This is a genomic window from Pseudomonas sp. PGPPP1 (genome assembly GCF_002255865.1).
GTDB lineage: Bacteria > Pseudomonadota > Gammaproteobacteria > Pseudomonadales > Pseudomonadaceae > Aquipseudomonas > Aquipseudomonas cremoris.
In genome coordinates this window covers 1-176,316 of the sequence record NZ_NKIG01000011.1, presented here as the reverse complement: position 1 = coordinate 176,316, position 176,316 = coordinate 1, and the positions used below count along the sequence as shown (strand labels likewise).

At 59.8% G+C, this 176,316-nt stretch carries 154 protein-coding genes, 3 tRNA genes, 3 pseudogenes and 1 riboswitch; of the genes and pseudogenes, 76 read left to right on the top strand and 84 right to left on the bottom strand.

Annotated features, from left to right (window positions below; translation table 11 throughout):
• Window positions 1-17: 17 nt before the first annotated feature.
• The 4 genes from CFE47_RS14870 to uvrB all read right to left on the bottom strand — a co-directional run bounded on the left by CFE47_RS14870 (window position 18) and on the right by uvrB (window position 5,568).
• Window positions 18-93: transfer RNA gene (locus tag CFE47_RS14870), tRNA-Ala, on the bottom strand.
• A 147-nt stretch (window positions 94-240) separates the two neighbouring features.
• Complete coding sequence (gene gltX, locus CFE47_RS14865) at window positions 241-1,722, bottom strand: glutamate--tRNA ligase (protein ID WP_286838098.1); 1,482 nt, start codon at window positions 1,720-1,722, stop codon at window positions 241-243.
• Window positions 1,723-1,821: 99 nt separating this feature from the next.
• Entirely contained in the window at window positions 1,822-3,201 is a 1,380-nt protein-coding gene (locus CFE47_RS14860) for an alpha/beta fold hydrolase (RefSeq protein ID WP_286838097.1), read from the bottom strand.
• A 351-nt stretch (window positions 3,202-3,552) separates the two neighbouring features.
• Window positions 3,553-5,568, bottom strand: coding sequence for an excinuclease ABC subunit UvrB (gene uvrB / locus CFE47_RS14855; protein WP_286838096.1), 2,016 nt, complete (start codon window positions 5,566-5,568; stop codon window positions 3,553-3,555).
• 343 nt (window positions 5,569-5,911) lie between these two features.
• Between uvrB and CFE47_RS14850 the strand changes: the two genes are divergently transcribed.
• Entirely contained in the window at window positions 5,912-7,108 is a 1,197-nt protein-coding gene (locus tag CFE47_RS14850; RefSeq protein ID WP_286838095.1) for an amino acid aminotransferase, read from the top strand.
• A 99-nt stretch (window positions 7,109-7,207) separates the two neighbouring features.
• Entirely contained in the window at window positions 7,208-7,417 is a 210-nt protein-coding gene (locus tag CFE47_RS14845) for a hypothetical protein (protein WP_185704072.1), read from the top strand.
• Between the two features lie 18 nt (window positions 7,418-7,435).
• Here the strand turns inward: CFE47_RS14845 and ptrR are convergent, their stop codons facing one another.
• Window positions 7,436-8,308, bottom strand: a complete 873-nt coding sequence (gene ptrR / locus CFE47_RS14840; protein WP_286838094.1) for a putrescine utilization regulator PtrR — start codon at window positions 8,306-8,308, stop codon at window positions 7,436-7,438.
• A 103-nt stretch (window positions 8,309-8,411) separates the two neighbouring features.
• Here ptrR and CFE47_RS14835 point away from each other — a divergent pair, with 103 nt between their 5' ends.
• From CFE47_RS14835 to CFE47_RS14820, 4 genes are all read left to right on the top strand, one after another.
• Window positions 8,412-9,794: an aldehyde dehydrogenase family protein gene (locus tag CFE47_RS14835; protein ID WP_286838093.1), complete on the top strand. Its 1,383-nt coding sequence runs from the start codon at window positions 8,412-8,414 to the stop codon at window positions 9,792-9,794.
• A 158-nt stretch (window positions 9,795-9,952) separates the two neighbouring features.
• Window positions 9,953-10,146: riboswitch (cobalamin riboswitch) on the top strand.
• Between the two features lie 115 nt (window positions 10,147-10,261).
• Window positions 10,262-11,272, top strand: coding sequence for an ABC transporter substrate-binding protein (locus CFE47_RS14830; RefSeq protein ID WP_286838091.1), 1,011 nt, complete (start codon window positions 10,262-10,264; stop codon window positions 11,270-11,272).
• Window positions 11,269-12,273, top strand: a complete 1,005-nt coding sequence (locus CFE47_RS14825) for a FecCD family ABC transporter permease (RefSeq protein WP_286838090.1) — start codon at window positions 11,269-11,271, stop codon at window positions 12,271-12,273. The genes CFE47_RS14830 and CFE47_RS14825 overlap by 4 nt, the downstream gene beginning before the upstream one ends.
• Window positions 12,270-13,034 (top strand): ABC transporter ATP-binding protein, encoded by a 765-nt coding sequence (locus CFE47_RS14820; protein ID WP_286838087.1) that lies wholly within the window; start codon window positions 12,270-12,272, stop codon window positions 13,032-13,034. Before CFE47_RS14825 ends, CFE47_RS14820 begins: the two co-directional genes overlap by 4 nt.
• 38 nt (window positions 13,035-13,072) lie before the next feature.
• Here the strand turns inward: CFE47_RS14820 and CFE47_RS14815 are convergent, their stop codons facing one another.
• From CFE47_RS14815 to CFE47_RS14760, 11 genes are all read right to left on the bottom strand, one after another.
• Window positions 13,073-13,558: a GNAT family N-acetyltransferase gene (locus tag CFE47_RS14815; RefSeq protein ID WP_286838084.1), complete on the bottom strand. Its 486-nt coding sequence runs from the start codon at window positions 13,556-13,558 to the stop codon at window positions 13,073-13,075.
• A complete protein-coding gene (locus CFE47_RS14810) occupies window positions 13,555-14,094 on the bottom strand; it encodes a hypothetical protein (RefSeq protein ID WP_286838083.1) in 540 nt (179 codons plus the stop codon). The genes CFE47_RS14815 and CFE47_RS14810 overlap by 4 nt, the downstream gene beginning before the upstream one ends.
• Before the next feature lie 36 nt (window positions 14,095-14,130).
• Window positions 14,131-15,075: an alpha/beta hydrolase fold domain-containing protein gene (locus CFE47_RS14805; protein ID WP_286838081.1), complete on the bottom strand. Its 945-nt coding sequence runs from the start codon at window positions 15,073-15,075 to the stop codon at window positions 14,131-14,133.
• Entirely contained in the window at window positions 15,075-15,515 is a 441-nt protein-coding gene (gene tspO, locus CFE47_RS14800) for a tryptophan-rich sensory protein TspO (RefSeq protein ID WP_286838079.1), read from the bottom strand. Before tspO ends, CFE47_RS14805 begins: the two co-directional genes overlap by 1 nt.
• Before the next feature lie 72 nt (window positions 15,516-15,587).
• On the bottom strand, window positions 15,588-16,142 hold the full coding sequence (locus tag CFE47_RS14795) for a nucleotidyltransferase family protein (protein ID WP_286838077.1): 555 nt from the start codon (window positions 16,140-16,142) through the stop codon (window positions 15,588-15,590).
• 10 nt (window positions 16,143-16,152) lie between these two features.
• Window positions 16,153-16,401: a hypothetical protein gene (locus tag CFE47_RS14790; protein WP_286838075.1), complete on the bottom strand. Its 249-nt coding sequence runs from the start codon at window positions 16,399-16,401 to the stop codon at window positions 16,153-16,155.
• A gap of 103 nt (window positions 16,402-16,504) precedes the next feature.
• Window positions 16,505-17,023: a flavin reductase family protein gene (locus CFE47_RS14785; RefSeq protein WP_286838073.1), complete on the bottom strand. Its 519-nt coding sequence runs from the start codon at window positions 17,021-17,023 to the stop codon at window positions 16,505-16,507.
• A 111-nt stretch (window positions 17,024-17,134) separates the two neighbouring features.
• A complete protein-coding gene (locus CFE47_RS14780; RefSeq protein WP_286838071.1) occupies window positions 17,135-18,169 on the bottom strand; it encodes a methionine synthase in 1,035 nt (344 codons plus the stop codon).
• Window positions 18,170-18,196: 27 nt separating this feature from the next.
• Complete coding sequence (locus tag CFE47_RS14775) at window positions 18,197-19,180, bottom strand: DUF1852 domain-containing protein (RefSeq protein ID WP_286838069.1); 984 nt, start codon at window positions 19,178-19,180, stop codon at window positions 18,197-18,199.
• Window positions 19,181-19,423: 243 nt separating this feature from the next.
• Window positions 19,424-21,262 (bottom strand): ATP-binding protein, encoded by a 1,839-nt coding sequence (locus CFE47_RS14770; protein ID WP_353744899.1) that lies wholly within the window; start codon window positions 21,260-21,262, stop codon window positions 19,424-19,426.
• Window positions 21,263-21,389: 127 nt separating this feature from the next.
• Window positions 21,390-21,998 carry a LysE family translocator gene (locus CFE47_RS14760; protein WP_185704032.1) on the bottom strand — a complete coding sequence of 203 codons (609 nt, stop codon included), beginning with the start codon at window positions 21,996-21,998 and terminating at the stop codon, window positions 21,390-21,392.
• A gap of 112 nt (window positions 21,999-22,110) precedes the next feature.
• Between CFE47_RS14760 and CFE47_RS14755 the strand changes: the two genes are divergently transcribed.
• From CFE47_RS14755 to solA, 4 genes are all read left to right on the top strand, one after another.
• Complete coding sequence (locus CFE47_RS14755; protein WP_185704030.1) at window positions 22,111-22,974, top strand: LysR family transcriptional regulator; 864 nt, start codon at window positions 22,111-22,113, stop codon at window positions 22,972-22,974.
• Window positions 22,975-23,096: 122 nt separating this feature from the next.
• Window positions 23,097-23,459 carry a hypothetical protein gene (locus CFE47_RS14750; RefSeq protein ID WP_286838067.1) on the top strand — a complete coding sequence of 121 codons (363 nt, stop codon included), beginning with the start codon at window positions 23,097-23,099 and terminating at the stop codon, window positions 23,457-23,459.
• A 69-nt stretch (window positions 23,460-23,528) separates the two neighbouring features.
• Entirely contained in the window at window positions 23,529-24,788 is a 1,260-nt protein-coding gene (locus tag CFE47_RS14745) for a hypothetical protein (protein WP_286838065.1), read from the top strand.
• Window positions 24,789-24,830: 42 nt separating this feature from the next.
• Window positions 24,831-25,994 carry an N-methyl-L-tryptophan oxidase gene (solA, locus tag CFE47_RS14740; protein WP_286838064.1) on the top strand — a complete coding sequence of 388 codons (1,164 nt, stop codon included), beginning with the start codon at window positions 24,831-24,833 and terminating at the stop codon, window positions 25,992-25,994.
• A 36-nt stretch (window positions 25,995-26,030) separates the two neighbouring features.
• On the opposite strand, the gene CFE47_RS14735 is transcribed toward solA, so the two are convergent.
• Window positions 26,031-26,657, bottom strand: a complete 627-nt coding sequence (locus CFE47_RS14735) for a glutathione S-transferase family protein (RefSeq protein ID WP_286838062.1) — start codon at window positions 26,655-26,657, stop codon at window positions 26,031-26,033.
• A 120-nt stretch (window positions 26,658-26,777) separates the two neighbouring features.
• Entirely contained in the window at window positions 26,778-27,404 is a 627-nt protein-coding gene (locus CFE47_RS14730; protein WP_286838060.1) for a TetR/AcrR family transcriptional regulator, read from the bottom strand.
• 135 nt (window positions 27,405-27,539) lie between these two features.
• On the opposite strand from CFE47_RS14730, the gene CFE47_RS14725 reads away from it, so the two are divergent.
• Window positions 27,540-27,980 (top strand): hotdog fold domain-containing protein, encoded by a 441-nt coding sequence (locus tag CFE47_RS14725; protein ID WP_286838058.1) that lies wholly within the window; start codon window positions 27,540-27,542, stop codon window positions 27,978-27,980.
• A 98-nt stretch (window positions 27,981-28,078) separates the two neighbouring features.
• Here the strand turns inward: CFE47_RS14725 and CFE47_RS14720 are convergent, their stop codons facing one another.
• The 4 genes from CFE47_RS14720 to CFE47_RS14705 form a co-directional block, all read right to left on the bottom strand.
• Window positions 28,079-30,136: a methyl-accepting chemotaxis protein gene (locus tag CFE47_RS14720; protein WP_286838056.1), complete on the bottom strand. Its 2,058-nt coding sequence runs from the start codon at window positions 30,134-30,136 to the stop codon at window positions 28,079-28,081.
• A 344-nt stretch (window positions 30,137-30,480) separates the two neighbouring features.
• Complete coding sequence (locus tag CFE47_RS14715; RefSeq protein WP_185704017.1) at window positions 30,481-30,780, bottom strand: DUF3144 domain-containing protein; 300 nt, start codon at window positions 30,778-30,780, stop codon at window positions 30,481-30,483.
• Between the two features lie 28 nt (window positions 30,781-30,808).
• Window positions 30,809-31,504 (bottom strand): tRNA (adenine(22)-N(1))-methyltransferase, encoded by a 696-nt coding sequence (locus CFE47_RS14710; RefSeq protein ID WP_286838054.1) that lies wholly within the window; start codon window positions 31,502-31,504, stop codon window positions 30,809-30,811.
• Between the two features lie 5 nt (window positions 31,505-31,509).
• Window positions 31,510-32,220: a FadR/GntR family transcriptional regulator gene (locus tag CFE47_RS14705; protein ID WP_286838052.1), complete on the bottom strand. Its 711-nt coding sequence runs from the start codon at window positions 32,218-32,220 to the stop codon at window positions 31,510-31,512.
• 339 nt (window positions 32,221-32,559) lie between these two features.
• Between CFE47_RS14705 and CFE47_RS14700 the strand changes: the two genes are divergently transcribed.
• Both CFE47_RS14700 and gudD read left to right on the top strand, forming a co-directional pair.
• Entirely contained in the window at window positions 32,560-33,921 is a 1,362-nt protein-coding gene (locus CFE47_RS14700) for an MFS transporter (protein ID WP_185704011.1), read from the top strand.
• A 19-nt stretch (window positions 33,922-33,940) separates the two neighbouring features.
• The gene (gene gudD / locus CFE47_RS14695) at window positions 33,941-35,266 is read left to right on the top strand and encodes a glucarate dehydratase (RefSeq protein WP_286838049.1); all 1,326 of its coding nucleotides are present in this window, start codon (window positions 33,941-33,943) and stop codon (window positions 35,264-35,266) included.
• Between the two features lie 142 nt (window positions 35,267-35,408).
• On the opposite strand, the pseudogene CFE47_RS14690 reads toward gudD, so the two are convergent.
• A pseudogene (locus CFE47_RS14690) lies at window positions 35,409-35,528 on the bottom strand (addiction module antidote protein); the annotation flags it as partial.
• Window positions 35,529-35,621: 93 nt separating this feature from the next.
• On the opposite strand from CFE47_RS14690, the gene CFE47_RS14685 reads away from it, so the two are divergent.
• Entirely contained in the window at window positions 35,622-36,230 is a 609-nt protein-coding gene (locus CFE47_RS14685) for an HAD-IA family hydrolase (protein WP_286838047.1), read from the top strand.
• A gap of 40 nt (window positions 36,231-36,270) precedes the next feature.
• Here CFE47_RS14685 and argE read toward each other — a convergent pair whose 3' ends face one another.
• The 7 genes from argE to CFE47_RS14650 form a co-directional block, all read right to left on the bottom strand.
• Entirely contained in the window at window positions 36,271-37,425 is a 1,155-nt protein-coding gene (gene argE / locus CFE47_RS14680; RefSeq protein ID WP_286838045.1) for an acetylornithine deacetylase, read from the bottom strand.
• Window positions 37,422-38,096 carry a DUF1028 domain-containing protein gene (locus CFE47_RS14675; protein ID WP_286838043.1) on the bottom strand — a complete coding sequence of 225 codons (675 nt, stop codon included), beginning with the start codon at window positions 38,094-38,096 and terminating at the stop codon, window positions 37,422-37,424. Before CFE47_RS14675 ends, argE begins: the two co-directional genes overlap by 4 nt.
• 9 nt (window positions 38,097-38,105) lie before the next feature.
• Window positions 38,106-38,837, bottom strand: a complete 732-nt coding sequence (locus CFE47_RS14670; protein ID WP_286838041.1) for a class II aldolase and adducin N-terminal domain-containing protein — start codon at window positions 38,835-38,837, stop codon at window positions 38,106-38,108.
• 53 nt (window positions 38,838-38,890) lie between these two features.
• Entirely contained in the window at window positions 38,891-39,721 is an 831-nt protein-coding gene (locus CFE47_RS14665) for an ABC transporter substrate-binding protein (protein WP_286838039.1), read from the bottom strand.
• A gap of 28 nt (window positions 39,722-39,749) precedes the next feature.
• Window positions 39,750-40,622: a phytanoyl-CoA dioxygenase family protein gene (locus CFE47_RS14660; protein ID WP_185703994.1), complete on the bottom strand. Its 873-nt coding sequence runs from the start codon at window positions 40,620-40,622 to the stop codon at window positions 39,750-39,752.
• A gap of 26 nt (window positions 40,623-40,648) precedes the next feature.
• Window positions 40,649-42,166 carry an amino acid ABC transporter permease/ATP-binding protein gene (locus CFE47_RS14655; RefSeq protein WP_286838037.1) on the bottom strand — a complete coding sequence of 506 codons (1,518 nt, stop codon included), beginning with the start codon at window positions 42,164-42,166 and terminating at the stop codon, window positions 40,649-40,651.
• Between the two features lie 334 nt (window positions 42,167-42,500).
• Window positions 42,501-43,475, bottom strand: coding sequence for a LysR family transcriptional regulator (locus CFE47_RS14650; RefSeq protein WP_286838035.1), 975 nt, complete (start codon window positions 43,473-43,475; stop codon window positions 42,501-42,503).
• A 184-nt stretch (window positions 43,476-43,659) separates the two neighbouring features.
• Between CFE47_RS14650 and CFE47_RS14645 the strand changes: the two genes are divergently transcribed.
• The 8 genes from CFE47_RS14645 (at window position 43,660) to CFE47_RS14610 (ending at window position 50,767) form a co-directional block, all read left to right on the top strand.
• Window positions 43,660-44,082 carry a RidA family protein gene (locus CFE47_RS14645; RefSeq protein WP_286838034.1) on the top strand — a complete coding sequence of 141 codons (423 nt, stop codon included), beginning with the start codon at window positions 43,660-43,662 and terminating at the stop codon, window positions 44,080-44,082.
• Complete coding sequence (locus CFE47_RS14640) at window positions 44,079-45,059, top strand: NAD(P)H-quinone oxidoreductase (RefSeq protein WP_286838032.1); 981 nt, start codon at window positions 44,079-44,081, stop codon at window positions 45,057-45,059. Before CFE47_RS14645 ends, CFE47_RS14640 begins: the two co-directional genes overlap by 4 nt.
• A 13-nt stretch (window positions 45,060-45,072) precedes the next feature.
• Entirely contained in the window at window positions 45,073-45,513 is a 441-nt protein-coding gene (locus CFE47_RS14635; protein ID WP_286838030.1) for a type II 3-dehydroquinate dehydratase, read from the top strand.
• 155 nt (window positions 45,514-45,668) lie between these two features.
• Entirely contained in the window at window positions 45,669-46,919 is a 1,251-nt protein-coding gene (locus tag CFE47_RS14630) for a flavin-containing monooxygenase (protein ID WP_286838028.1), read from the top strand.
• Between the two features lie 325 nt (window positions 46,920-47,244).
• Entirely contained in the window at window positions 47,245-47,562 is a 318-nt protein-coding gene (locus CFE47_RS14625) for a DUF6124 family protein (RefSeq protein ID WP_286838026.1), read from the top strand.
• Window positions 47,563-47,942: 380 nt separating this feature from the next.
• A complete protein-coding gene (locus tag CFE47_RS14620; protein WP_286838024.1) occupies window positions 47,943-48,887 on the top strand; it encodes a chromate resistance protein ChrB domain-containing protein in 945 nt (314 codons plus the stop codon).
• The gene (chrA, locus tag CFE47_RS14615; protein WP_286838022.1) at window positions 48,880-50,238 is read left to right on the top strand and encodes a chromate efflux transporter; all 1,359 of its coding nucleotides are present in this window, start codon (window positions 48,880-48,882) and stop codon (window positions 50,236-50,238) included. The genes CFE47_RS14620 and chrA overlap by 8 nt, the downstream gene beginning before the upstream one ends.
• Window positions 50,239-50,320: 82 nt before the next feature.
• Window positions 50,321-50,767, top strand: a complete 447-nt coding sequence (locus CFE47_RS14610; RefSeq protein ID WP_286838020.1) for a chromate resistance protein ChrB domain-containing protein — start codon at window positions 50,321-50,323, stop codon at window positions 50,765-50,767.
• Between the two features lie 307 nt (window positions 50,768-51,074).
• Here CFE47_RS14610 and msrA read toward each other — a convergent pair whose 3' ends face one another.
• Window positions 51,075-51,581 carry a peptide-methionine (S)-S-oxide reductase MsrA gene (msrA, locus tag CFE47_RS14605; RefSeq protein WP_286838019.1) on the bottom strand — a complete coding sequence of 169 codons (507 nt, stop codon included), beginning with the start codon at window positions 51,579-51,581 and terminating at the stop codon, window positions 51,075-51,077.
• Window positions 51,582-51,741: 160 nt separating this feature from the next.
• Here msrA and CFE47_RS14600 point away from each other — a divergent pair, with 160 nt between their 5' ends.
• The 4 genes from CFE47_RS14600 to CFE47_RS14585 all read left to right on the top strand — a co-directional run bounded on the left by CFE47_RS14600 (window position 51,742) and on the right by CFE47_RS14585 (window position 55,810).
• A complete protein-coding gene (locus CFE47_RS14600; RefSeq protein ID WP_286838017.1) occupies window positions 51,742-52,782 on the top strand; it encodes an alpha/beta hydrolase family protein in 1,041 nt (346 codons plus the stop codon).
• 88 nt (window positions 52,783-52,870) lie between these two features.
• Window positions 52,871-53,116, top strand: coding sequence for a helix-turn-helix domain-containing protein (locus CFE47_RS14595; protein WP_286838015.1), 246 nt, complete (start codon window positions 52,871-52,873; stop codon window positions 53,114-53,116).
• Window positions 53,109-54,344: a type II toxin-antitoxin system HipA family toxin gene (locus CFE47_RS14590; RefSeq protein WP_286838013.1), complete on the top strand. Its 1,236-nt coding sequence runs from the start codon at window positions 53,109-53,111 to the stop codon at window positions 54,342-54,344. The genes CFE47_RS14595 and CFE47_RS14590 overlap by 8 nt, the downstream gene beginning before the upstream one ends.
• 71 nt (window positions 54,345-54,415) lie before the next feature.
• On the top strand, window positions 54,416-55,810 hold the full coding sequence (locus tag CFE47_RS14585; protein ID WP_286838011.1) for an aminotransferase-like domain-containing protein: 1,395 nt from the start codon (window positions 54,416-54,418) through the stop codon (window positions 55,808-55,810).
• Here CFE47_RS14585 and panB read toward each other — a convergent pair.
• Window positions 55,798-56,613 carry a 3-methyl-2-oxobutanoate hydroxymethyltransferase gene (gene panB / locus CFE47_RS14580; RefSeq protein WP_286838009.1) on the bottom strand — a complete coding sequence of 272 codons (816 nt, stop codon included), beginning with the start codon at window positions 56,611-56,613 and terminating at the stop codon, window positions 55,798-55,800. The genes CFE47_RS14585 and panB overlap by 13 nt on opposite strands.
• A gap of 150 nt (window positions 56,614-56,763) precedes the next feature.
• Here panB and CFE47_RS14575 point away from each other — a divergent pair, with 150 nt between their 5' ends.
• A complete protein-coding gene (locus CFE47_RS14575; protein WP_286838007.1) occupies window positions 56,764-56,925 on the top strand; it encodes a DUF2986 domain-containing protein in 162 nt (53 codons plus the stop codon).
• A 7-nt stretch (window positions 56,926-56,932) separates the two neighbouring features.
• On the opposite strand, the gene CFE47_RS14570 is transcribed toward CFE47_RS14575, so the two are convergent.
• Window positions 56,933-58,144 carry a YeeE/YedE family protein gene (locus tag CFE47_RS14570; RefSeq protein ID WP_286838005.1) on the bottom strand — a complete coding sequence of 404 codons (1,212 nt, stop codon included), beginning with the start codon at window positions 58,142-58,144 and terminating at the stop codon, window positions 56,933-56,935.
• 83 nt (window positions 58,145-58,227) lie between these two features.
• Here CFE47_RS14570 and CFE47_RS14565 point away from each other — a divergent pair, with 83 nt between their 5' ends.
• Genes CFE47_RS14565 through CFE47_RS14550 form a run of 4 tightly spaced genes read left to right on the top strand, consistent with a single transcriptional unit; the run spans window position 58,228 to window position 60,900 of the window.
• A complete protein-coding gene (locus tag CFE47_RS14565; protein ID WP_286838004.1) occupies window positions 58,228-59,460 on the top strand; it encodes an MFS transporter in 1,233 nt (410 codons plus the stop codon).
• A 52-nt stretch (window positions 59,461-59,512) separates the two neighbouring features.
• On the top strand, window positions 59,513-59,788 hold the full coding sequence (locus CFE47_RS14560) for a metal/formaldehyde-sensitive transcriptional repressor (protein ID WP_185703948.1): 276 nt from the start codon (window positions 59,513-59,515) through the stop codon (window positions 59,786-59,788).
• Window positions 59,785-60,690: a CDF family Co(II)/Ni(II) efflux transporter DmeF gene (gene dmeF / locus CFE47_RS14555; protein ID WP_286838001.1), complete on the top strand. Its 906-nt coding sequence runs from the start codon at window positions 59,785-59,787 to the stop codon at window positions 60,688-60,690. Before CFE47_RS14560 ends, dmeF begins: the two co-directional genes overlap by 4 nt.
• A gap of 30 nt (window positions 60,691-60,720) precedes the next feature.
• Window positions 60,721-60,900 carry a DUF1289 domain-containing protein gene (locus tag CFE47_RS14550; RefSeq protein WP_185703944.1) on the top strand — a complete coding sequence of 60 codons (180 nt, stop codon included), beginning with the start codon at window positions 60,721-60,723 and terminating at the stop codon, window positions 60,898-60,900.
• Window positions 60,901-60,903: 3 nt separating this feature from the next.
• On the opposite strand, the gene CFE47_RS14545 is transcribed toward CFE47_RS14550, so the two are convergent.
• Together CFE47_RS14545 and CFE47_RS14540 are read right to left on the bottom strand one after the other, a co-directional pair.
• Window positions 60,904-61,695: a DNA/RNA non-specific endonuclease gene (locus CFE47_RS14545; RefSeq protein ID WP_286837999.1), complete on the bottom strand. Its 792-nt coding sequence runs from the start codon at window positions 61,693-61,695 to the stop codon at window positions 60,904-60,906.
• 94 nt (window positions 61,696-61,789) lie between these two features.
• Complete coding sequence (locus CFE47_RS14540) at window positions 61,790-63,007, bottom strand: MFS transporter (RefSeq protein ID WP_286837997.1); 1,218 nt, start codon at window positions 63,005-63,007, stop codon at window positions 61,790-61,792.
• Window positions 63,008-63,127: 120 nt separating this feature from the next.
• Here CFE47_RS14540 and CFE47_RS14535 point away from each other — a divergent pair, with 120 nt between their 5' ends.
• The gene (locus tag CFE47_RS14535) at window positions 63,128-63,832 is read left to right on the top strand and encodes a TetR/AcrR family transcriptional regulator (protein WP_286837995.1); all 705 of its coding nucleotides are present in this window, start codon (window positions 63,128-63,130) and stop codon (window positions 63,830-63,832) included.
• Here the strand turns inward: CFE47_RS14535 and CFE47_RS14530 are convergent.
• On the bottom strand, window positions 63,735-64,658 hold the full coding sequence (locus CFE47_RS14530; RefSeq protein ID WP_286837993.1) for a LysR family transcriptional regulator: 924 nt from the start codon (window positions 64,656-64,658) through the stop codon (window positions 63,735-63,737). The two genes, CFE47_RS14535 and CFE47_RS14530, sit on opposite strands and share 98 nt — an antisense overlap.
• A 153-nt stretch (window positions 64,659-64,811) precedes the next feature.
• On the opposite strand from CFE47_RS14530, the gene CFE47_RS14525 reads away from it, so the two are divergent.
• The 6 genes from CFE47_RS14525 (at window position 64,812) to CFE47_RS14500 (ending at window position 78,678) form a co-directional block, all read left to right on the top strand.
• On the top strand, window positions 64,812-65,333 hold the full coding sequence (locus CFE47_RS14525; RefSeq protein ID WP_286837992.1) for a sigma-70 family RNA polymerase sigma factor: 522 nt from the start codon (window positions 64,812-64,814) through the stop codon (window positions 65,331-65,333).
• A complete protein-coding gene (locus CFE47_RS14520) occupies window positions 65,330-66,280 on the top strand; it encodes a FecR family protein (RefSeq protein WP_286837990.1) in 951 nt (316 codons plus the stop codon). The genes CFE47_RS14525 and CFE47_RS14520 overlap by 4 nt, the downstream gene beginning before the upstream one ends.
• A 76-nt stretch (window positions 66,281-66,356) precedes the next feature.
• Window positions 66,357-68,768, top strand: a complete 2,412-nt coding sequence (locus tag CFE47_RS14515; RefSeq protein ID WP_286837988.1) for a TonB-dependent siderophore receptor — start codon at window positions 66,357-66,359, stop codon at window positions 68,766-68,768.
• A gap of 164 nt (window positions 68,769-68,932) precedes the next feature.
• The gene (locus CFE47_RS14510; RefSeq protein ID WP_286837986.1) at window positions 68,933-72,157 is read left to right on the top strand and encodes a Tc toxin subunit A; all 3,225 of its coding nucleotides are present in this window, start codon (window positions 68,933-68,935) and stop codon (window positions 72,155-72,157) included.
• A 12-nt stretch (window positions 72,158-72,169) separates the two neighbouring features.
• Complete coding sequence (locus CFE47_RS14505; RefSeq protein ID WP_286837984.1) at window positions 72,170-76,303, top strand: Tc toxin subunit A-related protein; 4,134 nt, start codon at window positions 72,170-72,172, stop codon at window positions 76,301-76,303.
• A 512-nt stretch (window positions 76,304-76,815) separates the two neighbouring features.
• Entirely contained in the window at window positions 76,816-78,678 is a 1,863-nt protein-coding gene (locus CFE47_RS14500) for a DUF3857 domain-containing transglutaminase family protein (protein ID WP_286837982.1), read from the top strand.
• 185 nt (window positions 78,679-78,863) lie between these two features.
• Here the strand turns inward: CFE47_RS14500 and CFE47_RS14495 are convergent.
• A pseudogene (locus CFE47_RS14495) lies at window positions 78,864-79,222 on the bottom strand (zinc-binding dehydrogenase); the annotation flags it as partial.
• A gap of 33 nt (window positions 79,223-79,255) precedes the next feature.
• A complete protein-coding gene (locus tag CFE47_RS14490) occupies window positions 79,256-79,648 on the bottom strand; it encodes a tautomerase family protein (protein ID WP_286837980.1) in 393 nt (130 codons plus the stop codon).
• Between the two features lie 107 nt (window positions 79,649-79,755).
• On the opposite strand from CFE47_RS14490, the gene CFE47_RS14485 reads away from it, so the two are divergent.
• The gene (locus CFE47_RS14485; RefSeq protein WP_286837978.1) at window positions 79,756-80,619 is read left to right on the top strand and encodes a LysR family transcriptional regulator; all 864 of its coding nucleotides are present in this window, start codon (window positions 79,756-79,758) and stop codon (window positions 80,617-80,619) included.
• Window positions 80,620-80,822: 203 nt separating this feature from the next.
• Here CFE47_RS14485 and CFE47_RS14480 read toward each other — a convergent pair.
• Window positions 80,823-80,906: transfer RNA gene (locus tag CFE47_RS14480), tRNA-Asn, on the bottom strand.
• A 39-nt stretch (window positions 80,907-80,945) separates the two neighbouring features.
• Between CFE47_RS14480 and CFE47_RS14475 the strand changes: the two genes are divergently transcribed.
• Window positions 80,946-82,096 (top strand): IS3 family transposase gene (locus tag CFE47_RS14475; RefSeq protein ID WP_286837976.1). Its coding sequence is split into 2 segments (ribosomal slippage): window positions 80,946-81,189 and window positions 81,189-82,096, totalling 1,152 coding nucleotides; the frame shifts between segments, so codons are not numbered across the junction.
• Window positions 82,089-82,469 carry an XRE family transcriptional regulator gene (locus tag CFE47_RS14470; RefSeq protein ID WP_286837974.1) on the top strand — a complete coding sequence of 127 codons (381 nt, stop codon included), beginning with the start codon at window positions 82,089-82,091 and terminating at the stop codon, window positions 82,467-82,469. The genes CFE47_RS14475 and CFE47_RS14470 overlap by 8 nt, the downstream gene beginning before the upstream one ends.
• Window positions 82,470-82,825: 356 nt before the next feature.
• Here CFE47_RS14470 and CFE47_RS14465 read toward each other — a convergent pair whose 3' ends face one another.
• The 6 genes from CFE47_RS14465 to acnA form a co-directional block, all read right to left on the bottom strand.
• Entirely contained in the window at window positions 82,826-84,469 is a 1,644-nt protein-coding gene (locus CFE47_RS14465) for an acetolactate synthase large subunit (protein ID WP_286837972.1), read from the bottom strand.
• Window positions 84,470-84,578: 109 nt separating this feature from the next.
• Entirely contained in the window at window positions 84,579-85,319 is a 741-nt protein-coding gene (locus tag CFE47_RS14460) for a transporter substrate-binding domain-containing protein (protein ID WP_286837970.1), read from the bottom strand.
• Window positions 85,320-85,321: 2 nt separating this feature from the next.
• Window positions 85,322-86,026: a TerC family protein gene (locus tag CFE47_RS14455; protein ID WP_286837968.1), complete on the bottom strand. Its 705-nt coding sequence runs from the start codon at window positions 86,024-86,026 to the stop codon at window positions 85,322-85,324.
• Window positions 86,027-86,057: 31 nt separating this feature from the next.
• Window positions 86,058-87,284, bottom strand: a complete 1,227-nt coding sequence (locus tag CFE47_RS14450; protein ID WP_286837966.1) for a lactonase family protein — start codon at window positions 87,282-87,284, stop codon at window positions 86,058-86,060.
• A gap of 80 nt (window positions 87,285-87,364) precedes the next feature.
• Window positions 87,365-88,513, bottom strand: coding sequence for a 2-methylaconitate cis-trans isomerase PrpF (gene prpF / locus CFE47_RS14445; protein WP_286837964.1), 1,149 nt, complete (start codon window positions 88,511-88,513; stop codon window positions 87,365-87,367).
• Between the two features lie 31 nt (window positions 88,514-88,544).
• On the bottom strand, window positions 88,545-91,151 hold the full coding sequence (gene acnA, locus CFE47_RS14440) for an aconitate hydratase AcnA (RefSeq protein WP_286837962.1): 2,607 nt from the start codon (window positions 91,149-91,151) through the stop codon (window positions 88,545-88,547).
• A gap of 349 nt (window positions 91,152-91,500) precedes the next feature.
• On the opposite strand from acnA, the gene CFE47_RS14435 reads away from it, so the two are divergent.
• From CFE47_RS14435 to CFE47_RS14425, 3 genes are all read left to right on the top strand, one after another.
• On the top strand, window positions 91,501-92,817 hold the full coding sequence (locus CFE47_RS14435) for a CitMHS family transporter (RefSeq protein WP_286837960.1): 1,317 nt from the start codon (window positions 91,501-91,503) through the stop codon (window positions 92,815-92,817).
• A gap of 118 nt (window positions 92,818-92,935) precedes the next feature.
• Window positions 92,936-93,823: a GntR family transcriptional regulator gene (locus CFE47_RS14430; protein WP_286837958.1), complete on the top strand. Its 888-nt coding sequence runs from the start codon at window positions 92,936-92,938 to the stop codon at window positions 93,821-93,823.
• Window positions 93,824-94,086: 263 nt separating this feature from the next.
• Complete coding sequence (locus tag CFE47_RS14425; RefSeq protein ID WP_286837956.1) at window positions 94,087-95,385, top strand: MFS transporter; 1,299 nt, start codon at window positions 94,087-94,089, stop codon at window positions 95,383-95,385.
• Window positions 95,386-95,726: 341 nt separating this feature from the next.
• Here CFE47_RS14425 and CFE47_RS14420 read toward each other — a convergent pair.
• The 4 genes and pseudogenes from CFE47_RS14420 to CFE47_RS14405 all read right to left on the bottom strand — a co-directional run bounded on the left by CFE47_RS14420 (window position 95,727) and on the right by CFE47_RS14405 (window position 98,519).
• A protein-coding gene (locus CFE47_RS14420) for an IS3 family transposase (protein WP_286837955.1) occupies window positions 95,727-96,877 on the bottom strand; the annotation gives its coding sequence in 2 pieces (ribosomal slippage) (window positions 95,727-96,640 and window positions 96,640-96,877; 1,152 coding nt in all).
• A gap of 61 nt (window positions 96,878-96,938) precedes the next feature.
• A pseudogene (locus tag CFE47_RS14415) lies at window positions 96,939-97,364 on the bottom strand (ParA family protein); the annotation flags it as partial.
• A gap of 122 nt (window positions 97,365-97,486) precedes the next feature.
• Window positions 97,487-97,562: transfer RNA gene (locus tag CFE47_RS14410), tRNA-Asn, on the bottom strand.
• Between the two features lie 33 nt (window positions 97,563-97,595).
• Window positions 97,596-98,519, bottom strand: coding sequence for a LysR family transcriptional regulator (locus CFE47_RS14405; RefSeq protein ID WP_286837953.1), 924 nt, complete (start codon window positions 98,517-98,519; stop codon window positions 97,596-97,598).
• Between the two features lie 101 nt (window positions 98,520-98,620).
• On the opposite strand from CFE47_RS14405, the gene lldD reads away from it, so the two are divergent.
• Window positions 98,621-99,751 carry an FMN-dependent L-lactate dehydrogenase LldD gene (gene lldD, locus CFE47_RS14400; protein WP_286837952.1) on the top strand — a complete coding sequence of 377 codons (1,131 nt, stop codon included), beginning with the start codon at window positions 98,621-98,623 and terminating at the stop codon, window positions 99,749-99,751.
• Here lldD and CFE47_RS14395 read toward each other — a convergent pair.
• The 3 genes from CFE47_RS14395 to CFE47_RS14385 are packed head-to-tail and all read right to left on the bottom strand — an operon-like array spanning window position 99,748 to window position 103,324.
• Complete coding sequence (locus CFE47_RS14395; RefSeq protein ID WP_286837951.1) at window positions 99,748-100,980, bottom strand: CaiB/BaiF CoA transferase family protein; 1,233 nt, start codon at window positions 100,978-100,980, stop codon at window positions 99,748-99,750. The two genes, lldD and CFE47_RS14395, sit on opposite strands and share 4 nt — an antisense overlap.
• 26 nt (window positions 100,981-101,006) lie before the next feature.
• Window positions 101,007-102,536, bottom strand: a complete 1,530-nt coding sequence (locus CFE47_RS14390; RefSeq protein WP_286837949.1) for a 3-hydroxyacyl-CoA dehydrogenase — start codon at window positions 102,534-102,536, stop codon at window positions 101,007-101,009.
• A gap of 2 nt (window positions 102,537-102,538) precedes the next feature.
• A complete protein-coding gene (locus CFE47_RS14385; RefSeq protein ID WP_286837947.1) occupies window positions 102,539-103,324 on the bottom strand; it encodes an enoyl-CoA hydratase in 786 nt (261 codons plus the stop codon).
• 250 nt (window positions 103,325-103,574) lie between these two features.
• On the opposite strand from CFE47_RS14385, the gene CFE47_RS14380 reads away from it, so the two are divergent.
• The 4 genes from CFE47_RS14380 to CFE47_RS14365 all read left to right on the top strand — a co-directional run bounded on the left by CFE47_RS14380 (window position 103,575) and on the right by CFE47_RS14365 (window position 108,232).
• Window positions 103,575-104,444, top strand: a complete 870-nt coding sequence (locus CFE47_RS14380; protein WP_233081203.1) for an IclR family transcriptional regulator — start codon at window positions 103,575-103,577, stop codon at window positions 104,442-104,444.
• 69 nt (window positions 104,445-104,513) lie between these two features.
• Entirely contained in the window at window positions 104,514-105,668 is a 1,155-nt protein-coding gene (locus tag CFE47_RS14375) for an acyl-CoA dehydrogenase family protein (RefSeq protein ID WP_286837945.1), read from the top strand.
• A gap of 55 nt (window positions 105,669-105,723) precedes the next feature.
• Entirely contained in the window at window positions 105,724-106,998 is a 1,275-nt protein-coding gene (locus CFE47_RS14370; RefSeq protein ID WP_286837943.1) for an MFS transporter, read from the top strand.
• Between the two features lie 307 nt (window positions 106,999-107,305).
• Window positions 107,306-108,232 carry a GGDEF domain-containing protein gene (locus tag CFE47_RS14365; RefSeq protein ID WP_286837941.1) on the top strand — a complete coding sequence of 309 codons (927 nt, stop codon included), beginning with the start codon at window positions 107,306-107,308 and terminating at the stop codon, window positions 108,230-108,232.
• A gap of 22 nt (window positions 108,233-108,254) precedes the next feature.
• Here CFE47_RS14365 and CFE47_RS14360 read toward each other — a convergent pair whose 3' ends face one another.
• From CFE47_RS14360 to CFE47_RS14330, 7 genes are all read right to left on the bottom strand, one after another.
• The gene (locus CFE47_RS14360) at window positions 108,255-109,025 is read right to left on the bottom strand and encodes an iron-containing redox enzyme family protein (protein ID WP_376750101.1); all 771 of its coding nucleotides are present in this window, start codon (window positions 109,023-109,025) and stop codon (window positions 108,255-108,257) included.
• A gap of 78 nt (window positions 109,026-109,103) precedes the next feature.
• Entirely contained in the window at window positions 109,104-111,566 is a 2,463-nt protein-coding gene (locus CFE47_RS14355; protein WP_286837938.1) for an EAL domain-containing protein, read from the bottom strand.
• Window positions 111,567-111,637: 71 nt separating this feature from the next.
• Window positions 111,638-113,440, bottom strand: coding sequence for an ABC transporter ATP-binding protein (locus CFE47_RS14350; RefSeq protein WP_286837936.1), 1,803 nt, complete (start codon window positions 113,438-113,440; stop codon window positions 111,638-111,640).
• The gene (locus CFE47_RS14345) at window positions 113,433-114,035 is read right to left on the bottom strand and encodes a DsbA family protein (protein ID WP_286838099.1); all 603 of its coding nucleotides are present in this window, start codon (window positions 114,033-114,035) and stop codon (window positions 113,433-113,435) included. Before CFE47_RS14345 ends, CFE47_RS14350 begins: the two co-directional genes overlap by 8 nt.
• A 36-nt stretch (window positions 114,036-114,071) precedes the next feature.
• Window positions 114,072-115,013: an oxygen-dependent tRNA uridine(34) hydroxylase TrhO gene (gene trhO, locus CFE47_RS14340; protein ID WP_286837934.1), complete on the bottom strand. Its 942-nt coding sequence runs from the start codon at window positions 115,011-115,013 to the stop codon at window positions 114,072-114,074.
• A 118-nt stretch (window positions 115,014-115,131) separates the two neighbouring features.
• A complete protein-coding gene (locus CFE47_RS14335) occupies window positions 115,132-115,428 on the bottom strand; it encodes a BolA family protein (protein WP_185703844.1) in 297 nt (98 codons plus the stop codon).
• Between the two features lie 6 nt (window positions 115,429-115,434).
• Entirely contained in the window at window positions 115,435-115,953 is a 519-nt protein-coding gene (locus tag CFE47_RS14330) for a DUF2059 domain-containing protein (RefSeq protein WP_185703842.1), read from the bottom strand.
• Window positions 115,954-116,134: 181 nt separating this feature from the next.
• On the opposite strand from CFE47_RS14330, the gene CFE47_RS14325 reads away from it, so the two are divergent.
• Window positions 116,135-117,517 carry a class II fumarate hydratase gene (locus tag CFE47_RS14325; RefSeq protein WP_286837931.1) on the top strand — a complete coding sequence of 461 codons (1,383 nt, stop codon included), beginning with the start codon at window positions 116,135-116,137 and terminating at the stop codon, window positions 117,515-117,517.
• Here CFE47_RS14325 and CFE47_RS14320 read toward each other — a convergent pair.
• The 3 genes from CFE47_RS14320 to pap all read right to left on the bottom strand — a co-directional run bounded on the left by CFE47_RS14320 (window position 117,514) and on the right by pap (window position 121,456).
• Entirely contained in the window at window positions 117,514-118,470 is a 957-nt protein-coding gene (locus tag CFE47_RS14320; protein ID WP_286837929.1) for a DMT family transporter, read from the bottom strand. The genes CFE47_RS14325 and CFE47_RS14320 overlap by 4 nt on opposite strands.
• A gap of 192 nt (window positions 118,471-118,662) precedes the next feature.
• Window positions 118,663-119,847: a thiolase family protein gene (locus CFE47_RS14315; RefSeq protein WP_286837927.1), complete on the bottom strand. Its 1,185-nt coding sequence runs from the start codon at window positions 119,845-119,847 to the stop codon at window positions 118,663-118,665.
• A gap of 91 nt (window positions 119,848-119,938) precedes the next feature.
• Window positions 119,939-121,456: a polyphosphate:AMP phosphotransferase gene (pap, locus tag CFE47_RS14310; protein ID WP_286837925.1), complete on the bottom strand. Its 1,518-nt coding sequence runs from the start codon at window positions 121,454-121,456 to the stop codon at window positions 119,939-119,941.
• A gap of 154 nt (window positions 121,457-121,610) precedes the next feature.
• Between pap and mnmC the strand changes: the two genes are divergently transcribed.
• The gene (gene mnmC, locus CFE47_RS14305; protein ID WP_286837924.1) at window positions 121,611-123,590 is read left to right on the top strand and encodes a bifunctional tRNA (5-methylaminomethyl-2-thiouridine)(34)-methyltransferase MnmC2/FAD-dependent 5-carboxymethylaminomethyl-2-thiouridine(34) oxidoreductase MnmC1; all 1,980 of its coding nucleotides are present in this window, start codon (window positions 121,611-121,613) and stop codon (window positions 123,588-123,590) included.
• Here the strand turns inward: mnmC and CFE47_RS14300 are convergent, their stop codons facing one another.
• Window positions 123,591-128,408 (bottom strand): NEL-type E3 ubiquitin ligase domain-containing protein, encoded by a 4,818-nt coding sequence (locus CFE47_RS14300; RefSeq protein WP_286837923.1) that lies wholly within the window; start codon window positions 128,406-128,408, stop codon window positions 123,591-123,593.
• Window positions 128,409-128,716: 308 nt separating this feature from the next.
• On the opposite strand from CFE47_RS14300, the gene CFE47_RS14295 reads away from it, so the two are divergent.
• The 4 genes from CFE47_RS14295 (at window position 128,717) to CFE47_RS14280 (ending at window position 133,856) form a co-directional block, all read left to right on the top strand.
• Window positions 128,717-130,489: an N-acetylglutaminylglutamine amidotransferase gene (locus tag CFE47_RS14295; RefSeq protein WP_286837921.1), complete on the top strand. Its 1,773-nt coding sequence runs from the start codon at window positions 128,717-128,719 to the stop codon at window positions 130,487-130,489.
• A gap of 3 nt (window positions 130,490-130,492) precedes the next feature.
• On the top strand, window positions 130,493-132,226 hold the full coding sequence (ngg, locus tag CFE47_RS14290; protein ID WP_286837919.1) for an N-acetylglutaminylglutamine synthetase: 1,734 nt from the start codon (window positions 130,493-130,495) through the stop codon (window positions 132,224-132,226).
• A gap of 148 nt (window positions 132,227-132,374) precedes the next feature.
• Window positions 132,375-133,559, top strand: a complete 1,185-nt coding sequence (locus CFE47_RS14285) for an osmoprotectant NAGGN system M42 family peptidase (RefSeq protein ID WP_286837917.1) — start codon at window positions 132,375-132,377, stop codon at window positions 133,557-133,559.
• 69 nt (window positions 133,560-133,628) lie between these two features.
• Window positions 133,629-133,856, top strand: coding sequence for a YheU family protein (locus CFE47_RS14280; RefSeq protein WP_003192759.1), 228 nt, complete (start codon window positions 133,629-133,631; stop codon window positions 133,854-133,856).
• Window positions 133,857-133,859: 3 nt separating this feature from the next.
• Here CFE47_RS14280 and csrA read toward each other — a convergent pair whose 3' ends face one another.
• Window positions 133,860-134,063, bottom strand: coding sequence for a carbon storage regulator CsrA (gene csrA / locus CFE47_RS14275; protein ID WP_286837915.1), 204 nt, complete (start codon window positions 134,061-134,063; stop codon window positions 133,860-133,862).
• 128 nt (window positions 134,064-134,191) lie between these two features.
• Complete coding sequence (locus tag CFE47_RS14270; RefSeq protein WP_286837913.1) at window positions 134,192-135,007, bottom strand: SDR family oxidoreductase; 816 nt, start codon at window positions 135,005-135,007, stop codon at window positions 134,192-134,194.
• 327 nt (window positions 135,008-135,334) lie between these two features.
• On the opposite strand from CFE47_RS14270, the gene CFE47_RS14265 reads away from it, so the two are divergent.
• Entirely contained in the window at window positions 135,335-135,487 is a 153-nt protein-coding gene (locus CFE47_RS14265) for a DUF3309 family protein (RefSeq protein ID WP_015885095.1), read from the top strand.
• Between the two features lie 54 nt (window positions 135,488-135,541).
• On the opposite strand, the gene CFE47_RS14260 is transcribed toward CFE47_RS14265, so the two are convergent.
• The 5 genes from CFE47_RS14260 to CFE47_RS14240 all read right to left on the bottom strand — a co-directional run bounded on the left by CFE47_RS14260 (window position 135,542) and on the right by CFE47_RS14240 (window position 141,346).
• A complete protein-coding gene (locus CFE47_RS14260) occupies window positions 135,542-137,629 on the bottom strand; it encodes an LTA synthase family protein (protein WP_286837911.1) in 2,088 nt (695 codons plus the stop codon).
• A 415-nt stretch (window positions 137,630-138,044) separates the two neighbouring features.
• Window positions 138,045-138,236 carry a PLDc N-terminal domain-containing protein gene (locus CFE47_RS14255; RefSeq protein WP_003172956.1) on the bottom strand — a complete coding sequence of 64 codons (192 nt, stop codon included), beginning with the start codon at window positions 138,234-138,236 and terminating at the stop codon, window positions 138,045-138,047.
• Window positions 138,237-138,304: 68 nt separating this feature from the next.
• Window positions 138,305-138,835, bottom strand: a complete 531-nt coding sequence (locus CFE47_RS14250; protein WP_286837909.1) for a hypothetical protein — start codon at window positions 138,833-138,835, stop codon at window positions 138,305-138,307.
• Between the two features lie 41 nt (window positions 138,836-138,876).
• Window positions 138,877-139,392, bottom strand: coding sequence for an ankyrin repeat domain-containing protein (locus tag CFE47_RS14245; RefSeq protein WP_286837907.1), 516 nt, complete (start codon window positions 139,390-139,392; stop codon window positions 138,877-138,879).
• A gap of 127 nt (window positions 139,393-139,519) precedes the next feature.
• A complete protein-coding gene (locus CFE47_RS14240) occupies window positions 139,520-141,346 on the bottom strand; it encodes a long-chain-acyl-CoA synthetase (RefSeq protein WP_286837906.1) in 1,827 nt (608 codons plus the stop codon).
• Window positions 141,347-141,700: 354 nt separating this feature from the next.
• Between CFE47_RS14240 and CFE47_RS14235 the strand changes: the two genes are divergently transcribed.
• Entirely contained in the window at window positions 141,701-141,979 is a 279-nt protein-coding gene (locus CFE47_RS14235; protein WP_003172952.1) for a DUF3509 domain-containing protein, read from the top strand.
• A 59-nt stretch (window positions 141,980-142,038) separates the two neighbouring features.
• Here the strand turns inward: CFE47_RS14235 and CFE47_RS14230 are convergent, their stop codons facing one another.
• The 4 genes from CFE47_RS14230 to aroC all read right to left on the bottom strand — a co-directional run bounded on the left by CFE47_RS14230 (window position 142,039) and on the right by aroC (window position 145,357).
• The gene (locus CFE47_RS14230) at window positions 142,039-142,308 is read right to left on the bottom strand and encodes a response regulator transcription factor (protein ID WP_286837904.1); all 270 of its coding nucleotides are present in this window, start codon (window positions 142,306-142,308) and stop codon (window positions 142,039-142,041) included.
• Window positions 142,309-142,519: 211 nt separating this feature from the next.
• Window positions 142,520-143,050, bottom strand: a complete 531-nt coding sequence (locus CFE47_RS14225; protein ID WP_286837903.1) for a 1,2-dihydroxy-3-keto-5-methylthiopentene dioxygenase — start codon at window positions 143,048-143,050, stop codon at window positions 142,520-142,522.
• The gene (locus CFE47_RS14220; RefSeq protein WP_286837901.1) at window positions 143,047-144,210 is read right to left on the bottom strand and encodes an MFS transporter; all 1,164 of its coding nucleotides are present in this window, start codon (window positions 144,208-144,210) and stop codon (window positions 143,047-143,049) included. Before CFE47_RS14220 ends, CFE47_RS14225 begins: the two co-directional genes overlap by 4 nt.
• A gap of 55 nt (window positions 144,211-144,265) precedes the next feature.
• On the bottom strand, window positions 144,266-145,357 hold the full coding sequence (aroC, locus tag CFE47_RS14215) for a chorismate synthase (protein ID WP_017735877.1): 1,092 nt from the start codon (window positions 145,355-145,357) through the stop codon (window positions 144,266-144,268).
• Window positions 145,358-145,499: 142 nt separating this feature from the next.
• On the opposite strand from aroC, the gene CFE47_RS14210 reads away from it, so the two are divergent.
• On the top strand, window positions 145,500-146,462 hold the full coding sequence (locus CFE47_RS14210; protein ID WP_286837899.1) for an alpha/beta hydrolase: 963 nt from the start codon (window positions 145,500-145,502) through the stop codon (window positions 146,460-146,462).
• A 99-nt stretch (window positions 146,463-146,561) separates the two neighbouring features.
• Window positions 146,562-147,368 (top strand): hypothetical protein, encoded by an 807-nt coding sequence (locus tag CFE47_RS14205; RefSeq protein ID WP_286837897.1) that lies wholly within the window; start codon window positions 146,562-146,564, stop codon window positions 147,366-147,368.
• A gap of 56 nt (window positions 147,369-147,424) precedes the next feature.
• Here CFE47_RS14205 and prmB read toward each other — a convergent pair whose 3' ends face one another.
• Window positions 147,425-148,333, bottom strand: a complete 909-nt coding sequence (prmB, locus tag CFE47_RS14200; protein WP_286837895.1) for a 50S ribosomal protein L3 N(5)-glutamine methyltransferase — start codon at window positions 148,331-148,333, stop codon at window positions 147,425-147,427.
• A 239-nt stretch (window positions 148,334-148,572) separates the two neighbouring features.
• Here prmB and CFE47_RS14195 point away from each other — a divergent pair, with 239 nt between their 5' ends.
• The 5 genes from CFE47_RS14195 to CFE47_RS14175 all read left to right on the top strand — a co-directional run bounded on the left by CFE47_RS14195 (window position 148,573) and on the right by CFE47_RS14175 (window position 151,356).
• Window positions 148,573-149,163, top strand: coding sequence for a cysteine hydrolase family protein (locus CFE47_RS14195; protein ID WP_185703793.1), 591 nt, complete (start codon window positions 148,573-148,575; stop codon window positions 149,161-149,163).
• Window positions 149,164-149,305: 142 nt separating this feature from the next.
• Window positions 149,306-149,626, top strand: a complete 321-nt coding sequence (locus CFE47_RS14190) for a hypothetical protein (RefSeq protein WP_286837892.1) — start codon at window positions 149,306-149,308, stop codon at window positions 149,624-149,626.
• Between the two features lie 75 nt (window positions 149,627-149,701).
• Entirely contained in the window at window positions 149,702-150,259 is a 558-nt protein-coding gene (locus CFE47_RS14185; protein WP_286837890.1) for a Smr/MutS family protein, read from the top strand.
• Window positions 150,260-150,337: 78 nt separating this feature from the next.
• Window positions 150,338-150,883: a GTP cyclohydrolase I FolE gene (gene folE / locus CFE47_RS14180; protein WP_003442011.1), complete on the top strand. Its 546-nt coding sequence runs from the start codon at window positions 150,338-150,340 to the stop codon at window positions 150,881-150,883.
• Window positions 150,884-150,984: 101 nt separating this feature from the next.
• Window positions 150,985-151,356 carry a glutathione S-transferase N-terminal domain-containing protein gene (locus CFE47_RS14175; RefSeq protein ID WP_286837888.1) on the top strand — a complete coding sequence of 124 codons (372 nt, stop codon included), beginning with the start codon at window positions 150,985-150,987 and terminating at the stop codon, window positions 151,354-151,356.
• 106 nt (window positions 151,357-151,462) lie between these two features.
• Here the strand turns inward: CFE47_RS14175 and CFE47_RS14170 are convergent, their stop codons facing one another.
• From CFE47_RS14170 to CFE47_RS14160, 3 genes are read right to left on the bottom strand one after another with little or no spacing between them, the layout of a single operon-like run.
• Window positions 151,463-151,780 carry an AtuA-related protein gene (locus CFE47_RS14170; RefSeq protein WP_286837886.1) on the bottom strand — a complete coding sequence of 106 codons (318 nt, stop codon included), beginning with the start codon at window positions 151,778-151,780 and terminating at the stop codon, window positions 151,463-151,465.
• On the bottom strand, window positions 151,777-153,102 hold the full coding sequence (locus CFE47_RS14165) for an acyclic terpene utilization AtuA family protein (protein WP_286837884.1): 1,326 nt from the start codon (window positions 153,100-153,102) through the stop codon (window positions 151,777-151,779). The genes CFE47_RS14170 and CFE47_RS14165 overlap by 4 nt, the downstream gene beginning before the upstream one ends.
• 1 nt (window position 153,103) lies before the next feature.
• Entirely contained in the window at window positions 153,104-154,396 is a 1,293-nt protein-coding gene (locus CFE47_RS14160) for a CitMHS family transporter (RefSeq protein WP_185703783.1), read from the bottom strand.
• Window positions 154,397-154,507: 111 nt separating this feature from the next.
• On the opposite strand from CFE47_RS14160, the gene CFE47_RS14155 reads away from it, so the two are divergent.
• Window positions 154,508-155,398, top strand: coding sequence for a LysR family transcriptional regulator (locus CFE47_RS14155; RefSeq protein WP_286837882.1), 891 nt, complete (start codon window positions 154,508-154,510; stop codon window positions 155,396-155,398).
• 125 nt (window positions 155,399-155,523) lie between these two features.
• Here CFE47_RS14155 and CFE47_RS14150 read toward each other — a convergent pair whose 3' ends face one another.
• Entirely contained in the window at window positions 155,524-156,126 is a 603-nt protein-coding gene (locus CFE47_RS14150; protein ID WP_286837880.1) for a glutathione S-transferase family protein, read from the bottom strand.
• A 10-nt stretch (window positions 156,127-156,136) separates the two neighbouring features.
• Window positions 156,137-157,303 carry an aminotransferase-like domain-containing protein gene (locus CFE47_RS14145; protein ID WP_286837878.1) on the bottom strand — a complete coding sequence of 389 codons (1,167 nt, stop codon included), beginning with the start codon at window positions 157,301-157,303 and terminating at the stop codon, window positions 156,137-156,139.
• An 81-nt stretch (window positions 157,304-157,384) separates the two neighbouring features.
• Here CFE47_RS14145 and CFE47_RS14140 point away from each other — a divergent pair, with 81 nt between their 5' ends.
• The 3 genes from CFE47_RS14140 (at window position 157,385) to CFE47_RS14130 (ending at window position 159,997) form a co-directional block, all read left to right on the top strand.
• Window positions 157,385-157,819, top strand: coding sequence for a MarR family winged helix-turn-helix transcriptional regulator (locus tag CFE47_RS14140; RefSeq protein ID WP_286837877.1), 435 nt, complete (start codon window positions 157,385-157,387; stop codon window positions 157,817-157,819).
• A gap of 177 nt (window positions 157,820-157,996) precedes the next feature.
• Window positions 157,997-159,343, top strand: a complete 1,347-nt coding sequence (locus CFE47_RS14135) for an NCS2 family permease (RefSeq protein WP_286837875.1) — start codon at window positions 157,997-157,999, stop codon at window positions 159,341-159,343.
• A 12-nt stretch (window positions 159,344-159,355) separates the two neighbouring features.
• Window positions 159,356-159,997, top strand: coding sequence for a LysE family translocator (locus CFE47_RS14130; RefSeq protein WP_286837873.1), 642 nt, complete (start codon window positions 159,356-159,358; stop codon window positions 159,995-159,997).
• On the opposite strand, the gene CFE47_RS14125 is transcribed toward CFE47_RS14130, so the two are convergent.
• Together CFE47_RS14125 and uraH are read right to left on the bottom strand one after the other, a co-directional pair.
• Window positions 159,978-165,164 carry a dermonecrotic toxin domain-containing protein gene (locus CFE47_RS14125; RefSeq protein ID WP_286837871.1) on the bottom strand — a complete coding sequence of 1,729 codons (5,187 nt, stop codon included), beginning with the start codon at window positions 165,162-165,164 and terminating at the stop codon, window positions 159,978-159,980. The genes CFE47_RS14130 and CFE47_RS14125 overlap by 20 nt on opposite strands.
• A 182-nt stretch (window positions 165,165-165,346) precedes the next feature.
• Window positions 165,347-165,700, bottom strand: a complete 354-nt coding sequence (gene uraH, locus CFE47_RS14120) for a hydroxyisourate hydrolase (protein ID WP_286837869.1) — start codon at window positions 165,698-165,700, stop codon at window positions 165,347-165,349.
• Window positions 165,701-166,086: 386 nt separating this feature from the next.
• Here uraH and puuE point away from each other — a divergent pair, with 386 nt between their 5' ends.
• From puuE to CFE47_RS14085, 7 genes are all read left to right on the top strand, one after another.
• On the top strand, window positions 166,087-167,013 hold the full coding sequence (gene puuE, locus CFE47_RS14115; protein ID WP_286837867.1) for an allantoinase PuuE: 927 nt from the start codon (window positions 166,087-166,089) through the stop codon (window positions 167,011-167,013).
• Window positions 167,010-167,525: a 2-oxo-4-hydroxy-4-carboxy-5-ureidoimidazoline decarboxylase gene (gene uraD, locus CFE47_RS14110; RefSeq protein WP_286837865.1), complete on the top strand. Its 516-nt coding sequence runs from the start codon at window positions 167,010-167,012 to the stop codon at window positions 167,523-167,525. The genes puuE and uraD overlap by 4 nt, the downstream gene beginning before the upstream one ends.
• Window positions 167,526-167,605: 80 nt before the next feature.
• On the top strand, window positions 167,606-168,601 hold the full coding sequence (gene alc / locus CFE47_RS14105; RefSeq protein WP_185703763.1) for an allantoicase: 996 nt from the start codon (window positions 167,606-167,608) through the stop codon (window positions 168,599-168,601).
• Window positions 168,602-168,752: 151 nt separating this feature from the next.
• Window positions 168,753-169,256, top strand: a complete 504-nt coding sequence (locus CFE47_RS14100; RefSeq protein ID WP_185703761.1) for an ureidoglycolate lyase — start codon at window positions 168,753-168,755, stop codon at window positions 169,254-169,256.
• A gap of 51 nt (window positions 169,257-169,307) precedes the next feature.
• Complete coding sequence (locus CFE47_RS14095) at window positions 169,308-170,600, top strand: urate hydroxylase PuuD (RefSeq protein WP_185703759.1); 1,293 nt, start codon at window positions 169,308-169,310, stop codon at window positions 170,598-170,600.
• A gap of 191 nt (window positions 170,601-170,791) precedes the next feature.
• Window positions 170,792-172,138, top strand: a complete 1,347-nt coding sequence (locus CFE47_RS14090) for a nucleobase:cation symporter-2 family protein (protein WP_286837862.1) — start codon at window positions 170,792-170,794, stop codon at window positions 172,136-172,138.
• Window positions 172,139-172,575: 437 nt separating this feature from the next.
• Entirely contained in the window at window positions 172,576-173,361 is a 786-nt protein-coding gene (locus CFE47_RS14085; protein ID WP_286837860.1) for an outer membrane protein OmpK, read from the top strand.
• A 90-nt stretch (window positions 173,362-173,451) separates the two neighbouring features.
• On the opposite strand, the gene CFE47_RS14080 is transcribed toward CFE47_RS14085, so the two are convergent.
• Together CFE47_RS14080 and CFE47_RS14075 are read right to left on the bottom strand one after the other, a co-directional pair.
• Window positions 173,452-174,600, bottom strand: coding sequence for a patatin-like phospholipase family protein (locus tag CFE47_RS14080; protein WP_286837858.1), 1,149 nt, complete (start codon window positions 174,598-174,600; stop codon window positions 173,452-173,454).
• Between the two features lie 30 nt (window positions 174,601-174,630).
• Complete coding sequence (locus CFE47_RS14075) at window positions 174,631-175,566, bottom strand: lipid A biosynthesis lauroyl acyltransferase (protein ID WP_286837855.1); 936 nt, start codon at window positions 175,564-175,566, stop codon at window positions 174,631-174,633.
• A 119-nt stretch (window positions 175,567-175,685) separates the two neighbouring features.
• Between CFE47_RS14075 and minC the strand changes: the two genes are divergently transcribed.
• Window positions 175,686-176,316 (top strand): septum site-determining protein MinC (gene minC, locus CFE47_RS14070; protein ID WP_286837853.1); only part of this gene is annotated, 631 nt, incomplete at its 3' end.

The following is a 176,316-nucleotide window of genomic DNA, read 5'->3' as shown; positions in this document are numbered from 1 at the left end:
ACCTTGAACCTGTAAATTGGTGGAGCTAAACGGGATCGAACCGTTGACCTCTTGCATGCCATGCAAGCGCTCTCCCAGCTGAGCTATAGCCCCTCATCGGTGAGGACGGGGCGAATCTTAATGGCGGTTTGGAAGTGTGTCAAATTTATTTTCAACAATTTCCAAAGTTTTTTGCCGGGATAACAATCACTTACCGGCGAAACCCCGGAAAACCGGGGTTTCGTCGTTGCAGCAGGCTGATTAAGCGATAGCGCCCAACAGCTTTTCCCACTCTTTGTTTTCTTTCTTCGACACACCACCAAGCAAATCAAGGGCTTGGCGCAGACGGAAACGCGTGAGGTCCGGGCCGAGAATTTCCATCGCATCCAGCACCGACACCGAACTCGCCTGCCCCGTGATCGCGGCAAACATCAGCGGCATCGCATCGCGCAATTTCAGTTCCAGGGATTCCACCACCGCCTGGATCGTCGCGGTGATCGCATCCTTCTCCCACTGGCGCAGGCTTTCCAGCTTCCACAGGATCAACTGCATCAACTGACGCACTTGGTCGCCGGAGAGCTTCTTGGACTCGAACAACTTGGCATCCGGGTTCACACCACCGGCGAAGAAGAAGCTGGCCAACGGTGCGACCTGGCTGAACGTCTCCACCCTGCCCTGCACCAACGGCGCGATCTTCATCATGTACTCGGGGTTCAACGCCCACTCCTGCACGCGGCTGGCGAACTCTTCCACCGGCAGATCGCGCAACCATTGGCCGTTGAGCCACGACAACTTCTCGATATCAAAGATCGGCCCGCCCAGGGACACGCGGGACAGATCGAAGTTATCAACCATTTCCTGCAGCGAGAACTTCTCGCGCTCGTCCGGCATCGACCAGCCCATGCGGCCCAGGTAGTTGAGCATCGCTTCGGGCATGAAGCCCATGCGCTCGTAGAAGGTCACCGAAGTCGGGTTCTTGCGCTTGGACAGCTTGCTCTTGTCCGGGTTACGCAGCAGCGGCATGTAGCACAACTGCGGTTGTTCCCAGCCGAAGTATTCGTAGAGCAGGATCAGCTTCGGCGCCGATGGCAGCCATTCTTCACCGCGCAGCACGTGGGTGATGCCCATCAGGTGGTCGTCGACCACGTTGGCCAGGAAGTACGTCGGCAGGCCGTCGGTCTTCATCAGCACTTGCATGTCCATGCGATCCCACGGAATCTCGACGTCGCCGCGCAGCATGTCCGGCACCACGCACACACCTTCGCTCGGCACTTTCATGCGGATCACGTGGGGTTCGCCGGCAGCCAGGCGTTGGGCCACTTCTTCCTTGGACAGCAGCAGCGCACGGCCGTCGTAACGCGGGGTTTCGCCACGGGCCTGTTGTTCGGCTCGCATCTGGTCCAGTTCTTCAGCGGTACAGAAGCATGGGAACGCATGACCCATGTCCACCAGTTGCTGGGTGTATTGCTTGTAGATATCGCTGCGCTCGCTCTGGCGATACGGGCCGTGCGGGCCACCAACATCCGGGCCTTCGGCCCAGGTAATGCCCAACCAACGCAGGGCATCGAAAATTTGCTGCTCAGACTCACGGGTGGAGCGCAGTTGGTCAGTGTCTTCGATCCGCAGGATGAATTCACCACCGTGCTGCTTGGCAAAGCAGTAGTTGAACAAGGCGATGTAAGCAGTGCCGACGTGGGGATCCCCAGTGGGCGATGGCGCGATGCGCGTGCGGACGGTGGTCATGGCGGGTCTCGAATGGGCGATAAAACTGAAATTGAAACAAGGGGCGAATGGTAACAGCCCAAGGCCCCCGGGCTCCAGCATGGGGCTTAGCCACGCCGCTCAATCTGCCGCATGGCAAACCGTCAAGCGTTCAGGTTTGCGACCGTAGGCCAGGTATTCTCCCACTTTGGGGGTAACGCAGGCGTCATACCCGCTGAAGGAAACACCATGTCGGTACGCGCCATCGAGCACAATCAGGTGGGCATTGGGCACACTCTCAAACGCCCGTACGGCACCACTTTTTGGCGTCTGGTCGTCAAATTCGGCCTGCACCATCACGATACTGTCTACCTGCCTCAAGCCATTTTGCGGAACGCCCGACAGTTGCTTGCCGGCCCAGGCAGTGCAATGCCGGGCATGGAAATAACTGCCGCCGACCGGATAACGAGCGGCATACAGCGTTTCTTTCCCGGTCCAGAACGCCTCATCCGAATAAGTCGAGTCGTTGCACAACACCGTGCTTCGCACAGATACCTCGGGCGTGAGTTTCAGCGGGCCCAAAGGAATGCCATTCCAGGGTGGGGGGCGCAGGCTGGCCGCCAGTAACTGCATAAATGCCTGTCGCGCGGCTTGTCCCACCTCTGCATCAGGACTGAATCGAAAGGTTCGAGCCATCGCCATAAGCTCGGCCTCCCCTATATCAGGCCAGGCCCGCTGCCACTCGCTGAGTACCCGCGCAGCCAGCAAGTATTCAGGCGCGCTGTAAAAATCATTATCGGAGCGCAGGGCAGCCCTGACCTCTGGCAACAGCTCCAGAAAAGTTTCACGAATGGCCCAAGGGTCATCGCCCAAACGATACGCCGACGGGTTGGCAGCAGCGCGTTCGGCAACAAAGCGCTCAAAGACTCGCTCTTTCTCCCATGCCAGACTCAAACTGGCGCTTTGAAACGTCGACGTCCAATCCACATTGGAGTCCAGCACCATGCGGCCTACCTGTTTAGGGAATAGGCCGGCATACCAGGCACCCAGCCAAGTGCCATAGGAGTTACCGAAATAGTTAAGTTTGTTTTCTTTGAGCAGTACGCGAACAAACTCCATGTCCCGCGCGGTTTGATCCGTATTGATATAGCGCGCCAGGCGCTGATTCGCGCAACCACGGGCCAACACCCCAACGTTATGCTGCAAGGCAGCAAAGTTGGCGGGTGTTTGATCTTCAGAAATATCGTTTTGCGCGACAATCACTTCGTCGGACTCACACACCAACTGCGAGTCCCTCTGACTGCCATGCCCTCGCGGTGTAATCCCGATCACATCGTAGGCATCGACCAAATGCCGAAAGGCCTCCACCCCGGAGTCATCGCCAAAGCGCTTCCACACTGACGCCAATACCAGGGTGAACGTGCTATTACCAAACGAGCCAGGCCCGCCCGGGTTAGTGAATACGGCCCCTTCACGCTTATAAGGCCACCTGGCGTTAACGCGGGTGATGTCCAGGGCCAAGGTGCCGGCTTTTGGGTTCAGATGGTCCAGCGGCACGGTGACGATGCCGCACTGGGTTCGGGAAAAAACTTCAGGGTCCAGGCCAGCGGCAGCAATAGCCTCGCACGCCGGCAACCACTTTATCCCCAGCCCAGCAGGCTGATGCATGCCAATGCAACCGACAAGGCTCAAAAACAGGGTACTCACCACAAAGATGCGCCCACCTGCTGCCGTCAGTGCAACCCCTCCATTGCTCATCATTTTCCCTCCCTGCACGGCCCGTAAGGGGCCGAATTATCACAAGGAGGTATCCGCAAAAATGTAGGAAACGGACGATTTCAGACTGCCAATAGGCGCACGTAAGGTGCCGTTTCAGACAGCCAACAAGCGCTCGCGCAACTTGCCAATCTCATCGCGCGTCTGCGCCGCCGCTTCAAACTCCAGATCCCGCGCCAACTGGTACATCTTCTCTTCCAACTGGCGAATGCGCTTGGTGATCTCACTCGGCGAGCGCAGTTCGTTCTCGTACTTGGCGCTTTCCTCGGCGGCCTTGGCCATGCCCTTGCGCTTCTTGCTGCGCGAGCCGGGCACAGTGGCGCCTTCCATGATGTCGGCAACGTCCTTGAACACACCCTTGGGCGTGATCCCGTGCTCCAGGTTAAAGGCAATTTGCTTGTCACGACGGCGCTCGGTCTCGCCAATCGCTCGCTCCATGGAGCCGGTGATGCGGTCCGCGTAGAGAATCGCCCGGCCATTGAGGTTACGCGCAGCACGGCCGATGGTCTGGATCAGCGAGCGCTCGGAACGCAGGAAGCCTTCCTTGTCTGCATCGAGGATCGCCACCAGCGACACCTCCGGCATGTCCAAACCTTCACGCAGCAGGTTGATCCCCACCAGCACATCGAAGGTGCCCAGGCGCAAGTCGCGGATGATTTCCACGCGCTCCACGGTGTCGATGTCCGAGTGCAGGTAGCGCACGCGCACGCCGTGGTCGGCTAGGTAGTCGGTGAGGTCCTCAGACATGCGCTTGGTCAGCGTGGTGACCAGCACCCGCTCTTCCAGGGCCACACGCTTGGTGATTTCCGAGAGCAAGTCATCGACCTGGGTCAGCGCCGGGCGAATTTCGATTTGCGGGTCTACCAAGCCGGTTGGGCGCACCAACTGCTCGATCACACGACCCGCATGCTCGGCCTCGTAGTTGCCAGGCGTGGCAGACACGAAGATGGTCTGTGGGCTGATGGCTTCCCACTCATCAAAGCGCATCGGCCGGTTATCCAACGCCGACGGCAGGCGGAAGCCGTACTCCACCAACGTCTCTTTCCGCGAACGGTCGCCCTTATACATGGCGCCCACTTGCGGCACGCTGACGTGGGACTCGTCGATCACCAACAGCGCATCGTCCGGCAGGTAGTCATACAAGGTCGGCGGCGCCGCGCCGGAATCACGACCCGACAAGTAGCGCGAGTAGTTTTCGATGCCGTTGCAGTAGCCCAACTCCAGAATCATCTCCAGGTCGAAGCGGGTACGCTGCTCCAGGCGCTGGGCTTCCACCAGCTTGTTGTTGGCGCGCAGGTAGTCCAGGCGCTCGGCCAGCTCGACCTTGATGCCTTCGATGGCACCCATCAGCGTTTCGCGGGGAGTGACGTAGTGGCTTTTCGGATAGAAGGTGAAGCGCGGCAACTTGCGGATGACCTCGCCGGTCAGCGGGTCGAAGGCCGACAGGCTCTCCACTTCATCGTCGAACAGCTCGATGCGGATCGCTTCCAGGTCGGATTCGGCTGGGTAGATGTCGATCACATCGCCACGCACGCGGAACGTGGCGCGGGCGAAGTCCATATCGTTGCGGGTGTATTGCAGGCTCGTCAGGCGCCGTAGCAGTTCACGCTGGTCAAGTTTGTCGCCACGGTCGACGTGCAGCACCATCTTCAAATAGGTTTCCGGACTGCCCAAGCCGTAGATGCACGACACCGTGGTGACGATGATCGCGTCCTTGCGCTCCAGCAGCGCCTTGGTGGCCGACAAGCGCATTTGCTCGATATGGTCGTTGATCGAGGCGTCCTTCTCGATAAAGGTATCGGACGACGGCACGTAGGCTTCAGGCTGGTAGTAGTCGTAATAGGAGACGAAGTATTCCACCGCGTTGTTCGGGAAGAACGACTTGAACTCGCCGTACAACTGCGCGGCCAGGGTTTTGTTCGGCGCCAGCACCAAGGTGGGGCGGTTGACCTGTGCGATCACGTTGGCAATGCTGAACGTCTTGCCCGAACCGGTCACCCCGAGCAGCGTCTGGTGGGCCAGGCCGGCCTCGATGCCTTCGACCATCTGGCGAATGGCTTCCGGCTGATCGCCGGCGGGTTCAAAACGGGTGACTAGTTGGAAATCCGACATAACGTACCTCGTGAAGTCACCCCGGACTGTAAACCCGTCGGGGACGAAAAAGGCCACTTCCCGCGAAGATTCAGAGCGGGTCGTAGGAAAAAACCATGATAGGCATAGAAGTGGTGGCGAATGTGACGGGTTTCAAGGCAATCGTCTGACACCCCGTCCACGTTCAATGTTGCAATAAGACTAACGGTCAGCAAATAAACCGAAAAACTTGGCCGAAAAGCCGTTTCGGTTGTCGCCCTGCGCCGTGATGGCCTCTATACTAGCTCCCCGTTTGTGCACCGCTCTAGTGCATTCGGCTGGAGCGCGACACGTCCCTCCTATCCCCCATAGAGCTGCCGCAAAAATGAGCCTGTTCTCCGCTGTCGAAATGGCACCACGCGATCCTATCCTGGGCCTCAACGAAGCATTCAACGCCGATACACGAACCGCCAAGGTCAACCTTGGCGTGGGCGTTTACTGCAACGAGGAGGGGAAGATTCCACTCTTGCGTGCCGTTGCCGAAGCGGAAGCCATTCGCGTGGCGCAACACGCCGCTCGTGGCTACCTGCCCATCGATGGCATCGCAGCTTATGACAAAGCCGTGCAAACCCTGCTATTTGGCGAGCAATCGCCTTTGCTGAGCGCTGGCCGCGTTACCACCGTGCAGGCCGTTGGCGGCACCGGCGCCCTGAAGATCGGCGCTGACTTCCTCAAGCAACTGCTGCCAGACGCCGTCGTCGCCATCAGCGACCCAAGCTGGGAAAACCACCGCGCGCTGTTCGAAACCGCCGGCTTCCCGGTGCAGAACTATCGCTACTACGACGCCGCCACCCACGACGTGAACCGTGCCGGCCTGCTCGAAGACCTCAACGCCCTGCCCCCACAGTCCATCGTGGTGCTGCACGCCTGCTGCCACAACCCGACCGGCGTCGACCTGAGCCCAGCCGACTGGCAGAACGTGCTGGACGTGGTCAAGGCAAAGAACCTGGTGCCGTTCCTCGACATGGCCTACCAAGGCTTTGGCGACGGCATCCACGAAGACGCGGCTGCGGTGCGCCTGTTTGCTGAGTCGGGCCTGACCTTCTTTGTGTCCAGCTCGTTCTCCAAATCGTTCTCCCTGTACGGCGAACGTGTGGGCGCACTGTCAATCGTCGGCGAGTCCAAGGAAGAAAGCGCGCGCATCCTGTCTCAGGTCAAGCGTGTGATCCGCACCAACTACTCCAACCCGCCTACCCACGGTGCAGCGATTGTTGCCGCGGTGCTCAACAGCCCTGAGCTGCGCGCCCAGTGGGAAGCCGAACTGGCTGAAATGCGCCTGCGCATCCGTGGCATGCGCGAGCAGATGGTGGCCGAACTGGCCAAGGCTGCTCCGGGCCACGACTTCAGCTTCGTCGGCCGCCAGCGTGGGATGTTCTCCTACTCCGGCCTGACCGTTGAGCAGGTCACTCGTCTGCGCAGCGAGTTCGGCATCTACGCCCTCGACACTGGCCGTATCTGTGTCGCGGCGTTGAACCAGTCGAACATTGACGCGGTCACAAAGGCAATCGTTCAGGTGCTGTAAGCCTGTAGCCGTTGCACAGGAGGGGAAGCCGATGGTTTCCCCTTTTTTGTCCCCAGCTCCTAGACTGAACCTTGCCCGCCCCTTTGCTGTGAGAGACCTATGAGAAACGACGACCTGGACCTGCGCGCCGACCGCGACGAACTGGATGACTATGCCCCGCGCGCGCCTCAACCCAAGCGCCAGAAAAGCCTGGTGTTGCAAGTGGCGCTGGGGGTGTTCCTCGGCGGGTTGGCGTTGTGGTTGGTGCAGTTGGGCGCGACAGCGATCATGGCAAAACTGGCCATGGGCACCCTGCAATTTGGCGGCTGATGAAGATCAAAAATGGATCTAGGGCGCTACCAAATCGCGTTCTTCCAGCAGTTTTACGAAGCTGTTAAGGCTCTGCGACACAGTCCCCCGCCGCCAGATCAGCCAGGTGTGCAAGATCCGAAAGCTATCCGCCAGCGGCCACACACTCACCGCCGCAAACCCCGGCATGCTTTCCAGCATGCTGCGAGGCATCAGCGCCAAACCCGCACCCGCACTGACACACGCCAACATCCCGTGGTACGACTCGATCTCGAAAATCTTGCCCGGCACCGCGCCATCCTGTGAAAACCAGCGCTCAAAGTGGTGCCGGTACGAGCAGTTCGAACGGAAGGTGTAGATGTTCTCGCCGTTCACATCCTGCCCACGCGTGATCGGTGCGTGATGCAGCGGGGCGATCACCACCATCTCTTCTTCAAACACCGCCACACCTTCCAGCGTTGCATGCAACACCGGCCCGTCGACAAACGCCGCCGCCAGGCGCCCTGACAGCACGCCTTCGATCATGGTGCCCGACGGCCCGGTGCTCAGGTCCAATTCGACCTTGGTGTGCTTCTGGTTATAGGCCGCCAACAACGCCGGAATACGCACCGCTGCGGTGCTTTCCAGCGAGCCCAACGCAAATGCGCCTTGGGGCTCCTCCCCTGCCACCGTGGCGCGGGCCTCCTGCACCAGGTCGAGGATACGCCGCGCATAGCCCAGGAAATTCCAGCCGGCCGGCGACAACCGCAGACGGCTTTTCTCGCGAATGAACAACTCAACGCCCAGGTCCTGTTCCAGTTGCTTGATGCGCGTGGTCAGGTTCGACGGCACGCGATGAATCAACTGTGCGGCGGCGCTGATACTGCCTTGCTCGGCAACGGCCTTGAAGATTTCCAACTGCACCAGGTCCACGTCATTCTCCAATCGTGAATGTATTGCTTAATATTATTCAGTTTCCAGAAAAGAGATAGCCCCGTAGGCTGAACTCAACCCACTCATTCAGCAGGACGGTGCCATGAACGCAACCACCCACGCCCTTTCGATCAACCCTACCAACGGCGAAACCGTCGGCAGCTACCCGTACGAAAGCGAGTCGCAACTGGATGCCGCCCTGGACCGCACCACCGCCGCGTTCCGCACCTGGCGCCGCCAACCGGTAAGCCAGCGCGCCGAACTGCTGCTGGGCCTGGCCGCTGCACTGCGTGAACAAGCCGAAGACATGGCGCAGATGATCACCCTGGAAATGGGCAAACCCATCGCCCAGGCCCGCGCCGAAATCGAAAAATGCGCCCAGCTCAGCGAGTGGTACGCCGCCCACGGCCCGGCCATGCTCGCCCCGGAACCCACCCTGGTGGACAACGGCAGCGCGCAGATCGAATACCGCCCACTGGGCCCGATCTTCGCCGTGATGCCGTGGAACTTCCCGGTCTGGCAAGTACTGCGCGGTGCAGTACCGACCCTGCTCGCCGGTAACACCTTTGTGCTCAAACATGCACCGAACGTGATGGGCAGCGCGTACCTGATCCAGCAAGCCTTCCAAAAAGCCGGTTTTGCCGAAGGTATTTTTGAAGTGGTCAACGTGACCAACGAAGGCGTGTCCAAAGCCATCGCCGACCCTCGCGTCGCTGCCGTCACCCTCACCGGCAGTGTACGTGCCGGTATCGCCATCGGCTCCCAAGCCGGCGCCGCGCTGAAAAAATGCGTGCTGGAACTGGGCGGCTCCGACCCGTTCATCGTGCTCAACGACGCCGACCTCGACGCTGCCGTGCAAGCCGCGCTGATCGGCCGCTTCCAAAACAGCGGCCAAGTCTGCGCCGCCGCCAAGCGCCTGATCATCGAAGCCGGTGTGGTGGACGCCTTCACCGCCAAGTTCCTGGAGGCCAGCCGTGCGCTGGTGATGGGCGACCCGACGTCTGCCGCCACCTACATCGGCCCGATGGCCCGCTTCGACCTGCGCGACGAGCTGCACGGCCAGGTCCAGGCCACCCTGGAAGAAGGCGCCACCCTGCTGCTGGGCGGCAATAAAGTCGCAGGCGCAGGCAACTACTATGAGCCGACTGTATTGGCAGACGTCACCGACCAGATGACCTCGTTCAAACAGGAACTGTTCGGCCCGGTGGCATCGATCATCACCGCCCGCGACGCCGACCATGCCGTGGCCCTGGCCAACGACAGCGAGTTCGGCCTCACCGCCAGCATCTTCACCACCGATGCCGCAAAGGCTCGGGACATCGCTAATCAACTGGAAACCGGCGGGATCTTCGTCAACGCGTTCAGCGTGTCCGACCCACGGGTAGCCTTTGGCGGGATCAAGAAAAGCGGCTTTGGCCGTGAGCTGTCGCACTTCGGCGTACGCGAGTTCTGCAACGCGCAGACTGTGTGGCTAGACCGCAAATAACCTGTAGTGAGCGGGCTTGCCCCGCGCTGGGGGGCGAAGCCGCCCCAACAAGGCCGCTGAGGTGTTTCAGAAAAACCGAGGCGCCTGGGTTTAGGGCGGCGTCGCCCCCCAGCGCGGGCAAGCCCGCTCACTACAAAGTTCCCGTAAATCACTGTGATCGACTACCATACCGCGCCGGTTCCCAAACGGGACTAATAGGGAATCCGAAGCGCGACCCCTCGCGTCAATCGGAACTGCCCCCGCAACTGTAAGTGCCGAGCCTGCTCCTCAATGCCACTGGACCCCGTCCGGGAAGGCCGGAGCCTGGCGATGACGCATGAGTCAGGAGACCTGCCGGCCAAGCGTTATGACTCACCGGCGGGGTGTCCGGGAAGGACATCCTTGCCCTGCCCCTCGGCAGCGTTCATGGCTGTATTTCCACACCGTACCTCCCCAGCTCACTGTACGGTTCTCACGGAGATTGCCCCATGCTGCCACGCGTTACCGCCCTGCTCACCGGCCTTGGCTTCTGCGCCCTGGCCCAGGCCGCGCCCACTCACTACCCGCTGACAGTGGAAAACTGCGGCAGCAGCCTCACCTTCCAGCAAGCGCCCGCGCGCAGCGTGACCATCGGCCAGGCTGCCACCGAGATGCTCTACGCCTTGGGCGTGGGCGATACAGTGGTCGGCACTTCGTTGTGGTTCAACAACGTATTGCCGCAGTTCAAAGCGCAGAACGATAAGATCGAACGCCTGGCCAACAACGAGCCGAGCTTCGAAGCGGTGATCGCCAAGCGCCCGCAACTGGTAGCCGCCGAACTGGAATGGGTAGTCGGCCCCCAAGGCATGGTCGGTACTCGCGAGCAGTTCCACGAATTGAAAATCCCCACCTACCTGCTGCCCTCCGACTGCGAAGGCAAGGACAACCTGGTGGGCGCCGACGGCACGCGCCTGGAGCCGTTCCGCATTGAGACGATCTACAAAAGTATCAGCCAGTTGGCTGAGATCTTCGACGTCCAGGATCGCGGCCAACAGCTGAATGACGAACTCAAGGCGCGCCTGGCCAAATCCATCGCCACCGCGCAGGGCAAAGGCCTTAAGCAAGCCAGCGCCTTGGTATGGTTCTCCAGCTCCGAAATGGCCAGCGACCCTTACGTGGCTGGCCACAAAGGCATTCCGCAATTCATGCTGGAGACGCTTGGCCTGCACAACGTGGTGCAGTCAGATGAAGAGTGGCCCGCCGTCGGGTGGGAGACCATCGCCAAGGCCAACCCGACCTTTTTGGTGATCGCGCGCATGGACCGCCGCCGCTACCCCGCCGACGACCATGAAAAGAAACTCGCCTTCCTGCGCAGCGACCCGGTCACCCGCAACATGGACGCGGTGAAAAACAATCGCATCATCATCCTCGACGCCCTGGCATTGCAGGCCAGCATCCGCATGTTCGACGGCCTTGAACAACTGGCCACGGCCATCGACGGCTACGACCTGCCCAAATGATCCGCACCCTACTCGCCCTGGCCCTGCTCGTGGTTGCCGTACTCGCCGGCGTGGCCATCGGCGAAACAGCCATCTCGCCCCAGGTAGTGCTGCAGGTACTGGCCAACAAACTGTGGGCCGCCGGTTATGTGCTGGACCCAATCGATGAAGGCGTGGTGTGGAATTACCGTCTGACCCGCGCCCTGGTCGCCGCCGCATGTGGGGCCGGGCTGGCGACGTGCGGGGTGATTCTGCAGTCATTGCTGCGCAACCCGCTGGCAGATCCGTATTTGCTGGGCATCAGCGCCGGCGCCTCAACCGGTGCGGTGTTAGTGGCGCTGATGGGCGTGGGCGGCGGTTTGATTTCGTTGTCCGCTGGCGCATTTGTCGGTGCGATGGCGGCGTTTGCGCTGGTGATTTTGCTGGCGCGCGCCAGCGGTTCGTCCAGCAGCACCGGGCAGATCATCCTCGCCGGCATCGCCGGTTCGCAGCTGTTCAATTCACTCACCGCGTTCCTCATCACCAAGTCCGCCAGCTCTGAACAGGCGCGCGGCATCATGTTCTGGCTGCTGGGCAACCTCAGTGGCGTACGCTGGCCTTCCGTATGGCTGGCGGTGCCGGTGGCGGTCGCAGGGTTGGCGGTGTGCCTGTGGCATCGTCGCGCGCTGGATGCGTTTACTTTTGGCACCGACTCGGCGGCGTCGCTGGGCATTCCGGTGCGGCGTGTGCAGTTTGTGCTGGTGGGCTGCGCGGCGTTGGTGACAGCGGTGATGGTGTCGATTGTCGGCTCCATTGGCTTTGTGGGGCTGGTGATCCCCCATGCCGTGCGCCTGCTGTTGGGGACCGGGCATTCGCGCTTGCTGCCTGCGAGTGCGTTGGGCGGCGCTTTGTTTTTGATTGCGGCGGATGTGCTGTCGCGCACGTTGATCAAGGGCCAGGTGATTCCGGTCGGCGTGGTCACCGCATTGGTCGGCGCGCCGGTGTTTGCACTGATTCTGATCGGCCGGAGAAACGCACGATGAGCGTGATCAGTTGCCGCGCCCTGGGCTTCAAGGTGCGCGACGCCGAGTTGCTGCGCGACATTCACCTGGACGTGCAACAAGGCGAAACCCTCGGCATCGTCGGGCCAAACGGCTCCGGCAAATCCACCCTGCTCAAGCTGCTGGCCGGGTTGCGAGCACCGGCGTGCGGCGAGGTCCTGCTGGGCGGCCAACGCTTGGGGCAGTTGTCTCGCCGCACGATCGCGCAGCATTTGGCGGTGGTGGAGCAACAGGCCAACACCGACGACGCCATCCGCGTGTTCGACGCCGTGGCCTTGGGCCGCACGCCCTGGCTGTCGGCGCTGAGCCCCTGGTCCGTCGAAGACGACGCCATCGTGCGCCAGGCCTTGCACGATGTAGACGCCACCCACCTGAGCCAACGCGCCTGGCGCAGCCTCTCCGGCGGCGAACGCCAACGCGTGCACATCGCCCGCGCCTTGGCGCAACGGCCGCAGATTTTGTTGCTGGATGAGCCGACCAATCACCTGGATATCCAGCATCAGTTGGCGATTCTCAAAGGGGTTCAAGGGCTGCCGGTCACAACGCTGATCGCCCTGCATGACCTGAACCAGGCACTGACCTGTGATCGCCTGGCGGTGCTGGATCGCGGACGGTTAGTGGCACTGGGCAAGCCGATGGAGGTGCTCACGCCGCAACGGTTGCAAGACACGTTTGGGGTACAGGCGCATTACCTGACAGACCCGTTCGACGGGGCGCAGATTCTGCGGCTACGTTCGCACTGACCGATCACGATTACAAAAACACCCGCTCCCACAGATTCCTAAAGCAATCGCTGCATATGCGTCGTCTGCCACACCACATCCGCCTCGACATCCACCAACGCAAACCCCTGCCTCACCCAGAAATCAATCGCCCCCGGCAAAAACGGATGGGTATGCAAGTACACCACCTCAACCCCCTCCGCTTGCGCCAGCGCTTCAAGTGCGCGATACAACCGCCCTGCCAAGCCAAATCGACGAAAGGCTGGCAACACAAACAGGCGCACCACTTCCACCGTCTTACGGCCTTGGTAATTGAGTTGGGAGAAACGGTGGTCATACGGCAGATAACCAATGGCTGCGACGATCTGGCCGTCATTACGGGCGACCAAGAATCGCCCGTCGCCCTGTAGGTAAGTAGCTTCGAATTGCGCGAGGTCATCCGGCATGCCGACGGCGCTGAGCTTGGGGAACAATTCGGCGCGGGCCTGCAGGACGAAGGTCAACACTTGCGGGATATCAACCGCCACAACAGGCTGGATGATCACTGACGCAACTCACACACTGCACTGCCCTTTATCCCCGACGCATGCACACTGACATGGCGCACCGTAAAGCCGGGCTTCGCGACCAGCTTCTTCTCCTCCCAGGTACCAGCGTTTTCAACCTGATAACCGATAGCCCCATCCGCTTGCCAGGTCAGGCGCAGCGTATACACCCCGCGTTGGTCAGGGACCTGCTGGAACACGGTGTCGATGACCGGCTTCGCCTTGTTGAAGGTGCGCAGCTTGAATACACGCTGGTCACTGTCGGCCGGCGTGTAGCTGGAAAGGAACAACGTATCGTCCTCGGCCTTGTCCTCGGCGGCCGCAAGGATCACTGATGGCACCCACTTCTCGCCACGGTCCTGGTTGTCAGTGGTGACCTTGCAGGTCAACTGGCCATTGCCGGCGACGTCCTGGCGCAATGCGGTCTCGAAGTAGCCGTAGGGCACGTCGAAGCGCAACGTCTTTTCGGTGACGTGCTCGCAGCCGGCCAGCAGATATAGAGCCGATAGACCGAGGAATCCTTGCAGAACTTTCACGTGCATTCCTTGCCTTTGACATTGGGAGGCGAGAGGTTACTCGGACGGCAAGGGATTTAGAATCGCGCCGCTCAATTGATGGGTTATCCACTCGCGACCATGAGCCAACACACTTCTCGCCATCCCCACCGGAAAATGAATAAACCCATGCGCCGCCTCCGGCACCCGATACACCTGCGCCCCAGGCCATCGCTCGCCGATCAACAGCGTGTCGTCTTTAAGCGGGTCCAATTCCCCGACAAACATCAACGCCGGCGGCAACCCAGTGAAGTCGCCATACAGCGGTGACAACGGCGGCTGTCGGCGCTCATCGTCGCTCAGCCCCGGTGTGAGCAGGCGCAGCGCGTCGACCATGCCTGGCCCGTCCAGCAATAAGGTATCCGGCCCAGCGGCGCGTACGCTCGGCGTACCGGTCAGGTCGTAGACGCCGTAATACAGCAGCGCGCCGCTCACTCGCTTGAGCAGCTCCGGCGATTGTTTCAAGGCCAGCAACGTCGCCGCCGCCAGGTGCCCGCCTGCCGATTCGCCGACGATAATCACCGGCAGGCCCGCAAACTCATCAGCGTTCAGCAACCAGCGTGCGGCAGTGAGGCAATCCTCCAGCAAGCCTTCGACCGGCGTGTCGACCGCCAGCCGATAATCCACCGACACCACTGCCACATCGCAGGCGTCGACCATGCCCAGGTTGAGCTCGTCATCCATCTGCGCGTTACCGATTACCCAACCACCGCCGTGGATATCCAGCACCACGCCCTTGGGTTTACCGCTAGGGCGCAGGATGCGCAGAGGGACCGAGCCCGCGTACTGTATTTCAACCGCTGGTGCGCTTTTGAGTTTCTGACTGACGCGCAACAACGCCTGGATCAAACGCGGGGTCACGCGATTGCGGATTTTGAAGCGCGGCATCCACGCGAGCTTCTTGTTGAAACGACGCATCTCGTCCAGTTCCGCGTCGCTGGCAGGCCACAGGTTGTGAGCCATCAGCGGTTATTCCGCAAGATCGAAAAATTCAACGCCGCCGCCACGCACAGCCACGCCAGGTAAGGGAACAGGATCAAGCCGGTGATCAAATCCAGGCGCACCGCCAGCACCACCATTGCCGCCACGGTGAGCCACAGCACCGCCAGAATCACCATGCCCGCCAGGATGCGATGCGCGCCGAAAAATACCGGCGTCCACAGGGTATTCAACGCAATCTGCGCCGCCCACAGCGCCAATACAACCTGGCTGCCCGGGATCAAACTTAGGCGGTAACCGGCCCAGGCCAATAACAGGTAGATGATCGTCCACGCCACCGGGAACAGCCAGTTGGGCGGGGTAAAGCTGGGCTTGACCAGGGATTCGTACCAGGCACCTGGCTTGAAGAGGACGCCGGTGCTGGCGGCGGCGGCGCAGGCGAGCAGGAAGATGAAGAAGGTCATGGTCGGTCCTTGGCTGGGTGTTTCAGCTTGGACGTGTGGTAGACGGGTAAAAGTTCACTGCCAGGCGGCAGGCTACACAATCTTGAGCCAGGGCCAGCGCGCCTGATAACTCTTGGCCTTCGCCTCAAACAACGCCTGCTCTGGATGCACCGGGTTGATCCGCAGCACGCCCTGCTCCACATCCTCCAGCCCATACGGCGCATACACCTCGCCCGTCGCCACCTCCAAACCGATGCACGTGCCCGCTACCAGGTAGCGATCAATCCCCTGCTTGGCCGTGTGCAATTGCGGGTAAGGCCGGCCAAACCGCTGCCCATACCAAAGGTGCACCCGCGCCTGGTTCTTCACCTCGACATTAACACCCAGGTCCTGGAACAACGCCTCTGCCGCACGAATGACCGCATCCTCTGCCTCGTAGGACACGTCCGTATCGAAATAGAACACGTCGTAGTCCTTCACCCCTTGGTCAGCAGGCAAATTCGACTGATGATTCCACACGGCCTGGAACAGACAGCCTGCCGTCAGAAAACACTGGTCCAAGCCCAAGGCAGGCAGGCGCGCAGTGATTTCGGCGTTGACGGGATTGGCCATGGCCAGTTTGAGTAAGGTGTCGACGGTCAATGTCATGTGCAGTCCTTTAAGCGTGGCGCGCGGTCGCCTTCAGTTCACTGGCCCGATGGGTCGCCGCGTCATCGTAAACCACATACAACGACTCGGCGATCTGGCTTTTGATGGCTTTGGTGGACTCCAACCCCAGCACGAAACCTTCGGCTTTACCGCCTGCACGGTTAAGTTCTTCGTGGGTGGCGGCGCCGGTGATTGCGTCAAAGAGCTTGGTGGCGTGAGGGCCTACGCCTTTGGGCAGGCTGATTTGGTCGATGGACATGAGCGATACCTTGCAAGAGAGAGATCGGTAGCGCATGGAACCACTGCCGGGGAGGCATGGTAGACCGATATCTCCATCAAGGGGCTGTTTTCATGACCGCGCCTCATCCCATCGAAATCGCCTTATGCACGGCGATGTCGCGATATTGCCCTTTGAAATACAGCAATGGCTGAGCAGTTGCGGTTTCTTGCAGGTTCAGCGCTTTTACCTCACCGATAACGATCAGGTGATCACCTGCAGCATGTTCCGCGTGAATTTCACAATCAAGCCAGTGCAGGCTGCCGGCAATGATTGGATTACCCAGCGGCGACGCCTGCCAATCGACATCAAGCCATTTGTCGGTACCTCGCCGAGCGAACTGGTTGGAAATCCTGACCTGCTCACCCGACAGGATATTGACTGCAAACCGGCCCGCCTGGCGAATCTTGGGATAGCTGGCCGAACTGGACATGACGCTGAATGACACCAGTGGCGGGCTCATCGACACGCTATAGAACGACTGGCACGTGAAGCCAATTGGCTCGCCATCAATGTGTGAGGTAATCACTGTGATACCGGATGCGTAGTGCCCGAGCGCTTCGCGAAAGCTCAATGGCTCGATAGCAGTACTGGAAAGTGACATAGCAAATCCTGGATAGGGAGTACCACTCGAAAGTGCCACGGAGGGCCCACAGCGGATCGTTCATTGTTCGACCGACTGCGTCCCTTCCCACACACCACTTTCGACGTCGGTTCAACGCGAGTTCAACAGTTCTCGTCGGACTATTTCAGCACCTGCGCTTAACGCACTTAACTTGCCTCTTGCGACACCACGAGATAAAGGCGCCATGCCACAGTTGGTGCAAGGATAGAGTTTGTCGGCATCGACAAACTCAAGTGCCTTGCGCAACGTATTGGCGACTTCCTCGGGTGTTTCAATAGTATTGGAGGCCACATCAATAGCCCCGACCATGACTTTTTTGCCTCGGATGAGCTCAATCAGATCCATTGGGACGTGAGAGTTGTGGCATTCCAGCGAGACGATATCGATGCTGGATTTTTGCAGCTTGGGGAAGGCCTCTTCATATTGTCGCCACTCAGATCCCAGCGTTTTTTTCCAATCCGTATTGGCTTTGATGCCGTATCCATAACAAATATGCACAGCGGTTTCACACTTGAGGCCTTCGATCGCCCTTTCCAGTGTGGCAATGCCCCACTCGTTCACTTCATCAAAGAACACGTTAAAGGCGGGTTCATCGAACTGGATGATATCAACGCCCGCGGCCTCCAGCTCCCGCGCTTCTTGATTGAGAATCTTGGCGAATTCCCAAGCCAGTTTTTCGCGGCTTTTATAGTGGTTGTCATACAGCGTATCAATCATGGTCATTGGACCTGGCAGCGCCCACTTGATGGGTTGCTTGGTTTGCTGACGTAGAAACTTGGCGTCTTCGACAAACACAGGCTTTTGGCGCGCCACAGCACCTACCACCGTCGGTACACTCGCATCGTAGCGATCGCGAATTCTAACGGTCTCACGCTTTTCGAAATCTACGCCGCTGAGGTGCTCAATAAACGTAGTGACAAAGTGCTGACGTGTTTGTTCGCCATCGCTGACGATATCGATCCCGGCGTGTTGCTGTTCATGCAATGACAAACGCAATGCATCGTGCTTGCCCTCAACTAACGCCTCATCCTGCAATTTCCAGGGCGACCAAAGTGTCTCGGGCTGCGCAAGCCAAGAAGGTTTAGGCAAGCTGCCTGCCGTTGAGGTAGGTAATAACTTCTTCATTACAGATAACCTTGTACGTTTAATGAATCAAAGCGTGCAGTGAGCCGACCATTGTTCCAGCGTCGCTTGATACGGTTTGATGAAGTGTTCTTCAACGAACCGTCCCTGCTCAACGGCCAGCCGGCTGCGCTCTTCTCGGTCATAGACAATGAGCGTCAATGAATAATCCTGATGCTTCAAACTGGGTTGATAGCATTTTCCGGCTGCAGAATTGGCGTTGTAGATTTCAGGTCGGTAGATTTTCTGGAACGTGTCCATTGTGCTAATGGTACTGACCAGCTCAAGAGTAGTGTAATCACCCAGCAAATCGCCTGAGAAATAAAATGCCAGCGGCGCAACACTATTGGACGGCATGAAATAACGAACTTTCAAACCCATTTTCTGGAAGTACTCATCGGTTAACGAATACTGATCCTGCTCATACTCAACACCCAGCACGGGGTGCTGGTTTTCAGTTCGGTGATAAGTCCTGCTACTCGAAACACTGAGGCAAATAACCGGCGGCTTATTGAAATGATCCGCATAGGCTTTTGAGCTCACGAAATACTTGAATAGTTTTCCATGCAAATCACCAAAGTTATCGGGCGTGCTGAATTCGGGCTTGCCTTGGTTGTGCCCAAGCAACACCACACTGAAGTCATAATCTCGAACATATGAGGAAAAATTATTCCCGACAATGCCTTCAATGCGCTCATTGGTTTTTCGATCGACGATATTCGTTTTCAATACTTCGATCAACGGTACGGTATTGCCGCCATGGCCTTCATCAACGCCCATCTCAACGGAGATAATTTCAAGTTCGACAGCATAACGATCGGCCGTGGGATTATCCCAATGCGCCAAGGCATTGAAACGGTTGTCAATCATTCGCAAGGTATTGCGCAAGTTTTCTTGGCGGCTCTTGCCTCTGGCCAAGTTAGCGAAGTTCGTGGTAATACGCGTATTTTCAGAGGGATGATAATGTTCGTCGAAACGAATACTCTTGATGGAAAATGTAAAGGCTTCATTCATTTTAATCTGACACCCTAATGCCCGAAACCCAATCGCCCTCGAGTGTTTACTTGGCGATTGACTCAGCGATATAAATAATATCTTTTATTAAGGTGCAGTGTAGGCTGACAAAAGCGTGAGTAAAACTGAATTGATTTCACTGACTCTTTAGCCCTGCTCATGATGGGCAACGCAATAATATGAAGAAGTCTCTGAAACCGACTGTTCTTACAACTCACCCTAGGGAACAGGCAGCCATTTGAGCTACCTCCCCAACAACTCCCGAACCCTCCCTCCTAGCGCCTCAACCGCAAACGGCTTCGTCAACACCCCCATCCCGGCACCCAACTGCCCATACCCCATCACCGCGTTCTCTGCATACCCGGTGATAAACAACGTCTTCAATCCTGGCCGCAAATCCATCCCTGCTTCGGCCATCTGCCTGCCATTCATACCGCCTGGCAACCCCACGTCTGTCACCAGCAAATCAATATGCACGTCCGAACGCAGCAGTTTCAGCCCGGCTGCGCTGTCCGCCGCTTCAATCACGGTGTAGCCCAACTCTCCCAGCACATCCGCGAGCAACATACGCACGGTGGACTCATCGTCCACCAGCAACACGGTCTCGCCATGCTGCGCAATCTCCAATGGCGCCTGCCCGGGTGCCAGCTCATCACCCGGCGCAGCGCCGTGGTGGCGTGGAAGGTAGAGGGACACGCACGTGCCCTCACCCACTGCGGATTGAACATGCACCTGCCCACCCGACTGCTGGGCAAACCCATAGATCATGGACAACCCCAACCCCGTGCCCTGGCCAATAGGCTTGGTGGTAAAAAACGGCTCAAACACATGCGCCATCACCTCGGGGGACATACCGGCGCCGGTGTCGGTAACGCTCAGGCACAGGTAGGAGCCTTCGCTAAGGTCGTAGGCACGGGCGGCATCGTGGTCGAGCCAGCGGTTGCTGGTTTCCAGCAGGATGCGGCCGCCTTCTGGCATGGCGTCGCGCGCATTGATGCACAGGTTGAGCAGGGCGTTTTCCAATTGGCTGACGTCAACGAAGGTGGTCCACGCATCAGGGGCGCCGGTGGTTTCGATCTGGATGCCAGGGCCGGCGGTGCGTTGGATGAGTTCGGCCATACCGTACATCAGGGTGTTGACGTTGGTGGCGCGGGGTTCCAGGGTTTGCCGGCGGGAGAACGCCAGCAGGCGTTGGGTGAGGACAGCGGCGCGTTTGGCCGAACCTTGCGCGGCAACCATGTATTTGTCGACGTCGCAGAGGCGGCCCTGGTGGATGCGGCGATCCATCAGTTCAAGCGCGCCGGAGATGCCGGCGAGCAGGTTGTTGAAGTCGTGGGCGAGGCCGCCGGTGAGTTGGCCGACCGCTTCCATTTTTTGCGATTGGCGCAGTTTTTCTTCGGCCTGCATCAGCATGGCGGTGCGTTCGGCCACGCGTTGTTCGAGGGTTTCGTTAAGGGCACGCAGTTCGGCTTGGGCTTCGCGCAGGGCTTCGTCGGCGATGGTGCGCTCCAGCAGGTCAGCGGCTTGACGCGCGAGGATGTCGAGCAGGCGCAGGTCACGGTCGGACGGCTGGTGCGGTGTGCTCCAGTGGGTGGAGATCATGCCGAGCAGGCGACCGTCACGAGAGCGCAACGGGGTGGTCTGGGCCGAACGGATGCCTGCGCGGCGGAAGGCGATCAGGTCGTCGGTACCGGCAATGTCGGCCCATTCTTCGAAGTCGGGGATGATGGCGCGCTGGCCCAGTTGCAGGGCCATGGTGCAGCTGCTGTAGGCGAAGGGGCTCACCCATTGCCAGAACCCTACGGCCTCGGGCGGCAGGCCCCGTGAGCACAGCAGTTGCAGTTCGCCGCCATGGCCGGAGGGATGGCCTTGGGGGCATAGCAGCTGCATGGTGCCGAATTGCGAGCCGGTGATGGATACCGCGGCGTCAACGATTTTGCCGTAGAGGGCTTCGAGGTCTTGTTCGCCGATCAGGTCGAGGCTGATGCGGTGCAGGAATTCGATGTCCGACAGCGCAGTTTCCGAGTCACGGGAGGCAACACGGGGAAAGGCTCCCGGAAAGGCGGTGCGTAGGGTTTTCATGGGACTACCAAGGGAATGGCATTGAGCTATTAGCAGCGTATCAGCAAAGCTATGACCACGCGCTATGGGCAGACGTTCGGTGCCGATCGCATCAACGGTTGCCCCCTACGAACTCGCCGCCCTGCCCTCAGCTGTGAATCGGCAAAGCCACCCCAAACAGCACAAAGAACCCACCACACACCTTATTAAAGCGCCGCCCGGTTCGCGCCAGCCAAGGCCGGACCCGGTTGGCAGCACTGGCCACCATGAATTCCACAAAAAACTCCACCACGGCGTAGGTCAGCGCAATGGCGGCTGTTTGCGCAATGAGGTTCCTGTGCGGGTCCAGGAACGGTGGGATAAACGCGGTGAACAACAACAGCGCCTTGGGGTTTGAAATGGCTGACACCAACCCTTGGCGGAACAGCGACCAACGCCGCAGGCTGGGCATACCAGAGGTCTCCAGGCTGACGGGTGCGGATCGCCACAGCCCGAAGCCCAGCCAGATTAGATAAAGCCCGCCCGCAATCTTCAAGGCCGTGAACCAGGTGGCCGAGGCCTGGATCAGCGCGCCCAGGCCCAAGGCGCACAGCGACAGTACGAAGGCAAAGCCGAGCACGCCGCCGCTGATGGTGAACAGCGTTCTGCGCTGCCCGTAAATCGCGCCATGGGTTAGCGCCAGCAAGGCATTGGGCCCAGGCACTACTGCGATGCCAAAGCAGGTAAACAGGTACAGCAACCAGGTGTCGAAGGGCATGGTCTGTCCGCTAGGTTTTGGTTCAAGCCAGCATCTTGCGATGCGGACATTTCTCCTGAAAAGCGCATAATTCACGCAACAGCCATTCGATTAACGAATAGAGGTCAGCCCGATGCCTTCCAGTGATTTGCAAATCGATTGGCTCAAGTGTTTTGTCGCGGTGGTGGATGCAGGCTCCCTGTCCGGCGCAGCCCATGAGGTCAACCGTTCGCAGTCGGCCGTGAGCATGCAGATGAAGAAGCTCGAGACCGCACTGGGGCGCCCCTTGCTGAACCGTGGCCCCAGGCACCTGCAACTGACCGATGACGGCCAAACGCTGCTCGGCTACGCGCGGCGCATGCTAGCCCTGCATGCCGAGACCCAGGCGGCGTTTCATGGTGAAACGTTGACCGGGCGGATCCGCCTGGGTGTCGCCGAGGATTACGCGGCCAAGTACCTCACGCCTGTGCTCAAACGCTTTGCGCCGCGTTACGCCGGCGTCGATATAGAGCTGACCTGCGAACAGTCCACCGCACTCATCCCACGCCTGCGCAGCGGCGACCTGGACCTGGCGCTGGTGTCCAGAGACTCGCCGCAGAGCGGGACGTTTCTGTTTCATGAGCCAATGGTGTGGGTGGGCTCGCCTCAGTTCGAACTGTGGCGACGAGACCCGGTGCCGATCGCCGTCTACGAAAGCGAAAGCCTGGCCCGGCGCTATGCGGTGAATTCACTGGCCCAGCAGGGGCGGCAATTCAAGGTGGTGTACAACAGCTCCAGCCTGGCAGGCCAGGTGGCGGCGGTTGAGGGCGGGCTTGCGATTGCGGCGATTACACAGTGCACGGTGCAGGCATCGCTTCAAGTGTTGAGCGGTGAGCACGGTTTGGGAAATATCCAACCCATGGAGGTGTCGATTCTGCGCAGCCGCGCCTCGCGTGGGTCCAAGGCGGTTGATAGCCTGCATGCGTTCATCATCAGTGCGTTGAGACAGCAGGCGTAGTCGTGTGGCACATGAACATCAACGAGTACCGCCGCAATCCAGCCAAAAGGAAGCTTCATCGCTGCTGAAACCGCGCCCGCACCCTGCTAACCTGCGACGCTTGCCTGCATTCGGAGCGCTCCATGGCCCTATCCAAACGCGACACCACCCGCATCGAACGCGCTTTGGTCGCCACCCTCACCGACGCCTGCGAAACCGCCAAAGGTGAAATCCCGGGTTTTGAGTGGCTGACCCACACCGTCAACTACGCCGACTTCCCGCAAAGCCTGGTCATCACCTGGGTCTTTGACACCCGCGCCAATAAAGAGCACGCCTTGGCAACTGGCCTGGACGCCCGCATGCGTGAACTCACCGCCACCGCCCTGCGCGAGGCAGATATCCCGAGCGTGCCGTTAAAGCGTTGCGTGCACTTCGATTGCGATGAAGCCTGCCACGCTCAGCACGGCGGCAATTGGCGCTTGCGCCTGACCCGCTCAGCCAACTAGAGCCCGTCACCCAACTGCTGGATAATGCCCCACCCTGCTCCCCGCCCTTCGATAAGGAAGTCCCGCCCCATGAAGTTGCCGTTTCCTGCTGCCCTGCTCGCCTCTGCCCTGATGGTGCCGGCTCTCGCCCACGCCGACGATACCGCACTGACCGACACGCTCAAGGCCTTCACCCGCTGCGACGCAAGTTTCTTCAGCAGCCTGAACACCCACCACAACGCCTGGCAGGCCTATGCGCCGCTCAAGCAGGAAAAGAACTTCACTTGGATCGCGGTCAAAAATCGCGCCGACCGCAACGCCAACGCGGTGCCGGTCAGCGCACCGCCCATCGCGGGGTTGAAGCTGTTGTCCTATAACGACGAAGTCACCGACCTCGGCCCACTGGGACTGTTCTATTACTGGGGCTTTATCGTTGACGGCGGAGTCGACGAGGTTGCCAAGCGCCTCGCGCCGCTGCTTGACCAACCCGGCGCGCTGCAAAAAGGCGAGGCGGAATATACGCGCAGTGAACTCAAGGTCGGCAACGGCTGGCAGTCGATCAAACCGCAGCCGGGTAAGGCGCCGGGCCTGCGCCAAGTGGAGCGTGTGCTGATCGTGGAACCCGAAGGCAAGCAAGGCACGCAATCGCGCGTCAGCTGCTCGGTACAGGGCGGGGTCAACGCTGGGATCCTGGCGCACTTGCGGCCAGACATTGCGACGACCGATTACCCGCGCACCGTGGCAGAAACCAACATCAGCGACGTCGACGTACCCGCCAACGTGCTCAAGCACCTCGACTCGCCCCTGCTGCAGCCGAAGTTCAAGACGCTGAGCTATACCTACCTGTCCAAAAAAGGCGATGGCAGCAAAGACCTGCCTACATCGGTCACGTTCAAGGCCGAGGGTGGTTTGCTGGTGAAGAACGAGGTCTACGGCAACACCTTCAACGTGGATCGCCTGACCCAGGCCGACCTGATCCAGTTGAAGTCGAAGATGAACGGCGTGGGCGATGGCCGCGTGCTGCAAACCCGTGACGTGCAGTTGAACGTGCCGACCCGTTGGACGCCGGGCCAGACGCTGAGCGCTCAATTGCACATGGTCAATGTGCCCGCCAAGCCCACTGACAACCCCGTCGAAACGACGTTGACCTGCAAGGTCGGCGAGCGCATTCCGGCGCGCCAGGTGTTTGCATCATTGACCGGCGACGCCATCCGGCTGGCCTGCGACCAGGGCGACTACAAGACCTCCCGCGTGTTTATCGAGGACCTGGGGGTTGCGCTGACGCTGGAGTCCACCTCGAGCCAGACGCATTATGTGAGTGAATACACCGCGCTGGACGTGGTGCGCTAACCAACCGTTCTCTCAACGAAGCCTCTCAAGCGAGTATCAACCTTGGAACGATATGAATCGCTGGTCATCGGCCTGGGCGCCATGGGTGCCGCCACGGTGTACCAACTGGCGAAAGCCGGTGTAAAGGTCGCCGGCATCGACCGTCATCACCCGCCCCACACATTCGGCTCAAGCCATGGCGATACGCGGATCACGCGGTTGTCGGTGGGTGAAGGCGCGCAGTACGTGCCGATTGTGCGTAACTCGCACCGTATCTGGCGGGAGCTGGAGGCACTGTCGGGGGAGGCGTTGTTCGAACAGTCGGGGTTGCTGGTGTTGACGTCATGGGAGGGCTTCGACCCTGACGACGCAAGCGACTTCACCCTGCGCACCCTTGGCCTGGCGCAAACCTACGGCATCGAGCATGAAGTGCTGGACGCCACGCAGATTCGCCAACGTTTCCCGCAATTTGCCCAAGTGACGGACAACGCCATTGGCTATTACGAACCTGAAGGCGGGTTTGTGCGGCCAGAGCGCTGCATTGGCGTACAGCTCAAACTGGCCGAGCAACACGGGGCGACGCTGTACAAGGGCGAGACCGTCACCGATATCCGTTCGGACGCACACGGCGTCACGGTAACCACCGACCAGCGTACGCTGCAGGCCGACAAGCTGGTAGTGAGCGCCGGCAACTGGGCCGGCGGGTTACTGGGTGCGCCGTTTGACCGGCTGCTCAGCGTCTATCGGCAACAGTTGTTCTGGTTCGAACTGGAACCGGGGGCGGAGCTGGAGGGAGTGTCGCCCACGTATATCCTCACCCATGGCCAGGACGAGACCCACTATGGCTTCCCGGCATTGCACGGCGAGGGCAGCTTGAAGATTGCCACGGCGCAATATCACACCGTGTCGACGCCTGAAACGCTGAACCGCAGCGTGTCGGCGGCGCAGGCACGGGAGATGTATGAACAGCAGGTGCAAGGCCGTATAGCCGGGGTGACGGCCAAGGTGGTCAAGTCGGCAGTGTGTGCCTACACGGTGACGCCGGACCATCACTTCATCATTGATGAGCACCCGACGTTGCAGCACACCCTGGTGGTGTCGCCGTGTTCGGGGCATGGGTTCAAGCATTCGGCCGCGCTGGGTGAGGCGTTTGCCCAGTGGTGCATCTACGGAAAGAGTGAGCTGGACCTGTCTTCGTTTTCGTTGAAGCGCTTCGAAGGCCAGTAACGTGGGACACACGCCTGTCCGGCTCACAAAATGGCGTTACTTGGCGAATGCGTATTCGCCGCCCTGCTCCACCGCCTTGCGGTAAGCAGGTCGCGCCTGGAAGCGTTTTACCCACGCCGCCAAATGTGGATACGCCGGCAACTTGCCCTGCGCGCCGGCGACTTCGCCGATAAAACTCATCTGGATATCTGCACCACTCAACGCCTCGCCGACCAGGTACGGCGTCTGCCCCAGCACGTCGTTCAGGTAGCCCAGGTAGTTGGCCACTTCCGATTCAATGCGCGGATGCAGCGGCGCACCCGCCTCGCCCAGCCGGCCGACGTAAAGGTTGAGCATCAACGGCAGCATGGCCGAGCCTTCGGCAAAGTGCAGCCATTGCACGTATTTGTCGTAGGTGGCGGTGGCGGGGTCTGGTTGCAGGCGACCGGCGCCGTGGCGACGGATCAGGTAGTCGATGATCGCAGCGGACTCGATCAGCACCTGGCCGCCGTCCTCGATCACCGGGGATTTGCCCAGCGGGTGGATGGCCTTGAGTTCAGGCGGTGCAAGGTTGGTTTTCGGGTCACGCTGATAACGCTTGATCTGATACGGCAGGCCGAGCTCTTCAAGCAGCCAGAGGATACGCTGCGAGCGGGAGTTATTGAGGTGGTGAACAGTGATCATCGGGCGGCTCCGCTGGGTGACAGTGAGTGACTGATCAAGAGACTACGCCACTCGCAGGGAGTGCCACGAAATAAATTTCGGTGTGACCGGCGCCATGGGAAGAGGCGACGCTGGAAGCGCTTATTGCGAAGGCATTTGACTGATCGACGCCCACGCCGCCTGCGCCAGCAACTGCGCGTAGGCATTCGGGCTTTTCTTGACCCGGCCAGACAACCACGCCCGGGCATAACTTTCCGCCGCGCCGATGATGAGCGACAGTAAAAGCTCGGGGGGGACATGGCTGAACGACGCGCTGCGGCCTTCGTCGCCCATCCACTCGCTCAACTGCCGATTACGCTGTTTGTTGCGGGTAAGCAGTTCGTCCTTGAATGGGCCGTTGGCGACGGCGAAACGGCTCTGAAACACAAAGCGCGCCCATTCGGGTTGTGCGTCGACCCACTCCACATAGCTGCGCACCAGCGCCTCGACACCTTCCTGGGCCGTATGCGCCGTTTCAAGATAGCGCTCTCGCAGCGCGGCCTGGTCCTCCAGGGCGGCGAAAAACAGCGCAGCGACGATGCCTTCCTTGCTACCGAAATGATGGTAGATGGCGCCCACACTGGTGTCGCAGCGCGCACGGATGGTTTCGATATTGGTGGCTTCGATACCCACTTCGTTAAAGCAGGCCAGGGCCTCACGCAGAATACTGCGCTTGAGGTCGCTGCGCCGGCCCGCAAAGGTGCGTTCGATCAGGTCTGGTGCGTGCATGGAAAGGCTCGCCAAATATGCGAAGTCTAAAGGTACAACAGCCCGCAGAGAAGGCATGGCTTGACACCCTTGCATTTAACGGAATATTGTTCTGTTACAGAATATAATTCTGTAACTCCAATAAGAGGATCCTCCATGAGTCAGTTCCTAAGCATGTTCAACAGCGTAGGCCCAGCAGCGTTCAGCCAGATGGCCTGCCAGGTGGCACCCTACTTCAGCACCATCGCCCCGGAAATTGCCGAGCTACGCCCTGGGCATGCCGTCGTCAACGTGCCGTTTCGCAAGGAAATCACCAATCACCTGGCATCCATCCATGCCATCGCCTTATGCAACGCGGCTGAGTTGGCGGGAGGGACAATGACGGATGTGTCGATTCCGCCAGGCGCCAAATGGATTCCCAAGGGCATGACCGTGGAGTACCTGGCCAAGGCCAAGTCGAACATCCGTGCAGTGGCGGACGGCAGTGGCATTGACTGGGCAACCGCAGGGGACAAGATTGTGCCGGTGGATATCTACGATGAAGGCGAAGTGAAGGTGTTCACCGCGAAAATCACCATGAATGTAAAGATCGCCTGAGGCCTGATCAGCGGGTTCAGCCATTGGCCGGCATCCCCCTCGCTAAAGCTCGCTGGCCCCCACATCTGTATGGGAACCATAGATGTGGGAGCGGGTGCTCAACCCAGCCGGAACCTTGCGGTGTTATCACTCAACGCCTGGCTGCCCTTGCTCAGGGTATCCGCCGCCCGGTTCACCGCTCGCGCGCCCTCCAGCAAACGCCCCGCCGCCTGGTCCACTTGCTGGATATTGCCGCTCACTTCATCCGCTGTCGCCGCCTGCTCTTCTACCGCCGTGGCGATTTGCGCCAGGGTGTCGGTGACGTTCTGCACCGCGCCGGCAATCTCGCCCAACCGCGTGCCCAGCCCGGTGACGGACTCGGCATCGGTCAGTGCCTGCTCGCACGCCGCGCCCATCAGGTTCACGGCCTGGCTCACCGTCGCACGCAGGCTGTCCACGGTGCCGGCGATCTGCGCCGTGGAGGCCTGGGTACGTTGCGACAGGCTGCGCACTTCATCGGCCACCACCGCAAAACCTCGGCCCTGCTCTCCGGCGCGGGCGGCTTCGATGGCGGCGTTCAACGCCAGCAGATTGGTCTGCTCGGCAATGCCACGAATGGTGTCGACCACCGATTGAATCTGCTGGCCTTGCTGGCTCACCTGCTCCAGCGCGTCGGCCGTGTCGGTGAGGCGTTGGTTGAGCTGCTGGATGCTGGCCGTGGTGCGCTGGCTGTCGCGGCTGCTGTCTTCGGCAATGCGCCGGGTGTGCTGCGCGCTGCCCGAGGCTTGCTCACAGCTGCGGGAGACGCCCATGGAGGTGGCCGCCAACTGAGTGGCCGCTGCAGCAATCTGGCTGATTTGTTGTTGCTGGTCTTCGACTTCGGTGAGGGTGCTGCCTGATTGCGAATTAAGGGTCTGCACGGCAGTGCCCAACTGCTGTGTTTCGTGGTTCACGCCCAACAGGCTGGTACGCAACTGCAGCACCGCCACGTTGAGCGCGGTGCTGATGGCCGCCAACTCATCACGCCCCTCCACCGCCACTTCCACACACAGGTTACCGTCGCGCAGGGATTCAGCCAGGGTGGTGATGCCGCTGGCACTGCGCCGGATGGACGCTTGCAGGCACATGAACAGATACAGCGCTGCTAACGCCAGCAGACTAAAGGTGGCGGCCACCGGGATAAATTTTTGCAGTGAACGGTCACGGTAATAACCCAGGCGCGCATCCAGCGAACCCAGCGACCTGTTACGCAGCTCGCCCAGGCTGCCGAGCATGGCATCGACACTGCTTTCGAACGCTGCCGTATCGAGCTTGATGCTGCCGCCGAACACGCCGTCGTCGAGCACTTTGAGTTCGCTGTCCAGGCGTTGCAGGCTGTTGTCGTACTGCGTGGTCCAGGGCTCCATGCCCGAATATTGCTTGGCTTTGAGCGAGGCGGCGGCCTTGGCCAACTGATCGCGCGCGTCACCGATACGCCCGCGCAAGTCGCGCATCTGCAAGCGGCTTTGCAGGGTGAACTGCCCCGAGGCGATGGACGATTGGCCGACACTGGCCATGCGTCCGATGCGTTCGATCAGGTCAGGGGTGTGCTGGGTGGAAATCTGCATCAGCAGGTAGGTTTCCAACCACGGGTCGAGGATCAGGCCGGCGTCCAGAGTGATCTGCTCGCGCAGGGTTTGCATCGCGGTCAGCGCCGAGGTGAAGCGGTCATAGCCGTCCGGCCACCACCCTACGGTGCGCAAGGATTGGGAATCCATGCCCTTGACGGTGGCTTGCAACGCCTCGAAGCGCACCAGGGTGTCTGGGCTGGCGCTGAGGGTTTTCAGCGACTCGCCGAGGGCTTGCAGGCTCTGCAGGATCAGCGGGAAATTCGCATCGACCTTGTCCATCGCCGCCTTCGCTGCAGGCGTCGGCGCATGCAGAATGTCCGCGGCTTTCCAGCGCGCCGCCAGGTTGCGCTGGGCCGTGAGTTGAGCGTCCAGCGTATCCAGCGCCAGCAGTTGGCGAACACCGGACTGCTCGCTGGAGATCACGGTGAGTTTGTCGCGGTAGTCCGCACCGATCATCCACAGGCTGCCGGCCAGGGGCAGCATGAACAGAAAGAACAGGATCTGGAATTTGCGCGCAAAGCCGAAGCGCCCAAGCAGGCGGATACCCGGTGATAAAAGGCTGTGCATGTCCGACCACTCCCCAAAAACGACCCACGCAATGCACCGCAGGACGAAGCCTTGAAATGACTAACGGCAAAATGCCATGTCATTGATTGGGAAGGGCCAAGCAAGATACGGGCCGCAGGTGCGGAGGCCGGAGATAGGCGGGGTGGCACGCTGAAGGTGCAGGGGTTGCGCACTGAAATGGGGCGAAAGCACTCAGCACCGAGTGCCAATTTGTAACCTCACCACAAATCCAATGTGGGAGCTGGCTTGCCTGCGATGGCGGTGGGTCAGCAAAAAACGGGCTAACTGACCTACCGCCATCGCAGGCAAGCCAGCTCCCACATTTTCGACCTCGTCAGGTCTGCTTATTCGGGTGTCTTTGCGAGCATGTACCGGCTGAAATTATTGATGTGATCATCCAGGTTGTCCTCCAGCATCATCCGGTACTGATCACAGAAGTACTTCAACATCGCTTCACGCGCATCGGCCATTTCCGCGCCGGACTTGAAGTTTCGTGCACTGGCCCAGGCGTTGAAACGCGTGGTGCCGAACATCATCGAGGCACTGACCTCGCCGAGGTTTTCACAGGTCTTGAGCTGCTCGTTGGACAGTTCGATATGCGCATCGGCGCGGTCGTAGAAGGCTTGGTCTGTGGCGTCGGCCATTGCAGGGTTCCTTGGTAATAAAGGTGTATCAAGCCAGCAGCGCGGTGATCCAACTGGCCTGCTGGGTAATCTCTTGCAGTTTTTCTGGCGGTACCGCCTGCCGTGCCTGCTCAAAGCTGGCCAGGGTCTTGTGTTTCTGGCGCAACATCCGTTGCCACTTGGCAATAAATACCGGGCTTCGCGCCTGCATTTGCAAGGGACCGAAATACAGCTCTTCGGCGCTGTACAGCACCGGCCCTGTGCGCTCGGCAACGATGATCTCGTAATAAAAGCGGTTCTCTTGCAACAGCTCTTCGCTGAGGATCGAGTAGCCGTTGTCCATCAACCATTGGCGCAGCGGTTGTTCGCCGCCGTTGGGTTGCAGAATCAAACGTTCCTGGCCACTGAGATGCACCTTGCCGCTTTCGAGGATGTCGCGGATCGTCTCACCGCCCATGCCGCAGAGGCTGATCGCGGTGATACCGTCGTGCGGTTCGACAGCCGCCAAGCCATCGGCCAGGCGCACGGTGACCTGCTGCTCCAGGCCATTGTCACGCACGGTACGTTGGGCGGCATGGAAGGGCGTGGTCGCCACCTCCCCCGCCACTGCTGCCGTGATTGCGCCGCGGCGCATCAAGGCCACGGGCAGGTAAGCGTGATCAGAGCCGATATCGGCCAGGCGAGCGCCCGCAGGCACATTCGCCGCCACGCGCTCCAAACGCATGGATAAAGTGTGTTCGTTCAACGGCCTTACTCTCCGGAAAAACGGTCGCGACTGTTGGTCAAGTGCAGCACCATCGCGGCGCGGGCAGCATCTGGGTCCTGGCGTTTGATCGCATTGAAGATCGCCTCATGCTCCAGGTTCGCCAATTGCCCCAATTGGGCGAAGTCCGCACCGCCCCGCTCGGCAGCTTTCACTTGCGTACGGGGAATCATCGCGTTGCCCAGGTGCAGCATGATTTCGGTGAAGAAGGTATTGCCGGTCGCTTCGGCGATCAGTTGGTGGAAGCGTTTGTCTTCTTCCACGCAGCTGTCGTTATTGGCCAGGGAGGCTTGATAGTCAGTCAGCGCCTCACGCATGCGGACAAGTTGCTCATCGCTTCTGCGCAGCGCCGCCAGGGCCACGGCCTGCACCTCCAGGCCCAGGCGCAGTTCGAGCATGCTGCGCACACTGGCGAGCGTGTCGACATTCAGGCGTAGCCCGGATTGCGCCTGCGGCGCCAACGCGAAGGTACCGATGCCGTGTCGCGTCTCTACCAACCCCGACGCCTGCAACTTTGAAAGCGCCTCGCGGACCACGGTGCGGCTGACGCCATGCTCGGCCACGATAGTGGATTCGGAAGGCAGTTTTTCACCGGGCTTCAACTGCCCCAGCAGGATGCGCTGGGTCAGTGCCTCGACCACGCCTTGGGCGAGGTTGGTGGAGCGTTTACGGACGGGGGTTCCGCGTTCAATGGGCATTGCGATGGGTCCACGGGGCTGGGCTGGATGGGAGCTTAACACCCGCCCAGAGAGCAGGCGGATCTGAATGAAAAAACAAGCAACTTGTATGACAACCAATATGATCAGTCGAAACAGCATCCCTCGATACCAAGACCATATCCGGACCGGCGCGCACCGACAAAACCCTCACTAAACCCAATAAAAACGGATAAATAACCAAAACAAAGGCTACATACACAGTCTTATAAGAACAAATACACGGCTCACCGCATTGCGATCTCCAGAAACCTACTTGTATGATGTCTATCAACAAGACACACAAACCCGCATAAAAATAATCAGGGGGAGTTTTGAATTGTGACTAATTCAAGCCATGCATCTGCCGCTTCAGAACAGGATTGCGTGCTCACGCGCGCCGTGAGCAAAGTGAAGGGCCATGTGCTCCCGCTGTTCGTGATCATGTTCATCCTCAACTACATCGACCGGGTCAATATCGGCTTTGTGCGCACGCACATGGAACACGACTTGGGCATCGGCGCAGCGGCCTACGGCCTGGGTGCCGGGCTGTTCTTCATTGGCTACGCCCTCTTCGAAGTCCCCTCAAACATGCTGCTGCAGAAAGTCGGCGCACGTATCTGGCTGACTCGCATCATGTTCACCTGGGGCATCGTCGCCACACTGATGGCGTTCATCCAGAACGAAACCCAGTTCTATATCCTGCGGTTCTTGTTGGGGGTGGCCGAGGCCGGCTTCTTTCCGGGGGTGATCTACTACTTCACCCGCTGGCTGCCGGGAGTGGAGCGTGGCAAAGCCATCGCGATTTTCCTCAGCGGGTCGGCGGTTGCCTCGCTGATCTCCGGCCCGTTGTCAGGGGCACTGTTGCAGATCGAAGGCTTTGGCTTCCACGGCTGGCAGTGGATGTTTGCCATCGAAGGCCTGGCCTCGGTGGCACTGGGGTTCTTTGTGTGGTTCTGGCTCGACTCCAAACCCCACGACGCCAAGTGGATGACCCGCGAGGAGCAAGACGCGCTGGTCAACGCCATTGACCAGGAACAGCGCGATCGCGAAGCGCTGACCACCGTCAAACCAACCCTCGGCAAACTGCTCAAGGACCGCCAGATCCTGTTGTTCTGTGTCCTGTACTTCTGCATCCAACTGACGATCTACGCCGCCACGTTCTGGCTGCCGAGCATCATCAAGAAGATGGGCGACCTGAGTGATGTGCAGGTGGGCTTCTTCAACTCGATCCCGTGGCTGATCTCGATCATCGCCATGTACGCCTTCGCATCGTTGTCGGGCAAGTTCAAGAACCAGCAGGCATGGGTTGCAGCAGCGCTGTTGATTGCCGCAGCGGGGATGTTCATGTCCACCACCGGCGGGCCGGTGTTTGCCTTTGTCGCAATCTGCTTTGCGGCCATCGGCTTCAAGTCGGCCTCGTCACTGTTCTGGCCGATCCCACAGGGCTACCTGGATGTGCGCATTGCCGCAGCGGTAATCGCGCTGATCAACTCCATCGGCAACCTGGGCGGGTTCGTTGCGCCCACCACTTTCGGCTTCCTGGAACAAACCACCGGTTCGATCCAGGGTGGCCTCTATGGCCTGGCCGGTACCTCGGTGCTTGCGGCGATCCTGGTGTTCTTTGCCAAGACATCGCCCTCTGCCGTGTTGACCTCGCCCAGTGCCGTGCCAACCGGCGCCGCCATCAGCAAACCTCTTTGAACCTGCCTAGGAACCTGCCATGAATACGCCCGTCGTTACCCACTTCCAGGTCATCCCCGTCGCCGGCCACGACAGCATGTTGCTCAACCTGAGCGGCGCCCACGGCCCTTACTTCACCCGCAATATCGTCATCCTCAAGGACAGCAGCGGCAACACCGGCGTGGGCGAAGTGCCCGGCGGCGAACGCATCCGCGAAACCCTGGAAGACGCGCGCAGCCTGGTGATCGGCCAACCGATCGGCCAGTACCAACGCATCCTCAACCAGATGCGCACCACCTTCGCCTCCAGGGATTCTGCCGGTCGTGGCCTGCAGACATTTGACCTGCGCATCACCATCCATGCCGTCACCGCCATGGAAGCCGCCCTGCTCGACCTGCTGGGGCAATTTCTTGAAGTGCCGGTGGCGGCCTTGCTCGGCGAAGGGCAGCAGCGTGACGCGGTGAAGATGCTCGGTTACCTGTTCTATGTCGGCGACCGCAACGCGACAAACCTGGCTTACCGCAACGAAGCCGACGCCGATGACGAATGGTTCCGCTTGCGTCACGAGAAGGCACTCACCAGCGACGCGGTGGTGCGCCTGGCCGAAGCCGCCAAGGCCAAGTACGGCTTCAACGACTTCAAACTCAAAGGCGGCGTCTTGAGTGGCGATGAAGAAATCGAAGCCGTCACCGCCTTGGCCGAACGCTTCCCCGATGCACGCATCACCCTCGACCCGAACGGCGCCTGGTCCCTCAAGGAAGCCATTCGCCTGTGCCGCGACCAGCACAAAGTGCTGGCCTATGCGGAAGACCCATGCGGCGCAGAAAACGGTTATTCAGGTCGCGAAGTCATGGCCGAGTTCCGGCGTGCCACCGGGCTGAAGACCGCCACGAATATGATCGCCACCGACTGGCGCGAAATGGGCCACGCAATCCAGTTGCAGTCAGTGGACATCCCCCTCGCCGACCCGCACTTCTGGACAATGCAGGGCTCGGTACGTGTAGCGCAGATGTGCAATGAGTGGGGCCTGACGTGGGGTTCTCACTCCAACAACCACTTCGATATTTCCCTGGCGATGTTCACCCAGGTCGCAGCCGCCGCACCGGGCGAAATCACCGCCATCGACACCCACTGGATCTGGCAGGACGGCCAGCGCCTGACCCAGGCACCGCTGAAAATCGAAGGCGGTTACGTGAAGGTGCCGGCCAAGCCAGGCCTGGGCGTGGACATCGACATGGACGCCGTGGCCAAGGCACACGAAGTGTACAAAGGCATGGGCCTTGGGGCGCGGGATGACAGCGTGGCGATGCAGTTTTTGATTCCGGGCTGGGCGTTTAACAACAAGCAGCCGTGCCTGGTGCGATAAGGCAAACACAGATAATAAAATGTGGATGCTGGCTTGTGTGGGAGCGGGCTTGCTCGCGAATGCGGTGGTTCAGCTAAAAATGCTCAAGCTGACACACCGCATTCGCGAGCAAGCCCGCTCCCACATTAGATCTTTGTTATGTTCAAGTCCGCGCCTTAGGGGCCGCAATCGGCTGCACCGTCAACTCCACACCCAGCGCCAGCATGAGCTTCTGGACCGTCTCATAACGGGTTTTCGAACCGCCTTTGAGCTTCGTGTATAGAACCACTCCCCAGCTCGATAGCTGCTTTTCGTATTAAGCACTTTGCTGCACCCGCGTTAGGGTGGCTCACCCTTTGAGAGAGCGAAGCGCTGAGTGATCAAAGCAATCATGGTCGATGTCGATGGTGTCCTGGTTCACGGCCGACCCGACGATGGCCAACCTTGGGCGTCATCTTTGCAAGCGGATCTAGGGGTGAGCCCTGCGGATTTGCAGCGCGAGTTCTTTGCGCCGTATTGGGAGGCCATCGTCACCGGCCGATTGAACCTGCACGAACAACTGGGCCCCGTGCTCGCACGTATTGCACCGACCGTCAGTACGGAGGCCTTCACCGCCTACTGGTTCCAAAACGATGCCCGACTGGACACGCAGTTACTCAACGAACTCGACGAGCAGCGTCGGGCGGGAATCAAGGTGTTTTTGGCGACCAATCAAGAGCACCTTCGTGCATCGTTCCTGGTCGAGCAACTGGGGCTGAGCCAGTACTGTGACGGCATCTATTATTCGGCGGCACTGGGGTGCAAAAAACCTGATGCCGGGTTTTACGAAAAAATCACTGATAGCTCAGGCCTTGCCCCGGACCAACTCCTCTTGCTGGATGACACGCCTGCCAATGTGCTGGCAGCAAGAGCGCTGGGGTGGATGGCGTTGGAGTGGACCAAGGACAGTCGCCTCGCAACCGCGTTAGCCAAGGTGCACGAGTGAACGCCCATCGTGTGCGATGTCGGCAATTTAGCCTTCCTCGTTATCGACGATCGCTCACAAACCCCACCACCCGCGCCAGCATCTGATCGCACGCGTCCAACTGTGCAACGCTGATAAATTCGTCCGGCTTATGCCCCTGCTCCATGCTTCCGGGGCCACAGACCACCGTGGGAATACCCGCCTGATCAAACAGGCCACCCTCGGTGCCGAAGGCCACGGTGCCGAATTCCTGGGAGCCGCAGAACCGCGCAACCCACTCGGCAGCCTGGCTTTGCAGCGACGTAGCCAACCCCGGATAGCTGGACAGTTCACTGAAAGTGATCGCCGACTGCGCGCTTACTGCCTGCATCGCGGGCAGCAAGGTCTGCTCGGCATAACGCTGTAATTGCTGCGCAACCTGCCAAGGGTCCTGGGCCGGTAACGCGCGCACTTCAAAATCAAAGCTGCAGTTTTGCGGGACAATATTCAACGCCTTGCCGCCGCTGATCACTCCGGTCTGCACCGTGGAAAACGGCGGATCGAAACGTTGATCCAGCTGCTGGGGCGTCTTGAGCCCTTCGCCAAGCCGCACCAGTTCGCTGATCAAACGCGCCGCGTATTCAATGGCGTTGACACCCGACGGCGCATACGCCGAATGGCACGCCGCGCCGTGCACTTCACAGCGCACCGCCAACTTGCCTTTGTGGCCCAACACCGGCTTGAGCTCGGTGGGCTCGCCGATCACGCACAGCAGCGGCTTGACGGGTTGACCGTGAAACCTTTCGATCAACGAGCGCACGCCCAGGCAACCCACTTCCTCGTCATAAGACAGCGCAATATGCACCGGCATGCGCAGCGGCGCCTTCACCAGCGCCGGCACGCAGGCCAATACACAGGCGATGTAGCCCTTCATGTCCGCCGTGCCCCGACCGTACAATTTGCCGTCTTTTTCGGTGAGTTCGAACGGCGCCACGCTCCAACGCTGACCGTCCACCGGCACCACATCGGTGTGCCCGGACAACACGACGCCCGGCACATGCGCCGGGCCGATGGTCGCCAGCAGGTTGGCCTTGCTCTTGTGCGCGTTGTACACCAGTTCGCAGGCCACGCCGTGGTCTTGCAGGTAGGTGCGCACGAAGTCGATCAACGCCAGGTTGGACTCGCGGCTGGTGGTGTCGAAGCGCACCAGTTGCGCCAGCAACTCGCGACTGTTCATCGGTCATCTCCCGGCACCGCATAACCCGGCGCGATCTGCGGGTTGAGGGCGCGGTCGATGTAGTCTTGCAGTTGCCCGCGATAGGCCTGCCAGAGTTGGTCGAGTGCGCCGATGGGGTCTTCATCAGCCCAGTCGACGCGCAGGTTGACGATGGGCCACGGCAAGTCGTCGACCACGATCAGCGCCGCCGAATGCACCGGCCCCGCTTCACCGCCGTGAGCCTGACCGGTGTGCATCGCCGCAAGCAGCCGGTCGGCGAGATGCCCCGGTGCGTTTTCAAACGCCCTCACCATCGCCTCGATCACCCCAGGATTGGCGAGCATATTGCCCGCTGCGACACACTGCTCACCGCTGACCGCGCTATGAATACCAAGGGTCTTGGCACCACTGAAATGTGCCGTGCGCCCCAGGCGATCAATCACCGTCACCTGGCGATACTCGCTGTGTTCCTGTCCCGCCAGAGCGGCCAACACTTCACTGGGCGCCATGCCGCTTTCGAGCAAGTCCAGTCCCTGCGGCCCCAGGCTCGGCAAGGTAATGTTCTGCGACGCCACCGCGCCCACGCCCGGCCGCAACCACGGGCAACGCGCACCCACGGCAATGCTCGACGAGCTAATGGCAATACCCAACTGGCCGGTTTCAGCGCAGCGGGCGACAACGGAAAAAGTCATGGGGTTTCCTCAGTCGAGCACGGAAGGGTCAGCGTCGATCATCAACTGCTTCATTTCTTCAAAGTGCTGGCGCGAAAAGTCCGCGATACCTTCCCAGCCGCGTGCGGTTTTTTCCGCCACTTCATCCGACAACACCCGCAACGGCTGCCCGGTAGACCACGCTGTGACGAGGATCTGGCAGGCGCGTTCCAGGGTCCAGATATCGTCGAATGCTTCACCGATGGACGATGCCGTCACCATCACGCCGTGGTTGCCCATCAGCAGGCGGCTCTTGCCGTCCAGCAGCCCGGCCAGGCGTGCACCTTCGGCTTCGGTATCAGCCATGCCGCCGTACAGTTCGTCCACTGCTACGCGGTTGAAATAACGTGCGGTGTTCTGGTCAATAGGCGGGATATGCGGCGTGGCCAGGCATGCCACCGCCGTGGTGTACACCGGGTGCAAGTGCAGCACCGCGCGGGTTTGCGGCAACAGCCGGTGGATCTGCCCGTGGATCGACCAGGCGGTAGAGTCCACGTTCGGGTGATCGGCACAGGACGTGTCATCGGCATTCAGCAACAGCAGGTCGCTGGCACGGATACGCGAGAAGTGCTTCCACTTCGGGTTGAGCAAAAACTGCTTGCCATCGGTCGACACGGCGGCACTGAAGTGGTTGGCCACCGCTTCGTGCATGCCCAGGTGCGCGATGATGCGAAAGGTCGCCGCCAGGTCGATGCGCGTCTGTTCTTCGTGGGATAACGCCATGAATCGGTCTCCGCAGGGCGCGGCCGCAGCGGGCTGCGGCACGCGCTGTAGGCTTACTGCGGCATCAGCGCCGCGATGTCGGCATCGGTGGGTGCCTGGAAGTTGTACTTCTTGAGCAAGGCCGCGTATTCCGGGGTGGCGCGGTATTTTTCCAGGCCGTCGAGCAGGGCTTTCTTCACCGTGTCATTGCCCTTCTTCACGCCAAAGCCGTTGAGCACTGGATAGATGAGGGTGTCGGAAGAAATCACCACGCGGCTGCCCAGCTTGTCGATCACGCCACGGGCCACGGCGGCGTCGGTGATTTGCGCTTCAACGGCGTGAGCCAACAGGGCCTGGGTGGTCTGCGGGTCGGTGCTGTACTCGCTGATCTGGATCGGTTTCAAGCCCTTGGCCACGCAGTATTCGGCCGACAGTTTGTTCATCTGCGCCAGCCACGAGGTAGCGCCCATGGAGCCGATCTTGTGGCCGCAGAATTCTTCTGGGGTCTTGGGCTGGAAGGCGTTGTCCTTGAGGGTAAGGATCGACTCGCCGCTTTTCAGATACGGAATCATGTCAATGACCTTCACCCGCTCTGCGGTGATGTACATCGACGAGTTGGTCACATCAAAACGCCCGGCTTGCAGGCCGGTGATCAGGTTGGGAAAGCGCGTGTCGAGGGTCTCGACCTTGCGCCCCATCACCTTGCCCAAGCCGTCCATGAACTCGATATCGAAACCTGCCGGCTTGTTGTTATCCATGTACTCATAAGGGAAGAAGGTCACATCGGAACCGGCGATGATCTTGCCTTCCTGCTGGAACGCCGAAGCCGCCAACGAGGTCATTGCAACCGCTGCGCCCATCAGGCAGACGGCAAGGGGACGAACACGCATACGAAACGCTGTCATGGTTTTTACCCGCAAGGTTTTAGGGAAGTTAGGCAGTGGCTGAATCTTGTCCGGCCTGTTGCACGAAGAACGAGGCGCCACGGGGTTTCTGCGGCAAGCGCATGTGGTTGTCCGTGGAGCGCACCAAGCCGCTCTCTTCACCGGCCACCAACAGGCCGGCGTGTGCACTGGGCAACGGGTTTTCGCCGAATGGCAGCGCGTCTTCAGCGGCGTATACGCTGATGAACAGAGTGCGCGGGAGTTCGGTCTCGTTAGGGCTGGAAGCATGCAAAAGACGCGTGTGCATGAAGCACACCGAGCCGGCCGGGCCGTAGCAGGCCACCGGCTGTTGGCAGTGTTCTGCGACGACGGCATCGTCCACCGAACCTGTGAAGCGCTGGTTCTGCCAGTGAGACCACAGCGGGCCCTTATGGCTGCCGGGAATCACATTCAAGGGGCCATTTTGTGGGGTCACTTCGCTGACCATCAACAAGGCAGTGACGATGTCGTCGTTGCTGTGGGGGGTGAACAAAAAGTCCTGGTGCCACTTCACCTGCGTCGCGGTGTGGGGCAGTTTCGAGTTGATCTTGCTGTGGTGAAAACGCGCGCCGTTACCGCCAATAAGCTGCGCGGAAATCGCCGCCATACGCGACTGCAACGCCACGCGCTCATACGCTGGGGAAATCTCGGTGGGCGAACTGACCCGACGCAGCGACGGGTGATCGGCGCGGTGGTCACCCTCCAGGTCAAAGCGCTCGCGGCCATCCACGGTGGCGCCCCAACCCTGATCATGGCGGCGGCTTTCTTCTACCCACTGGTCGAAATCGTGCTGCAGGGCGGCGACTTCGTCCGGCGACAACACGTCTTCGACCACCAAGAAACCGTCGCGCTGGAATTGTTCGATGTGCGATTGCGAGATCATTTTAGTTTTCCTGAACGTTAAAGAGGTCACGCCAGCGAGACGTCCTTGAGGAACGCCTCCACGCGTGGGTTGTGGCCGCTGCGCAAGGCACTCGGCGTGTCGTCGCAGACCACGCGGCCCTTCTCCATGAACACGATGCGATCGGAGACCTTGAAGGCGAAGTTCATCTCGTGGGTGACGATCACCATGGTGATGCCCTCCTCGGCCAGGGCTTCGATCACTTGCAGCACTTCGTTGACTTTCTCTGGGTCGAGCGCCGAGGTGGGCTCATCGAACAGCATGATTTGCGGGCGCATCATCAGGGCGCGGGCGATGGCTACGCGCTGCTGCTGACCGCCCGACAGCTGGTGCGGATACTTCCAGGCGTGGTCGAGCATGCCGACCTTGTGCAGCAGCGCGTAGGCCTGCTGTTTCAGCTCGGAGGTTGCGCCCAGGCGGTGGTATTTGGGCGCCATGAGCAGGTTGTCGAGCACGCTCAAATGCGGGAACAGGTTGAAGCTCTGGAACACCATGCCGATGTTCAGGCGGTGCTCGGCGTGTTCGATGTACTGGGGCTTCTGCGCACCGACCTTGTTCAGGTGAATGAACGGCTGGCCGTTGATCCTGATCTCGCCGTTGTCCAGTTGCTCAAGGCCGTTGAGCAAGCGGATCAGCGTGGTCTTGCCAGAGCCGGACGGGCCGATCACCGACACCACCTCACCGGGCTGGATCTGCAGATTCACCGAGCCGAGCACCTCGATATCGTTGTAGGCCTTGTGCAGCCGTGCCGCTTGCAACGCAGGTTCGCCGTTGGTGACCGGGCGCTGCAACGCGGTGCGCTGTTGCATGGCCAATGCCAGCACTTCGGCATCCGGCACGCGGGAGACATTACGCTGGTTGACGTCGAGAAAGCGCTCCAGGCGTTTGAGCAAAAAGTCGAACACGGTGACGATAAACACGTAGAAAAACGCCACCGCCGCCATGGTTTCGATCACCAGGAAGTTTTGCGAATACAAGCGCTGGCCGACCATCAGGATTTCGGTGAGGGAGATCACCGACACCAGGGAGGTGAGCTTGACGATGGAGATGTATTCGTTGGCCAGCGAGGGCAAGGCCACCCGCAGCGCCTGGGGGATTACCACGCGCCATTGGGTGCCGAAAAACTTCAGGCCCAATGCCCGCGCCGCTTCGCCCTGGCCCTTGGGAATCGAGAGCAGGCCACCGCGATGGATCTCGGCGACGTAGGCGGTCTCGCAGATGACCAAGGCCAGCAGGCCGGACCAGAACGGGTCGGCCAAGATCGCCGAGGTACCCGGCAATGCTTGCGGCAAGTTATAGATAAAGATCAGCAGCACCAACAACGGCAGGCTGCGGAACAACCAGATGTAGCCACGGGCCGGCACGCTGAGCAGGCCGTGTTTGGATTGCTTGGCTAGCGCCAGCAGAAAGCCGAGGGCGATGCTCAATATCCAGGTCAAAGTACTGAGCTTGATCACCGTCCACGTCGCACGCCAGAACTCGGCATCGCCCAGCAAACCAAACATGTAATTCCAGTCGAATGTCATCGTCGCTGTGCCCTGAATAAGTTGATCTACATCGATGGGTTGAGAGTCGTGGCGGGAGGGGGTAAGGGTCAATTCGTAAAAGCCGGGGCACTGGGTAGGCAGAACCTATGCAGCCAAAAACCACGCAGAAACCCGGTGAACGAAGATCAAATGTGGGAGCGGGCTTGCTCGCGAATGCGGTCTGTCAGTGACTGATGTACTGACTGATACAGCGCATTCGCGAGCAAGCCCGCTCCCACATTTTTGATCTCCGTTGTTCTGGGATCGTGCGCACCAGCCAAGATGGTGCACAGGCAAACCCAGCACACCGCACACGCCACTTATTGGTGCGCTTTCAACCCACCTCACTCATCACTCGCACCGCATGCGGGTCAAAAAAGCTCGGCGGCGCCATGCCGGGGATGTATTGGTCGGAGACAAACATGCGGCAACGCTCGGCAAACGCCGACACCACGCGCGACAGCTGCGTGTTGCTGGCCGTGGCGTAGCCCAGTTGCATGGCGCGATGGGCGCCCGCCAGGCGCAGGCGGATCACCCGCTTGCCGTCCTGGGACATGTTGGATTTTGGCCGTGCATTCGCGAAGGAATAGCCAATACCGTTGCCCACCATGGCGCGCACCGTTTCGAGGTTGGTGGAGCGCATGATGATGTTCGGCGTGGTGCCGGCCTGGATAAACAGGCTGAGGAAATAGTCGCGGCTCCAGGGCGTGTCGAGCAGCACCACCGGGTAGGCCTCAAGGTCTTGCATGCTCACCGCCGGCAAGCTCGCCAGCGGGTGGTACTCGCCGACCATTACATAAGGCGGCAGCTGCGCCAGGGGTTGGAAGTCGATGTCCGGGCTGGTCACCAGGTCGTAGGTGAGGGCGATATCCAGCTCGCCGCTGCGCAGTTTTTCCAGCAGTTCCTCGTGGTTGCCCTCGGCCTGGGTCAGCCGTACGCCGGGAAACGCACGGCCAAAACCGAATACCAGTTCCGGAGTGATCATCGGCGCCAGCGACTCCAGGCAGCCGACCCGAAGCGGCCCGCGCACGGTGTTCAGCGATTCGGAAGCGATGGTGTAGAGGTTGGTCATCTGCTCCAGGATCAACTTGGCTTCCTGCATCACCAACCGCCCCACCGCCGTCAGCGAAATGCCCTGGGCGTGGTGCCGGATAAACAGCTGGATGCCCAGTTCCGCCTCCATATGCGTGATTGCCGCCGAGATCGACGGTGATGACACGTGGATGCGTTCCGCCGCAGCACTGATGCTGCCGGCCTCGCCGGACGCGACAAAATATTCCAGTTGGCGCTGAGTAATACGACTGAGCATTACGCCTTCACCTCAACAATGACTGTACCGGCAACATTGCACGGTTCATGCCGGGTAATAGTGCCAACCGATGAGGGGTACGGGGTTCGGTTTTTCCTAAGCACTACCCCGCATAAATGCTGGTTTCGCTAGAACGATGGCGGTGTGAAGCTGGTTTTATCCCGCTTCCGACGAGCCATTAGTCATGCCTACCCATACCCGCATCCGCATGTTCAACACCAAGCAGACCTACCCCAACCAGAGCCTGGACAACGACCTGTGCCAGGCCGTGCGTGCGGGCAATACCATTTATGTGCGCGGCCAGATCGGCACCGACTTCGAGGGCAACCTGGTGGGGCTTGGCGACCCGCGTGCCCAGGCTGAACAGGCGATGAAAAACGTCAAGCAACTGCTCGAAGAAGCCGGCAGTGACCTTAGCCATATCGTCAAGACCACCACCTATTTGATCGACCCGCGCTACCGCGAACCGGTGTACCAGGAAGTCGGCAAATGGCTTAAGGGCGTATTCCCGATCTCCACCGGTTTGGTGATCTCGGGCCTGGGCCAGCCAGAGTGGTTGATGGAGATCGATGTGATCGCCGTCGTGCCGGACGACTGGACCGTATGAAAGCCGTCATTGCTCGCGAGCCGGGTGGGCCCGAGGTGCTGGAGCTTGTGCAGCGCCCGGTGCCGACAGCCGAGGCTGGCGAAGTGTTGATTCGCGTTGTGGCCGCCGGGGTCAATCGTCCCGACCTGATGCAGCGCAACGGCGCGCCGGTACCGCCTGGCACCCCAGATATATTGGGCCTGGAAGCCGCCGGCATCGTGGTAGCACTGGGCAGTGGCGTAGATGAATTGGCCGTGGGCGACCGCGTGATGGCGCTGCTCAATGGCGGTGGTTACGCCGAGTACTGCGTCGCCCAGGCCGCCCATTGCTTGCCGGTGCCTGCGGGGCTGTCGCTGGAGGCTGCCGCCGGGGTGCCGGAAGCGGCCTTTACGGTGTGGCACAACCTGTTCGAACTGGGCCGCCTGGGCAGTGGCGACACCGTGTTGATCCACGGTGCCGCCAGCGGCGTCGGCAGCTTTGCCGTGCAATGCGCGCATGCCGCCGGTGCGCGGGTGATCGCCACCGCTGGCGGGCCGCACAAGGTAGCGATGTTGCAAGCACTGGGGGTGTGGCGCGCGATTGATCGCCACCTCGATGACTTCGCCTGTGTGGTCAACGACTGCACCGAAGGGCGCGGCGTGGACGTGGTGCTGGATAACGTCGGCGGCCCGTACGTGGCGCGCAACCTGGCGGCGATGGCGATGGGTGGGCGGCATGTGAGCTTGTCGTTCCTGCAAGGCGCCAACATCGAGTTGGACTTGCAGGTGCTGATGCGCAAGAATCTCAGCCTTACCTCGTCGACCCTACGCCCCAAAAGCCACGCAGAAAAAGCCCGGCTGGCGGTGTGCATTCGCTCGCGCATGTTGCCCTGGTTGGCATCCGGCCTGGTCGCGCCGCAGCTCCACGCGCAACTGCCGCTGTGCCAGGCCGCCGATGCCCATCGCCTGCTCGAAGCCAACGCCAATGTCGGCAAAGTCGTGCTGACCGTCGCCCAATAAACTGGAGAGCCCCATGACCCATCGCGTGTTTTTCCTCAACGGGCCCAACGCCAACCTCTACGGGCTGGACAAGCACGGCACCTACGGCAGCGAAAGCTTTGCCAGCATCGAAGCACGCTGCCAAAGCCTCGCCGCCACGCTGGGCCTGAGCCTGGATTTTCGCCAAAGCAACCACGAAGGCATGTTGGTGGACTGGATCCAGGAAGCGCGCCTGCACGCCGACGCCATCGTGATCAACGCCGCCGGGCTCAGCTACAGCTCGGTGCCGATCCTCGACGCGCTGCTGGCGTTCGACGGCCCGATCATCGAAGCCCATATGAGCAACATCTGGAAGCGCGAAAGCTTTCGGCATCACTCCTACGTCTCCAAGGCTGCCACCGGTGTGATCGCCGGGTTGGGAGTGTTGGGTTATCAACTGGCACTCACCGCCGTGGCTGAGTTGCTCACCTCGTGAAAACACAGCCGATCAAATGTGGGAGCTGGCTTGCCTGCGATAGCAGTGGGTCAGTTGGCATCTCATCCACAGGCAGACCGCTATCGCAGGCAAGCCAGCTCCCACATGGGAAATCCGGTATTGCTGAACAATCTCTAACCTTCCAGGAAACGCCCATGTCAGTCGAAAAAATCAACACCCTGGTGGTCGGCGCAGGCCAGGCCGGTGTGGCCATGAGCGAGCACCTGTCCCTGATGGGCGTGCCGCATATCGTGCTGGAGCGCAGCCGCATCGCCGAGCGCTGGCGCTCGGAGCGTTGGGACTCGCTGGTCGCCAACGGCCCGGCCTGGCATGACCGCTTTCCCGGCCTTAAATTCGAAGGCATCTCGCCGGAAGCCTTCCCGCCCAAAGAGCGCATGGCCGATTACTTTGAAGCCTATGTAGACAAGTTGCAGGCACCGGTACGCACCGGTGTGGACGTGCAATCAGTGGAACGCCACGTTGGCCGCCCAGGCTTCAAGGTGACCACCTCGGCTGGCGAGTTTGACGCTGCCAACGTGGTCGCCGCGACGGGCCCGTTCCAACGCCCATCCATCCCGAACATCGTGCCGGCCAGCGCACCATTGCATCAGCTGCATTCCTCTGCCTACAAAAATCCCAGCCAACTGCCCGAAGGCGCCGTGCTGGTCGTCGGTGCCGGCGCCTCCGGCTCGCAAATCGCCGAAGAACTGCAAAAAGCCGGCAAGACCGTGTACCTCTCCGTGGGCGAACACTACCGCCCTCCCCGCGCCTATCGCGGCCGCGATTATTGCTGGTGGTTGGGGGCGTTGGGCTTGTGGGATGAGGTCAAAATCCAGCCGAAGAAAAAGCACGTAGCGTTTGCAGTGAGTGGTTATGAAGGAGGCAAGACCGTGGACTTTCGCCGGTTGGCGCATCAGGGCATCAACCTGGTGGGCGTTACCCAGGAGTGGAACGACGGCGTGATGACGTTCCAACCCGGCCTGGTGGAGAACGTAGCCGAAGGCGATCGTGCGTATTTTGATGTGCTGCGCGATGCAGATGCGTATATCGAGGCCAACGGGTTGCCGTTTCCGCTGGAGCCTTCCGCATGGGAGTTGTTGCCTGACCCAGAGTGTTTGGTTGAGCCGATCCTGAGCCTGGACCTGGCGGCGGCGGGCGTGACCACAATTCTGTGGGCGACGGGTTTCAAGTTTGATTTCAGTTGGTTGAAGGTGGATGCCTTTGATGAGAAAGGCGAGCCGTTCCACAAACGCGGGATCTCGGCGCAGAGTGGGGTGTACTTCTTGGGGTTGCCGAACCTGGTGAACCGAGCGTCGTCGTTTATTTATGGGGTTTGGCACGATGCCAAATACGTGGCGGATCATATTGTTTTGCAGAATGACTATATGAACTACAGCAAACCGTGAAACAGGAAAGTCCTAAGCGGCCGCGCCTTGCTCCTTTGCCTACGCTTGCGTCAGAATCCGCCGGCTTGTGCGCTTGAGTGAGCGTCTCTAAGGTTGCCCGGTCGCTGAAAACTCAGTGATCGGGTTTAGTAGCCCTTGGTTGAATTACGTTCAGTGCACAAGCTTCATCAATCAGACATTCCTGTCTGTGCTTGATGGCGGCTGTGCGCAGGGCACCTTCGGGTGCGCCGGCTTTGCGTAATTCCCCGGTCTACTAACCTGCGTACAGCTGCCACCCTTTCGTTTAGTAGCGAAACGGTGTCAGCCCAACTCAGGAATTGCGCTCATGTTCAAAGTCACGCCGAATCCTCCAAACCAACCAGACCTGAAGCCAAATCAGGCTGCGCATCGTGCGATTGATCGCTACCTCAATTCAGAAACCGCCCCACCGTTGCCACTCCCGTGTTTATTCAGCGTTGCCGCTGACGTCAGCACCGAAACCCTCATCACCAACAGCTACGAAACCTTCTCCTCGGTTACCGCCTTGTTACTGGACCTGTCGGAAGATTTGACGGGCAAGCAGCGCGATGTAGCGCTGGCGATTCATCAGTTGAGTGAGTTGGGGGTGTTGTTGATGGATAGGCTGATGGAGCGGGAGGCGTAAGTAGCTCAAACCTAAGACCGTCAAGTCTATTGCCCGGCAGGTCTCTGAGTCGTCGTCGTTGCGTTGTGACGACTCAGGGGCCTGCGGGGCATGGTGCTTTCCAGTCGGGATATGTGAATACGTATATGCCGCTACGATGGGCAATAATACTTGCCCTTGTAACTGCGAGAGGCGTCTAACGGCCAGAAGCGGACGCTCATCCCGAACGTCTGAAGCTTGAGAGCCTCCCTCACAAGGCTACCTCGCACAGCAAATATTGACTCTGTGTTCGCCCCCTTTTCCGTTGGTCTCGCTAATACCCTAGCTGTGAATGGGAGCTTTCCAAACGCCCAAGCCAAGAGTAATGTAGCTTTTACTACATAATAAATACCTTACTCTACATGAAAAATTGGTTAGCTCTGATTCTCGGTTTACCCACTGCCAATGCCACTGAACGCATGCGGGCCTGGCGGGCTTTGAAGGCCTCAGGTGCAGCGGTTTTACGCGATGGTGCCTATTTGTTGCCTGATACCAATGTCTGTCGTGAAGTCTTGGCATCTGTCGAACGCGACATCCTCTCCATCAATGGCACCGCTTACATCCTGCCGGTGGTCGATCCGCAGGGTGAGCGTTTTGTCGAGTTGTTCGACCGTAGCGATGACTACAGCAAGCTACGCGCAGAGATCGAAGAATGCCGTGGGCAACTCAATCCTGAAAACGCATTGGCCACCACCAAACAGATTCGCAAGCTGCGCAAAACCTACGATCAGCTTTCCAGCATCGATTACTTCCCAGGCAAGCCCAAGGAGCAGATTGATTCAGCCTTGCAGGAGCTTGAGACGGCAGTCAGCAGAGCGTTATCTGCGGATGAACCCCATAGCCGCGACGAGCCCATAACGGCACTCAACCGTGGCGACTATCAAGGTCGTGTCTGGGCGACACGTAAGCGTCCATGGGTTGACCGTCTGGCTTGTGCCTGGTTGATTCGGCGCTTCATTGATCCTCAAGCCCAGATCCTCTGGCTGGATACTCCACATGACTGTCCAGCAGACGCGCTGGGCTTCGACTTCGATGGTGCGACCTTCAGTCATGTCGGCAATCGCGTGACCTTCGAAACCCTGCAAGCCAGTTTTGAGCTTCAAGAACCCGGCCTGAACCGCATCGCGGCCTTGGTGCACTACCTCGATATCGGCGGTATTCAGCCTTTGGAGGCTGCCGGCATCGAGCGCGTGCTGGCAGGACTGCGCGAAACCATTGCCCATGACGACCACTTGCTGGTTGCTGCCAGCGCCATCTTCGACGGCCTGCTCGCCGAGTTTGTGAAAGAGGAACAACCCAATGAGTAAGGTGTTGGCATCAACGGCTGAAGAGGATCTATCGAGGCCGGAGGCGATCAGCTTGTGTGAGGCATTCTGGTTCTGGTTGAAGCTCGGCTTCATCAGTTTCGGCGGGCCAGCAGGACAGATTTCGATCATGCACCAAGAATTGGTAGAACGTCGGCGCTGGATCTCCGAACGACGCTTTCTCCATGCGCTCAACTATTGCATGTTGCTGCCTGGGCCAGAGGCTCAGCAATTGGCGACCTACATCGGCTGGCTGATGCATCGAACCTGGGGTGGAGTAATCGCCGGAGTGTTGTTTGTGCTGCCTTCACTGTTCATCCTCATCGCTTTGTCGTGGATGTACATCGCGTTCGGCGAAGTGCCGGTGGTGGCCGGCCTCTTCTATGGGATCAAGCCTGCCGTGACGGCCATCGTGGTGCAGGCGGCACATAGGATTGGCACTCGGGCTCTGAAGAATAATTGGCTGTGGGCGATAGCAGCCGCTTCATTTACCGCGATCTTCGCGTTCAGTGTGCCGTTCCCGTTGATCGTATTAGGGGCAGCGTTAATCGGGTATGTCGGCGGGCGGTTGGCGCCTGAGAAGTTCAGAGCCGGGGGCCATAGCGCTGCCAAAAAGTCCTTCGGCCCAGCCTTGATCGATGACGACACCCCGTCCCCGGAACATGCGCGGTTCAGCTGGATGAAACTGGCGCTGCTGGCCCTCATCGGCGCAGCGCTGTGGGCGTTACCGATGGGAATCCTGACCGCGCTCTTTGGCTGGGAAGGCACCTTGACCCAGATGGGCTGGTTCTTTACCAAGGCCGCGTTGCTGACCTTTGGTGGAGCCTACGCTGTGCTCCCGTATGTCTATCAAGGCGCGGTCGGTCACTATGGCTGGCTTACCCCGACCCAGATGATCGACGGTTTGGCACTGGGGGAAACCACACCGGGGCCGCTGATCATGGTGGTGGCCTTCGTCGGCTTTGTTGGAGCGTACGTCTCACAAGTGTTCGGCGCCGATCAGGTGTTTCTGGCCGGGGCTGTCGCGGCCAGCCTGGTGACATGGTTCACCTTTCTGCCCTCGTTCCTGTTCATCCTCGCCGGTGGCCCGCTGGTGGAATCGACCCACAACGAACTCAAGTTCACTGCACCGCTTACCGCCATCACTGCGGCGGTGGTTGGAGTGATCCTCAATCTGGCCTGTTTCTTCGGCTATCACGTGCTGTGGCCGAAAGGCTTCAGCGGCCACCTCGACTGGCCCTCTGCGCTGATCGCCATTTTGGCGGCAATTGCCTTGTTCCGCTTCAAACGGGGCGTCATTCAGGTGCTGATGGCCTGTGCACTCGTCGGCTTGGCAGTGCACCTGTTGCGGTAAAAGCACGATTTGAATAGCAGTCTTTGGCGAGCACTGCGCTCGCCAGATGACCCAGCCTACGGAGCTAGGCAGGAGGTGTTCCATGAGGTGGATTACCCGTGAACGACCGAAGATCGACCGCATCGCTTGTCCGTGGCTGATCTCTCGCTTTATCGATCCCCAGCCCGAGTTTTTATACGTGCCCAGCGCTGATGTGCTGCGGATTGCAGCGGAGAAAGATGCAACCTCCTACGACATTCCGGGCGGTGAGTTGACCCATGAGGGCGAGCTATGCAGCTTCGATGCATTCCTGAAAAAGTACCAACTCAGCGAGCCTGCTTTGCAGCAACTAGCCAGGATCGTGCGTGGTGCTGATACCTCTCGCCTGAATCTGACCCCGCAATTGGCGGGGTTGTACGCGATTTCGCTAGGGTTATCGCGGCGCTTTGCCGACGACCATGAAATGCTGGCGCACGGTCTGATCATGTATGACGCGCTCTACGTGAATCGCGCCGAGTACTCCTCCATCTTTTGCTGGGTACGATGCTAACAAAAACCCGGCCGGTGACTGACCTTGAAGGGCTGAAGAGCTTGCGATGGTGCGGCTATTCCTTGGCATGCTGGCCGGCTCTAATAGGCCTCTAGATAGGAGTTTAAAGAGGCTAAACATCGACTACCGAGCCGGCAGGTCATTGTCCCCTCGCGCGCTGAGCGGACGGCTGCTTTTGGCCGATAGCAGCCAGTCGTGACCACCCACTACCGCCCCCAGCCGCCGTCACGATGACGCAAATTTAAGAAGACGGACATTCACCCCTCCTCCCCGATTCGCACCGACTCCCCCTTTCTCTGTACCCCCCTCAACCCCGCTTCGGCAACTTCCACCCCGGCCGCACAAAGTGGCACGTATACCCATTCGGCACCCGCTCCAAATAATCCTGATGCTCCGGCTCTGCCTCCCAAAACGGGCCCGCCGGTTCAATCTCTGTCACCACGCGCCCCGGCCATAACTTCGACGCATCGACATCCGCAGCCGTGTCCTCGGCCACATCCCTTTGTTCTTCACTCAGGTAATAAATCGCCGAACGATAGCTAGGCCCACGGTCATTGCCCTGCCGATTAGGCGTGCTCGGGTCGTGGATCTGGAAAAAGAATTCAAGTATCTGCCGGTAGGTCATCACCGCCGGGTCAAACACGATCTCTATCGCTTCAGCATGGTTACCGTGGTTGCGATAGGTGGCGTTCGGGACATCGCCACCGGTGTAGCCGACGCGTGTGTGCAGTACGCCGGGGTAGCGTCGCAACAGGTCCTGCATGCCCCAGAAGCAGCCGCCGGCAAGGATGGCGGTTTCGGTTGGGTTGGTCATGGTTTGTCCTTCCAATTAATGGATACAGAGGTAGTTATAGGGCTGTATTGGCCGATACCAAGGGTGAACATTGGCACTGTATTTAAGTGAGTACAGGGGGATACCCAGACGAAAGGTTTCAGGTAATGATGCGCCACCCAAATCAAGGAAGATAACAACAATGAAAACCGCTTTGCGCGCCCTGTTCCTGTTTTGCCTGACCACTCCCGCTTTCGCTGCCGAAAGCCCCGTCGGCTTCAAAACCGCCGCCCTGCCCGACCCCGCACAAAGCCGCCCGCTGGAGCTGGCCGTCTGGTACCCCGCCACCACCACCGCCAAACCCGAGTTGATCGCCGACAACGCCGTCTTCGTCGGTGCCCTCGGCGTGCCCGACGCGCCACCGGCTGCCGGTGAGCATCCGCTGGTCGTGCTTTCTCACGGTTACGGCGGTAATTGGGGCAAGCAGGTGTGGCTGGCCAGTGCCTTGGCGCATCAGGGTTATATCGTGGCGGCGGTCAACCACCCCGGCACGACCACCAAAGACCGCAGCCCGCAGGCTGCGGCACAGCTATGGCAACGCCCCGCCGACCTGAGCCGCGCAATCGACGCCGTGCTGGCCAAGCCGGAGCAATTTGGCGCGGTCGCGAAAAACCGGATTGCCGCAATCGGCCACTCCCTCGGTGGCTGGACCGTGCTGGAAATCGGCGGTGCGCGCTTCGACCCCGAGCTGTTCAGCCGCGACTGCAACGCGCACCCAAAGTTGGGCGGTTGCATTGGATACCACGAGATGAACCCAGCCAGTACGCCTGCCGGTAAGGCCCAGCTCGCCGCTGACTTGAGCGACAAGCGCGTCACCGCCATTGTTTCCCTGGACCTGGGCCTGTCACGCGGCTTCACCGACGCGAGCCTGGCTGCACTGCCGGTTCCAGCGCTGGTGATCGCAGGCGGTGTGCCGACGGACGATATGGACCCAAATCTGGAGTCCGCACACATGGTCAAGCGCATGCCCAAAGCATCGACCCAATATGTGGAGATCGGCGATGCGACCCACTTCAGCTTTATGCCGATTTGCAAGCCCGGTGCGGTGGCGTTGATTGAAGAAAGCTCGCCGGGCGACGGCATGATCTGCCGGGATGGTGAGGGTGCGCGACCACGGGCGGTGATTCAGCAGCAGATTATTGAGTTGATCAGCGGTTTTCTAAGTAGGGCAACGCCGAAGTAAAAGAAAAGGCTACCCAAGACAAATCGCATCAAATACGATGCATAAATAGAAAAACCAAAGAAAACGCACTGTATAGGATGCAATTTATATGGATGACTTAGGTCTCCTGATCAAAAACCTGCGTAAGGCGGCTGGGCTTTCACAAAGCCAGCTCGCGCTTAGGCATGGTATGAGCCGCGCAACTATCTCGGGGATCGAGAACAACACTATCCCTGAGGTGGGGATCCGTAAGGTGGCCGCAATCCTAGAGGGGCTGGGATACGAATTGACCGCGACGCCTAAGCGTCGACGTAGAACGCTCGATGAACTGAAAACAGAAAACGTCCATGAATAGAGAACGCGACCGGCTGTACATCGGCGCCAGCGGCGTATCAGCCGGAATACTTGGGCGCAGCGAAGAAAACCAGCGAGACTCGGTGTTTGCGTATAACCAAACGGTCGCCGAAAAGGACGCGGTGTCCTTGACTATGCCCGTGCGCCTGGAGAGTTATACCTGGGCGTATGGCGTCCATCCGTTGTTTGAGATGCACCTCCCCGAAGGGCACCTCAAAGCGGAGCTCGTGCGGCGTTTCAGCAAGTCCGTGCGCGGCTTTGACGATTTCGCTTTACTGAGTATCGTCGGCCCCCACCAGTTAGGTCGCATCAGCGTCACCCACACCACCGCGAATGAATCGTTACCTGAAGTAAAGCTCTCTGATGTGCTGGTGTATGACGGAGCGAAAGATCTCTTCGACGATCTGATGAACACTTATGCAGCCTACTCAGGTGTTTCGGGCGTTCAACCGAAGGTACTGGTGCGCGACATTGGCGATACGGATTCCGCCGTTGCGCGCCTCACCCATCGTGGCGCCACGCACTTGGTGAAAGCCTTTAATGATTCAGAATTCGCGCAACTCGCAGCCAATGAATTTTTCTGCATGCGCGCAGCCTTTCATACCGGTCTTGAAGTACCTGAATGCCAGCTAAGCGAGCACGGTCGGTTTCTGGTGGTAAAACGGTTCGACATCGGTGACAACACCTACCTCGGGTTTGAGGATATGTGCGTGCTGTCCGGATGGGGAACAGATAAGAAGTACGACGGCAGCTACCAGGGCTGCGCGAAGCTCATCAAGACCTACGTCTCCCCTTCCAGGGTGACCAAGGCACTGGAAGACTTCTTCATGATGGTGGCGCTCTCGGCGGCTCTCCAGAATGGTGATGGGCATTTGAAGAACTTCGGGTTGCTCTATGAGGACTGTGCCGAAGATGCCGATATTCGACTTGCGCCAGCTTATGACCTCGTGACGACCACGGTGTATCAGGTGAACGACATTATGGGCCTGTTGCTCGGCGGCTCGAAGGCTTGGCCAAAGCGCAAGATGCTGGTCCAGTTTGGGCGCAGCGCGTGCAATTTGTCAGAGGCCCGTTGCAACGAATTACTCGCCAACGTACACCGCGGCATGAATCGTGCGATGGCAGAGCTATCGGACTACCGAGACACCCACCCAGCGTTTGAGGCGGTAGGCGAAAAGATGGCCGCTGCTTGGGCCACCGGGCTAGCGAGAAGTATTGAGCCGCAGTGAACGTGCCTGTTTGAACGCGCGAGGCCAGCGGCGTTTTTGCAACGCTGATCCAACGGCTACTTGGAGTGATCATGCATACCCCCAAAGACGCCGCCTTCGCCTATCAAGCGGTCTACCGCTACCTCATCGAATTGATCGAGGCCAGCCCCGCGCAAGGCGACCACAAATTACCGTCCCTGCGCCAGCTGGCGCAGCGTCTGGGCGTATCGGTGTCGACGACCAAATACGCCTACTCGCTGCTTGAGGATGAAGGGCGCATCTACGCCAGGCCCAAGCTCGGTTACTTCACCCGTTTGATGTCGACGCCGTTATCGACTGATCGCTCAGCAGACCTGCTCGACCAGGTGTTCGCCAACGCTCGCCAACCCGGCATGCTGGCCCTGGGCAGCGATGCACCGGCGGTGCTGTTGTCGTTGGAAAACCCGTTGTTGCTGATGGAACGCGAACTGGCCCGCCATTACCCACGCGCCCTGACCCCGCATTATCTGCCGTTCGGCGAACCCGAATTGCGCTCCGCGTTGGCCGAGCGCTACACCCGGTCTACGGACAATTATTGGCAGGCCGATGACGTGTATATCGGTGCGGACTTGCACAGTGTGCTGGGCCTTTCGCTTCGCGCGCTGGAGCTGGTGGGTACGGTTGCGTTGGTGGAGTCACCGTGCTCCTGGGCGGTGCTGCGTCAGTTGCAGGCAGCCCACATTCGTGTGATCGAAATGCCGTTGGACGCCCACGGGCGTTTCGACCTGGACGCACTGCACGGCGTGCTTGCCGGTGAGCCCATCCGTTTGGCGGTGCTGTCTTCGACGGTGAATATTCCCCACGGCAGCCTGATGCCGGCGCAGGACAAGCAGCAGATCTGCCGCTGGCTGGCGCAGCGAGCTATCTGGCTGTTCGAAAACGACACGTACGGCGAGCTGTATTTCCCTCCAGAACCGGCTCGTTACCGCGACTTTGCCGACCCGCAGAAGTTGGTGGTGTTCTCGACCTTCGACAAGGTGATCGGATCGGAGGCGCCCTATGGTTATGTGCTCTGCCGAGGACAGGGCCAAGCGATGCAGCGCCAGTTTCTGGAGCGAGCATTTCGCCTCTCGCCGATTCGTCAGAAAGCCATCGCCAAGCTGTTCACTTCCAAGCGAATCGACGCCCATCTGCACAAGCTGCGAGGCTTGCTGCACGAGGCCATGACCCGTATGAACCGCCTGTTGGCCGAACACTGCGCCGGCCAGTTCCACGTCATCATCCCGCAGGGCGGCGCCTGTTTCTGGCTGCAGGCCGCGCACCCGGTGGATATGCACCGAGTGCTCGAAGCGTTGCTGGCCCAGCGTATCGTGATCGTCCCCGGCGAACTCTTCAGCCAGCAAGGGGCCTGGAAACAGCACATGCGCCTGAGCTACACCCTCGATTGGAGCAAGGACATTGCCCTGGCGCTGCAACTCATGGCCGAGGCGTTTCGTCAGAGCCCGTAGCAATGCTTTGCTTCAGGGAAACGGCCATGGCGCACGTCTTCGGCAAAGCGCTCGCACGCATCGCGGATCACCGCGCCGACGTCGGCGTATTGCTTGACGAAGCGCGGCACATGGTCGCCGCCCAGGCCCAGTACGTCCTCGGTGACCAGCACCTGGCCGTCGCAGGCGGGTGACGCTCCGATGCCGATGGTCGGCATTTTCGAATCCAGGGTGATCTGCCGGGCCACGCCCTCAGCCACGCCTTCCAACACCAGGCTGAAAGCGCCCGCCTCCACGCATGCACGTGCGTCCTCGGCAATCAGTGCACCGGTCTCAGGCGTGAGGCCCTGGGCCTTGAACCCGCCCATCACATTGACGAACTGCGGCATCAGCCCCACGTGGGCCATCACCGGAATTCCCCGCGAGACCAGAAACTCCACGGTACCGGCCAACGCCATGTTGGCTTCCAGCTTCACCGCGTCGCAACCGGTGCGCGCCAGTACCTGGGCGCAGTTGCGAAAGGCCTGTTCGTTGGATTCCTGATAGCTGCCAAACGGCATGTCGGCGATGACGCAAGCCAGCCGTGTGCTATCGACCACGGCACGAGTGTGGCCGATGATTTCTTCGAGCTGCATGCTCAAGGTCGAAGCTCGGCCGTAGCCGACCATGGCCGTGGAGTCGCCTATCAGAATGAAGTCGACCAGTGGATCGATCAGCTTGGCGATAGCACTGGTATACGCCGTCAGCGAGACGATTTTCTGCTGGCCCTTCATCGCGACCAGTTGGGGAACAGTCAGGCGTTTGGTACGGGTATGGATGCTCATCAGTGTCTTCCGTTATGCGCTGGAGGACCCGATTATTGGCAAAACCAACGTGCATTCAATGCACAGATCCACGCTAAAAAGCGACCCAGGCAACGGCGGCAGTTGCTCAAGCTGGTATCATCGCGGCCTTCACAACCCCGGTAAAACGACATGAACCGCCAAAAGAAACTGCAGCAGCTCTTCAAGGCCAAAGCCAAAAAGGCCAGCGCCAAATTGGCGCCTAAATCCAAGGACAGGTACATCAGCAAAGCGGACCGGTTGAAACTCGAAGCTGAGTCCACTGAAACCCCGGTACCGCCTGCCGAGAGCTGAGGCGTATTCAGCAGCCGGTCAAACCGACCTGCCGCCGCTCCCCCTCAAAGAACAACGGCCGCAACCGCACACCCACGCTATTGCCGATAAACGCCGCCACCAGCCACACCCAGCCATGCAGGCTGCCTGAGGCGATGCCGCTGAAGTACGCGCCGATGTTGCAGCCGTACGCCAGGCGCGAACCGTAGCCGAGCAGCAGGCCGCCGATCACCGCCGCCACCAGCGAGCGCGCGGGGATTTTCAGGCTGGGGGCAAAGCGCCCCGCCAGGCCTGCGGCCAACAGCGCGCCGAGGACGATGCCGATGTCCATGACGCTGGTGATGTCTTCCCACACCGGCGCAGCCAAGGCCTTGGCGTTGCCCGGCATCTGCCAGAACGCCCAACTGGCCACGTCCACACCCAAGCCGCTTGCAACCTTGGCGCCCCACAGCGCGAACGCCGAGGTAATGCCCCATGGGCGACCGGCCAATGCCAGCGTGGCGTAGTTGAGCAAGGCCAGGCCAATCGCGCCCCACAGCAGAGGCCAGGGCCCGCGCAGGAAGCGGCGCAAGCCGGTGTGTTCGCTGGTCACACCTTCTTCAAGTTGGCCATGGCGGCCTTTTTCCAGGCGCACCGTCACCCAGGCGATCAACGCGAATACTGTCAGGCTCAAGCCCATGGCCGGTGCCACGCCGAAGCTTTTGACGATGGACACTGCCGGGAACGACGGCAGCGCAAACCACCAATCCACGTGGTGTGTGGCGATCAACGAACCGCAGATGAAAAAGAACAGCGTCACCAGCATGCGCGCATTACCGCCGCCCACGGTGAACAGCGTGCCCGACGCACAGCCGCCACCCAGTTGCATGCCGATGCCGAAGATAAACGCCCCGAACACCACCGACACCCCAGCCGGCGCCACCAGCCCGACCACCGGCTGCCCAAACAAGCTGCCCGCCCCCAGTGCCGGGAAAAACAACAGCACCGCCAGCGCCAGCATCACCATCTGCGCACGCAAACCCGCGCCACGACGCTCATTGATGAACACGCGCCAGGCCGACGTAAAACCAAAGGCCGCGTGGTAGAGGGTCAGGCCCAGTGCAGCACCGACCACCAGCAACAACACCTGGGAGGAACCGACGCTGTTTTGCAGGAACAAGGCGCCAAGCACCAGGATGATAAAGGCCACCAGCGGCGCAACGGGCTTGCGCGCGGGGGCGAGAGGAAGAGAGGTACTCATGGGGGTATCCCGGTTCGTTTGAATGTGGAGGATTGCGAGGGGGGCGAGTATAAACCCAGGGGCGGCTTATCTAAGGAGTATTCATGCGTTTGCTCGGCACCTTCCGCTCCCTGCGCAGCACCAACTACCGTATCTGGGCCGCCGGGGCGCTGGTGTCCAACATTGGCACCTGGATGCAACGCACCGCGCAGGACTGGCTGGTGCTCACCCAACTCACCCCGCACAACGCTGCGGCGGTCGGCATCGTCATGTCGCTGCAATTCGGGCCGCAGTTGCTGTTGCTGCCCTGGACCGGTTTTGCCGCCGATCACTACGACCAACGCAAATTGCTGATCGCGACCCAGGCGACGATGGGCGTGCTGGCGCTGACCCTGGGTGTACTCACCGTTACCGGCATCGTGCAGCTGTGGCAGGTGTATGTGTTTGCGTTTTTGTCCGGCTGCGCCTCGGCGTTCGATGCGCCGGTGCGGCAGATTTTCGTCGCGGAACTGGTGGGCGAGAAGGACTTGTCCAACGCCATCGCGCTCAACTCCACCTCGTTCAATATGGCGCGCATGATCGGCCCGGCGGTGGCGGGCCTGACCATCGCATCGGTGGGCACCGGCTGGGCGTTCCTGCTCAATGGCAGCAGCTTTTTTGCGGTGCTGGCCTCGTTGTTTTTCCTGCGGGTATCCGGCCAACACACCAAGGTGCGCGCCTTGCGCACCAAGGGCAGCCTGACCGAGGGGTTGCGTTACGTGTGGGCGCGGCCAGACTTGAAGGCGATCCTGCTGATGCTGTTTCTGATCGGCACCTTCGGCATGAACTTCCCGATTTTCATCTCGACCATGGCCGTCACCGTGTTCCACACCGACGCCCGTGGCTACGGCCTGCTGACCTCCACCCTGGCCATCGGCACCATCGCCGGTGCCCTGCTGGCCGCCGGGCGCGAGCGGCCGCAGTTCAAGTCGCTGCTCAACGGCGCTGCCATCTTCGGCGTCGGCTGCACCCTGGCCGCCCTGGCGCCGAACTACGGGTTGTTCGCAGTCGCGCTGGTGATCATCGGCGTGGGCGCCATGACGTTCAGCAACACCACCAACAGCCTGATGCAACTCAGCACCGAGCCCGCCATGCGCGGTCGGGTGATTGCCCTGCGCGTCGGCGTGGCCTTGGGGGGCACGCCCATCGGTGCGCCCATCGTCGGCTGGGTTGCCGACCACCTGGGCCCGCGCTGGGCGCTGTTGGTCGGCGCAGTGGCGGGCATCCTCGCCGTAGGCGTGGCGCTCTATACCCTCAGACGCCAATTGGATCAGCCAGAAAAGCCCCCCTTGTTATAGGGGGGTGGGGTATGCAATGATCCGCCCCACTATAGGTAGGGGGGGTATACACATGGGTCACGTAGCCGCAAACAAAGACAACCTGATCAAGCGCGTCAAACGCATCGCCGGACAGATCCAGGCCCTCGAACGCGAACTGGAAGCCGACGCCGACTGCGCCAAGACCCTGCACCTGGTGGCCGCCACGCGCGGCGCCATCAACGGTCTGATGGAAGAAATCATCGAAGACCATGCCAGGGCTCACGTGGCCGACCCTTCCCTCAACGCCGAGCAACGTAGCCAAGGTGTTGAAGAACTGCTGGAAGCCATCCGCAGGTACTCCAAATGATCGCCCTGAACAGCCACACACACGAACACGTGTTTCTCGGCGCCGCCCACGAAGAGAATGCCAAGCGCACCCTCTGGGTGGTGATGCTCACCGTGGTCATGATGGTCGCGGAGATCGTCACCGGGGCCCTCACCGGTTCCATGGCCCTGCTCGCCGACGGCTTTCACATGGGCACCCATGTGGTGGCCCTGGGCATTGCCGCGGCGGCATACGCCTATGCCAAACGCCATGCAAACAACCCGCGCTACAGTTTCGGCACCGGCAAGGTGGGTGATTTGGGCGGCTTCGCCTCGGCGCTGATCCTGGCGCTGGTGTCCTTGGGCATTGGTGTCGAGTCGGTGATGCGCCTGTTCACTCCTACCGACGTGCAGTTCGGCACAGCCACGTTGATCGCGGTGGTGGGCCTGGGGGTGAACGTTGTCAGCGCGCTACTGCTCGGCCAGGGTCAAGGCCATGATCACGACCACGGCCATGCCCATCACGGCCACGACAACAATTTCAAGTCCGCCTACGTTCATGTCATCGCCGATGCCTTGACCTCAGTGCTGGCTATCGCCGCATTGCTGGCAGGACGTTACTTGGGTTGGGTGTGGTTGGACCCCGTGATGGGCATTGTCGGCGCCATTGTGATCGCGCGCTGGGCCTGGACGCTGATGGGCACCACCGCCGGCGTGCTGCTGGACCAGACCGACACACACGTCGCCGAAGAGATCCGAGAGTTGGTGGAGCAACCCGGCGATGCAACGATCACCGACCTGCACGTCTGGCGCGTAGGACCCGATGCGCATGCAGCCATTGTGAGCGTGATCGGTGGCGCGACGACGGACGCCGAGCGCATTCGCGAACGCCTCAAGCCCGTCCATGAAGTGAGCCACCTCACCGTTGAGTTCCGTGCGGCGTAACAGCCGCTTACTCCCTACCCAGGTGACCCCTTGGCCAAAGACATCGAAAACCCGTGCATTTCCATCTGCCAGCTCAGCGGCGACCTTTGCGTGAGCTGCGGGCGCAGCAAGGACGACATCCGCAAATGGAAACGCATGAAGCGCCCCGAAAAGATGGCCGCCGTGCAACGCGCCACGCAACGATTGAAGGCGCTGAAAAAGACCAAGTAGCGATCAGCCGCGCCCTACCGAGCCCGATACGGGAAGGTTGCCCAGCAGTTTCAGGCCGGTGCTTTTCACAAAGGTGTCGTAGTCCATCGGTTTCTGGATACGCGTTTCGGCGTTGGGCAGCACATAGGCCCAGGCACGTTTGGACGAGGCGTCATACACCAGCTTGAACAGGCGTGTCGGCACCCAGACCCTGTTGTCGCCGATGGTGCTGTAGCCAGTGTCGAACAGCGGCCCGGTAAACACATACACATCGCCGCCGGCACGCACGGCGAACTTGCGCACGTCGGCCTCGACCTTGCTCCAGATCTTGCGGTTGTTGGTGGGGTCTTGCGGCACCATGTTCGACAGCGCGAAAGATTGGGCCATGGCGTTGGCATTCGGCGCGTCAGCCGCCGGGGATTGGTGGCCACGGTCCATGTGCTGGGCGCGGTAGTCGCTCAACTCGGCGCGCCCGCCCTTGGGGATGCGCGGGTCGGCGTAGAACTGGTTGGTACGTTCCTCGCCCTTGGCGTCTTTCAACTGCGCGGCGCTCAGGCGTTCGACCACCACCAGCGGGGTCTTGCTGGTTTGCGAATAGAGCACCGCAAAGTGATCGGAACACAGGGCCAGGGGTTTCATATTCGCCGGCACGGTGGCGGTGTTGATGGGGGTCGCGGCGGGAAACAAGTCGGCACAGGCGTCGAACGACAGTCGCTTTTCCTGCGTGGAATAAAGGTCGGGCAGGCTGCGGGCGCTGACCCCGGTGGAGAGCAAAACAAGGGCGGACAGCCCCACTGCAATGTTGCGAAGGCGCATGCATTAAATCTTCGAAAGGGAGTAAAGCGGCAGGCTCCACCGTGCGGAGCCAAGTGGATGATATTGCAGGATTTATTGACACGCCATTGTAAGATTAGTGCCCGACCGCTGCAGGACTTTCCGCACTGCGCGCGCCAGGTTTGAAGCCATGCCCACGTGCGCCCCAGGCAATCGCAAACGACACACCGATCAACACCACCATCGCCCAGGGAAACGACGCCACGCCCCAGGTATCCAGCAACACTGCGCCGACCACACCGCTGCAGGCGATTGCGCTGTTCCACGCCACCACGTTCAGCGACAACGCCACGTCTGCGCCATCGCCTGCCGCGTCGGCCAGTGCGGTTTGCAGCAAGGTCGCGGCACCACCGAAGCTCAGGCCCCAGACCGCCACGCCGAGGTAAATCACCTGGGGCTGATCGCCCAGCGAACCGAACACCACACTGACCAGCGCAAAGGTTGCCAGGCTCACCAGCACGGTTTTGCGCAGCAGTGGCTCGACTAATTTGGCCGTCAGCCAAATCCCTGCCAAAGCGGCAATGCCGAACACCAACAGCACAAGGTCAACCCGATCCGCCAACCCCGCAGGCGCCACGAACGGGGCGATGTAGGTGTACAGAATGTTGTGCGCCAGCATCCAGGTGATCACCACGGCCAGCACCGGCCGCACACCCGGTGTGGTCAGCACCTCTCCCAACGACAACCGCTGGTGCGCCGCTTGTGGCGGAAAGTCCGGGACCTTCACCAACACCCATACAATCAGCACCACCGTCAGCGCCGACATCAGGCCAAACGTGGTGCGCCAACCCACCAAGCCACCCAGCCACGTGCCCAGCGGCACACCCAACGACAGCGCAATCGGTGTGCCCACCATCGCCAGCGCCAGCGCCCTGCCCTGTTGATGCGGCGCGACCATGCGCCGGGCGTACCCGGCCAACAGGCTCCAGGCCAACCCCGCCGCGACGCCGGCAAAGAACCGCGCCACCAAGGTCACGCCGTAGTGCGACGACAGCGCGGTGATGGAGTTGAACAGCAGGAAACCGACGATGGTCAGCAAGAGCACATTGCGCCGGCGCCAGCCACGGGTCGCGATGGTCATGGGGATCACCGCCAGTAACGAACCCAGCGCATAGGCGGTGACCATCTGCCCAGCCATCGACGGCGAAATCGCCAGGCCTTCGCTGATCAACGGCAGCAGGCCGGCGGGCAGGGTTTCGGTGACGATGCAGATGAAGCCGGTCATGGCCAGGGCGAGCAACGCGCCAATGGGCAGGCGGTCGGATGACGCCAATAAGCTGAGTGAAGGTGTCACGGGAAACTCCTTGAGCGGATTTAAATACTGATCGATACAAATGTTGCGGGCGCCCACAGCACGTTGTCAATGACTTATGTATCGACTAGTATTTAAATCATTTTCCACAGGAGACCCGCCATGGCACAAATGGGCCGCCCCCGTAATTTCGACCGCGACCAGGCCGTAGACCAGGCCTTGCACCTGTTCTGGCAGCACGGCTACGACGCCACATCCCTGGCCCAGCTCAAGGCCGGCCTGGGTGGTGGCATCTCCGCACCAAGTTTTTACGCCGCGTTCGGGTCCAAGGAGGCGCTGTTCGATGAGTGCGTGCAACGCTACTTGGCGACCTACGCCCAAGTCACCGAATGCCTGTGGGAGGAAACCCTGCCACCGCGCCAGGCCATCGAAACCGCGTTGCGCCAATCGGCACGCATGCAGTGTGAAGACGGGCATCCCAAGGGCTGCATGGTAGCCCTCGGCGTAATGAGCGCGCCGAGCCCGGAGAATGCACGCGTAGCGGATGCGTTAACCCAATCACGCCTGCGCACCCGGGCCGGAATCGTAGCGTGTGTGAAACGCGCGGTGCAGGCCGGGCAGTTGCCAGACACGACCATCCCGGCCGTTATGGCGACGGTATTTGACAGTTTCCTGCAGGGCGTTTCGATCCTGGCGCGGGATAACGTGCCGCACGCAACCATCGATGCGGCGATCACGGGGTTGTTGATGACATGGGACGCCGCAGCGTCTATCGCTCCGCCCATTCGTCACGACACGCCAGCAGAAAATCCACAAACGCCCGCACCCGATGGGGCACATACCGCCCGTGGGGATACAGCAATGTAAACGGGCGCGACCTTCCGCCAAACGGTTTCAACACTTCCACCAGGCTGCCGTCTGCCAGCTCCCGCTCGACGATGAACTTGTACGTCTGAAACAACCCCGCCCCATGCTTGGCCAGGGTTACGCCACCCAACACATCGTCAGAACAGCTGTACCCCGCCGCCCCTGCGAACTCCCGCGCCGTGCCGTCTACCTGGAATAACCAGGGGATGCGCCGACCGTCGCTTGGTAGTTCGTATTGAATGCACTCAAACCCAGGCAGATCCTCCAGTGTTTGCGGGATACCGGCGCGTTGCAGGTAGGACGGCGCCGCGACCACCACCAGTTCACCGTCCTCCAGCAGCCGTGCGATCAGTGAGGAGTCCGGCTGGGCGCGCACGCGGATGGCCAGGTCGTAGCCTTCGGCGACGAAGTCGATATTGCGATTGCTGATGTGGATGTCCACGGTGACCTGCGGGTACAGCTCGCGAAACCTCGGCAGCAGCGGCAGCAGACGATGGTGGGCATATGTCGTCGGAATGCTGATGCGCAACAGGCCGGAGGGCACGGTCTGGGCGCCCATCACTTCCTGTTGCGCTTCCACCAGTTGGGTAAGCGCTTGGCGGCATTGCTCGAAAAACGTCCGGCCGCTGTCGGTCAGCCGGATGCTACGGGTGGTGCGCACAAACAGGCGCGAACCCAAACGCTCTTCCAGGCGCGAGATGCTGCGGCTCACCGCCGCCGGTGTAACACCGGCGGTTTGCGCGGCGGCGGTGAAACTGCTGGCCTCGGCAGCGAGGCAGAACAGCTCGATGCTGCCCAGCTGCAAATCTTCGAAATGGCGCTTCATGATTGATTACACCGGGTATCGGCCTAAAAGATAGACAGCCTGTTTATCAGCCTTCCGCGCATAAATACAACGCTCGGTACTGGCCGCGCTTGCTTTCGCTGATGGCACACCGCTAATCTTGCGAATAATTCTTATCCGCAGACGTACCTTCTCATGTCGGCCAGCGAGCTTCCCCTGAATCAGGCCGTCCATGCGCTCTACACCGAGCACCATGGCTGGTTGTTCGGCTGGCTGCGAAAAAAGCTCGGGTGCCCGCATAACGCTGCGGATCTTTCCCACGACACCTTTGTAAGAATCCTCGCTTCCCGTGACGCCCTCGGTGGCATGCGCGAACCCCGCGCCTTTCTGACCACCACGGCACGCCACCTGATCATCGACCGCGCGCGCCGTCGCCAGCTGGAAGACACCTACCTGCGCGAATTGGCGCTGACCATCGAGATGATGGAGCAGTGCCAACAGTCGCCGGAACAGATCCTGGTCACCCTCGAAGCACTGGAGCAAATCGCCTTCGTGCTCGACGGCCTGGCCCAGAATGCGCGACAGGCATTCCTGCTGTACTTCCTTGAAGGCCTGCGCCAAAGCGAGATCGCCAGCCGCCTGGGAATTTCCGAGCGCATGGTGCGCAAGCATCTGATGAATGCCCTGATGCACTGCAACCACGCGCTGGACGTATGAGCACCGATCTCGACCAACAAGCGGCCAACTGGGTGATCCGCCTGAATGAGGGCAACCTCAGCGAGCGCGAGCAGCAGCAATTCGAACGCTGGAAGGCCGCCGACCCACGGCATGGCGCCGCCTTCGAGCGCCTGCAAGGCTTCGTCGGGCGTTTGCAGGCGTTGCGCCCGCAACAAGTGCCAGTGCAGGCCGCGCTGGAAGCCGCGCGGGTACGCCGCCGCAATCCGGCGGGTCGCGTGTTGCTGGGGGTGTTGGTGGCGTTACCCGTGGCCCTGGCATTACGGACGTATCCGCCGAGTTACCTGCTGGCCGACCAACGCACCGCGCCAGCGCAATGGCAACAGGTCAACCTGGAAGACGGCTCGCAATTGACCTTGAGCGGCAACAGCGCCGTGGACCTGAGCTTCAACGGCGAGCAACGCCAGGTGCGTTTGCTGCGCGGCGAGATCCTGGTGCAAGTGGCCCACGATGCCACGCGGCCGTTCACGGTGGTCACCGACGACGGCCAGATGCGCGCCCTCGGCACGCGCTTTACGGTCAAGCGAGAAACCTCCGGCACGCTGCTGAGCATGCTCGAATCCACAGTCGCCGCCACCGACGCCAGCCATCACGACGATGTGCACGTCAGCGCCGGTGAGCAGGCACGCATCACCCCGGATGCGGTGAAACGGCTGGGCAAGATCGACCCTCGCGCCACCCAGGACGCCTGGCAACACCATCAACTGGTGGCGCAGGACCGACCGTTGCCAGAGGTGTTGGACGAGCTGGCGCGCCAATACGGCGGGCATGTGCAGTTCGACCGCGCACAACTGGCCGACCTGCGGGTGTCCGCCGTCTTGCCGCTGGATAACCCGCGCCGCGCCCTGCAATTGATTGCCGATGGGTTGCCGGTGCGTATCCGCGCGTTCAGCCCGTTGTGGTTGCAGATCGAGCGTCAGCAAAAATAGTTTGGCGTACCGGGTTCCGCTTTTCACGACTGCCCCGTCAAGGAAGAAAGCACCTCAAATAACAGGAATTTCTTCCATGTCGCGCCACCTCAAGCGTTCCCCTTTGCCCCTCGCCCTGGCGATCAACCTCGCCAGCCTGACGGCCCTGAGCCTGGCCATCAGCAGCCCGGTGGCCGCACAAGAGGCAGCGCGTTATGCGATTGCCGCCGGCCCCCTTGGCCCGGCACTGAACCTGTTTGCCCAGCAGGCTCATGTGGCGCTGCTGTTCGACAGCAAGACCGTCGCAGGCCTGAATACCCGCGGCTTGCAGGGAGAATTTCCAGTCGCCCAAGGTTTCGCCCAGTTGCTGCTCGGCAGCGGTTTGCAGGCCGTGCAAGGCGCCAACGGTTACGTGCTGGTGCCGCTCAATACCAGCGGCTCGCTGGAACTGGGCCCGACCGCGATCACCGGCCTCATCGAAGAAAGCAGCACCGAGCACGTCAAGGGCTACGTGGCCACGCGCAATCTCAGCGCCACCAAGACCGACACACCCATCATCGAGACCCCGCAATCGCTGTCGGTGGTCACCAGTGACGAGATCCGCGACCGCCAATCGGAAACGCTGTCGCAATCCCTCGACCTCACGCCGGGTTTTACCAGCCAGCCCACCAGCTTCAATCGCACCTCGGACCGCTTCCGCATTCGCGGTTTCGATGTGGAGTCAGCCACCGGCGGCTCCCTGCGCGACGGCCTGCGCCTGCAGAACAACTCCTATGACGGCGTGCAGGAACCCTACGGCCTGGAACGCGCCGAGGTGATTCGCGGCGCGGCGTCGGTGCTGTATGGCCAACTGTCGCCGGGCGGTTTGATCAATACCGTGAGCAAGCGCCCAAGCCAGACGCCCTACCATGAGATCAACCTGCAAGCCGGGCAGAACGACCGTAAGCAATTGTCCGCTGACTTCACTGGCCCGCTGGGAGACAGCGAGACCCTGAGCTATCGCCTGACCCTGCTGGACCGCAAGAGTGACACCGCCGCCGACCACATCAACAACGACAAGGTCTACGTCGCCCCGGCGCTGACCTGGCGGCCCGATGACGATACCTCGCTGACCCTGCTGTCGTTCTACCAGAAGACCGAGACCGGCTTCTCCGCACCCCTGCCCTACCAACTGACCAAAGGCGTGGGCAGCGGCAAGTTCCAGATCGGCCGCCATGACTTCATCGGCGAACCCGACTACGACGAAATGAACGGCGAGATGTCGGCGCTGGGCTACGAGTTCGAGCACCGCTTCGATGAGCACACGCGCATCAGCAACAAGCTGCGTTACTACCAGTCGGATGTCACGTGGCGCTACCTGCAGGTCAACACGGGCGGTACCAACATCGCCACCGCGCAAACCACTGGCCTCCTGCGCCGCCAATACAGCGACCGCCAAGAGCGCTCGCGCGGCCTGGCCAGTGACACCAATATCGAGAGCAAATGGCAGTTCGGTGACTGGCAGCACACCTTCCTGCTGGGCTTCGATGGCTATGACACCAGCTACGACTCCCACAACTTCCGCGGCAATGCTCCGTCGTTGAACCTGGCGACCTACACCTACGGCCAGCCGGTGGTGGTCAATCGCGACCCGGCCACCGACCGCGGTTCGCAGATCGACACGCTGCAAAAAGGCATCTACTTCCAGGACCAGATCAAGTTCGACGAACACTGGATCTTGCTGTTGGGCGGGCGCCATGACTGGGCAGACCAGCACACCGAACTGTTCCGCAACTCGGCCAAAAGCAGCCAGAGCGACGAAGCCACCACCTGGCGTGCGGGCTTGGTCTACAAGGCCGACAATGGCTTGGCGCCCTACATCAGCTACAGCGAGTCGTTCTTTCCAGTGGCCGGCACCAACAAGGCCGGGCAAGCGTTCATTCCCACCGAGGGCAAGCAATATGAAGTGGGCATCCGCTATCAACCCGAAGGCAGCGCCACGCTGCTGAGTGCAGCGGTGTATCAACTGGAGCAGAAAAACGTGCTGACCCAGGACCGCACCGACATCAACTTCTCGGTGCAAACCGGCGAAGTGCGCTCCCGGGGTTTCGAGCTGGAAGCCAAGACCGAAGCCACCCCCAACCTCAGCCTGATCGCCTCTTACGCCTACATCGACGCACGCATCACCCAGAGCGAAGTGGCCAGCGAAATCGGCCAACGCAGCGAAGACACCCCCTACCACCAAGCCGCCCTTTGGGCCGATTACCGCCTGGCGGCACTGGGCGTCCCGCAACTGCGCATCGGCGGCGGCGCCCGCTACAAAGGCACCACCCAGGCCTCCGGCGTACCGTCATCGATGCCCGCCTACACCCTGTACGACGCCCGCGCCAGCTACGAAATCGACCCGCATTGGGAGGTCGCGCTCAACGCCAACAACGTCACCAACAAACGCTACACCTACTGCGAATTTGCGATTTGCCGGTATGGGGATGAGCGGCAGTTGGTCAGTTCCGTGACTTATCGCTGGTAGTAGCGGTGGCATTTGACTGAGGAGCAAGCCGAGTCCGAAGGGACTTCAGACACACGGTGTTGCTAACGAAGAGAAATCGTCTAGAACTCAAGACTACCCACTCAACTTGATGCACGGTCCACCGCAGTGTGCGCATTTCAACTGTTGTACGTTAGGAGAAACGTATGGCCAAGAAAAGCTCACCCAGCGGTCCCGCTGAGAAGACCAAGGCGCCCGCACGCCCGCGCAAGGCAGTCAGTAAGGCAGTTAAGAGCAAGCCCCCCGCCACCGAAGAGCTACTGCCGCAGCCCTCCCAACCCGCCGAAGAAGATGTGGCGCAGATCAAGGCGTTGCGCCAACAACTCGGCGAGCGGGGCTACGGGTCGGTGTTCGACGTGGTCCGCCAGGGCCGCGCCGCCACTATTTCCAGCTATTTGGGCAGAAAAACCGCCAAGCGCGAGCGGGCAGCGGCTGAGCAGTTCTATGAACAAGCCGAGGCCCACGCGGCGGCCTTGACCCGGTTGCATCGCCAGTTGACTGCGCGCGGCGAACCGCTCGCCCAGGCAGTGGCCAAGTTGGGCATTGCCTATGATGCCGAGTGGCTGGATCGCGCCATCGGTTCCAGTGGCAATTATCACGAATGGTTCGGCCAGAGCCTGCTCTATGCCCATCCCGATTCGGTGGGTTCGCTGTTTTCCCCCGGCAGTTACCTGACTACGCTGTACCGGGTCGCAAAACCGTTGCATCCCATCACCCATGGCTTGCAGTTGGATAAGCGGCGTCCCGACCTGAAAGGCCTGACGCTGAGTGACACCCACCTGAATCAAGAGATCTCTACCCTGGCCCTGACCTTGGACGTATTGGAACAAGGTGTGACCGGCGATGCAGAGGAACAATTGCGTACCAGAGTCTTCCCGATGAACCTGCCCTACAACCACGCCTGGGAGCAGATCCGTCAGGGCTTGGCGGCCTTAAAGAGTTCGCAGGCCGAGATATGGGCCGTGCTGTCCGACAATGAAGCGCGCGCATTTTCACCTATCACTTTCGATGCCTGGAGTACCCAGGTGCTCACGCAGGGTTGCGTGCGCGATCGTCTGGCGTTGCCGCCTGAGGAATACGCGATTCTGACTCAGGCGCGGCAATCTACTGAAGCGACGGTTGGACAATATTATGGCTTAAGCCGCATTTCTGACCTGACGCATGTCGGTTCGGAGGCGAGTATGCCAGCCAGTGCACCAAACTTGCTGAACCGGACCCAGTTGGATGAGGAGACTTTGTTGCAGGCGCTGGGCGTGGGTCCATTTTTTAATGATGTTTCCGAACTCGGATTTCATCAGACGGTACAACTTAGGTTTGACCACGCGCCCTCCATCGGTGGTCATTCGATAGTCACGATCTCTAATATGAGAATAGAAAAAGGAGCCACTCAGATTACTTGGGTGGCTCAGGTGAATGGACGGCTAACCGTTTTTAATGAAATATACCTCGATAAGACTTTACATATTGAAATGAGCTGGGAAGGCGGGTCGGCCACCAGCTACAACCCCCACATCTATTGGGGCAACAGTACGCCAGCTGGCGTAACACAAGAGCTAAGAATAAATCTGGATATCACGTTGGATATTCTGGGTCGATCTGATTTTGCCCTAATACTGGTGCTTGAATATCACCATCCATCTAGATCGACTATGATTCCTGTATCGAGTGCCCCTCTTTTTCAAATTCCCCCGATCACCGCTACGCGTGAATACGGCGCTCGCTACATCCACGGCTGGGATCGCAGCGCCTCCCCCTACCCCCCCTTATATGCCTATATCGGACCTCAAGCGGGGCACGCCACGACGCCGCCTGCCAACACCCCAACTACCAGCAGGCTATACAACCGTCACGGTCAACATTCAGAGCGGCTTAACCGCGTAATCCGGCTACAGCGGCGTGTCAACCTAACCTTCGAAGAACTCGATTGGCTGATCGTGGCGGCGGCAGTCAATCTCGCCGATTATCCGTTGACCCGGCCACTTCAGGCCTTGGCCGTCTACATGCCATTGCGTGAGCGCTTTGGCTTTTCCGTCAACGCTTTCGTTGCCTGTATCGGTTCGATCAATACCTACTATCGCCCGGGTGAGCCGTCATTTTTTGAGGAAATGTTTGGCGGCGATGACTTTCTCAATACACGCCTGTACCTGTCGCCACCACGGGACGATACCCCTTCACAGGCGGCACGCGCCATCTTGTGCAGGGGGTTGGGCATCAGCGCCGACGTACTCATCACACTGGCCCGGCTGCTGCCCGGGGTCATCAATGACGGCGCCGCAAATGGCTACGTCCTGCCCGCCCTGGACAGGACGCATGTAGACGCCCTGTATCGCCTGGTGGCAATCCCACGCCTGTTTGGGCTGATGCCGGAGGAGGCACTGCGGCTGTGGGATCTGCTGAATGCTCCGGGAGTGATCGCGCAGAGCCTTGCCCGACAAGATCGTCCAGTGGCAGCGGCACTCGCCGCACTGGAGCGCACAGTCTACCTGGTGGACTGGATGCAACGCGAAGGCCTGGATGCGCCCCATCTCATTGCGATGACCCACCGCGATTACCGCCAGGTCGCCACTCCGGAATTGCAGAGTTTTATCCAGAACATCTATACCACCCTGGGTGGGCCGGGCAGTGAGGGTCGCGATGAGCCGACACTGCGCGATTTGCTTTCTCGGCATATTGGCGCGCAGTTCGGCCTGAAGCCGGCCACGTCCCTGCGCCTGATCGAATGGATGGACAAGGTGGCAGCGCGCTTGAACCCGGTTTTTACCGGCTACTCGGTGTTGAAGTTCTGGGAGCAGATACAGGCGGCGGCTGGCGCTGGGGCAATGAGCTTGACCGCTCTGGAGATAGAGGACTCCCAACTGGTGCAGTACGCAAACCTCCTCGGCCAATTCGCCTTATTGTGTCATTGGGCCCAGCTCTCCGAGCAAGATCTGGAGCTGGTGATGCCTGGCCCATCACCGAGCTCGCCCCTGACCGGCCAAATCCTGGCGCCATTGCCAGACCTGCCGTTCCTATTGCTGCTGTCTCGCTACCGGCAATGGCAAAAACTGCTGGTACTGCCGGTGGCCGAAGGGCGGCGTTACCTGCAACGCGCTGCGCTTGGCGAGTTTATCTCGAGCGCCGATACGGCGAAGGAGCTCGCGCTGCTACATGGCTGGGACGAAATTCAGGTACGCAGCTACCTGGCTTCACTTAACTTCACACCCAAAAGTTTTCATGAACTGTACCCACTCATCGCACGCATGCAACTGGCCCAAAAGCTGCGCCAGTCACCGACGGATCTGGCCTTGCTTGATGTGTTGGCCGGACTAATACCCAACCAGAATATGCTTAAACAATTCGCCGCCAACATTCTCGCTGCAGCACACGCTTGAGCCGGAGGCATCATGAACATTGCATTGGAAAACTCACTCAACCAAGCCAAGCGCGATGCGCTGGTGAGCTACTACCTGCAGTACGTCATTCCCCTGCGCGGGCTGGGCACCCTCGCCACCAACATTAAAACCGCCAACGATCTTTACGAGTACCTGCTGCTGGACCCACAGGTGAGTGGCCAAGTCACCACCAGCCGGATTGCCGAAGCCATTGCCAGTACACAACTGTATATCCATCGCTGTCGCGGGTGGTTGGAGCCTGGCATCAGTTTACCCGCGATGGCAGAAGCTTCACGCCCCGGTCGCTACCTGGACCATTGGGACGCCTACAACAAACGCTACGCCACCTGGGCCGGGCTGCAACGCTTGCTGCACTACCCGTCCAGTTACCTGGACCCGGAATTGCGTTACCGCAAGACCACGCTGTTCAAGAACCTGGAACAGACCATCAACCAGGGCCGGGTGACCGAAGAGCGTGTTGAGCAGGCGATGCGTGATTATGTGGGAGAGTTGCGGGGGGTGTTGGATATCAGGTCGATCAATGCCTATCAGGTCGAGCCGAACATAGAAGATTCACCGGTTTATTTTGTCGGTCGCCCTATGGACGCGGATGGCACCTACTATTGGCGTTATGTCGACAGCAGCAAGGGAGGAACCAGTGGCCGCGTGCGTAACCCCATGGCCTGGAGCGAATGGAGCAAGATCGACGCCCCCATTGAGCCGGAAGGCGATCCGACGATTGTATTTTTTAATCAGCGTGTGCATGTGATGTGCCTGCACAAACGCATGAGTAGCGTTGAGCACGAGACCGTGACTTATACGGAAAATGAAACCCAAATTTATAAGCCTCGACAAGTCGTCGAATGGGAGCTGCAATTTGCAACCTTATCGACGAACGGACGTTGGCGGCTGCGTAGTTATCCATTACAAAACTTGATCTCCACTACTGTTTTACACAGCCCCGCGCGGGTATTCGGAGCGGAGTTAAGGGAGGAGAGTGGATCGACGGCTCCTTACCTCGGGGTCTTTTTTGTTCAGCCAGAGTCCACTGGCGAGAAACGTTATTTATGCCGTTTCAGTAAGCTCCTTCAGCATGTTGATTCACCAGGCGACGGATGGGAGTTTGAGTTCGAATTCAAGGATTATTCATCCGCAGCAATGAAGGCAACGCTTGTTTATCAACCGCTAAAATATAGCTTGACCGAGCCTATATATAACATCTCTGGGAAAGAGGGTGAAACGCATTACTTCTCTTACTTTAAAATGAACATGATGAACTTTAACTTCACCAAGAATACAAATGGCACGCCACGAATTACTTTTGACATAACCGCACCAACCCTTCACGACTTCCGCATAACACTAAACATCGGCAAAGCAGATGAACATTACTATGAGTGGCAAGACTTTGCCAACCCTGTAATACGGCAGACCCTGATCTTTAACTTTCCCCTAGCGCACCACAACTTTGCTTCAGATAACGCATACCATCTCAGAATACATATCACTGCTACAATCGGGCATGACTTTGTCTTACATAGTTTAATTAGAACGGTAATCGGACCAAAAACAAAACTAATAAACTTCCACCCCACCCATCATATTTACTTGGTTTCCTCGCTCTTGAAAGTTGGCCAAAATCAGTTATTTCACCCAGTGAAGAGAAATACAAATTGGTACCTCTCAGAACAGGTGATGACCACGCTTGCGGGGCCGCTGCTGGAGCAACGGATGCAGGAAGGCACCGACGTGCTGCTGTCATGGGACACGCAAGCGATCCTTGTCGACCCTAGTGGCGCAGACTGGGGCGGTACCATCATCAATTCGCCAATGAGGTTCGAAGGCGGCATAGGCCAATACACCTGGGAGCTGTTTTTCCACGTGCCCTTCCTCATCGCCAATCGGCTGCTGGCCGAGCAGCGCTTCGACGAGGCCGAGCAATGGTTCAAGCGCATCTTCAGTCCAGCCGGCTATCGCAAGGCAGACGGCAGCCTGGACATGATCGGCAACTCGCCGCGCTACTGGAATGTACGACCGTTGCAACTGGACACCGCTTGGAACCCTTCCTCGCCGGAAAACACCGACGACCCCGACCTGATCGCTGCCGCCGACCCCATGCACTACAAGCTGGCTGTGTACCTGCGGTGGCTGGAACTGCTGCTGGCGCGGGGCGATCAACTGTACCGTCAGCAAAATCGTGACAGCTTGACCGAGGCCAAGATGTGGTACGTACAGGCCCTGCAATTGCTAGGCCCGCGCCCGAAGATGCCACTGCTGCTGAACTGGGCGGACCCAACGCTAGATGAGGCGAGTGTCAACAACAGCGTATCCCTGAAACTGCTGGAAAACCTGTTCGGTGCCAACCCCACGGCACTGGCGCCCGGACTGGTCGGGCAGATCCAAGTGGAAAACGGCCCGTTCAAGGCGCCATTCAACGACGCCGTGCTGGATTACTGGCGGCGGCTGGAGCAGCGTCTGTTCAATCTGCGCAACAACCGCTCCATCGATGGCCAGCCGCTAATTTTGCCGCTGTTCGAGCCGCCCGTCTCGCCCACCGAGTTGCAACAGGCCCGGCAAGCCGGCGACGGCAGCGACCCGGCACCATCAATGGCCGGCCTGGGGCTTTGGACCCAACGCTTCCCACTGCTGCTGGAGCGGGCACGTACGGCGGTGCAACAGGTCATCCAGTTTGGCGCCAACTTGCAGGGGATCCTGGAACGGCGCGACGCCGATGCGCTGGGTGTGTTGCAACAGACCCAACAGGGCGCGTTGCTGGGCATGGCCAACGAGGTGCATCTGGCCAACATCGCGGCGCTGGAGCATAACCTGGCCTCGCTGCGGGCCAGCCGCGTCGGCATCGAGCAGCGCCGACTGCATTACGCTCGCTTGTATGACCGGCATATCACCCACAACGAACAACGTGCCCTGGATTTGCGTACCAGCGCCAACAGCAAACAGTCCAGCGCCGGGAAGTTGAACGTAGCTGGCGCCGTCTTAAACTTGATTCCCACTCACTTCACAGGTGGCCTGGCCTTTGGCATCGGCTTCAAGGAGTTTGGCGGTTTGGCCCATGCGGCGGCACAGGTGCTGGAATTGGGTGCGTTGTCCGACAATGGCGATGCCAACAAACTGGAGGCGTCCGAGCAATATCCACGTCGGCGCGAAGAATGGCAGGCCGTGCGTGACCAGAGCGTGCATGACATCGCCCAACTGGACGAGCAGATCAAATCAGCCACAGAGCAGATCGCCATGGCGCGCAAACAGGTTGCGCAAACAGAACTGGAGCAGGCCTATAGCCAAGTGGTACTAGACCAACTGCGCACCCGCTTCAACGGCCAGACACTCTTCAACTGGCAGGCCGGCCGCCTGGCAGCGCTTTATTACCAACTTTATGACTTGACCGTTGGCCTGTGCGCACGCGCGCAGCGCAGCTACCAATGGGAAACGGGAGACACCACCGCTTATCTGCGTCCAGGCAATTGGAGCGATACCTATCAGGGCCTCTTGGCCGGTGAAAGCCTGGTACTCAGCCTTCAGCGCCTGGAAAACAAATACCTGGACTGGGACCGCCGCACGCTGGACGTGCACCGCACTGTTTCGCTGCAGCACTTGTCAAACCACACCTTGAGTAAAGCCGTGCAAGACCTACTCAATGACATCATCCCGCCCACCAAGCCCCAGGTGATCGAGGTAAACCTGGAGGGCAGCCTGCTGGCGATCCGGTTCAACTTGAATGCCATGCAGATCGTTGATGATTACCCCAATGCACTGAACCTGGGCACATCGCGCCTGATCAAGACACTGAGCGTGTCGTTGCCGGCGGTGCTGGGCCCTTACCAGGACGTCCAGGCAGTGCTCCAGTATGCGTCCGCCCATCCCCTCGCGGACGGCTGCAAGGCCGTGGCGTTGTCCCACGGGTTGGATGATAACGGTCAGTTCCAGCTCGATTTCAACGACGGTAAGTACTTCCCGTTCGAGGGCATACCGATCAGCGAGGGAATCTTCGTACTGTCGTTCCCGAACGCCAAGAGCCGACAACGCGAACTGCTGCTAAGCCTGACGGACGTGATCTTGCATGTGCGCTATACGATCCGCCAGCCAAGCGTACTCGCCACCCCGACCGGTAAAAGCCGAAAGCCTGCCTGACGCGCCGTACGCGAGCGTAGTCCAACGGTTCGCCGAACTTTTGCGTGAGCCGGGCGTTGCGCCAAGCGATCTGCCGCGCCGACCATCGCACTGAATCTGTTGGGGAATGCCGAATAAACGGACGCGGTGGTGGAGTTTTCAGTTTCACCAGCGACGCAGGTGACACAATTGAGCTGTCGGTTTTGGAGAACAAGCAACTCGGTACCTGCGTCCGGTACAACATCAGGGCCGCAGGCGAGCGCAAAGAGGCTGAGTTTTACTCAGTGAGTGATCCAGGAAAAATGAATCAGATTGAGGACCTTGGAGACGATCAATTCGCGTACTCCCTAGGTAGGTTCAGGGGGAAAAAATTCAAGATTCACCGCAAAAAATTTCTTCGCCCATACCTCGGAAAGGGAAAACAAAGCAGGCCTATCGCCACTTCTATATAGTAACGCTTCGCATTAAGCGGTTTGCCCAAGGTACGCGCGCCCTCTTGTCGACGGCGCGCGTCATCGTTCAGAAGGATCTTTATGCAAGGCTTTACTCCCTCCCCGGCACGCCTGTTCGGTGTGCTGGCCGTGCTTGTTTGCGGCCTGTTGACTACACACGCCAACGCCGACGGTACCGACCGTTCCCTGACCGTCGAAAAAAACATCCAGTCCTATGTGGTCAATGCCGACGGTAGTTTTGTACTGGATGTCGAACTCGTCTCGCGCATCAACGAAGAGCGCGCGATCCAGCCCAACGCCCAGCGTTCGGTGAGTTTCAACCGCACGCTGGAAACCCTCGACATCGCCGAGGCTTACACGCTTAAGGCCGATGGGCGCAAGGTCAATGTCAGCGCCGACCAGATCAAGGAGCAACAAGAGAAGGCCTCGGTCGAAGCGCCGATGTTCCAGGACTCGCTGGTCAAGGTCGTGATTTTCCCGGAGGTCGCCGTAGGTGATCGCCTGGTCCTGCACTACCAGCGTCATCGCACCACACCGCTGTTTCCCGGGCAGTTCGAAGACCTCTCCGCGCCGGATTATTACCAGCAGGAAACGGTAACGTTCACCTACGACATGCCCGCCGATATGCCGCTGCATGCCGACTTCAAAGGCTTCAAGGCCTCAACGCCCGACGCCGCAAAAGGACGCAAGGTCTACCGCTGGGAGCTGTTACCCGCCGAAAAAGCCCGGCCGGAAAACGGCGCTGTCGCGTACACCGATTACGGACAATTCCTCGCCGTATCGACGTTCAGCGACTACGCGCAATTCGCTCAGGCCTACGCTGCTCGCGCGCACGTCGAGGTGACACCGGCCATCACTAAGCTAGCCACCGAACTCACGGCCAAGCTGGACACACCCCACGCCAAAGCCCTGGTCTTGAGTGACTGGGTACGCAAGAACATCCGCTACGTCGCGGTCTACATCGGTGACGGTGGCGTGGTTCCGCACGCTGCCCAGGCCGTGCTGGATAACCGCTATGGCGACTGCAAGGACCACGTCGCCCTGCTGGAAGCCTTGCTCAAGGCCGTCGCCATCGAAAGCTCGCCCGTGCTGATCAACTTCGGCAACGCCTACGTACTGCCAAAGGTGCCGACACTGGGTTTGCTCAACCATGCGATCACCTACGTACCAAGCCTGGACCTGTACCTGGACTCCACCGCCACCCCCATCGCGGCGGGCTACCTGCCCATTCCCGAGTTGGGCAAACCGGTGGTGCTGACCCAAAGCGGCAAGCTCGCGCGTACACCGTCCCGCCAACTGAGCCAGGTGGACGGCGCGCTGGTGTTCAAGATCAACCCGCAAGGCGCGGCGGATTTCACCAACGACAACACGGTGCAAGGCTGGGGCACGGAGTTCAACCGGTTCCTGTTCAAATCCATGACCCCGACCGACCGCAGTCAATTGACCCAGAAAGTCTTGAGCATGTACGGCCAAACCGGCAGCGGCGAGATAGAGACAGACCCACTGGACAGCAACGCCCCAACCTTCAAGTCCACGGTCACGGGCCGCACCGAAAACCTGGTCAACCTGCCCGGCCCCACCGGCGTACCCACCCTCAGCAGCCTGGCCGGCGGCATCGGCCAGAACGTGTTCAGCTTCATGTCGGAGAAGGACCGAACGCAGAGCTTCTCTTGCGCTTCGGGCACGATCAAGGAAACCGCGCGGTTCGATTTCCCTAAAGAAGTGAACATTCTGGCGGTGCCCAAGGGCGCGTCCTTGGACATCGGTGGCTTCAACTACCAGACCACCTACGTCAAGGAAGGCAACAGCGTGCTGATCACCCGCAGCTACGCGTTTGCCCACCCTGAGGCGCTGTGCAGCCCGCAGGATTTTGTCGCGATGAAGCCGGCGATCGAGGGGATGGTCAATGACCTGAAAAGCCAGATTATTGTGCAGACGCTGTAAGCCTGTGGCGCTCGTGTGGCCGCAGGCGCAATCAAACGACTAAATGAAGCGCGGGTGTTGCCGCCGTGGTCACGAGGACAGCCCCGCTTCTCAGCGGCAACACCAATGCCCCCTGCATCATGATCGGCGAACGTTGCGCCGACTTCATTCTGCAGGGGGTAACGGTCTGAACCGCGCCTTGCCCTTTAGATCGACAAACACACCTTGCCGGCTGCCTGGTGACGGAACGCGTCGGCAATTTCTTCGAGGGCAAACGTGCTGTCGATTACCGGCTTGATGCCGTTTGTCTGCGGCTGCCGACGATAAGCCCTAGCAGCGTCTGCTGGCGCCGCATCAATTCAGCCGTCGGCACTTGCCCGGCGATGCCGGTCAATACACCGATCAAGGCGATATGGCCACCGATGCGACAGGCACGAATAGATTGGCCAAGCGTATCCGGACCGCCCACTTCAATGATGTTATCGACACCGCGACCGTTGGTGATTTCGAGCACTTTCGCGGCCCGGTCGGTATCGCGCTTGTAGTTGATCAGGTGATTGGCACCGGCGTATCCAACATCCGCATACAACGCCCGCTCTCAAGCATGCTGATATCGGTACTCCTGGGTAACCCCTTCATAACCATAGGCACTGGCTCGGCAGTCGATGATGTGCACATTGGAGTGCGGATGCAGGTTGCCTATCAACTCGGCTAATAGCACGTAGGCCTCACGATGGAAGCGCGCTTTTTGCGCTTTGGTGTTGGTCTCATCGGTGACGGTCACTTCCAGGCGGAATGCATTACGTCCATGTTCGACCAGCGAGCGGTTATGAATGAACCACTGCTCATGAGGTACAAAGTCGAGAATCAGCAAGGTCTGTTCCGGACGCTTTTCAAGCACCTCGCACGTCAGCGCGGTGAGCTGCGGGACGAGTTGGCGGACAAGCTCGGGATTGTGTTCGCCGGAGATTTTCAGGGTGATACCTGGCATGGGGAATTCCTCGTATGGATAGGGTGAGGTGCCAGAGTAAGAAAAGTATTAGATGCTGAAAAGCGGGAAGATATAATGGTATCTATCGGAAAAAACGCAGGATAGATATGCGCCCTTTTGATCTCGAGCAACTGCGCTCCTTCGTCACGATCCTGCAGTGCGGCAGCCTTTCAGCGGCCGCGCCTAAGCTGCTCCGCTCGCAGTCAGCGCTCAGTGAACAACTTCGCAAGCTGGAAACATTTACCGGCGTAACACTGCTGGAGCGCGGGAAAAAAGGCGTGAGTCCTACACCCGCCGGAGAGCGGTTGTTGGCACATGCACTTGAATTGCTCGCGCTGAGTGATTGTGTGCTGGAGGACATGCGCGGTGTGACCCTGACCGGGGAACTGCGCCTGGCCATCACCGACTATTTTTTACCGAGCGCCATCGCGGGTATGTTGAAGGGGTTGCGCACGCGCTACCCGCAGCTTCGGTTGCATGTTTCGGTGCGCAAAAGCCTGCAAATCGAAAATGGCTCCAACAGCGGCGAATTCGATATCGGCCTGTCGATGCGCATCCTTGACGGGCGCAGCCTTCCCGAAGGGATCCCTGTGCGACGAGAGGCCCTGCGGTGGGTAGCACTCAGTGGGTTTGACGCGCAGCGCGAGCACTTGGCGCCGCTGCCGTTGGTGGTGCTTCCCCAGGATTGCAGTTTGCAGCGATTCACCATCGATCTGCTGGATGCGCGTGGGGTACCGTATGTCATTGCACATTCAGCGTCGGGTGTCGGGGGCCTGCAATCGGCGCTGATGGCAGGTCTGGGAGTGGCATGCCTGAACAGCTCAGCGGTGCCTGCTGGAGCCGAAGTCTACCGGTCGACTCAATCGCTTCCGGCGCTGCCCGATGTTGAGTTCAGCCTGTTACCGCCGCGCCCTGGTGAGGCGCCGCTGGTCAGCGCGGTTCGAGAGATGTTGGTCACGCACTTCTCTTAGGGACTCTGCCCCCGGCGGGGGCCCTGAGACTAGGTGCTTGCCTGAGCGGGTGGCATGCCGCTGTTTTCCAGTGGTTCACAGCGACATGGCGAACAGAGCAAATGCAGGTGACAGCGCCCATGCCTGTCACGCTGTCCGCTTTGATCACCCCAGCCAAATCCAAGGCAAAAAAAAGCCTGCATCTCTGCAGGCTTTTCTCTATCTGGCTCCACGACCTGGACTCGAACCAGGGACCCAATGATTAACAGTCATTTGCTACCTGTTTGAATCGCCCCGGGTTTCGTAGACACCTCCATGCCTTAAAATGAGGCCAATCAGGAGGTGCCATGAGCAACCCGCGTTATCCCGAAGAATTCAAAATCCAAGCAGTCAATCAAGTGACCGAAAAGAAGCTGCCTGTCGCTGAGGTAGCGGCCCGTCTCGGCGTGTCGACGCATAGCCTCTATGCCTGGATAAAGCGCTACAGCAAACCTCAAGAAGAACGGCAGCAGGATGATGATCAGCACGCTGAGCTACGTCGTCTGCGAGCGGAACTCAAGCGCGTCACTGAAGAGCGAGACATATTAAAAAAGGCCGCCGCGTACGTTGCCAAGGAGTGCGGCTGAAGTACGCCTTTATCAAGCAGCGCGCGGGCGACTATTCGATTCGACGGCTTTGCCTGACGCTAAAAGTCCATCCCAGCGGTTATTACGCCTGGCTGTCTGAGCCGCAATCTGTAAGCGCCAAAGACGACCAGCGACTGCTGGGTTTGATCAAGCATTCCTGGCTGGAGAGCGGCGGCGTTTATGGCTATCGCAAAATCCACGACGATCTGCGCGAGGTCGGTGAGGATTGTGGTCGTCATCGTGTGGCGAGGCTGATGCGTCTTGAAGGTCTGCGTTCTCAGACAGGTTATCGACGCCGCCCTGGAAAGTACGGCGGTAAGCCAGCGGTCGTCTCACCCAATTTGCTGAAGCGCCAGTTCGATGTTGTGGAACCCAACAAGGTTTGGGTAACCGACATCACGTACATTCGTACGTATGAAGGCTGGTTGTATTTGGCGGTGGTACTGGATCTGTTTTCTCGGCAGGTCGTTGGCTGGTCAATGAAGTCGCAGATGACCAGTGATTTGGCTATTGATGCGTTGTTGATGGCGGTTTGGAGACGTAAACCGAAGCAAGAGGTGATGGTTCATTCCGACCAAGGCAGCCAGTACAGCAGCTCCGATTGGCGCAGCTTTTTGAAGGCAAACAATTTGGTTGCCAGCATGAGTCGCCGAGGCAACTGTCATGACAACGCCGTGGCCGAGAGCTTTTTCCAGCTTCTGAAACGGGAACGGATCAAGCGAAAAATCTACACCACGCGGGAAGATGCTCGAAGTGATGTGTTTGATTACATCGAGATGTTCTACAACGCAAAACGTCGTCATGGTTTCAACAATCAGCTGTCCCCGGTAGAGTTTGAAAAGCGTTACGTAAGGAGCTTGCAAGGTGTCTAGAGAATCCGGGGCGATTCACCTCTACAAGCTCGAAGCCGGCTTTTCAAATATCAGTCTAGAGATGCTCGTCCAGTTGGCTGAAACGCTGAAGGTGGAACCGTCCACGCTCATGGTTCTGCTGCAGTCTGCTTACCGAGAGGCGTCTACGGACTCCATTCTGGAAAGGATCAAGTCTGATTTGAACGAGTTTGGTCGTCTGGGCGGGCCTGCAGAATTGGGTAGACAGCTTGAACTGGGAGGACAGCAAGCTAAGAACGCTGCTAGGGACGACCGGACTGCAGCCATACAGGAATGTAAAGCCAGAGGCCTCACGCAGCGCGAAACTGCTACCGAGCTCTCCCTCTCAAAATCTACGGTCGCTAGGGCTTGGTGACGAGAAGCCATGGCGTACTGCTGCCCTGGAGAACATTTGCACTCCCCCGCCCCCTCTTGCGTCTGAGATACGACTAGGCGCTTCCTTGCTCAGGCTTGAAAACCTCAATGAGCCTCTGATGTAGCCATCAGGGTAGCTCTGAAGCCCATGCGGTCGATTAGCCGTACGCCTGCCGAGCTGGCCATGGCCACCTCCTTCGCTGATTTCGGGTATTAGAAGTTCGTTACAACTATAGCCTCTCCAGGCTATGTGCCATTGATATACGCCTGCTGACGGAACAGGGTTGGGTCTTTCAGTTGCATGGAAGAATCCTGTGCTGACGAATGAAGAACCGGCGGGCAACTGCCCGCCATGATTCAGATGGCCGCGCTGCGCTCACGCAGTTCCATGTTCAGGATGCGGTCGTTTTCGGAGTAGTCGACCGGACAATCAATCACATGCACACCCGGAGTCTTGATGCAGTGCTCCAGCAGCGGCAACAGGCCTTCGGCGCTTTCCACGCGGTGCCCGTTGGCGCCGTAGGCTTCGGCGTATTTGACGAAGTCCGGGTTGCCGTAATCCAGGCCGAAGTCCGTGAAGCCCATGTTCGCCTGCTTCCAGCGGATCATGCCGTAACCGTCATCACGCAGGATCACCACGGTGATGTGCATGCCCAGACGCACAGCAGTTTCCAGCTCCTGGCTGTTCATCATGAATCCGCCATCACCGCATACCGAAATTACCGGACGATCCGGGTGCACCAGATGCGCAGCCATGGCCGATGGCAGGCCGGCGCCCATGGTCGCCAAAGCGTTGTCCAGCAACACGGTGTTGGGCTTGTGCGCCTTGTAGTTACGGGCGAACCAGATTTTGTAGATGCCGTTGTCCAGGGCAACGATGCCTTCGGACGGCAGCACGCGACGGATTTCGGCGACCAGACGCTGCGGGTAGACCGGAAAGCGGTTGTCGTCGGCGCCTTCGGCGATCTGGGTTTCGTTGGCTTCGCGGATTTCCAGCAGGCGGGTGAAGTCCCAGTGGCTGGTGTCGGTCAGGGCTTCACCGATCTGCCACACAGCGTTCGCGATGTCACCGATCACTTCGATCTGTGGGAAGTACACGGCATCGACTTCGGCGGAACGGAAGTTGATGTGCACGACCTCGGTACCGCCACGCACCATGAAGAACGGCGGCTTCTCGATCACGTCGTGGCCGATGTTGATGATCAGGTCGGCGGCTTCAACGGCGCGGTGAACGAAGTCACCGGACGACAGCGCGGCGTTGCCGAGGAAGCGCGGGTGACGCTCGTCGACCACACCTTTGCCCAGCTGGGTGGTGATGAACGGGATGCCGGTGTTGTCGATCAGTTGCTGCAGCACTTTAGCGGTCATCTTGCGGTTGGCACCGGCACCGATCACCAAAATCGGGCTGCGGGCTTTCTGCAGTTTCTCGACAGCGGCTTCGACCGACTTGTGCTCGGCCAGCGGACGACGGTGCAGGCTCGGCGGAATCGGCATGCTGTCGGTCTGCTCGGCGGCGATGTCTTCCGGTAGCTCCAGGTGCACGGCGCCCGGCTTCTCTTCTTCGGCGAGGCGGAAGGCTTCACGCATGCGCGCCGGGATGTTGTCTGCCGAGGCGAACTGGTGGGTGTACTTGGTGATGGGCGCCATCATGTCGCACACATCGATGATCTGGAAACGACCCTGCTTGGATTTCTTGATCGGCTTCTGGCCGGTAATCATCAGCATCGGCATGCCGCCCAGGTAGGCGTAGGCGCCGGCGGTCACCAGGTTGGTAGCACCTGGGCCGAGGGTGGAAAGGCTCACACCGGTCTTGCCGGTGAGACGGCCATAGGTGGCAGCCATGAAGCCAGCGGATTGTTCGTGGCGAGTCAGCACCAGCTTGATCTGGGATTTGCGCAGCGATTCAAGCAGATCGAGATTTTCTTCGCCGGGAATACCGAACACGTATTTCACGCCTTCGTTTTCCAGACATTGCACGACGATATCTGCGGCCTTTGCCATTTCTACTTACCTTGGTGATTGAGACGGTGGCGTCTCTTTTGCTAATCGAAACAACACAACATGCTGATCAGGAGACCGGTCACAGGGCTCGATCCGATGATTCTCGGTGTTAGACCACAAAGGGCTGAGCAACCCGCGCATCACGCTCACCACTGTCATCCAGGGCCTTGGCTACGAATCCGCTATGCAGACAGCGATTGATAAAGTTCTGAACGTACTGAGCAGCCACAGCTCTTCCTTTCGGAACAGCCATCGCCTGACGAATCTCCGTGAAGTTGTCACTCAACACCCTGACGCCTGCCGTCGTCTTCGCGAATCTAGCCAGGGGCTGGCGTACGCCGGCAGCGGCATCGAGGCCAAGCTCCAAGAACGTATCGACAGCCCCAGCCGAAGTGGTCGCCCGAACCAACTCTGCATTTTTCAAAGTCCGGGACAAGAACAGGTCGTACGCCGCTCCTTTTCCCACCGCGATCCTGCAGCCCCCAGTATCCAAGGCAGAGGCGCGCTGAAACTTGCTCTCGGTTTTGACCAGGTAGGTTCCATCGATGCAGACGTAGGGGCTGGAAAAGGAAATTTTCTCGGCTCTGACCGGCTCAATGGCAAGAAACGCAAGATCCCAAGCCTCGTTCTCTAACGCCGCGAAGACCTTGCCGGCTGCGTCATAAGCGGTGAGAGCGAAGGAAATTTCGAGTTCATCCGCGAGCGCATTCGCCAACGCGACCGATACGCCCGAGAAAGCTCCGGTCTTCTCATCGAGCTTCGCCAAGACGGGGTTACCAAGATTGATCGCAACCCGCAGGTCTCCATGCGGAGCGATGTCCTTTCGTACAGCAGCAAGATCAAATTCCACGGCTACTCGCTCCTCTCAGTTTCTGATTTATCACCGGCAGCTTCATTCCAACTGACCATGAACTTCCCAATGGTAAGAACCAACGCCACGCCAACGGCGCCGGCTGCGTAATGCGCCCATGCAGGTACGGCTGGAAGACTGATGTCGGTGATCGCCATGCTGCCGGCGATCCAACCCAGCAACGCGGCCCCAAGCGTGATGACAATCGGATACCGATCCATGAAATGCAGCACCAGCTTGCTGCCCCAAATGATGATCGGAATGCTGATGACAATGCCGAAGATCACGAGCTCCAGTTGGCCGTTGGATGCGCCCGCCACAGCAACGACGTTATCCAGGCTCATCACCGCGTCGGCGACGATGATCGTTTTGATTGCCCCTAGAAGCTTGGGGCTAGCAGCCAAGTTGTCGTGTGCGTCTTCGCCCTCCGGGACGATCAGCTTGATCCCGATCCAGAGAAGGAGCACGGCGCCGATCAGCTTGAGGTACGGCAATTCCAGCAGTTGCAGAGCGAAGAAAATCATGGCGATCCGGAGAAGGATCGCCCCCAACGCACCACCAATAATGGCGCGATTGCGCTGAGCTTCTGGGAGCTTGCGGCAAGCCAGCGCGATGACCACCGCGTTGTCGCCACCCAGCAAAATATCGATGGCGATGATTTGCATCACCGCCAGCCAGAACCCTGGCGAGTTTATGAGTTCGATCAAGATGAGCTCTCCAGGCCAGGGGGCCGGTCAATCAGATGGTTTTGAAGATCATGCACACAGGGCTGCCGGTCTTGATGACCTGGCCGTTTACTGCAAGCGCTCCGGAAGCCTGGTCAACGTCGAAGCCGACAATGGTGTCTGTCTCTTCGTTGGCGACAAACAGACGCTTGCCATCCGGAGTCAGGTTCATGAAGCGAGGCTTACGCCCTTGGGACGAAGTGTGAGCCTTGGCAGCGAATGCCCCACTGTCCTCCAGCGCGAAAGTCGTCACGCTGTCGTGGCCCCGGTTCGATACGTAGAGGTATTTTCCAGACGGCGCCATCACAATGGCCGCTGCACGGCTATTGCCTGTGAAGTTCGACGGCAGAGTGGAGACGACCTCCTGAGGCTTGAGCGAACCTTGCTCAGGATCGTAGGCGTAGCCGGTGACGCTGCTGTCGAGTTCGTTCACGACATAAGCGTTCTTCCCTGCCGGTGTAAACACCACGTGGCGCGGGCCCGAGCCTTCTCGTGCTTTGACCATGCTGACCTGGGTAGCACCATACTTCGCGTTGTTCTGCTGCACGCGGTATACGAAGACACCATCCAGTCCTTTGTCGGGGATGACGAGGAATCGTCCGGACGGGTCAAACGGAATCATGTGTGGATGAGAGCTGCTTTGCTCCACTTTATGCGGCCCAGGTTCGCCAGGCAGAGATTCAAGATGAGCGAGCTCGCCGAGGCTACCATCATCCTGAATCGGGAAGATCGCAAAGCCGCCAGTGGCGTAGTTCGCAACAGCCAGGAACTTACCGGTCGGATCAATGCTGAGATGAACGGGGTTCTTGCCTTGGGTACCAACCGTATTGAGCTTGGTCAGCTCACCGGTCTTCGCATCGATGGCGAACGAGCTCACCTCGCTGAGATCACCATGCACGCAGTAAAGATGGGTCTGCGAGTGATCAAAGGTCAAAAACGATGGATTCACCAGTTCATTGACCGTCTGAACAAGTGTGCACGCGCCAGTTTCATGCGCATAACGGTATACGGTAATGCCTACGCCACGGGCATTGCGCTCTTTGGTTGTGCGTGATCCAACGTAAGCAAACCGAGGGGTCTGCGACAGTTTGTTATTGGTCATTTTGCTTTCATCACTGGTAGCAGCAGCGTGTGCCGGGAGGGTGAAGCCACCAGCCAATACACCGCCTGCCGCGAGCGCAGAAAGCTGGACGAATTGACGGCGGAGCATCGAGTGACGCGGGAATTCGGATGAACTCATGGTTTGGTTCTCTGTTGTTTTTATTATTGAACAGGGAGTGTGCTCATGCTGGACGTAAGCCAGCATGAGCACGGGCCGGATCAGAGGACTTCAGGAATCCGTACCCAGCCTTCCATCAGTCGGCGAGCACTGCGGCTCATCACAGCCTTGTCCACACTCCAGGCACCATCTTCCAGCACAGTTTTCGCGCCTACTGCAACGCTGCCAGCGGTATGCCCCATGCGAACTTGGCGATCCCCGATGTCACCAACGATACGATTCACCAGCGTGCCATCGAGCGCTGCCGCAACGGCAACCGCGACTGCACCAGTACCCGTAATCGCATGATGCAGCTTGCCCATCGACAAGATCCGGGCAATCACGTCGATATCTCCTGGCTCAACGAGCTTGCCGCCTGCAGCTTGATAGGCCTGAGGCTTGGCCACAAAGCACAGCTTCGGCGTGTGCGGACGCAGACGAGTTGCCTCCTCGGCGGTAGCGGCCAGCCCCATGGCAACGGTGCAGTGAGCACGGATGGTTTCGCAGCGTGCCAGCAGCTCAGCATCGCCATTGACCTGATCCTGAGTTTCGGTGCCCTTCAGGCCCACTCGGTCAGCTTCAATGAAGATGGTAGGGTTACCAGCGTTCAACAACGTGACAGGCATATTGCCAACGCCTGGAATGTCCAGTTCGTCGATGGCGTTACCCGTCGGCAGGATGCTGCCCCCTGAGCCACCTGGCTTGAGAAACTCCAGCACGACTTCAGCAGCGGGGAACGCCACACCGTCGAGTACGAAGTCACCTTCTTCCTGAGCCTCACCGTTGCGCATAGGAACATGCGCAATGATGCGTTTCTGGATATTGGCCTGCCAGATACGGACGACGGCGATGCCATCGCGAGGCGCATCTACCAGACCTTCAGAGATGGCGTAGGGGCCGACAGCCGAGCTCAGATTGCCGCAGTTGCCCGACCAGTCGATGACCGGCGTCTCGATGGCCGGAGCCCCGAACAGGTAATCAACGTCACAATCTTCGCGACTGGATTTACCGATGATCACCACCTTGCTGGTACTGGAGGTCGCACCACCCATCCCGTCGATCTGCTTGCCGTACACATCCGGGCTACCGATCACGCGGAGCAGGATGGCGTCTCGCTCTTGGCCCGCAGGCGGCAGATCCTTGTCGAGAAAGAACACACCCTTGCTGGAGCCGCCACGCATGTAAACGGCTGGAATACGTCTTTGAGTCATTTGATATCTCCTGCGACAAATCAGCGGCGCATCAGTTGGCGGATGCGTTTTTCATGCTTTCGATCAGCAACTGCGGCAACAGACCACCGCTGCGGAAGTAACGAACGTCCTCGAAGGTATCCAGACGGCTCACGACAGTGACGCGCTCGGTTTCGCCGTTTTCGCGCTCGATCACCAGAGTGACGTTGGCACCTGGCTGGAAGTCATCGGTGATGCCTTCCACGCTGAAGGTTTCGCGGCCATTCAGACCCAGGCTTTGACGCGAGACGCCTTGCTCGAATTGCAGCGGGAGAATGCCGAGACCTGCCAGGTTGGTGCGGTGGATACGCTCGAAGCTCTCAGCCACTACCACGCGCACACCCAACAGGCGTGGGCCTTTAGCGGCCCAGTCGCGGGAGGAACCGCTGCCATACTCTTTGCCGGCGACGACGATCAGGGGCTGCTTGCGATCTGCGTAGATCTCGGCAGCCTGGAAGATCGTGGTGACCTCTTTCTCAGGCAGCAACAGCGTCCATGGGCCTTCACGACCGTCTTCGAGCAGCTCGTTCTTGAGGCGCGGGCTGGCGAAGGTGGCACGCTGCGCAGCCTCGTGGTTACCGCGACGTGTGCCGTAGGAGTTGAAGTCCGGCACCGCGATACCGTGCGATTGCAGGTACTGGCCAGCATCGCTTTCCGGCAGGATCGCACCCGATGGAGAAATGTGGTCGGTGGTGATGTTGTCCGACAGCATGGCAAGGACGCGCATGTTGCTCAGGTCTTTGCTCGTATCGGTGGCCGTCACCGCATCGCTCCAGTACGGAGGTTTGCGGATGTAGGTGCTGGTCGCTTGCCATGCGTACTGGTCGCTGACACCGGCGCGCAGGTCGCTGGCAATCAGGCCGGCTTCGCGAGGGACGTCTTCATACGCCTTGTCGAACAGATCGGCGGTGAGGTTTTCAGCCTCGATAGAGGTCAGTTCCTCGTCGCTTGGCCACAGTTCGTGCAGGTACACAGGCACGCCGTTGTCATCCACGCCCAGCGCGTCTTTTTCCGGGTCGATCAGGTAGGTACCGGCGATGGCGTAAGCAACGATCAGCGGCGGCGACATGATGAAGACTTCGCGAGCCAGTGGGTGAACACGGCCTTCGAAGTTACGGTTACCGGAGGTCGCAGCCACGGTTTCCAGCTTGCGAGTGCGGATCTCCTCTTCGATCTCAGGGCTCAGCAGTGGGCCCGACATACCGTTGCAGGTGGTGCAGCCGTAGCCAACCAGGTTGAAGCCCAGTGCATCCAGATCATTGTTAAGACCCGAACGCTCCAGGTAATCAGCAACCACCATCGAACCCGGCGCAAAAGAAGTTTTGACCCATGGAGCGCGCTTCAGGCCACGTTTGCGGGCGTTGCGTGCCACCAGGCCAGCGGCGATCACGCCACGTGGATTGGAGGTGTTGGTGCAACTGGTGATCGCGGCCAATACGACCGAACCATTGTCCAGGTCAGTTGGCAGATTGGTTGCCGGTGCCTTCTGACCCAGCACGATACGCTGGTGAGGCTGTTTCGGGCCGGCGATGGAACGCGCCACGGTGCCGAGATCCAGGGTGACAACGCGGTTGTATTCAACCTCGCCAAGGCTGTCATGCCAGAGGCCTTGAGCACGGGCATAGGCTTCAGTCAGCCCCGAGATCTGACCGTCACGACCGGTCATACGCAGGTAGTGCAGCGTACGGTCGTCAATCGCGAACATCGCTGCTGTTGCGCCGAACTCAGGTGCCATGTTGGACAGAGTGCCACGGTCAGCGAGAGACAGTTGAGGAACGCCTGGGCCGAAGAACTCCAGGAACGCGCCAATCACGCCCGCTTTACGCAGAAGCTCGGTCAGAGCCAAGGCGATGTCCGTAGCCAGGTAGCCCTGAGGCAGGGTGCCTTCCAGACGCACACCGACAATTTCAGGCAGACGAAGCATCAGGGATTTACCCAGCATCGCTGCTTCAGCCTCGATACCACCCACACCCCAACCCAGTACACCAATGGCATTGATCATGGTGGTGTGGCTGTCAGTGCCGACCAGGGTATCCGGGAATGCCCACAGCTCACCGTCACGGCGCTGAGTACCGACAACAGTGGTCAGGCGCTCCAAGTTGATCTGATGAAGGATGCCTTTGCCCGAAGGAATGATCGACAGGTTGCTGAATGCCTTGTTGCACCAGTCCAGGAACTGGAAGCGCTCGGCGTTGCGCTCACGCTCAATGGCTTCGTTATCGGCGAGCGCGCTGGCATCGCCCCAACGCTCTACGTTGAGGGAGTGATCCACTACTAGGTGGGTTGGAGTGACAGGGTTTACCAGACGTGGGTTGCCGCCTTGAGCTGCGACGGCGTCACGCAGACCCGCGAGGTCGACCAGAGCCGGCGTACCGAGCAGATCCTGCAAAACGACGCGAGCTGGACGGAAAGGAATATCGAATTCTTTGGAGCGGGCGCAGATGACTTTGAGCGCGGCTTCAGGGTCAGCCTCTCCACGCAAAACGTTCTCGGCGAGGATCCGCAAGCTGTAAGGCAGCTTGGCGTAATCACCGCCCAGGTCAGTCACAACCCCTCGGACATCGCTGACACGGTATTCGATTCCGTTTGCGGAAACGATTTGACCCTTTGACTTAGGCATTGACTAATCCTCACAGGCAGCACGGGTAATGTTTTTGTGAGGCGCATATTGCACTTTGTGACGATATAGGTCAATGTTGATTCATCCGATTTAATCAGCCACTGAGATCGGACGTACCCAACCGATGAGTTCTACTGTTCCCAGTCGCTAAGGCGACATGGCTCCAGTCAGGTACGGTAGAAAAATAAACATAAGAAAATTGAGGCCCACCATGATCCAGCTCTCGCGCTCCAACTCCGTTCGTCCTCCCATTCGCATCGAGCCTGTCTCGACCTGAATCACGCCGGTCACCTTGTCGCCATGCGGCTGACAAGAGCCCTACAAATTCAAGAAAAATGGGAGTTCGACCGTGCTGACAATCCTCGGCTTTTCGATGGTCATCTGTTTCATGTACCTGATCATGACCAAGCGCCTCTCGGCGTTGATCGCTCTGATCCTGATCCCCATCCTGTTCGCCCTGATTGGGGGGCACTACGCTGGCTTGGGCGGGATGATGCTCGACGGCGTTAAAACGCTGGCCCCGACTGGCGTCATGCTGACCTTCTCGATCCTGTACTTCGGAATCATGATTGACGCAGGCCTGTTCGACGGTCTGGTGCGCTTCATCTTGAAGCTGGTGAAAGGCGACCCTCTGAAGGTCTTGGTTGGTACTGCCGTACTGACGATGCTGGTGTCCTTGGATGGCGACAGCTCCACCACTTACATGATCGCGTGTGCTGCCTTTCTGCCGCTGTATCAGCGTCTGGGCATGAGCGTTCTGGGCATGACGTGCCTGGTCAACATCGCCAGCGGGATCATGAACATCTCGCCATGGGGTGGGCCTACAGCCCGTGCAGCTGCGGCGCTCCATGTTGATGCGATGGACATTTTCCTCCCCATGATTCCAGGAATGCTCCTTGGCGCCGCGTGCCTAGTGTTCACCGCTGTTGTCTTGGGGCGCAAAGAGCGTGCACGCCTGGGCATCATCCATCTGGACGATTTCCACAACGGCTCCATGGCTCTGGGTAACGGTTCTGCCGAAGAGTGTGATGGGAATCGCCGTCCGAAAATGTTCTGGCCGAATCTCATTCTGACCCTGACCCTGATCACCTGCCTGATTCTGGGGCTGATGCCGATTCAGATCCTGTTCATGGTCGGCTTTGCTGTCGCGATCATGCTCAATTACCCAAAAATCGAAGATCAAAAAGCGCGGATTGCGGCTCATGCAGCCAACGTACTCGCGGTTACAGCCGTTATCTTCGCAGCCGGTATCTTCACCGGGATCCTGTCAGGTACAGGCATGGTGGACTCCATGGCCAAGAGCCTGCTGCACGTGATTCCGCCAAGCTTTGGGCCGTTCCTGGCAGTATTTACCGCCATCGTCAGTCTGCCGTTCACCTTCTTTATGTCGAACGACGCTTTCTATTTCGGGATCCTCCCAGTCATTGCTCAGACAGCCGCGCAGTACGGCATTACTCCGCTGGAGATTGCACGTGCGTCAGTGGTAGGCCAACCCGTGCACCTGCTGAGCCCACTCGTGCCGTCGCTTTACCTGCTGGTTGCCTTGGCTAAAGTTGACTTGGGCGACCACCAGCGTTTCGCGTTGAAATGGGCCATTCTCGCGAGTTTCGGACTGTTGGTAGGCGGACTTCTGTTTGGTGCATTCCCGTTCTATCAGGTTCGCTAAGCAGGTTTCTGCGCGCCCATAGCTTCTCGGCGGAGATCAGAAATAGTCTCTGCCGCTGCAGAAAATGACGCGCTAGAATGGCAGCCCTCTGGTTCAGCTATTTCTGGTTCCCGATCCAATGCCTCTAAGCCCTTTGCAAGCACGCATTGCGCGTGACATCGTTTCTCACGTACGTCGTGAGCGCTTCGCTATTGGTCATCACTTGGTCGAGTCCCAACTGGCCACGACACTCAATGTGTCACGCACGCCAGTCAAATTCGCCATGGGTCACTTGGTTGAGAAAGGCATGCTGACCTATGACCGCAACAGAGGCTTCTTCCTGGCCCGAGCAAGTGATGATTTGGGTGATCTGGTGTCCGAGGTCATGGACGATACCGACGATCCTCTGTATCTGAAATTCGCCGAGTTGCGCCTCAGTCGACAGCTCCCAGAGCTGTTCACTGAAATCGAGTTCATGCGCCAGTTCGACGTTTCCAGGGCAGCGCTGCGGGCCGTGCTGTCCCGAATCCAGCAAGAAGGCTGGGTGGAACAGCGTGCTGGTCAGGGATGGCGTCTGCTGCCGATGATCGACTCTGTGGAGGCCTATGAGGAAAGCTATTCCTTCCGGGCGACCATCGAACCCTCCGGGATTCTGTCACCGACCTTTCAGATTGACCGCGAAACCTTGGCGGCCTGCCGTCGCCAGCAGGAGTTCATTGCCAACGGCGGTTATCTGACCATGACGCCTCAGGAGCTTTTCGAAGCCAACTCTCAATTCCATGAGACTTTGGCTGCCTGTTCCGGAAACCGCTTCCTGCAGCAGACCGTCCGCCGTCTTGACCAACTGCGACGCCTTGTGGAGTACCGCCAAGCCAGCTCACGTACCCCTCGTAAAGGACAAGCCGAAGAGCACCTCGCGATTCTTGATTGCCTGGAGCGAGGCGACCGACTGGCCGCTGCAGATCAGATGCGACGCCACTTGGAACAGGCAAGGCGCCACAAAGTCGACCCCGCTCTCTTCGAATAATCCCTACCGTTCCGCCTTCTAGAACCTTCACGCGACCTGTCCAGGTCGCGTGCGCTCACTCCTGCCCGCCGATATGCAACCGACGCCTCAAGTTAGTCGTCGGCTTCATCTGACTTTCATAAAACACAGATTGACTTATATCGTTATAAAGTTCATTTTGACCTCTACAAAACAAACGAGCTCCGCATGCGTGTCCGCCTGAACACAACCACATGCCCGAAGCTCGGTAACGCGCACACCACAATCAAAATAATGGTGAACACATGTCATACCGTAGAGGCTGGATAGCCGTCTTCCTATTCTCCTTGGCCATGATTAACTACATGGATCGAATCGCGCTTTCGATTGCCGCCAAACCCATCGCAGAAGAGTTTCACCTCACATCAGTGGGGATGGGCTACCTGTTCTCATCCTTCATCTGGAGCTACGCGCTGTTCCTGATTCCAGTCGGCCTGCTGATCGACAAATACGGCGTCAAACGCGTCGGTGGCCTGGGTATTTTCATCTGGTCTCTGGCTACAGCTCTGACCGGAGCCGCCTCCAGCTTCGCCAGCCTGCTGACTGCACGCCTGGTCATGGGCGCTGGTGAATCCGTCAGCAACCCAGTGGGGGCAAAGGTCATCCGTGAATGGATTCCAAGCACCGAACGCGGCACCATCACCGCCATCTTCAATAGTGGCTCCTATGCAGGCCCAGCCATTTGCTCAGTCGTGCTGGCTGCACTGGTGGCAGCATTCGGGTGGCGCATGTCGTTCGTGATTGCAGGTGCCATTGGCTTTGTCTGGCTAGTGGCCTGGTACTTCTGCTACGACAAACCTGAGCAGGTGAAATGGCTGGCGAAAGAAGAACGCGAACACATCGTCGCCACTCGTACTACCAGCTCGGCAGGTAACGGTTCTACCACGGCTTATGGGCTCAAAACGCTGCTGAAGACTCCAACTCTGTGGGGCCTGGCCATCGCTCAAGGCTGCAATGTCTACACCCAGTATCTGTTCCTGACTTGGCTGCCAAGCTACCTGCAGGAAGTACGGCACCTGACCATTGCCAAGAGCGGCCTGTTCACGGCCATCCCTTATGCAGCCGCCGTGGTGCTGTGTATTATGATCGGCAAGCTGAGCGACCAGTATCTGAAGAATGGCAGTGGTGCCGCCTCTGGCAAACGCCGTAACGTCATCGCTCTGACCATGCTGATCGCAAGCTGCATTCTGCTGATCCCGTTCGCCGACGACATCGCCCTCCTGGTGCTGATTTTCTCTCTTACCTTGGCAGGCATTGCTTCGACGACATCGCTGAACTTCTCATTGCTCAACGACATGCTCCCAAGCTCGGGCGATGTGGGCAGGGCGATGGCATTCGTCGTGGTGGGTGGGAACATCTTCGGCATGTTGGCTCCCGTCGTGACTGGCTATGTCATCAACGAAACGGGCAGCTACAACTGGGCGTTCGCCATTGCAGGCGGACTGCTGGTAACCGGCGCAGTTGTGATCCTGAGCATGACCAGGAAGCCGATGATTCCGGCTGAGCAATTGGCATCAGAGCCATTGGTGGCGCGACCCGCGTAACCCTTCCCTCTACGCCCTTCACTCCAAAACCTAGCGTCCCCTCGGGCCGCTAGGTGCCCCTCCACATGATCACGCTTGGCTCTGCACGTTCTTGATACACCCGACCGCAGGAGGCGCCCCTCAAAAACTGACGTCACGCTGGATCAAGGCCCTCTAGTCTGATACCAAGACTGCGTGAAGAACCTCAGATACGTCGATCTAAACCGATACCAGCCTACGTATGCAGGCAGCTCTACATCAAAAGAAAGGCTAACGCCGTCGCTTCGCATCCGATTGCGGGGGTTCGCGGTTCCGTGTCTTTACGAAGGCCCTCGGATACATGATGAATCGCCCCGGATCCTCTAGACACCTTGCAAGCTCCTTACGTAACGCTTTTCAAACTCTACCGGCGACAGCTGATTGTTGAAACCATGACGACGTTTTGCGTTGTAGAACATCTCGATGTAATCGAACACATCACTACGTGCATCTTCCCGTGTGGTGTAGATTTTCCGCTTGATCCGTTCCCGTTTCAGAAGCTGAAAAAGGCTCTCGGCCACGGCGTTATCATGACAGTTGCCACGACGACTCATGCTGGCGACTAAGTTGTTCGCCTTCAAAAAGCTGCGCCAATCGGAGCTGCTGTACTGGCTGCCTTGGTCGGAATGAACCATCACCTCTTGCTTCGGATTACGCCTCCAAACCGCCATCAATAACGCATCAATGGCCAAATCACTGGTCATTTGCGACTTCATTGACCAGCCAACGACCTGACGAGAAAACAGATCCAGCACCACAGCCAAATACAGCCAGCCTTCATACGTACGAATGTAAGTGATGTCGGTGACCCAGACCTTGTTGGGTTCCACGACATCGAACTGGCGCTTCAGCAAATTGGGTGAGGCGACCGCTGGCTTACCGCCGTACTTTCCAGGGCGGCGTCGATACCCTGTCTGAGAGCGCAGACCTTCAAGACGCATCAGCCTCGCTACACGATGCCGACCACAATCTTCACCGATCTCGCGCAGATCGTCATGGATTTTGCGATAACCATAAACGCCGCCGCTCTCCAGCCATGAATGCTTGATCAAACCCAGCAGTCGCTGGTCGTCTTTGGCGCGTAGAGATTGTGGCTCAGACAGCCAGGCGTAATAACCGCTGGGATGGACTTTCAGCGTCAGGCAAAGCCGCCGAATCGAATAGTCGCCCGCGCGCTGCTTGATAAAGGCGTACTTCAGCCGCACTCCTTGGCAACGTACGCGGCGGCCTTTTTTAATATGTCTCGCTCTTCAGTGACGCGCTTGAGTTCCGCTCGCAGACGCCGCAGTTCAGCGTGCTGATCATCGTCCTGCTGCCGTTCTTCTTGAGGTTTGCTGTAGCGCTTTATCCAGGCATAGAGGCTATGCGTCGACACGCCGAGACGGGCCGCTACATCAGCGACAGGCAGCTTCTTTTCGGTCACTTGATTGACTGCTTGGATTTTGAATTCTTCGGGATAACGCGGGTTGCTCATGGCACCTCCTGATTGGCCTCAGTTTAAGGCAAAGAGGTGTCTACGAAACCCGGGGCGATTCAATTTGAGAACCCAGCAAGGCCATCTCCAAAACGATGGAGCGAGCACCCTGGGTGTCGATCAGAATCAGATCAAAGTCCTGCGCGAAGGCTGGCATCAAATTCTTGAGACGCAGGCGACCGTCAGCAGCGTGCAGTAACAAATTGCTCAGCAAATTGAACGGATCATTCGATTTGATCAGCGACAGATTGGGGATACAGGTCTGAGAAATGATCTGATCAGGTCGAGTCTCATTGCCCGTGATCAACTGATAGGTACCGCCAGGTGCCTCGTGCGACAGGTTGTAAAACGAGGACAGCGAAGGCTGATTATCCAGATCGATAAGCAGGGTTCGAACACCTGCATCGGCGCAAAACGCGCCCAGATTGGCGCCAACCGTGGTTTTACCCGGCCCGCCTTTGGTTGAAACGACTGCAGCGACTTTCATGGGGCTTACCTCTGAATCGTAGGATTTAGAGACGGCTTCATGCTTGTCACGCTGTGCGCTTTGCTTGCTAGGTCAAATCCCAAGCAAAAAAAAGCCTGCATCTCTGCAGGCTTTTCTCTATCTGGCTCCACGACCTGGACTCGAACCAGGGACCCAATGATTAACAGTCATTTGCTCTACCAACTGAGCTATCGCGGAATGCGCCGTATGTTACTGATTAAAAAGGGGAAGTCAAGCTTTCTCTGGCGATTCGGTCGATTGAATCGGATGGCCGGTTGAAAGCTGTTGTTCCTTGGCCAACTCCAGCCAGGCCAGCGCAGCCGGTGGCAGGTGGGCGCTGGCGCGCCAGGCCAGGGCGATGTGCCAGTCGGTGTGGGGTTCGTCGAGGGGGATCAGGGCGATGCCGTTGTGTTGATGCTTGTGCGCCAGCATGCGGGGCAGGAAGGCCACGCCCAGGCCGGCGGCCACCAGGTCGACGATAAAGTCGATCTGCCCGCTGCGGGCGGTCACCCGTGGCGTGACGCCTTTGCGTTCGCACGCGGCGAGGATTTTGGCGTTGAGGGCAAAGCCCGCTTCGAACAGGATGAACGGCGAGTCCGCAAGGTCGGTGAAGTCGATGCGCTCACGCTGGGCCAGGGGGTGGTCCATGGGCAGCACGGCGATCAGCGGTTCGTTGCGCACGGGCTGGAAGTCGAACGCTTCGTCTGTCGGCAACAACAGGGCCGCCAGGTCGATCTCCCCTGCTTCCAGGCATTCGCGCAGTTTTTTGCTGCCGTATTCGGTGAGTTCGATATCGATGTGCGGGTAGCGGCTGCGGTAAGTGGCGAACATGGTCGCAAACAACACGCCGCAGCCTACCGGCGGCAGGCCGATGCGCAGCTGGCCGCGCTTGAGGCCGCGCAGGTCGTTGATTTCGGCCACCAGGTCGTTGCGTTCGGCGAGCATCACCAGGCCACGGCGGTAGGCGATTTCGCCAGCGGCGGTGAGTTCGTTGCGGTGGCCCAGGCGGTTGAGCAACGGCATGCCCAACTCGTCTTCCAAGGTCTTCACTGCCTTGCTCACGGTGGATTGGGTCAGGGACACCACTTCGGCGGCCTGGGAGAAACCACCTTGGCGCACCACTTCGACAAAGGCCTGCACGGTTCTCAGGTTCATCGGTATTCCTTTCGCGACTGGCTACTAGTGATAAAAGTTGTTTTTATCATGACAGATGTTTGCCTATCCTTAACCTACCTTGCCCTATGGAGCCACTGTTCATGATCATCTCGTCTGCCTCCGACTACCGCGCAGCCGCCAAGCGCAAGCTGCCGCGCTTCCTGTTCGACTACATCGACGGCGGTGCCTACGCCGAGCACACGATGCGTGCGAACAGTTCGGACCTGGCCGAGATCAGCCTGCGCCAGCGCATCCTGCGCAATGTCGACAACCTGAGCCTCAAGACCACGCTGTTCGGCCAGGAGCTGGACATGCCGGTGATCCTCAGCCCGGTGGGCCTGACCGGCATGTATGCGCGACGGGGTGAAGTGCAGGCGGCAAAGGCAGCGGCGAACAAGGGCATCCCGTTCTGCCTGTCGACGGTGTCGGTGTGCCCGATTGAAGAAGTCGCGTCGCAAAGTGCGCAGGCGATCTGGTTCCAGCTCTACGTGCTCAAGGACCGTGGTTTCATGCGCAATGCGCTGGAGCGCGCCCAGGCCGCCGGCGTTACGACGCTGGTGTTTACCGTGGACATGCCGACGCCCGGCGCACGCTACCGTGACGCGCACTCGGGCATGTCCGGGCCGTTCGCGGCACAGCGGCGCATGCTGCAAGCCGTCACCAAGCCGCAATGGGCCTTCGATGTGGGCCTGATGGGCCGCCCCCACGACCTGGGCAATATCTCCAAGTACCTGGGCAAACCGACTCACCTGGAAGACTACATCGGTTGGCTGGCAAACAATTTCGACGCGTCGATCAGTTGGAAAGACTTGGAGTGGATCCGTGACTTCTGGAAAGGCCCGATGATCATCAAGGGCATCCTCGACCCTCAGGATGCCAAGGACGCCGTGAGTTTCGGGGCCGACGGCATTGTGGTATCCAACCACGGCGGTCGTCAGCTGGACGGCGTGTTGTCCACCGCCAAGGCCTTGCCGGCGATTGCCGAAGCCGTGGGCGATGACCTCACGGTGCTGGTGGACTCCGGCATCCGCTCCGGGCTCGACGTGGTGCGCATGCTCGCCCTGGGTGCCAAGGCCTGCCTGTTGGGACGCGCTACCGCCTACGCGCTGGCCGCCGATGGCCAGCACGGTGTGGAAAACCTGCTGGACATCTTTGCCAAGGAAATGCGCGTGGCCATGACCCTCACGGGCGTGACCTCCATCGCGCAAATCGACCGCTCTACCCTGGTCTAAGCCTTCTGCTCGACGATACCGCGCTCTTTGAGATGGGCCAGTTGCTCCGCTGACAGGCCCAACCCTTGCCCGAGGATATCGTCGGTGTGTTGCCCCAGCATCGGCGCCGGGCGCACGTACTCCACGGGTGTGCCGGACATCTTGATCGGGCTGCCGACCATGGCGAAATCCGGGTTCTGTGGATGTGGGATGTTCACCATCAGGTTGCGCGCAATCACCTGGGGTTCTTCCAACGATTGGGCGATGGAGTTGATCGCCCCCACCGGCACTTTCGACGCATGAATACATGCCACCCACTCATCCGCACTGCGGCCGAGAAAATGCGCCGAGAGCAACGCAACGATCTCTTCGCGGTGGGCCACACGATCGGCATTCCGCCGGAAGCGTGGATCATCCGGCAAATGCGGCAGCCCGATACTCTGGCACAGGGCAACAAACTGGCTGTCGTTGCCGCAGGCGATGATGAAGTCCCGGTCGGCAGCGCGGAACACCTGGTACGGCACGATATTGGCGTGGGCATTGCCATAGCGCTGCGGCACCTTGCCCGAGGCCAAGTAGTTCATGCTCTGGTTGGCCAAGGTCGCGACCTGCACATCCAGCAGCGCCATATCGATGTATTGACCCACGCCAGTGCGTTCACGGCTGAGCAAAGCGGCCTGGATCGCCACCGTGGAATACAGGCCAGTCATCAGGTCGGAAAACGCCACGCCGACTTTTTGCGGGCCACCGCCCGGCAAGTCATCGCGCTCGCCAGTGATGCTCATCAAGCCGCCAATGCCTTGGATGATGAAGTCGTAACCCGGCTCTTCGGCACGCGGGCCGGTCTGGCCGAACCCGGTGATGGAGCAATACACCAGGCGCGGGTTGATCTCGGCCAGGGTCGCGTAGTCCAGCCCGTAACGAGCCAGTGAACCGGCCTTGTAGTTCTCGATCAACACATCGGAACTCGCCGCCAGTGCGCGCACCAACGCCTGCCCTTCGGGAGTGGCCATGTCGATGGCCACGGATAATTTGCCGCGATTGGTGGACTGGTAATACGAGGCCTCGCCGGACGACTCGCCACTGTCGGTCTTCATCCAGGGCGGCCCCCAGCCACGGGTGTCGTCACCGCTGGTTGGACGTTCGATCTTGATCACTTCCGCACCCAGGTCGGCCAACACTTGCCCACACCAGGGGCCGGCTAGCACACGGCTTAAATCCAATACCCGCAAACCTGTCAAAGCACCCATTGTTCTTATCCTGTGAGGTGGTGAAATCAGCCGACTGCCGGCTCTTCATGGCGCAGGGAAACCCCCAGCATCGCCCGCCGCCGCAACCAAGGGCTGGGCCGGTAGCGCGGGTCATGGGTCAGTTCGCTCATGCGCTGCAAAATCGTAAGGATGCGCCGCGGCCCCAGGGCATCGCCCCAGGCCAGCGGGCCGTGTGGGTAGCCCAGGCCCAAGTGCACCGCTTGGTCGATATCGTCAACGCTGGCGATGCGTTGCTGGGCGATATCGCAGGCCAGGTTGACCACCATCGCCAAGGTGCGCTGGGCTACAAAGCCGACGCTGTCGCCGATCACCGTTACCCCCACCCCGTCCGCTGCCAGCAAGGCATGGGCGGCATCGCGCATGGCGGGTGATGTGAGAGGGTTTTGCATCAGCGTGCGATGGCGCGACAGGTCGGTCAGCAGGTCGACGCACAGCGTGCGCGCCGGGTCGGTGTCGAAACGTACGCAGGCGCTGGTGGCATCACGGCCGTATGGCGCCAGCAGGCACAACGCCTCGGACGAAGGTTGCGCCGTGCTTTCCAGATGGGCACCGAGGTCTATCACCAGGCGACTTAGGCGCTCGTAGTCTTCACTGTTTTCGGTGGCGATCCAGACCGGTGGCCTGGCGTGAACCGAAGGCACTGGCTGCGGCTGCGGGCCATTGATGACTTGGCCATTCTCATATTGATAGAAACCGTGGCCGGTCTTGCGCCCGAAGCGCCCACCCACCAGCATCTGCCGAGTCAGGGGCGAAGGCTTGTAGCGCGGTTCCTGGTAGAACTGGTTGTAGATCGACTCCATCACCGGGTGCGAAACGTCCAGGCCGGTGAGGTCCAACAGCTCCAGCGGCCCCATGCGGAAACCGGCGCCTTCACGCAGGATACGATCGATATCGCCACGTTCGGCGATGCCTTCATCGAGCATCTTCAGGGCTTCGGTGCCGTAGGCACGCCCAGCGTGGTTAACGATGAACCCCGGCGTATCCTTGGCGCGCACGCCGCGATGGCCGGTGCGCGCGACGAACGCCAGCAGTGCATTGCCGACTGCTGGCGCGGTGGCCAGGCCGTCGATCACCTCCACTACGCGCATCAGCGGTACAGGGTTGAAAAAGTGCAGCCCGGCTACCCGCTCAGGACGCTGGCAACCGCTGGCGATGGCCGTGACGGAAAGCGAAGACGTGTTGGTGGCGAGGATGCAGGTCGGGCTGACGATGGCCTCAAGTTGTTGCAACAGGCCGCGCTTGGCGTCGAGGTTTTCGATGATGGCTTCGACCACCAGGTCGCAATCCTTCAGCGCATCGATGACGTGCGCGACCTGCAGGTTGGCCAACGCAGCGTCCATGGTTGCCTGGCTGATCTTGCCCTTGCTCACCAGCTTGGCGAACGTGACGGCAAGGCCCTCACGCGCAGTGTGTGCGGCCCCGTCGCGGGCATCGAACAGGCGCACCACCACACCTGCCTGTGCCGCGATTTGCGCGATACCGGCGCCCATGACACCGGTGCCCACCAGGCCCAAGGTATTAATGGGATCGGTCATGCTTATTCCCCCCGGTATTCAGGCGTGCGTTTCTCGAAGAAAGCGGCAGCGCCCTCCTTCTGGTCCTTGGAATCAAACAGCAATTGGAACGCCTTGCGCTCCAGCACCAGCGCGCTTTCCAGCGGCAGGTCGGCGCCGGCCAGCATCACTTCCTTGATCTGCTCCACGGCCAACGGTGGCAACGCGGCGATCTGCGCGGCCAGTTCCAGGGCGCGCGGCAGTGTCCGGTCATCGCTGACGACTTCGCTGAGCATGCCCATGGCCAGCGCCTCCGGTGCCGTGACCATGCAACCGGTCAGCGCAATGCGCATCGCCTGGAATTTGCCCACCGCACGAATCAAGCGTTGCGTACCGCCCGCGCCCGGCATCAAGCCCAGCTTCACTTCCGGCTGGGCAAACCGTGCCGACTCGCCGGCCACAATCAGGTCGCAATGCATCGCCAACTCGCAGCCACCGCCCAAGGCAAATCCATTGACCGCCGCAATCACCGGCTTGGGGCAACGGCTGATGGCCTCCCACAGGTATTCGGTGTGGCGCCGGTACATATCGATTGCACCGGCATGGGCGAACTCCTTGATATCCGCTCCGGCCACGAAGCACTGCTCGCCACCGGTGAGCACGATAGCGCGCACATCCCGGCGCTTGGCCAATGCACGGAAGTGTTCGGCCAGTGCCTCACGCACCTGGGCGTTGAGGGCGTTTTTCACCTCAGGACGGTGGATACGTACTACCGCCACACCATTTTCCTGAACGTCGATGGTCACCACGGATGGGTCTGCGCTGGTCACATGCTCTCCTACTGCAATGTTCTTGTTAGTTGGACTGCTACTTGTTTCGCTATGCGAAATAACATTCCGTATTTAGCCATGATCATAAGTACGGACCTGACAGGTGTAAACGTAAAAACCCAACTCCTTATGAAAACAGCCATTAACCCGCTGTTTTATTGGGAATTATCCAACAATTAAATCCACTCTCAAAAAGTTGCTTAGTTTCGCTGTGCGGAATATGATTTTGTTTTGTTGATTTTATAAAAAAATGAGGATTAACATGCGCCGTCGAAACCCGGACCCGGACAGCACCGAAGTCCCTGCAGGCAACAACGCCTTCGAGCATTTGTTGATTGACCCGATGAACAGCGATGAGGAGGAAGACAAAGACCGCCAGTTCGTCACCGCCCTGGCACGCGGCCTGGAATTGCTGCGCTGTTTCACGCCGAGCGAGAGCGTACTGGGCAACCAGGACTTGGCGCGCAAGACCGGGCTGCCGAAGCCGACGATCACCCGCATGACCCACACGCTGACACGCCTGGGTTACCTCAAGCACCTGCCGCAGTCGGGCCGGTACCAGTTGGATGTGGGCGTGATGGCCTTCGGTTACGCGATGTTGTCGAACCTGTCGGTGCGCGCCGTGGCCCATCCGTTGATGGAGACCATGGCCAAGTACGCCCAGGCGGCCGTAGCGATGGCCACCCGGGACCGGCTGGACGCGGTGTACTTGGACGTGGTCCAGGGCGAAGCGAACATGACCATGCGCCGCCAGGTGGGTACGCGCTTGCCGTTGCACCTGAGTTCAGCAGGCCGCGCCTGCCTGGCAGCGATGCCGGAAAACGAGCGGGAATTCATCCTCGACCACATCCGCCAGCGTCATCTGGAGGACTGGCCGACCATCCGCAAGGGGCTCGAACGCGCCTTCCGGGACTACACCGACTTCGGCTATTGCATGTCGATCGGTGAGTGGCACCGCGATGTCAATGCCATCGCCGTACCGCTGCTGCATGCCCAACACGGCTTGCTGGCGTTCAACTGTGGCGGACCGAGTTTCCACCTCTCACGGGAGAAACTCGAAGACGACATAGGGCCACGCCTCAAGCACATGGTGAACAATATCGAGGCCGCCGCCCGCTAGCAGGACAGGTGCATGGCCTCGGCAGATTGACGATAACAGGCCCGCTGAACGGGCCGCTGAGGACTGCACATGATCCGAGACGCACAAACGCTTCATATCCTGGTGGACGCCATTGCGCAGTTCGTCGACGAAGCGCTGATCCCCCGGGAAAACGAAGTCGCCGAGACCGATGAAATCCCGGCGGACATCGTCAGCCAATTCCAGGACATGGGCCTGTTCGGCCTGACCATTCCCGAAGCCTACGGCGGCCTGGGCCTGACCATGGAAGAAGAGGTGACCATTGCCTTTGAACTGGGGCGCACCTCCCCGGCCTTTCGCTCCTACTTCGGCACCAACAATGGTATCGGCTCCATCGGCATCCTGCTGGACGGTACCGATGCGCAGAAGGAACACTACCTGCCGTTGCTGGCCAGCGGCGAATTGCTCAGCTCGTTCTGCCTCACCGAACCGGACTCCGGCTCCGACGCCGCCTCGCTGAAAACCACCGCCGTGCGCGATGGCGACCACTACGTGATCAACGGCACCAAGCGCTTTATCACCAACGCCCCTCACGCCGGAATCTTCACCGTGATGGCGCGCACCGACCCGGCAATCCGCGGTTCGGGCGGTATCAGCGCGTTTATTGTCGAGCGCGATACCCCCGGCCTGTCTCTGGGCAAGCGTGACCACAAGATGGGCCAGCAAGGTGCGCATACCAGCGACGTGATCTTTGACAATGTGCGCGTGCCCGCCGACCAGTTGATCGGTGGCGTGGAAGGTGTGGGTTTCAAGACCGCGATGAAGGTGCTCGACAAGGGCCGCCTGCATATCGCCGCCGTCAGTGTCGGCGCTGCCGAGCGCATGCTGAACGACGCCTTGCACTACGCCATCGACCGCAAGCAATTTGGCCAACCGATTGCTGAATTCCAACTGATCCAGGCCATGCTCGCCGACAGCAAGGCCGAGATCTACGCCGCGCGCTGCATGGTGCTGGACGCTGCGCGCAAGCGTGACGAGGGCCAGGACATTGGCACCGAAGCCTCGTGCTCGAAGATGTTCGCCACCGAGATGTGCGGCCGGGTCGCCGACCGTTGTGTGCAGATCCATGGCGGCGCTGGCTATATCAGCGAGTACGCCATCGAACGTTTCTACCGGGATGTGCGCCTGTTCCGCCTGTATGAAGGCACCACGCAAATCCAGCAGTTGGTGATTGCCCGCAACATGATTCGCGCGGCGCAACGCTAGGCCTTACCGCTCCACCCATACCCAATGCCCTAACAACTACAAGCAAGGTATCGCTATGGAAGTCGCCGCATCGGCGGGCGCGTTGTCGCCTGCAAAAAGCAAACTGTGGATTATCGTGTTCATCTTCTGCTTCCTCGGCCTGTTGATCGATGGCGCAGACCTGATGTTGCTGTCCTACAGCCTCAGCAGTCTCAAGGCCGAGTTCGGCCTGAGCAGCGTCGAAGCCGGCAGCCTCGGCAGCTTTACCCTGGCCGGCATGGCCATCGGTGGCATCTACGGTGGCTGGGCCTGTGACCGTTTCGGCCGGGTAAAAACCGTGGTGTGGAGCATCGTGCTGTTCTCCGTCGGCACGGCGATCCTGGGCATGACCCACAGCTATTGGCAGTTCGCGAGCACGCGCTTCTTCGCCTCCCTGGGCTTGGGCGCGCTGTATGTGGCGTGCAATACGCTGATGGCGGAATACGTGCCGACTCGCTACCGCACCACCGTGCTGGGCACCCTGCAGGCCGGTTGGTCGGTGGGTTACATCGTTGCCACGTTATTGGCCGGCTGGATCCTGCCCGAGCACGGCTGGCGCTGGCTGTTCTACGTGGCGATCATCCCGGTGATCCTCGCTGTATTGATGCAACGCCTGGTTCCGGAGCCCCAAGCCTGGATCACCGCCAGAGCCGAGCGCGCCAAGGAGAAAGCCAGCGGCACTCGCAACGCCTTGAAGAAAAAGCCCGACGGCATGTTCAAGCTGATCTTCAGCGACCCGAAGGCCAGCCGCATGTTCTTGCTCTGGGCCCTGACCGCCGGCTTCCTGCAGTTCGGCTACTACGGCGTGAACAACTGGATGCCGTCGTACCTGGAGAGCGAGTTGGGGATGAACTTCAAGTCGATGACCAGTTACATGGTCGGCACCTACGCGGCGATGATCTTCGGCAAGATCCTCGCCGGCCTGGCCGCAGACCGACTGGGCCGCCGCGCGGTGTTTGCGTTCGGCGCCCTGGGCACGGCGATCTTCCTGCCGGTGATCGTGTTGTTCCAGAGCCCGGAGAACATCCTGTGGATGCTGGTGGTATTCGGCTTCCTGTACGGGATTCCCTACGGCGTGAACGCGACCTACATGACCGAAAGCTTCGAGGCGAAGTTTCGCGGTTCGGCCGTGGGCGGCGCCTACAACATCGGGCGCATTGGTGCAGCCGTGGCGCCGGCGGCGATCGGTTTCCTCGCCTCCCACGGTTCCATCGGCATAGGTTTCCTGGTGATGGGCGGCGCGTACTTTATCTGCGGTGTAATCCCCGCGTTGTTTATTCGCGATAAACAATTCGACCCGCAAAAACAGTAAGCCGAGCCCTTACTTGCCAAATAACTGGCGCCATAGTTCAGCGACTGTTTTTAGCGATAAGAACAGTTGACTGATTTATAAGGAGTTTTATTTAATCAGAACGATTTGGCATGAATATCGCTCTAACTTTTCTCAAGCAGGTTAGGCGATGACAAGACGTGCGGCGGTGCCCAGGGGTTATAACCGGTTGCAAAGCGGTTTAAACTGTTACTCATGTTTTACGGAACTGAAGGAACAGTAAGACGCCTGGCATTTGCCACTCTCATCCAGCCTGTAAGACAGCTAAGTGCTTAGAGGCCGTTCGCTTATGAAAACACCCACCCAGACCAACGCAATTGACTTCGACAGTGCCAAATTGCAACGCCTGGGTTTTGGTCAGCCGTCCCTGCTTCCACGTCGCCGCACCACCATTACGCAACTGCGCCAGCAATTGGGCCTGCAACTGCAAACCAGCCTGGAGCCGGAGCGCATCCTCGGGGTGTTCTTTCGCGAGGTGCAGCGCCTGGTGCCTCTGGACGCCCTGCAATACCGCCACGAAGCCAGCGACCTGCGCCTTGAATTCGGCCATCGCGGCCACCACTCGGTGAGCTACAGCCTGAGCCATGAAGGTGAGCACCTGGGTGAGCTGATCTTTCGCCGCAACCAGCGCCTGACAGAAGAGGAACTCGGCCAACTCGAATCCCTGTTGGCGACGCTGCTATACCCCATGCGCAACGCATTGCTATATCGCGCCGCCACCCGCAGCGCCTTGCGCGATCCGTTGACCGAGACCGGCAACCGCGTGGCCATGGACCAAACCCTGCAACGGGAAATCGACATGGCGCGCCGGCATCTGAACCCATTGTCTTTGCTGATGCTGGACATCGATCACTTCAAGAACATCAACGACACCTACGGCCACGCCGCCGGCGATAACGTACTGCGCGCCGTTGCCGGGGCGATCAAGGGCCAGTTGCGTAACGTGGATATGGTGTTCCGGTTTGGCGGGGAAGAGTTCCTGATCTTGTTGTCCAACACCGGTCGCGATGCCGCGGCAATGGTCGGTGAACGCCTGCGCCAGGCAGCACAGACCCAGGATTATTGGGCGGATGGGACGCGGATCGAATTGACGGTGAGCCTGGGCTGCTCGACCCTACTGGCTGCCGAGTCTGCCGAAAGCCTGTTGCGCCGGGCTGACAATGCCCTGTACGTGGCCAAGCGCGAAGGTCGTAATCGCTTGGCAATGGCGGGGTAAGTCCCCCGCCACCGCATTCACATCACGCTTCGCTGGCGACCCGCGCCGGGCGCTCACGCACCGCTACCGAAGGGGCTTTTTCCTTCTCCAGGCGCATGCAGCTTTCCAGGAACAGGTACATGTAGTCATAGCTCTTGCACACGGCCTGGCGCAGCTCAACCTGCAGAGCCTTGCTCGGGTTCATCCCGGCCAGGGTGCAGATAATTTCCAGGGCTTCCCACGGGTGGGCGTCATCGTACTGGGCGTGCATCTTCAGCCACTTCATCGCACGCTTGCGGTCTTCCTCGGGGAAGGCTGCCGCATAGACGCCGGTGGAGCACACCACGGCAGACCACTCCCCAGTCGCCCCCTCGATTGCATAGTTGGTCGCAGCAATGGCCACGATCAGCGAGTCAGCCGAGCTGGTGTGCCAGCACCAGTGACTCAGTGCGTGCAATTCCGGCGGCACGTTCTGGGCCTGCAAGTCTTCCAGGCTGACACCGTGGGCGCGGGCCCAATGCACCCAATAGTCGGCATGGTTCAGTTCCACGCGAATATTGCGCATCAGCCAGCGGCGCGCCATGTCCTCCCCAGGATGGCGGGCAAATTTGGTCTTGGTGAGGTTCTGTGCCATGTACAAGGCAAACTGTTCAACGACGGGCCAGCCACCGATCAGGTAGTGACGCATGGTCTTGGCGCTGAGCGTGTTATCGCGCATGCGCTGGTACAGTTCGTGTTCGACAACGCGACGCTTGCTCTCGCTACAGTCCTGGATCAATTGCTGCGCCCAGGCGGGGTAACTAGAGGCTTCCATAAGCGGGCCGGTTCTGTTGAATGTGTCGATCACTGTCGGGCTCCTTTTGATGTGTGATTGTACAGACCAGCAAACGTTTCAGCGGAATGTGCCGGGCGCCTTGAACAACAAAGGCTGCGGCCGCACAGGTCGACACTGCAGGCTATCAAAGGTAAACAATTGCGGTCGTTCAATCAGGTAACCCTGAGCGTAATCCACACCAATTTCGAGTAATGCCTGTTCGATCTGTGGTGTCTCGACAAATTCTGCAATTGTGCGCTTACCCATGACGTGGCCGATGTGGTTGATCACTTCGACCATCGCACGGTTAATCGGGTCGTCCAGCATATCCTTTACGAAACTTCCATCGATCTTCAGGAAGTCTACAGGTAAATGTTTAAGATATGCGAATGAGGACATTCCGGCACAAAAGTCATCCAGGGAGAAGTAGCAGCCTAAGGCTTTGAGTTCATTAATAAAGCGGATTGCACTCCCGAGGTTTGCAATAGCACTGGTTTCGGTGATTTCAAAACAGATCATCGCCGGCGGGATGTTGTAAGCGTCAAACTTCTCACGCAAGAACCCGAGAAAGTCTTCATCGCCAATGGTAATGCCTGACAGATTGATCGCACACATCGCCATTGGCAGGCCCGGACGTTCCTGCATGCAGCGAGCGATGATCTTGAACACGTTCTCCACCACCCAACGGTCCAGCGACGTCATCAAGCCATAGCGCTCGGCAGCCGGGATAAAGCTGTCCGGCAGGATGATGCGGCCCGCCTCATCATGCAGGCGCAACAAGATCTCGATATGCCCATTACCACCATCGGTATTGCCCAGGGGTGAAATTTCCTGGGAGTACAGGCAAAACCGGTTTTCTTCCAAGGCCATGTGCAACCGCTGCACCCAGGCCATTTCGCCAAAGCGCAGGGACAATTCCGAGTCATCGGCGTGGTACACCTGCACGCGGTTGCGGCCTTTTTCCTTGGCCATATAGCACGCCATGTCGGCGGCGCGCAGCGAGGTTTCCAGGGTGGTCGGGGTTTGGGAGATATGCACCAGGCCGATGCTGACGGTGGTCATGAACGGCCGACCTTTCCACACAAAATGCAGGCTTTGCACGGTGTGGCGCAGGCTCTCGGCGATTTTCTCCGCCACCGGTGCCGGGCAGTTTTCCAGCAGGATGCCGAACTCATCGCCCCCAAGGCGCGCCAGGGTGTCGCCTTCACGCAGGTCCGATTGCAACAGCGCGCAGATATGCCGCAGCAGCTCGTCGCCCGCCGCATGGCCGCAGGTGTCGTTGACCAGTTTGAACTGATCCAGGTCAAGGAACATCAGCGCATGCCGCCCGCCTTGTGCAAGCCCGGCCGGGTGCAGCACTTGCTCCAGGCGGAACTCGAACTCGCGACGGTTGGCCAGGCCGGTCAGGGCGTCATGGGTCGCCTGCCACGACAGGTTGGCGATGTATTGACGCTCCTGGGTCATGTCATGCAACACCAGCACCGCGCCGCTGACCTTGCCGGCGCTGCGGATCGGCGCCCCCACCAGCGTTACTGAAACCGTGCTGCCATCCAGACGCTGGATGGTCTTTGAATGCTCGCTGCCGCCCCGGAGTTGCCCTTTGACGATATGTTCGATCAGCGTAAAGCCGTCGGGCTGGGCATTGTCATCCAGCAGGTTGAACAGCGCCGCCAAAGGCAGGCCCTGGGCCTGGGCGGAATTCCAGTGGGTCAACGCTTCGGCCGCTGGGTTCATGTAGGTGATAGCGCCATCGACGTCGGTAGTAATCACGCCGTCGCCAATCGACTCCAATGTAATCTGCGCCCGCTCCTTCTCCTCCTGCAAGGCATCGGCAAAGGCGTGGCGCTGGGTCAGCAGCTTATGGGTGCGCAACAACGCCAGCACGATCAGGCCCAGGGCCGTGGCCAGGTTGGTGATCAACAGCAGCCGCAGAATCATCCGCGAACCTTCGCCCAGCGCATCACTAAAGGCCTTGGCCGCTGGCGTCACCCCATCGTTGATGGCAATGATATGGGCCTTCCATTGGCGCACATCGTTGGCACTTACTTGGTCGCGGCGGATCGACTGATGCATCTCCCGCGCCAGGTCATCAAGTTGCACCAGGTAGCCATCGCCGACGGTCCACAGCTCGATGGCTTTTTCCAGGTAGCTGAAATGACGAAAATTGAGGTACAGCCAGATCAGGCTGGACACGTCATCCGGGTGGTTGCCGCCCTTGAGGATGCCCAGCCGCGCGGCCGTAAGGTCCGGGGTGGAGCGGTCGAGGGCGATGCGCAACTCGTGCCCGCCCTGGGGTACAGCAATCGCTTGCTGATACTTGAGGTAAGTTGCCTCGTCGCGATTGTCGGCATAGAGCGTCAGGTAATAGATGGCGTCTTTCTGGCCCTTGGACCACAAGCTCTCGCCAGCCACGTAGCCACGCACGGCTGAAAGCACGTAGAGACTGACGCAACCCAACAATGCCTGGAACAGCACCACGGCGATAAAGGGCCACACAATGCCCAACAGCCGAGGCGTTCCGAGAGTCCGCTTTTGCTTCATGAAGTCCCTTGCACATGCACTGCTTGGTACGCACGCGATAATTCGCTTCCGATAGCTCAGCCTAGGCTAAATCAACGTACTTGTTGCAAGTGTCCATATAACTTGGCGTACAGGCCGCCGTCGGCAATCAACTGCTGATGATCGCCATCCTCAGCAATATGACCACCGTCAAACACCAATACTCGATCCGCCTGTTTAACCGCCGACAGACGGTGGGCGATTATCAGTGTAGTACGACCACTGAGAAACCGCGCCAGCGCCTGGTGCAGGTTGTACTCGGTAGCGGCGTCGAGGGCGGAAGTCGCTTCGTCGAGGATCACCACTTTCGGTTCGGCCAGCACCATGCGTGCAATCGCCAGGCGCTGACGCTGCCCACCGGAAAAACGCACGCCGGAGCGCCCGACCACACTGTCCAGCCCCATCGGCAATGCCTTGACGGTAGCATCCAGCTGGGCGATTTCCAGCGCCTGCCAGCATGCCTGGTCACTGCGGGTGCGGCCCATGGTCAGGTTGGCGCGCACGGTGTCGTTGAACAGCGCTGGGTGCTGCAACACCACGGCAACGTGCTCGCGAATGGTCTCCAGGCCAATTTCCTGCTGGGTTGCACCGCCGAAACGAATACTGCCGGCCTGTGGCGTATACAGCCCGAGCAACAGTTGCACCAAGGTACTTTTGCCGCCGCCACTGGCACCGACAATTGCAACTTTTTCACCGGGCGCGATGGCCAGGTTCAATTGATTGAGCACCAGGTCTTCGCCGTAACCAAAATCGAGGCCGCGCACTTCGATGCCGACGGTTTCCCGTCCGGTAAACGGGTCTTCCCCACCGGCGTATTGCGGCTCGTCGGCGCGCGCCAACAGCTCGTTGATGCGCGTCAGTGCCCCGCCTGCGGCGTAGTAGGCGTATTGCAGGTTGAGCAACTGCTCCACCGGCCCGATCATGAACCACAGGTAGCTGAACACCGCGAGCATCTGGCCGATGGACAGGTCGGAAAACAGCACGGTGAGCATCGCGGCTGCACGAAAGATGTCGATACCGAACTGGAACAGCAGGCCACTGGCGCGGCTGGAGGCATCGGTCTTCCACTGCGAATGAATGGCGTAGTCGCGCACTTCCTGAGCACGCTGGCCGAGACGCCCAAGGAAGAAGCCCTGGCGGTTGCCGGCACGCACTTCCTGGATCGCGTCGAGGGTTTCAGCGAGCGCCTGGGTGAAGCGCGAAGTACTGTCGTTCTCCAGCTTTTTCAGGTGTTTGACGCGTTTGCCCAACTGCACCGTGGCATAGATCACCAGCGGGTTGAAGAGCAGGATCAGCAGTGCCAGTTGCCAATGCATCCACACCAGGATCGCCGACGTCCCCACCAGGGTGAGCATGGCCACCAGGAAGCGGCTGAGGGTTTCGCCGACGAACTTGTCCAAGGTGTCCAGGTCGGTGACCAGGTGTGTGGTGACCGTACCGCTGCCCAGGCTTTCGTATTCGCCCAGCGAGATGCGCTTGAGCCGTTCGATCAGGCGCACGCGGATGCGGTACACGATATCCTTGGCCAGGCGCGCAAACAGCCGCGCCTGCACCACGTTGAACACCAGCGCACCGCAACGCAAAAGCAGGGTCACCAGCAGCATCAGGCCGATGTAACCGGCAGCTTTCTGCCAACCCAGCGGCAGTGCATGGTTCATTACTTTGAGGGCGGCGTCGCCATGGCCCAGCAGCACTTCGTCCACCAGCAACGGCAACAGCAAGGGAATGGGCACGCTGCACAGCGTCGCCAATACGGCGACGCCGTTGGCGATCCACAGGGATTTTTTATGGCGCAGGGCCAGGCGGCGAATCTCCGCCCAGGTCAGTCGATCAGCACGCTTGCCAGGTTCATGCACAGCTTGCTCGCTCCAGCCATCGGGCGAGCAGTGGCGAAAGCTCGGACAGCGGTTGATAGCCGTTAGTCAACAACGCCAACTGACCATTGCGCTCAGCCAACAACGTCGGGAAACCGGCGATGCCAAGATCCTGCACCCAGGTAAAATCGGCAGCGGTTGCCGCGTGTTGCTCGGCACGATCGAACGCGCCAGCAAACTCGATACGCGGGATGCCCGCCTCCTCGGCCAGTTCCACCAGCACACTGGCGAGGGTCACGTCGCGGCCCTCGACATAAAACGCGCGCTGGATCAGCCCCAGCAGCGTCCACGCACAATCGGGTGCCAGGCTGCGCGCCGTCACAATGGCGCGGCACGCGGGTTCGGTGTCATACACAAAACCGTCGGGCAACGCGCCTTCGCGCTTGAACGGCTGGCCAGTAGCCTCGGTGACCGCCTGCCAGTGCTCAAGGATGTAGCGTCGCGTGGTCGGCTCCAATGCCGCGCCGCTGCCGGTGCGCAAGCCGCCCACCACCAGGTGCAGCTCCACGCCGGCCGCGTGGGCCTGCTCAACCAACGCTGCGGCCACCGGGGCAAAGCCCCAGCACCAGGAACACATCGGGTCCATTACATAGAGCAGGCGCGCGGACATGGCTCAGGCCTCGGAAGGTGATTGCTTGTAGTTGAAGCCTATCGGGTGCGGCATGTTGCGCGCCTTGGCCAGCTCGATCTGCTTCTGCCGGTCGATGGCGCTGCGGCGAGTCTTCTCCGGCAGCTTGTCCCAGCAGTGCGGGCAACTGATGCCGGCCACATAGTGCTCGGATGCGCGGTCTTCGACGCTCACCGGCGTGCGGCAAGCATGACATTGATCGTAGTCGCCTTCGCTCAAGTCGTGGCGCACGGTCACGCGATTGTCGAAAACAAAGCAGTCGCCCTGCCACTTGGTTTCCTCCTGCGGCACCTCTTCGAGGTACTTCAGGATGCCGCCCTTGAGGTGATACACCTCGTCGAAGCCTTCGCTCAGCATGTAGCTCGACGCTTTCTCGCAACGAATGCCGCCGGTGCAGAACATGGCGACTTTCTTGTGTTTGGCAGGGTCGAAGTTGGCTTTGATGTAGTCGGGAAATTCGCGAAAACTGGTGGTTTTCGGGTCGATCGCGCCCTCAAAAGTGCCGATGGACACTTCGTAGTCGTTACGGGTGTCGATCAACAGCACTTCCGGGTCGCTGATCAGCGCGTTCCAGTCTTGCGGCTCGACATAGGTGCCGACCTTTTTATTGGGATCGACGCCTTCGACGCCCAGGGTCACGATCTCTTTCTTGAGCTTGACCTTGGTGCGGTAGAACGGCTGGTCGTCGCAGTAGGATTCTTTGTGGTCGATATCGACCATGCGCGGGTCGGTCTTCAACCACGCGATCAGGCCATCAATGCCTTCGCGGCTGCCGGAAACGGTGCCGTTGATGCCTTCTTCGGCAATCAGCAAGGTGCCTTTGATGCCGTTATCGACCATCGCCTGCAGCAGTGGCTCGCGCAGGGCGACGTAGTCTTCGAGGGTGACGAACTTATACAGTGCCGCCACGACAATCGGTTGAGTCATGGGTGTTCTCTCCAGGTGGCTACCCTCGTAAAGGGTGAACCGGATGCAAAAAAAACGCGCCGGCTAAGCGGCGCGTTGCGGATTCTAACAAATGCCGGGTGTCAGAGACACCTGATCATCAGTCATGCCCGCCGGCGCAGGTCGGCGAGGCCGGGGCTGCGTCGATTTTCGCCCACTCATCGGGCGTATAGGTATGCAGCGCCAGTGCATGAAACTCGCTCATCAGGTCACCCAGGGTGGCGTAGACCTTCTGGTGGCGCTTGACGCGGTTGAGCCCCTCGAACTGCGGGCTGACCAGCACGGCCTTGAAGTGGGTCTGCAACCCACGGCTGTGCATATGGCTTTCATCCAGCACGCTCAGGTGGTCGGTGCCCAAGGCGGCAAGCGCCGTTTCGATACGCTGTTGCATGGTCATTCCTGCTTACTTCTTCTTGGCCGGTGCGGCGGCTTTAGGCGCCAGCTCGTTGGTCATGTCTTCCAACAGCTTGTTCACCACAGGCACGGCGCTTTCCAGCTTGGCCTGGGTCATCTGGGCCGATTGCTGGGTCAGTTGCGGCATTTTTTCCAGGACTTTCTTGCCCAGTGGCGACTGGTAGAAAGCAACCAGGTCCTTGAGCTCGGATTCGCTGAAGTTGGTGGTGTAGAGCTTGACCATGTCCGGTTTCAGCTTCGGCCAGCCAATGGCCTGGTCCAACGCGGCGTTGGCCTTGGCCTGGTAGCTGTCCAGTACGGACTGCTTGGCGGCAGGCGCTTGGGTCTGTTCGAAACGCTGGGCGAACATTTGCTGCACTTGCATGTACACCGGGGTACCCAGCTTGTCAGCGTGGGCCAGGGTAAGGAAGGCTTCGGCACTGGCGTTGTGGCTGGCGGTATCGGCAAGAACCTGGCCGCTGGCGCACACCAGAGCAACCGCGGTACAGATGGCACGAAGACGAGTCATCGAGTTTCCTTTTCTAGCAGGCGAGGTAAGACCCCAAGGGCGCCCATTCTGCGCCTAAAAAACCTCGCGGCTCAACCCCAGGCCTTGTCGGGCCTGGATTGCCCGATGAAAAGTCTTTTAGGGAACCCACCTGCCCGATCAGGGCCTAAACTGCGCAAACGAACCTGAAGGAGTGTGCCCGATGAGCCGTATCGAAACCGACAGCCTGGGAGACGTCCATGTCCCGGATGACGCTTACTGGGGCGCCCAGACCCAACGTTCGCTGGTGAATTTCGCCATTGGGGAGCAACGCATGCCCCTGGCGGTATTACACGCCCTGGCCCTGATCAAAAAGGCTGCGGCACGGGTCAACGACCGCAACGGCGACTTGCCCGCTGACATCGCCCGCCTGATCGAACAGGCCGCCGACGAAGTGCTCGCCGGCCAACACGACGACCAGTTCCCCTTGGTGGTCTGGCAAACCGGCAGCGGCACCCAAAGCAACATGAACGCCAATGAAGTGATCGCCGGCCGCGCCAACGAGCTGTCGGGCAAGACCCGCGGTGGCAAAAGCCCGGTGCACCCCAACGACCACGTGAACCGCTCCCAAAGCTCCAACGACTGCTTCCCCACGGCCATGAGCATCGCGGCCGTCCAAGCGGTGCATCAGCGCCTGTTGCCAGCCATCGCTACGCTTTCCGGTGGCTTGGCCGAACTGGCTGCTCGCCATATGAAGCTGGTGAAGACCGGGCGCACCCACATGATGGACGCCACGCCGATCACATTCGGCCAGGAACTCTCGGCCTTCATCGCCCAACTCGACTACGCGGAACGCGCTGTGCGCAGCGCCCTGCCCGCCGTGTGCGAACTGGCCCAAGGCGGCACGGCCGTTGGCACCGGGCTCAATGCCCCCCACGGCTTTGGCGAGGCAATTGCCTCCGAGCTGGCGGCGTTGTCGGGGTTGCCGTTCGTGACCGCGCCGAATAAATTCGCCGCCCTCTCCGGCCATGAGCCGCTGGTCACGCTGCACGGCGCGTTGAAAACCCTGGCCGTGGCCCTGATGAAAATCGCCAATGACCTGCGCCTGCTCGGCTCCGGCCCCCGCGCGGGCCTGGCCGAGGTCAAGCTGCCGGCCAATGAACCCGGCAGCTCGATCATGCCAGGCAAGGTCAACCCCACCCAGTGCGAAGCGTTATCGATGCTGGCCTGCCAGGTACTGGGCAATGACGTGACCATTGGCATCGCTTCCAGCCAAGGTCACTTGCAGTTGAACGTGTACAAGCCGGTGATCATCCATAACCTGCTGGAATCGATCCGCCTGCTGGCCGATGGCTGCAACAACTTCCAGGAGCACTGCGTGGCCGGGATTGAACCCGACGCCGTGCAAATGGCTGATCACCTGGAGCGCGGGCTAATGCTGGTAACGGCGCTAAACCCGCATATCGGCTATGACAAATCGGCAGAAATCGCCAAGAAGGCCTATGCCGAAGGGTTGACACTCCGCGAAGCGGCACTCGACCTGGGCTACCTCACCGACGCCGAGTTCGACCAGTGGGTACGCCCGGAAAACATGCTGGGCAACTAAGACGCCATGCGCACTCGCCGGGCCTTGAGCCCGGCAATCAGCGACGGCGCCAAGGCCACGGTTGCCGACCCCAGCACCACCACCAACGCCCCAGCATAGCCCAGGGCGTTAATCTCTTCGGCCTGTACAAAGTCGGGCCACAGCCAGGCGGCCACAGCGACTGCCACAAAGGTCACCAACGGCGTGAGTGCCAAGGTCGCACTGACCCGCGAGGCCTCCCAGTGAGCCAACGCTTCGGCAAACGCACCGTAGGCCACCAGGGTATTCATGCAGCACGCCAGCAATAGCCAACCTTGCAACGGGCTCAGGTCCAACGCTTCCAGCGGGTGCGCCCAAGGCGTGAGCAACACGGCGCAGGACAGGTAGATCACCATCATCACCTGCAATGAATTCCACACCGTCAGCAGTTGCTTCTGGCCCAGGGCGTAGAACACCCAGATGGTCGTCGCCAGCAAAATCGTCAGCACGCCAGCGGTATAGGTGCCAAGGGAGGTGAGCAGCTCCGTCAGGCGCTGATTGAAGAACAGGCCAAAACCACAGATCAGCACCACCAGTCCCACTACCTGCCCCACACTGAAGCGTTCCTTGAACACGAACACACTGGCAATCATCAGGAAGATCGGTCCCATCTGCACCACCAACTGCGCCGTGCCGGGGCTGAGCATTTGCAGGCCCACCAGGTACAGCACGTAGTTGCCCACCAGCCCACATACGGCCATGCCCACCAACCAGCCACCTTTGGGTCCCAGCACCTTGCGACTGGGCAAGCGCTTGGTGAGGGCGAGATAGATGAACAGACAACCGCCAGCGACGGTCAGGCGAAACCAGGTGACGGTGATCGGGTCCATCACCTGCAGCACCTGCTTGAGCTTGATCGGCAGGATGCCCCAGAGCAGCGCGGTCAGCAGGGTCAGGAGAAAACCGTAGACCCAGCGGCCGGAAGAGATGTGCATGAGTGCCCCAGAAGCCAGAGGAAGTGGTGAGGCATTCTAGAGGTAAGCAGAAGCGTTGGGCTACGACACAATTTAAAGGTGGGAGCTGGCTTGCCTGCGATGGCGCCGTGTCAGCCCTAGAGATGTTGACTGATTCACCGCTATCGCAGGCAAGCCCGCTCCCACCTTTTTGATCCGGTTTCCCAGTGGGATTTAGCGCACGGCTTCGAACAAACCCGTGGCGCCCATGCCGCCGCCCACGCACATGGTGACGATGCCGTAGCGCAGATTGCGCCGTTGCAGTTCACGCACCAGATGCCCCACCTGCCGCGAACCCGTCATACCGAACGGATGCCCGATGGAAATCGAGCCACCGTTGACGTTGTACTTCGCGTTATCAATCTCCAGGCGATTGCGTGCATACAGGCACTGCGACGCAAACGCCTCGTTCAGCTCCCACAGGTCAATGTCCGCCACCTGCAAGCCCTTGGCCTTGAGCAACTTGGGCACCGAGAACACCGGACCGATGCCCATTTCGTCCGGTTCGCAACCGGCCACGGTAAACCCACGGAAAAACGCCTTCGGCTTGAGCCCCAACGCCAGGGCTTTTTCCAGGCTCATCACCAGCGTCATCGAGGCGCCGTCGGATAGCTGCGAAGAGTTACCCGCCGTCACCGAGCCGTCTTCGGCAAATACCGGCTTCAAGCCTTGCAGACTGGCCAGGGTGGTGTCGGGGCGGTTGCAGTCGTCGCGGTCAACCACACCGTCGAGGATCTGCACCGCGCCGGTGTTCTTGTCCTCGACCTTGTACTTGACCGCCATCGGTACGATTTCATCGTCAAACAAGCCGTCGGCCTGGGCCTGGGCGGTGCGCTGCTGGCTTTGCAGCGCATACAGGTCTTGCGCTTCGCGGCTGACGTTGTAGCGGCGGGCGACGATCTCGGCGGTCTGGCCCATGGGGAAATAGATGCCCGGCACTTGCTCCTTGAGCAGCGGGTTGATCAGGTTGTCGGTGTTGACGCTTTTCATGGTCAGGCTGATGGATTCGACGCCACCGGCCACAATGATGTCGCTGCACCCCGAGGCAATCTGGTTGGCCGCAATCGCAATGGCCTGCAGGCCCGACGAGCAGAAACGGTTGAGTGTCATGCCCGCCGTGCCGGTGCCCAGTTGCGACAGCACCGCCACATTGCGCCCGATGTTGTAGCCCTGGGCGCCCTCGTTGGAACCGGCACCGACGATGCAGTCTTCCACCGTCGCCGGGTCGATGCCGTTGCGGCTGAGCAACGCGTTGACGCAATGGGCCGCCATGTCATCCGGACGGGTCTGGTTGAACTTACCGCGAAAGGATTTGGCCAGGCCGGTTCGCACGCTGTCGACGATCACTACTTCACGCATGGGCTACCTCGATCTTGTCGTTGTTGGGAGATGGATCGAGAATAGATCCAGCTGATTCCGACCGCGATGATCATTCACCCCGCATATAGGCCTACTTCTTCTTGCCTTTCTTGTCGTGCTTGTCGGACTTGGCAAACGCCTCTTCCAACGCCAGGTTGATGGTGCGCAGTACCTTGACCCGCGCCCAGCGCTTGTCGTTGGCTTCCACCAGCGTCCAGGGCGAGACTTCGGTGCTGGTGCGGTCAACCATGTCGCCAACCGCCGTGCGGTAGTCGTCCCATTTATCGCGGTTGCGCCAGTCGTCCTCGGTGATCTTGAAGCGTTTGAACGGGATTTCCTCGCGGGCCTGGAAGCGCTCCAGCTGGGTGTCCTTGTCGATGGCCAGCCAGAACTTGACCACGATCACGCCCGCATCGCGCAGTTGTTCTTCAAAATCATTGATCTCGCCATAGGCGCGCATCCAGTCCGCCGGGGTGCAGAAGCCTTCGATACGCTCCACCAGCACGCGTCCATACCACGAGCGGTCGAACACGGTGAACATGCCTCGCGCCGGGATCTTCTGCCAGAACCGCCACAGGTACGGCTGCGCGCGTTCGTCTTCACTCGGCGCGGCAATCGGCACGATGTGGTATTGGCGCGGGTCGAGCGCGGCGGCGACACGGCGGATCGCCCCGCCTTTGCCCGCTGCATCGTTGCCCTCGAACACCGTGACCAGTGCGTGCTTGCGCATGCGCTTGTCGCGCATCAGGCCAGACAGGCGCGCCTGTTCGGTGATCAGCTGTTCTTCGTAATCGTCCTTTTCCAGGCGCTGGTTCAGGTCGAGGCTATCGAGCAGGCTCTTCTGGTCCACCGATGGAATCAACGGCGCGGGGTTCATGCCACTGGCCTTGCCCTTGGGCAGTTTCAACGCATTCTGCATGCCTTCCAGCAGCAGCTTGCCCACCGTGAGGCTGCGGTAATGCGCATCGACCCCTTCAATCACATGCCACGGTGCGTAGTCACGGCTGGTGCGACGCAGCACACGCTCACCAAAGTGCACGAACTTGTCGTAGGTCTCGGACTGTTGCCAGTCCAGCGGGCTGATGCGCCAGCTGTGCAGCGGGTCGTCGGCCAGGGCCTTGAGTCGCGCCTTCATCTGCTTCTTGGAGAGGTGGAACCAGAACTTGAAGATCAGCGCGCCTTCATCGCAGAGCATCTTTTCCAGGCGCTCGGCACCGGCAATGGCCTGGTCGAGACGGGCGTCCTTGATCTGCCCATGCACGCGGCCCTGCAACATCTGGCTGTACCAGTTGCCGAAAAAGATCCCCATGCGGCCCTTGGCAGGCAGTTGGCGCCAGTAGCGCCAGGCTGGCGGGCGAGCCAGTTCTTCGTCGGTCTGCTGGTCGAAAGTGCGCACCTCGATCAGGCGCGGGTCCATCCATTCGCTGAGCAGCTTGACGGTCTCGCCCTTGCCGGCACCTTCGATACCGTTGATCAGGACGATCACCGGGAAGCGCTTCTGCTGTTGCAGTTCGTACTGCACTTCCAGCAACGCTTCGCGCAGGGCCGGCACTTCGGCGTCGTAGGTGTCTTTGTCGATGGCGTGACCGATTTCGGCGGATTCGAACATGGGCAGCTCCGTTTCAAGATGGCTCAAGACTAGCGGATTGGGCAGCAACACGCGGGAGGAAATTCCATCCGCGCTTGCCGTGGGTCAATTCATTGCCGCTTGATCGGCTAGAATGGCCGCCTTGTCTTTACCTGCTTCATATTATGAGCCGCCCATGAACCCCGTATCCCACGCCCAGCTCGACTGGGACGACCAAGGCCGCCCGCATTCTCGGGTCTTCGACGACGTGTATTTTTCCGATAAGTCGGGCCTTGAAGAAACCCGCTATGTGTTCCTGGAACAGAACCGTTTGCAGGAGCGCTTTGCCGCCCTGCCAGAGGGCGGTCGGTTGGTGATTGGTGAAACGGGGTTCGGCACGGGCCTGAATTTTCTGTGTGCCTGGCAACTGTTCGAGCAACACGCAGTGGCCGGGGCGCGCCTGCATTTTGTCAGCGTGGAAAAGTACCCGCTAAATCACGCCGACCTGCAACGCGCCCTCGCCCTCTGGCCAGAGCTGCAATTGTTCGCCGAGCAATTGCTCAAGCAGTACATCGCCATCCACCAAGGCTTCCAGCGCCTGGTGCTGGATAACGGCCGCGTGACCTTGACCTTGTTGATCGGCGATGCCTTGGAGCAACTGCCGCAACTGGACGCACAGGTCGATGCATGGTTCCTCGACGGCTTCGCGCCGGCGAAAAACCCGGACATGTGGACCGCCGAGTTGTTTGCCGAACTGGCGCGCCTGGCGGCACCCGGCTCGACGATTAGTACGTTTACCAGCACCGGCTGGGTACGGCGACTGATCAACGCGGCCGGCTTCAAGATGAAGCGCACACCTGGGATCGGCCACAAGTGGGAGATCCTGCGCGGAGCATTTCTCGGTTGGCCCGAAGGCACACCACCGCCGCCCAACCCCAAACCCTGGTTCGCCCGACCGGCGCCTGGAAGGGGGGAACGCAAGGCCCTGGTCATCGGCGGTGGCCTGGCCGGCTGTGCCACGGCGGCCAGCCTGGCGGCGCGGGGCTGGCAGGTGAGCCTGCTGGAACGCCATGACGGCCTGGCACGGGAAGCATCGGGCAACCCGCAGGGCGTGCTCTACCTCAAGCTGTCCGCCCATGGCACTGCGCTCTCGCAGATGATCGTCGCTGGTTTCGGTCACACCCGCCGCCTGCTCGAACACCTGCACCGAGGCGTGGACTGGGACGGCTGCGGCGTGCTGCAACTGGCCTTCGACGCCAAGGAAGGTCAGCGCCAGGCGCAGTTGGCCGACGCTTTCGCTCCCGACCTGCTGCACCTGCTCGACCGTGATCAGGCCCAAGCGAAAGCCGGGATTGCCTTGGCGCACGGCGGTTTGTTCTTCCCTGAAGGCGGCTGGGTGCATCCGCCTGCCTTGTGTGAATGGCAAGCGCGGCATCCCGGCATCAGTGTGCTGCCTCATCACGAAGTTCTCGACCTGCGCAAAACCGATGGACTCTGGCAGGCCTGGGATGGAGACCAACTGCTGGCCAGCGCGCCGGTGGTGGTACTGGCTGGCGCCGCAGAAGTCCAACGCTTCGCCGACCTGCCCCTCAAACGCATTCGCGGGCAAATCACCCGCCTGCCGCAGACCGCTGAAAGCCAGGCACTGGCGACTGTGGTCTGCGCCGAAGGTTATGTGGCCCCGCCGCGTTTGGGCGAACACACCCTCGGCGCCAGCTTTGACTTCAAGAACGAAGACCTCACGCCCACGACCGCCGATCACCTCGGCAATCTAGCGATGCTCAACGACATTTCCGCCGACCTCACCCAGCGCCTGCACGCCGACGCCCTCGACGCCGCCACCCTACAAGGCCGCGCGGCGTTCCGCTGCACCAGCCCGGACTACCTGCCGATCGTCGGGCCGCTGGCCGACGCGGCGGCCTTCGCCGACGCCTACGCCGTGCTGCGCAAAGACGCCCGACATACCCCCGACACGCCGTGCCCCTGGCTGGATGGTTTGTACGTCAACAGCGGCCATGGCTCCCGTGGCCTGATCACCGCACCGTTGTCCGCCGAGTTGCTGGCGGCCTGGCTGGAGGATGAACCATTGCCACTGCCGCGCAGTGTGGCCGAAGCCTGCCACCCGAACCGTTTTGCTGTGCGGGCCTTGGTTCGGAGTAATGTGGCAAAGGCATGATTAACGCAGCCGGCAGCCACTCAATTCACTGGTCTTCAACGCTTGATCCGTCTGACGCACGATCTCGGCGCCTTCGGCGAGTTTCTGCTCGCGCAGAATGGCGTCCATCTGTTCGCGGTAGCGGGCATCACTCAAGGTCTCGGCCTGCTCGAAGACCTGCGCCATCTGCTGATCGAACGGCTCATTCAGCGCGGCAAACCGACTGCCTACCGTGCGTTTAAGGTAGCTGACCCAGAACGGAAGACGGGACAGGTACTGCATCAGTTGCGGTGACAGTTCGGCCGCCTGCAGTTGCGCTTGCGCCTGCTCCAGCGCCTTTGCGGTCACACCGGCCAGTCGAGCGTAACGCATATGCTTGGGCTGGCCCGGCAGATTGAATTTGTCGGCAAGGCCAGTCCGATACGCCAAGCCTACCTCCAGCGCATCGGTGCCGGGGTGTTCGAGACTGTATTGACGTGCAAGCGTCTCCAGATGATCAAGGCGAAACAGCCTTCTTCCCAGATCCAGCAAGGACGTCCCTGTCGCCGCGCCAAGCTCGACCCGTTTAGCTATGTCGCGCAGTTCCAGCAAAACTTCCAGCTGACTGAAACTATCCGCCACGGCGTCATCGCAGTTGAAGGGTGTGGCCGTCCGCTCAAATATCTCACTGCGTAACTCGGCATCGTCCGCAGCGGCCTCCAGCACCCGCCAGACACGTCGATCCAGATCTTCACGAACGTGAGCGGCATCGGCGGTCCCTCCCAGGTTGACCAGCAACTGAAACAAGCTGTCGGAAGCCGGCTCGTCCTTGAGCCCGGCCCACAGAACATCTTTATCGGCAAACCCATCCACCCCATCATCCGGCAGCCAGATTTCACGGGCACGCTGTTCGTTCAACCGCGGAATGTCATCCTCCATGAACCCCATGCCAGTGCCGATTCGAGTGCGCAAATCCTCCAGTGCTTGCCGTGTGGGTACATCCAGCGGGTTGTGCCGCAGGTTGAAGGTCTCGGCCAAGCGCAGGGGCAACGCGAACAGCCCGTCGGGCAGCGTCAGGATGTCATTCTGGCGCAAGTCGACAAGGTCCAGGTGAGGCAGGCGCAGTAAACCGTTGGGGAACGCCTTGAGCTGACAGTCGCGCAGGATAAGTTCACGAAGCCCGAACATGCGCCTGACATCCGGAGGGTCCACCAACGGGTTTTCACTCAGGTTCAGCGTCTGCAGGTCCTGCATGTTGGCCAGGCGGCCGCGGTCATACTGATTCAATTGCAGTTTATTGTTGGCCAGGACCAAATGCTCCAGCTCCGGCATCTGCGACAACACTTCAGGCAAGCGGGTCAGTTGATTACCAGCCAAGTCCAGGCTGTGCAGCCCTTTGAAATGCTTGAGAAAATAGCCGACATCATCGTTGAGCTTGAGGTTTGCCAGCGACAAGCTTTGCACATGTTCAAAACTCACTTGGGGCGGCAACGTGGGCAAGCGTCCTCGAAGCAGGTCATCCAATGACACACCGGGCACTTTTACACCGTCGCGACCCGGCACACGGATCATGCGCCGCCAACAATGCTCGAGGGCATTCACCGTTTGCGTGCGACTCAGGCGAAAGTCCCACAACGAGCCATCCTCAGCGGTGTAGCCCGATATATCGTTGCGCCAGGCTTTCAACGCGCGATGCAACAGTTGGTACTCTTGCTCAAGGGCCTCAACTGCCCTGGCCCGCGACAGGTGGTCGGTGCCGGCTTGCTGAATGAATGCTGACACCTCTCTGTCGGTGAGCAGCGGGTAGAGCTTCCTGACCTTGCGCGCCAGCGCCGGCGGCGGCGCCTCTACCGGCAGCAGTTGCGCCTGGATGCACGCAGTCGGCTCCTCGGGCATTCCCCGCTTCGGCCACAGGTAGCCGGAGACACGACGCCGGTTTTTCTGGACCGCCATCTGTATCTTATGGCGCAGCATAGCGGCTCCCGACGGCGCATCCACGCCCATGTCCGTGCGACGTGCGGCAGGCAAGGCATCGACCACTGCCTGGTAAAACACCTCCGGCTCGGCCGAGACATCGCCCAACGGTAATCCAATGTCATTCACAGCCTGAAAGCCGGCTGCCGTCTGCAGCACCGTGCATTTTGTGGCGGCAGTTGCCGGGCCGACCTCGTTCACGACAGTGCCAAGCAACGTCTGATCGCGAACCTGTAGCAACAGATCCTTCGGCCAGTCCGGTAGATGCCCCAGCATCCCGACAGCCACGCGGCGTGTCGCATCGTTGGCCAGTGCCGGAAGATACAACCCCAGTAGCGCGTTGTCCTCCTCAATGACGACAGCCGCCTCACGGGCCTTCTGGGCAAGGCTCAGGGGAAGCCGTTTGGTGTTGCGCACGTGCAGTCGCTGCGCGCTGCTTGCCTGGTTCAACAACTCCTGGCCGATCCGTGCCGGCAACTGCGGGAATCGCGCTCTCATCGCCACCAACTCATGCGTGGCAACGCCGTCATAGTCGCGGTACAACTGCTCATGGAGCGTTTGCTGGTGTTGCTTGATCGCGTTCAGCAAGCGCTTCGACAACACTTTCTCCGAGTGCTCACCCTTCCCTAACAATTGGCTCCGTTCCTCACCGTCCAACGCTTTCAACAGAGTCGACATCACCTCCCCGGCCTTGAGTTGCTCCTGAGTCATATGAATGCTCAGGTCTTCGTAGTCAAAAGGAGCCACCTCAGGGTAGCGCTCCACCAGGTCACCGTGCGCATCCAGCACTTCGAAAAAACGTCCCTTGGGCCAGCCGCTCAGCAAGGGCAAGGCCAGTAGCTGAGTGCGAGCCGTACGGGCATGGGGACGCATGTCGCGCTCCAGGAAGTACTTCAAGTCGTGAATCTTGCTCAATTGTCGAAAGCGCGCCACACAGTCCTGGAACCGTGCGGGCAACGCCTCATGCTCCAGGTTCAATCGAGCCAATTGCTCGCGTGATATTCCGACGACAGAGGCCAAGCTTTCCAGATGTTCATGGGGCAGAACGGCCAGGCTGGGATCCAGGCGAGACAAATGATAAACCGGGTCATGCCAGCGCTCCGGGCGCTCGAAAACATGCTGCCAGCCTCCTTCGTTGTTATGCACCAGGGGCGGACGATAGGCATCGGGTCGTCGCGGGTGGTTGATGCGCCACTGATCGATATCAGCGTCATAGTCAATGGCATAGAGATCGCCGTCCATTTTGATACAGGACTGGCCGTTGACTTGGTAAACCCCCTGGGCACTGGGCATCGCCTGTTCATCCAGCACCAGCGCCTGGCGGTAAGCAGACAACCGCGGGCGCCATAACTTCGACTGCCCATTGGCCGGGGTCACTGCCTCCATCGTGTCGAAGAACTGCGTCGACCCCGTAAGCTTGCGTTTGAGCGAACCCACCACGCGCCCACCCGCGGCAAACAGCGCCATGGTCGCAATGCTTTCGGCCACATTGATCAGATGGCGCAGCGCTACAGTCTGGTCGCCGTGGGCCCAGTCCTCGACACCGTCGAACACTTCTCCCAGCAATTGACCGATGGCCACACCCATTATCAGTTGCCCCAAGACAGGCACCACAAACGCGGCCACATTCAATACGTCGAGGGCCGCATCCAGGTAGCCTTGCAGGCGCTTCTCACGCGCGTCTTCGTCCACTTGTGCCACGGGTACCGCCAATGCCAAGGCGTCGAACTGGAGTTTCCCCACACAGGCACCGAAGAAAAACGCCGACAGGCTGTGTGAACTCACTACGGCTTCCAGGCGACCCAACGTGCGGCTCTTGTCGAACTCGGCATAGAAATCCAACCGCTCGGACTCATCCAGATACCCGTTGAAAAATGCCCGGTAGCTGGGCACCTGCAATTTCAACGACAGGTACTCCTTGAAGTCGTCCAGGCTCTGATACTCAAACCAGGGTCGCACCGGCTCGTTGGGCATGTAGATTGCAAACCCGCCAGCCGCAAAGCTGCCCGACGCAGCCTCACAGAACACCAGTACACCCCAGAGGCATGCCCCCCCTATGTTCAGGCCCTGCCAGATCATGGGCTTCCCGCCTGGCGACAAGTATCCAAGCTCCAGGATTGGGCGGTCAGCCTTGATCAGTGCGAGTATTCGAGCGTGAGTGGTTTCACGGATGTCCCCCTTGGCCAACGCGATATGCAGGTCGGTCTGCATGTCGAGGCAACGGGACTGGCCGATGTCCGCGACCGCGGGGTTGTAGCTCAACTCCCCCTCGCTGACGGTGGCCGAAGGCGGCAGCCCGAGGATATCGATGATGTGTTTCTGATAGGTCGCACCCAGGTCCAGTTCGCGGCAATAACCGACAAACGCCTCTGCCGAAAGACTCGGCGCCACCTGTTTGGAAGACGCCAAACGAATCACGGCATCAACCGGTAAGGCACCGTCGGCTTGGGCCTGGGTGAAATTCTGCATAGCGGCCTGCACCAATGTGTGCCGGGTAACAGTGACCGTCTTTATCAGTTGACCACCCAGGCTCGGAAGCACACCGCTCAGTTCCCGCTTGGGCAGTTCCAACACGTCACGCTCCACATCCAGCGTATTGATCCCCTTGCCCTCCAGGAAAAACTTGAGCTGCTCCACACAGAAGCGATCCAAAGGGCGCAGGCGGGCCAGGCGCTCCTTGGCGCGTTTACGCAACGCTTCACTGTCAATGTGCGCTTGCTCCAGCGCACGCGATGTTTCGGGCTTGGCCTTGACCAACCAGTGCGGCAAGGTCTGGTGCAGTACCCGGGCCTTGCTCAGGTCACCCGTCAAATCAAGCAAGACCGTCTCCAGTTCGTCGTGCGTGACGGATTTCGCCACGCCACTCCAGTCACGTTGTTGCGTCATCAAAACGCTCCTTAAATGCGGAAATTGATGACCCCACAGCCTAAGCGCGACGAGTGCTGGAACCCATTCGAATAGTGCCCCGGTCAGCCGTCGGATTGACCCGGAATTTGCGTCGAAGCCATAACCCTTTACCGCCCCTCAATTACAGGCCCCGTGGGCCGATGCCCGCCTTTAAGCGCCAGCCATCAAGTCGACTTATAACTTATTGTTCTAAAACTCCCACAAATGCCTCGGGTCAGTTTCTGGGTGTGCGCCCTTCAGGCGCTGTGAGTTTTAGTCTCCCCAACGGAAAAACCGGTAAGGAATTTATGTGCGGATTAGCTGGAGAATTACGTTTCGATGCCCAACCTGCCGACCTGGCTGCGATTGAGCGCATCACCCACCACTTGGCCCCTCGTGGCCCCGACGCCTGGGGTTTTCATGCCCAGGGGCCGATTGCCCTAGGCCACCGACGCCTGAAAATCATGGACCTGTCCGACGGCTCGGCCCAACCGATGGTAGACGCCCACCTGGGCCTGTCCCTGGCCTTCAATGGCGCCATCTATAATTTCCCGGAACTGAGAGAAGAGCTGGAAGCCCTGGGCTATGCCTTCTACTCCGGTGGCGACACCGAAGTGCTTCTCAAGGGCTATCACGCCTGGGGCGAAGCACTGCTGCCCAAGCTCAACGGCATGTTTGCCTTTGCCATCTGGGAGCGTGATGCCCAGCGTCTGTTTATCGCCCGGGATCGCCTTGGCGTGAAACCGTTGTACCTGTCGCGCACCGGCCAGCGTTTGCGCTTTGCCTCCGCCCTGCCGGCGTTGCTCAAAGGCGGCGACATCAACCCGATCCTCGATCCGGTGGCGCTCAACCATTACTTGAACTTCCACGCCGTGGTGCCGGCACCGCGCACCTTGCTTGCAGGCATTGAAAAACTGCCACCGGCGAGCTGGATGCGCATCGATGCCCACGGCAAGACCGAACAGAAAACCTGGTGGACCCTGCCCTACGGACCCCGCGAGGATGAGCGCAATCTCACCCTGGAAGACTGGACCGACCGCGTGCTGGATAGCACCCGCGAAGCCGTGGCCATCCGCCAACGTGCGGCGGTGGACGTGGGCGTGCTGCTTTCCGGCGGCGTCGATTCGAGCATGCTCGTCGGCCTACTGCGTGAAGTCGGCGTACAGGATCTTTCGACCTTCTCTATCGGCTTCGAAGACGCCGGTGGCGAGGCCGGCAACGAGTTCCAGTATTCGGACCTGATTGCCAAGCACTACGGCACCCGCCACCACCAGTTGCGCATCGCCGAAAGCGAGATCATCGAGCAACTGCCCGCCGCGTTCCGCGCCATGAGCGAGCCGATGGTCAGCCATGACTGCATCGCCTTCTACCTGCTGTCGCGGGAAGTGGCCAAGCATTGCAAGGTGGTGCAGAGCGGCCAGGGTGCCGACGAGCTCTTCGCCGGTTACCACTGGTACCCGCAAGTGGACGGTGCCAGCGACCCGTATGCCGCGTACCGCGAAGCGTTTTTCGACCGCAGCTACGATGACTACGCCGCCACTGTCGCGCCGAAATGGCTGACGGCCAATGATGCCGCTGGCGACTTCGTGCGCGAACACTTTGCCATGCCCGGCGCCGATGCCGCGGTGGACAAAGCCTTGCGCCTGGACAGCACGGTGATGCTGGTGGACGACCCGGTCAAACGCGTCGACAACATGACCATGGCCTGGGGCCTGGAAGCGCGTACGCCGTTCCTGGATTACCGCTTGGTGGAACTGTCGGCCCGCGTGCCGGGCAAATTCAAACTGCCCGACGGCGGGAAGCAGGTCTTGAAAGAAGCCGCACGCCGGGTGATTCCCAGCGAAGTCATCGACCGCAAGAAAGGCTACTTTCCGGTCCCCGGCCTCAAGCACTTGCAGGGCGACACTCTCAACTGGGTACGTGAACTGCTCTTGGATCCGAGCCAGGATCGCGGCCTATTCAACCCCGCCATGCTCGACCGCCTGCTCACCGACCCGCAGGGCCAACTGACCCCATTGCGCGGCTCCAAGCTGTGGCAACTGGCGGCGCTGAACCTGTGGCTCAGCGAACAAGGAATCTGATTGATGAAACCTCTCGCGGCGGCTTACAGCCAACGTTTGCTCAAGGGCCAGGCGCCGACCTACGAACGCCTGCAAGCCCGTCTGGCTGAAGATGGCAGCCCACTGGGCGCAGAACCCATCGCCGTACATTGCGGTTGGGGCCGATTGTTGATCGGCCATACATTTCCCGACCCCGCCAGCCTCGCTCAGGAGTTGCTTAACGAGCAAGCCGGCGAGCGGGATATTGCGTTGTATGTGGCAGCGCCCCAGCAGATCCTGGGGATCGATCCACAGCAGTTATTCCTCGACCCATCGGACACCCTGCGCTTGTGGTTCACCGACTATCGCCCCGCCACCCGTGTGTTTCGCGGCTTTCGGATTCGCCGGGTCCAAAGCGATGCGGATTGGCTGGCGGTGAACCAGCTTTATCAAGGGCGCGGCATGTTGCCGGTCGATGCCGAACGCCTCACGCCGCGCCATCAAGGTGGCCCGGTATACTGGCTGGCAGAAGACGAGGACAGCGGCGCGGTGATCGGCAGCGTGATGGGCCTCAATCATCAGAAAGCCTTTCACGACCCGGAAAACGGTTGCAGCCTGTGGTGCCTGGCGGTGGACCCACAATGCACCCGCCCCGGTGTGGGTGAGGTGCTGGTGCGCCACCTGGTGGAGCACTTCATGAGCCGTGGCCTGAGCTACCTGGACCTGTCGGTGCTGCACGATAACCGCCAGGCCAAGAACCTCTATGCCAAGCTCGGGTTTCGCGCGCTGACCACGTTTGCAATCAAGCGCAAGAACGGCATCAACCAACCGCTGTTTCTTGGCCCTGGGCCACAGGCAGGGTTTAACCCCTATGCGCGAATCATCGTCGAGGAAGCCCATCGGCGCGGCATCGATGTGCAGGTCGATGACGCGGATGCCGGGTTATTCACCTTGAGCCACGGCGGCCGCCGCGTGCGTTGTCGTGAATCCCTGAGCGACTTGACCAGCGCCATCAGCATGACCCTGTGCCAGGACAAAAGCCTGACCCACAAGGTGCTTAAAGCCGCCGGTTTGCAACTGCCGTCGCAGCAATTGGCCGGCAGCGCCGACGACAATCTGGAGTTTCTCGACGAGCACCAGCGCATCGTGGTCAAGCCGCTGGACGGTGAGCAAGGCCAGGGCGTGGCCGTGGACCTGCAGACGATCGAAGAAGTGCAGCACGCCATTGAAGCCGCTCGCCAATTCGACAGCCGGGTGCTGCTGGAGAGTTTTCACGAAGGCCTGGACCTGCGCATCCTGGTAATCGGTTTCGAGGTGGTCGCGGCGGCGATTCGTCGCCCAGCGGAAGTCACCGGCGATGGGCATCACTCGATCGGCGCGTTGATCGAAGCCCAGAGCCGTCGCCGTCAGGCGGCCACTGATGGCGAAAGTAAAATCCCCCTCGACGCCGAAACCCAACGCACCCTTCACGCGGCCGGCTTCGACTACAGCAGCGTTTTGCCGCAAGGCCAAACCCTGGCCGTGCGCCGCACGGCCAACCTGCACACCGGCGGTTGCCTGGAAGACGTCACCGCGATCTTGCACCCCACGCTGGTGGACGCCGCCATACGCGCCGCCCGTGCCCTGGATATCCCGATGGTGGGCCTGGACCTGATGGTGCCCGCCGCCGACCAACCCGAGTATGTGTTTATCGAAGCCAACGAACGGGCCGGATTGGCCAATCATGAACCGCAGCCGACGGCTGAGCGGTTTGTGGATTTGTTGTTTCCCCACAGTTAGCCAAGTGCTTGAGAGGTGGGTTGCCTGATCTGCCCTCATCGCGGGCAAGCCCGCTCCCACATTGGAATGCGATTAACTGTGGGAGCCGGGCTTGCCCGCGATGAGGCCTTTAGAGGCACTACATCCTTACAAGCCAACAGGAGTCTTTATGAGCCGAACCATCCCCGAACCGGACCTCAACTACCTGCAAAAAGTGCTGCTGGAAATGCTCGCCATTCCCAGCCCCACCGGGTTTACCGACACCATCGTGCGCTATGTCGCCGAGCGCCTGGAAGAACTTGGCATCCCGTTTGAAATGACCCGGCGCGGCACCATCCGCGCCACCCTCAAGGGCCAGAAAAACAGCCCAGACCGTGCGGTGTCCGCCCACTTGGACACCATCGGTGCCGCCGTGCGAGCGATCAAGGACAACGGCCGCCTGACCCTGGCGCCCGTAGGCTGCTGGTCCAGCCGCTTCGCCGAAGGCAGCCGGGTCAGTCTGTTCACCGACAACGGCGTGATCCGTGGCAGCGTGTTGCCATTGATTGCGTCCGGGCATGCGTTCAACACCGCCGTGGATGAGATGCCGGTGAGCTGGGACCACGTGGAGCTGCGCCTCGACGCCTACTGCGCAACCCGCGCCGATTGCGATTCGCTGGGAATCAGCGTCGGTGACTATGTGGCCTTCGACCCCCTGCCCGAGTTCACCGAAAGCGGGCATATCAGCGCCCGTCACCTGGATGACAAAGCCGGTGTCGCCGCCCTCCTCGCTGCGCTGAAGGCAATCATCGACAGCGGCGAGCCGTTGCTGATCGACTGCCATCCGCTGTTCACCATCACCGAAGAAACCGGCAGTGGCGCTGCCGCTGCCTTGCCTTGGGATGTCAGTGAGTTCGTGGGGATCGACATTGCCCCGGTCGCCCCCGGCCAACATTCCAGCGAGCATGCGGTGAGCGTGGCCATGCAGGATTCGGGCGGGCCTTATGACTATCATTTGTCCCGGCATTTGCTGCGCCTGGCGTCGGATAACGACTTGCCGGTACGCCGCGACCTGTTCCGTTACTACTTCAGCGATGCCCATTCGGCCGTGACCGCCGGCCACGATATCCGCACCGCGTTGCTGGCATTCGGATGCGATGCCACCCATGGCTACGAACGCACCCACATCGACAGCCTCGCGGCGCTAAGCCGCTTGCTCGGCGCGTATATTCTCAGCCCGCCGGTGTTCGCCAGCGATGCGCAGCCGGCCCAAGGCTCACTGGACCGTTTCAGTCATCAACTGGAGCACGAAACGCAGATGGAGAGCGATACACGGGTGCCGTCGGTGGATAGCCTGGTTGGCCAGAAGTCCTGACGCTGGCAACTGCTGGTAACAAGGGCCCCGGCGCAGTAGCATCGCCGGGACCCAACACCTGAGGCTTGTATGCTGATTCCCTACGACGCACTTGAAGTCGACACCCTGACGCGCCTCATCGAAGACTTCGTCACCCGTGACGGCACCGACAACGGCGATGACACGCCCCTGGAAACCCGCGTGCTGCGTGTGCGCCAGGCGTTGACCAAAGGCCAGGCACTGATTGTGTTCGACCCGGAAAGCGAGCAGTGCCAGTTGATGCTCAAGCACGATGTGCCCAAGCATCTGTTCGACTGACGCCTAGAGGTTGGGCACTTGCACCGGGTGAGTGGTGGCGCAGTGGCGATCGAGGATCTTTTGATAGACCTCGGCGCGATGGACGTGCACCCCGGCCGGCGCTTCAACGCCGAACTTCACGTGGTTACCGTTCAACTCAAGTATGTGCACGGCGATGTCATCGCCAATGGAGATGACTTCGCCTACGGCGCGGCTTAAGACCAGCATGGCGTTTGTCCTTTTAACAGTGAAAGGACTTCGACCATGCGCGCAGGGAGAAGAGGCATCAATGCCTTGCAGCGAAATCAGTCAGACCCTACATACATGGGTAATTTCCCTGACAGACCACAGACTGATCAGCCTCTGGCTGCCTGAGCTTTAGCACGCATCTTGTCGGCCATGCTGGTCATTTCGTCATAGAGCAACTGCGGGTTCTTCTGCTTCAACGCCCATGCCATGCGCCCCTGCTCGTGGGGCAGGATCATGAACTCGCCTTCTGCAACGCGCTGGTAAATATAGTCAGCGATGTCGGCCGCCGAAATGGGCGAGCTTTCCAGCAACTTGCCGACCTGGGCTTTCATGGCTGGCGTTGGGCCACGGAACGAGTCCAGCAGGTTGGTCTGGAAGAACGATGGGCAAACGACGTGCACGCCGACTTCCTGCTGTTTGAGCTCCACCAGCAAACTTTCCGACAGCGCCACCACGCCAGCCTTGGCCACGTTGTAGTTGCTCATGGCCGGGCCTTGCATCAGTGCTGCCATGGAGGCGATGTTGATGATGCGCCCCTTGCTTTTTTCCAGCAGCGGCAGGAACGCCTTGCAGCCCTTGACCACGCCCATCAGGTTGATCGCGATCTGCCAGTCCCAATCCTCCAGGGAGAGCTCGGCGAAGAACCCGCCCGAAGCCACGCCGGCATTGTTGACGATCACATCGATGCCACCGAGCTTGACCTCACAGGCTTGGGCAAACGCAGTGAGCTGGCTGTAATCGCGCACATCACAGCGCTGGATAAAACCATCGCCACCTGCTTCGCGAACCAATTTGAGGGTTTCCTGCAGGCCTGCCTCACTGACGTCCGACAACGCCAACTGCCAACCCTCACGGGCCCAGCGCAGAGCGATTTCACGACCCAGGCCGGACCCGGCGCCAGTGATCATCATGCGATTTTGCATAGGAAGTAGCCTTGTGGTTCACGGTAGAAGTGATCCGCAGTGTAGCGAAGGTTTTTCCTGCACCCACGCACCATCAGGGTGATGAATGCCCCAGGCAAACCCGCGGGCGGGTCGGATGCTCTCCTATGACCTAAGTTCAATCTTTTTCAACTAGACCGTCAGGAGTGCGAGCGAATTAAAAGAAATAAGCATGTTTGCGAAATGCTTTAAAAAAACTTGGAATTTTCTACGAGTGCACACAGTCGGAGTTGGTAAGGCGTCCGCTATTAACTTGCGGGCCTATCGTTGAATAACCGGTCTTGCAGAAGGCCTATAAGGAAAAAAAACATGAGCCTCATTCTGATCATTATCCTGATCCTCCTGCTGGTCGGTGGCCTGCCAGTATTCCCGCACTCCCGTAACTGGGGTTATGGCCCGTCGGGTATCCTCGGGGTTGTCCTGGTTGTTCTGCTGGTGCTGTTGTTGCTCGGTCGGATATAAAAGACAGCGCAAAAAAAAGAGGCCTCTACAGGCCTCTTTTTTATTGCCGGTTAGTTAGTCCGGCTTGCCATTAACCACACCAGCGGTGTTGTCCAACAGGCTCTTGGTAGCCGTTTGCAAGAACGACTCAAGCTTCTGCTTCAGCGCCGCCTCGTCCGGCGATTCAGGAATCACTTTGCCGGTAGGGTTGGCGCCCAGTTCGTATTCCCACAGTTTCGGCGGCATTTCCTTGGGCAATACCAGAATGCGGTCTGCTGTCACCAGCGCCACGGTCTGATCGCTGCCCGATGGCTTGATCACGCCAAAGCCCTTGTCGCCTTCCGGCAGGTTCAGCAAGTCACGGCCCCAGCACTGGTGCAGGGTGTCGCCACCGAGGCGGCCCATGATGGTCGGCACGATGTCGATCTGCGTACCCACGGTGTGGTCACGCTCGCCGAACTTCTCCTGCATGCCCGGTGCAATCATCAGCATCGGCACGTTGAAGCGCCCCAGGTCCATCTCGGTGATTTGCTGCTCGTTGCCGAAGCCGTGGTCACCCACGATCACGAACAACGTTTCCTTGAAGTACGGCTCCTTGCGGGCCTTTTCAAAGAACTGGCCCAGGGCCCAGTCGGAGTAGCGCATTGCCGTCAAATGCTCGTTGAGGCTGCCACGGTCGGTGACTTTCTCGACCGGCAATGGGGTCGGCAAGGCGTACGGCGTGTGGTTGGACAGGGTTTGCAGCAGCGCGTAGAACGGCTTGCCGCCTTCACGTGCCTTCAACTCTTCCAGGCCACGGTTGAACATGTCCTGGTCGGAAACGCCCCACGTCGGGTCGGAGAACACCGGGTTGACGAAGTCATTTCGACCAATGAAGTTGGTCATGCCCTGGTTGCTGAAGAAGCCCGACTGGTTGTCCCAGGCGAAGTCGCCGTTGTAGACATACACGTCGTCAAACTTGCGCGTGCTGAGCAACTGCGGCAAGCCCGACAGCTTGTGGCTGCCTTCGGGAGTCTGCATCAGGTATTCGAAGCCCGGCAGGTTCGGGAAGCACGCCATGGTGGCGAACATACCCTGGTGGGTGTGGGTGCCGTTGGAGAAGAAACGGTCGAACAGCAGGCCTTCCTTGGACAGTTTGTCGAAGTACGGCGTGATATTGCCCGGACGACCTAGGGCGCCCACGGAGTGACCGGCAAAGCTCTCCATCAGGATCACGACCACGTTCTTGATCGGCAGGGTCTTCTCGGCCGGTGGCGTGTAGTCACGGCGCACGGCGGCGATATCGGCATCCACCAGTTTCTCTTGCGGCAGCACCAGCATGTCACGCACGGTCTGGGTGGCCAGCGGTTGATCCAGGGTGGCTTTCCAGACGTTGGAACGGTCTTCGGAGAAACGCGATTTGGCCGCCGCGATCAACGACAAAGTGCCATTGAGGCCCAACTGGTTGGCGAAGTTCGAGTCGGTGGTGTAGACGTCACCCCAACGCAATGGCGGACCTTGGCGCAGGGTGCCACGGATGGCAACCACGGCAACCAGCAGGCAGACCACGAACACCGCGCTGCGCATGTACCACGGCGCGACCTGGCGGGTGCTGATGCTGCCGCCACTGAACGGGCCACGCGGGCGAGTGGCGCGGTCAGCGCCTTTGAACGCAATGCTCAGGATCAGCGTACCGACGGCCCAGGCCAGCAGGTAGCGCACCACCGGGAAACCGTACCAGAGCATGCTCATCACGGTTTTCGGGTCTTCCTTCACGTACTGGAACACCAGGCCGTTGAGGCGCTGGTGAAACTCACGGTAGAAGTCCATTTCCATCAGGCCCAGGAACAGGGCAATGCTGGAGGCAATGGTCAACCAGAAACGAAAGAAGCCACGTGCAGCCATGGCCCGAACGCTGAACAGTGCCAGCAGCAGCGGAACCAGCGCGTACATCACAAAGCGGATGTCAAAGCGCGTGCCGTTGGCGAACGCTTCAAGGAAGGTCGAGGCCGGCGTGTCGAGGATCATCTCGCGGTTGTAGACCAGCAGCGCCAGGCGCAGCAGGGAGAACATCACCATCATGACCAGCGCGCAGAGCAGCGTGTATGCCAGATGGGATTTGACGGTCGGTTGCAGCAGGCGATTAGAAGCTCGCTGCTGATTCAGGGCGTCCGGGTTTGCCATGTCGTTTCAGGACCCATTGGAAGTTTAAGTAGCGAAATATTGCAGCGGCCCCCTATCCAGACTCAAGCATGTAAGAACGGGCAGGCAGCGCTTTGGCGCGAATGGTGCCCCATCACTGCCAGCAACGCTATTGATTACTGAGGGTTAGAGATGCTTGATGACGGATTCCCTAGCGAAAAAAAGACTTTTCCGACAAGGAAACGAAGCGTGGGAATTATCCAAAACGAGTTGTGAAAATTCTGTGCACCGAATATTTCGACACACAAATCTTCAGGGCTCACCGAAAGTGAATGTGGGAGCGGGCTTGCTCGCGAATGCAGTGGGTCAGCCAACACATCTGTGACTGAAACACCGAATTCGCGAGCAAGCCCGCTCCCACATTGGGAATGCGTTCACATTGGAATCAATGAAACACTCAGATCCGCACGTTGCCTCGCGGCCCGGCAATTGCCCAGATAATCAGGCCCAGCACCGGCAACAGCAGGATCAAGAGAATCCACAACACTTTGGCGCCCGTGCTTGCGCCGCTTTTGAACACGTTGATGATCGCCCAGATATCCAGCGCCAGGATGATCAGCCCGATCAAGCCGTTAAAGGTGGAACCCATGGTGTCGCTCCTAAAGTGAGGGCATGCACTTGTAGGATAGTCAGCCCTGGCGTGGGTTCCGTTTTATTTCAGACGTGTAGGGCGATTCGCAGCGCTTCCAGCGATGGCTCGCCCTTGATGCCCACTTCGGCGCACAGTTCCAACACGCGACGCAGGTCGTTGCCGTACACCAGCACGGCCTGGATCTCGTCATCCAGCAATTGACTGAAGTCCAGCAGCACATAGCCGCCGTCTTCCGGGCTGAGGGCGCTCATCTGGATCTGGATGCGATTCAGCGCGGTGAGGTCTTCGGTCTTGGCCAGTTGCTTGGGCTTGAGATTGAACGCGACGCCGGGACCGAACGACGCCACGATCTGCGCAAACAGGTCACCATAGGTATCGGCCTGGAACAGTACGGTGTCCGGCAGGCTGCCAACCACCACCCACTCACCCAGTGGAATTGGGAAAGTGTCGTCGTAGTTGATATCCGGATTGGCCGCCAGAAACGCCGCTGGATCCGCGTAGGCCTGGGCCGCCTCAGTGGCGATGCGCGCCACTTCGTCTTCGCCCATGACGCCGGCGCTGATTTTGCTGATGAGTTCGACGAGGGCGGTTTTCATGGGGCGATCCTGTGGCGGGCTGGTTTTTGAGGGCGCAAAGCCTACACCAGTTTCTGCAACTTCGCCGCCGTATCCACTGCGCCCATGGTCTGCGCCGCCGCCAATGCGGTTGCGCCCTGGGCATCAACAGCCTTGGGGTTGGCGCCCTGGCCGAGCAGGTAGTCGAGCATTTCCACGCGGTTGAACATTGCCGCCATCATCAACGCCGTACGGCCATCGGACGACGCTGCATCCACCGGCGCCCCGCCTTCGATCAGCGCCTTGACCACGTCGAGGTTGCCCTTGAACGCTGCGCCGGCAATCGGCAACTGGTTCTTGTCGTTGGCGATCAGTGGGTCGGCCTTGAATTCCAGCAACACTTTTACCGCTTCGGCGTGGCCATGGTAGGCCGCGAGCATCAGCAAGGTGTCGCCATTGTGATTGCGAAAGTTCGCCGGCAGGCCTTTGGCCAAAAGCGCTGCAAGCATGGCTGCGTCGCCTCGGCGGGCCACGTCGAACACCTGCTCGGCAAATTCGGCGGCTTCGTCTTCGGTCATTTGTTTGGCTTGGTCTGACATGTGGGGGCTCCTTGTCTGGTCCTTTATATGGCGCCCAGTGTCGCGAGGGAGTTCCCACATGTCATGGCTTTTTTGTCAAAAGCGCCCATAGTCAGAATCAATAATGCTGCCGTTAATAACGCTGCAGTTAATAACGAAAGTGGCCGCCCTGGATCTGTGCCATCAATTCATCAGTCACCGGCACGTAGCAGTCCGACCCCGGCAACCAGGCGTACACCGGGTCGTTACCGGCCTTTTCCGGATCGAACGCCTCTTCCTTGAGTCGCACTTTCTGGTACTTGAACGTGCCCGTGGTTTCCATCTTCACCTTGATGCGCAGGAACAGCGGCACCGCATAGTGCGGCAATTGGCCGTGAGCAAATTGCAGCAACTCGCGCATATCCAGGGCTGCCAGGGACTCGCTTGGGGTGATGGCGACCATACCGGCGCGGCCGTTGGTGTTTTCGATTTCCACGCCATAGGCCACGACTTCGGCAATTTGCGGGTGTTGCAGCAGGACGTTTTCCACTTCGGTGGTGGAGACGTTTTCACCTTTCCAGCGATAGGTATCCCCCAGGCGATCAACAAATTGCGCATGGCCGAAGCCGATGCTGCGCACCAGGTCACCGGTATTGAAGTAACAGTCGCCCTTCTCGAACACGTCAGTGAGGATCACCTTGCGGTTCTTTTCCGGGTCGGTGTAGCCGTCGAAGGGCGATTTCTCATCGATCCTGGCGAGCAGCAGGCCCTGCCCGCCCGTCTGCACCTTGCGCATGAAACCATCACTGCCCCGCAGCGGCTCGCCGTTGTCGTGGGCGTAGTCCACCAACGCCCAATGCTGCAGGCAGAAGCCTACGGTATTGTCGAAATTCAATATGTTGGTGAAGCCGATATTGCCATCGCTGGCGGCATACAGTTCACAGATATGCTCGACACCGTAACGCGCCTTGAACTGCGCCCACACTCCAGGGCGCAGGCCGTTGCCGACCATCTTGGTCACGCGGTTGTCGCGATCGCTTGCACTCGGCGGCTGGTCGAGCAGGTAGCGGCACAGTTCGCCGACATAACCCAGGGTGGTCGCCTTGAACTTGCGCGCATCGTCCCAGAACTGGCTGGCGCTGAACTTACGCCGAATAGCAAACCCGGAAGCACCGACAATCGCCGAGCCCCAGCACACGCAAAGGCCCGTGGCGTGGTAAAGCGGCAACGTGCAATACAGGACATCTTCCGGACCCATGTCCAGAGCAATGCTGCCGAAGCTCACCGCCGTCTTGGTCCAACGGCCATGTTTCATGATGCCGGCCTTGGGCAGCCCGGTGGTGCCGGAGGTGTAGATATAGAAGCAAGGGTCGTTGAAGAAGATGTGCGCGGTGCTGGTTGGGTTCTCTACCGAGCACTCGGCGCTGTCAGCCAGCAGATCGCTATACCCTTCGGGCACTGCGCCGGCCTGTTGATCGGCGACGAACCAGGTGCGCTCTGCGCGAATGCCCACCTGATCACGCACCGCGGCATAGGCCGCCACCAACTCTGCGCCGACCACAATTGCCACCGGACTCACCAGATTCAGGCTGTGCACCAGCGCGCCTTGAGTTTGCGCGGTGTTGAGCATGGCGCAGATGCCACCCAGCTTGGCCACGGCCAATACATTGAGCAGCAGTTCCGGGCGGTTTTCGATAAACAGCGCCACCACGTCGCCCTTGACGATGCCTTGGGCTTGCAGGTGGTGGGCAATGCGGTTGGCCTGCTGGTTGGCTTCGCGGTAGCTGAGCACGCGGTCGCCATACAGCAATGCGGCACCGTCCGGGTTGCGCTGGGTGGCTTGCTCAAAGTGCCAGCCCAGACCACAAGACTGCGCAGGGTCAGTGACGTTGGCGGCGCGCATGCCGCGCACAACCCGCGGCAGCGCGCGAACAATGGCGGGCACCTTACGCAGCATCATGCCCCAGGTGATCATGTCGTTTTGCGAGTGGCTCATAGGGAACGTCCTTTTTCTTATTGTTCGATATGCCTTGCAGGAAAATACGTCAGCCCCTCTTCGGCTGTACACGCAGGATTTGAAATGTTTTGTATCCCGAAGGACGTCCGCTGAAAAAAGGAATTAAGCCGCCTGAAGGAAGTCTTTATGGATATGGGCGCGCCAAACCACGTGGGTCGAGTAGCGCAAAATGCAGGATGCATGATGGCCATTCATGCAAATTGCACGAAACCGAAAATGTGTTATTTTTTCAACCTGCTGATTTATAACGATTTTTCTATAAAACAATAGCTGGCACAATCACTGCACCTATCACTCCATGCTTGCCAACTTGAGCCAACGGAGCTGATAGACATGAGCCTGATCCAAGATAAATTCGCTTCTGTATTTTCCAACTACGACGTCACCACCCAGCCACGTCCAGACGGCGGCATCCTGTTGACCCTGCGCAACAGCGAAGGCAAACAGGTCAAGCGTTCCATCTCGTACCAGCAACTGCACACCGCTGACCAACTGACCTGGGTCATCAGCGCCATTCGCCGTGATCTGGCCGAACAAGCCAGCGAGCTGCCACAGATTTCGATGCTGCAAAGCCAGAACCGCTTTGCCCTGCCGACCTATCATTCGGCTTAAACGCAAGACGTGAAAAAGGGCCGCGACGCTATTGAGCATCGCGGCCCTTTTTCGTGGGCTCAACACAGTCCTTGTCGCGCCGCTTCGTTCATTGCCTGTACGCGGTTGGAAACTTCCAATTTGCCGTAGATATTGCGCAGATGGAATTTCACCGTGGCTTGTGACGTCGCTCGAATCTGGCTGATTTCCCAAACGGTCTTGCCCTCTACGGCCCAGCGGAGTATCTCCAGCTCCGATGGGGTCAAGGGCTTGCCCGACAAGCTCAGGCGGCGCCTGAGCGCATTGGGCACGGAATAAAGTGGAAGAACCGATTCCTTGGGGCCTTTCATTACATTCTCTCCTTCTTACTGGCTAGCGCCCTATCACCCTTCGGATTCCTCCTATTGACAGGTGATATAAACGTTGATGCCGCAGAGAGTTACATAACAAATGGAACTAAGGCGCAGGGCTGTTAATAAACAGCCGCACCCTACAGAACTTTAAGTTTCTTCCCACAGCAACTTCAAACATACAGGGGTTGAAGTTTTGGATACGTCGCAATTAGTCATCCAGTCCCGGAAAATTCCGAGCACTGTCGTCGCCCGTAAACACAGGCACCTGCTCTTGCTCCGGATTGAATAGACGCAACGCGACGAAATGTGGGTTCTCGCCCATATCAAACCAATGTGCGATACCTGCCGGGACTACCAGCAGGTCATTTTTCTCACACCGCACGGCATACACGTAGTCGCCGATATGCAGGCTGAAAAGGCCTTGGCCCGCGATGAAAAACCGGACTTCGTCCGAATGGTAGCGACGCTCATCCAAGTATTGTGCGCGCAGTTCAGCATGCTGCGACTGATCACTGGTGACACGGAGCACGTCCACGGCTTTATAGCCAAGCGCGTCGATCTGCGCCTGGTAAGCGGCAATCATTTGTTCATCGCTGGCGCCCTTCTCGATCGGGCTCGGCTGCCAGCGTTCAAAACGTACGCCGTGCTCGGCCAGAGTCGAAACGATATCGTCGAAATGGGTCAGGACCTTGTTCGGGGTATCCGGTGTAGCGACGGAGTAGACGGCGACATAACTCATTGAGGGGTTCCTTGGTTCTGCTCTTGCAATCGAAAACCGATGATAACGGCGGCGGCCAGGGCCGCGACGCTGGCGATGCTGAACGTCAGGGTCGGCCCCAACAGGTTCCAACTGTAACCCGAGTACAGCGCGCCCAACGCGCCGCCGGTACCGGCCAGGGCAGCATAGAGCGCCTGGCCCTGGCCTTGTTGTTTCGCGCCAAAACTGCGTTGCACAAAGGCAATCGCTGCGGCATGAAAGCTGGCGAAGGTGGCCGCGTGCAGCACTTGCGCCAGCAACAGCACCCAGAGTAAATCTGCGAATGCACCCAGCAACAGCCAACGCAACGCCGCCAACAGAAAACTGGCCAGCAGCACCCGGCGCACCGAAAAGCGCGTGAGGATGCGGCTCATGCCCAGGAACATCAGCACTTCGGCCACCACGCCCAAGGCCCACAGCATGCCGATCACGCCACGGCTGTAGCCCAAATGCTCGAGGTGCAACGTCAGGAAGGTGTAATACGGGCCATGGCTCATTTGCATCAACGCCACGCAGGCATAAAACGCCAAGACTCCGGGGCTGCGCAGTTGCTTGAGAAAGCCTCCACCGGCCAGGCGATTGCCATGGCTAACGGGCTGCGCGTTCGGCACCCACAGGCTGGCACCGATGATGCCCGCCATGATCACCACGACCACCACCGGGTAAATATCCAGGCTCAGCCAATCGAACAGGCGGCCCATGATCACCACCGTGAGGATAAAGCCGATGGAGCCCCACAGGCGGATCTGGCTGTAGCGCGACGTCTGCTTTTGCAGGTGCGCCAGGGTGATCACTTCAAATTGCGGCAGCACCGCATGCCAGAAGAACGCATGCAAGGCCATCACCAATGCCAGCCAGGCGTAGGTTTTGCTGACGAAGATCAGCGCAAAACTCATCAGGGTGCACACGGCGCCAAACCGCACGATGGCCAGTCGCCGACCGGTGTAATCGCCCAGCCAGCCCCACAGGTTGGGGGCCACGCAACGCATCAGCATGGGGATGGCCACCAGCTCGCCGATACGCGCACTGGAGAATCCCAAGTGGTCGAAGTACAGCGCCAGGAACGGCGCCGTCGCCCCGAGCAGGGCGAAGTAGAAGAGGTAGAAGCTGGAGAGGCGCCAGTAGGGGAGATCGGGGGTCATGCGGGGGGCTGCTTTGCAGCCCAGCGCGAGCAACAAACCCGCCCGCCCCAGAAAGTCACAGTTGGCCCAGTACCGGGGTCGTCACGCGAACGTCGGCGTTTTGCCCGCGATTGCGCAGCAGGTGGTCCATCAACACGATGGCCATCATTGCCTCGGCAATCGGCGTGGCGCGGATGCCGACGCAAGGGTCGTGGCGGCCCTTGGTGATCACGTCCACCGGGTTGCCATGCACATCAATCGAACGGCCCGGCGTGGTGATGCTGGACGTGGCCTTGAGCGCCAGGTGCGCAACAATCGGCTGACCGGAAGAAATCCCGCCGAGGATGCCGCCCGCATTGTTGCTGAGGAAACCTTCCGGCGTCAGTTCGTCACGGTGCTCGGTGCCGCGTTGGGACACACAGGCGAACCCAGCGCCGATCTCAACGCCCTTGACCGCGTTGATGCTCATCAAGGCGTGGGCCAATTCGGCGTCCAGGCGGTCGAAGATCGGCTCGCCCAGGCCTGGTTTCACGCCTTCGGCGACCACGGTGATCTTGGCGCCGACGGAGTCTTGATCACGACGCAACTGGTCCATGTAGGCTTCCAGTTCAGGCACCTTGTCCGGGTCAGGGCTGAAGAAGGCGTTGTCTTCCACGCTGTCCCAGGTCTTGAACGGGATTTCGATGGGACCCAATTGGCTCATGTAGCCACGGATCACGATGCCCTGGGTAGCCAGGTATTTCTTGGCGATAGCACCGGCGGCCACGCGCATTGCGGTTTCGCGGGCCGAGCTGCGGCCACCGCCACGGTAGTCGCGTTCACCGTATTTGTGGTGGTAGGTGTAGTCGGCGTGGGCCGGGCGGAACAGATCCTTGATCGCCGAGTAGTCCTTGGACTTCTGGTCGGTGTTGCGGATCAACAGGCCGATGGCGCAACCGGTGGTGCGGCCTTCGAATACGCCGGAGAGGATCTCGACTTCGTCGGGCTCCTGGCGCTGGGTAGTGTGGCGGCTGGTGCCGGGCTTGCGGCGGTCGAGGTCACGCTGCAGGTCTTCCAGGGACAGCTCGAGGCCAGGCGGGCAGCCGTCGACAATGGCGACCAACGCCGGACCATGGCTTTCGCCCGCGGTGGTGACAGTGAACAGCTTGCCGAAGGTATTGCCGGACATGCAGGGCGCTCCGTGAAATCAGTTGTAATCACTCAGAGGTGATAACCAAGCGCGCCAGTATACGCGGGCCAACCGACTAGTTCATCCTCGAAACCTTACCGTTAGACATTGGTCCAACCGACACCTCCCGAATGATGGCGCGATGATGCTGCGAGTTTTACTGTTTACCCTTACCTTGTTTACCGCCATGGCCCAGGCCGCATCCCCCGTCGTGCTGCAGCGCCCTATCAGCCTGGACACCGGCAGCGGCACGTTGTTTGGCTCGTTGCTACTGCCGCAATCCGACAAACCGGTGCCGGTCGTGCTGATCATCGCCGGCTCAGGCCCCACCGACCGCAACGGCAACAGCGCCGACGGTGCGCGCAACGACAGCCTCAAGCGCCTGGCCTGGGTGCTGGCCCGGCATAACATCGCCAGCGTGCGCTACGACAAGCGCGGCGTCGCCGCCAGCCTGGCGGCCACCCCCGACGAACGCAACCTGACGCTCGACGCCTACGTGGCTGACGCCGTGGCCTGGGGCAAGCTGCTCAAATCCGATAAACGCATGGGGCCGCTGATCGTGCTCGGTCACAGTGAAGGCGCCTTGGTTGCCGCCCTCGCGGCGCCACAGCTGGAGCCTGCCGGCGTGATTTCCTTGTCCGGCAGCGCCCGCCCGGTGGACGAGGTGATCCGCCAGCAACTGGCTGACCACTTGCCCCCTGCTCTGCTGCTGCGCAGCAATCAAATCCTCGATCGCCTCAAGGCCGGCCAAGTGGATGCGGATGTGCCTGGCCCGCTGGAGGGCATTTTCCGACCGAGCGTGCAGCCGTATCTGATCAGCCTGTTTCGTGCAGATCCGTCAGCCGCCTTCGCCAAGCTGCGTATGCCCGCGCTGATCGTCCAGGGCACCAACGATATTCAGGTCGGGGTGGGCGATGCTCGCCAACTGAAAATGGCCAAGCCCGATGCCCACTTGGCAGTGATCGAAGGCATGAACCACGTGATGCGTATCGTCCCTAACGATGTGAAACAACAGTTGGCGTCCTACAACGACCCGCAACTGCCGCTCGCCGCCGAGCTGGGCGAGCGCCTGGTACGCTTTATCGACGGACTTCAACCCCGTTAAGCGACAATTTAGCTCCAGTCCTAGAGAAACCGGCCGATAAGCCCAGAGTCGACAGTAAAAAGACTGTCGACTTGCAGGGCTTGGACAGGATCGCGCCGCATGACAACCACTGAAGCAACACCGGAACCCACCGCCGAAACCCCGGCTGAAAAAACCGAGGCCGTCGACGCGGCGCCCCTGCCGTGGGCGGATGTCCAGGCCGAGCATTTCAAGATGCTGCGCCTGGCGCCGTTGGCCACTGACCGTGCCACCGGCGTGCGGCCGCTGCGGTTCGTGCAGTTTGGCTATGCCGAGCGCAACGACAAACACCACAGCCTGCTGCGCATGGTCATTCAGCTGCCGGGCCAACGGGTGCGACGCGAGCAGAATCACTTGGATATCTGGGTCGACCATGATGCGCACCGCGTGCATTTTGGGCCGGGCGTCAGCCTGGAAATCGAGCCTGCCAACCGAGGCATCGGCCGCTTTCTCGTGGCGCAAGGCGCCGCGTGGGCGAAAAAGAAGTGGTCGCACTACCGTGTCGACGGCGTCGACCTGGCTAACAAGGACGCGCTGAACGAAGCCACACGCCTACGCCGTGATCACTTCTTGCGCATCCAGGGCTTTGATGTGGCCTACGCTGACGTACAGCACCTGAAGGGCAATGTGCAACCAGGCAAGGTCAGTGATGTGCTCGACAGCTGGAACACCGAGAAGGTGCAGTTCGTCGAGATTCTGGAAGCCGCGCAAATGCTGCAACAGGCCGAGCAGAACTTGGCGGAGCATGAAGTGAAGCTGCGCAAGGAAGAGGAAAAGGTCACCAAGTTCAAGCGTGAGGACAGCGGGCTGCGTTTTACCATCACTTGCCTGGTGGCGTTTACGGTATTTCAGGCGGGGTTGTTGATCTGGATTGCCACGCACCGCTAATGGATTGAAATGTGGGAGCTGGCTTGCCTGCTCCCACATTGACCGCGGATGAACTGTTAGACCCGAGCAGCGAAGACAGCCTGATGCTGGCGGCACTGTTCCGCTGTCAGCATGAACACCCCATGCCCACCGCGCTGGAAGTCCAGCCAGGCAAAATCCACTTCCGGGTACAGTGACTCGACGTGAACCTGGCTGTTGCCCACTTCAACAATCAGCAAGCCCTTCTCGGTCAAATGGTCCGCAGCCTCAGCCAACATACGTCGCACCAAGTTCAAGCCGTCATCGCCGCAGGCCAGGCCCAGCTCAGGTTCGTGCTGGTATTCGTCGGGCATGTCGGCGAAGTCTTCGGCGTCCACATACGGCGGGTTGGACACAATAAGGTCGAAACGCTGGCCCGGCAGACCATCGAAGCCGTCGCCCTGCACGGTGTACACGCGCTCGTCGACGCCATGTCGCTCGATGTTCTGGTTGGCCACTTCCAGCGCTTCGAACGACAGGTCGCCCAGCACCACTTCGGCGTCCTGGAACTCGTAGGCGCAGGCAATACCGATGCAGCCAGAGCCGGTGCACAGGTCGAGAATGCGTGCCGGCGGTTGGGCCAGCCAGGGTTCGAAGCGGTTTTCGATCAGTTCGCCAATGGGTGAACGCGGGATCAACACGCGCTCATCGACAATGAACGACATGCCGCAGAACCAAGCCTCACCCAGCAGGTACGCGGTGGGTACACGCTCGTGGATGCGGCGATGCAGCAAGCGCTGCACATGGGAGATCTCTTCTTCTTCCAGGTTGCAGTCCAGGTAGCTGTCGGCGATTTCCCACGGCAGATGCAAGGCACCGAGCACCAATTGGCGCGCTTCGTCCCAGGCATTGTCGGTACCATGGCCAAAAAACAGGTCTTCCCCATGGAAACGGCTGACAGCCCAACGGATGTGGTCGCGCAAGGTGCGCAGGCGGGAAGTGATCACGGGGGCAGACTCCTGGAAAAAACGACTGGCGATTCTAACAGCCTTCGCCTGTACCGACGATGTACGAAAATCGGCCGCCGCACGTCGGATTTCATCCAATTTGCCATCATTGTGTTAAACAGGCCCTCCTCTTGACATCGCTGCACGTCAACAACGGCGTACCTTACGATGGTAGCGATTCACAGAACCGCTCAGCCAGTGGACAATGTCACAAAAGCCCCCCTCACAGGAGCCCCAGAATGTCCGTTCCAAAGACGATGTTTCAACTCAGCGGTCGCGGTTACGCAGCAGCCAACCTCAGCCATGCGACCCTCGTGATCATCGACGCCCAGAAGGAATACCTCAGCGGCCCGCTCGCCCTTTCGGGCATGGACGCAGCAGTCAGCAATATCAAGCAGCTTGTGTCATCAGCGCGCAACGCCGGGCGCCCGATTGTGCATGTGCGTCACCTCGGTACCGTCGGTGGCCTATTCGACCCCCAAGGCGAGCGCGGCGAATTCATTCCCGGCCTGGAGCCCATGGCTGACGAAACCATCATCGGCAAGCTGCTGCCCAGCGCGTTCCACGGCACCGGCCTGGAGAAACACTTGCAGGACCTCGGCTCGCTGGACCTGATCGTCTGCGGCTTCATGAGCCACTCCAGCGTCAGCACCACCGTGCGTGCCGCCAAGAACCTGGGCTTTCGCTGCACCTTGGTGGAAGACGCCTGCGCCACCCGTGACTTGCCTTACAAGGGCGGCATCCTGAGCGCTGAACATGTGCAACAGACCGAAATGGCCATCATGGCTGACAACTTCGCCACCTTGGCGCTGACCAAAGATCTGATCTGATCGCCCTTCTGATGAGCGGCGCGGCAGTGTTTATTGCCCCGCTCATCCGCAAAGCCCTTTCATTTGGCGCATTTACCTCTGCTCCCGGAACAACCTGTGTATTGTCCGGTCGAAGGGCCGATACCCTGGAGGAAAGGTCGGAATGAAGATATCCGATGGTTTTGATGCTCGTCGCTTGCGCCCCAAGGGCCCAAGCAACTGGCGTCTGCGCTTGGTAGCCGGCTTTGCCGCGCTGCTGGCGATTGTTGGTGTGTTGATGGTCGGCGCTGGTGGTGCCGGTTTGCTGGGCCATTCGCCCGCGCTTGGCGAACTGAATGCCAGCCCTGGCGGCTCGGCGATCCTGTTGGGGATCGGGCTGCTGGTGCTGTGGCTGGGCGTGTGGTTGTGGCGGCGCAGCCGTCGGAAAATGCGCCAACCCCTGTCACTGAACATCGCCTCTCACCTGATGAAAAAGCACGACTGATGGCGCTTGGATAGCGTTTCCTGCGCCCTGGCCGCCGCGATTTAGGTAAACTGCCCGCCCTTCGCGGAGGCTGACATGCAAGACGACGATTTTTCCCTGTTCAAAAACGAGCTGCGCGGCGTCAAGCCGATCAAGCACGACCGCGCCGATACCGGCAAACCCAAGGCCGACCGGGCGCAGATCGCCAAGCTGCGCCAGGCTGCTACCGTGCGCACAGACGCCACCACTGTGGATGGCCTGTCGGACCAGTTCGTGATCGACGTCGGCCCCGAAGACGAGTTGATGTGGGCCCGCGACGGCGTGCAGGAAAGCCAGATGCGCAAGCTCAAGGTCGGCCAGATCCCGTTCGAAGGCAGCCTCGACCTGCACGGCATGACCGTGGAAAAAGCCCGCGAAACCCTGCGGGCTTTTCTCGCCGAAGCGACCAAGTTCGAAATCCGCTGCGTGCGCGTCACCCACGGCAAGGCTGTGCGGCTGGACGGCAAACGCCCAATGATCAAGAGTCACGTCAACACTTGGCTGCGCCAGCATGCCCAGGTACTGGGTTTTACCTCGTGCCAGGCCCGCCACGGCGGCGCGGGTGCGGTGTATGTGATGCTCAAGCGCACCATGATGGAAGGGCGCGACGAGTAACAAGTGCCATCGTCAGGCTTGCAGCGATGTGCCGGCCACCGTAACCTTGCGCTTTGCGAAAATCCCACAGGTAGTTTCATGTCCCTGGAACAGAATTACACCGCGATCCTCGGCCAGCTCGGCGAGGACGTTTCCCGCGAGGGTCTGCTCGACACGCCAAAACGTGCCGCCAAGGCGATGCAGTACCTCTGCCGCGGTTATGAACAGACACTGGAAGAAGTCACCAACGGTGCCTTGTTCAGCTCCGACAACAGCGAAATGGTGCTGGTCAAGGACATCGAGTTGTACTCGCTGTGCGAACACCACCTGCTGCCGTTCATCGGCAAGGCCCACGTTGCGTACATCCCAAGCGGCAAAGTGCTGGGCCTGTCCAAGGTCGCGCGGATTGTCGATATGTACGCGCGCCGCCTGCAGATCCAGGAAAACCTCAGCCGTCAGATCGCCGATGCGGTGATGCAAGTGACCGGCGCCCTGGGCGTGGCGGTCGTGATCGAGGCCAAGCACATGTGCATGATGATGCGCGGTGTGGAGAAACAGAATTCGTCGATGATCACCTCGGTGATGTTGGGTGAGTTCCGCGAAAACGCGGCAACCCGCAGCGAATTCCTCAGCCTGATCAAGTAACGGGCTGCGCAGGAAAAGGCCGGCGTTCATCGCCGGTTTTTTTTCGCCTGCAGAATTCCTGTAAGCTGCGGCCCCTTCTTCATGGGCAAGAGGTTTCAGCCATGTTCGTCAAAGCACTTCGAGTGGGCCTCGGCCACGTCATCATAGCGGGCGATTTCCTGACCCGCCCACGCAAAAAGCAGCGCCCTGCCGAGCAACAGGCACAGGTGAATGCGGCGGCCAAGGAATTGACGCTGTATCAGTTCCACGCCTGCCCGTTTTGCGTGAAGACCCGCCGCACCCTGCACCGCCTGAATGTGCCGGTGGCGTTGAAGGACGCAAAGAACAACGAACAGGACCGCCAGACCCTGCTGGAACAAGGTGGCAAGATCAAAGTGCCGTGCTTGCGCATTGAAGAGAATGGCCAGGTCACTTGGATGTACGACTCCAAAGTGATCATTGATTACCTGGATACGCGGTTTGCTGCCATCTAACAAGCACCGCTGTCACTGTGGGAGCTGGCTTGCCTGCGATGGCGGTGTATCAGTAGCAGAAATGCAAGCTGATTCACCGCCATCGCAGGCAAGCCCGCTCCCACATTTAGTTTTGTATTGGCAAATCAATGTCGAGCAGCGCCGAACCCAGGCATTTGCCATGGGCATCCAGCGCCAGCGAGCGTGTGACGCCGCCGCGCAAGATCCCCGGCAATACAAAGTTCAGCGCCTGCACATTCGGCAACTCATAGCGCCGCACCTTTGCCCCCGCTTCCAGCAAACCGACAAAGTACTCAGCCACCCGCTCAGCCGTCAGCTGTTCACACAGCAACGAATAATCCTCGGCCCGATACGCAATGATCGAAATGTTCGACGTGTCGCCCTTATCCCCCGTGCGGGAATGGGCCAGCGTGTGCAGCTTCATGCTTCGATCCTCGGGTTGACCTGATTGCGCGGCAACAACAGCGACGCTACCGCCACCACTTGCCGCACACTCTTGCTTGCACCGCCGCCGCCGGATGGGCCGTTGGTGTAGAGGGTTTCGACTTCGTTGCCGACGCGCACCGCTTCACTGCGATCTTCACAACGGGCCGCCACACGCAGGCGCACTTCCCAGGGTTCGACAGTGCTGCGAGGGCCGTGGAGCGAGTCCATGCCGATCAGTTCGGCGCGCACGTCCTGCATTTTCACGCCCATCAACTCCAAGCGTTTGAGGACGACATCCCGCGCCAGCTGCGCCCGTGCGACAGCACCGGGGCCGCCGTAGGACATCTGTCCCTCGCCAATCCAACCGTCCAGATAGCCGACACTGACTTTCAGCTGTTCGGGGCGGGAACGGCCGCCGGCACCTGCGGCTCGAACGCGGTCTATGCCCTCCTCGACAAAACCCACTTGAGAGAAGTCCGCCGTGACATCCGGCGTCAGATACGCCGCTGGGTCATGCACTTCGTATATCAGCTGCTCAGTGCAGGTGGCACGGCTTACCCGGCCGCCCGACCCCGTCACCTTGGTGATCACGGCTTCGCCGTCTGCATCGATCTCGGCCAGTGGGAAACCCAGGCGCGCCAGGTCATCCACATCCTTGAAGCCAGGATCGGCAAAATACCCGCCGCTGACCTGCCCGGCGCATTCGAGCAAATGCCCCACCAACGTACCGCGCCCCAATCGCTGCCAATCGTCCGCCGCCCAGCCGAACTCAAACATCTGTGGCGCGAGGAATAGCGACGGGTCGGCCACCCTCCCGGTGATCACCACGTCCGCATCAGCGCGCAACGCTTCCAGGATGCCGTCGACGCCCAAATAGGCATTCGCAGAAATCAGCCGCTCGCCCAACGACCCGACAGTCTGGCCGTTATCCAACAGAAATTCGGGGGCCAGCACATTGAGCACGTCATCGCCGACCACGGCGACCACCTTGAGCTCAAGGCCCAGCTCAAGTGCAATACGCCGCACCTCATCTGCCGCCGACACCGGATTGGCCGCGCCCATATTGGTGATCACCCGCAAGCGACGACGCCCGCCCTTCGCGCCTAAAAAAGGCAGTACGCGGCGCATGCGTTCACTCAATAGCGGGTCATAACCCCCCTGTGGATCGCTGATCCGCGCCTGTTGCGCCAAGGCGATCGTGCGTTCAGCCAGGCATTCGAACACCAGGTAATCCAAATCGCCCTGTTCGGCCAACTCCACAGCAGGTTCGATACGGTCGCCGGAATAGCCGGCGCCGGAACCGATGCGCAAGGTTTTCATCTCAAATCACTCCCAGCAGCAACGCAGTCAGGGTCATCAACACCGACGCGGCAAACAGAAACGGAATGGTGAAGCGCTGGTGATCGGCCAATTCGACCTTGCACAGGCCCACCAACAGAAAGGTAGCGGGGGTCAGCGGGCTGACCGGGAAGCCGGTAGTGTGCACGCCCAGCAACGAGGCCTGGGCCACTTGCAGCGGGTCCACGCCGAGGGCTTTGCCCACTTCGGCGATCACCGGCATCACGCCGAAATAGTAGGAGTCAGGGTCAAACAACATGCTCAACGGCATGGAAATAAAGCCCACCACCGCCGGGATCAACTTGCCGTGTCCCGCTGGAATCTGCGCCACCGCCACTTCGGCAATGGCCTTGAGCATGCCGGTGCCCTGCATGATGCCGGTGAACACACCGGCGGCGAGCAGGATACTGGCCATGGTCAGGGCGGTTTTCGCGTGGGCGTCGATGCGCGCGCGCTGAGCATCGACGTTCGGGTAGTTGATGCACAGCGCCACCACGGTACCGAGCATGAACATCACCACCGGATCGACCCAGCCGGCAATCATCACCACCATCACCAGCACGGTGAGAATCAGGTTGACCCAGAACAACCGTGGGCGGCGCAGCTTGATGTCGTCGTCACTGAGCACGCGCTGAGGCATGGCATCGACCGTGGAGCCGGCGCCCAGGCCCAGGCGTTTTTCTTCGCGACGGCCCAGCCACCAGGCACAAGCGAACACGAAGATCAGCCCGACGATCTGCACCGGGATCAACGGCTGGAACAGGTCCGCCACCGGCACATGCAGGGCTGCCGACGAGCGCAATACCGGGCCGGTCCACGGCAGGAAATTCACCCCGGCGGCCATCGCACACACGCAGGCGAGGATGCGTTTGTCGATGCCGAGCCGCGTGTACAGAGGCAGCATCGCCGGCACCGTCACCAAAAAGGTCACTGCGCCGGAACCGTCCAGGTGCACCAGCAACGCCAGGGTCGCGGTGCCGACAACAATTCGTGTAGGGCGCGTCCCCACCGTACGCAGGATGCGGTCAATGATGGGGTCGAGCATGCCAGCGTCGGTCATGATCCCGAAAAACAGAATCGCAAACACAAACATGCCCACCACAGGGGCAACGTTCTTGATACCGGTAATGATGAAGGCACTGGTTTGCAGGCCGAAACCGCCGAGCAGCGCGGCGATGATCGGCAAGGCGATCAGGGCTACCAGGGGCGAGAGGCGTTTGCTCATGACGGCAGCGAGCAGGCACAGGATGGTAATGACACCCAGGGTTGCGAGCATGGGTTACTCCAGAGCGGCCTTTGTGGCCGGTTATTGTTTTCCCTGGAGTATTGGAAGCGGGTTAGTCTTTGTAAATTGGAATATTCGGCCTAGCACGTTCGGAAAAACAAAATGAAGAACAGCATCCAGCACATTCAGGCATTTCTCGCGGTGGCCCGCACCGGCAGTTTCACCAAGGCTGCCAATGAACTGCATCTGTCGCCCTCGGCGCTGACGGTGCAGGTGCAGCAACTGGAAGACTGGCTCGGCGTCGCCCTGCTCGACCGCAGTCCGCGCCACGTCAGCATTACCGCCGCCGGTCAGGATGCCCGTGGTCCCATGGAAAAACTGCTGCTGGACCTGGACAACATCGTCACCGGCTCCCGCGACCTCGCCGCGTTGCGCCGGGGCGTAGTGACCATCGCCGCCCTGCCCTCGGTGTGTGCCGGCTCTCTGCCACCGGTGCTGCGCCTGTTTCGCGAGCACTTCGCCGGGATCGAAGTACGCCTGCATGACCTGGTGGCGCACCGCATTCACGCCCAAGTGCGTTCCGGCGACGTGGACTTCGGCATTGGCGTGCGCGCACGGCTCAGCCATGGGCTGGACTTTGTGCCGGTGCTGAATGATCGCTTGTGTGCTTTTTTGCCACTGGATCATCCCCTCACTCGCCATCGTCAATTGACCCTGAAGCAACTGGCGGACCAGCCGATCATCCTAACGGGGCGCGACAGCAGCGTGCGTGAGCAGGTGGATGCGTTGTTCGATGAAACGCGACTGACGATGAATGCGGGGATGGAGGCCAACTACATGTCGACGGTGTTGGCGTTGGTGCGCCAGGGGCTGGGGATCAGCGTATTGCCAGAGTCGGCGGCGGACAGCCTGGAGGGGTTGAAGCGGATTAACATCGATCACCCCGGCGTTAACCGGGAGATCGGGTTGATCAGCCGTAGCGGGACGAGCTTGAGCCCGGCGGCACAGCGCTGTTTCGATCTGCTCAGTGAAAAATTACCTGGCACAACATAGCGCTAAAGTTAGAGCAGGCTTGTGTGGGAGCCGGGCTTGCCCGCGATGGCATCACCTCGGTACAACTGACAGACCGAGTTGCCCGCATCGCAGGCAAGCCAGCTCCCACATGTCGACCGAGTGAATCAGTCCAGCATCGGCACATGCTTGGGATGGCTGGCTACCCGCGCCAGCCACGCCTGCACCGCCGGGTATGGCGCCAGATCAAACCCACCCTCATGCGCCACATGCGTATAGGCATACAACGCAATATCGGCAATCGAATACTGCTCGCCCACCAGGTACGGCGTGGCCTGCAGTTGGCGTTCCATCACCTTCAGCGCTTTGTAGCCGCGCTTATGGCAGGTCTTGTATTCCTCCAGGCGGTCTTCGGGCATGTTCAGGTAAAACTGGATAAACCGCGCCACAGCAATGTACGGCTCATGGCTGTACTGCTCGAAGAACTGCCATTGCAGCACCTGGGTGCGCAAACGCGGCTCGCTGGGCAGGAACTCGCTGCCATCGGCCAGGAAATTGAGGATCGCATTGGACTCCCACAGACAGGTGCCGTCTTCCAGCTCCAGTACCGGGATCTTGCCGTTGGGGTTCTTGGCCAGGAACTCGGCGGTCTGGGTGTCGCCGTTGAGGATATCCACGTCGATCCATTGATAGGGAATGCCCAGCAGGTTGAGCATCAATTTGACCTTGTAGCAGTTGCCCGACTTGTAATCGCCATAAACCTTGTACATGGTGCTCCCCTTATGCCGCTTGCGCGTGCTGTGCTTGACGGACCACCGTGGCCAGGCGCTTGAGACCTTCATCCAGGCGGGCCGGGTCGATATGGCTGAAATTGAGCCGCAATGAACCCAGGTGTTGGTCCGGCTCGGAAAAGAACGGTTCACCGGGCATGAACGCGACGTCCTGATCGAGCGATGGAGCCAACAAAGTGCGGGTGTCCAACGGCTGTTTCAAGGTCAGCCAGAAGAATAATCCGCCCTGGGGCACTTGCCAGTCGGCCAGGTCAGCGAAGTGACGCTCCAGCGCGGACTGAAAGGCATCGCGGCGTTCGCGGTAGAAGCTGCGCAATTCCTGCAGGTGTTGCTGGTATTTCTCCGTGCCGATCCACTGCATTGCCTGCCATTGGCCGACACGGTTGGTGTGCAAGTCGGCCGACTGCTTGAGCTTGAGCAAGTGCGGAAACAGGTCCGGACTGGCGATCAAATAGCCGACGCGCAGCCCTGGCAGCAGGGTTTTGGACACCGTGCCGGTGTAGATCCAACTGGCTTTTTTCAGACGCCCTGCGATGGGTTTGGCGCTGCCACCGTCGAAGGTCAATTCGCGGTAGGGTTCGTCTTCGATCAGCGTCACGCCGAACGCGTCCAGCAGTGCGGCGACGGCTTCGCGCTTGGCCTCGCTGTAGCGCACGGCCGAGGGGTTCTGGAAAGTCGGGATCAGGTAGATGAACGCCGGGCGATGGCGCTCCAGGTTGGCGCGCAGCGCGGCCAAGTCCGGGCCGTCGGCCTCCAACTGCACAGTGAGGCAGTCGGCGCCGAACAGTTGGAAGATCTGCAACGCCGCCAGGTAGGTCGGGCCTTCCAGCAGGATTTGAGTGCCTTTGTCGATATACAGCTTGGCTGCCAGGTCCAGGGTTTGCTGAGAACCACTGACCACCAGCACCTGGCTGGCCTGGCACGGCACGCCAAGCGCGCGGGCCTCGGCGGCGAGCAATTCGCGCAACTGCGGCTCCCCTTCACTCATGCCGTACTGGCCAACGTTCAGTGGCATGTCATCCCAATTGAGCGCAGGCAACATGGCTTCGGCCGGCAGGCCACCGGCGAACGACATCACTTCCGGGCGCTGGGCTGCCGCGAGGATTTCACGGATCAAGGAGCTTTTGAGGCGCGTAACACGTTCAGAGAAGGCCATAGGGTCACCGGTAGCGAAGACTGTAGGAAATACGTCAAACTGGTTGACCGAAATTACGACGACTCGCACGGATACGTCAATATGCTTGACCTTAAGAACCCAACCGCTCAGCAAGAAGCCATGGAGGCGTTCTTCTTCGGCTACCAGGCGTTCACCGCCAAGGCTGACGAAATGCTTGAGCGCCGCGGCCTGAGCCGAGTGCACCAGCGCATCGTGTTTTTTATCGCGCGCTACCCCGCGCTGAGCGTGAAGGAACTGCTGGAATTGCTCGGCGTGAGCAAACAAGCGCTGAACATGCCGCTGCGCCAATTACAGGAAATGCACTTGGTAATCAGCGTTGCGTCCGAGACCGACAAGCGCAAACGCCTGTTGGAATTGAGCGAAGAAGGCCTGCGTTTCGAACAGTCACTGCGCCGCGAACAAGTGAAGCTGCTGCAACGCGCGTTCAGCGAAGCGGGGGAAGAAGCGGTGATGGGATGGCTGGCCGTCAATCAGGCCCTGAGTGCAGCGAACTAGCCTTTCATCCAACTATTCGAAAACATTATTTGCTTTCTTTGTATACAAAAGCATAATTCGCCTCGTGCGAGTTCCTGACCTATTGGTCAACAAAACCCGCCAGTACCTCAAAGCGCTGTTGCCCACATTTGTGACCGGCGCTGTAAATAACAATAAAACTCTTGAGGAGTACTCGCTGTGGATAGCCGCAAATCCGAAGCCCCGACGCTGGACATCGCCCCGCCCACTAACAGCTGGCTAGAACGTTTGTTCAAACTCAGCGCGCATGGCACCACAGTGAAGACCGAGCTGATCGCCGGCCTCACCACCTTCATCACCATGGCTTACATCATCTTCGTCAACCCCAACATCATGGCCGACGCCGGCATCGATCACGGCGCGGCGTTTGTTGCCACCTGCATCGCCGCCGCACTGGGTTGCCTGTTGATGGGCCTGTACGCCAACTGGCCGGTGGGCCTGGCGCCGGGCATGGGGCTGAATGCGTTCTTCACCTACACCGTGGTCGGCACCATGGGCTACCACTGGGAAACCGCGCTGGGTGCGGTGTTCATTTCCGGTGTGCTGTTCATGGGCCTGACCCTGTCCCGTGTGCGTGAATGGCTGCTCAACAGCATCCCCGTGAGCCTGCGCCACGCGATGGGCGCGGGCGTCGGCCTGTTTCTCGGGGTGATCGGCTTGAAAACCGCCGGCATCATCGTCGACAGCCCGGTTACGTTGATCAAGCTCGGTTCGCTGCACGAACCGGCGCCACTGCTGGCGGCGGTGTGCTTCCTGCTGATTGCCATCCTCAGTTACCACCGCGTATTCGGCGCAATCCTCATCAGCATCATCGCTGTGACCCTCGCGGGTTGGGGCCTGGACCTGGTGCACTACAACGGCATTCTCTCCACGCCACCGAGCCTGGCGCCTACCTGGATGGCTATGGATATCAAAGGTGTATTCAATGTCAGCATGATTAGCGTTGTTTTCGCGTTTCTTTTTGTACACATGTTCGATACCGCAGGTACACTGATGGGCGTCGCGCAACGGGCGGGCCTGGTGAATGCCGATGGCAAGATCGACAACCTGTCCCGCGCACTAAAGGCTGATAGTGCTTCCAGCGTATTTGGCGCGATGGTCGGTGTGCCACCGGTCACGAGCTATGTTGAAAGTGCTGCGGGTGTGGCCGCTGGCGGTCGCACCGGGCTCACCGCCGTGACCGTGGGCGTGCTGTTTGTGGCGGCGATGTTTTTTGCACCACTGGCCGGCATGATCCCGGCGTATGCCACTGCCGGTGCATTGATCTATGTGGCAATGCTGATGATGGCGAGCATGGCCCATATCAACTGGGATGAAGCCACCGACAGCATTCCGGCGATTGTCACCGCGATCATGATGCCGCTGACGTTCTCGGTGGCCGACGGTATCGCCCTGGGCTTCATCACGTATGTGGCGCTCAAGGCCGGCACCGGCAAGTACCGCGAGATTTCCGTCAGCCTGTGGGTGTTGTGCGCGATCTTTATCGCCAAATTCATATTTCTATAAAAGGAGTAACGGATGAACCTGGAAACCTGGCTACTGTTCAGCGGCGCGGCATTGGTGGTGATCCTGATCCCGGGACCATTGTCACTGTTGATGATCAGCAACAGTCTCAACTACGGCCTGCGCCGTTCGTATCCAGCGTTTCTCGGTGGGGTGTTTGCCTCGATCTGCCTGCTGAGCGCCTCGGCCCTGGGCCTGGGCGCCTTGTTACTGGCGTCGGAACAGCTGTTCAGCGCATTGAAGATCGTCGGCGCGGCGTACCTGTTCTACCTCGCCTGGCAGAGTTGGATGCAATCACGCCAGCCGGCGCAGGGCGCTGAAGTTCCGCAGTTGGCTGCTACGCCCCGCTTTCGCACGCTGTTTGGTCGCGCGTTTGTGTTGGGTGCCAGCAACCCCAAGGACATCCTGTTTTTCGCCGCCTTCCTGCCGCAGTTTCTCAGTGGCGAGCAGCCGTTCCTGCCACAACTGCTGATCATGATCGCCACATGGACCGTACTCGACCTGCTCTGCAAGCTGGCCTATGGCTTGGGCGCTCATGGTGCTGCTCGTTACCTTCGCAGCGGCAAGGGCCAGAGCTGGTTCAACCGCGTCAGTGCGGGACTGTTTGGCGGTGCAGGCATGATGGCGTTGATGAAGGTCAGGATGGACTCACTTTGACGAAATAAACGGTGGGAGGGACCGTACTCATGATAGGCCATTGAATGCCTGCCACGATCCGAACCAATCGCCCTTCCCCCCAGGCACTTCTGACTGGCGCGAATCTTGGATTTATTGCGTTATTGCTAATGGTCTTGTTGAACCATCCATCAGTTAGCCTTTGTCCTAAGCTGACACTCCCTTTCTCCACCCAGTGGAGTGACACGTAATAAAGGGAATTCGAACCGGCGTGCGTCGCTGCAAACTCAAATGAACGAGCACCGTGGCGCACCACCCCTAGCTGATGAATCGTGAAGCCTTGCTGCAGCAGCACGTACTCAACAGCGGCAATCATTGCAGGGCTGCGCATAGAAGCAGCATGAGATGTAACGACCCACAATGAGGGGTCTAAACCATGCGGTTTAAAGTCAACACGCGTGAAGCCAGGGGTAACGCCTTGGTAGCTGATAAACAAATGGTGGCGACGCCTTTCAAGAGGCCGCAACATTCTCAGCAGATCGTCCGTTTGCCCTGGCAGGGCAGGCAGTGGCGGCAACCATTTGTCCAACGTCGAACGAATGTTAAGCAAATGAGTAGCCGTTGCAGCCCCCTCCGGCCCAGACAACTCAGTGATGCGTATGACCGTGAAATCTCGACTTCTGGTTGTCATGGTAGGAAAGGCCGCACCTACAGACTGAGCCAACGGCCTGTCGAACAGTGGAGCATGCAGTGCCCACCCGTTCTTCGAGGTAAATGACATTGGAAGGGGTTGTTCATGCAGCGCCGTGCTTGTCCAGCGCTTGATATCATCGAGCGCATTTGAAGCCAACGGCTCGTTCTTTGTCATGAATACAATACGGTTCAAAGGTGCCTGATGACCTTCAGGAAGCAACCTGTAAAAACCGCTGGTCAGATGGTCAAAGGCAACATTCGGCGGGGCGACTCGCGCAACATTGTAAGAAAAACCAGAGGCTCCACTGGGAACGTGAAAAACACCCGGAGCAGGAGAAATCAATTGCCGATAATCCGGGGGAGTCATACCCCAACTCACCCAATGATTCGTCGTCGTAGATGATTGAAGAATCGAATTTTCCGTCGCCGTGCGCACAACGGGCGGCCACCAATCAGGCGGGGGTGACACTGGCCGCTGCCACGGATTGAGCACTCCCGAACTCGTCCCCGCCACCGGCAGGGGCGCGTCCGCACCCAATAGCCACTCGCCCGACTCGTGAATGTTCAGAATCAGTTCATCCTGACCCGCTACCTGCTGGTTTTTCAGGCGAAATAACGCTTCGTTGCTACGCCGGTAAACCGGGTAATGGTGCGTGCCATCTTTAACAAACAGTGCTCCATCCTTCGCATACACACCCCTTTCACTCGGCCCTTTGAGCGCCACAGCGCCCTCCGGCGCCAACTTGACCTTAAAAGACTCCAGCGCCGGAAGTTGCCTCACCGATGACGCCGGACGAGAAACGGTTCCCGGTTCCACACGCCAGCGGCGTATCCGCCCCAAAGCCTTAGGCAAAGCAGGCCGTATAGCAGCAGACGCCACGGCACCCGCGTTCTTGGGGAAGGGGCTGGGTATGAAAAGCGTCGCCAGATCGACCAAAAAGAATTTAATCGAATCGGCCAACACGCGTTTATCAAGAGGGTAGCTGGAACGCTGATAACGTCGCACCGCCAAGTACAATTCATTGGCGCTATTCAACAACCCGAATAACGGAAAAAAAATACTTAACACCATCTTCGTTTTGGCTACGCTCTCGTCTTCTTTGCGCCGGATTCGATAGTCCCTGAGCGCCTCATTGGAGTAACTGGCCGCCTGTGTCTGGCGTTGCAGTTCATGCACATGGGCACGGTACAGCAATGCCTGGGCATTGCAGTTGGTCAAGGCGACAATCACCAGCCAATCCTGTGGATGACTGGCAATCTGTTCGAACACCTGCGCTTCTATCTCATCAACCGAAAGCGATGGTTCCAGATACTTTGCCTTGGACTCGCGAGATAAATGCCACTCTCCTTTCACAAAATAGATATGAGCCCTTTCTCTACGAACGTCGATGGAAGTGGGAGGTTGAAACAGAGTCCCGAACGATGCCCGAAACGCCCAGCCTGGTGTGACCTGCCGTGCGAGCGTCTTGGCGTTATCTGGCAATGCGGCAAAGCGATTCAATTCAGCACTGGCCTTTTCAAGGCTGCTGTACTCAGTGAGCACCAACGCCTGCGGGGCCTGTGGCCAGTAAACCACGCAAAGCGCCGAGCGCTTGTCTTGCACGATTACTATTCCTGCGACGTAGCGATCATGCAGCATGGTATGCCCCACCCAAAAAACCACATGCAGTTGTAACTCATGCTGGTTTCTCAATAGATCCTGTGGCGTTCGGGCAGCCATCGCCGTGCTGAATACGCTTTGCGCTTTCACCGAGACCCCCTGTTGAACGGCTAAAAACAGATGATAATCAGCGCCCGAAGACAGCGCGCGATTCAATAACTCAGGGATACGTCCTTCCGAGAGCAAGTGCTCGGGGTGAACGGGCGGATAGAAAACTTCTCCGATCAGTGCGTCGTACCGGCCGCCGATATTTAGCGAAGAGATCATATTCCTCAGATGGCCAGGAGAAAGATGGTCTGGCCACGTCCATCGCAGATAGCAAGCACGCTTTAATTGATGTTCCGTCCAGGTTGCCTCCGGATCCAGGTTTTGCAGGGCCAGATCCAACAAGCTGAAGGCTCTGCATGAAGCAGCAGACTTAGGCAGTACATTTTTCGGATCTTTCAGGAGGCAAGCATCTTGATAATCACAATAGGTGCCGTGAATATCCCCTGACATCGCTATAAAGGGCTCATCAAGACCAATCCCCAGAGAGATCCCGTCGCGACGTAAACGCGCGGCCAACTCCTCGCGGGCATACGTGTACAAATCCGGCAAACGTTGTTCTTGCCGTGCCAGGAATGCCCAGGCACTGCCCAGGTAAAGCTTTTGCAAGCGCAAGAAAATTTTACGCTGCGCATGCTTAGCCCCCGCCAACCATGCCGGCAGTTTTTTCGTTTCAAGCGCGACCTTGCGCAGCAGTTCAATATTCTTCTGCGCATGGCTCAGAGCACTATTGACGGGAATTTGCAGTTGTTGCACCAGTTCCGTCAGCAGTAGTGCACGGGCCAACTCGGCATCCGTCACTTCACTGAAAATGCGCGTGATGTCGTCGGTGCGGTTGCACAAGCGCTCATAGGACATAACGAGGTCACGGATGAAAACCCTTGCATATCTGCCATCGATGGGCACGTAGCGCGTCGCCAAGGTTTCACCTGCCGCGTGCATGCGTAAGGCATTCCGCTTATCGCGCTCCACACCGCCCCACAGCACGGAATCGTCCCGACTGGCGAGACTGGCTTTGATGCTTCGGGTCAGCGCCTCCACCCCGGCAAAAGCCAACACCCCACCCGCCGCCCCAAAAACGTACAGAACCACAGGAAGTTGGCGGGTCGGCTCCCTCAGCGCCGCTGCCGTGGTGACTACCCATGCGTTATGGAGCGGGTAGAACGTGTCTGGCTCAGTGCCAATCATGATCGAAAGCACCTGGGTTTGACTGTCGGGGCGCTTGCTTGCATAAGTCTGCTCTATCACCTCAATCATTAAGTCCCGATGAGCCGTGCTGAGCAGCTTGAGCCGGTGCTGCAACTGAACCTCACTGCGCAGGGCCTCAACCTGAGCGTTGATGAATAGCGAAATACGGTTGGGCGTTCCCTCCCCACCGGGTCTCTCAGCCCAAAAGTCCACAAGCAGCAACTGTTGCGGCGCGCACTTCATCAACGTCTTCAGCTCCTGTGCATGGACCTCCAATTGGCTCATCAACGACAGGACCTCTTTGTAGGCAGGTGTCTCTGCACTGGGATCCTCCGAGGCCAACAGCGCGAGCAGGCCTTTTTCGTAGCGTTTGACCTGCCTCTCTGAGGTGTGTAACGCGAGGCCGGGCGCCAGATTGGCGAAGGCTATTTCTTCTCGTCGTCGCTGATGGTCCCATTTAAGTAACTGATCACGAATGGGGCCCAGGCGAACGCCACCGATCAATTGCTTTCTGCTGCCCTCCATGAACTTAAGAAAGGGCACCGCCTCCAGCGGTTGAGGCCGGGGGTGCCCGGTAGAGAAGACGTGCGCCAGATTAACCATCAAGGCACAAGCCACTTCATTCGCCCATTGCCCCTCCAGCAACGCCCTCGCGCCCACTGCCAGTGCATCCTCCAGAATCTGCGCACCGCGAGTAAAGCCGGTTGCCGGCGACAAGCCAGCGGGTGGGCATAACCCATTGCGTCGATCTAACGGCAAGCATTGCCAGAGCTGATGAAAACGCTCTCGGCCCAGCTCCAGCAGGCCGCACTGAAGGGCGGTGAAGGTCGGGTATTCGTAAAAGTTGCGAACCACTCCTGGAAGATAAATCACGTGAGGGGCGGTACCGGGATCACCCGCCCGATAAAAATGCAATGCCCCAGGGACAGCCACCGCGGGTGTACCCGGCCACATCAACTGGCTCACATGCACGCTTGCCCAATGCCCACCTGCCCGCTGGCGAGCCTCAGCAGTCGGGGCATCAATCACGGCCTGGACCAGGTTCATTCCTGCATTCGACAGCTCTTCCAGTTGCTGCGCGATAAACGCACGATCAGCGAACAGCCCCGTATGCAATTCAATCCAACGTTCCCGCCTTGTGAGCCAGGCCCCCTCGGCCAGGGCATTCCAATAGGCTTCATGTGCGCGGGCCAGTTGGTCAGACAGACGCATCTCTACAACCTGTTGCAACACCTCCAACGGAGTGCAGGGCAATCGGCGATTCGGCTCGCCCTTGACGCTCAGGGCGGTGAACGAATTGACGTTGACTGCCACCGAAGGGTCGACCAACAGCAACAATGCCCTATCGGTCAGCGTGTCGACTTTCTCGGGTGCGTCGGGAGGCCTGGTTTCAGTAAACAACAGGCTATCCGGATCGACGTTGAACGCTTTGCGTAACGCAGCCCGAATCACACTCAAGACTTTCGGCGAGCGGCCTATCAGATTCATGAGCGCTCGTGTCGACTCATCGCACCGCAAATCAGCAAGGCTGATTTGATTAATGATTCGGCTGGGATGGGTGCAAGCGTTGATTCGCCATCGCAGTTGGTTCTGAATCTCCTGGCGCGCGTCTTGGTCAGCCATGTCTGGGTCGTCATTATCAGGACTCATGGTGCTTTCATCTAAAGGAGGAAAACACCCAGCCTAATCACCGCAGCCGCCCAACCGGCACTAGATAATTGAGCCCACGGCAGGCAAAAAAAAGCCCGCAGTGTGGGCGGGCGAAAAACCAACGAAGAGCCTTGGGGGCGTGAAACGAAGTGACGCTAGCTACCGCGATAGGTGGAGTAGCTGTAGGGCGAAATCAGTAGCGGGACATGGTAGTGATCCTGCTCGGCACTGATGCCAAAGCGCAGCACCACCACGTCCAGGAACGCAGGCTCCGGCAGTTGCACACCACGAGCACGGTAGTAGTCGCCGGCGCTGAACTGCAGTTGGTACACGCCGCTGCGGTAGTTATCGCCTTGCAGCAGCGGGGCATCGCAGCGCCCGTCGCTGTTGGTCAGAGCAGTGGCAACCAGTTCCAGCTGCGCGCCTTCGACGCGGTACAGCTCCACCTTGATTGCGCTGCCAGGGCAGCCGTGCGCGGCGTCCAAAACGTGTGTGGTCAAACGTCCCATGGCGTCTACGCGCCTCCTGAAGTCAGTAGAAAAGAAGTCCGCACTTTTTCAGGGCAGTGAAAAAGCCGGCGATGACTGATTAAGACACTTTTTAAAAAAATTGTACACAATAAAAATCACAAACCTTTGCATCACCCCGTCCTCATTGCTTCAACAGGTAATTGGCGAGTAATCCTTGCTTTTAAACGACCTTTTATCCATTTGCTGACCAACCAGGCAAGTTTCTTGCTACACCCTTCATAGGGAGTCTTGCAGAAAAAATGCGGAAATGTAGGCTTACAAAGTCGATGATAAGTTGTATACAATCACTCATCGCTGTGACGCCACCCAGTCATTTCACTGCCCGGCCGCCACATGAATGATCACGAACAAGAAGGAAGACTGCAGTGAGCGCTGACTACCCACGCGACCTGATCGGTTACGGCAGTAACCCTCCTCACCCCCACTGGCCGGGCAAGGCGCGCATTGCGCTGTCTTTCGTACTCAACTACGAAGAAGGCGGTGAGCGCAATATTTTGCACGGCGACAAAGAGTCCGAAGCCTTCCTCTCGGAAATGGTCTCGGCCCAGCCGTTGCAAGGCGCGCGCAACATGAGCATGGAGTCGCTGTACGAATACGGCAGCCGTGCCGGCGTGTGGCGCATCCTCAAGCTGTTTAAAGAATTCGATATTCCGCTGACCATCTTCGCCGTGGCCATGGCCGCCCAGCGTCACCCGGATGTGATCCGCGCCATGGTCGAGGCCGGCCACGAGATCTGCAGCCACGGCTACCGCTGGATCGACTACCAGTACATGGACGAAGCCCAGGAACGCGAGCATATGCTCGAAGCGATCCGCATCCTCACCGAACTGACCGGCGAACGCCCACTGGGCTGGTACACCGGGCGCACCGGCCCCAATACACGGCGGCTGGTGATGGAGGAAGGCGGCTTTCTCTACGACTGCGACACCTACGACGACGACCTGCCCTACTGGGAGCCCAACAACCCCACCGGCAAGCCGCACTTGGTGATCCCCTACACCCTGGACACCAATGACATGCGCTTCACCCAGGTGCAGGGCTTCAACAAGGGCGATGACTTCTTCGAATACCTCAAGGACGCGTTCGACGTGCTCTACGCCGAAGGCGCGGAGGCGCCGAAAATGCTTTCCATCGGCCTGCATTGCCGCCTGATCGGCCGCCCGGCACGCCTGGCCTCCTTGAAGCGGTTCATCGAGTACGTCAAAGGTCACGATCACGTGTGGTTCACTCGCCGTGTCGACATTGCCCGTCACTGGCACGAAACCCACCCCTTCAAGGGAGCGGCGAAATGACTGCGTTCCAAACCCTGAAACCTTCGACATTGAGCCGCGACGAATTCGTCCAGGCCTTCGCCGACATCTACGAACATTCGCCATGGGTGGCCGAAAAGGCCTACGACCTGGGCCAGGACGCTTCGATCGACGAGATCGAAACCCTGCACCAGCGCATGAGCGACATCCTGTTGAGCGCCGATCATGCCAGCCAGTTGGCCCTGATCAACGCTCACCCGGACCTGGCCGGCAAAGCTGCCGTCCAGGGCCAACTCACCCAAGCCAGCACCGATGAGCAAGCTGGCGCGGGGATTCACCAATGCTCGAGCGAGGAGTTTTCTCGCTTCACCGAGCTGAACGATGCCTACAAGGCCAAGTTCAAGTTTCCCTTCATCATGGCGGTAAAAGGCAGCAACCGGCATCAGATCCTGGCCGCGTTCGAAACGCGCATTCACAACTCGGTTGAGGCCGAGTTCAAATGTGCACTGGCCGAGATCAACAAGATCGCGTTGTTCCGTTTACTGACCCTTTAAAGCAACCCTGGCCCGAGCGTTCATGGCGCCCAGGGCCTGGCGAGCATCCCAAGCCACTCAATTCAAGGCAGACAAGAAGAATGAAAGCTTACGCCGTACCTTTCGAGAAGTTCGTCAACCTGGCCGACGCCCGTCTGGGCACCAAGATCCTTTCGGTGACCGATGACTGGTTCGCTGACGCCAACCGCCTGTTCCAGCCGACCCCGGCCGTGTGGAAGGAGGGCGTTTTCGATGACAACGGCAAGTGGATGGACGGCTGGGAGTCGCGCCGCAAGCGCTTCGAAGGCTACGACAGCGCAGTGATCCGCCTGGGCGTGCCTGGCTCGATCAAAGGCGTGGACATCGACACTTCATTCTTCACCGGCAACTTCCCGCCGTCGGCCTCCCTGGAAGCCTGTTTCCTGGCCTCGGGCGACCCTGATGAAAACACCCAGTGGGTGGAAGTGCTGTCGGCCGTCGAGCTGCAAGGCAACAGCCACCACTACCACGAGATCAACAACGACAAGGCGTTCAGCCACCTGCGTTTCAACATCTACCCAGATGGCGGCGTGGCGCGTCTGCGCGTCTACGGCGTACCGTTCCGCGACTGGTCCTCGGTGGGCGACAACGAACAGGTTGACCTGGCTGCTGCCCTGAACGGCGGCCGTGCGCTGGCTTGCTCCGACGAGCACTTTGGCCGCATGAGCAACATCCTCAACCCAGGCCGTGGCATCAACATGGGCGACGGCTGGGAAACCGCGCGTCGTCGTACACCGGGCAATGACTGGGTGATCGTCGCACTGGGCCACCCGGGCGAGATCGAGAAAGTCATCGTCGACACCCTGCACTTCAAGGGCAACTACCCAGACACTTGCTCGATCCAGGGCGCGTTCGTGAAGGGCGGCACCGACAGCCAGATCGAAACCCAATCGCTGTTCTGGCGCGAACTGCTGCCGGCGCAGAAGCTGGAAATGCACGCTGAGCACACCTTCGCCGAGCAGATCAAGGCGCTGGGCCCGATTACCCACATCCGCCTGAATGTGTTCCCGGACGGTGGTGTGAGCCGCCTGCGTGTTCTGGGCAAAGTCGCCAAGTAAGCGCCGCACCCTGTAGTGAGCGGGCTTGCCCCGCGCTGGGGCGCGAAGCGGCCCTGTCTTTTGGGGCTGCTACGCAGCCCAGCGCGGGACAAGCCCGCTCACTACAAAAGCAAGCAGAACAAACAACACAGAATTCGGATAAGAGACAGCCATGCGCACACTAGTGATCGAACCCCTGACCAAAGAAGCCTTTGCCCCTTTCGGAGACGTTATCGAAACGGACGGCAGCGATCACTTCATGATCAACAACGGGTCGACCATGCGCTTTCACAAACTGGCCACGGTCGAAACCGCTAAGCCGGAAGACCACGCCATCATCAGCATTTTCCGCGCCGATGCGCAGGACATGCCGCTGACCGTGTGCATGCTGGAGAGACACCCGCTGGGCAGCCAGGCGTTCATACCGCTGCTCGGCAACCCCTTTCTGATCGTGGTCGCGCCAGTTGGCGATGAACCTGTATCGGGCTTGGTCCGCGCCTTCGTTACCAACGGCAGGCAGGGCATTAATTACCATCGCGGCGTTTGGCACCATCCGGTGCTGACGATCGAAAAGCGGGATGACTTCCTGGTGGTTGATCGCAGTGGCACAGGCAATAACTGCGATGAGCATTTTTTCAAAGAGGATGAGCGGTTGATCCTCGCCCCCCACCAATAAGAGAAGGTCTGATCACCCGACAACAAGGGTGACAGGCGAGAGGTAAAGACTGTGGAAGCACATTTGATGGAATGGCTGAACCTTAGCGTGCGCTGGGTTCACATGATCACGGGCGTCGCGTGGATCGGCGCTTCTTTCTACTTCGTCTGGCTGGAAAACAACCTTAATCGCGTCAACCCCAAGAGCGGCCTGGCCGGTGACTTGTGGGCGATCCACGGTGGCGGCATCTACCACCTGGAAAAATACAAACTGGCCCCGCCGACCATGCCGGACAACCTGCACTGGTTCAAATGGGAAGCCTACTTCACCTGGATGTCGGGCATTGCGCTGCTGTGCGTGGTGTTCTACTGGAACCCGACGCTGTACCTGCTCGCCCCCGGCAGCACGCTCAGCGGCACCGAAGGCGTCTTGCTGGGCATCGGCTCACTGTTCGCCGGCTGGTTCATCTACTCCTTCCTCTGCGACTCGGCCCTGGGCAAACGCCCTGCCCTGCTGGGTTTCATCCTGTTCGTGCTGTTGATTGCCGCAGCTTATGGCTTCAGCAAAGTGTTCAGTGGCCGTGGCGCCTACCTGCACGTGGGTGCGGTGATCGGCACCATCATGGTGGGTAACGTTTTCCGCATCATCATGCCCGCGCAGCGTGCACTGGTAGCGGCGATTGCCGAGAACCGCACGCCGGATCCGGCACTGCCGGCCAAGGGCTTGCTGCGTTCGCGTCACAACAACTACTTCACCTTGCCCGTGCTGTTCATCATGATCAGCAACCACTTCCCGAGCACCTATGGCAGCCAATACAACTGGCTGATCCTGGCCGGTATCGCGGTGGCGGCAGTGTTGGTGCGTCACTACTTCAACACCCGGCATAACAGCCAGAAGTATGCGTGGACGCTGCCGGTCGGCGCGTTGGCAATGATCAGCCTGGCGTACGTGACCGGTCCCAAGCCCGTTGCCGAAGTGGCCAAGGCCCCAGCGGCCATCGAGTACCAACCGCTGCCGGAAACGGCGTTGGGTGGTGGCTTGAAACCTGCTGCACCGGCAGCGCCCGCTGCACCAGCGGCTGAACCTGCACCGGCCCAGGCCACGATTGATTTCGACAAAGTGCACGGGGTGATCCAGGAACGCTGCGCCGTCTGCCATTCGGCCAAGCCCACCAGCCCGCTGTTCAGCACTGCGCCGGCAGGGGTGATGTTCGATACCCCGACGCAGATCCAGCAGCAGGCAGCGCGTATTCAGGCGCAAGCCGTGGCCAGCCAGATCATGCCATTGGGCAACATCACCCAGATGACCCAGCAGGAGCGGGATTTGATTGGCACCTGGATCAACCAGGGAGCCCGCACTAACTGATTGTTGGAGATCAAATGTGGGAGCGGGCTTGCCCGCGATGGCGGTGCATCAGTCAGCAGATATGTGACTGACCCAAAGCTATCGCAGGCAAGCCAGCTCCCACATTTCGACCCTCGCAGGCTTGTAGATTGAGTTCCACCCGGCAATTGAATGCCGAACAACACAAAAATAAAAAAGATCCGAGGTGTTGCATGACCGAGTTAGCCGAACCGCAGATTCCTGCCGCACCCGCCATGGTGCGGCTGCCCCTCTTGCAACTGATTCTGGTAGGCCTGCAACACGTCTTGCTGATGTACGGCGGCGCTGTCGCCGTGCCCCTGATCATTGGCCAGGCCGCCGGTCTGAGCCGTGAAGAAATCGCCTTCCTGATCAACGCCGACCTGCTGGTGGCCGGTATCGCCACCATGGTGCAATCGTTCGGCATCGGCCCGGTGGGCATTCGCATGCCGGTGATGATGGGTGCCAGTTTCGCCGCCGTCGGCAGCATGGTCGCCATGGCGGGCATGCCCGGTATCGGCTTGCAAGGGATCTTCGGCGCGACCATCGCTGCCGGTTTTTTCGGCATGATCATCGCGCCGTTCATGTCCAAGGTCGTGCGCTTCTTCCCACCCTTGGTAACCGGCACCGTGATCACGGCGATCGGCTTGTCATTGTTTCCGGTAGCCGTGAACTGGGCCGGCGGCGGTAGCGCTGCAGCCAGCTTCGGCTCGCCGGTCTACCTGGCGATTGCTGCCTTGGTCCTGGGCACCATCTTGTTGATCAACCGCTTCATGCGCGGCTTCTGGGTGAATATCTCGGTGCTGATCGGCATGGGCCTGGGCTATGTGTTGTGCGGCATGCTCGGCATGGTCGACCTCAGCGGTTTGGCGCAGGCGCCGTGGGTGCAGGTGGTAACGCCGCTGCACTTCGGTATGCCCAAGTTCGAGCTGGCGCCGATCCTGTCGATGTGCCTGGTGGTGGTGATCATCTTTGTCGAATCCACTGGGATGTTCCTCGCGCTGGGCAAGATCACCGGCCAGGACGTCACGCCGAAGATGCTGCGCCGTGGCTTGCTGTGTGACGCCGGCGCGTCGTTCTTTGCCGGGTTCTTCAACACCTTTACCCACTCCTCCTTCGCCCAGAACATCGGCCTGGTGCAGATGACCGGCGTGCGTTGCCGTTCGGTGACGATCATGGCCGGGGCCTTTTTGATTGTGCTCAGCCTGCTGCCGAAAGCGGCCTTCCTGGTGGCGTCGATTCCGCCTGCGGTATTGGGGGGTGCGGCAATCGCCATGTTCGGCATGGTGGCGGCTACCGGGATCAAGATCCTGCAGGAAGCCGATATCGCCGACCGCCGCAACCAGTTGCTGGTGGCGGTGAGTATCGGCATGGGCCTGATCCCGGTGGTGCGTCCGGAGTTCTTCGCGCAACTACCGTTGTGGATGAGCCCGATTACCCATAGCGGCATCGCCATGGCCACGCTCAGCGCGTTGTCGCTGAATATCCTGTTCAACATTCTCGGTGGCTCTGAACGACCTGCCGTCGCCCATACGCATTGATTCCTTCGTTCAAATAAAAACAATAACGAAACCGGGAATATCCACATGCACAGCATTCACCTGGGGCCGGCCACACGCCGTGCCCCATTCTTGCCCCACGCGCTCTGTTACAGCGCACTTGAGCCAAGGCTTTGGAGCCAGTATTCTCCGCGCCCGCTCGAATCGACTCAAAAAAAAACAGCAAATGTAAAAGCTGACTGCAAGGCCAACTTATCCCGGCCTCATGTCTGCAGCCATCGTGCGCAAAAGTCCTCTGAATTCGACTGCATTTATTGCAGCCGACGGGGATTTTTTGGCTTTTTAAACACCTTGGCGCAGCTCTTGCTAAAAGCACTAAAGCTGACCGAATAGACGATTTTTGCAGCGATCCAAAAGGCGCCACACCAGAGCGCCTGCGTAGAAGAAAAACCATAAAACTTTAACTCGGGAGCAACCGAATGAAACCTATGTTCAAAGGCCTGATGCTGGCGGGATCCCTGCTGGCCGGTGGCCAAGCCGTGGCCGGTGACCTGTTGCAGTGGCAGAACAACAGCCTGACTTATCTGTGGGGCAAGAGCTTTACCGTTAACCCGCAGATCCAGCAAACCGTAACGTTCGAACATGCCGACGCATGGAAGTACGGCGACAACTTCTTGTTTGTCGACCGCATCTTTTACAACGGCAAGGAAGACGGCAACGTCGGCCCAAGTACTTACTACGGCGAGTTCAGCCCACGCCTGTCATTCGGCAAGATCTTTGACAAGGACCTGTCCTTCGGCCCGATCAAAGACGTATTGCTGGCCTTCACTTACGAGTTCGGCGAAGGCGATAACGAGTCGTACCTGCTGGGCCCTGGCTTTGACTTGAACATTCCGGGTTTCGACTACTTCCAGTTGAACTTCTACCAGCGCCAGACCGAAGGCAATCGTCCGGGTGATGGCGTGTGGCAGATCACGCCGGTGTGGTCGTACACCCTGCCGGTGGGCAACTCCAACATCCTGATCGACGGCTACATGGACTGGGTGACGGACAACGACAAGAACGCCCGTGGTACTTATCACGCCAACCTGCACTTCAACCCACAGGTCAAATATGACCTGGGCAAGGCGTTGCATTGGGGCGAGAAGCAACTGTACGTCGGCTTTGAATACGACTACTGGAAGAACAAGTACGGGATCGAAGATTCAGGCGCGTTCAAGACCAACCAGGACACGGCGAGCTTCCTGGTCAAGTACCACTTCTAACGCACACCGCCAGTCCCCTGTGGGAGCTGGCTTGCCTGCGATAGCGATCTGTCAGACCCACCGCTATCGCAGGCAAGCCAGCTCCCACATTCAGTTCGGTTGCAGGCCCAGGAAACGCGTGATCTGATCACGCTTGGCCAACGCATCCCGCCGTCCCAGCTCGATCAACTCGCTGCAATACCCCGCCTCGAACAGCAAGTAGCTCAACACCCCCGCCCCACTCGTCTTGGTCGCCCCCGGCCCACGCAAGAACAAACGCAACGCCGCCGGTAATTCCTGGCGATGTCGCGCTGCGATTTCGTCGATAGGCTGGCTGGGCGCAATGACCAGCACTTCCACCGGAGCCAACCCCTGGGCGGTGCTGTCGGCAGGCCGGAAATGGCTGAACTGGTTGAGCCGCTCCAGCAGTTCGATATCGCTTTCCAGGCTGTCGATGAACGTACTGTTGAGCATGTGCCCACCGATCTGCGCCAGGGTCGGCTCCTGGCCGGTGAAAGTTCGCTGCACCGCCGGCTCATTGCCACGCGGGTTGCCGCTGACGCCAACCACCAAGACACGGCTGGCCCCCAGGTGCAGCGCCGGGCTGATGGGGGCCGACTGGCGTACAGCGCCGTCGCCGAAATACTCATGGTCAAGTTTGACTGGGGCGAACAACAAGGGGATCGCCGAACTGGCCAGCAGGTGTTCAACGCTGAGCTGAGTGGGCACGCCGATACGCCGATGGCGCAACCACGCGTCGATGGTGCGCCCGCCTTGATAAAAGGTCACCGCTTGCCCGGACTCATAACCGAAGGCTGTCACGGCCACCGCATGCAGGTGCTTTTTGCGGATGGCTTCGTCGATACCGTGCAGGTGCAGTTTGTCGTTGAGCAAATCGCGCAACGGCGCGCTATTGAGCAGTGCCACCGGCACCTGCGCGCCCATGCCGAGCAAACTGTGGAAAAAAAACCGGCTCGCCTGGCGAATTACCCCCGGCCAGTCACTGCGCAGCACCAGATGGCTGCGAAAGCCTTGCCAGAACGCGGTAAGTCGTTGGATCGCGGCGGTGAAATCCATGGCCCCACTGGCCAGGCTTACCGCATTGATCGCACCGGCCGACGTGCCGACGATCACCGGAAACGGGTTCGGCGCCCCCGGCGGCAGCAATTCGGCAATCGCCGCCAACACCCCCACTTGATATGCCGCTCGCGCCCCACCGCCGGAAAGAATCAAGCCTGTAACCGGTTCAGCTGGGCGCATCGCATCACTCCATGTAGGGAAACGTCGGGATTACCGACGGCGTTTTTCGTACAGTTTTGGCTCACCCGGTGGCCGGCTCTTGAAGCGGCGATGGGTCCACAGGTACTGCTCGGGGCATTCACGTACCGAGGCTTCGACCCACTGGTTGATGCGCAGGCAATCGGCCTCATCGCTTTCGCCGGGGAAGTCAGCCAGCGGCGGGTGGATCACCAGGCGGTACCCACTGCCGTCGGCCAGGCGCTGCTGGGTGAACGGCACCACCAGCGCCTTGCCCAGCTTGGCGAACTTGCTGGTGGCCGGCACGGTAGCGGCCTGAATGCCGAACAGCGGCACGAAGATGCTTTGCTTGGCGCCGTAGTCCTGGTCCGGTGCATACCAGATGGCACGGCCGGCGCGCAGCAGCTTGAGCATGCCGCGCACGTCCTCGCGCTCCACCGCCAGGGAATCGAGGTTGTGGCGCTCGCGGCCACGGCGCTGGATATAGTCGAACAGCGGGTTGCCGTGCTCGCGGTACATGCCATCAATGGTGTGCTTTTGCCCCAGCAAGGCTGCGCCGATTTCCAGGGTAGTGAAATGCAGGGCCATGAGGATCACGCCCTTGCCGTCCAGTTGAGCCTGCTTGAGGTGCTCCAGGCCTTCGACATGGGCCAGGCGCGCCAAACGCTGGCGCGACCACCACCAGCTCATGGCCATTTCAAAGAAGGCGATGCCGGTGGAGGCAAAGTTTTCCTTGAGCAAATGTTTTCGCTCTTTGGCGGATTTTTCCGGGAAGCACAGCTCCAGGTTTCGCGCGGCGATGCGCCGACGTTCACCGGCCACACGGTACATTCCCGCACCCAACACGCGGCCGATGACCAGCAGCGCGCGGTACGGCAACTGGGTGACCAGCCACAGCAGGCCGAGTCCCAGCCATAACAGCCAAAAACGTGGGTGAAAAAATACAGCTCGAAAACGCGGGCGATCCATTACAGATTCCGGTAAAGACAAGGGCCGCGCATTCTACAACGGTTCGACTCGGCTTGCGGCCAGTGGATGTTCTCGTTATAAGTCTCGACACTTTTCGTGACAAGCCGCTTTTGCCGACCATGAGCCAAACCGAACCGCTAGACCAAGATCCCGTGTTCCAGCTGAAAGGCAGCATGCTCGCCATCACCGTGCTGGAACTGGCCCGCAACGACCTCGACGCCCTGGACCGCCAATTGGCCGCCAAGGTCGCCCTGGCGCCGAACTTCTTCAACAATGCCCCGCTGGTGCTGGCCCTGGACAAACTGCCTGCCGGCCAAGGGGTCATCGACCTGCCCGGCCTGATGCGCGTGTGCCGCTCCCATGGCCTGCGCACCCTGGCAATTCGTGCCAGCCGTATCGAAGACATTGCCGCGGCCATCGCCATTGAACTGCCAGTATTGCCGCCGTCCGGTGCGCGTGAGCGTCCGCTAGAACCATTGGTCGGCGAAGAGAAGAAAAAACCGGAAAAACCACCCGAGCCTACGATCAAGCCTACAAAGATCATCACCTCTCCCGTACGGGGCGGGCAGCAGATTTACGCCCAGGGTGGCGACCTTGTGGTGATCTCGTCGGTCAGTCCCGGGGCGGAACTTCTCGCCGATGGCAACATCCATGTATACGGCCCGATGCGCGGACGTGCCCTCGCCGGCATCAAGGGTGATACCAAGGCCCGTATTTTTTGCCAGCAGTTGACCGCTGAGCTAGTGTCCA

Excerpts from the sequence above, each read along its gene's own strand:
- CFE47_RS14245 (WP_286837907.1), bottom strand. The coding sequence starts at position 139,392 with ATGTCAGACCAAGCCAAACAAATGACCGAAGACGAAGCCGCCGAATTT.
- CFE47_RS14705 (WP_286838052.1), bottom strand. The coding sequence starts at position 32,220 with ATGCCCATTGAACGCGGAACCCCCGTCCGTAAACGCTCCACCAACCTC.
- CFE47_RS14225 (WP_286837903.1), bottom strand. The coding sequence starts at position 143,050 with ATGAGTTATGTCGCCGTCTACTCCGTCGCTACACCGGATACCCCGAAC.
- CFE47_RS14335 (WP_185703844.1), bottom strand. The coding sequence starts at position 115,428 with ATGACCATGCAACAGCGTATCGAAACGGCGCTTGCCGCCTTGGGCACC.
- CFE47_RS14530 (WP_286837993.1), bottom strand. The coding sequence starts at position 64,658 with ATGAAGCGCCATTTCGAAGATTTGCAGCTGGGCAGCATCGAGCTGTTC.
- CFE47_RS14830 (WP_286838091.1), top strand. The coding sequence starts at position 10,262 with ATGCTGCCACGCGTTACCGCCCTGCTCACCGGCCTTGGCTTCTGCGCC.
- CFE47_RS14265 (WP_015885095.1), top strand. The coding sequence starts at position 135,335 with ATGAGCCTCATTCTGATCATTATCCTGATCCTCCTGCTGGTCGGTGGC.
- CFE47_RS14720 (WP_286838056.1), bottom strand. The coding sequence starts at position 30,136 with ATGCACAGCCTTTTATCACCGGGTATCCGCCTGCTTGGGCGCTTCGGC.
- trhO (WP_286837934.1), bottom strand. The coding sequence starts at position 115,013 with ATGACTCAACCGATTGTCGTGGCGGCACTGTATAAGTTCGTCACCCTC.
- CFE47_RS14235 (WP_003172952.1), top strand. The coding sequence starts at position 141,701 with ATGAGCCTGATCCAAGATAAATTCGCTTCTGTATTTTCCAACTACGAC.
- CFE47_RS14465 (WP_286837972.1), bottom strand. The coding sequence starts at position 84,469 with ATGGCAAAGGCCGCAGATATCGTCGTGCAATGTCTGGAAAACGAAGGC.
- CFE47_RS14375 (WP_286837945.1), top strand. The coding sequence starts at position 104,514 with ATGATCCGAGACGCACAAACGCTTCATATCCTGGTGGACGCCATTGCG.
- tspO (WP_286838079.1), bottom strand. The coding sequence starts at position 15,515 with ATGACCTTCTTCATCTTCCTGCTCGCCTGCGCCGCCGCCGCCAGCACC.
- argE (WP_286838045.1), bottom strand. The coding sequence starts at position 37,425 with ATGAACAGTCGCGAGTTGCTGGCGCAACTGGTGCGCTTCGACACCACC.
- CFE47_RS14825 (WP_286838090.1), top strand. The coding sequence starts at position 11,269 with ATGATCCGCACCCTACTCGCCCTGGCCCTGCTCGTGGTTGCCGTACTC.
- CFE47_RS14835 (WP_286838093.1), top strand. The coding sequence starts at position 8,412 with ATGAACGCAACCACCCACGCCCTTTCGATCAACCCTACCAACGGCGAA.
- CFE47_RS14515 (WP_286837988.1), top strand. The coding sequence starts at position 66,357 with ATGTCGCGCCACCTCAAGCGTTCCCCTTTGCCCCTCGCCCTGGCGATC.
- CFE47_RS14610 (WP_286838020.1), top strand. The coding sequence starts at position 50,321 with ATGAGGTGGATTACCCGTGAACGACCGAAGATCGACCGCATCGCTTGT.
- CFE47_RS14370 (WP_286837943.1), top strand. The coding sequence starts at position 105,724 with ATGGAAGTCGCCGCATCGGCGGGCGCGTTGTCGCCTGCAAAAAGCAAA.
- CFE47_RS14640 (WP_286838032.1), top strand. The coding sequence starts at position 44,079 with ATGAAAGCCGTCATTGCTCGCGAGCCGGGTGGGCCCGAGGTGCTGGAG.
- CFE47_RS14715 (WP_185704017.1), bottom strand. The coding sequence starts at position 30,780 with ATGGCCGACGCCACAGACCAAGCCTTCTACGACCGCGCCGATGCGCAT.
- CFE47_RS14430 (WP_286837958.1), top strand. The coding sequence starts at position 92,936 with ATGCCTCTAAGCCCTTTGCAAGCACGCATTGCGCGTGACATCGTTTCT.
- CFE47_RS14160 (WP_185703783.1), bottom strand. The coding sequence starts at position 154,396 with ATGCTCGCAACCCTGGGTGTCATTACCATCCTGTGCCTGCTCGCTGCC.
- CFE47_RS14365 (WP_286837941.1), top strand. The coding sequence starts at position 107,306 with ATGAAAACACCCACCCAGACCAACGCAATTGACTTCGACAGTGCCAAA.
- gudD (WP_286838049.1), top strand. The coding sequence starts at position 33,941 with ATGAATACGCCCGTCGTTACCCACTTCCAGGTCATCCCCGTCGCCGGC.
- CFE47_RS14145 (WP_286837878.1), bottom strand. The coding sequence starts at position 157,303 with ATGGCCTTCTCTGAACGTGTTACGCGCCTCAAAAGCTCCTTGATCCGT.
- CFE47_RS14755 (WP_185704030.1), top strand. The coding sequence starts at position 22,111 with ATGCCTTCCAGTGATTTGCAAATCGATTGGCTCAAGTGTTTTGTCGCG.
- CFE47_RS14520 (WP_286837990.1), top strand. The coding sequence starts at position 65,330 with ATGAGCACCGATCTCGACCAACAAGCGGCCAACTGGGTGATCCGCCTG.
- CFE47_RS14085 (WP_286837860.1), top strand. The coding sequence starts at position 172,576 with ATGAAACCTATGTTCAAAGGCCTGATGCTGGCGGGATCCCTGCTGGCC.
- CFE47_RS14205 (WP_286837897.1), top strand. The coding sequence starts at position 146,562 with ATGACAACCACTGAAGCAACACCGGAACCCACCGCCGAAACCCCGGCT.
- CFE47_RS14665 (WP_286838039.1), bottom strand. The coding sequence starts at position 39,721 with ATGACAGCGTTTCGTATGCGTGTTCGTCCCCTTGCCGTCTGCCTGATG.
- aroC (WP_017735877.1), bottom strand. The coding sequence starts at position 145,357 with ATGTCCGGCAATACCTTCGGCAAGCTGTTCACTGTCACCACCGCGGGC.
- CFE47_RS14850 (WP_286838095.1), top strand. The coding sequence starts at position 5,912 with ATGAGCCTGTTCTCCGCTGTCGAAATGGCACCACGCGATCCTATCCTG.
- CFE47_RS14395 (WP_286837951.1), bottom strand. The coding sequence starts at position 100,980 with ATGGGTGCTTTGACAGGTTTGCGGGTATTGGATTTAAGCCGTGTGCTA.
- CFE47_RS14735 (WP_286838062.1), bottom strand. The coding sequence starts at position 26,657 with ATGATCACTGTTCACCACCTCAATAACTCCCGCTCGCAGCGTATCCTC.
- CFE47_RS14325 (WP_286837931.1), top strand. The coding sequence starts at position 116,135 with ATGAGCCGTATCGAAACCGACAGCCTGGGAGACGTCCATGTCCCGGAT.
- CFE47_RS14345 (WP_286838099.1), bottom strand. The coding sequence starts at position 114,035 with ATGTGTTCCTGGTGCTGGGGCTTTGCCCCGGTGGCCGCAGCGTTGGTT.
- lldD (WP_286837952.1), top strand. The coding sequence starts at position 98,621 with ATGATCATCTCGTCTGCCTCCGACTACCGCGCAGCCGCCAAGCGCAAG.
- CFE47_RS14285 (WP_286837917.1), top strand. The coding sequence starts at position 132,375 with ATGAGCCGAACCATCCCCGAACCGGACCTCAACTACCTGCAAAAAGTG.
- CFE47_RS14620 (WP_286838024.1), top strand. The coding sequence starts at position 47,943 with ATGAAAAATTGGTTAGCTCTGATTCTCGGTTTACCCACTGCCAATGCC.
- CFE47_RS14355 (WP_286837938.1), bottom strand. The coding sequence starts at position 111,566 with ATGAAGCAAAAGCGGACTCTCGGAACGCCTCGGCTGTTGGGCATTGTG.
- uvrB (WP_286838096.1), bottom strand. The coding sequence starts at position 5,568 with ATGTCGGATTTCCAACTAGTCACCCGTTTTGAACCCGCCGGCGATCAG.
- panB (WP_286838009.1), bottom strand. The coding sequence starts at position 56,613 with ATGAGCATCCATACCCGTACCAAACGCCTGACTGTTCCCCAACTGGTC.
- CFE47_RS14820 (WP_286838087.1), top strand. The coding sequence starts at position 12,270 with ATGAGCGTGATCAGTTGCCGCGCCCTGGGCTTCAAGGTGCGCGACGCC.
- CFE47_RS14600 (WP_286838017.1), top strand. The coding sequence starts at position 51,742 with ATGAAAACCGCTTTGCGCGCCCTGTTCCTGTTTTGCCTGACCACTCCC.
- CFE47_RS14630 (WP_286838028.1), top strand. The coding sequence starts at position 45,669 with ATGTCAGTCGAAAAAATCAACACCCTGGTGGTCGGCGCAGGCCAGGCC.
- msrA (WP_286838019.1), bottom strand. The coding sequence starts at position 51,581 with ATGACCAACCCAACCGAAACCGCCATCCTTGCCGGCGGCTGCTTCTGG.
- CFE47_RS14075 (WP_286837855.1), bottom strand. The coding sequence starts at position 175,566 with ATGGATCGCCCGCGTTTTCGAGCTGTATTTTTTCACCCACGTTTTTGG.
- chrA (WP_286838022.1), top strand. The coding sequence starts at position 48,880 with ATGAGTAAGGTGTTGGCATCAACGGCTGAAGAGGATCTATCGAGGCCG.
- CFE47_RS14220 (WP_286837901.1), bottom strand. The coding sequence starts at position 144,210 with ATGACCCCCGATCTCCCCTACTGGCGCCTCTCCAGCTTCTACCTCTTC.
- CFE47_RS14625 (WP_286838026.1), top strand. The coding sequence starts at position 47,245 with ATGTTCAAAGTCACGCCGAATCCTCCAAACCAACCAGACCTGAAGCCA.
- CFE47_RS14655 (WP_286838037.1), bottom strand. The coding sequence starts at position 42,166 with ATGACATTCGACTGGAATTACATGTTTGGTTTGCTGGGCGATGCCGAG.
- dmeF (WP_286838001.1), top strand. The coding sequence starts at position 59,785 with ATGATCGCCCTGAACAGCCACACACACGAACACGTGTTTCTCGGCGCC.
- CFE47_RS14510 (WP_286837986.1), top strand. The coding sequence starts at position 68,933 with ATGGCCAAGAAAAGCTCACCCAGCGGTCCCGCTGAGAAGACCAAGGCG.
- CFE47_RS14260 (WP_286837911.1), bottom strand. The coding sequence starts at position 137,629 with ATGGCAAACCCGGACGCCCTGAATCAGCAGCGAGCTTCTAATCGCCTG.
- CFE47_RS14170 (WP_286837886.1), bottom strand. The coding sequence starts at position 151,780 with ATGAAGCTGCACACGCTGGCCCATTCCCGCACGGGGGATAAGGGCGAC.
- uraD (WP_286837865.1), top strand. The coding sequence starts at position 167,010 with ATGACTGCGTTCCAAACCCTGAAACCTTCGACATTGAGCCGCGACGAA.
- CFE47_RS14380 (WP_233081203.1), top strand. The coding sequence starts at position 103,575 with ATGAGGATTAACATGCGCCGTCGAAACCCGGACCCGGACAGCACCGAA.
- CFE47_RS14360 (WP_376750101.1), bottom strand. The coding sequence starts at position 109,025 with ATGGAAGCCTCTAGTTACCCCGCCTGGGCGCAGCAATTGATCCAGGAC.
- CFE47_RS14280 (WP_003192759.1), top strand. The coding sequence starts at position 133,629 with ATGCTGATTCCCTACGACGCACTTGAAGTCGACACCCTGACGCGCCTC.
- CFE47_RS14390 (WP_286837949.1), bottom strand. The coding sequence starts at position 102,536 with ATGACCGATCCCATTAATACCTTGGGCCTGGTGGGCACCGGTGTCATG.
- CFE47_RS14795 (WP_286838077.1), bottom strand. The coding sequence starts at position 16,142 with ATGACATTGACCGTCGACACCTTACTCAAACTGGCCATGGCCAATCCC.
- CFE47_RS14255 (WP_003172956.1), bottom strand. The coding sequence starts at position 138,236 with ATGGGTTCCACCTTTAACGGCTTGATCGGGCTGATCATCCTGGCGCTG.
- CFE47_RS14090 (WP_286837862.1), top strand. The coding sequence starts at position 170,792 with ATGACCGAGTTAGCCGAACCGCAGATTCCTGCCGCACCCGCCATGGTG.
- CFE47_RS14570 (WP_286838005.1), bottom strand. The coding sequence starts at position 58,144 with ATGAGTACCTCTCTTCCTCTCGCCCCCGCGCGCAAGCCCGTTGCGCCG.
- CFE47_RS14195 (WP_185703793.1), top strand. The coding sequence starts at position 148,573 with ATGTCCGTTCCAAAGACGATGTTTCAACTCAGCGGTCGCGGTTACGCA.
- CFE47_RS14130 (WP_286837873.1), top strand. The coding sequence starts at position 159,356 with ATGAACCTGGAAACCTGGCTACTGTTCAGCGGCGCGGCATTGGTGGTG.
- CFE47_RS14250 (WP_286837909.1), bottom strand. The coding sequence starts at position 138,835 with ATGAAAACCGCCCTCGTCGAACTCATCAGCAAAATCAGCGCCGGCGTC.
- CFE47_RS14240 (WP_286837906.1), bottom strand. The coding sequence starts at position 141,346 with ATGAGCCACTCGCAAAACGACATGATCACCTGGGGCATGATGCTGCGT.
- CFE47_RS14760 (WP_185704032.1), bottom strand. The coding sequence starts at position 21,998 with ATGCCCTTCGACACCTGGTTGCTGTACCTGTTTACCTGCTTTGGCATC.
- CFE47_RS14535 (WP_286837995.1), top strand. The coding sequence starts at position 63,128 with ATGGCACAAATGGGCCGCCCCCGTAATTTCGACCGCGACCAGGCCGTA.
- CFE47_RS14295 (WP_286837921.1), top strand. The coding sequence starts at position 128,717 with ATGTGCGGATTAGCTGGAGAATTACGTTTCGATGCCCAACCTGCCGAC.
- acnA (WP_286837962.1), bottom strand. The coding sequence starts at position 91,151 with ATGCCTAAGTCAAAGGGTCAAATCGTTTCCGCAAACGGAATCGAATAC.
- CFE47_RS14175 (WP_286837888.1), top strand. The coding sequence starts at position 150,985 with ATGTTCGTCAAAGCACTTCGAGTGGGCCTCGGCCACGTCATCATAGCG.
- CFE47_RS14585 (WP_286838011.1), top strand. The coding sequence starts at position 54,416 with ATGCATACCCCCAAAGACGCCGCCTTCGCCTATCAAGCGGTCTACCGC.
- CFE47_RS14425 (WP_286837956.1), top strand. The coding sequence starts at position 94,087 with ATGTCATACCGTAGAGGCTGGATAGCCGTCTTCCTATTCTCCTTGGCC.
- CFE47_RS14405 (WP_286837953.1), bottom strand. The coding sequence starts at position 98,519 with ATGAACCTGAGAACCGTGCAGGCCTTTGTCGAAGTGGTGCGCCAAGGT.
- CFE47_RS14675 (WP_286838043.1), bottom strand. The coding sequence starts at position 38,096 with ATGACTTTTTCCGTTGTCGCCCGCTGCGCTGAAACCGGCCAGTTGGGT.
- CFE47_RS14660 (WP_185703994.1), bottom strand. The coding sequence starts at position 40,622 with ATGATCTCGCAATCGCACATCGAACAATTCCAGCGCGACGGTTTCTTG.
- CFE47_RS14150 (WP_286837880.1), bottom strand. The coding sequence starts at position 156,126 with ATGTACAAGGTTTATGGCGATTACAAGTCGGGCAACTGCTACAAGGTC.
- CFE47_RS14545 (WP_286837999.1), bottom strand. The coding sequence starts at position 61,695 with ATGCGCCTTCGCAACATTGCAGTGGGGCTGTCCGCCCTTGTTTTGCTC.
- CFE47_RS14745 (WP_286838065.1), top strand. The coding sequence starts at position 23,529 with ATGAAGTTGCCGTTTCCTGCTGCCCTGCTCGCCTCTGCCCTGATGGTG.
- csrA (WP_286837915.1), bottom strand. The coding sequence starts at position 134,063 with ATGCTGGTCTTAAGCCGCGCCGTAGGCGAAGTCATCTCCATTGGCGAT.
- uraH (WP_286837869.1), bottom strand. The coding sequence starts at position 165,700 with ATGGGACGTTTGACCACACACGTTTTGGACGCCGCGCACGGCTGCCCT.
- CFE47_RS14785 (WP_286838073.1), bottom strand. The coding sequence starts at position 17,023 with ATGTCACTTTCCAGTACTGCTATCGAGCCATTGAGCTTTCGCGAAGCG.
- mnmC (WP_286837924.1), top strand. The coding sequence starts at position 121,611 with ATGAACCCCGTATCCCACGCCCAGCTCGACTGGGACGACCAAGGCCGC.
- CFE47_RS14270 (WP_286837913.1), bottom strand. The coding sequence starts at position 135,007 with ATGCAAAATCGCATGATGATCACTGGCGCCGGGTCCGGCCTGGGTCGT.
- CFE47_RS14775 (WP_286838069.1), bottom strand. The coding sequence starts at position 19,180 with ATGAATGAAGCCTTTACATTTTCCATCAAGAGTATTCGTTTCGACGAA.
- CFE47_RS14450 (WP_286837966.1), bottom strand. The coding sequence starts at position 87,284 with ATGAGTTCATCCGAATTCCCGCGTCACTCGATGCTCCGCCGTCAATTC.
- CFE47_RS14770 (WP_353744899.1), bottom strand. The coding sequence starts at position 21,262 with ATGAAAACCCTACGCACCGCCTTTCCGGGAGCCTTTCCCCGTGTTGCC.
- CFE47_RS14725 (WP_286838058.1), top strand. The coding sequence starts at position 27,540 with ATGAGTCAGTTCCTAAGCATGTTCAACAGCGTAGGCCCAGCAGCGTTC.
- CFE47_RS14670 (WP_286838041.1), bottom strand. The coding sequence starts at position 38,837 with ATGGCGTTATCCCACGAAGAACAGACGCGCATCGACCTGGCGGCGACC.
- CFE47_RS14525 (WP_286837992.1), top strand. The coding sequence starts at position 64,812 with ATGTCGGCCAGCGAGCTTCCCCTGAATCAGGCCGTCCATGCGCTCTAC.
- CFE47_RS14595 (WP_286838015.1), top strand. The coding sequence starts at position 52,871 with ATGGATGACTTAGGTCTCCTGATCAAAAACCTGCGTAAGGCGGCTGGG.
- CFE47_RS14485 (WP_286837978.1), top strand. The coding sequence starts at position 79,756 with ATGCGCCCTTTTGATCTCGAGCAACTGCGCTCCTTCGTCACGATCCTG.
- CFE47_RS14500 (WP_286837982.1), top strand. The coding sequence starts at position 76,816 with ATGCAAGGCTTTACTCCCTCCCCGGCACGCCTGTTCGGTGTGCTGGCC.
- CFE47_RS14730 (WP_286838060.1), bottom strand. The coding sequence starts at position 27,404 with ATGCACGCACCAGACCTGATCGAACGCACCTTTGCGGGCCGGCGCAGC.
- CFE47_RS14845 (WP_185704072.1), top strand. The coding sequence starts at position 7,208 with ATGAGAAACGACGACCTGGACCTGCGCGCCGACCGCGACGAACTGGAT.
- CFE47_RS14590 (WP_286838013.1), top strand. The coding sequence starts at position 53,109 with ATGAATAGAGAACGCGACCGGCTGTACATCGGCGCCAGCGGCGTATCA.
- CFE47_RS14505 (WP_286837984.1), top strand. The coding sequence starts at position 72,170 with ATGAACATTGCATTGGAAAACTCACTCAACCAAGCCAAGCGCGATGCG.
- CFE47_RS14780 (WP_286838071.1), bottom strand. The coding sequence starts at position 18,169 with ATGAAGAAGTTATTACCTACCTCAACGGCAGGCAGCTTGCCTAAACCT.
- CFE47_RS14210 (WP_286837899.1), top strand. The coding sequence starts at position 145,500 with ATGATGCTGCGAGTTTTACTGTTTACCCTTACCTTGTTTACCGCCATG.
- CFE47_RS14125 (WP_286837871.1), bottom strand. The coding sequence starts at position 165,164 with ATGGCTGACCAAGACGCGCGCCAGGAGATTCAGAACCAACTGCGATGG.
- CFE47_RS14315 (WP_286837927.1), bottom strand. The coding sequence starts at position 119,847 with ATGCGTGAAGTAGTGATCGTCGACAGCGTGCGAACCGGCCTGGCCAAA.
- CFE47_RS14300 (WP_286837923.1), bottom strand. The coding sequence starts at position 128,408 with ATGACGCAACAACGTGACTGGAGTGGCGTGGCGAAATCCGTCACGCAC.
- gltX (WP_286838098.1), bottom strand. The coding sequence starts at position 1,722 with ATGACCACCGTCCGCACGCGCATCGCGCCATCGCCCACTGGGGATCCC.
- CFE47_RS14565 (WP_286838004.1), top strand. The coding sequence starts at position 58,228 with ATGCGTTTGCTCGGCACCTTCCGCTCCCTGCGCAGCACCAACTACCGT.
- CFE47_RS14320 (WP_286837929.1), bottom strand. The coding sequence starts at position 118,470 with ATGCACATCTCTTCCGGCCGCTGGGTCTACGGTTTTCTCCTGACCCTG.
- folE (WP_003442011.1), top strand. The coding sequence starts at position 150,338 with ATGTCCCTGGAACAGAATTACACCGCGATCCTCGGCCAGCTCGGCGAG.
- CFE47_RS14650 (WP_286838035.1), bottom strand. The coding sequence starts at position 43,475 with ATGCTCAGTCGTATTACTCAGCGCCAACTGGAATATTTTGTCGCGTCC.
- alc (WP_185703763.1), top strand. The coding sequence starts at position 167,606 with ATGAAAGCTTACGCCGTACCTTTCGAGAAGTTCGTCAACCTGGCCGAC.
- CFE47_RS14635 (WP_286838030.1), top strand. The coding sequence starts at position 45,073 with ATGACCCATCGCGTGTTTTTCCTCAACGGGCCCAACGCCAACCTCTAC.
- CFE47_RS14080 (WP_286837858.1), bottom strand. The coding sequence starts at position 174,600 with ATGCGCCCAGCTGAACCGGTTACAGGCTTGATTCTTTCCGGCGGTGGG.
- CFE47_RS14490 (WP_286837980.1), bottom strand. The coding sequence starts at position 79,648 with ATGCCAGGTATCACCCTGAAAATCTCCGGCGAACACAATCCCGAGCTT.
- pap (WP_286837925.1), bottom strand. The coding sequence starts at position 121,456 with ATGTTCGAATCCGCCGAAATCGGTCACGCCATCGACAAAGACACCTAC.
- CFE47_RS14560 (WP_185703948.1), top strand. The coding sequence starts at position 59,513 with ATGGGTCACGTAGCCGCAAACAAAGACAACCTGATCAAGCGCGTCAAA.
- ngg (WP_286837919.1), top strand. The coding sequence starts at position 130,493 with ATGAAACCTCTCGCGGCGGCTTACAGCCAACGTTTGCTCAAGGGCCAG.
- CFE47_RS14100 (WP_185703761.1), top strand. The coding sequence starts at position 168,753 with ATGCGCACACTAGTGATCGAACCCCTGACCAAAGAAGCCTTTGCCCCT.
- CFE47_RS14790 (WP_286838075.1), bottom strand. The coding sequence starts at position 16,401 with ATGTCCATCGACCAAATCAGCCTGCCCAAAGGCGTAGGCCCTCACGCC.
- CFE47_RS14165 (WP_286837884.1), bottom strand. The coding sequence starts at position 153,102 with ATGAAAACCTTGCGCATCGGTTCCGGCGCCGGCTATTCCGGCGACCGT.
- CFE47_RS14330 (WP_185703842.1), bottom strand. The coding sequence starts at position 115,953 with ATGACTCGTCTTCGTGCCATCTGTACCGCGGTTGCTCTGGTGTGCGCC.
- CFE47_RS14645 (WP_286838034.1), top strand. The coding sequence starts at position 43,660 with ATGCCTACCCATACCCGCATCCGCATGTTCAACACCAAGCAGACCTAC.
- CFE47_RS14805 (WP_286838081.1), bottom strand. The coding sequence starts at position 15,075 with ATGGCTCACAACCTGTGGCCTGCCAGCGACGCGGAACTGGACGAGATG.
- CFE47_RS14185 (WP_286837890.1), top strand. The coding sequence starts at position 149,702 with ATGCAAGACGACGATTTTTCCCTGTTCAAAAACGAGCTGCGCGGCGTC.
- CFE47_RS14575 (WP_286838007.1), top strand. The coding sequence starts at position 56,764 with ATGAACCGCCAAAAGAAACTGCAGCAGCTCTTCAAGGCCAAAGCCAAA.
- CFE47_RS14230 (WP_286837904.1), bottom strand. The coding sequence starts at position 142,308 with ATGAAAGGCCCCAAGGAATCGGTTCTTCCACTTTATTCCGTGCCCAAT.
- CFE47_RS14140 (WP_286837877.1), top strand. The coding sequence starts at position 157,385 with ATGCTTGACCTTAAGAACCCAACCGCTCAGCAAGAAGCCATGGAGGCG.
- CFE47_RS14155 (WP_286837882.1), top strand. The coding sequence starts at position 154,508 with ATGAAGAACAGCATCCAGCACATTCAGGCATTTCTCGCGGTGGCCCGC.
- prpF (WP_286837964.1), bottom strand. The coding sequence starts at position 88,513 with ATGACTCAAAGACGTATTCCAGCCGTTTACATGCGTGGCGGCTCCAGC.
- CFE47_RS14190 (WP_286837892.1), top strand. The coding sequence starts at position 149,306 with ATGAAGATATCCGATGGTTTTGATGCTCGTCGCTTGCGCCCCAAGGGC.
- CFE47_RS14750 (WP_286838067.1), top strand. The coding sequence starts at position 23,097 with ATGGCCCTATCCAAACGCGACACCACCCGCATCGAACGCGCTTTGGTC.